At 41.0% G+C, this 230,686-nt stretch carries 216 protein-coding genes, 3 tRNA genes, 4 pseudogenes, 4 riboswitches and 2 other annotated features (2 of these 229 only partly in view); of the genes and pseudogenes, 64 read left to right on the top strand and 159 right to left on the bottom strand.

All coding sequences use genetic code 11. From position 1 onward, the window contains the following. Positions 1-109, bottom strand: partial view of a Glu/Leu/Phe/Val family dehydrogenase gene (locus BRLA_RS08420; protein ID WP_003337838.1) — the start only. It extends 983 nt beyond the left edge of the window; the window shows 109 of its 1,092 coding nt (coding positions 1-109); its start codon is at positions 107-109; the stop codon falls past the left edge of the window. Between the two features lie 227 nt (positions 110-336). Continuing rightward, on the bottom strand, positions 337-2,415 hold the full coding sequence (locus BRLA_RS08415; RefSeq protein ID WP_003337839.1) for a sigma 54-interacting transcriptional regulator: 2,079 nt from the start codon (positions 2,413-2,415) through the stop codon (positions 337-339). Positions 2,416-2,516: 101 nt separating this feature from the next. Here BRLA_RS08415 and BRLA_RS23120 point away from each other — a divergent pair, with 101 nt between their 5' ends. After that, complete coding sequence (locus BRLA_RS23120; protein ID WP_003337840.1) at positions 2,517-2,825, top strand: DUF2627 domain-containing protein; 309 nt, start codon at positions 2,517-2,519, stop codon at positions 2,823-2,825. Here BRLA_RS23120 and BRLA_RS08410 read toward each other — a convergent pair. The 4 genes from BRLA_RS08410 to BRLA_RS23115 form a co-directional block, all read right to left on the bottom strand. Then, the gene (locus BRLA_RS08410) at positions 2,780-3,715 is read right to left on the bottom strand and encodes an MraY family glycosyltransferase (RefSeq protein ID WP_003337841.1); all 936 of its coding nucleotides are present in this window, start codon (positions 3,713-3,715) and stop codon (positions 2,780-2,782) included. The two genes, BRLA_RS23120 and BRLA_RS08410, sit on opposite strands and share 46 nt — an antisense overlap. Further along, on the bottom strand, positions 3,712-4,389 hold the full coding sequence (locus BRLA_RS08405) for a glycosyltransferase family 2 protein (RefSeq protein WP_003337843.1): 678 nt from the start codon (positions 4,387-4,389) through the stop codon (positions 3,712-3,714). Before BRLA_RS08405 ends, BRLA_RS08410 begins: the two co-directional genes overlap by 4 nt. Continuing rightward, positions 4,386-5,558, bottom strand: coding sequence for a putative cytokinetic ring protein SteA (steA, locus tag BRLA_RS08400; protein ID WP_003337844.1), 1,173 nt, complete (start codon positions 5,556-5,558; stop codon positions 4,386-4,388). Before steA ends, BRLA_RS08405 begins: the two co-directional genes overlap by 4 nt. 166 nt (positions 5,559-5,724) lie before the next feature. Then, positions 5,725-5,895, bottom strand: a complete 171-nt coding sequence (locus tag BRLA_RS23115) for a DUF2759 family protein (RefSeq protein ID WP_003344759.1) — start codon at positions 5,893-5,895, stop codon at positions 5,725-5,727. A gap of 298 nt (positions 5,896-6,193) precedes the next feature. Here BRLA_RS23115 and BRLA_RS24570 point away from each other — a divergent pair, with 298 nt between their 5' ends. The 4 genes from BRLA_RS24570 (at position 6,194) to BRLA_RS08385 (ending at position 8,750) form a co-directional block, all read left to right on the top strand. Next, positions 6,194-6,328: a substrate-binding domain-containing protein gene (locus tag BRLA_RS24570; protein WP_236867715.1), complete on the top strand. Its 135-nt coding sequence runs from the start codon at positions 6,194-6,196 to the stop codon at positions 6,326-6,328. Between the two features lie 331 nt (positions 6,329-6,659). Then, a complete protein-coding gene (locus BRLA_RS08395) occupies positions 6,660-7,013 on the top strand; it encodes a hypothetical protein (RefSeq protein ID WP_022583968.1) in 354 nt (117 codons plus the stop codon). A gap of 266 nt (positions 7,014-7,279) precedes the next feature. Next, positions 7,280-7,813 (top strand): sigma-70 family RNA polymerase sigma factor, encoded by a 534-nt coding sequence (locus tag BRLA_RS08390; RefSeq protein ID WP_022583969.1) that lies wholly within the window; start codon positions 7,280-7,282, stop codon positions 7,811-7,813. Next, positions 7,794-8,750 (top strand): hypothetical protein, encoded by a 957-nt coding sequence (locus BRLA_RS08385; RefSeq protein ID WP_003337850.1) that lies wholly within the window; start codon positions 7,794-7,796, stop codon positions 8,748-8,750. Before BRLA_RS08390 ends, BRLA_RS08385 begins: the two co-directional genes overlap by 20 nt. 120 nt (positions 8,751-8,870) lie before the next feature. Here the strand turns inward: BRLA_RS08385 and BRLA_RS08380 are convergent, their stop codons facing one another. From BRLA_RS08380 to BRLA_RS08350, 7 genes are all read right to left on the bottom strand, one after another. After that, the gene (locus BRLA_RS08380) at positions 8,871-10,061 is read right to left on the bottom strand and encodes an ABC transporter permease (RefSeq protein WP_003337851.1); all 1,191 of its coding nucleotides are present in this window, start codon (positions 10,059-10,061) and stop codon (positions 8,871-8,873) included. After that, positions 10,058-10,780 (bottom strand): ABC transporter ATP-binding protein, encoded by a 723-nt coding sequence (locus BRLA_RS08375; protein WP_003335497.1) that lies wholly within the window; start codon positions 10,778-10,780, stop codon positions 10,058-10,060. Before BRLA_RS08375 ends, BRLA_RS08380 begins: the two co-directional genes overlap by 4 nt. Before the next feature lie 14 nt (positions 10,781-10,794). Next, the gene (locus BRLA_RS08370) at positions 10,795-12,060 is read right to left on the bottom strand and encodes an efflux RND transporter periplasmic adaptor subunit (RefSeq protein ID WP_003337852.1); all 1,266 of its coding nucleotides are present in this window, start codon (positions 12,058-12,060) and stop codon (positions 10,795-10,797) included. Between the two features lie 769 nt (positions 12,061-12,829). Then, the gene (locus BRLA_RS08365; protein WP_003337853.1) at positions 12,830-14,701 is read right to left on the bottom strand and encodes an acyltransferase family protein; all 1,872 of its coding nucleotides are present in this window, start codon (positions 14,699-14,701) and stop codon (positions 12,830-12,832) included. A gap of 176 nt (positions 14,702-14,877) precedes the next feature. After that, positions 14,878-15,609 carry a P-loop NTPase family protein gene (locus BRLA_RS08360; RefSeq protein ID WP_003337855.1) on the bottom strand — a complete coding sequence of 244 codons (732 nt, stop codon included), beginning with the start codon at positions 15,607-15,609 and terminating at the stop codon, positions 14,878-14,880. Further along, entirely contained in the window at positions 15,606-17,045 is a 1,440-nt protein-coding gene (locus BRLA_RS08355) for a sensor histidine kinase (RefSeq protein WP_003337856.1), read from the bottom strand. Before BRLA_RS08355 ends, BRLA_RS08360 begins: the two co-directional genes overlap by 4 nt. 3 nt (positions 17,046-17,048) lie before the next feature. Further along, positions 17,049-17,705: a response regulator transcription factor gene (locus tag BRLA_RS08350; RefSeq protein WP_003337857.1), complete on the bottom strand. Its 657-nt coding sequence runs from the start codon at positions 17,703-17,705 to the stop codon at positions 17,049-17,051. 341 nt (positions 17,706-18,046) lie between these two features. Here BRLA_RS08350 and BRLA_RS08345 point away from each other — a divergent pair, with 341 nt between their 5' ends. After that, on the top strand, positions 18,047-19,033 hold the full coding sequence (locus BRLA_RS08345; RefSeq protein ID WP_003337858.1) for an LCP family protein: 987 nt from the start codon (positions 18,047-18,049) through the stop codon (positions 19,031-19,033). A gap of 245 nt (positions 19,034-19,278) precedes the next feature. Further along, entirely contained in the window at positions 19,279-19,914 is a 636-nt protein-coding gene (locus BRLA_RS08340) for a stalk domain-containing protein (protein WP_041752031.1), read from the top strand. 71 nt (positions 19,915-19,985) lie between these two features. Here the strand turns inward: BRLA_RS08340 and BRLA_RS08335 are convergent, their stop codons facing one another. From BRLA_RS08335 to BRLA_RS08310, 6 genes are all read right to left on the bottom strand, one after another. After that, positions 19,986-20,852 (bottom strand): hypothetical protein, encoded by an 867-nt coding sequence (locus BRLA_RS08335; protein ID WP_041752030.1) that lies wholly within the window; start codon positions 20,850-20,852, stop codon positions 19,986-19,988. A gap of 184 nt (positions 20,853-21,036) precedes the next feature. Further along, positions 21,037-22,032: a tryptophan--tRNA ligase gene (gene trpS / locus BRLA_RS08330; protein ID WP_003337862.1), complete on the bottom strand. Its 996-nt coding sequence runs from the start codon at positions 22,030-22,032 to the stop codon at positions 21,037-21,039. Between the two features lie 196 nt (positions 22,033-22,228). Further along, positions 22,229-22,512 (bottom strand) — a binding site (T-box leader). Positions 22,513-22,572: 60 nt separating this feature from the next. Then, entirely contained in the window at positions 22,573-23,250 is a 678-nt protein-coding gene (locus BRLA_RS08325; protein WP_003337865.1) for an MgtC/SapB family protein, read from the bottom strand. Positions 23,251-23,372: 122 nt separating this feature from the next. Then, entirely contained in the window at positions 23,373-27,047 is a 3,675-nt protein-coding gene (locus tag BRLA_RS08320) for a non-ribosomal peptide synthetase family protein (protein ID WP_041752028.1), read from the bottom strand. 134 nt (positions 27,048-27,181) lie between these two features. Next, positions 27,182-28,921, bottom strand: a complete 1,740-nt coding sequence (locus tag BRLA_RS08315; RefSeq protein WP_236867802.1) for a methyl-accepting chemotaxis protein — start codon at positions 28,919-28,921, stop codon at positions 27,182-27,184. Positions 28,922-29,365: 444 nt separating this feature from the next. Beyond that, positions 29,366-30,355 (bottom strand): P1 family peptidase, encoded by a 990-nt coding sequence (locus BRLA_RS08310; RefSeq protein WP_003337868.1) that lies wholly within the window; start codon positions 30,353-30,355, stop codon positions 29,366-29,368. Between the two features lie 217 nt (positions 30,356-30,572). On the opposite strand from BRLA_RS08310, the gene BRLA_RS08305 reads away from it, so the two are divergent. Beyond that, entirely contained in the window at positions 30,573-33,761 is a 3,189-nt protein-coding gene (locus BRLA_RS08305) for a bifunctional cytochrome P450/NADPH--P450 reductase (RefSeq protein ID WP_003337869.1), read from the top strand. 913 nt (positions 33,762-34,674) lie between these two features. Here the strand turns inward: BRLA_RS08305 and BRLA_RS08300 are convergent. Then, complete coding sequence (locus BRLA_RS08300; RefSeq protein ID WP_003337872.1) at positions 34,675-35,655, bottom strand: HRDC domain-containing protein; 981 nt, start codon at positions 35,653-35,655, stop codon at positions 34,675-34,677. A 287-nt stretch (positions 35,656-35,942) separates the two neighbouring features. Between BRLA_RS08300 and BRLA_RS08295 the strand changes: the two genes are divergently transcribed. Continuing rightward, a complete protein-coding gene (locus BRLA_RS08295; RefSeq protein WP_003337873.1) occupies positions 35,943-36,128 on the top strand; it encodes a hypothetical protein in 186 nt (61 codons plus the stop codon). Positions 36,129-36,789: 661 nt separating this feature from the next. Here BRLA_RS08295 and spo0A read toward each other — a convergent pair. The 29 genes from spo0A to BRLA_RS08150 form a co-directional block, all read right to left on the bottom strand. Then, positions 36,790-37,572 (bottom strand): sporulation transcription factor Spo0A, encoded by a 783-nt coding sequence (gene spo0A / locus BRLA_RS08290; protein ID WP_003337874.1) that lies wholly within the window; start codon positions 37,570-37,572, stop codon positions 36,790-36,792. Positions 37,573-37,861: 289 nt separating this feature from the next. Further along, the gene (spoIVB, locus tag BRLA_RS08285; RefSeq protein WP_003337875.1) at positions 37,862-39,187 is read right to left on the bottom strand and encodes a SpoIVB peptidase; all 1,326 of its coding nucleotides are present in this window, start codon (positions 39,185-39,187) and stop codon (positions 37,862-37,864) included. 109 nt (positions 39,188-39,296) lie between these two features. Continuing rightward, complete coding sequence (gene recN / locus BRLA_RS08280; RefSeq protein ID WP_003337876.1) at positions 39,297-41,021, bottom strand: DNA repair protein RecN; 1,725 nt, start codon at positions 41,019-41,021, stop codon at positions 39,297-39,299. Between the two features lie 12 nt (positions 41,022-41,033). Next, positions 41,034-41,483, bottom strand: coding sequence for a transcriptional regulator AhrC/ArgR (ahrC, locus tag BRLA_RS08275; RefSeq protein WP_003337877.1), 450 nt, complete (start codon positions 41,481-41,483; stop codon positions 41,034-41,036). Between the two features lie 4 nt (positions 41,484-41,487). Next, positions 41,488-42,345, bottom strand: coding sequence for an NAD(+)/NADH kinase (locus tag BRLA_RS08270; RefSeq protein WP_003337878.1), 858 nt, complete (start codon positions 42,343-42,345; stop codon positions 41,488-41,490). A gap of 253 nt (positions 42,346-42,598) precedes the next feature. Further along, positions 42,599-42,901, bottom strand: a complete 303-nt coding sequence (locus BRLA_RS08265; RefSeq protein ID WP_236867805.1) for a hypothetical protein — start codon at positions 42,899-42,901, stop codon at positions 42,599-42,601. Positions 42,902-43,085: 184 nt separating this feature from the next. Then, positions 43,086-43,913 (bottom strand): TlyA family RNA methyltransferase, encoded by an 828-nt coding sequence (locus tag BRLA_RS08260; protein WP_003337880.1) that lies wholly within the window; start codon positions 43,911-43,913, stop codon positions 43,086-43,088. A gap of 8 nt (positions 43,914-43,921) precedes the next feature. Beyond that, positions 43,922-45,808, bottom strand: a complete 1,887-nt coding sequence (gene dxs / locus BRLA_RS08255) for a 1-deoxy-D-xylulose-5-phosphate synthase (RefSeq protein ID WP_003337881.1) — start codon at positions 45,806-45,808, stop codon at positions 43,922-43,924. Positions 45,809-45,962: 154 nt separating this feature from the next. Beyond that, on the bottom strand, positions 45,963-46,859 hold the full coding sequence (locus BRLA_RS08250) for a polyprenyl synthetase family protein (RefSeq protein ID WP_003337882.1): 897 nt from the start codon (positions 46,857-46,859) through the stop codon (positions 45,963-45,965). A gap of 1 nt (position 46,860) precedes the next feature. Beyond that, positions 46,861-47,112, bottom strand: a complete 252-nt coding sequence (gene xseB / locus BRLA_RS08245) for an exodeoxyribonuclease VII small subunit (RefSeq protein WP_003337884.1) — start codon at positions 47,110-47,112, stop codon at positions 46,861-46,863. Beyond that, the gene (xseA, locus tag BRLA_RS08240; protein WP_003337885.1) at positions 47,102-48,457 is read right to left on the bottom strand and encodes an exodeoxyribonuclease VII large subunit; all 1,356 of its coding nucleotides are present in this window, start codon (positions 48,455-48,457) and stop codon (positions 47,102-47,104) included. Before xseA ends, xseB begins: the two co-directional genes overlap by 11 nt. Before the next feature lie 25 nt (positions 48,458-48,482). Continuing rightward, entirely contained in the window at positions 48,483-49,334 is an 852-nt protein-coding gene (gene folD / locus BRLA_RS08235) for a bifunctional methylenetetrahydrofolate dehydrogenase/methenyltetrahydrofolate cyclohydrolase FolD (RefSeq protein WP_003337886.1), read from the bottom strand. A 95-nt stretch (positions 49,335-49,429) separates the two neighbouring features. Beyond that, entirely contained in the window at positions 49,430-50,407 is a 978-nt protein-coding gene (locus tag BRLA_RS08230; RefSeq protein WP_003337887.1) for a tRNA (adenosine(37)-N6)-threonylcarbamoyltransferase complex transferase subunit TsaD, read from the bottom strand. A 16-nt stretch (positions 50,408-50,423) separates the two neighbouring features. Continuing rightward, positions 50,424-50,834 carry a transcription antitermination factor NusB gene (gene nusB, locus BRLA_RS08225; protein ID WP_003337888.1) on the bottom strand — a complete coding sequence of 137 codons (411 nt, stop codon included), beginning with the start codon at positions 50,832-50,834 and terminating at the stop codon, positions 50,424-50,426. A gap of 15 nt (positions 50,835-50,849) precedes the next feature. Continuing rightward, complete coding sequence (locus BRLA_RS08220; protein WP_003337889.1) at positions 50,850-51,062, bottom strand: DUF2273 domain-containing protein; 213 nt, start codon at positions 51,060-51,062, stop codon at positions 50,850-50,852. 12 nt (positions 51,063-51,074) lie between these two features. Next, positions 51,075-51,644 (bottom strand): alkaline shock response membrane anchor protein AmaP, encoded by a 570-nt coding sequence (gene amaP, locus BRLA_RS08215; RefSeq protein ID WP_003337890.1) that lies wholly within the window; start codon positions 51,642-51,644, stop codon positions 51,075-51,077. Positions 51,645-51,749: 105 nt separating this feature from the next. Beyond that, entirely contained in the window at positions 51,750-52,181 is a 432-nt protein-coding gene (locus BRLA_RS08210; protein WP_003337891.1) for an Asp23/Gls24 family envelope stress response protein, read from the bottom strand. A 65-nt stretch (positions 52,182-52,246) separates the two neighbouring features. Further along, positions 52,247-53,602: an acetyl-CoA carboxylase biotin carboxylase subunit gene (accC, locus tag BRLA_RS08205; protein WP_003337892.1), complete on the bottom strand. Its 1,356-nt coding sequence runs from the start codon at positions 53,600-53,602 to the stop codon at positions 52,247-52,249. Positions 53,603-53,617: 15 nt separating this feature from the next. After that, positions 53,618-54,124, bottom strand: coding sequence for an acetyl-CoA carboxylase biotin carboxyl carrier protein (accB, locus tag BRLA_RS08200; RefSeq protein WP_003337893.1), 507 nt, complete (start codon positions 54,122-54,124; stop codon positions 53,618-53,620). Positions 54,125-54,303: 179 nt separating this feature from the next. Further along, the gene (locus BRLA_RS08195; protein ID WP_003337894.1) at positions 54,304-54,996 is read right to left on the bottom strand and encodes a SpoIIIAH-like family protein; all 693 of its coding nucleotides are present in this window, start codon (positions 54,994-54,996) and stop codon (positions 54,304-54,306) included. Positions 54,997-55,011: 15 nt separating this feature from the next. Then, complete coding sequence (gene spoIIIAG / locus BRLA_RS08190) at positions 55,012-55,650, bottom strand: stage III sporulation protein AG (protein ID WP_003337895.1); 639 nt, start codon at positions 55,648-55,650, stop codon at positions 55,012-55,014. Positions 55,651-55,680: 30 nt separating this feature from the next. Beyond that, a complete protein-coding gene (gene spoIIIAF, locus BRLA_RS08185; protein WP_003337896.1) occupies positions 55,681-56,397 on the bottom strand; it encodes a stage III sporulation protein AF in 717 nt (238 codons plus the stop codon). Positions 56,398-56,407: 10 nt separating this feature from the next. Next, positions 56,408-57,592, bottom strand: a complete 1,185-nt coding sequence (gene spoIIIAE, locus BRLA_RS08180) for a stage III sporulation protein AE (RefSeq protein ID WP_003337897.1) — start codon at positions 57,590-57,592, stop codon at positions 56,408-56,410. Positions 57,593-57,611: 19 nt separating this feature from the next. Beyond that, the gene (gene spoIIIAD, locus BRLA_RS08175; protein ID WP_003337898.1) at positions 57,612-58,001 is read right to left on the bottom strand and encodes a stage III sporulation protein AD; all 390 of its coding nucleotides are present in this window, start codon (positions 57,999-58,001) and stop codon (positions 57,612-57,614) included. 14 nt (positions 58,002-58,015) lie between these two features. Next, complete coding sequence (gene spoIIIAC / locus BRLA_RS08170; RefSeq protein WP_003337900.1) at positions 58,016-58,219, bottom strand: stage III sporulation protein AC; 204 nt, start codon at positions 58,217-58,219, stop codon at positions 58,016-58,018. Positions 58,220-58,235: 16 nt separating this feature from the next. Then, complete coding sequence (spoIIIAB, locus tag BRLA_RS08165; protein WP_003337901.1) at positions 58,236-58,754, bottom strand: stage III sporulation protein SpoIIIAB; 519 nt, start codon at positions 58,752-58,754, stop codon at positions 58,236-58,238. Further along, positions 58,742-59,704, bottom strand: coding sequence for a stage III sporulation protein AA (gene spoIIIAA, locus BRLA_RS08160; protein WP_003337902.1), 963 nt, complete (start codon positions 59,702-59,704; stop codon positions 58,742-58,744). Before spoIIIAA ends, spoIIIAB begins: the two co-directional genes overlap by 13 nt. A gap of 137 nt (positions 59,705-59,841) precedes the next feature. Beyond that, positions 59,842-60,333 carry a CD1247 N-terminal domain-containing protein gene (locus BRLA_RS08155; protein WP_003337903.1) on the bottom strand — a complete coding sequence of 164 codons (492 nt, stop codon included), beginning with the start codon at positions 60,331-60,333 and terminating at the stop codon, positions 59,842-59,844. A 54-nt stretch (positions 60,334-60,387) separates the two neighbouring features. Further along, entirely contained in the window at positions 60,388-60,654 is a 267-nt protein-coding gene (locus tag BRLA_RS08150; protein ID WP_003337904.1) for a YqhV family protein, read from the bottom strand. A gap of 154 nt (positions 60,655-60,808) precedes the next feature. Here BRLA_RS08150 and BRLA_RS08145 point away from each other — a divergent pair, with 154 nt between their 5' ends. Genes BRLA_RS08145 through BRLA_RS08135 form a run of 3 tightly spaced genes read left to right on the top strand, consistent with a single transcriptional unit; the run spans position 60,809 to position 62,849 of the window. Further along, a complete protein-coding gene (locus tag BRLA_RS08145) occupies positions 60,809-61,630 on the top strand; it encodes a phosphosulfolactate synthase (RefSeq protein WP_003337905.1) in 822 nt (273 codons plus the stop codon). After that, positions 61,621-62,340, top strand: coding sequence for a 2-phosphosulfolactate phosphatase (locus BRLA_RS08140; protein WP_003337906.1), 720 nt, complete (start codon positions 61,621-61,623; stop codon positions 62,338-62,340). Before BRLA_RS08145 ends, BRLA_RS08140 begins: the two co-directional genes overlap by 10 nt. A gap of 38 nt (positions 62,341-62,378) precedes the next feature. Further along, positions 62,379-62,849 carry a DUF441 domain-containing protein gene (locus BRLA_RS08135; protein WP_003337908.1) on the top strand — a complete coding sequence of 157 codons (471 nt, stop codon included), beginning with the start codon at positions 62,379-62,381 and terminating at the stop codon, positions 62,847-62,849. A gap of 145 nt (positions 62,850-62,994) precedes the next feature. Here the strand turns inward: BRLA_RS08135 and BRLA_RS08130 are convergent, their stop codons facing one another. Next, on the bottom strand, positions 62,995-65,172 hold the full coding sequence (locus BRLA_RS08130) for a YcdB/YcdC domain-containing protein (protein ID WP_003337909.1): 2,178 nt from the start codon (positions 65,170-65,172) through the stop codon (positions 62,995-62,997). Further along, the gene (locus BRLA_RS08125; RefSeq protein WP_003337910.1) at positions 65,163-65,732 is read right to left on the bottom strand and encodes a sigma-70 family RNA polymerase sigma factor; all 570 of its coding nucleotides are present in this window, start codon (positions 65,730-65,732) and stop codon (positions 65,163-65,165) included. Before BRLA_RS08125 ends, BRLA_RS08130 begins: the two co-directional genes overlap by 10 nt. 109 nt (positions 65,733-65,841) lie before the next feature. Here BRLA_RS08125 and BRLA_RS08120 point away from each other — a divergent pair, with 109 nt between their 5' ends. Further along, a complete protein-coding gene (locus tag BRLA_RS08120) occupies positions 65,842-66,048 on the top strand; it encodes a DUF1349 domain-containing protein (RefSeq protein ID WP_003337911.1) in 207 nt (68 codons plus the stop codon). Positions 66,049-66,182: 134 nt separating this feature from the next. Here the strand turns inward: BRLA_RS08120 and efp are convergent, their stop codons facing one another. From efp to BRLA_RS08100, 4 genes are all read right to left on the bottom strand, one after another. Further along, on the bottom strand, positions 66,183-66,740 hold the full coding sequence (gene efp, locus BRLA_RS08115; protein ID WP_003337912.1) for an elongation factor P: 558 nt from the start codon (positions 66,738-66,740) through the stop codon (positions 66,183-66,185). A 41-nt stretch (positions 66,741-66,781) separates the two neighbouring features. Further along, entirely contained in the window at positions 66,782-67,855 is a 1,074-nt protein-coding gene (locus tag BRLA_RS08110; protein ID WP_041752026.1) for a M24 family metallopeptidase, read from the bottom strand. A gap of 27 nt (positions 67,856-67,882) precedes the next feature. After that, positions 67,883-68,332 (bottom strand): type II 3-dehydroquinate dehydratase, encoded by a 450-nt coding sequence (gene aroQ / locus BRLA_RS08105; protein ID WP_003337914.1) that lies wholly within the window; start codon positions 68,330-68,332, stop codon positions 67,883-67,885. Positions 68,333-68,406: 74 nt separating this feature from the next. Continuing rightward, positions 68,407-68,931 (bottom strand): YqhR family membrane protein, encoded by a 525-nt coding sequence (locus tag BRLA_RS08100; RefSeq protein ID WP_003337915.1) that lies wholly within the window; start codon positions 68,929-68,931, stop codon positions 68,407-68,409. Between the two features lie 135 nt (positions 68,932-69,066). On the opposite strand from BRLA_RS08100, the gene BRLA_RS08095 reads away from it, so the two are divergent. Both BRLA_RS08095 and BRLA_RS08090 read left to right on the top strand, forming a co-directional pair. Beyond that, positions 69,067-70,011, top strand: coding sequence for a DUF1385 domain-containing protein (locus BRLA_RS08095; protein WP_003337916.1), 945 nt, complete (start codon positions 69,067-69,069; stop codon positions 70,009-70,011). 27 nt (positions 70,012-70,038) lie between these two features. Further along, positions 70,039-70,377 carry a TMEM14 family protein gene (locus BRLA_RS08090; RefSeq protein WP_003343949.1) on the top strand — a complete coding sequence of 113 codons (339 nt, stop codon included), beginning with the start codon at positions 70,039-70,041 and terminating at the stop codon, positions 70,375-70,377. Between the two features lie 6 nt (positions 70,378-70,383). Here the strand turns inward: BRLA_RS08090 and BRLA_RS08085 are convergent, their stop codons facing one another. The 3 genes from BRLA_RS08085 to BRLA_RS08075 all read right to left on the bottom strand — a co-directional run bounded on the left by BRLA_RS08085 (position 70,384) and on the right by BRLA_RS08075 (position 72,551). Further along, entirely contained in the window at positions 70,384-71,316 is a 933-nt protein-coding gene (locus BRLA_RS08085) for a patatin-like phospholipase family protein (RefSeq protein WP_003337918.1), read from the bottom strand. Positions 71,317-71,440: 124 nt separating this feature from the next. Continuing rightward, on the bottom strand, positions 71,441-71,893 hold the full coding sequence (gene mntR / locus BRLA_RS08080; protein WP_003337919.1) for a transcriptional regulator MntR: 453 nt from the start codon (positions 71,891-71,893) through the stop codon (positions 71,441-71,443). A 118-nt stretch (positions 71,894-72,011) separates the two neighbouring features. Continuing rightward, positions 72,012-72,551 (bottom strand): NADPH-dependent FMN reductase, encoded by a 540-nt coding sequence (locus BRLA_RS08075; RefSeq protein ID WP_003337920.1) that lies wholly within the window; start codon positions 72,549-72,551, stop codon positions 72,012-72,014. Positions 72,552-72,759: 208 nt separating this feature from the next. On the opposite strand from BRLA_RS08075, the gene BRLA_RS08070 reads away from it, so the two are divergent. After that, positions 72,760-73,809, top strand: coding sequence for a hypothetical protein (locus BRLA_RS08070; RefSeq protein WP_003337921.1), 1,050 nt, complete (start codon positions 72,760-72,762; stop codon positions 73,807-73,809). A 128-nt stretch (positions 73,810-73,937) separates the two neighbouring features. Here the strand turns inward: BRLA_RS08070 and deoC are convergent, their stop codons facing one another. The 3 genes from deoC to BRLA_RS08055 form a co-directional block, all read right to left on the bottom strand. Further along, positions 73,938-74,615 (bottom strand): deoxyribose-phosphate aldolase, encoded by a 678-nt coding sequence (gene deoC, locus BRLA_RS08065; protein ID WP_003337922.1) that lies wholly within the window; start codon positions 74,613-74,615, stop codon positions 73,938-73,940. A gap of 33 nt (positions 74,616-74,648) precedes the next feature. Next, positions 74,649-75,953 carry a pyrimidine-nucleoside phosphorylase gene (locus tag BRLA_RS08060; protein ID WP_003337923.1) on the bottom strand — a complete coding sequence of 435 codons (1,305 nt, stop codon included), beginning with the start codon at positions 75,951-75,953 and terminating at the stop codon, positions 74,649-74,651. A 330-nt stretch (positions 75,954-76,283) separates the two neighbouring features. Then, on the bottom strand, positions 76,284-77,222 hold the full coding sequence (locus BRLA_RS08055) for a DNA-binding transcriptional repressor DeoR (protein ID WP_003337924.1): 939 nt from the start codon (positions 77,220-77,222) through the stop codon (positions 76,284-76,286). Between the two features lie 140 nt (positions 77,223-77,362). Here BRLA_RS08055 and BRLA_RS08050 point away from each other — a divergent pair, with 140 nt between their 5' ends. Then, positions 77,363-78,145 carry an alpha/beta fold hydrolase gene (locus BRLA_RS08050; protein WP_003337926.1) on the top strand — a complete coding sequence of 261 codons (783 nt, stop codon included), beginning with the start codon at positions 77,363-77,365 and terminating at the stop codon, positions 78,143-78,145. Positions 78,146-78,328: 183 nt separating this feature from the next. Here BRLA_RS08050 and BRLA_RS25225 read toward each other — a convergent pair. The 4 genes and pseudogenes from BRLA_RS25225 to BRLA_RS24565 form a co-directional block, all read right to left on the bottom strand. Next, positions 78,329-78,472: pseudogene (locus tag BRLA_RS25225) on the bottom strand (condensation domain-containing protein); the annotation flags it as partial. A 36-nt stretch (positions 78,473-78,508) separates the two neighbouring features. Next, the gene (locus BRLA_RS08045) at positions 78,509-79,498 is read right to left on the bottom strand and encodes a sensor histidine kinase (protein WP_003337928.1); all 990 of its coding nucleotides are present in this window, start codon (positions 79,496-79,498) and stop codon (positions 78,509-78,511) included. Next, on the bottom strand, positions 79,495-80,202 hold the full coding sequence (locus BRLA_RS08040; RefSeq protein WP_003337929.1) for a response regulator transcription factor: 708 nt from the start codon (positions 80,200-80,202) through the stop codon (positions 79,495-79,497). The genes BRLA_RS08045 and BRLA_RS08040 overlap by 4 nt, the downstream gene beginning before the upstream one ends. Before the next feature lie 115 nt (positions 80,203-80,317). Beyond that, the gene (locus tag BRLA_RS24565) at positions 80,318-80,656 is read right to left on the bottom strand and encodes a four-helix bundle copper-binding protein (protein WP_003337930.1); all 339 of its coding nucleotides are present in this window, start codon (positions 80,654-80,656) and stop codon (positions 80,318-80,320) included. Positions 80,657-80,865: 209 nt separating this feature from the next. Here BRLA_RS24565 and BRLA_RS08035 point away from each other — a divergent pair, with 209 nt between their 5' ends. The 4 genes from BRLA_RS08035 to BRLA_RS08020 all read left to right on the top strand — a co-directional run bounded on the left by BRLA_RS08035 (position 80,866) and on the right by BRLA_RS08020 (position 85,671). Then, a complete protein-coding gene (locus tag BRLA_RS08035) occupies positions 80,866-81,828 on the top strand; it encodes a cation diffusion facilitator family transporter (RefSeq protein WP_003337931.1) in 963 nt (320 codons plus the stop codon). Between the two features lie 102 nt (positions 81,829-81,930). Then, positions 81,931-83,052 carry a GerAB/ArcD/ProY family transporter gene (locus tag BRLA_RS08030; RefSeq protein ID WP_003337932.1) on the top strand — a complete coding sequence of 374 codons (1,122 nt, stop codon included), beginning with the start codon at positions 81,931-81,933 and terminating at the stop codon, positions 83,050-83,052. Continuing rightward, positions 83,027-84,517 carry a spore germination protein gene (locus BRLA_RS08025; protein ID WP_041752025.1) on the top strand — a complete coding sequence of 497 codons (1,491 nt, stop codon included), beginning with the start codon at positions 83,027-83,029 and terminating at the stop codon, positions 84,515-84,517. The genes BRLA_RS08030 and BRLA_RS08025 overlap by 26 nt, the downstream gene beginning before the upstream one ends. A gap of 5 nt (positions 84,518-84,522) precedes the next feature. Then, entirely contained in the window at positions 84,523-85,671 is a 1,149-nt protein-coding gene (locus BRLA_RS08020) for a Ger(x)C family spore germination protein (RefSeq protein WP_003337934.1), read from the top strand. A gap of 59 nt (positions 85,672-85,730) precedes the next feature. Here BRLA_RS08020 and cydC read toward each other — a convergent pair whose 3' ends face one another. The 12 genes from cydC to BRLA_RS07960 form a co-directional block, all read right to left on the bottom strand. After that, entirely contained in the window at positions 85,731-87,494 is a 1,764-nt protein-coding gene (cydC, locus tag BRLA_RS08015) for a thiol reductant ABC exporter subunit CydC (protein WP_003337935.1), read from the bottom strand. Next, a complete protein-coding gene (gene cydD / locus BRLA_RS08010) occupies positions 87,494-89,257 on the bottom strand; it encodes a thiol reductant ABC exporter subunit CydD (protein ID WP_003337936.1) in 1,764 nt (587 codons plus the stop codon). Before cydD ends, cydC begins: the two co-directional genes overlap by 1 nt. Next, positions 89,257-90,273, bottom strand: coding sequence for a cytochrome d ubiquinol oxidase subunit II (gene cydB / locus BRLA_RS08005; RefSeq protein WP_003337938.1), 1,017 nt, complete (start codon positions 90,271-90,273; stop codon positions 89,257-89,259). Before cydB ends, cydD begins: the two co-directional genes overlap by 1 nt. Then, positions 90,260-91,669 (bottom strand): cytochrome ubiquinol oxidase subunit I, encoded by a 1,410-nt coding sequence (locus tag BRLA_RS08000; RefSeq protein WP_003337939.1) that lies wholly within the window; start codon positions 91,667-91,669, stop codon positions 90,260-90,262. Before BRLA_RS08000 ends, cydB begins: the two co-directional genes overlap by 14 nt. Before the next feature lie 341 nt (positions 91,670-92,010). Next, entirely contained in the window at positions 92,011-94,443 is a 2,433-nt protein-coding gene (locus BRLA_RS07995; RefSeq protein ID WP_003337940.1) for a heavy metal translocating P-type ATPase, read from the bottom strand. Between the two features lie 162 nt (positions 94,444-94,605). After that, positions 94,606-94,830 (bottom strand): heavy-metal-associated domain-containing protein, encoded by a 225-nt coding sequence (locus BRLA_RS07990; protein WP_003337941.1) that lies wholly within the window; start codon positions 94,828-94,830, stop codon positions 94,606-94,608. A gap of 107 nt (positions 94,831-94,937) precedes the next feature. Continuing rightward, entirely contained in the window at positions 94,938-96,131 is a 1,194-nt protein-coding gene (locus BRLA_RS07985) for a multidrug effflux MFS transporter (RefSeq protein ID WP_003337942.1), read from the bottom strand. Positions 96,132-96,339: 208 nt separating this feature from the next. Then, complete coding sequence (locus tag BRLA_RS07980; protein ID WP_233882712.1) at positions 96,340-97,485, bottom strand: L,D-transpeptidase; 1,146 nt, start codon at positions 97,483-97,485, stop codon at positions 96,340-96,342. A gap of 221 nt (positions 97,486-97,706) precedes the next feature. Then, positions 97,707-98,735 carry an AI-2E family transporter gene (locus BRLA_RS07975; protein ID WP_003343987.1) on the bottom strand — a complete coding sequence of 343 codons (1,029 nt, stop codon included), beginning with the start codon at positions 98,733-98,735 and terminating at the stop codon, positions 97,707-97,709. Positions 98,736-98,892: 157 nt separating this feature from the next. After that, positions 98,893-99,609 carry an AAA family ATPase gene (locus tag BRLA_RS07970; protein ID WP_003337945.1) on the bottom strand — a complete coding sequence of 239 codons (717 nt, stop codon included), beginning with the start codon at positions 99,607-99,609 and terminating at the stop codon, positions 98,893-98,895. Positions 99,610-99,890: 281 nt separating this feature from the next. After that, a complete protein-coding gene (locus BRLA_RS07965; RefSeq protein ID WP_003337946.1) occupies positions 99,891-100,790 on the bottom strand; it encodes a DUF4097 family beta strand repeat-containing protein in 900 nt (299 codons plus the stop codon). A gap of 616 nt (positions 100,791-101,406) precedes the next feature. Next, positions 101,407-102,393: an ABC transporter substrate-binding protein gene (locus BRLA_RS07960; RefSeq protein ID WP_003337949.1), complete on the bottom strand. Its 987-nt coding sequence runs from the start codon at positions 102,391-102,393 to the stop codon at positions 101,407-101,409. A 369-nt stretch (positions 102,394-102,762) separates the two neighbouring features. Between BRLA_RS07960 and BRLA_RS07955 the strand changes: the two genes are divergently transcribed. Continuing rightward, positions 102,763-104,838: a stalk domain-containing protein gene (locus BRLA_RS07955; RefSeq protein ID WP_003337951.1), complete on the top strand. Its 2,076-nt coding sequence runs from the start codon at positions 102,763-102,765 to the stop codon at positions 104,836-104,838. Positions 104,839-105,067: 229 nt separating this feature from the next. Further along, positions 105,068-106,225 (top strand): FtsW/RodA/SpoVE family cell cycle protein, encoded by a 1,158-nt coding sequence (locus BRLA_RS07950; protein WP_003337952.1) that lies wholly within the window; start codon positions 105,068-105,070, stop codon positions 106,223-106,225. A 222-nt stretch (positions 106,226-106,447) separates the two neighbouring features. Here BRLA_RS07950 and BRLA_RS07945 read toward each other — a convergent pair whose 3' ends face one another. The 5 genes from BRLA_RS07945 to BRLA_RS07925 form a co-directional block, all read right to left on the bottom strand. Continuing rightward, the gene (locus BRLA_RS07945) at positions 106,448-107,902 is read right to left on the bottom strand and encodes a sensor histidine kinase (RefSeq protein WP_041752024.1); all 1,455 of its coding nucleotides are present in this window, start codon (positions 107,900-107,902) and stop codon (positions 106,448-106,450) included. Then, positions 107,899-108,591, bottom strand: coding sequence for a response regulator transcription factor (locus BRLA_RS07940; RefSeq protein ID WP_022585053.1), 693 nt, complete (start codon positions 108,589-108,591; stop codon positions 107,899-107,901). Before BRLA_RS07940 ends, BRLA_RS07945 begins: the two co-directional genes overlap by 4 nt. A 203-nt stretch (positions 108,592-108,794) precedes the next feature. Then, positions 108,795-110,735, bottom strand: coding sequence for a PTS fructose transporter subunit IIABC (locus BRLA_RS07935; RefSeq protein ID WP_003337955.1), 1,941 nt, complete (start codon positions 110,733-110,735; stop codon positions 108,795-108,797). A gap of 143 nt (positions 110,736-110,878) precedes the next feature. Then, positions 110,879-112,837 carry a BglG family transcription antiterminator gene (locus tag BRLA_RS07930; protein ID WP_003337956.1) on the bottom strand — a complete coding sequence of 653 codons (1,959 nt, stop codon included), beginning with the start codon at positions 112,835-112,837 and terminating at the stop codon, positions 110,879-110,881. Positions 112,838-112,952: 115 nt separating this feature from the next. Further along, positions 112,953-113,783, bottom strand: a complete 831-nt coding sequence (locus BRLA_RS07925) for a CPBP family intramembrane glutamic endopeptidase (protein ID WP_003337957.1) — start codon at positions 113,781-113,783, stop codon at positions 112,953-112,955. 272 nt (positions 113,784-114,055) lie between these two features. Here BRLA_RS07925 and BRLA_RS07920 point away from each other — a divergent pair, with 272 nt between their 5' ends. Together BRLA_RS07920 and BRLA_RS07915 are read left to right on the top strand one after the other, a co-directional pair. Next, the gene (locus tag BRLA_RS07920; RefSeq protein WP_003337959.1) at positions 114,056-114,757 is read left to right on the top strand and encodes an AzlC family ABC transporter permease; all 702 of its coding nucleotides are present in this window, start codon (positions 114,056-114,058) and stop codon (positions 114,755-114,757) included. Further along, positions 114,754-115,086, top strand: a complete 333-nt coding sequence (locus tag BRLA_RS07915) for an AzlD domain-containing protein (protein ID WP_003337960.1) — start codon at positions 114,754-114,756, stop codon at positions 115,084-115,086. The genes BRLA_RS07920 and BRLA_RS07915 overlap by 4 nt, the downstream gene beginning before the upstream one ends. A gap of 98 nt (positions 115,087-115,184) precedes the next feature. Here BRLA_RS07915 and pepT read toward each other — a convergent pair whose 3' ends face one another. Further along, positions 115,185-116,417 (bottom strand): peptidase T, encoded by a 1,233-nt coding sequence (gene pepT / locus BRLA_RS07910; RefSeq protein WP_041752020.1) that lies wholly within the window; start codon positions 116,415-116,417, stop codon positions 115,185-115,187. Between the two features lie 300 nt (positions 116,418-116,717). Then, a riboswitch (SAM riboswitch) is annotated at positions 116,718-116,823 on the top strand. Between the two features lie 94 nt (positions 116,824-116,917). Between pepT and BRLA_RS07905 the strand changes: the two genes are divergently transcribed. Next, positions 116,918-118,267 carry a Na+/H+ antiporter NhaC family protein gene (locus BRLA_RS07905; protein WP_003337963.1) on the top strand — a complete coding sequence of 450 codons (1,350 nt, stop codon included), beginning with the start codon at positions 116,918-116,920 and terminating at the stop codon, positions 118,265-118,267. A gap of 364 nt (positions 118,268-118,631) precedes the next feature. Here the strand turns inward: BRLA_RS07905 and BRLA_RS07900 are convergent, their stop codons facing one another. From BRLA_RS07900 to BRLA_RS07865, 8 genes are all read right to left on the bottom strand, one after another. Continuing rightward, a complete protein-coding gene (locus BRLA_RS07900; protein ID WP_003344183.1) occupies positions 118,632-119,591 on the bottom strand; it encodes an ABC transporter substrate-binding protein in 960 nt (319 codons plus the stop codon). A gap of 88 nt (positions 119,592-119,679) precedes the next feature. Further along, entirely contained in the window at positions 119,680-120,699 is a 1,020-nt protein-coding gene (locus BRLA_RS07895; protein ID WP_041752018.1) for a FecCD family ABC transporter permease, read from the bottom strand. Then, on the bottom strand, positions 120,696-121,742 hold the full coding sequence (locus BRLA_RS07890) for a FecCD family ABC transporter permease (RefSeq protein ID WP_003337966.1): 1,047 nt from the start codon (positions 121,740-121,742) through the stop codon (positions 120,696-120,698). The genes BRLA_RS07895 and BRLA_RS07890 overlap by 4 nt, the downstream gene beginning before the upstream one ends. Positions 121,743-122,054: 312 nt before the next feature. Then, on the bottom strand, positions 122,055-123,284 hold the full coding sequence (locus BRLA_RS07885) for a lipase family alpha/beta hydrolase (protein ID WP_236867808.1): 1,230 nt from the start codon (positions 123,282-123,284) through the stop codon (positions 122,055-122,057). A 377-nt stretch (positions 123,285-123,661) separates the two neighbouring features. Beyond that, a complete protein-coding gene (locus tag BRLA_RS07880) occupies positions 123,662-124,372 on the bottom strand; it encodes a DUF421 domain-containing protein (protein WP_003337970.1) in 711 nt (236 codons plus the stop codon). 230 nt (positions 124,373-124,602) lie between these two features. Further along, on the bottom strand, positions 124,603-125,199 hold the full coding sequence (locus BRLA_RS07875) for a C40 family peptidase (RefSeq protein ID WP_003337971.1): 597 nt from the start codon (positions 125,197-125,199) through the stop codon (positions 124,603-124,605). Positions 125,200-125,313: 114 nt separating this feature from the next. Further along, positions 125,314-126,774, bottom strand: coding sequence for an oligosaccharide flippase family protein (locus tag BRLA_RS07870; protein ID WP_003337972.1), 1,461 nt, complete (start codon positions 126,772-126,774; stop codon positions 125,314-125,316). Between the two features lie 79 nt (positions 126,775-126,853). Further along, positions 126,854-127,948, bottom strand: coding sequence for an amidase domain-containing protein (locus BRLA_RS07865; RefSeq protein ID WP_003337973.1), 1,095 nt, complete (start codon positions 127,946-127,948; stop codon positions 126,854-126,856). Positions 127,949-128,263: 315 nt separating this feature from the next. Here BRLA_RS07865 and BRLA_RS07860 point away from each other — a divergent pair, with 315 nt between their 5' ends. Continuing rightward, positions 128,264-128,509, top strand: a complete 246-nt coding sequence (locus BRLA_RS07860) for a hypothetical protein (protein WP_003337974.1) — start codon at positions 128,264-128,266, stop codon at positions 128,507-128,509. A 119-nt stretch (positions 128,510-128,628) separates the two neighbouring features. Next, the gene (locus BRLA_RS07855) at positions 128,629-129,261 is read left to right on the top strand and encodes a class F sortase (RefSeq protein ID WP_003337975.1); all 633 of its coding nucleotides are present in this window, start codon (positions 128,629-128,631) and stop codon (positions 129,259-129,261) included. A 330-nt stretch (positions 129,262-129,591) separates the two neighbouring features. Here BRLA_RS07855 and BRLA_RS07850 read toward each other — a convergent pair whose 3' ends face one another. Next, positions 129,592-132,186: an adenosylcobalamin-dependent ribonucleoside-diphosphate reductase gene (locus BRLA_RS07850; protein ID WP_003337976.1), complete on the bottom strand. Its 2,595-nt coding sequence runs from the start codon at positions 132,184-132,186 to the stop codon at positions 129,592-129,594. A gap of 189 nt (positions 132,187-132,375) precedes the next feature. Between BRLA_RS07850 and dat the strand changes: the two genes are divergently transcribed. Then, positions 132,376-133,233 carry a D-amino-acid transaminase gene (dat, locus tag BRLA_RS07845; protein WP_003337977.1) on the top strand — a complete coding sequence of 286 codons (858 nt, stop codon included), beginning with the start codon at positions 132,376-132,378 and terminating at the stop codon, positions 133,231-133,233. A gap of 207 nt (positions 133,234-133,440) precedes the next feature. Here the strand turns inward: dat and BRLA_RS07840 are convergent, their stop codons facing one another. From BRLA_RS07840 to gcvT, 5 genes are all read right to left on the bottom strand, one after another. Continuing rightward, positions 133,441-134,271 carry a lipoate--protein ligase family protein gene (locus BRLA_RS07840; RefSeq protein WP_173645590.1) on the bottom strand — a complete coding sequence of 277 codons (831 nt, stop codon included), beginning with the start codon at positions 134,269-134,271 and terminating at the stop codon, positions 133,441-133,443. A 202-nt stretch (positions 134,272-134,473) separates the two neighbouring features. Further along, a complete protein-coding gene (locus BRLA_RS07835; RefSeq protein ID WP_003337980.1) occupies positions 134,474-136,183 on the bottom strand; it encodes a methyl-accepting chemotaxis protein in 1,710 nt (569 codons plus the stop codon). Between the two features lie 323 nt (positions 136,184-136,506). Then, positions 136,507-137,973: an aminomethyl-transferring glycine dehydrogenase subunit GcvPB gene (gene gcvPB / locus BRLA_RS07830; RefSeq protein WP_003337982.1), complete on the bottom strand. Its 1,467-nt coding sequence runs from the start codon at positions 137,971-137,973 to the stop codon at positions 136,507-136,509. Then, the gene (gcvPA, locus tag BRLA_RS07825; protein WP_003337983.1) at positions 137,966-139,321 is read right to left on the bottom strand and encodes an aminomethyl-transferring glycine dehydrogenase subunit GcvPA; all 1,356 of its coding nucleotides are present in this window, start codon (positions 139,319-139,321) and stop codon (positions 137,966-137,968) included. Before gcvPA ends, gcvPB begins: the two co-directional genes overlap by 8 nt. Positions 139,322-139,357: 36 nt before the next feature. Continuing rightward, positions 139,358-140,461 carry a glycine cleavage system aminomethyltransferase GcvT gene (gene gcvT, locus BRLA_RS07820; protein WP_041752514.1) on the bottom strand — a complete coding sequence of 368 codons (1,104 nt, stop codon included), beginning with the start codon at positions 140,459-140,461 and terminating at the stop codon, positions 139,358-139,360. A 171-nt stretch (positions 140,462-140,632) separates the two neighbouring features. Continuing rightward, a riboswitch (glycine riboswitch) is annotated at positions 140,633-140,715 on the bottom strand. A 4-nt stretch (positions 140,716-140,719) separates the two neighbouring features. Further along, a riboswitch (glycine riboswitch) is annotated at positions 140,720-140,817 on the bottom strand. A 226-nt stretch (positions 140,818-141,043) separates the two neighbouring features. Between gcvT and BRLA_RS07815 the strand changes: the two genes are divergently transcribed. The 3 genes from BRLA_RS07815 to BRLA_RS07805 all read left to right on the top strand — a co-directional run bounded on the left by BRLA_RS07815 (position 141,044) and on the right by BRLA_RS07805 (position 145,053). Then, positions 141,044-142,747, top strand: a complete 1,704-nt coding sequence (locus BRLA_RS07815) for a DEAD/DEAH box helicase (RefSeq protein ID WP_003337988.1) — start codon at positions 141,044-141,046, stop codon at positions 142,745-142,747. Positions 142,748-142,818: 71 nt separating this feature from the next. Continuing rightward, positions 142,819-144,024, top strand: coding sequence for a YqhG family protein (locus tag BRLA_RS07810; RefSeq protein WP_003337989.1), 1,206 nt, complete (start codon positions 142,819-142,821; stop codon positions 144,022-144,024). 159 nt (positions 144,025-144,183) lie between these two features. After that, positions 144,184-145,053, top strand: coding sequence for a hypothetical protein (locus BRLA_RS07805; protein WP_003337990.1), 870 nt, complete (start codon positions 144,184-144,186; stop codon positions 145,051-145,053). 56 nt (positions 145,054-145,109) lie between these two features. On the opposite strand, the gene BRLA_RS07800 is transcribed toward BRLA_RS07805, so the two are convergent. The 9 genes from BRLA_RS07800 to BRLA_RS07765 all read right to left on the bottom strand — a co-directional run bounded on the left by BRLA_RS07800 (position 145,110) and on the right by BRLA_RS07765 (position 153,767). Then, positions 145,110-145,370 carry a YkuS family protein gene (locus tag BRLA_RS07800; RefSeq protein WP_003337991.1) on the bottom strand — a complete coding sequence of 87 codons (261 nt, stop codon included), beginning with the start codon at positions 145,368-145,370 and terminating at the stop codon, positions 145,110-145,112. Positions 145,371-145,385: 15 nt separating this feature from the next. After that, positions 145,386-145,550 carry a YqzE family protein gene (locus BRLA_RS23100; RefSeq protein WP_022585028.1) on the bottom strand — a complete coding sequence of 55 codons (165 nt, stop codon included), beginning with the start codon at positions 145,548-145,550 and terminating at the stop codon, positions 145,386-145,388. Between the two features lie 52 nt (positions 145,551-145,602). After that, the gene (locus BRLA_RS07795) at positions 145,603-146,100 is read right to left on the bottom strand and encodes a shikimate kinase (protein WP_003337993.1); all 498 of its coding nucleotides are present in this window, start codon (positions 146,098-146,100) and stop codon (positions 145,603-145,605) included. Between the two features lie 22 nt (positions 146,101-146,122). After that, positions 146,123-147,964 (bottom strand): stalk domain-containing protein, encoded by a 1,842-nt coding sequence (locus BRLA_RS07790; protein WP_003337994.1) that lies wholly within the window; start codon positions 147,962-147,964, stop codon positions 146,123-146,125. A 216-nt stretch (positions 147,965-148,180) separates the two neighbouring features. Next, positions 148,181-149,644 (bottom strand): alpha/beta hydrolase domain-containing protein, encoded by a 1,464-nt coding sequence (locus tag BRLA_RS07785; protein ID WP_003337995.1) that lies wholly within the window; start codon positions 149,642-149,644, stop codon positions 148,181-148,183. A 97-nt stretch (positions 149,645-149,741) separates the two neighbouring features. After that, positions 149,742-150,503 (bottom strand): 5-oxoprolinase subunit PxpA, encoded by a 762-nt coding sequence (locus BRLA_RS07780; protein WP_003337996.1) that lies wholly within the window; start codon positions 150,501-150,503, stop codon positions 149,742-149,744. Between the two features lie 265 nt (positions 150,504-150,768). Further along, on the bottom strand, positions 150,769-151,140 hold the full coding sequence (locus tag BRLA_RS07775; RefSeq protein WP_003337997.1) for a YlbG family protein: 372 nt from the start codon (positions 151,138-151,140) through the stop codon (positions 150,769-150,771). A gap of 104 nt (positions 151,141-151,244) precedes the next feature. Next, on the bottom strand, positions 151,245-151,709 hold the full coding sequence (locus tag BRLA_RS07770) for a YlbF/YmcA family competence regulator (RefSeq protein ID WP_003337998.1): 465 nt from the start codon (positions 151,707-151,709) through the stop codon (positions 151,245-151,247). A gap of 102 nt (positions 151,710-151,811) precedes the next feature. Further along, on the bottom strand, positions 151,812-153,767 hold the full coding sequence (locus BRLA_RS07765; protein ID WP_003337999.1) for a hypothetical protein: 1,956 nt from the start codon (positions 153,765-153,767) through the stop codon (positions 151,812-151,814). A 55-nt stretch (positions 153,768-153,822) separates the two neighbouring features. Here BRLA_RS07765 and BRLA_RS07760 point away from each other — a divergent pair, with 55 nt between their 5' ends. Continuing rightward, positions 153,823-154,278 (top strand): protease complex subunit PrcB family protein, encoded by a 456-nt coding sequence (locus BRLA_RS07760; RefSeq protein ID WP_003338000.1) that lies wholly within the window; start codon positions 153,823-153,825, stop codon positions 154,276-154,278. Between the two features lie 105 nt (positions 154,279-154,383). Here BRLA_RS07760 and BRLA_RS07755 read toward each other — a convergent pair whose 3' ends face one another. The 4 genes from BRLA_RS07755 to BRLA_RS07740 all read right to left on the bottom strand — a co-directional run bounded on the left by BRLA_RS07755 (position 154,384) and on the right by BRLA_RS07740 (position 159,055). Continuing rightward, positions 154,384-154,815 (bottom strand): hypothetical protein, encoded by a 432-nt coding sequence (locus BRLA_RS07755; RefSeq protein ID WP_003338001.1) that lies wholly within the window; start codon positions 154,813-154,815, stop codon positions 154,384-154,386. 119 nt (positions 154,816-154,934) lie between these two features. Further along, on the bottom strand, positions 154,935-157,349 hold the full coding sequence (locus tag BRLA_RS07750; protein WP_003338002.1) for a heavy metal translocating P-type ATPase: 2,415 nt from the start codon (positions 157,347-157,349) through the stop codon (positions 154,935-154,937). Positions 157,350-157,428: 79 nt separating this feature from the next. Next, positions 157,429-158,214 carry a thermonuclease family protein gene (locus BRLA_RS07745; RefSeq protein ID WP_003338003.1) on the bottom strand — a complete coding sequence of 262 codons (786 nt, stop codon included), beginning with the start codon at positions 158,212-158,214 and terminating at the stop codon, positions 157,429-157,431. Between the two features lie 406 nt (positions 158,215-158,620). Next, positions 158,621-159,055, bottom strand: a complete 435-nt coding sequence (locus tag BRLA_RS07740; RefSeq protein WP_003338006.1) for a CBS domain-containing protein — start codon at positions 159,053-159,055, stop codon at positions 158,621-158,623. 154 nt (positions 159,056-159,209) lie between these two features. On the opposite strand from BRLA_RS07740, the gene BRLA_RS07735 reads away from it, so the two are divergent. Further along, positions 159,210-159,548, top strand: coding sequence for a YugN family protein (locus tag BRLA_RS07735; RefSeq protein ID WP_003338007.1), 339 nt, complete (start codon positions 159,210-159,212; stop codon positions 159,546-159,548). 93 nt (positions 159,549-159,641) lie between these two features. Further along, on the top strand, positions 159,642-160,805 hold the full coding sequence (gene ftsW / locus BRLA_RS07730) for a putative lipid II flippase FtsW (protein WP_003338008.1): 1,164 nt from the start codon (positions 159,642-159,644) through the stop codon (positions 160,803-160,805). A 95-nt stretch (positions 160,806-160,900) separates the two neighbouring features. On the opposite strand, the gene BRLA_RS07725 is transcribed toward ftsW, so the two are convergent. After that, positions 160,901-161,242 carry an Asp23/Gls24 family envelope stress response protein gene (locus BRLA_RS07725; protein ID WP_003338009.1) on the bottom strand — a complete coding sequence of 114 codons (342 nt, stop codon included), beginning with the start codon at positions 161,240-161,242 and terminating at the stop codon, positions 160,901-160,903. A gap of 251 nt (positions 161,243-161,493) precedes the next feature. Here BRLA_RS07725 and sleB point away from each other — a divergent pair, with 251 nt between their 5' ends. After that, positions 161,494-162,219, top strand: coding sequence for a spore cortex-lytic enzyme (gene sleB / locus BRLA_RS07720; RefSeq protein ID WP_003338010.1), 726 nt, complete (start codon positions 161,494-161,496; stop codon positions 162,217-162,219). 93 nt (positions 162,220-162,312) lie between these two features. Here sleB and BRLA_RS07715 read toward each other — a convergent pair whose 3' ends face one another. Continuing rightward, entirely contained in the window at positions 162,313-162,567 is a 255-nt protein-coding gene (locus BRLA_RS07715; protein WP_003344245.1) for a hypothetical protein, read from the bottom strand. Between the two features lie 125 nt (positions 162,568-162,692). Between BRLA_RS07715 and cax the strand changes: the two genes are divergently transcribed. Next, positions 162,693-163,739 carry a calcium/proton exchanger gene (gene cax, locus BRLA_RS07710; RefSeq protein WP_003338012.1) on the top strand — a complete coding sequence of 349 codons (1,047 nt, stop codon included), beginning with the start codon at positions 162,693-162,695 and terminating at the stop codon, positions 163,737-163,739. A gap of 55 nt (positions 163,740-163,794) precedes the next feature. On the opposite strand, the gene BRLA_RS07705 is transcribed toward cax, so the two are convergent. Beyond that, positions 163,795-164,055: an Fpa/YlaN family protein gene (locus BRLA_RS07705; protein WP_031309229.1), complete on the bottom strand. Its 261-nt coding sequence runs from the start codon at positions 164,053-164,055 to the stop codon at positions 163,795-163,797. A 247-nt stretch (positions 164,056-164,302) separates the two neighbouring features. Between BRLA_RS07705 and BRLA_RS07700 the strand changes: the two genes are divergently transcribed. Beyond that, positions 164,303-164,803 carry a hypothetical protein gene (locus BRLA_RS07700; RefSeq protein WP_003338014.1) on the top strand — a complete coding sequence of 167 codons (501 nt, stop codon included), beginning with the start codon at positions 164,303-164,305 and terminating at the stop codon, positions 164,801-164,803. A gap of 89 nt (positions 164,804-164,892) precedes the next feature. On the opposite strand, the gene BRLA_RS07695 is transcribed toward BRLA_RS07700, so the two are convergent. Then, a complete protein-coding gene (locus tag BRLA_RS07695; protein ID WP_003344248.1) occupies positions 164,893-165,024 on the bottom strand; it encodes a sporulation histidine kinase inhibitor Sda in 132 nt (43 codons plus the stop codon). Positions 165,025-165,317: 293 nt separating this feature from the next. After that, on the bottom strand, positions 165,318-165,485 hold the full coding sequence (locus tag BRLA_RS07690) for a hypothetical protein (protein ID WP_003344249.1): 168 nt from the start codon (positions 165,483-165,485) through the stop codon (positions 165,318-165,320). A 765-nt stretch (positions 165,486-166,250) separates the two neighbouring features. Here BRLA_RS07690 and BRLA_RS07685 point away from each other — a divergent pair. Both BRLA_RS07685 and BRLA_RS24560 read left to right on the top strand, forming a co-directional pair. Continuing rightward, entirely contained in the window at positions 166,251-166,484 is a 234-nt protein-coding gene (locus BRLA_RS07685; protein ID WP_041752015.1) for a helix-turn-helix domain-containing protein, read from the top strand. Between the two features lie 290 nt (positions 166,485-166,774). Further along, positions 166,775-167,008: a hypothetical protein gene (locus tag BRLA_RS24560; protein ID WP_236867810.1), complete on the top strand. Its 234-nt coding sequence runs from the start codon at positions 166,775-166,777 to the stop codon at positions 167,006-167,008. Positions 167,009-167,487: 479 nt separating this feature from the next. On the opposite strand, the gene BRLA_RS07680 is transcribed toward BRLA_RS24560, so the two are convergent. The 6 genes from BRLA_RS07680 to BRLA_RS07660 all read right to left on the bottom strand — a co-directional run bounded on the left by BRLA_RS07680 (position 167,488) and on the right by BRLA_RS07660 (position 171,832). Next, complete coding sequence (locus BRLA_RS07680; protein ID WP_003338020.1) at positions 167,488-168,690, bottom strand: hypothetical protein; 1,203 nt, start codon at positions 168,688-168,690, stop codon at positions 167,488-167,490. 59 nt (positions 168,691-168,749) lie between these two features. After that, positions 168,750-169,541, bottom strand: a complete 792-nt coding sequence (locus BRLA_RS07675; protein ID WP_003338022.1) for a C39 family peptidase — start codon at positions 169,539-169,541, stop codon at positions 168,750-168,752. A gap of 317 nt (positions 169,542-169,858) precedes the next feature. Then, positions 169,859-169,999 carry a hypothetical protein gene (locus BRLA_RS23935; RefSeq protein WP_154071878.1) on the bottom strand — a complete coding sequence of 47 codons (141 nt, stop codon included), beginning with the start codon at positions 169,997-169,999 and terminating at the stop codon, positions 169,859-169,861. Next, positions 169,996-171,297: a helix-turn-helix domain-containing protein gene (locus BRLA_RS07670; protein ID WP_003338023.1), complete on the bottom strand. Its 1,302-nt coding sequence runs from the start codon at positions 171,295-171,297 to the stop codon at positions 169,996-169,998. The genes BRLA_RS23935 and BRLA_RS07670 overlap by 4 nt, the downstream gene beginning before the upstream one ends. A 365-nt stretch (positions 171,298-171,662) precedes the next feature. Then, positions 171,663-171,736 (bottom strand) — tRNA-Gly (locus tag BRLA_RS07665). Positions 171,737-171,745: 9 nt separating this feature from the next. Continuing rightward, positions 171,746-171,832: transfer RNA gene (locus BRLA_RS07660), tRNA-Leu, on the bottom strand. A gap of 160 nt (positions 171,833-171,992) precedes the next feature. Here BRLA_RS07660 and BRLA_RS07655 point away from each other — a divergent pair. After that, complete coding sequence (locus tag BRLA_RS07655) at positions 171,993-173,315, top strand: cytochrome ubiquinol oxidase subunit I (RefSeq protein ID WP_003338024.1); 1,323 nt, start codon at positions 171,993-171,995, stop codon at positions 173,313-173,315. Further along, the gene (locus BRLA_RS07650; RefSeq protein ID WP_003338025.1) at positions 173,312-174,340 is read left to right on the top strand and encodes a cytochrome d ubiquinol oxidase subunit II; all 1,029 of its coding nucleotides are present in this window, start codon (positions 173,312-173,314) and stop codon (positions 174,338-174,340) included. The genes BRLA_RS07655 and BRLA_RS07650 overlap by 4 nt, the downstream gene beginning before the upstream one ends. A 71-nt stretch (positions 174,341-174,411) precedes the next feature. Here BRLA_RS07650 and BRLA_RS07645 read toward each other — a convergent pair whose 3' ends face one another. From BRLA_RS07645 to BRLA_RS07620, 5 genes are all read right to left on the bottom strand, one after another. Beyond that, on the bottom strand, positions 174,412-174,711 hold the full coding sequence (locus BRLA_RS07645) for a YxcD family protein (RefSeq protein ID WP_003338026.1): 300 nt from the start codon (positions 174,709-174,711) through the stop codon (positions 174,412-174,414). After that, positions 174,699-175,151, bottom strand: coding sequence for a hypothetical protein (locus tag BRLA_RS07640; RefSeq protein ID WP_003338027.1), 453 nt, complete (start codon positions 175,149-175,151; stop codon positions 174,699-174,701). Before BRLA_RS07640 ends, BRLA_RS07645 begins: the two co-directional genes overlap by 13 nt. Before the next feature lie 312 nt (positions 175,152-175,463). Continuing rightward, positions 175,464-175,536: transfer RNA gene (locus tag BRLA_RS07635), tRNA-Thr, on the bottom strand. 172 nt (positions 175,537-175,708) lie between these two features. Further along, the gene (locus tag BRLA_RS07625) at positions 175,709-176,368 is read right to left on the bottom strand and encodes a phosphatase PAP2 family protein (RefSeq protein WP_003338029.1); all 660 of its coding nucleotides are present in this window, start codon (positions 176,366-176,368) and stop codon (positions 175,709-175,711) included. 2 nt (positions 176,369-176,370) lie between these two features. Next, positions 176,371-176,823 carry a YaiI/YqxD family protein gene (locus BRLA_RS07620; protein WP_003338030.1) on the bottom strand — a complete coding sequence of 151 codons (453 nt, stop codon included), beginning with the start codon at positions 176,821-176,823 and terminating at the stop codon, positions 176,371-176,373. Positions 176,824-176,962: 139 nt separating this feature from the next. Between BRLA_RS07620 and BRLA_RS07615 the strand changes: the two genes are divergently transcribed. After that, positions 176,963-177,283 (top strand): hypothetical protein, encoded by a 321-nt coding sequence (locus tag BRLA_RS07615; RefSeq protein WP_003338032.1) that lies wholly within the window; start codon positions 176,963-176,965, stop codon positions 177,281-177,283. A 407-nt stretch (positions 177,284-177,690) separates the two neighbouring features. Here BRLA_RS07615 and BRLA_RS07610 read toward each other — a convergent pair whose 3' ends face one another. The 5 genes from BRLA_RS07610 to BRLA_RS07585 form a co-directional block, all read right to left on the bottom strand. Continuing rightward, positions 177,691-177,921: a hypothetical protein gene (locus BRLA_RS07610; RefSeq protein ID WP_003338034.1), complete on the bottom strand. Its 231-nt coding sequence runs from the start codon at positions 177,919-177,921 to the stop codon at positions 177,691-177,693. Positions 177,922-178,158: 237 nt separating this feature from the next. Further along, positions 178,159-179,013, bottom strand: a complete 855-nt coding sequence (locus BRLA_RS07600; RefSeq protein WP_003338036.1) for an alpha/beta hydrolase — start codon at positions 179,011-179,013, stop codon at positions 178,159-178,161. Between the two features lie 177 nt (positions 179,014-179,190). Further along, entirely contained in the window at positions 179,191-180,885 is a 1,695-nt protein-coding gene (locus BRLA_RS07595) for a DUF4179 domain-containing protein (RefSeq protein ID WP_003338037.1), read from the bottom strand. Further along, positions 180,839-181,435: an RNA polymerase sigma factor gene (locus BRLA_RS07590; RefSeq protein ID WP_003338038.1), complete on the bottom strand. Its 597-nt coding sequence runs from the start codon at positions 181,433-181,435 to the stop codon at positions 180,839-180,841. The genes BRLA_RS07595 and BRLA_RS07590 overlap by 47 nt, the downstream gene beginning before the upstream one ends. A 289-nt stretch (positions 181,436-181,724) precedes the next feature. Next, positions 181,725-182,591, bottom strand: coding sequence for a LysR family transcriptional regulator (locus BRLA_RS07585; protein ID WP_041752011.1), 867 nt, complete (start codon positions 182,589-182,591; stop codon positions 181,725-181,727). Between the two features lie 99 nt (positions 182,592-182,690). Between BRLA_RS07585 and BRLA_RS07580 the strand changes: the two genes are divergently transcribed. After that, the gene (locus BRLA_RS07580; protein WP_003338040.1) at positions 182,691-183,599 is read left to right on the top strand and encodes a DMT family transporter; all 909 of its coding nucleotides are present in this window, start codon (positions 182,691-182,693) and stop codon (positions 183,597-183,599) included. 679 nt (positions 183,600-184,278) lie between these two features. Here BRLA_RS07580 and BRLA_RS07575 read toward each other — a convergent pair. Continuing rightward, the gene (locus BRLA_RS07575) at positions 184,279-185,394 is read right to left on the bottom strand and encodes an MSMEG_1061 family FMN-dependent PPOX-type flavoprotein (protein ID WP_003338044.1); all 1,116 of its coding nucleotides are present in this window, start codon (positions 185,392-185,394) and stop codon (positions 184,279-184,281) included. 186 nt (positions 185,395-185,580) lie between these two features. Beyond that, positions 185,581-186,525 (bottom strand): ribonuclease Z, encoded by a 945-nt coding sequence (rnz, locus tag BRLA_RS07570; protein WP_003338045.1) that lies wholly within the window; start codon positions 186,523-186,525, stop codon positions 185,581-185,583. A 206-nt stretch (positions 186,526-186,731) separates the two neighbouring features. Between rnz and BRLA_RS07565 the strand changes: the two are divergent. The 3 genes and pseudogenes from BRLA_RS07565 to BRLA_RS07555 all read left to right on the top strand — a co-directional run. Next, a pseudogene (locus BRLA_RS07565) lies at positions 186,732-187,064 on the top strand (ABC transporter substrate-binding protein); the annotation flags it as partial. Between the two features lie 718 nt (positions 187,065-187,782). Then, positions 187,783-188,295 carry a hypothetical protein gene (locus BRLA_RS07560; RefSeq protein WP_041752010.1) on the top strand — a complete coding sequence of 171 codons (513 nt, stop codon included), beginning with the start codon at positions 187,783-187,785 and terminating at the stop codon, positions 188,293-188,295. Between the two features lie 20 nt (positions 188,296-188,315). Then, positions 188,316-188,504, top strand: a complete 189-nt coding sequence (locus tag BRLA_RS07555; RefSeq protein ID WP_050816562.1) for a hypothetical protein — start codon at positions 188,316-188,318, stop codon at positions 188,502-188,504. Between the two features lie 155 nt (positions 188,505-188,659). Here BRLA_RS07555 and arsB read toward each other — a convergent pair whose 3' ends face one another. The 6 genes and pseudogenes from arsB to BRLA_RS23600 all read right to left on the bottom strand — a co-directional run bounded on the left by arsB (position 188,660) and on the right by BRLA_RS23600 (position 191,616). Continuing rightward, on the bottom strand, positions 188,660-189,715 hold the full coding sequence (arsB, locus tag BRLA_RS07550) for an ACR3 family arsenite efflux transporter (RefSeq protein WP_003338050.1): 1,056 nt from the start codon (positions 189,713-189,715) through the stop codon (positions 188,660-188,662). Positions 189,716-189,752: 37 nt separating this feature from the next. Beyond that, positions 189,753-190,076, bottom strand: coding sequence for an ArsR/SmtB family transcription factor (locus BRLA_RS07545; RefSeq protein ID WP_041752008.1), 324 nt, complete (start codon positions 190,074-190,076; stop codon positions 189,753-189,755). A gap of 170 nt (positions 190,077-190,246) precedes the next feature. Further along, positions 190,247-190,366, bottom strand: a pseudogene (locus BRLA_RS25130) (phage terminase small subunit P27 family); the annotation flags it as partial. A gap of 50 nt (positions 190,367-190,416) precedes the next feature. Beyond that, positions 190,417-190,860 (bottom strand): hypothetical protein, encoded by a 444-nt coding sequence (locus tag BRLA_RS07540; RefSeq protein ID WP_003338054.1) that lies wholly within the window; start codon positions 190,858-190,860, stop codon positions 190,417-190,419. 309 nt (positions 190,861-191,169) lie between these two features. Beyond that, on the bottom strand, positions 191,170-191,394 hold the full coding sequence (locus BRLA_RS07535) for a hypothetical protein (protein ID WP_041752007.1): 225 nt from the start codon (positions 191,392-191,394) through the stop codon (positions 191,170-191,172). A gap of 48 nt (positions 191,395-191,442) precedes the next feature. Further along, positions 191,443-191,616 (bottom strand): hypothetical protein, encoded by a 174-nt coding sequence (locus BRLA_RS23600; RefSeq protein ID WP_003338056.1) that lies wholly within the window; start codon positions 191,614-191,616, stop codon positions 191,443-191,445. A 755-nt stretch (positions 191,617-192,371) separates the two neighbouring features. Between BRLA_RS23600 and BRLA_RS07520 the strand changes: the two genes are divergently transcribed. The 7 genes and pseudogenes from BRLA_RS07520 (at position 192,372) to BRLA_RS24210 (ending at position 198,018) form a co-directional block, all read left to right on the top strand. Continuing rightward, entirely contained in the window at positions 192,372-193,772 is a 1,401-nt protein-coding gene (locus tag BRLA_RS07520) for a recombinase family protein (RefSeq protein ID WP_041752005.1), read from the top strand. 15 nt (positions 193,773-193,787) lie between these two features. Continuing rightward, positions 193,788-194,474: pseudogene (locus BRLA_RS07515) on the top strand (ABC transporter substrate-binding protein); the annotation flags it as partial. A gap of 3 nt (positions 194,475-194,477) precedes the next feature. Next, a complete protein-coding gene (locus BRLA_RS07510; protein WP_003338060.1) occupies positions 194,478-195,269 on the top strand; it encodes an ABC transporter ATP-binding protein in 792 nt (263 codons plus the stop codon). Next, positions 195,256-196,062, top strand: a complete 807-nt coding sequence (locus BRLA_RS07505) for an ABC transporter permease (protein WP_003338061.1) — start codon at positions 195,256-195,258, stop codon at positions 196,060-196,062. Before BRLA_RS07510 ends, BRLA_RS07505 begins: the two co-directional genes overlap by 14 nt. Positions 196,063-196,181: 119 nt before the next feature. Further along, entirely contained in the window at positions 196,182-196,493 is a 312-nt protein-coding gene (locus BRLA_RS07500; RefSeq protein WP_003343852.1) for an ArsR/SmtB family transcription factor, read from the top strand. A 105-nt stretch (positions 196,494-196,598) separates the two neighbouring features. Next, positions 196,599-197,798, top strand: coding sequence for an MFS transporter (locus BRLA_RS07495; RefSeq protein ID WP_003338064.1), 1,200 nt, complete (start codon positions 196,599-196,601; stop codon positions 197,796-197,798). A gap of 76 nt (positions 197,799-197,874) precedes the next feature. Next, positions 197,875-198,018, top strand: coding sequence for a hypothetical protein (locus tag BRLA_RS24210; protein WP_003338065.1), 144 nt, complete (start codon positions 197,875-197,877; stop codon positions 198,016-198,018). 124 nt (positions 198,019-198,142) lie between these two features. On the opposite strand, the gene BRLA_RS24950 is transcribed toward BRLA_RS24210, so the two are convergent. The 6 genes from BRLA_RS24950 to BRLA_RS07465 all read right to left on the bottom strand — a co-directional run bounded on the left by BRLA_RS24950 (position 198,143) and on the right by BRLA_RS07465 (position 204,745). After that, positions 198,143-199,654 carry a methyl-accepting chemotaxis protein gene (locus BRLA_RS24950; protein WP_003338066.1) on the bottom strand — a complete coding sequence of 504 codons (1,512 nt, stop codon included), beginning with the start codon at positions 199,652-199,654 and terminating at the stop codon, positions 198,143-198,145. A 767-nt stretch (positions 199,655-200,421) separates the two neighbouring features. After that, the gene (locus BRLA_RS07485) at positions 200,422-201,603 is read right to left on the bottom strand and encodes an MFS transporter (protein ID WP_003338068.1); all 1,182 of its coding nucleotides are present in this window, start codon (positions 201,601-201,603) and stop codon (positions 200,422-200,424) included. 32 nt (positions 201,604-201,635) lie between these two features. Then, positions 201,636-202,112 carry a MarR family transcriptional regulator gene (locus BRLA_RS07480; RefSeq protein WP_003338069.1) on the bottom strand — a complete coding sequence of 159 codons (477 nt, stop codon included), beginning with the start codon at positions 202,110-202,112 and terminating at the stop codon, positions 201,636-201,638. Between the two features lie 193 nt (positions 202,113-202,305). Further along, positions 202,306-202,908, bottom strand: coding sequence for a nitroreductase family protein (locus BRLA_RS07475; RefSeq protein ID WP_003338071.1), 603 nt, complete (start codon positions 202,906-202,908; stop codon positions 202,306-202,308). 326 nt (positions 202,909-203,234) lie between these two features. Continuing rightward, positions 203,235-204,185 (bottom strand): tetratricopeptide repeat protein, encoded by a 951-nt coding sequence (locus BRLA_RS07470; RefSeq protein ID WP_003338072.1) that lies wholly within the window; start codon positions 204,183-204,185, stop codon positions 203,235-203,237. Between the two features lie 188 nt (positions 204,186-204,373). Beyond that, positions 204,374-204,745, bottom strand: coding sequence for a hypothetical protein (locus BRLA_RS07465; protein WP_003338077.1), 372 nt, complete (start codon positions 204,743-204,745; stop codon positions 204,374-204,376). Between the two features lie 236 nt (positions 204,746-204,981). On the opposite strand from BRLA_RS07465, the gene BRLA_RS07460 reads away from it, so the two are divergent. Further along, positions 204,982-205,410, top strand: coding sequence for a DUF2621 domain-containing protein (locus BRLA_RS07460; protein WP_003338078.1), 429 nt, complete (start codon positions 204,982-204,984; stop codon positions 205,408-205,410). 56 nt (positions 205,411-205,466) lie between these two features. Continuing rightward, a complete protein-coding gene (locus BRLA_RS07455) occupies positions 205,467-205,703 on the top strand; it encodes a hypothetical protein (RefSeq protein WP_003338079.1) in 237 nt (78 codons plus the stop codon). A 138-nt stretch (positions 205,704-205,841) separates the two neighbouring features. On the opposite strand, the gene BRLA_RS07450 is transcribed toward BRLA_RS07455, so the two are convergent. Next, the gene (locus BRLA_RS07450) at positions 205,842-206,495 is read right to left on the bottom strand and encodes an HAD family hydrolase (RefSeq protein WP_003338080.1); all 654 of its coding nucleotides are present in this window, start codon (positions 206,493-206,495) and stop codon (positions 205,842-205,844) included. Between the two features lie 219 nt (positions 206,496-206,714). Between BRLA_RS07450 and BRLA_RS07445 the strand changes: the two genes are divergently transcribed. Next, entirely contained in the window at positions 206,715-207,569 is an 855-nt protein-coding gene (locus tag BRLA_RS07445) for a sulfurtransferase (protein ID WP_003338081.1), read from the top strand. Positions 207,570-207,690: 121 nt separating this feature from the next. On the opposite strand, the gene BRLA_RS07440 is transcribed toward BRLA_RS07445, so the two are convergent. Next, positions 207,691-208,059 (bottom strand): DUF4180 domain-containing protein, encoded by a 369-nt coding sequence (locus tag BRLA_RS07440; RefSeq protein WP_003338082.1) that lies wholly within the window; start codon positions 208,057-208,059, stop codon positions 207,691-207,693. Positions 208,060-208,242: 183 nt separating this feature from the next. After that, positions 208,243-209,310, bottom strand: coding sequence for a YdcF family protein (locus BRLA_RS07435; RefSeq protein WP_003338083.1), 1,068 nt, complete (start codon positions 209,308-209,310; stop codon positions 208,243-208,245). Between the two features lie 517 nt (positions 209,311-209,827). On the opposite strand from BRLA_RS07435, the gene BRLA_RS07430 reads away from it, so the two are divergent. Beyond that, positions 209,828-210,643 carry a GNAT family N-acetyltransferase gene (locus BRLA_RS07430; protein ID WP_003338085.1) on the top strand — a complete coding sequence of 272 codons (816 nt, stop codon included), beginning with the start codon at positions 209,828-209,830 and terminating at the stop codon, positions 210,641-210,643. Between the two features lie 143 nt (positions 210,644-210,786). Here the strand turns inward: BRLA_RS07430 and BRLA_RS07425 are convergent, their stop codons facing one another. The 6 genes from BRLA_RS07425 to BRLA_RS07400 form a co-directional block, all read right to left on the bottom strand. Beyond that, on the bottom strand, positions 210,787-211,587 hold the full coding sequence (locus BRLA_RS07425; protein ID WP_003338086.1) for an energy-coupling factor ABC transporter ATP-binding protein: 801 nt from the start codon (positions 211,585-211,587) through the stop codon (positions 210,787-210,789). Further along, positions 211,580-212,545: an energy-coupling factor ABC transporter ATP-binding protein gene (locus tag BRLA_RS07420; protein WP_003338087.1), complete on the bottom strand. Its 966-nt coding sequence runs from the start codon at positions 212,543-212,545 to the stop codon at positions 211,580-211,582. The genes BRLA_RS07425 and BRLA_RS07420 overlap by 8 nt, the downstream gene beginning before the upstream one ends. Continuing rightward, on the bottom strand, positions 212,542-213,309 hold the full coding sequence (locus BRLA_RS07415; RefSeq protein WP_003338088.1) for an energy-coupling factor transporter transmembrane component T family protein: 768 nt from the start codon (positions 213,307-213,309) through the stop codon (positions 212,542-212,544). Before BRLA_RS07415 ends, BRLA_RS07420 begins: the two co-directional genes overlap by 4 nt. Positions 213,310-213,334: 25 nt before the next feature. Beyond that, positions 213,335-213,937, bottom strand: coding sequence for a hypothetical protein (locus tag BRLA_RS07410; protein WP_003338089.1), 603 nt, complete (start codon positions 213,935-213,937; stop codon positions 213,335-213,337). 176 nt (positions 213,938-214,113) lie between these two features. Continuing rightward, positions 214,114-215,349, bottom strand: coding sequence for an MFS transporter (locus BRLA_RS07405; RefSeq protein WP_003338090.1), 1,236 nt, complete (start codon positions 215,347-215,349; stop codon positions 214,114-214,116). 148 nt (positions 215,350-215,497) lie between these two features. Continuing rightward, a complete protein-coding gene (locus BRLA_RS07400; protein ID WP_003338091.1) occupies positions 215,498-217,102 on the bottom strand; it encodes a peptide chain release factor 3 in 1,605 nt (534 codons plus the stop codon). Between the two features lie 473 nt (positions 217,103-217,575). On the opposite strand from BRLA_RS07400, the gene BRLA_RS07390 reads away from it, so the two are divergent. Continuing rightward, entirely contained in the window at positions 217,576-217,851 is a 276-nt protein-coding gene (locus tag BRLA_RS07390; RefSeq protein ID WP_003338092.1) for a hypothetical protein, read from the top strand. A gap of 259 nt (positions 217,852-218,110) precedes the next feature. Next, a complete protein-coding gene (locus tag BRLA_RS07385; RefSeq protein ID WP_003338094.1) occupies positions 218,111-219,625 on the top strand; it encodes a carboxypeptidase M32 in 1,515 nt (504 codons plus the stop codon). Positions 219,626-219,761: 136 nt separating this feature from the next. Here BRLA_RS07385 and BRLA_RS07380 read toward each other — a convergent pair whose 3' ends face one another. The 3 genes from BRLA_RS07380 to nirD form a co-directional block, all read right to left on the bottom strand. Beyond that, positions 219,762-220,694, bottom strand: a complete 933-nt coding sequence (locus BRLA_RS07380; RefSeq protein WP_003338095.1) for a DMT family transporter — start codon at positions 220,692-220,694, stop codon at positions 219,762-219,764. A gap of 284 nt (positions 220,695-220,978) precedes the next feature. Further along, the gene (locus BRLA_RS07375; protein ID WP_003338096.1) at positions 220,979-221,836 is read right to left on the bottom strand and encodes a formate/nitrite transporter family protein; all 858 of its coding nucleotides are present in this window, start codon (positions 221,834-221,836) and stop codon (positions 220,979-220,981) included. 35 nt (positions 221,837-221,871) lie between these two features. Continuing rightward, positions 221,872-222,231 carry a nitrite reductase small subunit NirD gene (nirD, locus tag BRLA_RS07370; RefSeq protein ID WP_003338097.1) on the bottom strand — a complete coding sequence of 120 codons (360 nt, stop codon included), beginning with the start codon at positions 222,229-222,231 and terminating at the stop codon, positions 221,872-221,874. 231 nt (positions 222,232-222,462) lie between these two features. On the opposite strand from nirD, the gene BRLA_RS07365 reads away from it, so the two are divergent. Continuing rightward, the gene (locus BRLA_RS07365; RefSeq protein WP_003338098.1) at positions 222,463-222,681 is read left to right on the top strand and encodes a hypothetical protein; all 219 of its coding nucleotides are present in this window, start codon (positions 222,463-222,465) and stop codon (positions 222,679-222,681) included. 71 nt (positions 222,682-222,752) lie between these two features. On the opposite strand, the gene BRLA_RS07360 is transcribed toward BRLA_RS07365, so the two are convergent. Together BRLA_RS07360 and metH are read right to left on the bottom strand one after the other, a co-directional pair. Beyond that, positions 222,753-224,618: a bifunctional homocysteine S-methyltransferase/methylenetetrahydrofolate reductase gene (locus BRLA_RS07360; protein WP_003338099.1), complete on the bottom strand. Its 1,866-nt coding sequence runs from the start codon at positions 224,616-224,618 to the stop codon at positions 222,753-222,755. Between the two features lie 28 nt (positions 224,619-224,646). After that, positions 224,647-228,111: a methionine synthase gene (gene metH, locus BRLA_RS07355; RefSeq protein WP_003338100.1), complete on the bottom strand. Its 3,465-nt coding sequence runs from the start codon at positions 228,109-228,111 to the stop codon at positions 224,647-224,649. Between the two features lie 109 nt (positions 228,112-228,220). After that, positions 228,221-228,320: riboswitch (SAM riboswitch) on the bottom strand. Between the two features lie 25 nt (positions 228,321-228,345). Here metH and BRLA_RS25125 point away from each other — a divergent pair. From BRLA_RS25125 to argS, 3 genes are all read left to right on the top strand, one after another. Beyond that, the gene (locus BRLA_RS25125) at positions 228,346-228,642 is read left to right on the top strand and encodes a YjcZ family sporulation protein (RefSeq protein WP_081476739.1); all 297 of its coding nucleotides are present in this window, start codon (positions 228,346-228,348) and stop codon (positions 228,640-228,642) included. Between the two features lie 52 nt (positions 228,643-228,694). Continuing rightward, positions 228,695-228,793 (top strand): YjcZ family sporulation protein, encoded by a 99-nt coding sequence (locus BRLA_RS23075; protein ID WP_081476738.1) that lies wholly within the window; start codon positions 228,695-228,697, stop codon positions 228,791-228,793. A 615-nt stretch (positions 228,794-229,408) separates the two neighbouring features. Next, positions 229,409-229,673 (top strand) — a binding site (T-box leader). Between the two features lie 203 nt (positions 229,674-229,876). After that, on the top strand, positions 229,877-230,686 hold the 5' end (the start) of the coding sequence (gene argS / locus BRLA_RS07350; RefSeq protein ID WP_003338105.1) for an arginine--tRNA ligase. Its footprint extends 903 nt past the window's final position; 810 of the gene's 1,713 nt are visible here — the first part of the coding sequence; its start codon is at positions 229,877-229,879; the stop codon falls past the right edge of the window.

Below are 230,686 nucleotides of genomic sequence, written 5' to 3'. Positions count from 1 at the left end.
CAAGCGTTGTATCATGAATTGCAATAATTGCTTTTAATCCAGAAGTCTCATCCTGACAAAACACCAATTGTTCGTAATCGTATTTTTGCATATAATCAAAGATTTTCATGAGTAGCCCTCCTGCTGTTTCTATTCCAAAACGATTTTTGGGGTTTGTTTTTCTTTCTATGAATTCGCTTACACAACCTACCTTTTTTCTAAAGCAATAAGCATGCCAACCCACAAGATATTTGTGAACAATCGGTGGAGAGGATGTGAACAACACGTTTCACTTTATCTATGATGAAATATTTTGCACTACTTTGCAATCCTTTGCACGCAAAATTTTGCAGATCTTCACAAACCATCTTGTGGATTCGTTTCCAAAATGCCTAGTTTCTCCATTTTGTAATAAAGATTGCGTAAGGATACACCTAACTGCTTAGCTGCTTCTGTTCGATTGCCCTTTGCCTTATGTAACTCTTGTAAAATACATTGTTTCTCCGCCTCTTCGACGGCTTGCTTTAAGGTTCTACTTTTCCTATTAGTTGGTTTCTGATTGACCGCTTCCGTTTGAGAAGCATCAGTTCGTTCCAAGGGTGGCAAATGATGCGGCATGATCTCTATCTCTGTAAATTTCATGTGAATAATAGCCCGTCCCAAAATATTTTCGAGCTCACGAACGTTACCTGGCCAACGGTATCCTTTTAGGACTTCTAGTGTGGATTTGTTGATTTGCTGAACGTGGCGACCATATTCGAGATTAAATTTTTGGAGCAAAAAACTAGCAAGCGCTTCCAAGTCCTCCTGCCGTTGACGCAAAGGTGGTATGTAAATCGGGAGCACATGTAAGCGATAATACAAATCTTCTCGGAATTTGCCAGCTTGTATTGCTGTTTCCATATGAACATGTGTAGCTGCAATAATGCGAACATCGATTGGAATCGCTTTGGTGCCACCAACACGGATAATCTCTTTTTCCTGTAATACGCGTAAAAGCTTAGCCTGCATACCCATTGATAGCTCACCAATTTCATCTAGGAAAATGGTACCGCCACTAGCTTCCTCAAATAGACCGCGTTTGCCCCCACGTTTTGCACCAGTGAAGGCTCCCTCCTCATACCCAAACAGTTCACTCTCTAACAGGGTCTCTGATAAGGATGCACAATTAACCCGAATGAATTGATTGTACTTTCGCGAGCTTCCATTATGAATCGCATGGGCAAACAATTCCTTACCCGTTCCTGATTCACCACGCAAAATGACCGTAGCTGGAGTCATGGCAGCCAGCTTAGCCTGTTCAATCGCACCCTTCATCGTTTCACTATCCCCGATAATATCATCGAAGGTATACTTTGCTTCCAGAGTGCGGATCAGTCGTTTAGCCGTCTCTAATTCTTCAGATAAGGTCTTAAATTCAGATATATCATGAATAACGCCTACACTGCCACGCAATTCTCCATTAACCAGCACCGGGGCTACGTTTACCACCACATCCTTACGCATTGGCCCTAGCTTCATACGTACACCGCGAACTGGTTTTTTGGTACGCAGCACTTGCATATGCATACTCTCACCTTCAGAAATATCCACAGTAGCTGGCTTGCCTATAACATCCTTGGGTGTCATTCCCGTAATGCGTGTATAGGCTGGGTTAATCAATAGTCCGATCCCATCTCCATCAACAACAGAAATCGCCTCGTCAGAGGAATGTAAAATTCCTTGCAATAAGCTTTGTAATTCTTTTAAATCGGTTACCTCTTCAAGTAAAGATATAATTTCGGTAATATCTCGGAAGACGGAGACAGCCCCGACCACTTCCCCAGCATCATTTCGTACAGGTACCCGATTCGTAATAATACGAGTGTCATTTGTTAAGGCCTGCTCCTGATTAATCTCTGGCTGACCGGATTTTAGTACATAGTGTAAACGTGTATTCGGAATCGTATGCTCCGCACGCGTACCAATCACTTCATTCTTAGACAACCCCATCAGCTTTTCACTAGCTCGATTAAAGATCGTTACCTTCCCCTCTTCATTGACAGCAATAATTGCGTCATGAGTGGAGTTTAGCATGGTATCATACTCTCGTTGCTTTTGACGAAGTGTCTGAATAAGCTTTTCGTGCTCACGAATCAATCTCATGATAATACTCGTAAAGTTACCTGGTATTAAAACCGTTTCAGCACGCTTTTTCTTTAAAATGTCATCATAGGCATGAGGATCGCCAGTTGCTTCTAAAATCAAATCCACATCAGCCAAATAAGGAACATAATCCGTCCCTACCTGTATCCCAAGAGAGTTAGCCACTAGTATACCTGGGGCATCAGCATTGTGGTCGATCACAGCAATCAGCTTTACACCCTCCATCTGCAACAATAAGTGGATTAGTAGTGTACCGCCTTTTCCAGCCCCCACTACAATAACTTTATGCATATAAAACCCACCCCTTTCATTGAGGACTGCTGCTATGGCTGAATCTTCCACCTTACATTTTATCGTATTTTGTAGGTTAGACAAGCATCCCCAGATGTTTTATGATGGAAATAAACAAACCTTTACAAAAGGATGTGTCTTGGTTGCTTGGTCAAAGACTGGTTGCGTTGCTCATCATGGTAATTCCCGCTGTCATCGCAGGCTGGGGCTTTAAGATAATGCGCGATACACTCTATCAATACTTTAATCCTGATATCAATCAATTTATGTGGGGGCACTTCACTTTAGGAGCCTTTTTATTTGTTGTGCCTATTGCATTTATTGGAGGCTTTATTTTGCATCATGACCGTAAACGCAATCGCGTTCAACCGCGCTTTATGAAGCGAGATCCCGATGAAGATGATGAGTAAGAAGCTTCGCTATGCATAGGCGGAGCTTTTTTTCCTCCCAATAAATCTAGTTTATGCAAAAGAGGGCGATTTCGGATAAAGGTCGTAAATGAATAACGCTCTGCCAATATATGCAGAAACAGAAACAGTAGAAAAAAAACAATTTTGATGTTCAAGGGAGTAGTACTGATTAACGTGTACCCTAAAATAAATCCAAGATAATTGGAGCCTGTATCTCCTAGCATGACCATACGTTTTGCATCATGATAAAATAAAAGAAGGGTCGCACTTATAATGGGATAAATCATGATCCACGACACTGGTACGCTAAAAAAAGGAGTCGATACTAACACAAGAATAAATAAGCTCAAAAATACCTTACTGGCTCTTCCAGGTCGCAGATCAAATAGGTTTATTAGATTAATCGACAAGGCAAGGAGGATGGTATGAAACAGAATCTCCAGCACATTATCGTATAACGCCAGACAAATAATAAGAGAGATATTGCCCCCTGCCCAGGCTTTTAAAAAGCCACTGGTCATTCTTCGTTCAGTAACTAGGATACCGACATGTCCGCGGAATCCCTTAATATGCTTATCGTGCGCGCAGTCATCCTGCCAGCCCAGCGCGGCGATTGCAAAAGAACCACAAAGAAAAAACACCCCCAATTTCCAAGGTAATGCTACAGAAGGCTGAAAGCACCATAATAGCAAGAGCAGCAAATAGGTACTGGTAATATAAAAAAATAAAAACCACCCGCAGCCTGTTGGTATCAATTCCTCCTGATAATTTAATCTGACAATCTCGTGTTTCTTCAATATTTTAATTCCTCGAAGGAAAAATACATCGTGCAAGATCAGCGGTAGCATGATGGCAATACAGGATAGTAATGGTATGGAGCTATTATTCATCTCTTTTCCACCTCCTGCCGCTTGCGTTGTAAGGTTCGGTACACATGCCAAAACTCTTTGCCCCTATGCAAAAATCCGTGAAGATTGTTTGTTGTATAACGATGTGTGAAATTCACCGGAACTTCTATGATTCGATATCCAGCTCGTAAAATATCAATTGTCATTGCTACCTCAATCCCAAACCCACAATCCACGAACCGAACACAGGAAAATAAATCGCGTCTAAAAGCTCTTTGTCCGGATAAAGGGGCTTGCAGCTTCTGTAGAGTCATCTGTACTATCCCTTGATGGGCCAGCTTTTTAGCTAGTCCAAAGCCAGCCTTACGAGGGGCTTTAGGTAATATAGCTATCGACATATCACAATCTTTTCTGACGACAGGAGTCAGTAATTTATCTACTTCACAGGCGCTCTTTTGTAAATCAGCATCCAAAAACAAAATAATATCACCTGTCGCTTCCTTCCAACCCGCATGCAAAGCAGCTCCCTTGCCAACATTCTTAGGCATGATAATGAGCTGATCCACCCAAGGCCGAGCGATGTCAGCAGTACAATCGATACTCCCATCATCTACTACAATCAACTCATGGATGAACGATGACCCTCTTAATGTAGAAACGGTTTCCTCAATCCAATCCTGCTCATTAAAGGCTGGAATAATCGCGCTAACTCTCATACCATTCCCCTACTAACGTGCGTCCAGAGCATATAGCCAACAGTACGAATGGTTGGATGCATGAATAAAAGCAGAAGAAGTAAGCACAAAGAGCTTGCCACAACAGTAGCCACAGAAGGCTTGTACATTTCTTTTTGCTGAATCAAGTAATGAACGCCCTTTGCGTCAATCAGCTTATGTCCAATGCGAGTACGAATAAGAAAAGTACTAGCCATTCCCTTTCTTCCTTTTTCCAAGAAATCTTGCATGTTGGTATGACTCCCGACTGTAATAATCCGAGTAGCCTGACCTTGATAAGCAACTAGCATTGCTACGTCCTCACTCGTACCAGGAGCGGGTAAGAGCTGATACGACACCCCCAGCCTATCTAACCGACTTCGACCAGGTGCGATTCCATTTTTATAAGCGTGCAAGATAATGTCTGCTCCAGAAAACAGGGCCCGATCCGATACGCTATCTAAATCACCTAAAATAACGTCAGGAATCCATCCACAGCTCAGGATGACATCAGCTCCCCCATCTACCGCAAGCAGAATTGGTCGATACTTCTTTATAAATGAGGATAATGAGTGAAGATCGTCTCGTGCAGAGGGCCCACGGTTCACAAGCACAACAAATCGATTCGTAAACGACGCACGGATGCAGACAGATGGAAGTTTAGCTGTAAAAAGGTTTTTTTCTTGTTCCAGAAACGATAGCGTATTTGTTAGAAACTGTATGTAATGTTTTGGCTCGTGATTTATAGCTTGCTGCGCTCTCGTTTCGTAATCTGACATACGAAATGGACGTAGAGCAATCTTGATTGGTTGTTTGGCAGGAAGAGCATGTAAGCAATCATTGATAATTTCGATTTGCTTTCCGTCTAAAAACTCTTGTAAATCTCTTGTAACAGCTGCTGTATGTTCGATCTCATAAAGTATTATGTTCTCTTGTAAAAGAAGGGCTGCTCCTTCTGTCAAAAAATCGCCTGTCAAAAAGGGGGAGAGATTGATAACTGCTTGTACTTGAGATGCAATCAGGTCTTCAGCCGCTGTTACATCCAGATTTTTATGGTCAATCATGGCAATATGCCCTGCCTTTAATCGTTGGCACAGCCACTTGGTTTTTGAATCTGTCATGAGGGTTCCCTTAATGTGAACAGAATCGGACTTGCCTTTACGCCATCTCATTATTACTCCACCTCCTATTTCTAGTATGACGTAACCCCTTCTTGATCATGCGTCAATAGGAGAACGTCATTCGAATTGACTTTGGATTCTTACACGAAATAAACATAAAAAAAGAAGCTTTGCAAAAGCAAAAGCTTCTCATGATGAAACCACTTACATTTTACAATTACGCACCTGTTGCGAATTTAAGAATAAGGAAATCGGCGTAGACAAATACTGCTAATGACACCAAGCCAAACGCTGTGGCAAACCTGTTTTTCGCCTTTATGGAACGAAAGACCCCAGCCAAAATAAACAGAGTTATCAGAAACATGGTTACGTCCATAACCCATTGCATCCCAATTCAACCCCTTTGCAAATAATATACCTGTCCAAGAGTAGCAAACAATGGCAATTCAATTATATAATGTAGCCAATATTGAAACAAGTCATAACAGCAATTGTGACAAGTAAATTCACAAGTTTCCTATCACTCTATAGATTGGCAACTTTCCTACTTGGTCAACTTTTCTATCTTTTATTTTCCTGCAACCCTTTTGGTTGTATAACCTCTAGCATTTTGTCGCTCCAACTATCAGTCGCATCCCTAGCCTTATACGCTTCCTTTAAGAGTGGATTATGAAAATGTTAAGCAGATGGTGTTACAAAATGTAGGGATTGCTCTGCTACCTTCACGTTTCGTTCAACAGGAACAGCTACAGGGAACATTAGTTACAATTGATATTTCCCAAGGCACGTTTACCCGGCCTACTCTACTCCTATCCTGCTGAAAAAGCAACCGATCTGCGTCTCGCATCCTTTATAGATTGGGTGATACAGCATTATGATCACTGATGGGATTGGTAAAAGTTTTTCATTCCTTTTTGACTAATTGACGCCATGTGTTTTGCGGAATTGGGGATGCTATGAAAGACATTTTCAACAGCTAACCATTGAAGAAAGGAAGTGTCATGATGTCCAAGCATAACGGAGTCAAACCTAAGCAAAGCGATAAAAATAACCCCTCACAAACGCGATCTTCCCATACCATGAGCAAGGAATCGCAAGCAAAACCTATTTCCCGATAGCGCTAAAGTGAACCAGTGGAAAGGAGGCTATCTCATGCACATGCTTACATCACAATACAACCAACAAATCAATATGCATAAGCAACAAGCTCAAGCCCATCTCACTCAAGCTCAGGCTCACGAGCACCAAGCTCTGATCCATCGTCAACAGGCTGATTTACATGATAAACAGGCAACGCTTTTAATGCAGTCTTCCCAGCAAATGACTCAAAATTCAGCGGCAATGCCGGTTTATTCTCAGCAACTTATGAACCAATCCATTGACAGGCAACAGCAGGAAAATCAGGTTGCATACAATAACCAGGTTTCAAAGGCTTCTCTAGCTTTTAAAGGCAAGGTTCCAAGCGACGAGGAATTAGCTGCCGGACATAAATCGTTAAGTAAATGATTTGTTCCAAGCTTAAAAAAGTTACCCCCCTTTTACTACTAAGGTTAAAGGGGGGTAACTTTTTACATATCGTCCGTCTGATAAGCAGGTTGTTTTCAACAAAGGATTACATAACAATAAAAACTGGGCACCTTCCTTGTACTCCCATCTTCTTTGAATAAAAAAAGGCCTATCCCCTTTTTTTAAAAATGAAACTTTCTGTTCTACTGCCTTGTCTAATAGTGGAACCAAACGATTGGAGCATTTGTTTGAAAGGAGAGAACGATATGCGCGCGCATACTCCCAATCATTCCTCGAAGGAGAGCGATCATCTTTATAAACTTATTGAAGAAAACAAGGAGCAATTGTACAGACTTGCTTACAGTTTTGTAAAAAACAGAGAAGATGCACTGGATATCGTACAGGAAACGATATATAAAGCCATCGTTTCAATTGATACACTGAGAAAACCTGAATTTCTCAAATCATGGCTGTATCGTATCGCGATTAATTGCTCTCATAATTCCTTGCGAAAGATGCGGAGAATGGTAGTTATGGACACGAGTATTTTGGAAAATGTTATGCAGCATTCGGATAAAAATCGGGATGATATCTTCGATGTGAGACAGGCACTAGAAAAACTCGATCTAAAATATAAGACAGTAATTATCTTACGATTTTTCGAAGATATGACACTGGAGTCCGTAGCAGAAATCTTGGATGTGCCCGTAAGTACTGTTAAAACGCGTCTCTATCGGGGACTTCAAAAATTAAAAATTGATTTGCAGGAGGTTGAACATCTTGAACAATCAATTAAATGAAGTAAAAAAGAGCTATGAAAGCATCGAAATACCCAAGGAGCTAGATGCTGTAATCCAATCGGCTAAAGCAAGGGCTAATGCAGAATTATCATCGCGAAATAAGGGAGAAAGACCAATGAAAATGAAAACTAACAGAATGGTAATGAAAGGGCTTGGCGGGGTCGCTGCCATGTTTATATTGTTTGGCGTTGCCGTTAACACATTGCCGAGCTTTGTTGCTGCTGCAGCACATGTACCGTTTCTAGGAAGCCTTGTAAAGGTATTGCAATTTAATGGCGGGTATGCCGATGGCGGCGAAAGAACGGACGGAAGTAGCATCAAGCCAATTACGCTCGTAAAAGAAAAAGATGCCGAGCAAATTGTCATCAACTTTGCCCAAGGTAACGAGGAATTGGGAGAAGCACCACAAAAAACCGCCCCTGCTTTTAACGTATCCTATCAGGAAAATCCATACACAATGACTTTTACCTTAAATGGCGTAAGATGGTTTGATCAGCAAACCTTTGAGGAACTGAAGAAAAGCGATTTGATAGCAGATGCATACCGGTTGATTACATTAGACGATTCTTCTGATCGTTTCGTATTTGTCTTTACATCACCAGTGACATATGAAGTAAAGGAATATTCGGACCCTGCCCAAATCGTATTGAATCTTTCAAAAGATAAACAGGCACAGCTAAAAACTGTATATTCCATCAGAACTGCCGCATATCCACTCGGGGAGCACTTGGCTTCAATGGAAGAAGCGCTGTTTAAGGAGAAAGGAATTCGTGTCTTAAAAGACACCGAAAATATGTTTTATATTGAAGTAGGAATGTTAGAAAACATGGAGGCAGCAAAACAAAAAGCTTCGAAAATAAATGAAAAGTACGCGAAAATCTTTAAAGAAGAGTACGGAATGGAATTTAACGTCTTTGTTGAAAAAAGGGGAAAATAAACGTTCCATACTGGACGGAACTGTTCCTTTGAGCCAGAAATAATCGAACACTCCATAAAAAATAGGATGCCGAACTCCCACTCAAATTAGTGACACGGCATCCTATTTCTATTCGTTGCATTATTCGTAACGCAATGCTTCAATTGGATCCAGCTTGGCTGCTTTGTTTGCCGGATAGATTCCAAAGAAGATCCCGATTGCACTAGAGAAGCCAAATGCGATTAGAATACTATCCCAGGATGTAACAGGAGGCATGCCTGCAAATGAGATAATAATCGAAGCTAACCCAAGTCCAAGACCGACCCCTACACCGCCACCAATTAAGCAGACAATAATGGATTCGATCAAAAATTGGGTCAGGATATCCCGTTTTTTGGCACCTAGGGCTTTTCGAATCCCGATTTCGCGTGTGCGCTCCGTTACGGAGACGAGCATGATGTTCATTACCCCGATACCGCCCACTAAAAGAGAAATTCCGGCGATAACCGAGAAGACCATCGTAAGCATGTCAAGCATCTTCGTGATCTCTTTTAGATCATCGGCGCTGTTTTTTACCATGTAATGATCGGTATGCTTATGTACACGATTTAGATATTGCTTGGTAAAGTCCATCGCGGCTTGAATCGTAGCATTTGATTTGGCCTGAATATGGAACATGTTTACCGTTGCTTTTTCGTTATGGTTAAGATAGGTTCGTGCCGGCATGTACACCAGATCCTGCATGCCGCCGCCCATAAAGCCCTGCATATCATTTTTTAGAACCCCAATGACCACAAAGGAGGCATCTGACATGTAAATCCGATTTCCTACAGCATTTCCCTGAGGAAACAATTTATCTGCTAAGCCCTTGTCTAATACCACAACATCTCGCTGTTCTTTATCGTCATCTCTGGTGTAGAAACGACCCTTCTCAATCTTATAGCTCGAATTTACCTCTAAAAAGTTACCCGTTGTCCCATATACTTGAGCACTGATATCCTTTTTCTTATCCTTGATGGTTCCGCCACCGTAGATTTGAGCCATAACATTTTGAACGTAAGGATTAATTCTTTCCAGGGTAACGGCATCATCGATGGTCAAATCATCATCCTTGACAGGTTCTTCGGTCTCCCAGCTTACCATCGCGGTAAACTTAGCATCGGCTACATTTCCGAACTGACTTGTCATCATTTCTTTTCCGCCCTTACCCATTGTCATAATGGCAATGACGGAAGCGATGCCGATAATAATTCCTAGCATGGTTAAAATGGAGCGCAATTTATTGGACCAAATACCATCTATAGCAATGCGAAAGCTTTCGATGAGGTTCATGTAGCGAACACCTCGTTTTCATCTGCGACAGCAAAGAGTCGTTCTTTTACTTTTTCATCCTTTATAATGACACCATCTTTAAAGACAACAATACGTTCTGCGTGCTGAGCGGTATCCAATTCATGCGTGACCAGAATAATGGTAACTCCCTGTGCGTGCAATTCTTGGAAAATGGCCATAACCTCTCTAGTAGAACGGCTGTCCAGGTTTCCCGTTGGTTCATCCGCTAGCAAAATCGCCGGGCGATTCACGAGAGAACGGGCGATGGCTACACGTTGCTTTTGACCGCCGGACATCATAGGCGGCTTGTGTTCCATACGCTCTTTTAGACCTACGCTAATGAGCGCTTCTTCTGCACGTTTTTTGCGTTCGCTTGCCGAGATGCCTGCATAAAGCATAGGCAATTCTACATTGCGAATCGCAGAAATACGGGGCAATAGATTAAATGCCTGAAAGACGAACCCAATTTTTTGGTTTCGAAGATCAGCTTGTTGATTTTCGTTTAAGGTAGTGACCTCTACTCCGTCCAGTACATAAGAACCGGAAGAGGGGCGATCCAAGCAACCCAGCATGTTCATAAAGGTGGATTTACCAGAACCAGAGGGCCCCATGATTGCGACGAATTCCCCTTTATTAACGGTAAAATTAACTCCTTTTAGGATGGGTAGCTCAGAATCACCGTTCATAAAGGTCTTACGAATATCAGTAACGGTTAGCATCTGTTTCCCTCCTTTTATACTGCTCCAGGTACGCCTGCTTCCATTGCCATTACAGGCATGCCTTCCATCAAATCAGCGGAAGGGCTGCTAATGACACTGTCTCCTTCATTTAGACCGCTTGTGATTTCTACATTCAAGTCACTTTCTGTACCGGTTTGTACGGGACGTTTTTTCGCCAGACCGTTTTCTACAACCCAGACAAAGGAACCGCTTGGATCATTCACAACCGCTTGGAAAGGGACAACAAGAATGTTGTTTTTATTGGTGATCATAATATCGACATCGACATTAAAGCCAGGTTTTAGTACAGAGACAGCCTGATCCAATTCCAATGTAACATTCACTTTTGTTTTTCCTGTCGTTTCCCCTTTTTGAATCTTTGTAGCCAGCGGCGAAATACGGGTTACTGTAGCTGCTGCTTTTTCTTTGCCCATAGAAGTGCCGCTTACAAGTGCTTTTTGTCCCAATTGAATCTCTTTTACATCTGATTCGTTAATATCTGCTACTACTTGTAATTTTGTCACATCACCCATCGTAATGATTTCTGTACCCTTCGTCACGGCTTGACCATTCTTAGCATCCACCTTTAAAACGGAACCGGAGAAAGGAGCCACCACGGTGGATTGAGAGCTTTGCTTCGCTAGCTCCGCTTTTTTTACCTGTAGCTGGTTAATCTGTGCTTGAACGGAAGCAATATCTGTGCTTTTTGGACCTTTTTTATTGAGGGCTAATTCGCTCTGGGACATTTTAAGAGATGATTGCGCTTGGGATAATGAGTCCTTAGCCTTGTCCAAATCAGTGGCAGGAGAAGCACCAGCCTCTACCAATTGTTTGGTACGGTTGTATTCCTTCTCGGCAGAGTCAACCTTTTCTTTCTCTTGACGAACGCGTTCTTCCTGTTGGGCAATCGTTTCAGGTTCTTTACCTGATTTAACACGATTTAGTTCAGCATGCTGCGAAGCGATTTGCGCATCAATGGATGCCATTTCGCTTGATAGATCGGTAACATCTATACGAGCAATGACTTGATTTGCTGTAACCTTGTCCCCTTCTTGTACGTTAAATTGCAGCAAGGTCCCATTATTTGGGGAGAAAAGCGTAACCTCTTGCTTGGCTTTAACCATTCCTGATGCCATTACTTTGTTTTCAATGCTTCCTTTTACAACAGGAATGACGGAAACAGGAAGGCCTGTTGCGTCGACAGCGGTCAATTTCAAATAACCATAGGCGCCGGCGACTAGTACTCCAGCTGCAATAACACCCCACCAACGTTTCTTCATAATAGCCTCCTTACAAATATCTTTATAAAGGATTTACGTATAAATCTTGCAATAGTTCTATAGATTTTACTCATTTTTTCAAAAATCATCACCTCTCTACATCATTCCTTTTTACTTCATTTACTTGAACAACTTGTATTCTAGGCTAAAGGGAAAATGTTTACTATTTAATTAGGTGACACTAATATTACAAATTTGTAAGTTGAGGATTGTTTTGCGCTTCCATCTTGTTTTTACATACATCTCATTTGTGCCTGTGTAGTTGAAAATGGACTGGTTTTTTATATAGTAGGAGGCTTGTTTTTCCGGAACATTCGAATTTATAGGTCGTTAGGATGGGAGCGATTCGAGGAAATGCTAAAACGAAACAGCTGTCAGAAGGCCTGCTCTTTCGCTCATGTTATTTAGTAATAACGTTCTGCTGTCAACATCTGTATCACAGGAACATAAAAAAGCGTAATTTGACATTATTATATTGAGGCTTATCCGTTTTACATAACGTTGTAATATTAACCATCCCATGCAACGTTTTAGAGCTAGTTTTCCCTAGATGAATTGTTTCGCTATGCGTAAGTTAAACGAAAAGTGGAGCAGTTTCCGCTGCACGCTACTCCACTTACGTTCCGCTTTTGATAAGAAACTTGCTTAGAACTTGGAGTCTGGCTCCTCTATCTGTAAACCAGTCAGCAAGCGTGCTACCTGTCCTTTCGCTGCTTCAAACAAGTAGCAGCATCTTGCATAACCTTGTCCGATAAAGATACAGTCTGCCTTAATTACTGATCGTTTCGGCGACCAGCGAGGCGTATGCTTTTGCTCCTTCAGGTTGTAAATGAATGCCATCTTTAGTTAGCCAGCCCGATTGGTTCGCACTATAGGAATACCAATCGATTATCTTAACATTGGAACGCTCCTCACCTGCCCTACTCAGCTCTTGGTTCACCTTATCCTGCCAATTCCGCGGAACTCGTGTATTAATAAGAATAATCTGCCGTTCTGCACCAAGGGTATCGAGTAGGTTAGTTAGCGTATCCGATGTAAAGGGACCATTCGTACCAAGCTCAACGATGACACACTTCCCAAGCCGGTTTTCAGATTCAAGCTGTTGTACAATAGCTAGTGCATCTTTCATTTGCCGGCTGACCTTCGCATCGATCATAATACCTGGTACAAGCTTCTCTAGTTCTGGAGCAACACCGAGCAAGACCGAATCCCCAATAGCAGTTACCCCATCGGATAGTAAAGACGGTGTCTGGACATCCTGCGACTGTATCAGCAATTCATGCAGCTCTGGTTCTTCCTTCGGTTCCTCCTTAAGCTTGTCGGTAGTTTCGCCTTGGATCATTTCTTGTTTCACTTCTTTGGATGACGCTCCCGTAGTCTCGCTCTCACGCTGGGCACAAGAGACGCATAAGAGAACAATCATGCCAATTGACAGTAATACAGATAATCTTCGACGTCGAATGAAGGCGGTCTGGTTTACCCTTTTCCGTAGTTCGATCTTACTTCGTTTCCAGCCTTCGATTAAAGTAGATGACTCTACAAAAGGTGACTCTACGAATTTATAAGACAGCGCTGCTAGCCATATCATCACCACGAGTAAAACAAGCTGAAGGAGTAAGCCGGCTTTCATATTAGGATTTGCAGGAGCTGTTAAAACGATAATCGGATAATGCAATAGGTAAATGCCATATGATCGCTGACCGACCCACCTAAGAGGTTTCCATGCAAGCAGCTTGCTCACAGTAGTGAACGGGCTTACAGCAGCGGCAATGACCAATGCCGCCGCGACTGAAAGGACAACCATGCCTCCCCTATACAGCCACTCGTCATATTCTCCGGTAAAGACAATCATGTAAGCGACAATAGCTCCACCGATAGCACCTACAACATCGAGGACAACGGTACCCTTACGTGACAAGGGTGTGGCAAGAATACGACTTGGCCATGCAAGCGCGAGTGCAGCTCCGATCAAAAATCCGAATGCCCGCGTATCCGTACCATAATACACCCTGCTCGGGTCCGTATTAGGATCGTATAGCAGTACCATCGTACCAAAAGATACTGCTGCACCGATCAACAAATACAGCGCAAGTTTTCCACACGTAGGGTTTGTGAATCTTATGATGCCAAACAGTAACAATGGTAGCAATAGATAGAATTGCTCCTCGACTGCCAGTGACCAGAGATGACCGAAAGGAGAAGCTGGACCAAAGCTCTCGAAGTATGACACATCGTGATAAATAAAGTACCAGTTACTCATGTACATGATCGCAGCCCAAATATCTCCCCGAATCGAGACGAATCGACTGCTATCCGATATAAACAGAATGACGGAAACAACAAGTAGCATAAGTAGCAGGGCTGGAAGTAGTCTGCGTGCGCGACGGAACCAGAATCGTTTCAGATCGATCCGCCCTTTGCTCCGATACTCTTCCACCAATAAATCCATGATGAGGTAACCGGACAGAACGAAGAACACATTAACTCCCAGTAGTCCTCCTGAGGCTCCTCTCCACCCAAAATGATATGCCACAACGACAAGAACAGCTAGTGCCCGTATCCCGTCCAATCCCGGCATATATCGTCGTTTGCCATCCTCTATATTTACATGCGATTTATTTAATCGATACGTTGCTTCCACTGAAACTTGACCTCCCTCTAATTATTTGTAACACACCATAACTTGGAGTATGCATTCAGTGTAGTACGGGATTATATGATAAGTGAGATGGACTTGTAATCAAGTTGTAAAATGTTGAGATGTAAGGTCGATACGCACAAAAAAAGACCAGCCACAACTAGCGGCCAGTCTTAGGATTATCGATAAGAGGTCGATCCTGAATAATAATTGAGTATTGCCATGATATCTTTGGTAAAGCCAATCACTTTCATTGTTCTTTGATTGATCATCACGTTATATTTCCACGTTTTGTTCGTCTTGCTCTTATAATAAACTTCCGTCTTGGTGCCAAACCGCACAGCATCCTGGTCCAATGTTAGATCGGACGCCAGCTCAGAATCTCCTTTTTCCTGGATAAACTGATCAGCAAGTTCAAACAGATTACGACCGGGAGATGTGTCACCAAAGAAGTTCGCTCCGTTTCCTTTTAAGATTTTAAGAACATCTCCGTCTCTGGCATTCAAGATGATATCGTAAATATCATTGGGACCGGTCGAAACCGTTAGCGTCATATAGTACAGGCCACTGGGAATTTTGTTTAGCTCCTTTTCGACATGTTCACTTACTTCCTGATTTAGTCCCTTGAATACTTTTTCGACTAGATCCTTCAGCTTGTTCTGGTCAATCACCGACAGCTCAAATTGGACATCATCTACAGTAAGCTTCTCATTAAAATATTTGTTGACGGCATTTACGCTGAGCATCCTCACGGCATCTTGCGAAAGCGTACCTTCATATTTGCTCTTGTGTTCGCTATTTATTTTTTTAACCATGACAGTGTCCTTCTCGATAGCATTGTAAAATCCAGTGCAACCTGTCGTCATTAATAAAAACGCCATGCTTACAATAGAAAATAGATATTTTTTCATTGTTGCACCCCAGTCTTTTGACCCGTTCCATTAAAAATAACCTGAATTGTCGTACCTTGATTGACCTCGCTAATCACTTTGATACTTGCTTTATGAATGTCTGCAATACTGTGACATATGGAGAGACCTAAGCCCGCTCCATTATTGCTTCTCGTTCTTGCTATATCCGTCATGAAAAACGGTTCAAATATTTTATCCTGATGCTCTTTGGCAATCCCTATGCCCTGATCAATTATTTCGAGGATGCAATGGTTATCGCTCCAGTAGGTACGAAGTGTAATGCTCTGCTGTTTGGCGGAAGCTTTAAGCGCATTATCTACAAGATTGAAAATCAAGCTTTTCATTACATCCTTATCCATAAGAAGAGACCCTTCTTCGCAATCAATAACGATGCTAATCTGCTTTTCTCTCGCTTTCATTTTCAGCACAGGTTCCATTTCGGCAATTGTGGCCTTAAGATCATGTTCCTCCATTTGAAAATGGTGCTCCTCTAGGAAAACCAAATCCATCAGCTTTAACGAAAAGGATTCTAGCCGCTTTCCTTCTGAATAAATGACATCCAGAGCATCTAAAAATATATCTTCTTTGTATTTAGTTGTTCTCAGAAAATTGGCGAATCCGATAATCGAGGTCAATGGTGTTTTTAATTCGTGAGTAAAGTTATTGATAAACCTTTGCTTCTGTTGGTTGTGTAGCTCCAAGTCATTGATTTTATCCTCGACCACCGAAGCCATTTCGTTAAAATTTTTGGCCAGCACGCCGATTTCATCCTTTGTTGTTATCTGAACGCGTTCTGAAAAATCCCCCTGTGCAATAACCCGAGCCGTTCGATTTAGACGATCGATCGGCTTCGTCAGGCCTTTGCTCACAACATACATAATAAGCATATAAAGAATGCAGGCGGCCACATCCACCTTGACGAAAAAGCTGTACTGATCTACGCGCTCCTGATACACCGGCGTAAGATCCTTCATGTAAGTGAATACGTAACTTTTATGATTAATGTACGTTATATTCGTTGCAAACAATATCGTACGTTCATCAATATCTCGTAAAATATATCTGATTTCATCCGTACCTAGCTTGTCCAGCTCCTTACGCTCAAATGGCATCTTGAAATCGGTATTGCTGAAAATCGCCTGATTGCTATCATTTAGAATCTGCAAATAGGTTCGTTGCTCGCTGTTCTTCTCGACAAATTCGTTAGCAATATTCGTTAATACTGTTTTTTCGTAATCGACGGAATCATAGATACGAAGAATTGGAAGGATCGCATTTACGCTAGAATGAATGCTGATGTACTGGCTTAATGCGCTATTGATTTCCTGTTCTAGCATTTTCATGTGATTCCGCTCGATGACCATTATCGAAAAAATATGAAAGATGAGAACGAATGCAAGAATGGAAAACAAGTATATTTTCTGCCAAAACTTCATCCATCAATCCTCCAGCCGGTACCCAATTTTATAAATCGTCTTGATTTGGTCATGTAGCTGGAGTTTTTTGCGTAGCGATTTGATGTGCATATCGACCGTTCTTGTTTCACCATAGAAATCGCAGCCCCATACTTTGTCAAGGAACTGCTCTCTGGATAGTGCTATGTTCTTATTTTTCAGCAATACGACCAGCAAATCGTATTCCTTTGGAGTCAGCTCTACCGGTTGGCCCTGGATAGTCGCCTCTCGTTTGTCCAGAGCCACTTCAATGTTTTGAAACTTGATGATAGAGTCTTCTTTGCCATATCTACGTAGCACTGTTTCGATTCGAGCCAAGAGTTCAATTGCTTCAAAGGGCTTAACAATGTAATCATCCGCTCCTAGTTTAAGTCCGTTGACTTTATCGTACACAGAGTTTTTCGCGCTCAGGAAAATCACTGGTATGTGGTAGGATTTCATTTTTTCCATCAGCGAAAAGCCGTCCAGCTTCGGAATCATAACGTCCAACAGGATAAGATCAAACTTCTCTCGCTTCACCGCCTCCAGTGCCGAAAGACCGTCATGTACCTCGGTCGTTAAAAAGTTCACGAGCGTAAGATTCATTTTAATAATTTTGGCTATATGAATATCGTCCTCGACAATCAATATCTTCTTTTGCATCTTCGTAATCACCTAACATTTCATGAATGGTTTATATGTTTTGTTACTGATATTACATGATAAAAGAATATTTTTATAGAGATAATATATATCTTTGTGAAACATGCAACAAGTGAAATAGGAATTGGATTGTTTCTTGAACGGCTCATTCCCCCTATCAACAGCTGTAAAAGAGTTAATCTATCACTGCTCATGTAATTTATATAAATTCGACAATTTACAACTTCATTACAAGTCCATCTTATTTATCATATATTCGCAGACTACACTGATTGCATCCCCAGACGCAAATAACAATGTGAACATTAACGAAAAATTGATGAGATTATTGGAGGAGCAACATGTCATGGATTTTGGAAAAAAAGCAAAAGAATCATAAAAAGAAAACATGGAGGTTCGTGCTGATCAGCTTCAGAGTTTTGCTTTTGAGCATCATCATTTTTTTCGGCTATCAGCTCATTGGCACCTACTATGTACTTGACAGTCTGGACAAACCAAAGGATACCATTCTAATCGAGGAGCAGGAGAATGACGCGCTGAAGCCTGTCATATGGGAAGGCACCGAGCGTGTCAGCATTCTGCTTATGGGCGGCGACAATCGGGGGGTGAAGAAGAACGATCAAGCGCGTTCCGATTCCATGCTGGTAGTAACGATTGACCCCACCACGAAAAAAGCACATCTTATGTCTGTTCTTCGGGATACTTATGTCGAAATCGAAGGTCATGGCAAAGGAAGAATCAACACCGCACTCGCACTAGGGGGACCTAACCTTGCCATGAAAACGATAGGCGACTTGCTCGGTCTTGATATTCAATATTATGTATATACCGATTTCGAAGGATTCAAATCACTCATCGATGGAATTGGCTGCATTGATTTTTATGTCGAGAAAAACATGGACTACACCGACAAAACCGACGGTAACCAATACGACATCCATCTGCGAAAAGGGCAACAAATGCTGGATGGAGATAAAGCGCTGCAATACGTGCGTTTCCGCCATGACGCAATGAGCGATTTCACCCGGACCGAGCGACAACGTAACCTGTTGCTTGCCATCGCTGAAAAGCTGAAATCCGACTGGAACCTATTGCGGATGAAGCAAATTTTGGAGAGTGTAGCACCTTACATCCAGACAAATCTGAATATCCCCGATATGCTGAAGCTGGCAAAGCTCGGTGTGGAATGCCACATAGCCGGCTTAGCACAAGTACCGCCGATGGAATTAATTGACGGCACGTCGGTGAAAGGGGCCTCTGTCCTGAGTGTGCGAGATAATAAGAAGCTTCGTGAATTCGTGCAGGAATTAGTGGTTCAGGATAGGTAAAATAAAAAAATGACTTGAGTCCTGCTTAAGGAAACTCGGGTCATTTTTCTTTTGCGTTGTATGTCGTGCTGGCTTGAGGAACCATTTGTATAGCCATGCTGAATAGACCAGATTTCGTGAGATGCAGGATATTAGGAAAATACAGCCAGATTTGATGTTTGCTTTTTCTCTTGAATATTCTGTATGCTTTAGATCTAAAAAGCTGTCAATAAACAGAGATTTACACTAAAGGAGACAGATACAACATGAAGATGATAGGGAAAAAAGGGATGTTTTGCGGCGTATTAGCTACAGCACTGCTCATATCAGGCATGACTTACGCTGCTCCAGCCATCAAAGTGATGGTCGATGGGAAAGAAGTGAAAACTGACGCGCAAGCTCAAATCATTAATGGTCGGGTACTCGTACCTGCACGGGGTTTGGCAGAATCTCTCGGAGGAGAGGTGCAATGGGATCAAAAAAACAAGATCGTGAACGTAAAAAGCAAAGCCTCTAGCCAAAATGGAGCAATAACTGGCAAGGATGCATATGTGATTGAGGATCAAAAGGCTCTGATCAGTCTCCCTTCTGAATGGAAGGATAAGATCAAAGTAGAAAAAAAAGCAAATGAAGTTATTTTTCAATATGTACCGAAAAATAAGGCAGTAAAACCTGAATTTTTCTTCAGAGTGCTCATCATTACTAAAACCGTATGGGATAAAGATGAGTATGCAGATACAGGACTCTTTACGATGTTAGGAATGCAGGACGGAAAGGTTTATGCATTGCAAACACCGAGTGAAGCACCTTATTTGGAGAAACCAGAAAGCCCGGAATTTAAAGAAAGCGTGGACATGCTAAATCAGCTTAAGCAATCCATTCAGTTTATGTTCATAAGGTAAGTAAATAATAAAGAAAAAATCCTTGAAGCTTCTCTTCAAGGATTTTTTGTCAGAATATAATAGAGATAGAACTAATATCTTTCCAAAATCAAAGCGGTTTTCAATGAGTCTTTTGGCAAAAACCATCCCTTTTCTTCTAGGTAAGCCTTTAGCCTCTTTTGTTCCTCTGAAGCTTCTCTGCTGTTGGTAGTTTTAAAGGAAGCTTCTACAATATAATCCAAATTGTTTCCAGAAGCAGATTTAATCGGCCAAATTTCCACATCAATCTTCTGCCCATTCCATGTTCCCGTGTATCGTTCTGCCAGAACAGGACCGTATATTCTTGCTTGTCCTACTTTTTCACTCCCCCATCCAGGGTACAGCCATTTATCCAGCTTTCCAGGTATATTGGCGGTTAGTAGTTTAATGGAGTCTGAGAGAGCCGGCAATTGTGTTCCTTGAAAACCTGATTGTTTTATTTTTTTCTTTCTGGAAATACTTAATGTTTTTTGCTTGTAGCCCCATTCCACCTGTGCTTCATAATTCGTGTCTGTAGCATCAAAGCCTTCCTTATTAGCCTTTGTTAAGGCAGCATCAATGTTATTGTTTTCAATAGGATATCTTTTTTTATAGGTGATTTCCATATGCTCTTTACTGTCCGACTTGCGGATGCGACTAATCCAACCTGTATGATTCAAATCCTGGTCTTCTGTATCCAGAAACTGTACATTCATTTTTATGGCAGAGTCAGGCAGATTGAATGCTTTAAGCACATCAGGCAACAGCTTATGCTCAGAAGATAGCACCTTATTCGAATCCAGTAATAGCTTCACTTCATAATCCGGCTCTAAATTACCAGCCGCTTGTGCGGATTCGGAAAGACCAAAAAGAGAGGAACAAAGACCTAGACAGACAGCAAATGCCATAGTTGCATGCTTGAGCGCAGGGATCGTTTTCACGTAACCAGCTCCTTTGTATTACAAGTACAAAAATTAGTTATCTTTCTTATACATCTATTTATACAAGCTGCACATTTTTAGTCGTTAACAAGCTGTCTTTTTTTCACTCCGGTTACATGATGATTTCTAACGGCTAATTATACCATAATTGTAAATACAAAGAATATAAAATCATCCACAAAATTTACACCATTAGAATTCCTATGGCATTTCTTACCTCTTGAAGAACCTTTTGTGCAGATAACCGAGCTTTCTCGGCACCCTGTTGCAGGGTATCGATTATTTGTTCTTCTGTAAGTTGCTGTTTGCGGGTACGGAATGGCTCCACAATTTGTTCGATTTCTTCAGCTAGTCGCTGTTTACAAGCTACACACCCGATTGATGCCGTGGAGCATTGCTCTCTAAGCTGCTGTTGACCCTGCTCATTCGTAAAATATGTGTGCAGATGATAAACATTACAGCCTTGTACACTCGGATGGCCTGGTTGTTGCAGATAGAGACGAGTTGGATCAGAGTATGCCTTTTTTACTTTCTGAGCGATCTGGCTTTGCTCATCCTGTAAACTAATATACGTATCAACTCCGTCTGATTTACTCATTTTACCCTGACCATGTAGTGCAGGAATACGAACAGCATTCTCTGCCAACGGTTGCGGGTATGCAAAAACCTCACCATACCTATTATTGAAACGCCTAGCAATTTGCCGTGCCATCTCCAAATGCACTAATTGATCTTCACCAACAGGCACTACTTCACCTTTATGCAGCAGAATATCTGCTGTCATCAGTACAGGGTATCCCACTAAACCATAATTCACATTATCAGGATGCTTCTTCGCTTTTTCTTTAAAGGTTGGACATCTCATCAGCTCACCTAAAGGCATGACCATTCCTAGATATAAGGATAATTCCGCAACCTCGGCTGACAGAGAAGATTGTGTATAAAACGTACAATGCTCAGGATTCAGTCCTGCAGCCAAATAACTGGCGGCAGCTTCTAGAGCATTTTTAGACATATGCTCGCGGCTAGGATGTGTGGTCAATGTATGCAAATCTGCTATAAAAAAATTAGCATCGTATGTGTTTACAAGCTTCTCAATGCCTTTCATTGCTCCATAATAGTTACCCAAATGTAATTCACCAGTAGAACGGATACCTGATACCAGTTTTTGATTTTTCATAGATAATCAGCCTCTTTCGTTTTGAGAGCGGAGATCGTGGGGTATGAAAGGCATTGATCTCCCTCTGTTTATTTATCTCATTCAGTTGATAAAGCCACCACCAACCATCTTCCATTCTCATCACGCTCCTTGTCCTGATTACCTCTATTTTGTTTACAAGAAATACAAAAAGGGCTTCCCATCCTTATCTTTATAAAATAAGGACGAGAAACCCGTGGTGCCACCTTTATTCGCTGTCTACACAGCGCGCTCAATTGTATCGGAGTAAGTGCTAGCTCTCCATGCCTTTGCTCGAATACCTGTCTCTTCTATCGGTGAGACGCTCCGCCAGAGCCTACCTGTGTGTTACCATGTTTTCGTTCACACTATCGGTCTGGACGCTCAAAAGTCCATTCTGCAAGCTTCCCGCACTGATTTTCACCAACCATCAGCTCTCTTAAGCATTCTTGCCTGCATACTCCTCTTCATCATTGCGCGTGTTATCATTATGATCATGTATAGATTCCTGTAAACTTATCAATCAGTATACGTAACCTCACACTAGCTGTCAATCTCTACACGTGCCACCCCGTTTAAATTATGGACCATCTCATAAATATCAGTAATGTAAATATGATCGTACACGACTAGACGTAAATCCATCTGTACCCTGTGCTTATCAACATCCTTTAACCAGACATTCTTAATCTTCATATCTTCTTCTTTGAATTTCTGGATGATCCCTGTCATATGGGAATACTCATCTAAGAACAGGCGAATTTTTAATTCTTTTCCTTGTAATTTTCGAACCCCAATCATATTTACTAAATAAGGAAGCAACTGTACAGAGAACAAAATCATCGCAGCTCCTAACGCTGCCTCATAATAAAAGCCCGAGCCAACCGCAATTCCAATCCCTGCACTAGACCAAATAATTGCAGCTGTGGTTAGACCAGAAATAACATCATTATTTCGGCGCAAAATGACCCCTGCACCCAAAAAGCCGATTCCACTAACGATCTGTGCAGCCAAACGCATGGGATCTGTTCGATTGTTCATAGACGTTTCCGCATAAAATTGGGCAGATTCAATCGAAACAATCGTCAGTAAGCAGCTACTAACCGATATGATTACGCTAGTTTTTAATCCTAGTGGCTTCTGTTTTAATTCACGCTCAATTCCAATTACGATTCCAAGGAAAGCAGAAAGCATCAACTTTGCTAAAATAATTAATTCCATGTTATTCCACCTCTAACCTGGTTTGTCTGACGACTTTTATTACCTGTAGCTTATTATAAATCCTGATGAGCTATTCTTAAACCAACTGATACGTAGAGGATGATTGACGGAGCACAGCCTTGTTAGCAAATCGGCTCTGCAAGTGTTGGCATTGGGAAATATCCATTTTCTATTGCATGCCTCACCATCGCCTGGAAATATGTTTTCGTCGGTGTTGGGCATGTAATCTGGAGCTTTTGTAATAGGGCTGTTGTTTTAGGGCATGCAAATCGAACATTCGAATTACGTGCGCCATCTCCCTCCAGTTGCGTAATAGCTAGCTCCATCCCTTCCCGATTTTTTTTCGTTCCATCAAATAGCCATTGCTCATATTCTTGTTGGGAAACCAGACTTAGCTGATAGCCAAAAGACTGAAAATGCTTCAATAGCTCCACATACGGAATCTGTTCTGGATTAACAATATGGAAAACGGCTCCGACTGCTTCCTCTTGTAATGCAAGGCTAGCAATCGCCTTTCCTGCAAAATCAATAGGGGTGAAGTCTACTAGCCAATCAGCATGTGGGGCAACTCCCAGCAAAAACATCGCCCGACACATCCGATACATCGCATTTGTTTCCATGTTTCGTTGAAATGCACCAGATAACGAATGGCTACTCAAATTACCAGCACGATAGATTGTCACTGGTATACCTTCCTGTTCAAAAGCTCTCATCACCAGCTTCTCTGACTCCCATTTGCTATTGATATAATGATTGTCTAGCACAATGGAATAGTCCACTTGGTCTGCATTGCGCAATGCGTGCCATTTCCCAGCATAAGACAGTTCTTCAGGAATACCGATCGTGGAAACATAGTGAAAATGAATACCCTGTTTTTCCCTGGCCAGATCAAGTAACGTCTCCGTGCTTTGTACATTTACTCGATAGAAATGCTGAGAGTCACCAAAGTGAGCTACATCCGCTCCGCAGTGCATGATGGCATCAATGTTTTGAACAAGCTCATGCCAATCCTCTTTGCCTAATCCCAAGCGCACTTCCTGCAAATCACCTATCATCACCCTCACACGTGAATGAAGCTGTCTACTCAGCTTATCTCCAAAGTAAAAGGAATAATTTTGATATAAACGTTCTGTAGCACTCTGTACATCTTCCCCACGTACCAAGCAATAAATCGTGCCCGATGCTGTTTGCAGCAATTCATTTAACAAATGAGAACCAAGATAGCCTGTCGCCCCCGTTAGTAAAAATGTATGCTGATTGCGTCTTAGAACCTTTTTGGTCGTTTGTAAACGCTCTGGATATTCAGCAAGGACTTCTTCTGTTTGTAGATTACTCTCAATCAGCCCAGAATCAGTGCGTTCTGTGTTCTGCTCTTCCTGACTCAGCTCTTCAATTCGATGCGCTAATGCTTGGACAGTCGGATGTGTGAAGAAGTCATTAATTTTTAGCAGTGGATATTTTGGCTTTATTTCAACTAATATCTCTATAATTTTAAGAGAATGTCCTCCTATTTCAAAAAAATTATCATTTGCACCTACGCGCTCTATTCCTAATCCTATTTCCCATACTCGGGCAATTTCCTGCTCAACCTCCGTTTTGGGCGCGATATACGTTTGTGTTCTTGTCACCGGTTTTAGCTCAATAGTAGCTAGCTTTTTTCGATCAATTTTACCGGTTGGTGCAATAGGCATAGACGGTAGATAACCAAATTGTGCTGGAATCATGTAAGGAGGCAGCTTCTGCGAGCAAAAAGCTTGTAAAAGCGCCGGATCAATCTCCTGCTGTGTATTTGTTGTGTAAAAAGCGACCAATGTATTCTGATTATCATGATCCTTTTTCACAATAACTGTTACGCTTTGTATCTCAGGATACGTAGCTAATCGCTCCTCAATTTCTCCTATTTCAATTCGATGCCCACGAATTTTGACCTGAAAATCTTTACGTTCTAAATACTCTACCTCTCCATCTTCTAGCAAGCGTCCCAGGTCACCTGTTTTATAAAAGATTTTTCCTGATCCTGGTGTGAAGGGGTCTGAAATAAAGGCTTCCTTCGTTTTCTCCGGCATGTGCAGATAGCCGTGCGAGATTCCTACGCTGCTAATCAGAATTTCTCCTGGAACACCAATCGGGCACAGTTGATACGATTCGTTAACCAGATATATTTCATAGTTTGCAAGAGGCTTTCCAATCGGGATGCTGGTCGTATCAGCTTTCACTGGTTTAGTCACAGCATGATACGTAGATGTCACGGTGCATTCAGTCGGCCCGTACAAATTGTAAATGATCGTATCACTCGAAAATTTAGCCTGGAAGGAACGAACAACCTCGCCTGCTAGAAGCTCTCCGCCTACTCCTATGCTTTTTACGGTGGCGAAGCAGTCTGCTTCTGTGCTTGGCAACGTTTTAACTAATTGGTTAAAGAAGGCAGCAGGAATGCCGGGAATGCACGTAACTCCTACACGCTTGACTGCTCTTGCAAACGAAATCGAATCCATTCTATCTTCTTTCGTTAAAAAATGTAAGGTAACGCCGTTTAATAAGCCTCCAAATAACTCATGAACGGATGCATCAAAGCTAAACGTGATGAATTGTGTGAAGATATCCTGCTCTGTTACGTTCATCATTTTTCTAACAGCAACCCCGTAATTCACTACCCCCTGATGATGCAAAATAACTCCCTTGGGCGTTCCTGTGGACCCCGAGGTAAAAATGACATAGGCTGGATGCAACGGCGTAATAGCCGGTTTTATCGCTGTATCAGAATATATTTCAATGTCTTCCATCCATAAGACCTGTGCTTTCGGAATAGCTTGTACCACTAAATCTCGATAGGCAAGACTAGAAAGAACTACATGAGAATTCGTTTCCTGAATAATATGGGCATTACGTTCTTGCGGATGATGCGGGTCTAATGGAACATAAGCTGCGCCCGCTTTTAATATCCCAAGTACGGCTATGCTGGCTTCGATACTTCGTTCCATAAATAAAGAAACATATTGCCCTGGCTTAATCCCATGCTCTTGTAGCATTGTAGCTACCCGATTAGATGCTGTATCTACTTGTTTATACGTATACCTAGTCTCATCAGTCTGTAAGGCAAGCCTCTCACCATGCGCTTCTACTATCTCTTGAAAGACATCCAGAATCGTCTTTTCTGCTGGAAATGCTTCTGTCGTCTGATTCATGGATTGATACAGTTTCTGTTCCATTTCAGATAGCATGGGATAAGCAGTAAAGCTTGTTTGCGGATGCAGCACAGCTTGTTCTGCTAAACATTCCATTTGTTCCATAAATCGATCAATTGTCTGTTGACGGAAGCTGTTGGAATCATAATACATTTCCCAGCTAGCTTTTGCTTTGTTTACGGTGATCCCAGCATGTAGGGGAGCAGCTGTATGTGCTTCAATCTGCATGAGTGAGTCTTGTTGCAGACAAAACGTGCTTGGGAATTGATGGAACGAATAAGAAGCATCAGCATCTTCTGTTCCATGCTCCCAAGCTGTTTCAACCTGATCTAGTACATCATTATAGTTCATTCCTTGTTGAACATTTATAGCTACTGGTACCCATTTCTCCTGACTAAGAGTACCCAATGTAATCTGCTGGGTTCCGCTGACTCTGTGCAGCCACATGATGTACAAAGCCAATAGATGAATTTCCTGTCCCTTTTCCCATAACTTTGTCATATATGGAGTCAAATCATACGAGCTTCTTGTAGTCACAGTATCTGTGATCTGACCGAAGCGATTATTGTCTAGTGGGAACGTTATAGGTTCGTATCTTGGTGTATTGTGCATGATAAACTCCTGCCTCCTAATAAAATGTATATGAAAAGGTGAAAAAAGAAGAGAGACCAGCATCTGATCTCTCCTCTTTTGTAGTCCATATTAGCATTCTGCTGACGACCCAACACTCTCTTAGAAATGAAAACCTACTTGTGTTCTTCTAATTTAAGTTGGGAAAGCGCGCTATCTAACTCCTGCGCTATTTTACTTAATCCGTCAACAGAAACTAAAATTTCTTGGTAAGAAGCTAACTGATTATCTGACTTGACCTGGATGTTTTCTGCTGATTTTGTGTTTTTACGTGCATTTTCCGATACTTGTTTTACCACAGAGGTAACCTCTTCTGTTTCAGCTGCCATTTGTTGCGTGGAAGCAGATACCTCTTGCATACGGTCGGATACCTCTGTACTCGCCTGAACCATATGGCGGAATATCTCACCTGTTTCTTGCACGATTTTCACACCATCCAACACGTGTGCAGAACCTTGGCGAATAGAGATTACTGCTGTATTTGTACGTTCTTGAATCTCTTTGATGAGCTGGCTGATTTCTTCTGCCGATTGCTTAGATTGTTCCGCTAGTTTTCGTACCTCATCTGCAACAACTGAGAAGCCTCGACCGTGTTCACCTGCTCGTTGGGCTTCAATAGCTGCATTTAAAGCAAGTAAATTCGTCTGGTTTGCAATTTCGGAAATCATTTTGACAATCTCACCAATTTTACCTGACTGAGATTGGAGAACATCAATAATATTTTCAGATTCCTCTACAGAGTGCTGAATGAGCTGCATTTGATCTGCCACTTTAGTGACAGAGTATTGACCGGACTCTGCCTGATCTTTCATGTTCAAAGATGTGTGATGAACCTCTGTTGAATTATTGGCGATGCTTTCAACACTAACCACCATCTCATCCAACGATTTCACACATTCTGTTGTAGCTATATTTTGCAGATTGGTGTGCTGGAACATTTCTTGGATGTTATCTGTAATGGTTGTAGCATGCTGATTATTTTCTTCCATAATCGTATGTAATTGCTGTGAGTTTTTCACTAGCTGATTCGAGGATTCACGGATCGTCATCATAATCGTACGCATATTTTCTGCCATTTGATTAAATTTGTTATTTACCTGACCCAACTCGTCCTTTCCTTCGCGCAAACGAACATCTAAATTTCCTCTGCTCATTTCATTAATACCACGCATAAGCTCTTGAATGGGTTTAAAGGTACGATTCACAATCAAATATTGGAAAACTACATTGATAAGTAGCAAAAAGAACAGCAATATGGAAGAGTTCAGCAATAGCGCGTCCTGCCCATTGGTCACCATACTAGCATCAACATCCATACCAAAATAAGCAATAACGTTTCCACTGTTGTCCATGATTGGATGAAGAGCCGAGATCCAAGTACCTAACTCATCATCATAAATAGAAGTTATCGTATCTTGTTTGGCAGTGACAAGATTCTGAACTCCCTTCACAATGACGTCTGGCTGAGGGAGCATATCTCCCAATTTAATTCCTTCTGATTTCATAAACTCGTGAATTGGAGTTGGCTGAGCAATAATAGAAGTCTGATTTCCCTCTTTCAATTCCACTCCAAAAACATACGCCTGTTTAATCTGAGGATGCTCTTTACTGATCTGGTCAAGCCCCTCTGTCAGTTTCTTCTGGATAGAAGCATTCAAATCAGGATTTCTAACAGCCTCATCTATGTCTTCCGCAGAAACATGTACAGATTGTGACTGTAACAAGGCTCGCGTATCTTTTTCTAGCATTTCAATAAGGACTTGCCCTTGAATAACGAAACTTGCTAGGATTAATACAGCACCGATCAACATAGTATTAAGAACTGTGAACAATAAATTCCTAGTAGATATTTTCATGTTGGAAAACAACTCTTTCCCCTCTCTTTCTTTTCCCTGCTTCTAGAAATATGTAAAATAGGGCGCTATCCCTAGTATCGGTATGAAATCACAAAAGCTTTAATTTCTATATGTTAAAAAAATCAAGTCTTTTTTCACTTACACGTACCATTTTTGCCATTGCATAAAAAATTCACTGGTAGGATGTATAGGACTAGCTATGGAGAAAAGAGCATAAAGGCTTATTTCATAACGATTTAGCTTGATGAAAAGCAAGCCAAATAGCACAAAGACAAAGTCAGTGTGCTTGGTTATTGAAGCTTTTCCCAAATGAAAGATTGATAACATTTCATAAAAATGACAAAATTACACTGCACTTTTTTAGTTACAGGTTACAGTAGGTGATCCTTTTTTGGATAGGTTTAACATAAGCCTTTCGTTCCTTTAATGAGTATTTTCATCTCATCAAAATATCATTTTTGCTTTCTCAACTTGTCGACTCCGGTAAGATGGAATCGTACCTGCTGGCTCCGCTGCCTTGATAGCTCTTACAACAGCTTCTGCCAGTACTTCTGCTGCTAATGCACCGATTACATCCACAGAAGCCTGTACTTCTCCTGTTCCAATCGCAAATATCGTATCCCCGTCATGCATGGTGTGAATGGGATAAATTGTGCGTGCTAGTCCATCATGTGCCATTTGAGCAACCTTATTCGCTTCTGATTTGGTTAAGGAAGCATTACAAGCTACTACGCCAATCGTGGTATTCGCTCCAGTTGGAATGAACTGAAAGCTAGCTTTTTCCATACAATCATAGATATCTAGTAACTCCTCGTTTTCCCCGCGCACACCTGCAAGTCTTGCTCCAGTTACAGGACACCGTACCTCTCCAACTGCATTCACAGCAACAATTGCTCCAATTACTAGCCCGTTACTCAGCTCACGGGACGCCGTACCTAGCCCCCCTTTCATCGCGCGTTCAAAACCGGCCATTTTTCCAACAGTAGCTCCACAGCCCGCTCCAATATTTCCCTCAGCAAACACCTGTTCACTCGCCTGCTTTGCCGCTTCATAGCCCATGGCCATGGTAGGTCGGATCGAAGCATCCCCGATAGCAAGATCAAATAATACTGCTGCTGGTACAATCGGCACTTTTGCAACTTTCACATCAAGTCCAATTCCCTGCTCCTCTAAATAACGCATTACCCCACTAGCTACATCCAAGCCAAACGCGCTTCCCCCAGACAAGCATATCGCATGGACTTGATCTACTTTATTGATCGGGGAAAGCAAATCAGTCTCACGGGTACCTGGAGCTGAGCCACGAACGTCGACTCCGCATACTGCACCTTCCTCCATTAGAAGTACGGTACAGCCTGTCAGTGCTTCCTCATCTTGTTGATGACCTACCTTGATCCCTTTTATATCGACAATTGAACCTATTGTAGCAGTCATAGCTTACATCTTCTCCCTTTGTATATGAAATAACTATTAACAGACGAGTAAAAAGCCCGTTTCTTGCAGAGCTTTCGTTTCCCTAATTTTTTAGACGTTATTTTATTACTTGTAATCTTTCCTTGCAAACCGAATAAAACCAGACAATCCTTGTAAAAATAAGGTAGAAATCTCTAAAGAGGATGCAGAGTCATCAAGAAATACGTATTAGAGAGGATTGATTACGATTTCTCACTTACAAAACATTCCGCAACCAAAAACCTTTGGTCCCCTTGGAAATTTACCTTTAATCAATCCAGAGATGCCAATTCAATCCATCATGAAGCTAGCCCATGAACTTGGTCCTATCTTCCGGCTGGAATACCCTGGAGGCCGTGTTAGCATCTATATTTCCAATCATAAGTTGGTAGCAGAGGCTTGTGATGAATCCCGTTTTGATAAGAATGTATGGCCTCCCTTGCAAAAAGTAAGAACATTTGCAGGCGATGGTCTTTTTACTAGCTCAACGGATGAGCCCAATTGGCAAAAAGCTCATAATATCCTGCTCCCAAGCTTTAGCCAAAGAGCCATGCAAGGGTACCATTCCATGATGGTAGACATTGCTGTACAGCTTATCCAGAAATGGGCGCGCCTTAACCCGGATGAAAGCATTGACGTACCTGAGGATATGACAAGGCTTACTTTGGATACCATTGGGTTGTGCGGCTTTAATTATCGGTTTAATAGCTTTTATCGAGAACAACCGCATCCCTTCATTACCAGCATGGTTCGTGCGCTGGATGAAGCAATGAGCCAGCTACAGCGCCTAGAAATTAAAGATAAATTGATGGTTATTACAAAACGTCAATTTAAACATGATATACAAGCCATGTTTACCCTTGTGGATAAAATAATAGCAGAACGTAAAGAGCACGAGGATCATGATGCAAACGATTTACTTTCCCATATGCTAAAGGGAAAAGACCCCCAAACGGGCGAAGGCTTGGATGACGAAAATATTCGCTATCAGATTATTACTTTCTTAATTGCTGGTCATGAAACCACAAGCGGTCTCTTATCCTTTGCTTTATACTTTCTATTAAAGAACCCGGATAAGCTTCAAAAAGCATATGAAGAGGTAGACCGTGTCTTAACTGGTTCTACTCCAACTTATACTGAAGTGCGAAATCTTACGTACATATCGATGATTTTGAATGAGTCTCTTCGTCTGTGGCCAACAGCTCCTGCCTTCTCTCTTTACGCGAAGGAAGACACACTGCTGGATGGAAAATATCCTTTGAAAAAAGGCGAAAGTGTCAATGTACTCATTCCTACTCTTCATCGGGATACAAGCGTCTGGGGAGATGACGTCGAGGAGTTTCGCCCTGAGCGCTTTGAAGACCCAAGTCAAATCCCCTATGATGCGTATAAACCATTTGGAAACGGGCAGCGAGCCTGCATAGGACAGCAATTCGCGCTTCAAGAGGCGACCTTAGTACTTGGTATGATTTTAAAGTACTTTGACATCATTGACCATAATCATTATCAGCTAAAAATTAAAGAAACACTAACTTTAAAACCTGAAGGCTTTTCCATGCGTGTCCGTTTACGCACGAATGAACTCTCCTTTCAAATTACCGGAAAAGAGAAGGAACGCGAAAAAACACAAGCGCAGCCAACAGCCTCTACCATCGTTGACGCACATAATACGCCCTTGCTAGTGCTATATGGTTCCAATCTTGGCACTGCAGAGGGGATTGCAAGAGAACTTGCAGAGGATGCACGTTTCCAAGGATTCAAGAGCGAGGTTGCTCCTTTAAATGATTATTTAGGTAAGCTACCCAAAGAAGGAGCCGTATTTATTATTACCTCCTCTTATAACGGAAAACCACCGAGTAATGCCAAAGACTTTGTACAATGGCTAAAAGAAGCAGAGCCTGAAGAATTTACAGGGGTCAACTATACTGTATTCGGATGTGGTGACCATAATTGGGCCAGCACATACCAGCAGGTTCCTCACCTGATTGATAAGCAGCTCGAAGCAAAAGGTGCGACACGGCTAATGAAGCAGGGAGAGGGTGACGCTAGCGGAGATTTTGAGAAACAACTTGAGGATTGGCGTCATCAATTGTGGCCTGGTGTCATGAACGCTTTAGGGCTCAAGATCAACGAAAATCGGGAGCGAGAGCGCAGCACGCTTTCTGTCCAATATGTTAATGGAATTGCGGGAGTTCCACTCGCTGAGTCCTATGATGCTCTTCGTTCGTACGTTACAGAGAATAGAGAGCTTCAGGGAGAAACTAGCGAACGTAGCACTCGTCATATCGAGATAGCTATTCCAGCAGGAGTCCATTACCACGAGGGGGATCATTTAGGTGTTCTGCCCAAAAACTGTCCTCAGCTAGTGGAACGTATTGTACATCGGTTTGGTTTGAATGGTAACGATTATCTAATTCTTAGTGGCAGTGGACGCAGTGCAGCGCATCTTCCGCTGGATCGTCCGGTAAGTGTATATGATCTGCTAAGTCATAGCGTAGAATTACAGGAAGCAGCAACCCGTGCTCAACTACGTGAACTTGCTGCTTATACAACCTGCCCACCTCATAAACGGGAATTGGAAGCCTTACTTGAAGAGGATACCTACAAAACCAATATAATGAATATACGCATATCTATGTTTAATCTTATGGAACAGTATCCTGCCTGTGAATTACCTTTCGAACGCTTTTTAGAGCTTCTTCCACCTTTAAAAGCTCGTTACTATTCCATTTCCAGCTCCCCTCATCTCTTGCCAGATCGTACTAGCATAACGGTGAGCGTAGTCCGCGGCCCAGCCTGGAGTGGACATGGGGAGTATCGAGGTGTTGCGTCAAATTATCTAGCCGATCTAAAGCCAAATGATCCTGTTGTTATATTTGTACGCACACCAGAATCTCACTTCACGCTACCTACAAATACAGAAACACCTCTTATCATGATCGGACCAGGTACCGGGGTTGCACCATTCCGGGGATTTCTTCAGGCACGAAAGCACTATCAGCAACAAGGAAAACAGCTTGGTGAAGCCCATCTTTACTTTGGTGCCCGCCATCCGCAACAGGATTACTTGTATCAAGAAGAGTTTGCGCAATATGAAAAAGAAGGTATCGTGACCATTCATACCGCTTTTTCACGAGTAGAGGGCCAGCCGAAAACCTATGTTCAGCATCTCATGAAACAAAATGAACAAGAGTTGATTCGTCTTCTAGATCAGGGAGCTCGACTTTATGTATGTGGGGATGGGAGTCGAATGGCTCCTGATGTAGAAGCCACACTGATTTCATCCTATCAAACAATTCATTCTGTAAGCAAAGAAAAAGCCCAGGCTTGGCTCGATAAGCTTCAACGGGATGAACAATATGTAAAGGATGTTTGGACAGGCGCATGAGAAGGGCTTTTAAACCCCTTCTTCCCATCAGATAAAAAGATAGACCATTAACACCCGTGAAAAGAAGCACTCAGCAAAAAGTAGCTGGGTGCTTTTCACATTGCATAGATATTCATTTGGGACTGGGATTAACTCAACTGAGTAACACCTACTCTTTTCGACCGAACAGAGATAAGCCCCCAAAAAAGGGATAAGATCTATAGATAGGACAGTGATAGTAGATCATGTAACACACAGAGCCTAGGCGAACGTCACCACTACAAGTATTTGGGTGAAACACCCCGTTAATTCGTTTAGTCAGGACAGGGCATAGCGTCATTTACTATAAAGAACATATTACTTCCAAAGTGGGGGGGTAAAAACATGAAAAGAAAAAGTAAGAAGCCAATTATTCAACAAGTATATTACGACGGGTATGTGAATCCATACGATGATCCGTATTTCCAATTTGACCCATTCGTACCACGGCATCCTGACCACCGTGAGAGATGTATCAGAGAATGGCGAAGATGCGAAAGACGCTGTCACCACATGTTCGGACACGATAATGTCCGATGCAACAGAAGATGTCATCGAGAATTTCGAGATTGTTTACATTTCCATCACAGAAGATAACTTATCCAAGTTTTATTGTCTAACAATATGAAGAAGAGGGCGGTCGTCAAGTAATTCCCGCCCTCTTTTCATCGTAAAATAGCGTGTAAGCGTCCACAAATTTAGTAGACGAATACAACGAGATGTCCGTCCAATATGTGTAACAAATGTGGATCTGTTGTAAACCAATCCTTTTTGTAAATATTATACATAATCAAGTTTTCACCATCAGTAAACCATTCAAAAAACAGTGTAATGTTTCTTTTTTAAATGAGCCTGATCTGGATTTTGATAGTAAATTATTGTAATAATAATCCAATTAGCCATTAAAAATATTCAATATTCGCTCGCCGTATTTTTCAACTTTAACTTGTCCAAAGCCTTTAACAGTAAGTAGCTCTTCTTTGGTTCTCGGATATTTCGCTATCATATCTTCCATCTCATTATTATTGAAGATGTAGTAAGCCTTGATGTTCTCTTCTCTTGAAGTTTGAAGCCTGTACGATTTTAGTTCTTCACGAAGTAAAGTTTCATCCCTCTTTTGAAAATCATCTTTCGAAAACCGATATTTTGCAACGAAATCCATCTCCTTTGGTGTATGTAGCCTGACTAGCAAATTTGAAATTGCATACATATCCTTCTCAGCTAAGTCATATGTATTTGATTTATCATTCTGGTATTTTTCCAGCGTTGCTTTAATTTGATCGTATTTGATAATTGAGTTTTCTATCTCAGCAGGGCAACTATATTTATTAATAATGGTTTTGGGATTAGCCATGACTACAAGAGATAAAATTGGTATATTGCTGATTTTCAATTCTTTTGACAAGACATGTTTTATAATATCGATATGCCTTGCATTTTGAGTTACAGGACTATAAATTCCCTCTACAATTTCTTTTCCATATCTAAGTTTTATGGTTCTTACAAAGTTACCTTCTTGGTCAATCGAGATATTTCCACTTAATTTCTTCGTTTCTAAAATACAGATAAACTTATTAGAAATGACAACGAAATCAAGCTGAGCAACATAACCCTCATACTCTACCCTTACATCGTGTAAACACAAAATTGGCAGGAATGAATTTTTTAGTTCAAAGTAGACATTATTCTCGCCAGCAAGTCCATATGTAAGAGACTTAATATCCCTCTCAATGTAATCCTTCTTTTCTCCATCTGCAACCTTGTTTAAAAGCTCATTAAGGGCAGAAAGCTGAGGATTATCTTTTGAGAAATCCTTAACAAATGTCGGACTTTGGATTGTCCTTTTTTGACCAAATAATTTATTGAATATAGACATATACGCTTCCCCTTGAAAATTTGATTAATTTTAGGACAAAAGTAAAAGCATTAACCTTACTTGACAGTAAGATTATACCATATAATTACTAAATAAGTTTGTTATTCCCATCTTATATAAGCCTGCTGTACTAATTATTTCGTAGCATTTAAAATCGAAGGACTTCTCTTTTAGATTATACCAATAATTTATTGCTCTTTTATTTAAAAAGTTTGAAACATAAAAAATAATATAATAATATAAATGATGCACAATACATAATTTAACAGCAAAGGAGATCATTTTTTATGAAGAAACTAATGGGTGTATTTCTTACAGCTACATTAATCGTTGGGGGCTTGGTTACAATTTCGCCTAAGCCTACTTTTGCGACTTTGTGCAATCCTAACGGTAAGACGGATTGTCCAGTAGGTCCTCATCCTAAATGCCCACCAGCTCCTAGAGGGAATATGCAAGAGATGTGTTCATGGTAACCTTTTCTGAAAATTAAACCACTACACTTCTAAAAAGGGATCGATTATATGAAAAAGATATTTACTATAGGAATTAGTGCCCTGATGATCTTATCAGTTTCTAGTGCCGCAATCGCTGCTGAACCACAAAGTTTCTGTCAGGTTGAGCAATGTGATCAAATAAGTTAAGCTAATGCCTCCTTTAAAGGGAGGCTCTTTTATTCTTTTAGTTATTTGCATTAATTTTTCTTTACTTACTATGGTCTCTCACTCGATTCATACGTACATAATCCGCATGCGGACTATAGCTCTCCATTTCCAGCCGTATCTCTTCTACAGTTTGAATGTAGATCAATAACCACTCTCACTAAATTCCCCAGTATAATCCAAATAAAAAACGCCAGCCCCGAAGGACTAGCGAAATGAAATCGTGAGTTTATCCGCGAAGGTATTCTACTATTTTCTAACTTATCCTCCAGTTAAAGTTGATTCGCAATAAATATTCGGGAACACTTTGGGTCAAGCGATCTTTCCGACTAACTACGTAAAAAATACGGAGGTGAAAAGACCAACTATATTGGAATGACGATGAAAAATTTATTGGAATCTCGACCGAGCCACAAGCAAAAATTGACGGGAACAGGACGCTTATCTTAACATGAAAACAGCATAGATATCGTCTTTAGCTAATCTTCGCCTCAATCCGCAGCTTATCCGCCACCATCGCGATAAATTCGCTGTTCGTAGGTTTTGCCTTTGTATTAGAAACCGTATATCCAAACAAGCTAGAAATGGAATCCAGATTACCTCTTGACCAAGCCACCTCAATCGCATGACGGATTGCACGCTCTACACGACTGGCTGTTGTATTAAACTTTTTAGCAATATCCGGATATAGTACCTTTGTGATAGAACCCAATAGTTCAACATCGTTATAGACCATCGTAATCGCTTCTCGTAAATATAAATATCCTTTAATATGAGCAGGCACTCCGATCTCATGGATAATGCTGGTTATGTTGGCATCTAAATTACGTCCTTTATTTTGTATCATAGAAGAAGTTTTCATTACGGGGATAAAAGAGGTCTTGCTACCGATCATCTGACGAATTCGCTGTGCAAGAATGTCCATGTCAAAAGGCTTTAATATATAGTAAGATGCCCCAAGTTCTACCGCGCGCTTTGTAATCTCTTCTTGGCCAAATGCTGTCAGCATGATGATTTTAGGTTGAGGTGTTAGTCGCATCGCTTGAATTTGCTCTAATACAGCCAAGCCATCCAGATGAGGCATGATAATGTCCAAAATGATAATATCTGGAACGCGCTCTTGGACGATCTTTAATACATCATTTCCGTTATAAGCGACACCGCTTACGCTCATATCACTCTGAGTGTTAATATACTCTTCAAGAAGACCTACAAACTCACGATTGTCATCAGCTAATACTACGCTTATCTTACTCAAATTCGTTCCTCCTTACGCATTCGATCACAGTGCATGATCTAACACTTCTTTCCTGTGAAGAAGTACGTTTCTCTTGATTCCTTATGGTAAATTATTCGACAGGTCATTTTTAACTCCTGCCCATGACGAAAGATTGAATGATATCTCTGATGATTCGACAAATAAGAGTAAAAGGACCGATGATCAGATTTTTATAGGAGGGGCATCGTGTAATTTGCTGTAGAACTTTTGCTATCCTCCGTATTTGATTCATCAAAAACAAGAATGTAAAAAGGCCTCAAGCAAGCATTTAGCTCGCCTTGAGACCCATAGATTGTTGTTGTTTTATCGTCAAACCCGCATCCTGAAGCATCCATTCAATAAAACAACCATAGCCGGAAGTAGGATCATTGACGAATACATGCGTAACTGCTCCAACCACTTTCCCATCTTGAATAATAGGGCTGCCGCTCATACCTTGTACAATTCCACCTGTTTTTTCTAATAATCGCTTGTCATTAACCTTAATGATCATCCCTTTAGTTGCAGGAAAATGCTGTTTTACAACATTGACAATTTCAATCTCAAACTCTTCTACCTCTTGTCCATTCACGACTGTTAAAATTTTTGCTGGACCTTCTTTTACCTGCTCAGCTAATGCTACCGGCAATGGTTCATTTCGCTTTGCTCTTTTGGGTTTGTCATACATTTTTCCGAAAATGCCAAACGGGGTGTTTTTAGAAATGTTGCCTAACACTTCATTTTCATTGTAAAAGCGGGCGAATTTCTCACCTGGATTACCACTCTGCCCTTTCTCAATGGAAGTAACACTAGCCTGTACGATTTGTCCATCTCCCACAACGATAGGCTGTCCTGTATCTACATCTGAAATGACGTGACCAAGAGCTCCATATGCCTTTGATTCTGGCTCATAAAAAGTTAACGTACCCACACCTGCTGCGGAATCACGAATATAAAGTCCCATGCGATACTGATTATCTTTTTTGTCTTGTGCTGGTTTAAGTGTCAAAACGATCTTTTCTTTTCCACGTACAACCATGAGTTGAATAGATTGGTTCTTTGCACCAGCTTCATTTACAATCTTTTTGACTTCACTCATGTCATTAATGTACAGATCATTCATTTTGACAATCATATCTCCAACATGAATGCCAGATTTTTCACCAGGTGAAACTTTTTCTTTACCTGTATCAACCAAATGATGGCCAACTACAAGAACGCCAGCAGTCTGTAGCTTAACACCAATTGATTGTCCGCCAGGTATGACTTTCAGATCGGGGAGCACATTAACCTTAACTTCTTTAATGGGAAGCTTGCCAACTCGCCATTGCAGACGAGCCTGCCCTACTTTTTTGGGTGCCACTTGCAATGGTTGGCTAAAATCGACGTGTACTTCACGGGCTTCTATTCCGTTTACTTGCAAAATTTCGGGGTTACTGTTTACTAGTGTTCCCATTACAGGTACGGAAAGCTTTAATTGGCTAAGGGAACCTTCAAACAACCGTAGTTCTTTGGGTAAAGAGGTTACATCATGAAAGGGGGTTGAAGTAACAATAAACGCGGTCAAGAGTAAGAGCAGAGATCCAATCCATTTTCTTTTGTGATTTCGTATCACCCAGCAATCACTCCTAGCTTCCCTACCTACACCTACAGCTACACCTCACTTACTAATATTTAATGTTACCTGCACGCCACCTGTTTATAACACCAAAAAGCTGTCAATTTCAATTGACAGCTTTCCGCTCTTCTCCAAGGAGAATCATTTCCTTAGCATGTTCTTTTGTTTTCTCTGTAACTTCAGCTCCGCCAAGCATACGAGCAAGCTCGTTCACACGCTCTTCCGAAGACATGAGGACAACCGTTGTGCTGGTCTCCTGTTCATCCATCTGCTTTTGAATATAAAAATGGGCATCCGCCATAGAAGCTACTTGCGGTAAATGCGTAATACATAGCACTTGACGATGTTTCGCTACTCGTGCCAATTTTTCCGCAATAGCTTGAGCAGCTCGACCGCTTACACCCGTATCTACCTCGTCAAAGATCAGAGTACCCACCTGCTCGGTAGTAGCTAGTATGCTTTTAATCGCGAGCATGACACGGGATAATTCCCCTCCAGACGCAATCTTAGTTAAGGGGCGCAGAGGTTCACCTGGGTTCGGCGCAATCAAAAATTCTATCTCATCAATCCCGCGAGAACTCACCCTAACTCGATTCCCCTCAACCTCAATACCTCGCTCGTCTGGAATATGCTTAATCTCAATTGCAAAACGTGCTCGTTCCATATGCAATTCTTTTAGCTCATGCTCAATTAAGTTAGCAAGCTCTACTGCTAACTCACGGCGGAGCGTACTTAATTCCAGCGCCTCAATAGCTACATCAGCTTCGGCTTCACGGAGTGTTTTTTCCATTTGTTGCAAACGATCATCATAATGCTGGATTTCATCTAGTTCATCCTGTATACCTGCTGCATATTCCAAAATCTCATCTACGGACTTACCATACTTGCGCTTTAATCCAGATAATTGGTCTAATCTGCCTTCTACTTCAGCTAGGATAGCAGGATCAAAATCCAAACGGTCCTTTATATGACGCAATTGTTGAACAGTGTCCTCTACCTGATAATAGGCACTTTGAATCGTTTCTACAATCGGAACTAGCTGTTCATCATATTGTTGTACCCGCTCCAATTCTCCCATAGCGTGCCCAAGCCAATCTTGTCCCCTCTGATCTCCATAAAGGGACATGTAAGCATCCTGTACACCAGCAAATATTTTTTCAATATTAGCCCACTTCTTACGTTGCTGTATGAGCTTCTCGTCTTCACCAGGGATTAATTTTGCCGCTTCAATTTCATTTAACTGATAGCTTAATAGGTCAATGCGCTGCATTAATTCGCGCTCGTTTTTAGCCATTCTTGATAAATCCTGCACGGCTTTGCGATATTTTTGATATAAATGACTAAATTCCTGCTTTGTTTCAGCCAAGCGAGATTCTCCATAAGCATCGAGCCAGCGAATATGCTTATCTGATTGCATAAGCGCCTGATGATCATGCTGACCGTGAACGTTTACCAGCCACGGTCCTAATTCTCGTAACATGGCTAACGTAATTAGCTGGCCATTAACGCGAATGATGCTTTTACCCGTAGAGGAAATATCCCGACGTACAACCAGGATACCATCCGGGTCAACCTGAATGCCGAAGCTTTCACAGACGGCGTAAGCGGGGTGCCCTGGCTTACATTCGAACAGACCTTCTATCTCTGCCCGTTTTTCTCCGTAACGGATAAGCTCTGCTGAACTGCGATCACCGAGCAATTGCCCTAGCGCATCGATAATAATGGATTTACCTGCCCCTGTCTCTCCTGTCAGGATATTAAGCCCATGCCCAAAAGAGATCGTGGTGTGTTTGATAATCGCAAAATTGCGGATGGTTAGTTCGTGGATCATGCATACCCTTCCTTATAGCATGTCTAAGAAGCGTTGGGACACTTCTTTTGCATTCTCTTTGGTTCGACAAATGATTAAAATCGTATCATCACCGCAAACACAACCCATTATCTCATTCCAATGTAAATTGTCAATCAGAACAGCAACAGAATTAGCATTTCCTGGCATTGTCTTTAGTACGATCAGATTTTCAGAAAAATCAATGCTCACAAAGGAATCCAATAGCACGCGCTTCATTTTTTGCAATGGATTAAACTTTTGGTCCGTTGGTACAGAATATTTGTAACGGCCGTCACTCATCGGGATTTTTATCAAATGCAATTCTTTAATATCACGTGAAACAGTTGCCTGTGTTACACTGTACCCGTTTGAACGCAGGTATTCTACGAGCTCATCCTGTGTTTCTATATCATTATTCATGATGATCTCTTTGATTTTGATGTGTCGTTGGCCTTTATTCATACATTTACTCCCATTCACCTTGTAATTTAGTTCGAATTAATTCATAAAAATTGCCCTGTGTCCATTTGATCAGCGGTGTAACATGCTTGGATTGCTCAATAAAAATCTCATCTCCGCCCTCTAAACGAGAACCAAATTGACCATCGATCGAAAGTCCAATCTTATCATGCACAGCATCTACCTCAATTCGAAGGCGCTGGTCTGATGCTAGTACGATAGGTCTCGCCGTCAAAGAATGAGAAGCTATTGGTGTAAGCAAAAGCATGGCAACATTTGGAGCTACAATGGGACCACCCGCTGCTAACGAATAGGCCGTAGAGCCAGTCGGGCTGGAGACAATAATCCCATCTCCACTAAAAGTTCCTACATAAAACCCATTTGAATAAACGGAACACTTAATGATCCGACAGAATGATCCCTTGGTGATCCCAATATCATTCATAGCTGTATAAGTGGCAAGTCGTTCACCTTGTCGGTACAACTCAGTGGTGAGCATACTTCGTTCTTCTGTATAGTATTGCCCGGATAGTAGCTTCTCTACGGCATCGGTTAGATTATCTGGCTCTGCCTCTGACAAAAAGCCTAATGTACCAAGATTAATACCGAGCACTGGTAAATTATGACCAGCTAGCTGCCGAGCGATACCGAGTAAGGTGCCATCTCCCCCAAGCACGCAAAGAATCTCCACATATTTTGAAAAGTCATAAAGGGGTACTGCCACATCTTCTCGACCAATCACTCCTGCTAAATCTTGTTCCAAATAAACTTTTGCCCCACGCGCTTCCAACAAGTATAATAACTCACGGGCGACCACGCGGGCTTTAGGCTTGCCCTTGTTCGCGATAATTCCAATGGACTTCACAGTGTCACCCCAGTATCTTTGATCATCTGCTCCTAGCAGGGATATTACGCGAATCTGATCCCCATGAATTCTTGCTGATCATCTCAGATGAGGGTTACTCGTTTGATTAATTTGAAACGAAGGATTCGCTTTAACATTTGTTCATCTTTATACAATTATACATATTTTTTTGCATAATGGATAGGGGGAGTAAGGCTTCCTTCCCATATTCAAAAAGCTAAACATCGCATAAACCTGCTTCTTATTATGCAGATTATAATCTTTCCACATATTCCTTCGCTTCTATAAGAGACAGCCCCAGTTCTATTCTTGCCTCTTTGATCGCTTCTATTTGTTTGCCTTCAGCAAGTAACCTATGTAGCTTTGCATTTATCGGATGATTCAGAACGACATTGTTATTTGGTTTTATACTCTCAGAATAATTTGTAACTCCAACCTGAGCAGCAATTTGCTGTAGGATAACATTCATTCTTTTTATTTGATTTTGTAGCCGATTAACCTTTTCGACTAACAGTAATACAATGCAAACTAAAACCATTATTATCGTAAGTTCCATAACCTTCTCTCCTATTTTCTTTTTTAGGGACAACACTTAGCATCCTTATAAACAATGTAACATGGACAAATCAAATTTTCTTGTAAGAAACGTCTTTCAAAATGATTTTTATGACTTGAGGATAAAGAAAAAACCCCAAACTCATTAGAAAATGATTTGAGGTTCTGTTATTCATTTGCTTAACCTAACTCAATTGCCTATGTGCCTCGGCGACAACTTCTTCAATACGTGAAAGCCACCACGGCTCATCCTGTTCTACTACACGTTCATCAGCTTGCGGTTTATAAAGATGAAGAAGAAACTCAATATTTCCCTCTCCTCCCGTAATTGGCGAATAGCTGACACCATTTACTTGGAAGCCTAATGTCGTAGCAAATCCGGCGATTTCTTCTACGACTTGACGATGCACACTGGCATCCCGAACGATTCCATTTTTACCCACTTTTTCTTTACCTGCTTCAAATTGTGGTTTTACCAATGCTAGTACATGTCCACCTTCTTGTAAAAACGTGTACAGCACTGGCAGAATCAGCCTTAACGAAATAAATGATACATCTATCGAAGCCATGTTTGGCATTTCGTGTTCAAAAGTAGCCGGGTCCATATGACGGAAGTTCGTACGTTCCATGACAACGACTCGTTCATCCTGACGTAATTTCCACGCTAGCTGGTTGTAGCCTACGTCAATGGCATAAACCTTTCGTGCCCCATTTTGTAGGGCACAGTCCGTAAAGCCTCCTGTGGATGAACCAATATCCATCATAATCCGATCGGTTAAGTCAATTTGAAACTCTTTAATAGCCTTTTCCAGCTTAAGCCCACCCCGGCTTACATAGGGATGAATATTACCTTTTACTTGAATAGCAACATCCTCTGGAAATTTTGTACCTGGTTTATCGCATCTTTCACCCGCAACAATAACAAGCCCTGCCATAACGGCTCGTTTTGCCTTTTCTCGGGTCTCATACAGACCTCGATCTGCAAGTAAGACATCTAATCGTTCTTTTTTCATAGTCGTTATTAAGCCCTCTGTTTATTTACTGGTAGCAAGGAGCGTACACGTGCAGCGATCGCTTCCGCTGTTAAACTGATTTCTTGTCGTTGCTCCTTAACACTTCCATGCTCAACAAAATAATCGGGAATCCCCATCGGTTCCACTACCATATTATGGTATCCTTGTTCAGCATAAAATTCCATGACTGCACTGCCAAAGCCGCCTTGTACACAGCCCTCTTCCACAGTAACAATGTCCATATTTTCCTTGGCAAGACGCAAGAGCAATTCTTCGTCTAAGGGTTTACAAAAACGTGCATTGACAAACATCGGCATGATGCCATCCATTTGCAGTAGATTAATGGCTTTTTCCGCGACGTCATAAATATGCCCAAATGAAAGAACAGCTACGCCTTTCCCCTCTCTAACTACTTCCATCTGACCGATTGGAAGGGCCTTGAGCTCTTCATCCATTTTGACACCTAGACCGTTTCCACGCGGATAGCGGAAGGAAATAGGGCCATCATATTCTGCCGCTGTTTTCATCATATGCTGCATTTCATTCTCATCTTTTGGAGCCATAATGACCATATTGGGAATAGCACGCATAAAAGCGATATCATAAACACCTTGGTGCGTCTCTCCATCAGCTCCAACCAAACCAGCACGGTCTACCGCAAAAACAACAGGTAGCTTCATTCGAGCAACATCATGGATTAACTGGTCATAGGCACGTTGCAAAAAGGTGGAATAAATTGCTAGGAACGGCTTCATTCCTTGTGTCGCCAGCCCAGCCGCGAATGTACAAGCATGTTGTTCAGCAATCCCTACATCAAACATTCGCTCAGGATATACGGAAGCATACTTTAAGAGACCAGAACCATCTGGCATAGCTGGTGTAATCGCTACAATACGATCGTCTTGCTGTGTTAGCTTAATTAACGTATCAGCAAATACACTCTTGTAGGCAGGCGCAGCAGCAACGGCTTTAATCATTTCACCAGATTCAATCTTATAGGTATCTGTTCCATGCCATTTCATTGCGTTTTGTTCTGCTGGCAGATAGCCTTTTCCTTTTTTGGTGATCACATGCAATAAGACCGGTCCACGTGTATTCGCAGCTGTACGCAGTGAATCAATCACAAGCTCTAGGTTATGTCCATCAATAGGACCAATGTACGTAAAGCCCAGCTCTTCGAATAAAATACCGGATACAAGCATGTATTTCATGCTATCCTTGACCTTTTCAGCCAGTTGAGCCAATTTTCCCCCTACAGCGGGAATCGCCTTGAGTAGGCTTTCTACCTCATCCTTAGCTCTATTATAAATATGATCTGTACGTAATTTGCCCAGATAGTTATGCATAGCACCTACATTTGGCGCGATGGACATTTCATTATCATTTAAGACCACGATTACATTCTTCTTCTCATGACCAATGTGATTTAAGGCTTCAAAAGCCATACCACCTGTCAATGCACCGTCTCCAATGACACCTATCACATGGTAATTTTCCTTCTTCAAATCGCGGGCGCTCGCCATGCCCATGGCACCTGACAACGAAGTGCTGCTATGCCCTGTTTCCCAAACATCATGAGCACTCTCCGCCATTTTTGGAAAACCGCACAATCCCTTATATTGACGCAGTGTCGGAAAATCATCTTTTCGTCCAGTTAAAATTTTGTGTACATAGGCTTGATGACCAACATCCCATAAAATTTTATCCTTTGGACTGTTAAAGCAATAGTGTAGTGCGATCGTTAGCTCCACAACTCCTAGGTTAGGAGCTAAATGTCCCCCTGTTTTAGAGAGGTTTTCTATCAGGAACCGACGAATTTCTTCGGACAACTGCTGTAATTGGGAGATTGTCAAATGCTTGAGATCATCTGGGCTCTTCATGTTTTCAAGCAACACTGTAACCCCTCGCTTTCACTAAGTCGCAAAACCTTCCATACTAATCATACATCATGCTTCACAAAAAATTACACGTACACGCATTATATCCTTTTCTTATGTAAAAAACCATAAGAGAGTAATGATATCTCTCTTTAGGCAAAAATCCTTTATGCTAGCTTACACGCTCCATCACATACTCCGCTAGTGCAAAGAGAGCAGGATGATTAATCTTTACTGCTGCAAGCTCAGCTTGAGCCTCCTTGACAAGCAAAGCTAGACGTCGTTTGGATTCAGCAAGTCCAAGTAACGCAGGGTAGGTTGCTTTCTCTTTACTCGCATCACTTCCCACAGCTTTACCTAGCAATGCCGCATCTCCCTCAACGTTTAAAATGTCATCTTTAATCTGGAAGGCTAGTCCGATCTTAACAGCATAATTAGTTAGGGCCTGCAATTGCTTTGGTGTTGCTTCTGCCAAATATCCTCCGCCTCGCAAAGCCGCAATCAGCAGATCGCCTGTTTTATGTAAGTGGATATACTCTAATTGCTCAAGGGAAAGCTGTTTGCCTTCTCCCATTATATCAGCCATCTGACCACCTACCATCCCTCGTTCACCGGCACGCTGCCCAAGCTCAGCTATCAATTGGACAGTTGTTTCAGCTTTAACCTCAGGATGATGTACATAAGAACTAGCCACTAGGCCAAACGCTCTTGTCAGTAGGGCATCTCCTGCTAAAATAGCAGTGGCTTCACCAAATACCTTATGATTAGTCGGTTTACCCCTACGTAAATCATCATCATCCATGGCAGGGAGATCGTCATGGATCAATGAGTAAGTGTGAATCATTTCTAAGGCTATCGCATATGGAAGGCCACGTTCAATTGGTTGTTGAAACGCTTCCAGTACCGCTAAAACAAGAATGGGACGTAACCGCTTCCCACCAGCCATCAATGAGTAGTGCATTGATTCGTACAGTTCGCTAGGAACGCCTTCTGTAGATAGTGCTCTTGGTAATTCAGCTTCCAGTAATGCAATTTTTTCATCTAAATAATCCTTCAAACGAAAACTCATGCTAGTCCTCCTCCACATGGAACGGACGCTCGGATATGCTGCCGTCTTGGTCTAGAAGTTGAATTACCTTGGCCTCAATTGCATCTAGCTTTGTCGCACATTGACGAGATAATTGGATTCCTTCTTGGTACAATTCAATTGCTCTCTCTAAAGGAACATCGCCTTCTTCTAGCTGACGCACCACTTCTTCCAGCCGTTGCATTGCTTCTTCAAATAAAAGCTCTGTTTCCTGTGCTGCTTTTTTACGAGCCATGGTTCTCTTCCTTTCGCTCTATGTCTGTTACCGTTGTCATGATCTTCCCATCTTGATATCGTATCATGAGCTGATCTCCCACTTCAATTCCTTCAACAGATTTGATTAATGTATCGTCTTTATAGGATAGGCTAAAGCCACGTTGCATAACCCTTAACGGACTCAAGGCATCCAAATGCTGGACCAAAGACAGCCATGCTTGCCTTGATCTTTCCGTTTTTTGTTTCATATACTGTGTTAATTGGCTCTCCATTCGATTGACTTGGCCTCGTCCTTCTGCCACCTGTCGCTCCAATCGAATTTGTTTTAGCCGTTTTTTCACATGGCTGACTTGCTCACGTTTACGGACTACTTTCATTTTCACCATAGCACTAAGACGTAGCGTTACTTCGTCAATTCGTTGTCGTCGCTCTTCTACTCGGCGCAATGGATTTTTTAGCCCATACGATTGCTGTAATCGTTGTAAATGGGTGCGCTTCTCTTGAAGCTGAGTTTGGAGAGCACGAGCCAGTCGATGATCTAGCTGTTTAATTCTCTCCAGCCACTCTAAATAATGAGGTACGGCTAACTCGGCTGCCGCCGTCGGAGTGGCCGCTCGGATATCAGCAACAAAGTCTGCAATTGTATAATCTGTCTCATGGCCAATTGCTGAGATTATAGGTATTTGAGAAGCTACAATCGCTCTGGCAACAGCCTCGTCATTAAATGCCCAAAGTTCTTCAATTGAACCCCCTCCTCGACCCACGATCATAACATCCACTTGATACTGATTGATATGTCTGATGGAACGGATGATAGAAGCAGGGGCCTCAACACCTTGTACAATTGCTGGAGCAAGCATAATTTTTGCTTGAGGGTACCTGCGCTTAATTGTAGTAATAATATCTCGTATTGCTGCTCCTGTAGGTGAAGTAACCACTCCGATTGTTTTCGGAAACCGCGGTAAAGCCCGCTTTCTTTCAGAAGCAAACAGACCTTCCTGCTGTAGTTTTTCTTTTAATTGTTCAAAAGCAAGGAACAAAGCCCCTATCCCATCGGGTTGTAATTCCCTTGCATATAATTGATATGCTCCGTCCCTTTCAAATACAGAAATGGAACCACGCACAATCGCTTTGGTTCCATTCTTCGGTATAAATGTAAGGAAACGGTTATAGCTAGCAAACATCACGATTTTAAGCCGTGAATCCTTGTCTTTTAACGTGAAGTACATATGACCGCTGTGATGATGAGTAAAGTTGGATATCTCTCCACGAACCCAAACATCAGCTAGCCTAAGATCTCCCTCCATCATACGCTTCACATAGCGGTTTAACTCCGCGACAGACATGACCTCTGCTGGCTTCATAAACGATCCCTTCCTCTATCTACAATTATACAGTCAGTTTACGCCTTGCCGAGATGACCGTATTCTGCATGAGCATTGTAATTGTCATTGGACCAACGCCACCTGGAACTGGAGTGATATGACTCGCTACTTCCTTCACTTCATCAAACAAAACATCTCCAGTCAGCTTGCCATCTAGGCGATTCATTCCAACATCAATGACAATAGCGCCATCCTTAACATGCTCTTTCTTGATTAAGTGAGCGATTCCTACTGCAACCACCAATATGTCTGCCTGACGAGTATGTTCCTCTAGGTTTTTCGTACGAGAATGACACATAGTAACCGTAGCATTTTCATGTAACAGTAATAAAGAAACGGGTTTTCCTACAATATTACTGCGACCGACTACTACAGCATGCTTACCCTCCATACTAATTCCTGTACTTTTAATCAGCTCAATTACACCATGTGGCGTGCAAGGAAGAAACGTCTCTTTGCCAATACATAAGTTCCCTACGCTGATCGGATGAAAGCCATCTACATCCTTTTCCGGGGAAATCGTATCAATAATCGCTTCCTCGTTCATATGCTTTGGTAAAGGTAATTGTACCAAAATACCATGAATGTTCGGATCTTGATTTAATTCCTTTACTAAATCTACTACTTCCTGTTGTGTTACATTACTTTCGAGACGAAATGACTTAGAGTAAATCCCCGTTTCCTCACACGCTTTGATTTTACCGTTCACATACGTTTGAGAAGCAGGATCATCACCAACTAAAACAACAGCCAAACCAGGTTGAATCCCTTTATCAACTAGTTCTGCCACCTCTTGTTTGATTCGTTCACGATATGATTTTGCAAACTCTTTACCATTGATTACTTGGGCTGTCATATTTGTCACTCCTCCATATTCGTTCATCTGTATACAGTAAGTGTAGCGGAAAGAGGATACAGGTGTAAAGACGAATTTTTTTAACAAAAAAACTTTTAATGTTCGCCTTTAGCTTTCATCCATCCTAGCATAGCCACACCATAGGCATTATCACCTGTATAAGCAGGGTCACAGAAAAAGAGTTTGCCCTTAACCGCTGGATGTTCGAGTCGCTTAATCAAGCGTTCACGTATGTATAGGTTAGCAGCCACACCGCCTACAATCAGAACTTCTCGACCGTGGCCAGCCTCCATCGCATTGCGCAAGGCTTTTTCTAAACTGTTAGCCACGCATTGCTCCGTTGCACGTGCAATCTGAGCTGGGGTTGCCATTTTCTCTTTGATTGCTCGTAATAAAGCATTTTCTGGACCAGAGAAGCTAAAGGTAAGTTCTTTTACAGAAGAGGATACCCTGAACTCCTCTGTTGAGGTCTCTGCGCGATCTACCTCTTTTGCCAGTTCCTCCAGATAAGGGCCTGCAGGGAAAGGCAGTTTCAAAGCTACTCCTATACGATCTACTAGTTGTCCCGCATGCAGATCGATCGTTCCTCCAATGATATCTATCTGGTAGCCTGTTTCAATGCGTTTGCACGAAAGAATTTCACTGGTTCCTCCAGATAAATGGACAGCTAAAAATCGGTCATTAGCTGGTCGGTCATCAGCAGTAAACTCGCCTGCCGCGATGTGACCTTCCTGATGCGTTGTCAGATAAAGAGGGACACGCAAAAATAAAGAAAGTGATTTACCTAGACCTTCACCCACTTTAAAAACAGGCATGTAGGACCCGTCTTTCGGACGAGGTTTTTCACTCACACATATCCCCTTTACTTGATACTCTTGTAATTTTAGTTGATCACAAAGTTCAGGAAGGTTCATCACATGCTGAAAGACGGCTTCCGATTGTTGCAAACCCCGTTCTCCCTCTTTCACACGCAAGAGTTTTTTGGCTTCTGCGACAATCTCACCGTCTTCTGTAGCAAGGCAAAGCGATGTCCGATAATTGCTGGTGTCAATTCCTACCATCACGTTTTTCATTCGCTTCACCTATCATTTATTCTTGAGTTTCTACTCTTTCATTGCTTTGCAGATAATTAGACAGCACGCCATTCACAAAACGATAAGACTGATCGTCGCTAAACAGCTTCGCTAGCTCAATCGCTTCATTCACTATTACGCGGGCAGGTACTCCATCTTCAAACATCAATTCAAAAAAGGCAAGGCGTAAAATCGCTCGATCTACATTTGCAATACGATCCAATTGCCACCCACGCAGATATTGTTTTACTGCTTCATCAATGGAATCTAAATTATTTAATGCGCCTTCTACCAGGTACAAAAGGTATTTATTATCTTGTGAGCTGTCTTCCATTACCATCTGTAAAGCATGGTGTAGCTCAACCTCAGCCATGTCGATTTGAAAAAGGATTTGAACCGCTTTTTCGCGTGCAATTCTGCGTTTCATGTACTTAGTCACCTACTATTTAAATTTGCCAGGTAAAATCCGATCGAGAATTTCTCGCAGGTCTTCTTTTCGATCCAGTTTTTGTCCGATAAAGTAGCCTGTCCCAATAAACACGATGAAAACCAGCGTGTTCCAGAAGCCTACTATCAAATAAATGATACCAAAAAGAAAACCAGCCAGAACTCCTAACAGTTTCCCCTTATGTTCCCATAATAACTCCCAAAGCATCCTATTCACCCTCTAATCCAACTTTCTGTTTCGAACGGCGACATTATTTTCCTTTGAGACGACTTCCGTTACCACAACAGTCACCTCTGCGATGTCAACGCCAGCGATGCTTTCCACTTGCTGTTTTACTTCGGTTTGCAACGTTTGCGTCATTTCAGGAATTGGGGACTCACCATCTACAGTGATTTTCAAAATGATCGCATTCCCGTTTTCCATGGAGCGAATTGTGGTGGTAAGATCGCGAACCCCACGAACCTTTCGCCCTGCGCGTTCTGCAATCGCTTTGATTGTTGCAAAGCTGATATTTACCATTCCATTCTCATTGCGTTGATAAATCCCTTTTTCTTCTCGTACCCTTCGCTGTGGAAACGCACTGAAAATAAACCGAACGCTAATCACCAAGAAGATGACAGCTACAATTAGATAGGGAATGTTAATCATATCGGCATTATACAATTCACGAAGCACCGCTTCTACATAGTACGGCTGAATTAGACGAGTAATGACACCAATCGCAATAATTGAGCCTGCTGTGAGCGCAATACTGTAAATTGTTAGGATAAACCGGTCAAAAAGATTCATGCGCGCCTCTCCTTTGTAGGAAACATCAACCAGCAAAGAACTCTGATCAGCATGCTCGACCAGTAGGAAAAATGCCCCCTAAGCTGGGGGCACTCCTAATAAGGTTTATCGAACCCGCTGATATTCTTCCGTTTGTGTAGCAGGTGGAGTTGCTGCTGGTTGTACTTTTTCCTCGGATTTTAATTCAACATCGATGATATGTACATTTACTTCCACCACTGATAGCCCAGTCATCGCTTCAATCGCGTTTCGCACGCTATCTTGAATGTTTCGAGCTACCTCGGGAATTCGATGGCCGTATTTTACGATAATGGAAACGTCAACTGCTGCTTCTTTGGAGCCTACTTCTACACGAACTCCTCGGGCTGCGTTTTTTTTCCCTAACTTTTCAACGAAATCTCCAACCAATCCACCGCTCATATGGGCAACTCCCTCAACTTCAGCAGATGCCATACCAGCAATAACTTCCAAGACTTCGGGAGCGATCTGGATTTTTCCAAGCTCTGATTTTGTCTCTTCTGCATCTATGAATTCCACGCTTCGCACCTCCCTTTTCAATTACACCTCATTATAACAGCGGGGTGTGATTTTTTGCAAACATCCTAGAGATCATTCAAATGAAGATCGTATGTCTCTAAAAATTTTGTATCAAATTGTCCACTGATAAAAACATCATGCTCTAATAATTTTAAGTGGAAAGGAATTGTCGTATGAACGCCTTCGATCATTAATTCCTGCAAAGCGCGCTTCATGCGCTCGATCGCTTCCTCACGCGTTTTTCCCCAAACGATTACCTTGGCAATCATGGAATCATAGTAAGGCGGAATCGTATATCCAGGGTATACAGCGCTATCAATTCGAACACCAAACCCACCCGGAGCTAGGTAGCCCTCAATTTTACCCGGTGATGGCATAAAGCCCTTTGCCGGATTTTCAGCATTGATACGGCACTCAATGGACCAGCCGTCCAAGACGATATCGTCCTGTGTAAAGGACAGTTGGTTGCCATATGCAACACTGATTTGCTCTTTAATAAGGTCGATCCCTGTAATCATTTCGGTTACCGGATGTTCTACTTGAATACGAGTATTCATTTCCATGAAGTAGAATTGGCCGTGTTTGTCCAATAGGAATTCTACCGTACCTGCACCATGATAATTTACAGCTTGAGCGGCAGCTACAGCAGCCTCTCCCATCTGTTTGCGCAACTCTTGACTTAGCGCTGGAGATGGAGCTTCTTCGACTAATTTTTGGTGGCGTCGTTGAATGGAGCAGTCACGTTCTCCAAGGTAAACCACATTACCATGCTTATCGCCCATGATTTGAATCTCCACGTGACGAGGACCTTCAACGAATTTTTCTAAATAAACGCCAGCATTTCCAAATGCGGTTTTTGCTTCATTTTGAGCTTGACGAATTGCTTTCTCTAAATCCTCGTCATCTACAGCTACTCGCATGCCTCGACCGCCTCCGCCTGCCGTAGCCTTGACCATAACAGGATATCCAATCTCTTTTGCCGTATCCAAAGCTTCAGCAATGCTTTCGATCAGCCCGTCCGTACCCGGTACAGTAGGAACCCCTGCACGCTTCATGGTATCTTTAGCTGTGGATTTATCTCCCATACCAGTTATTGCTTCTGGATCTGGTCCGATAAAAGTGATGTTACAAGCCGAGCAAATCTCAGCAAAATCAGCATTCTCTGCTAAAAATCCATATCCCGGATGAATCGCATCTGCTCCCACTTTGGTCGCAACGCTCATGATACTTGCCATATTTAAATAGCTGTCTTTCGAAGCAGTAGGTCCTATACAGTAAGCCTCATCCGCGAGCTTTACATGCAAGGCTTCTCGATCTGCCTCAGAGTATACAGCAACCGTTTGGATACCTAATTCGCGGCATGCACGGATAACGCGCACGGCAATTTCACCGCGGTTGGCAATGAGAATCTTTTGAAACATCGCGTTCTCCTCCAATTATTGTGCCTTTACCAAGAATAAAGGTTGACCGTATTCTACTAGTTGTCCATCTTCAACTAGGACTTTAACGATTTCGCCAGTCACTTCTGCTTCGATTTCATTAAATAACTTCATTGCTTCTACAATACATACAACCTTATTTGGCGTAACTCGATCACCCGGATTTACATAGACTGGTGCTCCTGGTTCTGGAGATGTGTAGAATGTACCTACCATTGGAGAAACAATTTTATGCAAATTAGCCTCATTTTCTACTGGTGTAGCCACAACAGCTGGTGCTGCAGGAGCTTGTTGTGGTGCAGGAGCAGCTTTCAGTGTGTATTGCTCGGCTGGAGCTGATGTATAAGCAACAGGCTCAGAGCGTACAACAACTGGTTGAGATGCTTCTACTCCGCCGCTTTTTTTAATAGAGAGCTTGGAGCCATCCGCCTCAAGCTCAAATTCATTAATGGAGGATTGGTCCAGTAATTTGATAATTTCACGGATCTCATGCAGTTTAAACACTACCTAGCACCCCTTTGTTCATTCAATAATTCAGCTCTTTTGTCGATTAGAATGACGATTATGATTGCATGTTATGAGCTGGTCATAAAATTTATGGTAACTTTTTGTCACGCGAACGTCAAGAAAGGATTTCTTTCTCATTCATTACTAATTTCGAGAAAGAAATCCTTTTTTCCCCCTTAGGGTTGAAAACTAACTGTAATATTTTTGCCTGGAACATTTAAATGTTGTTTGGCAAGAGCAATCAATTTAATTGCTTCCTTCGAATCAACCTTATCCTTCTGCACAATAATGCTGACGCTTTCCTTTTGGGTATTTACTACGCAATCCTTATAGCCCTTTGTTTTGATTAGCTCTTCTAATGCTAGTGTTTGTTGCTCAAGCGTGGATAATTCCTCTAAACGTGTATTTGCTTCTGCTATCGCTTGAGGAGTTGAATTGGAGTTGGTCATAATAGCTGTTTGCTCATCCTTTTGCAATTGGGTCATCGCTTCTCGTTTCAGCTTATATCCTTGGAAAACATCAGCTGATTCTGGTGCAGGAAATGTCGTCGTATCGGGAGCTGTGGCTGTGGCTGGAGTTTTATTGGCGGCTTTTTGATTCGGCTTCTCAACATCTTTGCCAGAAGACTGTGCTGTAGCTTTATCTACTTCTCCTTTGCTTTCAACAGGTTTTGCATCTTGCATTGGCTGGTCTAATTGCTTGGTATCTACTTCAATCCCTGTGATCGATTGATCTTCCTTTTGTGCTTCTTTATGATCAGTGGTTGCCGGCACCTGATCATTTGGACCTTTAACCATATAATATCCGGACAACACGACCATTACCGCAAGCATTGTTAACAACCAGACTGTTTGTTTACGTAAAATCATTTGAAATCCCTCCTACTATTTTTTGGGCAAAATAGAAATTTTATAAGCAGGTACTTCTAATGTTTTCTGCACGGCTTCTGTAATCCACGCTTTCACCTGAATGTTTTCGGCTCCTTTTGCTACAACCAGCACTCCTCTCACTTTAGGTTTTAAGGTTTTCACTACGACAGGCTGTTCTTGTTTGGAACCATTCATGATCACTACCTGTTCGTTGCGGGATTGGTCACTTTGAGCGCGAGTCGCTTTTTCTTTATCGGTTTCGTTTGTAGTGGCTTGTCGTTGTTCCCGATTTTTCTCTACCACCACTTCTGGAGTCGAATCGAGATTCACCATCACTTCTACAGAGCCTACTCCTGTTACCTTTTCTAAAATATCCTTGAGCTGGGTTTCAAAACGATTCTCGTATTCCCGAATTAAATCGCCACCTGTTGCATGAGAAGAGAAAGCGGGAGCACTTTTAACCGGATCATCAGGAGGCTGTACAGAACTATAGGTACCTTCTTGCTCTCGTGCTATATCTGGGGTGAACGACAAAAAATCTGTAAAGATCATGAATGCCGCGCCTAAGCAAAGCAGGATAATAAAATAATGAAGCGGCTTCATCTTTTTTGGCTCGTCCTTGGATTGAATCAGTTTCTTTAATGAATTCAGCATAATGGGTCCCCCCTTTCAGATACCGCCCAATCAGCGCTTTTCCGCTTCCCGTTTGGGAGCAATTATTTGGACCTGCTTTATTTCCACACCGCATTCCTTTGCAAGATACGCCGCAATCTCTGCATGAAGCGGGTCTTGTTTTGCCACCGAAGCAGAAGCTACAACGGCTTCATCCTTTCTCTCACTTCTTTCTTGTTGATTATTTAGATTTATCTCAACAGATTGGATCGGCGTAATTTTTTCAATAGGTGAATTTATCCCTTCCTTCCGTACTTGCCGGGCTTTATTTGTAGGAGGTTGATCGGGCCCAATCGTTGCTGTGATTTCTTTTATTGCTTGTTCTCTGGTGCCATGCGATGCAAACCGAATCGCTACATCTGAGAGCGTCACCCCAAAAGTCAGCTTTACCTTTTCAGCAAGCAGATTACTTAATTGTGAGGAGACATATTGGTTCATTTGATCATCTTTGGCTTGAATTAATTTCTGGGTTAATTGCTCCCACTGTGACTGTTTCTCTTGCTTTTTCTTGTTCTGCTCGTTTTGGTACATGCCAATTTTTGTGGCTATTTCATCTGGCGTAATTTGAAATATAGAGAAGACTGGCGACATGATTGTTAGCAAAATAATAAGACCCATCACCATTTTCACGTATTGCTGTATCTTCGTATTGGGCAGAATAAGATCCAGAAAGGCGGCTAACAACACTAGCAGAACAACCTTTCGCAACCAGAGATTCAACCATTCCATTTCATTTCACCTACCGAACCATCAAGGATATGTTTCCAGCTGCAATAATGATGGTAATGGCTAAAAAGAACATCAATCCAACTGTTGCTAGGGCTGCAAAAACATACAGCAGACTTTTACCGATAGTACCTAGTGCTTTGATAATCGGGCTATTTCCCAACGGTTGCAGTATCGCTGAGGAAAAATTATAGATAAGGGCCAATATCAGAATTTTCATAGCTGGAAAAGCACATAAGAGGAGCAGAATGATCACACCAGCCAGTCCCACTGCATTTTTAACAAGAACAGAAGCACTTACGACGGTATCTGCTGCATCCGTGAACATTCGCCCAACCACAGGTACAAAATTACCTGTGATATACTTTGCTGTGCGAATCGTGACCCCATCTGCCATTGCTGTGGTAGCTCCCTGAATGCTCAAGATGGCAAGAAAGATTGTTAAAAAGGAACCCATCACTCCCATGGCTACATTTCGAAGCAAGATCGCGAGCTGTGTTACTTTATATCTTTCTGAAAATAGACTCACAATAGACAGCATGGCTGAGAGAAATAAAAGCGGAAAAATGATCGTGGAAATGAGAAACCCGCTTATATTGATCATGAAGACAATAATAGGATGGAACATAGCTGCTGAGGCCATGTTACCCATGGAAGCAAGCAAGGCAAGTACAAGCGGTATCATGGCAAGCATAAAGTCTGACATCCCTTGAATGGCATCCTTGGCATAGGTAATCGCCACATGAAAGCTATTCATCGCAAGCACCATCAGAACCAGATAAGCAATAGCGTAAGCTACGACGGATACTGTATTTTTTTCAAAAGCATTTTGCATGGATTCTAGTAGCATCGCGAATACCGTAATGATGATGATCGAGCTGAGTAGCTTCCCATTCATCAGAATTTCATGAAAGAAGAATTTTAAAATACCTTTAAGCATCCCTGATGGTGACAAACCGCCATCCTCCATCAGCAATTGCATGAAGCCTTTTTGTTTCAGATCTGGCAGGTACCCTTCATACTGGTCCAATGTCTTTTTCCAAAAGGTCTCAATTTGTTGTAGATTTAAATGCTCCGTCTGCTGCTTGACCATTTTTTCTACTGGCGAAAAATTCTCGGGATTTGATGATGCTGCGATGGCACCATTTGCAAAGAATAGCAGAAGAAACAGGAGCAAGAGGGTACATCTGTGCGCCATCGTTCATCCTCACCTCCCTTTAAGCAGGCAGTAAATTGACGACTGTTTCAATAATGATTTGAATAATCGGAACAGCCATGACAAGAATTAGCACTTTGCCAGCCAATTCGATCTTGGAGGCGATTGCCCCTTGTCCAGCATCTCTTGTCACCTGCGCTCCAAATTCGGCAATGTAAGCAATCCCAATAATCTTTAGAATCGTGCTAAGAAACACAAGGTTGAGGTCTGCATGGACAGCTAACTTTTCTAAAACACGAATAACATCAGATATCTTGCCAATTAAAAAGGTAAAAATGATGACACCGCTTACGATAGCCAGTAAAAAGGCGAATAAGGGTTTTTGTTCTTTGATAACAAGGGCGAGAAGCGTTGCTACTAAGCCCAGACCGACAATTTGTACGATGTCCAACGGCTCCTCACCCCCTAATTAAAAAGGAAGACTCGTTTGACCTCGGTAAATAAATCACCTAGATAATGCGCTACCATAAACAACACAATGATAAATCCGACCAACGTCGCCCATTGAGCAATGTCTTCCTTTCCTGAGGCTTTTAGCACCGTTTGAATTATCGCAACGATAAACCCAACGCCGGCAATTTGAAACACTGGAGTCAAATCAAAGCCCACGCCCCACACCTCGCTCTTACATCATTAATATGACAATGAGAAGTCCGCCTAAAAATCCTAAATTTTTGTACATTTTTTCATACTTGAGCTGTTCTTCCTTGGCCTCTTCTTCTAACCCTCGTAAATGAAAGACTGTTAGTTGCAGATGTTTCTTCTGGTCCTCTCGATCAGAATTTCCCATCACATAGCCTAGGTTCTTTAAAATTTCCTTCTCCTCTTTTCGCAGTGCAGTTAAGCTCCACGTCTGCTCTAATGCGGTTTGCCAGACCATTTGAGTGGATTCGCCTGCGTTTGTTTGCAATAGCTCACTAGCCCGCTTGTACAGATTCCCAATGCTGTGGGTCACTCGAACAGAAATTTTTTCAAAGGCTAGCGAGAGGGGCGTAGCTCCATACACGATCTCCGTCTCTAGCATTTGCAAGGAGTGAAGCAAAGCTCTTAATTCTTTCACTCGGTCGCTATAACGCTTTCCAAGCTGGATACCAATGAGAGAGGCTGACACTAGCACTACGATGGCTGCCCCTATCTTAAGCATATGACCTTCTCCTTTTGAATCGATCGCAAGTGTTCATCGTATAGTCCATCCATTGTGCCAGCTCCGTGCTTGCGACTAAGAATCACGTACCTTTTAAAGACTCTTTCCTTGATTAAACGAGAAATCGTAGGCCGCTTCGCGATATCTTCAAGCGAAATTCCGTGAGCGCTGCATAACACTCCCACCCCTGCATGCAAAGCCTCCCATATCGCTTCGCTGTCCTCCTGTCTTCCGATTTCGTCCACCACAACCAGGTCAGGTGACATGGAACGAATCATCATCATCATTCCAATCGCTTTCGGACAAGCGTCCAACACATCGGTTCGCGGCCCTACGTCTCGTTGAGGAATACCATTGTAGCATCCAGCTATTTCGGAGCGTTCGTCCACAATCCCTACTTTTTTGCTAGAAGACCACTCATTCCCGTAACTAATGCTTCTTGCCAAATCACGAAGTAATGTTGTTTTGCCACATTGAGGAGGCGAGATAACCAATGTTGATTGGAACTGCCCCTGATCAAATAAATAGGCTAGAATGTCCCTGGCAACTCCCTTTTTCTCGCGGGCAATCCTTATATTAAAACTGGTAATATCTCGAATTCCTTTAACATCTCCATGCTCTAACACCACCCTGCCGGCGATACCGATACGATGTCCTCCGACAACCGTAATGTAGCCACGTTTTAATTCTTCCTCCAGCGCATAAAGCGAGTGCTGACTAATCTGATTAAGCAATTTCACGCTAGAATCCTCACGAAACATCCACCCTTGGCGAAAATTGGCTGTTAGCTGGCCTGTGGGTGTTACATAACTAGCCTGATGTCCGTAACGAATCTCGATCGGTAAATTTTGTCTTAGTCGAATCTCTTCTACATGTTCTTGCACGTTTACAGGCAGAGCGGCTATCACGGCACGAATCTCTGTCGGCAACAAAGACAAGATATGTTTCATAAAGTCTCCCCTTTGTCCACTCAGACTTATCTCATCCTATGCAGGAAGGGACAACATTTATGACTATCACGCCAAGGAAAACTAGTACAACTTTTTCCCTTACTAGAGTGACCTACTCTTATGCATGTAGAAGTGAACTAGGAAGGGTTATAAACATCCCGATGTGAGCGATTGGTTATTTCATAGGAATGATAGCCCTCAGGATCAACCTCTTCTTTCACCATTAAAACCTCTCTGCATTGAGGACATTCTAATTCGTGGACATGTGAAACGGTCCCTTTTCTATCTGTATCGTGTAGCGCTTCGTAATAATACGCTTCGTCCGAGTCATCCAAATCGGAGAATCGCTCTCTGTAATTCATCGCTTCTTGATAATCTTCATATACCGTTTCATAAAATTCATCATCATCGTATAACAGGTACTCCAGATCGGTTAAATCTTCGTCTACAGCCTCAACATATTGTTCACATTCTTCTACACGTACATGGATCGTTCTCATTTCCGCTACCAAATCATCACAAAGCTGTACAAGTCTGTACAAGGCTTTTTCTTCCAACCCTGCTAGTTCTGGGTCCAGTCCCTCCAGTAATCCTTGTAAATAAGCCAAATGCTGTTCCACATGTTCCATAAGAATACCTCCTCACGTATGCTAGTGGGTAGTATTCCCCAGAACCCTCAAGCACTATTTACTTTTTACGCCAATCAAAATGCAAGTTACCCCAATAAAAATCCATAGTATTTTCGTAAGTGATAATTTGTCAGATATACCTACCATTCCAATCGTTGTTGTTGTGAGTAAGATTAAGGGACCAATCAACGCTAAGCTGGAATTATAGATCAATGCTTTTTCAACTTGGTTTACCTTAAGGATGAGCAAGGCTACAATAATTTCCATACTGCCGGACAACAATCGTAGGGACGCCATCCCAATAATTGCCTTTTCCCACATGCACGTCTCTCCCTTCTCTTACCCACTCTATGCAACTTGTCCGCTGTTATGTCCTTTTCGCAATCAAAAATAGATAGGCTTATACCCCTTCGACCATGTAGACACAGACTGCATATGGTAAAACAAATGCCTATGGATTGGAGAGAGCTTACGAATGGAAAAAGAGACTGCGTTCTGGCCGACTCAATGGGTAGATCCATCCTGTACCCGAGAATGTAAGCCACGTCATACCGGAATGACCATGGTAATAGACAAAGGATTAGGCTTGCACGCCATGAAAGATTTGCTACACACTGCTTCCTCCTACATTGATATTTATAAACTAGGCTTCGGAACCTCTGTTCTCTATCCTTTTTCTGTGCTAGAAGAAAAGCTAACATTAGCTCTCTCTCTAGATATTGCGATTATGCCGGGCGGAACCTTTTTTGAAATAGCCTATACACAGGATGGGATTAAGACATATCTGGAACGAATTCGCGATGCTGGATTTAACGCAGTAGAAATTTCAGATGGAAGTATGCCTATTTCCACTCAGGAAAGGCATGACGCGATTTCGATGGCTAGAGAAATGGGCTTTCGTGTATTTTCAGAATATGGTCAAAAGGCGAGTACCTTCCGTGCTGATCAGGAAATGCTCCTGTCAACACTCGTGGGAGACGTGAATGCTGGTGCCGACTATGTCATTGTAGAAGCACGTGAAAGCGGTAATGTGGGAATTTATAACAAACAAGGCGAAATTGATTCAGAATTCGTACGTCAAGTCATACAACAAGCCTCTACGCTAGCAACTAGGCTAATCTGGGAAGCTCCGCAGAAACCCCAACAGATCGGCTTGTTAAAGACAATCGGACTTGACGCTAATCTAGGAAACATTGCTCCTGCAGACCTCTTATCTCTTGAAACTCTGCGTCGTGGGTTGCGTGGTGATACCGCCTATCAGGTATTAGAAGACAGGAGAAGATTGGTATGCGAATAGAGCTGGTCCCCACCGTTGAAGAAATACGAGTAGAACAGATCATCCATCGAACCGTCATCGTTATTGATGTACTTCGCTCCACTAGCACGATTGTCAGCGCTCTGGCTCACGGTTGTCGGATCATTAGTGCTACTGAGACAATTAGGCAAGCACTGGCTCTACGGACATCTGAATCTATTCTAGCTGGGGAACGCCACTGCAAAAAAATCACCTCGTTTGATGAAAATAATTCTCCGATTGCTATGAAAAAGGTAAACTGGGAACAGACACCTCATCTAGTGTTAACCACTACAAATGGTACCCGTGCCATGCAAAAAGCCGAGAAGGCTGAGAATTTGTATATCGCTTCTTTTCTAAACGCATCAGCTTGTATAGCTCAAGCCCTTCAATTAAAACGCGATATCACCTTATATTGCTCTGGGACCCGAATGGAATTCGCTTTAGAGGATGGTCTGTGTGCTGGCTACTTAGTGGAGGAGGCGAAGCGTTTTCTCCCCTCCATCGAGGTATGTGATTTAGCGGAAGCAATGCGAGGAGCCTATCAGACATTTGCTCCTTCCCTCTTACAAGTGATGATGAATAGTAAAACGGGAAAACGTCTACAGCAGCATCATTATCAGGAAGATATCGAAATGGCTAGTCAGCTCAATCTTTATAAAATCGTTCCTGTATGTAAGGAAAAATGCATACTCCCCCTGCTTGGCTCATAAGTTTGAGAGGAAGACACAGGACAGGGGTTCGATGAAGCATGCATGTCACAAGCGGTGAAATTATGTTGGTAGTACTCATCATTATTGGCCTGATTGGTCGTTCTCCTATCATTGCTACCGCAGCTAGCTTATTGTTGGTCTTAAAATTAACCTCGTTAGAACGCCTATTTCCGACTGTGGAGAGACGTGGTCTGGAATTGGGCCTTCTCTTTTTGACCGTATCCGTTCTCGTGCCGTTTGCCAGTGAAAAGGTATCGCTTAAGGATGTAACTCCACTGTTTACCACCGTTGTTGGGATTATGGCATTGATAGGGGGGATATTAGCTACCCATCTAAACGGAAAAGGACTGGATATGCTACGTGCTGACCCTCAGTTAATTGTAGGTTTAGTTATTGGTTCTATTATTGGGATTGTATTCTTTAGAGGAGTGCCTGTCGGTCCTTTAATGGCTGCTGGTATAACAGCTTTTTTCATGAAACTATTGGACTGGATAGGCAAAGCAATGTGAGGGTTAGTTATGACAAGAAAAAGGTAAAAATACACCCGCTTATCTGACGTTGGTTCTTAGGAGCTCTGTTTGTCTCTTCTAAGCTTTCCAATGCCATAGGATCGGGTGTATTTTTGTATGTGATCAGCTACATGTTTCTATGAGCTTATCGCACTTCTACTTTTCCTGTAATGGCGTTTAAATAAATATGTTTATCAGCATTCTCTTTTGTGCCTATTGAAACGTAGATTAATTTCGGCTCTGACAATTTCTCTCCATCGACTCCCTTTAGGGTATATGCTAATTGAAGCGGCATGACTTTGAGGTATTCCTGTACAGCCTCCTTTACTGGAACTACTTGACTCTTATCGGGCAGAACAATTTTGTCCTTCCATTGTGTAAGATTTTGGAATCCATTAACCTTTCCCGTAGACGGGTCAACAGAAACCTGATAAGCCAAATCAGGATATTGTTCGATAACCGGTACACCATCCTGACTCTTAAAGAATGAAAAATGCCAGTTACCTGAATTTACAGGGTTAGCCTCTTGCGGCTCTAGAATTTGGCTAATTTGTACTTCGGTAACCCCTGGATCTACGTATTTTTCCAGAGTAGCAATCGCTTCCTTTAAGGCGTCTTGTTGAGAAACGGTGATCTTACCATCAACTCTGGGGATATATATTTCCTCCACCTGACCTGTTTTAGCATTCGTAACCACCTCAAGGCGTTTCTCATTGTTTGTTTGCCATTGAAATACATGCTGTTTTGCTCCAAACCTAGATTTCCCTTCCCTCTCACTCACTGGAAGGCCAGTTACCTTCACTCCAAATTGATCCGTCAATAGACGCGCCGCTTCTTCCTTGGTTTTGATCATCGTTGGTTTTGCGGCTTTGAGTCTGATTGGCTCATGAGTCGTACGACGATCATAATCAATTCCATTATTACCCATTCCACGCTCTACTTTTCCAGTACCTGCATCTATATACCAGTTAAGTGTACGAATTTCACCCATTTGTACATGTGTAACGGTTGGAGTATAGTCAAGCAACGGGCGTTCTTCGATTACCTGATGTGTTTCTGGATCACGCTTGACTACTGAACGCTCGATATATCGTAGTTTCATATTTTGCGTTAATGCTTCTTCCGCTTTTTTCTGAGAAATTGCTTTTGAGCGATCAGGTAAACTAGCTAGGTCGTACAAGCCTGTTGCTCTGGAGTAATAAGTGATACGTCCTGCTTTATCTACTACAACGGTAAGATTATCCTCTAGCACAGGCAATCCGTTGTAAAAGCGCATGTAGCTAGCTCTGTCAACTGTTCCTTCCTCTTGATAATTGGTAAAATCGTCTCCAAGCATATGCTGTAAAAATAGATTCGCTTTTTCATTCATCAACGATTTTTGTGCCCATTCAACATTCTCATTTCTTGGGCTTTCCAGTCGGTAGTTTTTCAATAATTCGCCTTTTCCCTCCGTTCTGATCATTACCGTATTTCCTTCTTTATCAGCATTCGCTAATGAAAAATGGTATCCAGAGGACTCTACCTCTTTGTTTGTCAAAGCTGCTTCGGTATTTAACTCAGGAATGGCTTCCTTCAGCTTAATAAGCATCGCTTGCTCTGCTTTGTTAAGCTCCCCGTAGGAAACAATTCTCCCGGAACCATCCACCCATACTGATAGCTTAGCGAAAGGAACAGGTTCTCCATTTTTCATCTGTTGATAGGAAACATTCATTCCTTTCACATCCAACTGTAGGTATCCACTTTGTGGTGGCTTTATCTCACTTATCGTAATCTGCTGATATTCTTCACTATGATCACCGAGCAGAGATTTCAAAAATAAATCCGCTTTTTCTTTAGCAATCTTTTTGGATGGAATTTGCTCAGAGGAATCTCCCTTAAACCACTTAAATACTTCTACACTCCCAGTTTCCTTGTTGATAGCCACCTTCGCAAGCTTACCGTCCTTTGCTCGTAGCTGAACATTAATTCTGTTATCCGTTGTTTCCCTGATGTTAACCTGATAGCTACTTAAATCAGGGATTGCTTTTTGAAGGGACTGTAGAGCTTTCTCAACGATGGCGTTCGTCTTTTTCTCCGTCAAAGCAGTTGCCGACTGTTTCAACATCTCCTGTACTCCTGCAGGTGTCAATTTCCATACCGTTATCGCCAAAGCAAGGCAGGCTACTGCTGTGGCCACTGTATAAAGTCTGCGATGACGTTTGCGCACACCCGTGCTGGCCTTGTCTTTAATCCTTTTTTCTAAATCAGCGGTAAAACGCACATCCTTAGCTGCATTCCAGCTTACAGTCTGGACAGATTCACGAAACTCTTTTTCTACATCCATTCTACTCCCTCCCTTTCTAATAATGACTTAAAGCTCTTTCGTGCCCGATGTAGCTTCGTGCGAACGGCCTCTGCGGATATTTCAAGCACCTGCGCGATTTCCTTTACTGTAAAATCCTCATAGTAATGCAGTAAAATAATCTGCCGGTACTGAGGAGACAATGACATAACCTTCTCTGCCATTTCTGCCTTTGTCAGTTTGCCAATAACCGTCTCCTCTACTCGTTGTTCGTTTTTTTCATACTGATTATGAAGAACATCTTCTTTTTTGAAGGTAGAGAAAATTCGCCGAAAAGACCATGAACGCAAGTATTTTTTTGCTTCGTTAATAGCAATTCGATACAACCACGTTTTTACATTACTTTCTCCTCGAAATGAATGTAGCCCACGAAAGGCCTTTAGAAATACCTCCTGTGTGATATCCTCCGACATATTACGGTCTTTTACGATGAGATACACCAATTGAATAATTCTCTCTCCGTACTCTGCCATCAGGAATTCCAGGTATGCCTCTCTCGTCATAGCAAGATCCTGATCCGCCTGCTTTATATCCTCATACACAATGAAATGCCTCCCCCTTTTCGTTTTGTATGTCTATTTGATCCCGCTAAGTCAAAAGCATGACAGTTAATTGTAAAAATTTTATTGATGATGTAAACGTGAGAGACAAATGGCTAGAAAAGGGGATACCTTCGCCTTGCATTATTCCTTGGATGGGGAAAAATTTCAAATGGTTAGATATTTCCGTTTACCAGTTAGCGATACCGTAAAAGTAGGGATCGTTTCTCAATCTCCAACAGGTGAAGGCTTAACCAGTGATTTTGCTTTTCTCCAGCTTGAACGAATTACATTACGTAACATTCGAGCAGGGAAATAATAAAAAAACAAGCCCTAGATTCCTTCAGACTAGAGGCTTGTTTTCATGTATTCCTTAATGATGCTAGAATCAGACAGCAAAAAAACTACCGAAAATCGGCAGTTTTTCTTTGCTACTCTGTGTAGTTATTTTACTTATGCACGAGACACGTACGCTTGAGTACGAGTATCAATGATCAACTTGTCACCTTGGTTAACGAACAATGGTACATTTACGATAAAGCCAGTTTCCAACGTTGCTTTTTTCGAAGCACCTGTAGCTGTATCACCTTTAATACCTGGTTCTGTTTCTGCAACTTCCAATTCAACTGTGTTTGGAAGCTGGATACCGATCGTCTCACCATTATATTGCATGATTTGAACATTCATGTTTTCTTTAAGGAATTTCAACTCATGCTCAATTTGTTGTTTGGTAAAAGTGATTTGCTCATACGTTTCTGTATTCATGAACGTATAATCATCACCGCTAGCATACAAGTATTGCATTGTGCTTGATTCAATACGAGCAGGGTTTACTTTTTCTCCACCACGGAAGGTCATTTCCGTTACGTTGCCATTGCGCAGGTTACGCAGTTTGGAACGAACGAATGCCGCACCTTTTCCTGGTTTTACGTGTTGGAATTCAAGTACTGAATAAATATTACCGTCAACTTCAATAGTTAAACCAGTGCGAAAATCGTTTACAGAAATCATGCTTTTCCTCCTAAATATAACTCAACCTTACATAGTATAATTTATACCGGCAAAATCAGCAACTCTTTTGGAGTTTTGTTCAGAATCTCGATTCCATTTTCAGTTAATACCACATCATCTTCAATACGTACTCCACCAAGGCCCTCGACATAAATGCCAGGCTCAATTGTTATCACCATACCCGGCTCAAGTACCGTGTCTGAAAGCATCGAGACCGCAGGCGCCTCATGGACGTCCATTCCTAAGCCATGACCAGCAGCATGACCGTAGTAATCCCCATATCCTGCTTCTTTAATGATATCACGCGTCAATGCATCTACTTCTTTACCGGTCATCCCAACCTTTACCCGATTCACACCTTCCAGCTCTGCCCGTAACACAATCTCGTAGATTTCCTTCATTTTCGGATCAGGTTCGCCAACAGCAAAGGTACGTGTCATGTCAGAGTGATAACCCTCATAATGTGCCCCAAAATCAATCGTTACCATATCTCCGGCTTCTATCACTTTTTCACTAGCACGACCATGCGGTAAGGCCCCGCGTTTTCCTGAAGCTACAATGATATCAAAGCCGGAGCCTTTTGCCCCGTGCTTACGCATATAGTATTCCAGCTCACTGGCTACGTCTATTTCACGAATTCCCGGTTTAATCATTTTGATCACATGGGCAAAAGCAGCATCAGATAATTGGGCTGCCTGTCTCATAATAGCTATTTCCGCTTCGTCTTTGTATAAACGCAATTTCTCCACAAGACCCTTCGTAGCCACTAACTCTACATGGTCTAACGTCTGCTTCCAAGCTTCAAAGGTCGCATAGCTTGTATGTTCCGCCTCGAATCCAACCTTTGCTACCTTCATATCTTGGAGCACTTGTTTTATCGTCGGCAATGCTTGACGTTTATTATTAATGACTTCAAAACCTGTACATTCGTTCGTGGCTTGTTCGATATAGCGAAAATCTGTTACAAATTTAGCTTGGTCCAAAGATACGATTGCCCATCCTGTGGAACCACTAAAATTACTAATATACTGACGATTTACTTCGCTCTCAATAATGAGTGCATCTACATTTTGTTCCTTCAATACAGCTCTTAGTTTTTCCAAACGATGTGACATCATGATCTCTCCCATTCTGGTTGACTTCTATGTACTTCTGTTGTGTTGCAAATGGCGAACCATGGCCCGTAATGCCCATTCGTATCCATCGTTACCCAGCCCGACAATCTGTCCCAACGCTACAGGAGCAATGACAGACGTATGGCGGAACTCTTCACGCTTGTGAACGTTGGAGATGTGAACCTCGATCAGAGGCAACGATACACTGGCTACTGCGTCACGAATCGCATAGCTATAGTGAGTAAACGCCCCAGGGTTCATAATAATCCCATCGTATACATCTCGTGCATCATGAATAGCATCGATTAATACACCTTCATGATTGGATTGAAGATGTCCAATTGAGACATGCAGTTCATTTGCTACCTCTTGCAGATGCGCTACAATATCTTCTAACGTATCCTGGCCGTAAATAGTAGGCTCACGTTTCCCTAATGCATGTAAATTGGGTCCATTTAATACCAAGACAGAGATCATAGTTGGTCATCTCCCTTCCCCCTTAATCTCTGTCTATCTTATCATATTCTTTTCATTGCTACATTATTGGTCTCTTACGTTTTTGCTTCCTCGATATCAAATCTTGCCGCTACAATACTCATCCCAATAAACATCCCTAGTGACATAAACCAGAAAAATTCTGTACTCCAGACACCCCATCCCCAGCGATGCATATGAAAAAAATACCCAAATAAATAAAAAAACGCAATTCCATACAATGCCCCAAGCCACCAATTGTATAGGTTTCCAAGAACAAAGCTATATACCAAGCATCCGACAAAAATAATTAGAAATAACATAACCACTCCCAAAGCTAGACCTGCGTAGGAATTCTCTCTAGCTTTGCCAAGAAATGGACGCGCAAAGACATAGAGCCCGTAAGGAGTAAATTGAAAGAAGTGCATTAGGATACGAAGAATACCCCAGATCAACGTTCCGCATATCGAAAATTCTAAAATTGTCTTCGCCTGGATCGGTTTTGCCTTTACTTTTTTATCAGACGAGGATCGATTTTTAGGTTGCTGCTCTTCAGATTCCTCTGTTTTTAGCCGTTGTTGTTTCGAGATAGTTGCACTCACGTTAATCACCTCGGTACTAGTATGGCTATATCTAGGAAAAACATGAAATATTTCATTGCGAAAAGTACCTTGGAACATTAGGTGGCAGAAGGATATAACTTTCGGTTACAATAGAAATAAGGATGGTGATTAAATTTGAAGCAACAAAATGTGCCAGCATATGGCGGGCAAGCCGTAATAGAAGGCGTTATGTTTGGCGGTAGAAAAGTGACCGTAACCGCCATCCGCCGAAAGAATCAGGAGATTGAATTCTTTGAAGAGCCTAAAAAGACGATCGCATGGGTGAATAACCTGAAAAAAATTCCTTTTCTTCGCGGAATCGTTGGATTGATTGAGGCAAGTGCCAGCGGAGCTAAGCATCTGAACTTCGCTTCTGAACAATACAGCATGGAATCAGATGATGAGGCAGATAAAAGCTCTGGTCCATCTAAGATGACACTAATATTAGGCGTCGCCGTGGTAGGTGTACTTTCTTTTCTAGTTGGTAAAATTTTATTTACGGTTGTACCAGCTATACTTGCAGGCTTTCTATTTGGAAAATGGGTTCCGGCTGGTTTGTGGCAAAATTTAATTGAAGGCGGAATTAAATTCTTCCTGCTCATCGGCTATATTAGCTTGATTGCCCAGACACCATTGATCAAACGCTTATTTCAATATCACGGCGCTGAACATAAAGTGATTAATGCGTATGAGGCTGGGGTAGAATTAACAGTAAAGAACGTGCAAAGTTTTTCCACCCTACACTACCGTTGTGGCAGTAGCTTTCTCATTTTTTCCATTATTGTCGGGGTGTTTGTATACTCCTTAGTTGATTACCATACAATGTGGGATCGTGTTGTTCAACGGATTATCTTGTTACCAGTGGTAATTGGCGTTTCGTATGAGGTTTTACAAGGAACCAATCTATTGCGAGATATTCCAGTTCTTCGTTTCTTGGGTTATCCTGGGCTCTGGTTGCAGCGCATCACGACAAGAGAACCTGATGATACGCAAGTGGAAGTAGCTATTGCCTCTTTTGAAAAAATGAGGGAACGGGATCAAGAATTTATGAAGAATCAAAACCTTGCTACCACCGGTTAAGTAACCTATCTTAAAGAGGTGAAGCTAGTGAAAAGAGGCTTTCTTTATCCGGTTTTTGGGGTAATCATGCTGTTGGCGGTTGTGGGATTTACAACCCAATTTTTACAGAACCCCGGTACAATGATCGCGTTAATTGCCTTTTCTGCTCTTCTGTTGTATCTTGCGCGTAATTTTTTGAAAACAGGCAAGTTCATGCCGCGGTTCACCAAAAAAACTCCTAAGGTCAGACCAATGAAACCAGGATTAAAGCGATCTGTAACAGCTAATCGTCGCCCCAATCCCTTTCAGGTTATTGAAGGCAGTAAAGGTAGTAAAAAAGACAAACGTGATAAAACGAAACAAAATAAGCCGAAGATGTATCAGTAACAGCTTTCAAACCAGAAAGCTGTTATTTTTTTCACTCCGATAAGCAGTAACGTACTTATTAAAATCCCACTTGTTTAAGAAGTCCTCCGCTGCCTTTTTCCCTGAATCAAATAACTCTTGTCGTTGAGCGGCGCTTAAATGGAAATCAATGGCGCTATAGCCCTTGGTAGGAATGAAAACCGTGCGAATAGCTTCTGCTTTTTTTACATGAAACCGATCATGGGCGTCCATCATGGTCATCAGCAGCGCCTTGGATAGACCGTATAAGCTTTTCACTGTTTGAGGCCGAACAGGAACCGACCTATCATTTAAACGAAAGCCAAAGGTCGGCCATAAAGGCCTTTCCTTAGAATCAAACAGCCAAACGGGAAAATTACTCAATAGACCACCATCTACAATGATATGAGGGGTCTTGTTTTTATACAAAAAATAAGGTTGGAAGAAATAGGGGATTGCACAGCTCATTCGAACTGCTTTTGCGATCGGGAAGGTTTCTGGGTTAATTTCAAAATCAGGTAGGTCATCTGGTAGGGTTAGCATGGTGCCAGCACTGATGTCAGAAGCGATGATGCGTAATTTTTCTTTCGGCAAATCCCCAAAGGTACGAATTCCTTTTTTGAGCAATAATTGACTGACAAAACGTTCAATTTCATCACTGGGATACAAGCCCTTTTGGACGATCAGGTTATAGCATGAGCCAAGATAAGGAACTTTCGATAAGCCTTTCCTTTTTAAAAATTGCAAAAAATTTAACGTTTCGAATATCTCCCGAAGCTCTTGATGACGATATCCGGCAGCCAACAGAGCGGCAACGATGGAACCTGCTGACGTGCCAGCAACGCTCTCCCACTGGTATCCATGCTGTTCCATCGCCGTAATCGCTCCAATCAAAGCTATCCCTTTCATGCCTCCCCCTTCAAAAACCGCATCTACTCGCATGTGCTCCCTCCATTCATACAAGGATGAATCCACAAATAGTTTATGCGGCAGGATAGTTATCCTACTCCTGAAAATTAGGGATAAAAAACACAAAAAAGCAAGCTTATCTGGCTTGCCTTCTGTGCTACATGGAATCTGGTTTAGTATCCGTGTCCTCTTTTTGTTCGTCTTCCTCTCGAATACGCATGAGTTCAGCAACACGTGAAGGATCCTCTTTTAAAAATTGAACCAAATACTCTATGCTAGCAATGGATTCCCAGCTCAAGTGGTGTTCAATTCCCTCAACGTCCTTATAAATTAAATCCTGATCGACACCGATTAGCGTCAAGAAATCTTCCAGTAATGCATGTCGCCGCACCAAACGTTTACCTACTTTTTTTCCTTTAGCCGTTAAGACTAGCCCGCGATATTTTTCATAGACTAAGTAATTGTCTTTATCTAGTTTCTGTACCATTTTTGTAACAGAGGACGGATGCACCTCTAATGCTTCTGCAATATCGGACACACGAGCATATCCCTTGGTATCAATTAAACTATAAATTCTTTCCAGATAATCTTCCATACTTGGAGTTGGCACTCTCATCCCTCGTTTCAGCCAGTATCGCCAAAGACATATGACTCTATCATACCGCTTTCTTTGCTTTTGTTTCAAGGGAAAGTTGAAAGATTTTCCGGCATTTGCTAAAATAATTGTCCTATTTTAATTTTTTGGTCATCCAAACCAGTTCCTTCCCCAAATTCACAAAGCGTTCCTGAAGACGTTCGTCCTGTAAGGTGTTGTCCTCTGTAAACGCTTTATAGGAATTAGAAACGCTCGGAGAACCTGGTAACGGATAAGCATGCAAATTACGGAATATAAGCTGTAGTGTATTAACCGTATTCGTTGCTCCCATACTTCCGCCTGCTACGCCAATAATTGCGACTGGTTTTCCCTGTAAAAATCGTCCTTCCAAAAAATCAAACGAGTTTTTCAAAGCACCTGTAATGGTTCCGTGATATTCTGGAGAACCAACCACAAGTGCATCGGCTTCCGCTACTTTCTTCACAAATTGATGAACAATCTCTGGATACGTACTAGCATCGTTTCTAGCATCATATAGAGGCAGTGGCCACTCAGCTAAATGAATTAATTCAACTTCTGCTCCTTCCATCTTTGCTGAATCTAAAACAATTTGCATTACCTTTTTTGTGCTGGATTCAACATTCATCGAGCCTGCTATTCCAACAATCTTCATTAAGAAAACATCCTTCCCTCTAAAAAAGCATTCCATTTATTGCTTTATTTCTATGATAACGAATCTCATTATTTGAGTAAACAAATTTATTTAATAAGTATAAAAATCAAGCTGTTGTTCTGAATGAACAGGCTCCCCTCATAGACTGATATCAGGATATAACTCCTTGTCTTCTTCAACATTTTTCCAACAAGAAGGAAGATGGTCAATGATAAAAAAAACCTTTCGTGTCACGTCCTTACTTACATCCTCGATGCTTGGGGCGGGATTTCTCAGCGGTTATGAATGGTTGCGGTTTTTTACCTACTACGGCACCTGGGGTTCCATTGGTTTAATCTTGGCTATTATAGCAATGACTTGGATTCTGTATGAATCTCTTCACCTAGCCTATCGAAATCAGCTATTCTCCCTGTCTCAGTTTTTAGCCCACCTTATCGGGCCACAGCTCACTCATGTATTTGGTTTCTTTACAGCTCTCATCATCATTTTATACAGTGGGATCATGTTAGCCGATCAAGCAATTTTTTTGGAGCAGACAACCTCCCTATCTCCACTGCTTGGTTTACTTGTTTTCCTTGTGCTCGTCTTTTTGGGCGCTAGGCTCCCCAACGCTTCCTTAGCTAAAATAGCCGCAGGGTGCATAGTGGGAGCTGTCATCATTGTATTGTTTTTATATAGCAATCAAACTCATATTCCATTACCCAGTTTATCTTATCAGCTAAACCTAAAATGGCTTTGGAATGGATTATTATTTACTGGCCTGCATCTATTTTTTAGCATGGCTGTGCTTCTCCCTTTGGTGCGCGAAACAGAGTCACTTTCTTCATTGCGACTTGGCATCGTATTAAGCAGCTTATTGTTTGGTGTTATTGGATTGTTCATTCATTTGCAAATTTTATCGCATTGGCATGATGTTCATACCCACCTCAAGCCCATTGTGGAAATTTTGATGGCTCAATTGCCGTATAGTGTGTATGCTTATCTGCCTATAAGTCTCGGACATGTCATTATACTGGCAAGCATCCTCCTACGCAGTCTAACTGACCCGTTACTTCAGGAGACGCAGGTTAGTGAGCTACCGCTTGTTCTTACCTTAGTAAGCTTTGTAGGGGTAATCTCCTTCTTTGGCATCTTCTTCTCCTTTCTTTCCCCCTTGCTTTACAGCACGATCACTTATGTTGGCCTCGCTTTATTAAGCATTCTCATCGTGCAGTTTAGCGGCAAGCGTAAGCCTCCACAGGATACCAACGATACTTGATACTTTGTTCCGACTACACAACAGCACAATAAGGCATCGACTGTTTTTGCATGACAAAAAGCGCTTCTCCTTGCAGAAATAATTTCTGAAAGAGAAGCGCTTTTTTCATTAATCCCTATATGCTTGCCCTAGTATTGCGAGTTCGATACCTCGCCCTTTACAATGGACACACCCGCACTTGCACCGATCCGGCACGCGCCAGCTTGAAGCATTTTTTCAACATCTGCATAGCTGCGAATACCGCCAGAGGCTTTTACACCTAACTCAGGACCTACTGTTTTTCGCATTAAAGCTATATCTTCCGCAGTGGCTCCGCCTGTTGAAAAGCCTGTTGATGTCTTGACAAAATCCGCTCCAGCTTTCACGGATAATTTACACGCACGTACTTTTTCTTCTTCAGTGAGCAAGCATGTTTCAATAATAACCTTGACCAGTGCTTTGCCTTTTGCTGCTTCTACTACTGCACGGATATCCTGTTCAACTAGCTGGTCATTTTTGTCTTTTAATGCACCAACGTTTATTACCATATCTACTTCAGTAGCACCGTTTTCAATCGCGTTCGTTGTTTCATAGGCTTTCAGCTCAGGAGTGTTCGCGCCTAAAGGAAATCCGATAACCGTGCACACTTTGACCTCTGGAGCTTCCTTCAAAAGCTCCGCGCACAAGCTTACCCAAGTAGGATTCACACAAACGGAAGCAAATCGATATTCTTTTGCTTCTTCACAAAGCCCTACAATCATGTCTCTAGTTGTATCCGGCTTTAGTGCTGTGTGATCAATATATTTTGCTACGCTTTCTTTGGACATGTACATCCCTCTTTCGCAACCGTTACCAGTTATCTATTCTTTAATCTCACAATAAACCAACGGCAATGCTTCCACTGGGCCTTTGGAGAATCCATATGATTGATAGATACGTTCAATCACCTGATCGACGTCCTGTGTATTACTGTGGATCGTTACAAGCGACTCCCCTTGCTTCACCTGATCCCCCACTTTTTTATGCAGGATCAGACCAACAGCTAGGTCGATTTCAGATTCTTTCGTAGCACGTCCTGCTCCTAAAATCATTGCCGCTGTACCAATATCATCGGCAATAATCTCGGCTACATAACCATCTTCCTTGGCTGGAACCTCTATTGTAAATTGAGCTGTTGGCAAACGCTCCGGTTGATCGACAACGCTAGCATCTCCGCCTTGTGCAGCCAGGAAGGTTTTAAAGGTTTCGAGTGCTTTTCCGTTTGCAATCACTTCTTCGAGCTTGGTCCGTGCTTCTTCTAGACTTGCCGCTTCACCTGCTAAATAAACCATTTGAGAGCCTAATACTAAGCAAAGTTCACGCAGGTCTTCTGGCCCTTCACCTTTTAACGTGTCAATTGCTTCCTTAACTTCTAAAGCATTTCCGATTGCAAAACCAAGAGGCTGACTCATGTCAGAAATAACCGCCATCGTTTTTCGCCCTACTTGGTTACCGATTTTAACCATGGTACTAGCTAGTTCTTTCGCATCATCTAACGTTTTCATGAAGGCTCCGGCGCCTGTTTTTACATCCAAAACAATGGCATCCGCACCAGAAGCAATCTTTTTACTCATAATCGAGCTTGCAATTAATGGAATGGAGCTTACTGATCCTGTGACATCACGTAAGCCATATAGTTTTTTATCAGCGGGGGTAAGATTACCGCTTTGTCCAACTACGGCTACTTTATTTGTGTTCACTAAACGGTTAAATTCATCATTATCAATCTCGACATGGAAGCCTGTTACTGCTTCCAGCTTGTCTATTGTACCGCCTGTGTGTCCTAGACCACGACCAGACATTTTTGCTACAGGAACACCTACTGCCGCAACTAGCGGAGCAAGAACTAGCGTTGTAGTGTCACCAACACCACCTGTGCTGTGTTTGTCTACCTTTACACCTTCTATAGCGGACAAATCAATCTGATCACCTGATTCAACCATGGCCATTGTCAGATAGGCTGTTTCTTCTGGAGTCATCCCCTGAAAGTAAATCGCCATAGCTAAAGCAGACATTTGATAATCCGGAATAGATCCATCCGTAAAACCCTCAACGATAAAGATAATCTCTTCTTTGGTCAGTTCTTTCCCATCGCGTTTCTTTTCAATTAAATCGACCATTCTCATATTGATCACCTGCTGTTTCATTATGTATGTTGACAGCTACTACCGTGAGATTACCTACTTCAGTATCTCCATCTTCACCTTACCAGCCTCATGAAAAAATGTCAAATCTCGTTTGAACATTTGTCCAATTCGTATCATATATAAATGGAGCCCTATTCAGAAGGTAGTAACGGTCTGCTGTCTTTAAAAAGGGTAAGCACCTATTTTAAGACATTTTGTGAAGATTACAAGCATGAATTTTCGAAAAGCAAAAAGAGGCCTGCTCCATAAAGGGAAGCTTGCCTCTTTTTCTTGCAATCTGAAGGTCATTTGAGTTGTTTTATTCCCTTTTTATTTTTTTAATAATTCCTTGGCAGTATATTGATCAGTAACCAAAACATTATTATAGCCACCACGGATTGCTCCCCTAATTGCCTCTAGCTTGGTTGAGCCTCCAGCGACTAAAATAGACCGTTCCTTACTCTTGAGCTCCTCTATCGAGATACCAACTGTCCGGTTCGTTAGCTCTTCATTTACAATGTTACCGTCCTGATCGTAGAACCGGGAGCAGATATCGCCAACTGCCCGCTCGGCTAACAAGGCTAAATCATGTTCACTAAAATAGCCTAATCGAAACAATAAGGCATCAGACATCACTCCACCTACTGTAAAGATAGCAATGTTAGCCTTTCGTGCTAGTTCTAGCTGTCGTTGTATGTAACGATCTGTCTCTACCGTTTCTTTTACCAACGCTGAGTCGACGATTGCGGGTAGAGGCAAATAATGCGGTGTAGTCTGGTAGGCTTGTCCAAATAAATGCAATACCTCTGAGGCGTAGGTATTTGTTTGTGAATGGCTCACACCACCCTTTAATTGTACCACCTGTGCCCCCTGAATGGCTTTTGGCTGCAATTCCATGGCTACTCGATACATTGTCGTGCCCCACGTAACTGCGATTATATCATGATCTGTGACAACCTCATGAAGATACTGTGCGGTTCGTTTCCCAATCATTTCTTTAATGAGTGTCTCGTCATTAGTCGCTACTGGTACAACCATAACAGCTTTTAAATGATATTTTTGCGCTAGTTCCAGCTCAATGCGCTGAAGACTTTCCTCTGGGTCCATAATTTCAATACGCACAATGCCTTCAGCCTTGGCTTGCTGTAGCAGTCTCGATACAGTTGGTCTTGATACACCTAGTTGCTTAGCAATCTCTTGTTGACTTAAATCCAATTGATAATACATTTTAGCTGCTTCGACCATCTTACTAATTTTATTTTCTTCCATATGTCACCCGTACCTTTACGTCATCTATCAAGACTATACAAGCAAACCCATGTTCTAGCAACCTTAATAGCCACCTTGATGTTTGAAACCAGATTGGCTTGCGCAGATTAGTAATTAAACATGTAAAACGGAGGTATCATATGCCTTACTTTATTGCAAATGGCGCAACCATTCACTATGAGATAAAAGGGGAAGGGCTTCCGATTTTGTGTATCCACCCCCCTCTGCTTACAGGCAGCATTTTTTATTATCAGCAAAAAGAGCTGCAAGACCGCTATAAGGTGATTACAGTGGATTTGAGAGGACACGGCAGGAGCAGCATTTCAGCCCATCCCTTTACCTATGAAGGAATCGCATCTGACTTACATCTATTATTAGAGCATCTCTGTATTGAACAAGCCGTCCTGTTAGGCTATTCTACCGGAGGCTCTATCGCATTAGAAATGATGTTAAAAAAACCTAAGCACGTCAGAGGTGCAATATTATTAAGCGGAATGGCCCACTGTAGAAGTCCCTATCTGCATCGATTAATTACGATTGCTGAAAAGTTAGCTCGACGAGGGGCTCTACACACATTATCAACGGTGATTGGCTATAGTAATTCTAATAATTTCCTTACGTTTATACGAAATTATAAAGATGCCATAAAAGGAAACCCAATAGGGATTGCTGACTATTATCACTATGCTGCTTGCTACGATGTGTTGGATCGCCTCCATGAGATTACGTTCCCCATTCTTTTATTAACGGGTGAAAAGGATCCGCATTTTACCTGCTTTGCCAAAGAAATGGCTTCTCACTTACCGATGGCAAAAATTCGTTCCATTCCGCGTTATAAGCATCAGCTCCCTATCAAAGCTTATCACGAGGTTAATTTATTGGTTCATCAGTTTATTAACAGCTTTTGCCTTCAGTCTCAATAGCAGTTACCAGCATCAATGATGAAGGGATGCTTCAGCAGCGTACAGGATCGATGCAAACAAAGAAATGCATGTCATGAATTCAACCCGTTAGCATAGGGGATTATTCAAAAAACCGACCGCAGGCTGTACAAATCCCACGGTCGGTTAGTTTTTTTCCTCTTTATTTTCCATTTCCAACAATAGCTACTCAAACAGGTAATCCAGATGTTCAAAAGCCCCTTGTACACACTCCTGTAACTCTTTTAGGAAATCAGCAAAGGTTTTTGATGAATCAAGCTTTGTAAAAATAGCTACTGTATTTACAAACATGCTCATGATTGTCTTAGTATCAGGGTGTTCTTGGCTTCTAGATAAGAACTGTCATTACTTGATCATATGGCAGGGGAAAACCAACGAAACTGTCGTTCCCTCTCCTACTGCTGAAATAATGCTCACCTGATGATCTAATTTCTCGCTAATCTGTTGTACTAAATATAGTCCCATTCCAGTTGATTCTCGATATTTACGCCCATTCTCTCCAGTAAAGAAAGGACGGAATACCCGTTTAATATCTGCTTCGGGAATGCCTACTCCTCTATCGGTAATTTCTAATCTAACCTCTGTCTCCTCTTGGGTTGCAGAAATTGTAACCTTTTGCTTAGTGCCTGCGGAATATTTAATGGCATTCGTAATAATTTGATTTAACATAAAAGGAAGCCATTTCGAATCCGATTTCACATACACCCCATCCGGAATTTGTACATCTGGAAAAACCTGATTGCGAATAAAATAGGTTTTATTCTCCTGTATGACCCGTTGTACAATAGGCTTCAATTCAACAGAATCAACACGGAAGTCTCGCTCAAATACTTCTAGGCGGGATGTATGAAGGACCATTTCTAACCCTCGTCCAATTCGCTCCGCCTCTTCTCTGATACTTGGGAAAGGCGGATCATCCTCATCCTGTACTAATAACTGAATGACAGATAGAGGTGTCTTCATCTGGTGAACCCACTGATTCATGAAAGTGACATGCTCGTCCTTCTTTCGCTCATGCTCAAGGATCATTTGCTGATACATCCGATATTGACTTTGCATTGCTTCAGCATACGCTTCACTAACTGGTGTTTCGTGAAAATCAACTAAAGAATCCTCCAGCGTTTCCATTGGCTTTTCCAAATGCAAATAAAATTCTCTTGAGCGGATGTAAGTAATAAAAAGATAGATAGCTAACAAGCCTATACTTAAAACAAACATATAGATTAACACGGAGTTTTTGGCATATCCGTCTAATAATAAGATGAACAAAACAAACAGCAATTGAAAAACCTGAAAGAATATCAGCCGCAGATGTTCACGAAAGAACAACTTCACGCTTCATTCCCCCACGTTAGCACTAAACGGTACCCAGCTCCACGTACTGTTTCAATCGCATCTTCAATCCCTAATTCCTGAAACTTTTTACGGACACGTGTGATATTCACATTTAATGTATTATCGTCCACGTATACCTGATCATCCCATAAGTTTTCTAGCAAACGCTCCCGACTCACAATGCGAGGGTAGCGTTTCATTAGCTCCTCAATTAATACAGCCTCTTTTTTGGTTAAACTCACCATTTCATTATGTAAGGTGAGCTCCATTCGTTCTGGGTACAATGTTAATCCAGCCTGTTGTACAATTCTCTCCTGCATTTTAGGCGCATAATCTCCATAGTTGCGGCGTAAATGGCTGCGGATTTTGGCCATCACAACATCATAATGAAACGGTTTAGCTATATAGTCATCTGCTCCGTTCTCCAAGCCTAGAATCTGATCCATTTCGCCTGCTCGGGCTGAAATGAACAGGATTGGACATGTAGAAATTTTTCTGATTTGACGGCACCAATAATAACCATCGAATTTTGGCAAATTCACATCTAAAAGAACCAACTGTGGATTCAGCTCTTGAAATTCCTCTATCACACGTTCAAAATTCTTAACAATAACAGCTTGATATCCATATTTTTCAATATAACTTTGTAAGAGTTCAGCTAGTTTGGGATCATCTTCCACGATGTATACAGTATTTACGTTCATCTCATTTTCCCCTTTTCCAACCGTTTGCTTCCCTTTAGTTTATCACATTTTTATCCTAATACATTATCGCCTACCAATAAAGTCAATGATACAAAATCGGCGACTGTCTGCCAAGTTAGTGAACGACCATTTCCCGACAAGCTGCTGCGCATTGATAGCAAGCATGAGCGCAGGCCTGACAATAATCTTGTTCAAACTGACTGCATATTTTTGCACATACTTCGCAGATTTCCGCTGTTAATTTGCAGATCTGACTACAAAACATGCTGTCCAAGGATAATGCACTAATTGCTAGCATACATATCTCTGCACTTTGCCGTACGATGAAAAGACAATCTCGGTATTTATTCAGATCACTATTCTGTAGACAGGCTGCATAGCATTCATTGCAGGCCTGTAAACAAGCTTTACACACTTGTAGGCAATTCGCTACCTGTTGAGGTGTTACTTGCATCTTTTCTACCTCCGTCTCTTTCGTTCCTATTATTTACCCGTTGTGAGAAAAGGAGAATCAGCAGATCATCATTCAAACATTCAAATAAACATTTGAGTGTTTGGCGGTTTGGTTATATAATATAAATCAAACAAGGCAACAATACATAAACATCTATCCACGTTTAAAGGAGTATAGCTTACTGATTTCTTGTTGAAAGGAGAATTTATATGGGACACCATCATGATCATTCTCACGGAGGACATCATCATCACGGGAGTGGAGCGAACAAGCGCGCTCTATTGATTTCCCTATTCATAATCACTGCTTTTTTAATTGTAGAGGTAATTGGCGGCTTTCTTACAAACAGCCTTGCCCTTTTGTCGGATGCAGGGCATATGCTAAGCGACTCTTCTGCTCTATTTCTTAGTCTGATCGCCATGTTTTTTGCCGCTAGAAAACCTTCAGCCAAAAAAACATACGGCTTTTATCGCTTCGAAATCCTAGCCGCACTCATTAATGGTGTAATGCTCGTGGTTATCTCTCTTGTCATCATTTGGGAGGCTTATCAACGATTCTTCGCACCACCTGAAGTAGCAAGTCTGTCGATGATGGGGATTGCGTTCGTTGGTCTATTGGCTAACATTGCAGCCGCCTTCGTTCTGATGCGTGGTGATTACAAAAACAACCTGAATATTCGTAGTGCTTTTTTGCATGTCCTTGGTGATCTATTGGGATCAGTAGGGGCTATTCTAGCAGGTCTTCTCATGTGGAAATTCAATTGGTATATCGCAGACCCCATCATCAGTGTAGTAGTAGCGGTTCTAATTATGTTAAGCGCCTGGCGTGTTACTAGAGATTCTGTTGATGTTCTCATGGAAAGCACACCAGCTTCTATAGACGCTGATCAGGTTTCGGATGCTCTATCCAAGGTTGAAGGAGTTACTAGTGTGCATGATTTACATATCTGGACGGTTACCTCTGGATTTGATTCACTCAGTTGCCACTTACATGTTAAAGATGGCTTAGCCAGTTACCCTATTCTGCAAGAAGCGTTACACTTGTTAGAACATCAATTCGGCATTACACACTCCACCATTCAAATTGAAGATTCAAGTATTTTACATCAGGAGCTTTTATGTGAAACAGGACCTCAAACAAGTGACAAGCATGAACATAATCACAGTCATTAACCCCCAAGTCTTTCCTTTATTAGGAAAGACTTTTTTCGATTAAACTTGTTTGATTTCGATCACACTAAGAAAAATCCATTTTTAGTAAATGGAGGATATCTTGTGAAATATAGAAATACACCTATTACGTTCCTTCAAGCCTGCTGCATTCTCTTTCTATCAACAGGACTTCTTAACCATGTTATTTTAATTCCCTTATTACTTCGTACAGTTGAAAGAGACGGTTGGATTAGTATTCTCATCGCTATGATACTTACAATTTGCTGGCTTCCTCTGTTGCTGTTCATTATTCGTCGGCAAAGGGGCACGAGTTTATTCTCTTGGATTACGCAACAGAGCAGTGCTTGGTTTGCTTGGATCATCATCGGGTTGTTCATTCTCTACTTACTCTCAGATATATATGTTACAACTCTGGATATGACCATGTGGACCAAGATTTCCTATTTACCGCAAACTCCTGTATTTTTGGTAGCTGCCAGCATAATCCTCTTATCCATACTTTGTGCTTTATCTGGTATCCAACCCTTGGCCATTTGTGCTGGAATCATATTACCAATCGTTCTTTTATTAGGGTATTTCGTGATGGGCGCCAACTTTCAGTACAAGAATTATTCGCTTTTATTGCCGATTCTCGAAAATGGTTATTTTCCCGTTCTAAGAGGTGCAATGATCGTTGGAAATGGAATGGTAGAAATCATCTTTCTTTTGATGCTACAACACCACATTTCTACCTCAATCACCTTTAAAAAGGCAGTGTGGCTCTGTATCCTACTCGCTGGCCTGACACTTGGCCCCTATATGGGAGCAGTAGCTAGTTTCGGGCCAAAAGAAGCTGCGAATCAAATGTATCCATCTTTTGAGCAATGGCGTCTCGTAACCATTGGCAAGTATATTGAGCATGTTGATTTTCTCTCAATCTTCCAATGGTTATCTGGAGCATTTATACGTGTTTCACTAGCTTTATTCCTTATTTATGACATCCTCCCCATAAAAAAACGTGGCCATCAAATCCTAGTTACGGTTTTGTCTGGCAGCCTTATTGTAGTTATTATCTTATTGCATACAAAGGACCCTTTATTAATTGATTCCTTTAAAAGAATCTATTTTCCCTTAGCTTTATTTGTTTTATTGGCTATTTCTCTCTTACTTGCTTTCATTGGAAGCTGGTCAAAACAGAACGCGAGAGGTACGGATGAACATGCAAAAGGAAGCAAATCAACATAACCAAGCTACCAGCACAAACAGTATCGGCTTACGTCAGCTTCTCTGTGACTATTTTGCAAAATGTGCTGATGTAAAAGTAGAAACATTTCAGTTTGCTACCACAGATTCATCTGTACCTATTTCGTTTTTTTATTGTGATGGATTAATCGATGCTAGAATGTATCGGCAATTTGTGTTTTCCGATCTCCAAAAAAAGTTTAGCAGATATTCCTCATTAGAAGAGTTAGATCGAAGCTTACCCGTGCAGCCTATTGATTCTCCTATTGATCTAAAAGAGATTGAGCGAGAGCTGTTTATTGGGAAGCTCATCATTACTGTCGATTCATATGATCGAGCCTTTGTATTGGATATTTCAGATCCCCCAAATCGTTCGCCTGAAGAATCTAATACGGAGATTTCAGTTAAAGGCCCAAAGGATGGGTTTACAGAAAGCGTTTCAACAAACATAGCCCTGATTAGAAAAAGACTTCGCTCTGAATCAATGTGGCATGAACGCTTTACGATCGGTCAACGCAGTCAATCTCAGGTAGCTCTTTTGTATATAAAAGATATTATTGATCCCAAACTCGTAGAAGAAGTACAGCATCGGCTTACCAGCATCAGTGTAGATGCATTAGTCAGTAGCTCTCAGCTTGGGGAAGCGTTAGGGGACTCTTCTTATTCTTTATTTCCTTTATTGGATTATGTTGGACGTCCTGATTATGTTGTACAGAGCTTATTGCGCGGACGCTTTATCATTTTTATAGAAGGTTCTCCTATGGCATTGATTGGGCCTACCAATCTTCTTTTGACCCTAAAATCACCTGAGGATATCCACTTTCCCTTCTATTTCGTTACCTTTGAGCGTATCCTTAGGCTCCTTGGCTTGATCGTTTCCATTTTTACGCCTGGATTCTGGACTGCGTTGATTTCCTTTAATGTAGAACAATTACCGTTTCCTCTGTTAGCTACAGTAACCACTGCGAGGGTTGGGCTACCTCTTTCATCCTCCATGGAAATGTTCTTGATGCTGGGTTTGTTTGAAATTTTTCGTGAGGCTGGTATTCGTTTGCCAAAAGCGGTGGGCCAAACAGTAGCAGTAGTTGGGGGATTAATTGTTGGGGATGCCTCTATCCGTGCCGGGCTTGGTTCCCCCACTACCTTGGTCGTTGCTGCAGTGACGGCAGTAGCAACCTTTACCTTAGTCAATCAATCGTTGAGCGGAACAGTGAGTGTCCTGCGAATATTTGTACTCATTGTATCGTCCTTTTTAGGGATGTACGGTTTTTTTCTCTCTGTTTTATCAATTGTACTTTATCTGAGCACTCAGGAATCATTCGGCCTTCCTTATTTAGCACCAATCTCTCCGCCAACCTTTAAAGATATGCTCCAATCGTTAATCGCTCTTCCTTTAAAAGCGATGAAAAAACGGCCGAAAATCCTGCATACAACCGATCCCACTAGACAAGGCAGTGATGAAGCGTGAGGAAGATGTCTCGGACATGTATCTCCTATCTATCGACAATCCTTCTGTTGATTTTGTTAACCGGTTGTTGGGATAATAAAAATATTCAAGACCTCAACTACGTGACAGCACTCGGGATTGATTTTAAGGACGGAGAATTTATTATTTACACACAGTCGCTTGATTTCACCAATATTGCTAAGCAGGAAGGAGCTAGTAACAAAGTAGACAAGCCTATTTGGACCGCTCAAGCCAAAGGAAAAACGATTGATCGAGCCATAAATCATTTTTTCAAATCTAACCAATTACGTGTTGTTTGGGATTATGTTACTGGAATTGTTCTCAGTGAGAGGATGTTAGCGAAAGATCTTTTAGCAAATATTGATAGCTTGCTTCGTTATCCTGAGGTACGATACACTCCTTGGATTTTTGGCTCAGACAAGCCTATAGACAGCTTATTTACTACTCCATCATTATTTGGACTGTCACCACTCCTGACCATCTTACATAATCCGGAAGAATCCTTTAAACAAGATTCGATCATTGAACCAATAAGGTTTCAACGGTTTGTTTACGAAATAAGGGAGCCTGGGCTTACGTTATTACTACCATCCCTAAGTTCTAGCCAAAAGGAATGGACCAGAAATCAAAAAAAATCACCTCAATTCCAAATAGATGGCGTCTATGCCATTAAAGAGGGGACCAATGGCGGGTGGTTTCCATCTGCGAAGATTGCTGGTTTACGTTGGATGACACCCGATACTGTTCAAACCTTCGTTCATCTAGATCGTGGTGATAAACCATTGGCTAACCTGTCCTTTTCCAAGCCCAAGCATCAGGTAAAGTTTACATTTGATCAAAGCGGTCAACCCCGATTTTCCATTTCTGTAAAGGTGCGTGGGTCAATAGATGAATTATCCGAGAAGGCGGATATGGAGGAGCTTCGTAAAAGAGCAGAGCAAAAAATAAAACAAGAAATTAGAGATACCTATCAACACGGAATCAAAAAGGGAATTGATCTATATTCACTAAAAAATTATCTGTACAAACAAGATATACAAGCCTGGAAGCGTCTGTCCGCCAATAATGGAATTAACTTAACAAAGGCGTCACTAAAAACCATTCAAGTCCACGTTAAATTGAATCACTCTGGCATGTATCGCATAAAAAAATAGAGGAAGTCAGCAAAAGTGTCCGTACCATTTGCTACTTCCTCATTTTTATGCAAGCATTCTCATTTTACTTCAAATTCCTCAGGTCGATCCAAACGATAGAGGTTCATATAGCGAGGCTCTTTATTCATTAATTCTGTATGTGTTCCTCGCATGACAATCCTTCCATCCTCCATAAAAATGATTTCATCCATATGCTCTGCCCCCACCAAATGATGGGTGATCCAAATGAGCGTTTTTTCGTTCAAGGTGTTAAAAATAGTTTGCAAAAGCTCCCGTTCCGTACGAGGATCTAGCCCAACAGTAGGTTCATCGAGCAAGACGATCGGTGTATTTTGTAGAAGAATGCGTGCAAGTGCAATTCGTTGACGTTCTCCGCCCGAAAAGCGTTGCCCTGTCTCATTCATTTGCGTTTGATACCCTTCTGGCAAGTATTCGATTAAACGATCCAATTGAACCTGTCTGCAAACCTGCCTCAATTCCTCATCAGACGCTTCGACCTTTCCAAGTCGAATATTATTTTCTACAGTAGTATCAAACAGATGAGGGCTTTGATTTAATACTGACATGATCGTCGGAATATGCTCTCCATAATGATCTGCCGGTATCCCCTGAATGCTGATACGCCCCTGAGTAGGAAGAAGCGCTCCCTGTATGAGCTTTAATAACGTTGATTTACCAGCACCGCTTCGTCCGATAATTGCTATTTTTTTACCCTGCGGCACAGTAAGCGATACCTGTTGAACGGCAACAGGTGCTTCTGGAGCATATTGATAAGTGACTTCCTCGATATGGATGTGGGCATCCTTCTGAGTTAATTGTATTTGTTGTTCATCTATCTTTGACTGGAACTCACTTGTGCGGTTTTTTCCATCTGCCTTATCAATACTGTTCAGGCGGTCTAATGAGTTTTGATATTGGGGGATCTTCTCAATCGCTTCTGAGATTGGTAAAAAGATGTCCATCACCGGAAACATTACCAGTACGAAAGCTGCGATCAATGTGACAGCAATTTCACCCATAGCATATTGATCACCTGTCCAAAATAACATGGCTACTACAATACACCCCACAATCGTTTGTCCTAGGAAATTACGCCACTTACTCCATTCGCTTAATGTAGCGTCAATGCGGGCTACTTTCGCCTCATCCTGCTCGTAGGAATGAACAAACTGCTCCTCCCTACCACTAATTACCCAGTCGCCCATCCCCATTATGGCATCAGTTAGTTTTTGATATAACCCATTGCGTTCGGATTTGCTTTCTGTTTGCAGTTGTTTGGTCAGCACGAGTGAAATAGCCGGAAACACAAATAGCAATAACAGGATTAAAAAAGCCATGAACAAGGCAAATCCCGTATCAAACCAGCCAATGACCGCAAGCACCACCACATACATAACCAATGCTACGATGCTAGGAAAAATAGTGCGCAAGTAGACATTTTGAAGATACTCGACATCATCAGCCAAAACACCCAGTAGATCACCTGTGCGAAAGCGTGAACGAACAAATAAAGCCTGCGGTTCCAAAATCTGATACAACCGTAAACGCATTTTTGATAAAATCCGCAAGATTGTATCATGTCCTACCAACCGTTCCACATAATGAACAACAGCACGACTGATCCCAAACGTACGAACCAATACTACAGGCACATAGACCAATAAAATATTTTCAGGTCGTAATGCTGATTTAGAAATGAGAAAGCCAGATGTAAACATCAAGGAACTAGCTGTTACAGCCGTACATACGCCTAAAAGGACAATAAGAGCAAACCTTCTCGCATAAGCTTTCATGTAGGGGAAAAGCCATTCTTCTCGCTTCATTAGATTTCCTCCCCTTGCATTGCAATCATTTGATAGTAGGTTCCTCGTTTGGCAAGCAGCTCTGCATGTGTACCTACTTCTTTTATCATCCCCTGCTCCAATACAATGATAAGGTCCATATCAAGCATCCAATGAAGCCTATGTGTCGCTAGCAGCACTAATTTATCTTCAAACAAAGAGAGCATCGTCTCTTTTAGTTCATATTCCGTTTCAATATCAAGATGAGCGGTCGGTTCGTCTAATAAAATTATAGGTCGATTGCTTAAAAATGCACGAGCAAGAGCGATGCGTTGCTCCTGTCCACCACTTAACGTACGTCCGCCATTCCCGATTCGTTCTTCACCTTTTCTAGGCAAACTATTGAATAAATCACCTAGACCAGCAGCTTGAATCGCCTTATCTATCTGATCATCACTAGCTGTAGGAGAGTAAAACCTGACATTATCATATAGCGAGCATGAAAAAATATATGGATGCTGAGGAATATAGGTTGTTTGGCTTTGCCATTTTGCTTGACATAGCGAAGATACCCGTTGTCCATTCAACTCCATTTGTCCAGATGTGGGAGCCAAAAATCCAGCAAGTACATCAATTAATGTGGACTTACCTGCACCACTTTCTCCAATAATTCCGATCTTTTGTTTACCTGTTATGCTAAAAGAGATATCTTTTAGGGAAGGCTTAGCTTCCAAAAGGGCTTGTTCTTTCTGAATTGAGTTTGTTTGACTCTCATGCTTCATACCAATAGAAGTAAGTACCAGATAGCTTTCATTTGTCCATTCGCTTATCGTTACGCTAGAATCTTCTTCCTTGCCTTGAGCTACCTGCTGTTTCAGAATCGCTTGAATCGCCTCTCCTGCTTCTTTCCCATTTAATGTCGCATGATAATCAGCGCCCACCATACGAATTGGCAAGAAATATTCGGGGGCCAAAATCAAAACGGTTAACCCTGTTAACAGAAAAATTTCCCCAGAAATAAGTCGTAGCCCTAGACTAACCGCAACACAAGCCACGGAAAGCATTGTGAAAAAATCCAGCGCAAATGATGATAGAAAAGCTACGCGTAAGGTGCCCATCGTCGCAGAACGATAGCGATCACTCACCCGCTCGATTGTTTTGCTATGCGAACGGCTTAATCCTAAATATTTAAGGGTTTCCAATCCACGCAATGCATCTACAAAATGGTTGGATAAAATGCGATATGATTTCCATTGGCGATCCATTTTTCCCTTAGCTGCAAGACCAATTAGAATCATAAACACAATTAAAATCGGCATCGTAACAAGCAAAATAATTCCAGAAATCATATCCTGCCAGGCTACATAAGCAAGAATGATCCAAGGTGTGATCGCCGTACTAACCATACGGGGAATAATCAATTCGAGATAGGTACGAAATTGTGCAACTCCCTCGATCACGAGCGTTACCACATTCCCTGTACCCTGTGTTTTAGCAAAACGCGGTCCTAACAAAAATAGTTTTTCCATTAACCTTTTACGTACATCACTGCCTGTCTTCATCGCAAAGCGATAGGCGATTTTCTGTTGCAGCAGGTTGGTCAAATGACGAACGAGAAACGCCAACAAAAACAAACCCAAGCCCATATATAGTTCCTGTAGTTTTTGACCAGCAAAAAGGGCGGAAATAACTTCCGCCAACCATTTTGCCTGGTATAGAATGGACAAGCTTTGGATTAGAACAAGCACAGCTACTGCTAGTAGAACCGGCACAATTCCTTTATAACCGAGTAAGTTTTTACCCATTAATATTCCAAGTGCTCCTTCTCATGTACACGTTTATGAAATACAAAGTAACTCCAAATTTGATAGCCCAATACAAATGGTAGCAAGGATAAAGCTACAATCGTCATGATTTTAAGAGAGTATGGACTAGATGATGCATTTTGAATTGTTAGGTTGAACATACTGTCAATAGAGCTAATCATTACACGCGGGAACAATCCAATAAATACGGAACTAATGGAAAGAGCAATCACTGTACCAGTCATACCGAATGCCCAGCCATCGCGTTCTTTCGAAATAAAGTAACCAGCTAGCACATAAGCAATGACACCTAATACGGCTATCACGCTTAGTATTCCACCCCGAACGGTAAAAATATCCGTCATGAAGTAGGTCATACTTCCAAAGATAACCAACAGAAGTGCTAGTGGAACCAACAGCATTTTTGCCTGCTTGCGAGCACGTAAGCGCAGATCACCTGTTGTCCGTAGTGTTGCAAACAAAAGACCGTGTACCTGGCAAAGAACAACAACGGTTACTCCGCCCATCACGCTATACAGATTAACCATGTCAAACAATCCAGCGTTCATTTCCATGTTTGCATCAATTGGTAAGCCCTTTAATAGACAAGCAAATACTACACCCAGTAGGAATGGCGGTAAAAAGCTACCGATAAAAATCGCAACATCCCAAACTTTTCTCCATACAGGATTATCTACTTTGCCACGGTATTCAAAAGCAACACCGCGACCGATTAACGCTAATAGAAGAAATACTAACGGTAAATAAAAGCCACTAAACAGAGTTGCATACCAGTTAGGGAATGCAGCAAACATCGCTCCCCCTGCGGTCAAGAGCCATACTTCATTCGCATCCCAGAACGGGCCAATTGAATTGATTAAAACACGGCGCTCTATGTCTGATTTGGCTAGGAAAGTAGTAGACATTCCAATTCCAAAATCAAAGCCCTCTAAAAAGAAGAAGCCAATAAATAAAACGGCGATTAAAACAAACCAGAGTTCATTAAGAGAAAGCATGAGTTTCCTCCTTATTAAACGGGTCATTTGTACTTGCTTCTGCCTTCACTAGAGCATAAGGACCCTTCTTGATAACACGAGTAAACAAATAAAGGAGCACGATGAACAGCGCCAAATAAATCGTACTAAAAGCAATCAGGGAGAATAACACTTCGCCAGCAGATACGCTAGGTGAAATACTATCTTCAGTTTTCATCAACCCAAAAACAGTCCATGGCTGACGACCAAATTCAGTCATAACCCACCCTGCTGTATTTGCGATAAATGGTAAAGAAATACTATATACCATTGCATGCATAAACCATTTATTTGGCTGCTCTAGCTTTTTGCGCCATGATAAATAGAATCCGATCATTGCAAGGAGAATCATTAAACTACCACCTGCTACCATGATGCGGAAGCTCCAGAATGTCGTGCGAACAGGTGGAATATAATCGCCAGGACCATATTTTTGTTCGTATTCAGCTTGTAACTCATTCATTCCAGGAAGGTCACCTGAGAATTTACTATAGGATAGATAGCTTAACAGGTAAGGAATTGAAACCTCTATTCCATTTTTCTTGTTTTCTGGATCAATCGTAGCAAATACTGTCCAAGGAGCTGGGTCCGGACTTCTTTCCCACAAGGCTTCACTTGCAGCCATTTTCATAGGCTGTGTTCCCACCAGATATTGAGCTTGTTGGTGACCAAATACAGCTACAAGGAGAGAAGATAGAAGTGCAACCACAATCGATAACTGAAAAGATGATTTAAAGAATGATACCTCTTGTTTACGCAATAATTTATAAGCACTAACACCAGCTACTAGGAAAGCGCCAGTCGCAAACGCGGAAAAAATCGTATGCGGGAACTCTACCATTAACTGACCATTCGTAACGAGTGCAAAAAAGTCATTCATCTCCGCTCGACCATTGTTGATCTCAAAGCCTACAGGTCGTTGCATAAAAGAGTTGGCTAACAGTATCCAGAAAGCAGACATTGTCGTACCGAAAGCCACCAGCCAAATACAGAGACAGTGAACCTTTTTCGACAAACGCTCCCAACCAAAAATCCATAAACCGATAAATGTAGATTCCAAAAAGAAAGCTAATAATGCCTCAATTGCAAGGGGCGCACCGAAAACGTCACCGACAAATCTTGAATAATTAGACCAGTTCATACCAAATTGGAACTCCTGTAGAATCCCTGTTACGACACCCACACCAAAGTTAATCAGGAACAGCTTGCCCCAAAACTTTGCCATGTGCTTATATTTTTCTTCCCCTTTGACCACATACATCGTTTCCATTATTGCGATTAGAAAAGATAATCCAATCGTCAATGGGACGAAGATGAAGTGGAAAATCGTTGTGGAAGCAAACTGAGTACGTGAAAGCATTACCAGATCCAAATCCATTGATTTCCTCATCCCTCTCTCTTGATAGTTTTTTAACTAAAAGGTATTTTATCTATCCTTGCGTTATTTTCTCAGATTGTTCCATACCCCATGTGTGATATTTATCACATTTAGTTCACTAGTTTCAATCTAATTTGAAAAGATTCATCTATCCGACAAAAAGTAACATTTTAACAAAATAATATTCAGAAAATTACCTATATAACAACGATATTAAATCTACCAACTTATACAGGTAAGTTTTTTGAAAAAATGTTATTTTTTTGATAAACAAAAAAAGATGACCACTGTTTTATGTAGTCATCTTTTTTATTTTCGTTTTACAATTATTTATTCTCTTTTTAAAGCTTTACCCGTTGCAATCGCAGAGCATTTAACACAACCGATACGGAGCTTAATGCCATCGCTGCACCTGCCAACCATGGAGCTAATAACCCAGCAGCCGCAACGGGAATCCCCAAACAATTATAGGCCAGCGCCCAAAATAAGTTTTGTTTGATGTTCGTCATCGTTTTCTTGCTCATCGTGAAGGCATCCGCAATGCTATTTAGATCGCCCCGCATCAACGTAATATCTGCTGCTTCCATCGCTATATCTGTACCCGTTCCCATGGCGATACCTATATCTGCTGTGGCTAATGCTGGAGCGTCGTTAATTCCATCTCCAACCATCGCTACTTTTTTACCTGCTTGTTGTAACTTAGTTACTTCGGCTGCTTTTCCCTCTGGCAACACTTCTGCGATCACATGCTCGACACCAACCTGTGCCGCGATCGCTTTTGCTGTTCGTTCATTATCGCCTGTGACCATATAGACGCTTAAGCCCATTTCTTTTAAGCGAGCAATCGCTTCTCGGGAGGTTTGTTTGACGGTATCCGCTACTGCGATCACTCCGGCATATCGCTGATCAATGGCAGCCAGCATCGCTGTTTTACCTTCCTGCTCCCATTTTTCCATAATAGGCAATGCTAGATCGATCTGTACCGCAAATTTCCCCATGAGCTTGCGTGTTCCAACTAATACTTCTTTCCCCCCAATAATGGCTCGCACACCGTACCCTGGAATGGCTTCGAATTCGCTAGGGCTTTGCAAACCAATCCCCTGCTCAATGACGCCCGCCACAATAGCCTCTGCTAAAGGATGCTCGGAGTTTTTCTCAGCACTAGCGATATACTGAAGAAATTGTTGTTTTTCCCAGTGATCTGCTGTCAGCACATCTGTCAATTCAGGCTTACCCTTTGTAATCGTCCCTGTTTTATCAAGTAGGACTGTATCAATTCGATGTGTCGCTTCCAAATGTTCTCCACCCTTAAATAGAACACCCGCTTCTGCTGCCCGACCAGAGCCTGCCATGATCGAGGTTGGGGTTGCTAAACCAAGTGCACATGGGCAAGCAATGACTAGAACAGCTATTAGAATTTCTAGTGCGCTAGTAAAATCGCCTGGTGTAATGAAGAAGTACCAAATCAGAAAAGCCAAAACGGCAAGCGATACTACAATCGGAACAAAAATACCGGAAATCTTGTCGGCTACACGTTGAATCGGCGCTTTAGACCCCTGTGCTTCTTCCACTACTTTAATGATTTGGGCCAATGCTGTTTCCTTCCCGACCTTTGTAGCCTTTACTTGTAAAACACCGTTTTTATTAATCGTAGCTCCTATCACTTGATCGCCTGATTCTTTTTCCACAGGAATGCTTTCTCCCGTTAGCATTGATTCATCCACCGAGGATTTTCCCTCAACAATCTCTCCATCTACCGGTATTTTTTCTCCTGGCTTCACGAGAAACAGATCATTAACCTGAACTTCCTCCACAGCAATGACCAGTTCTTGGCCATTGCGTATAACCGTAGCTGTTTTAGCCTGAAGTCCCATTAACGTTTTGATGGCTTCTGATGTGCGCCCCTTTGCTAATGCTTCAAAAAGTTTTCCTAATAAAATTAAGGTAATGAGTACAGCACTAGTTTCATAATAAAGATGGATATCATGATGCATGGCCTGCATACTTCTAATCGTTTCATAAAGACTGTAAAAATAAGCTGCTGATGTTCCTAACGCTACTAATACATCCATGTTTGCTGAGCCATTGCGAAGTGCTTTATACGCTCCTTGGTAAAATTGCCACCCAATCATGAACTGTACGGGAGTGGCCAATAGTAATTGAATCCATGGGTTCATCAAAATCTCAGGCGCCCATATAAATGAGGTAAACGAAAAATGCTTCACCATCGTCCATAGCAAAGGAAGAGATAGGATTGCAGAGAAGATCAGTTTACGCTTTTGCTTAGCGATCTCTCTTTTTCGATGATCAGTCTCGTCTGCTTGCTCCTCCTGCTTCAGACTTGCCCCATATCCTAGATTCTCTACCTTTTTTATGAAATCAAACGTAGTTGTCTCGGAAGGCTGATACACCACCGTTGCTCGTTCCATCGCTAGATTAACACTTGCTTCCAAGACCCCAGGAAGCTTTTTAAGGCCCTTTTCGATTCGAGTCGCACATGCAGCACATGTCATTCCAGTAACAAGTAGCTCTGCTTTCTCCTTAACCGTACCATACCCAAGGGACTCTATACGTTGCCCCAGATCAACCACACTTATCTTTTTGGGGTCAAACGTAACCGAAGCCCGTTCTAAGCTAAGATTAACTGTGGCATCCTGAACCCCCGCTGTCTTCTGCAAACCCTTTTCGATCCGTCGGGCACACGCGGCGCAAGTCATTCCAGTAATTTGCATTGTGGTTTTTTGTTGCTTATTTGCTGCGACGTTCTCCGCCATGCTACTACCTCCCTTACCTATACAATACCCTATATAGGTATATTATATCGTTTTAAAAAAGCCCCCTTCTGTGAAGTCAAGGACCCTTCTACTAAATAGATTTGCTTTTCGTGAATCTTATTATCATACAACAAAAAGTCATTGTACTGCGACAGCTCTTTTTCAGTTGCCTTCGCTGTCTTCGACTACCTTATATCCCAATTTCTCCACATGTTCTTGTAAAAGGATGGCCTCTAGGCAATTAGTGTCATGCTCAATTTCCACCTGCTTTTGAACAAGATCTACCTGAACTTTTTTAGCGCCTAATGCCTTGCATGCTAGTTCAATCTTTGCTGCACAGCTCTTGCAAGACATTCCTTCTACATGCAAAACTGTTTTGGTCATCATGATATCTCTCCTTATCAGCATTGTTAAATTCATAATACTATACCCCCCTACCCTATGTAAATAGTAAAAAAGAAAGACCTACATAATTGTAGGCCCTTCTTTGTTCTTTATTTCATCGTATTCGGTGGAATCATCAGCTTGTAGCTGACAACTATCATGACCAAAGCCAGTAAAAGAAAATACATTGGCATAGGCAACAGCATCCCATTATGAAGATAGCTCATCCCTGTCGTAATAAAACTTACGAGAAAGTAGTAGCTTAGTCCAAATATAGCACCTGCTGTACCTTGTGTATCATGATAATGTACCAATGCTAAGCTTAAACAATTCGGTATTGCCATCCCAATCCCCATCAAAAGTATAAAAATACAACTAACTAGTAATACCAATGACAGGATGGACGAATCTAAACCAATAAGCACCAGAGCGGTTAGGCTCCCGGCACCCAATGCCGTTACAAGCGATCCTACATAAATAATCCGCTCGGCTGACAGCTTCTGTAGCAATTTCTTTGAAAGCAACGCACCAATTATGGACGCTAAAGCTACAAAAACACCAAAAAATCCAAACACACCTGGTGTCATATGAAAAAACTCCATGTAAATAAAAGGAGCCTCTGCATAGTAACTGAACAAAATTCCATTCGTTATTCCAATCAGCAATCCAAACAACCAGACTCTTTGATCACGAGCCATGCGTTTGGCTACCAAACTTACACTACTTTTGGAAGTTACAGATAATCTTGTCTCAGGTAATGCCCTCCATGTGTAAACAAAAACAAGTACCCCCATCACAACAAGGGTAAAGAAAACAGCCCGAAATCCCAAAGCCTGATCAATGAATCCTCCCAGTAAGGGTCCAATTGCGGGAGTAAAAGCAAGCGCAGCAGAGATCTGGGCAAACACAGCATGACGTCTACCTCCGTCTATGCTTTCACGGAGAATGGCTTGCGTCACCACAGAGCCAGTACTTGCTCCAAAGGCCTGAACAAATCTACTGACTAATAGCCACTCAACTGCATTAGACAGATAGCAGCCAAGACTGCCAGCTCCATAAATAAATATACCCCATAGCATTGCTGGCCGCCTTCCAATTACATCAGATAGCCTTCCCCAAAAAAAGACTCCTAGGGCAAAACCAAAGAAATAAAGGCTTAATGTCAATTGAATGATATTGCTACTAACTCCAAGCGCCTGTGAAATATCAGGTAAAGAAGGTGTATATATCGTTTCACTAATTTGTGGAAAGCCGACAAGAATAATAAATAGTAACAGTGACGGTGTTGAGATTTTTTTGGTCATACCGATTCCCCCTATCATGTGCAAATCTCAAAACTCTGCACATAACGATTACGGAATAGGGGGTTTACACTTACTTAATCTAGCAAATGAAAGCATTTCTATCACCATACTTTTAATAGGGGGAGTCAAACCTTTACCAAAGATAGTAGCATATGCGATATCGATCCTCAACCTTGGCCACGCTTTTATCTGTTTTCGCAATGCCACTTTATCTACGCCAGTGATAGAATTTTTTTGACTTCTCATCTGATCTTCCGGGAAGTAGATACGGCTTGCCGCTTCCTGGGAGGCCCATTGCTGATGATGTTTTCAGCTTTGTCTTACCAATATGTACTTTCGTTCCTAATGGGACTAAGCTATACAATTCTTCCACATCACGATTAAACAGCCGAATGCAGCCTTTAGACACTGCTTTACCGATAGAAGAAGGGTCATTCGTCCCGTGGATAGCATAATCAGGGTTACTCAATGCTAAAGCACGCGTTCCATATACTTTAGTTGCTGATCTAGGCTTATTTACCTTGAGTGCAATGCTAAAATCTCCAACAGGTGTCTGATTGCGAGCTCCTAGCGCCACTGGGTAGGAGCGCAATAGATAGGAGCCACTAACCACATGCATCCGAAATTCAGGAATCGAGATGTTAACTTCAATCGGCTGAAGCCCTTTCGCTAACAAATGTAGCCCCTTTGCCCCTACTACCTGCTCCATGCTTTCCCAAGGCCTTTGCGGTTGAAAGGCGGATGGGTTGTAAATCCAGCCTTCCTGAGCGCCCACTGGAGGTGTAGGAATTTGGGACAAATAATTATTCGGAGATGCTTGCACCAATTGATTAAGCTGCTTTGGAAGCGTATGTGTTCGAAGATAGTAATGATAAAGTGCTGTCCGTAAAGATAATAATCCTAGTAAAGAATGCTGCTGTTCATCGATCCTTTTTTTGATGGATGCCACAAGCTGTTGACTATTACATGCACACTGTTCATCCGTTATCGGAAACCACTCCCCAGCGGCATTCGTAATCCCAAGAACCTGTTCTGGGCTATAAAAAGGTAGTGCCTGGTACACTGGGAGTTGCTTGTTAGGCGGTACGACGATGACTAAAGGAGATTCCTGCTCTGTCTGCTGTACGTCTTGAAACAACGGAGCTAACGAGCTTGAAAGTTGTGTTTTTATCAAATCCTCATTCGCTCCTTTAGGCAGGTTTGGTCCCGCAACAACAACTAACGGACGCTTTTGCAAAAGTGATGCAATGGAACCTGTATGCAGTGTCTTTTGTTCACTAGTAGACAAGAGTTTATCGGAGTTAAGTGAATTAGTTGTAAATAGATCCGAATTCACCAGTTTTCCTTTCATCATCTCCGAACCTCCTAAGAAAAGGGTCGTAACATACATGAATAGAATAACTAGAAAGATTACAATCCTTCGTTCGTTTACCATGTGTGCCTCCTTCCGCTTTCCGGAGCCAGCAATCTAAAATTCTCTTCTTTTTATGTAACGACAAATATTGGCTTTTCTATGAGTAAAAAGCCCAACGCTCCTTTCCATAAGGAAATACGTTAGGCTTTTTTCTGTACAAATCACTGCTTTTCCATAAATTTAACTTCAAGTAAATCCAGTAGGAATATGAAGATCGGAATCCCCAGTATCAGTCCCCATACCCCGATAAAGTGTTCTGAGATAATCAATACAGCAAATGTAACAAAGATCGGTAACTTGGTTTTGGACGACATTAGCTTTGGATTTAGCAGATAGGCTTCGATAGCATGCAAGACAGCAATCATGATAAGTACATAGATAATCTTGATAAAGCCCCCGATACTAAAAGCGATAGCACACAGAGGAATCAATGAAATAATGACACCTGCCACCGGAATCAAGCCAAGTACGAAAATCATGATTCCTAATGCAAATAGATGCGGAAAATCCATAATCCATAAAGCAATTATTGACATAATGCAGTTAACCAACGAGATCATAAATTGTACTTCAATTACTTTTCCAAAGGACTGCGTAAACTTATTCCCAAAGGAACGAAAATCCTCATAGAAATAAGATAGCTTGCTTGTTCTTACTTTCGAGGTTAAAAAGAAGATCTTTTCTTTTTCCAGCAGGAAGAAAAGACTTAAAATCATGGCAATCACAAAATTGATACCTAGCTTACTTGCATTGGTAACAACACCAACTAAAAATTCCATCCCATTATTCACATAGCTTGCTAGGTTAATCTTTTGCAACGACTCTACCATGAATTCTAGTATAAAATTATCCACTGGAATAATCGGTTTCTCATAAAAAGCAATCACTTGCTGCACAAGCGGCGATAATTCAGTAATCACACTCGGTAAAAATCGTAGTAACCCAATGACAATCAGTGAAATAAACACTGCATACTGGAGAATCAATGTGACTTTCTTCAGTACCTTTCGCTCGATGCTCAGCCGACGAACAAGAAATTGATGCAATTCGTTCATCAAAAAGGTAATGATAAAAAAGAGCAAGATCATGTTCATCATACTTCGAAACATGTAGACAAGTGCAACTAAGATAAGTAATACAATAATTTTTTTCATGATTGTACTTTTAAATACTTCTTTTAGAGAGGTCATATAAGGGTTTCGTGCTCCTTTATGTTGGTATATCTTAATACGTTTAATAACGTAATCTGGTTTCAAATGAAGGTACGTATATTAGTAAAGTAACATGTTAGTGAATCCAAGTCCATTTTTTTCCTCTCTATCCCATTACATGCTGATAAGAATATAATTATTCATCCTCATCACGAAATAACTCTGCAAGCATTGCCTCTTTATTTTCTAAAAACCGTTTCGTAATCTGATAGTGCAATGTTTGCTCATAGTTAGTCGTCGCAATAGGAGATTGGTCAAAGTTATAAATTTGTGCTTCTGGAAATGCTAATAGTATCGGTGAATGCGTAGCAATAATAAACTGTGCTGATCTCTCTAGATCTTTCATTAAACGTAATAAGGAAAGCTGTCGTGCAGGCGACAAGGCCGCTTCCGGCTCGTCTAGTAAATAGATTGCTTTATGACCAAACCGATTGCGAAAAAGAGAGAGAAACGATTCACCGTGTGACTGAGCATGTAAGGAACGTCCTCCGTAGCTACCCGTGCCGTTTATACTGTCTATATGACTAGCAAACTGATAGAAGGTTTCTGCCCGCAAAAAAAAACCATTCGTAATCTTAGGTAGCCACGATAACTGAATATACTCCCCTAAAGGGGCATCGGAAGCATCCACTTCATAGTAATTATGTCTGCCCCCACCCGCTGTATGGAAATCGCATTGATAAGCAATGGCTTCTAGCAAAGTAGATTTTCCCGATCCATTCTCACCTACAAAAAAGGTGATATTTTTATCAAACGATAAACTCTCTAGGTTTTGCAGTGCAGGAATCGAAAAGGGATACTCCTTACGATTAGGGTATTTTTCTGTTAGCAGCCGCACTTGGCGAAGATACACGTTCTACACCTTCCTATTTGTTCATCTAAGTATCCTTGCTTATTAAAAGCCTGAATTCGTTTATGTAAAACCCGATTTGAATAAAAGCTTGTCTTTATTATACAACATTGTGTAAGACCTCTACGTTGCTTTTTTGTAAACTTATACTTTTTTGAATTCCCTTCCTGCTTAGCATCGGACTTACATTGTATGTAAAAAAAGAGAAACGCATAGGAGTCTGACACGATGAAGATTATCCACTAAGCCTAATCGTGTCGTGTAGTATTATTGTCTCCTTTTTCCTATCGTTGCATAAATGCGATATCTCCTGAGGTTGTTTGAATGTGAACGGTACGTTTGATCTCTTTGCCATTCGTGGCCTCTACGTTATGATTCGAGATACTGTTGAAGCGGAATCCTTCTAGATTGGTCTGAATCTCTCCAGAGGATGTCTTTGCTACAAGCCGGGTATCTATAGGCTGTTTCGTCGTAACGATATTAATATTTCCACTAGATGCTTCCAAGGTTAGATTGTGCGCCACTTCAGCCGTGTTTAGATCAATGTTTCCCGAGGTACTATTTGCTTTTATCTCTCCAGTTGCTTCTTGTACGTCTATGTCACCTGAGGTAGATTCAAATGTTGAATACGTAGCTATAAGCCTGGAGATTTCCACATTTCCTGAAGTTACCTGAATATCACTCTTTTCACTTTCAAGCTGTTTCATCTCTATGTCCCCGGATGTACTGGATGCTACAAATTCTTTGGCAAACACATCGCCCGCCGTGATATTACCTGAAGTGCTGCTAAGCTTCATTTTTTCCCACGTTTTTTGGGGAAGCGAGATAGTTAAACCTTCGTCATCCATGCTAAAATCAAGGCTAAACCAAGTCGGAGGGCGTGTTGTTACAATCAGAAGCTTATCATTCTCCTCTGTTACTTGTAGCTCTGTATTTCTGGTACCAACCCATCCAGATTTCTCGTTCAACCGAATCTTTATGTAATCATCATTACTTGGAACAATATGAATATCCTTACTAGCACTATCCACTATAAGTTGTTTGAATTGTGTATGCTCGATCGCCTTTTCGTTAATGATACTTGCTGCTTTTTGTCCATAAATTCCCCCTTGTAAAACCCAGCCTACACATCCCATGACACCTATTATAATAAACAGTACGCCTACGATAGCTGATTTTCTCACCTGAACCCTCTCCTATTTACCTTCTAGACAACTACATTAGCCAGATGTCGTTAAGAAGCTACATGTTTTGAACTTACAATCGTACTATCTAGTAACGTTATTCACTCCTCATCCTCCTCAATGATGTTATGGACACTAGTAGCAAACATTTTCCATGCTGAAACCAATGGTTGCATGTACAGCTCAACAACTTCTCTAAGTTCGTATCAGCTTGATTACTTTTGTAGCTATCCCCTTCTCTCTATGTCTTCCCTCATTATAAATGAAAAAAACCGAATAACGGACAGATTACTGTCTATTATTCGGAGAAATAAGCGTTATGACTTAATTTATTCCTTTTCCTTCTGCAAAATTCCCTTACTTACCTGTTCCATCAGAGCTTGTTTGCCAAGAGCGAAAAATTCCTCATTGTAATTTTTCCTACTGGTCATTCGATATACTCTTCCATTTTTCACTGCCTGTAGCCCTTTCCAGAGACTGCTTTCTTCTAACACATTTTTATCATTATCAGCTAACCAATAATATGATCTGGCTTCATCTTAAATAAGCCTTCTACATTCGTAACCTTTCCACCCCATTTATCAGGTCAGGCGTTCCTGGTGCCTTTTTCTTTAGCTTATTGCTTATTCTTACTTTCAATTAGATCAACAATGATATCCAACTGCTTCTCCAAATTCAATCCATCTGTCATCCAAAACTTCTTGGAATCAAGCATGTATACATGATTATGCTTTACTGCCTCTAGATTTTTCCAGATCGGTCTGTTCATGATTTCCTTTGCACGCTCTGCTCCACCGTCTGGTTCATATACGCTGATAAACATGTGATCAGCAGCATAATCAGGCAAAAGCTCTAAGGAAATATCCTTCCCTTGACGAGTTGGGAAAATCTCTTGTTTCACTTTCTCTATCGGCTTTAACTCAAACATTTCCATCAGATTGTAGCCAGCATCACGTGTTTTTGGCCACACCCAGAAATTTTTGGCCCAGATTGAGTAGCTACCTACTGTTTCATTTGATCCAATCATAGCTTTTACTTTTTCTTTAGCCGCTTTAGCTTTTTCATTATAACGAGTAATAAATGCTTCCGCTTCCGCTTCTTTTCCTAACAGCCTTCCAAATGTCCGAACCTCCTCAATTGGGTCAGTACCTTCAAGTGTTCCCGAAGGTAAAGAAACCGTCGGGGCAATTTTTTTCAACTGCTCCGTCATTTCTGAAGGCAAATAGGTTGGTACAATGATTAAATCTGGCTTTAGCTGCATCACTTTCTCAATGGAAACATCCCCTACATTTTCCACGCCCTCCAGCTCTTTAGACAGCAATACTGAATTCTCTAGGGCAATTGATCCAGCTCCTACCGGTTTTACACCCAGCGCTGCCAAATCACCTAAAAAAGTAATGCTGACAATACGCTCTGGATGAGTAGGAATTTCAATTTCTCCCGTGGCATCTTTAAAGACCTTTGTCTTTTTTTCAGCAGAAGAATTACCCGCGTTATTTGGCTGCGACACTGTGTTTGGTGTCGTATTGCAAGCACTAACCATCAAAGCTAGAAGCAGCAGCAGCATAATCGGCATGAAGCCTCGTTGTTTGAAATGTAGCATGTTCATCCTCCAATATGTAAGTCAGATCGTTACACAGAAACTCATGATTTTGATAACGATTATCAACCATTTCTTCAGTCCACATTTTAACTTTCTATCAAAAAGAAGTCTATATTAAATTTTGCCATATGGTAGAAATCGGGAACCCAGCTCCTTTTTAATGAGAGAACACATTTGAGCAAAAAAATGGCGAATTTTTCTCATTTTCTGTGTAACTTATTCCCTTCCCCAACGTCTCTATTTACGATTACCAAAAATATGCTTTGGGGTTATCAACGACTTCCCTTTGTTTTGCCCTGCTTTATGGCTTAAAGAGGGAGTAGGTTGCTGTCTACAGGCAAAATTTTATGGATATTCAGGAGGAAAACAATGAGGAAACAAATGAAAAAAAGCGCATTCTTACTGCTAGCCACAACTCTGGCAATCACACCCCTACTCTCTGTGCCACAAGGTGCTTATGCTGTATCTGATTTAAGTATCAACGCCAAGAGCACCAAAGCAGGTGAGAAAACTACCTATACGATAAAGTTTGAAGCAAACAAGAAAACAAACGAGATTGAGGTAGATTTTGATTCTGATTTTGACCTGGACAAAGTTAAAACTAGCTCTGTGGAAGTAAATGGTAAGGAACCAAAGGATGTTACTGTTAAAAAGGGTAAAATTACGATTGAACTAAGCAAAAATATCGGTAAAGGCGATGATGTCAAAATCGTCATTGAAGATGTTATCAACCCTGATAAAGCCGACGATTACAAAATCTCCGTCGATGATGGCGATAGTGATGATGATGAAAAAATCGAGATCACAAAATCAAAAGGCTCTTCTAGTAAAAGCGGCAGTGAAAAAAATGCTTTCTCTGTGTCTTTAGGCAGTAGCTACTCAGATGAAAAAACCTCTATTGAGCTATCTAAATTTACGTTAGAAGACAAATTGGACGATTCAAAATATATTGAGGTTACTTTCCCTGAATCTAGCATGGTTCCAAGCAGACTCAGCACAGACGATGTAGAAATTAACGGTCACACTCCAAAAGATGTCAGCGTCTCTGGTAGAACGGTAAAAATTAAACCGAGCTCCAAGGATAATGATGAGAAAAAACTTGAGATTTCATTCAAAAAAGGGGCTGGCTTTAAAACTCCATCCTCCAGCTCTTCCTATAAAATTGAAGTTGAGTATAAAAACACGACTTATACATCAAAAGAATTTGATGTGAAGAAGGGCTCTTCTTCTGTTAACAGCGACTATAGTGTTTCCCTATCAGATAGCTCGGTGGGTGCACGTACAACTGTATCCATGGAAGTAAGATTAAAAGAAGACCTACGATACGGCAACGATATTTATATCGAATTCCCGTCCCAAGATATGCTACCTGGTTACATGTCTGCTACATCAGCAACAATTAATGGTGCACAGGTTAGCTCGGCAAATATATCTGGACGCACGATTTCTCTGAGAACACCGAGTAATTTCTCTAGCACTGATAAAATTCGTATCGACTTTAAAATGGAAGCCTTTATTAAGAACCCATCAACGTCAGGTAGCTATGATTTGGCTGTAAAGCATAATGATGTTACCTACCGTTCAAAATCTTTTACTGTTTCAGGTACTTCCGTAACACCTACGAATCCGACATATCCAACTAACCCAACTAACCCTACTAATCCAACGAATCCTACTCCAACCCCCGTGCCAGTGAATAACAGCACTGCTACGGTAAAATTGAGTAAGCCGAATCCAAATGCAATTTCAGGTATGACAGTTGGGATTAAAGCGCTAGGAGTTGGGCTGAATACGAATGATTTCATTGAAGTAGCGATGCCAACTTCTTTCCGTGTCCCTACTACGATCGCAACCAATGCTGTGACAGTAAATGGTGCGTATCCTAGCTATGTAGGCACTCGTGGTCAGAATCTGGTTATCTATCCATCACTTGCTATTCCTGCAGGTCAAGCAGTAAGTGTAACCATCAATGAAAATGCTAAACTTCAAACACCGGCAGCATCCAATGTTTATAATATTGGGGTTTATACATCTGAGGAAAGAAACCCACTGTTCACTCGTCAAGTAATGGTAGGTGCCCAAAACGGGATTAGCTTCAAAGTTGGTACAGCTTCCTATAAATCCCAAGGGAAAACCTTCCCATTAGCTGCAGCACCACAAACTGTGAATGGTAACACAATGGTACCGGCTACTTTTATTCGTGATGGACTAAAAGTAAGCACATCCTACACAAAAACAGGCGCTACTGTTAAAAGTGGCAACACAACCATGGTATTTAAAGTTGGATCAAAGGTCGTTTCTATTAATGGCAAGAATTACAACATGACAGATGCTGTTCAATTGAAAAATAATATCCCAATGCTGCCAATACGTACGATTACAGACAATTTACGTTTTAACATGTCTTGGGATGAAGCATCCTCTAGCGTAGTTATTTTTAAATAAGAATAAGGCACTTGCGAAGCTCCCCTTTGCAAGTGCCTTTTTTGATAAAATTCATAGTGGTACCTGTGGTATGCCTTTATCCTCGTGGGATGACAAGGCGTTGATACAAGAATTGTTTTTTAGAAGCTTGTTACCTCACGCCTACATCATTCGTAATATAATATGAGCCTAAATGATCGTTGTTGATTTTTTCAAGGCTCATACTTATTTGAAACCAGAGGACTTTTACATGAACATAATTTACAAACATCTGAAAAAACTAGACTGGCTCATCATGCTAATCCTTGTTATTTTTCTCACTACTAGCCTTCTCTTTATTTATAGTAGTCAGCAAACGGGTCAATACGGACAGACAAACTTCGTCGGAAAACAAACCATATACTATGTAATTGGATTTGCTCTGATGCTCTATATTTCTATTTTAGATATGGAACAGATTAAGAAATTATCTTGGGTTTTTTATGTTTTTTGTCTGCTTTGTATTATCGTTCTTAAATTTTCACCAGAAAAAATTGCCCCTATACTTAATGGGGCAAAGCGATGGTTTTCCTTGCCAGGAATAGGCTCCATTCAACCATCAGAGTTCTTAAAGGTTGCCATTATCCTTTTAGCTAGTTATCTGGTAATGGAGCATCAAAAAAAGCATATTTTGAAAACCATTGGAAGCGATCTATTATTAATTGCCAAATTACTAGGTATAACCCTGCTTCCGTCTATTTTAGTGTATACCCAGCCAGATACTGGGATGGTTATTCTCTATTTGATTTCCATAATAGCAATTATGTTCCTTTCCCAGCTACAAACCAAATTAATCTTAACACTCTCATTAATTCCCGCCTTTCTGGTATCCTTTTTGCTGTATTTATACTTTGAACTCCCTGATGTATTCAGAACCTATGTCCTTTCGCTCTTTAGTGGCCACAGACAACAGAGGATTTTAGGATGGCTTGATCCCTCTACCTTTAAAGATGAAGGCTATCAATCCATGCAGAGCCTGTTAGCAATTGGTTCTGGAGGACTGGAAGGAAAAGGAATCGGACAAGGAAACGTTTATATTCCTGAAAAGCATTCTGATTTTATTTTTGCAACGATTGGAGAAGAAGGTGGATATATCATTGCGGTACTGATTGTTTCACTCTTCTTTATTCTTATGTATCGTGTGATAAAAATTGGGAATGAATCAAATGATATATTTTGTGCCTGCGTATGCTCTGGAATTGTAGCTGTCCTCACCTTTCAAACCTTTCAAAACATTGGAATGACCATTGGATTAATGCCAGTAAAGGGAATAGCCTTGCCATTCTTATCTTATGGTGGCAGTTCGCTCCTTTCTAACATGATATTGATTGGAATTGTGTTATCTATGCGCAAGCAGTATAGGAGATAGAGTAAATATAAATTACTTTCCAACAGAAAAGAGGCTATCCGATCGCAATCAGGAATAGCCTCTTTTTCTTCATTTTCTCCTAATGTACATTTCTTACCATTTGAACTGCTCTTTTGGCAGAAGCATACTTGTAAATTAATAACAAATGGATTTCTTTATGTATCCCCGATTTTCCATGTGGAAGAACGATGTCCTAAAACCTTATTCATTTTTACACATCCTTCATTCTTTTCCCGATCTGATTGGAAAATGGAACAACACGTAAGCACCACCCTCCGGTGTATTGGAAGCTTCAACTGTCCCACCATGTTTCATCGTCAGCAATTTAACAATGTACAAGCCAAGTCCAGCATGTCCCTTACGCTGTGGTTGCAATCGATCCTCCTGATAAAATTTATCGAATAAAAAAGGAGTACTACTCTTCGAAAAGCCCGAACCGGTATCACTAACCTTCATCGTCCATTGAAGGTCTGTCATGCACAGCTCCCAATGAATTTCCCCATTTTCAGCGGTAAATCGGCTACTGTTGGAAACTACATTATCTACTATTTGTGCAATCCGGTCAGGGTCCATTTTAATAGTGGTTCGTTTCTGTCGCAGATCTTCATAGCTGCAAAGAAAATGTAACCTTTGTTGATGACAGAGCTGTTCATAGTCAGATACCTTGTCTCGAACGAATTGTTGCAAATCTACATCCTGCCATTGCAATCGAAACTCAGGCTTTTCCATTTCAGATACCTCATTGATTTCTCCAATCATTCTCGCTGCCCTTTGCGTGTTTTTCTGTATAGTCAATAAATAGCTATCCAGCCGTTCCTGACGTTTTGGTCCACCATTCATCAGTCCCTCTACATGTCCTTGAATGATGGCTAAAGGGGTTCTTAAATCATGAGCAAGCGCCGCTACCATATCCCGCCGTTCCTGCACCAAATGCATTTCCCTTTGTAGGGAATCAGATAAGGCCTTGCGCATATCTTCAAATGCCTGTGTAAGCTGAGTCAATTCCTGCGTGCCTTCATACGAAAATGTGAAATTCAAATCTCGTGACTGTACTCGCTTCGTTCCTTCTATTAATTGTTGTATGGGTTCATTTAGCTGTTTGTTAAATCGATGACCAAAAATCCATGCAAATACACACACTAGAATAAAGGGCAATAAAACTGTCATGAGTCTAAATATTTTTACAACAGGAGTTAACTCCGGAGTTGCCCCGGATATAGCCAGCTCATATTCGAGAACAATTGCACCTTGAAGCGAGTCTGTTTCATCTACCAGCGGATGAACATGCCTTATTTTATTTGCCTTGACATTTTCGATGGTATTTAGCATCGTAAGCAGCTGCTTTTGGTTTGAAATCGGCGAATGCTGTATCGTTCCGTACAACTGCTTACCATTTAACAGATAAATCGCATAATCCATTCCTTCTAGAGGAATGACGTTCTCAAGCTCCTTCCTCTTTTCCTGCTGTAACAAACGACTTCCCTGCTCATTAATGTATGATCGGATAGCTGTCATCTGTTTTTCATAATAGTTGGCAGGTCTTATAAATGACGATCCTGCTTGGAAGAAGGCCCAGAAAATGAAACTCCATACCACAATCGTCATAATAAAGCTAAGTCCAAGCGTAAGAGTAAAATACATCAAAAATTGACGTTTTACTGTCCGTTTACTTTTCATCTGCCCGTGCCCCATTTATATCCTACTCCCCATATGGTTTCGATAAAGCGATAGGCTGGATCAGCCGTAAACATCTTAGCACGTATATTTTTGATGTGCTCCGTTACAGTTGAGTCGTCACCTGTAGCATCAATCCCCCAGACTTTTTGATAAATATGCTCTCGTGCAAACACCTGCCCGGGGTGAAGTGCTAACAGTTCCACGATAGAAAATTCCCTGAGCGTAAGTGGAATCAGTATCTCGTTACAACGTAGTTCATGTCCTTGTATATCCAGAGTAAACGGTCCAAATCGTATGATTCCGAGGTTTTTCCGATTAAACAAGCGCTGCTCACGGCGTAAATGAGCGGCAATCCGTGCCTTAAGCTCCTGCAAGCTAAACGGTTTTACTAAATAATCATCTCCCCCTACTGCTAATCCATAAATGCGATCCGCCTCACTTTGTTTAGCGCTCACAAAAAGGATCGGTCCATCTACCCTATCTCTCATTTGTTTACAAAACGAAAATCCGTCTGTTCCAGGCATCATCACATCAAGCACAATTAGATCGGGCAGCTTCTCACTGATCATCAGAAACGCCTGTTCAGCATGTAATGCTGTCATGACCTCATAGCCTTCATCTTCTAACGCATCGCGCATGAACGTTATCATATCTACTTCATCATCTACAAGCAAAATCGTCTGTTTCATCATGTCTCCTCCGGTCTAGTACATATCTAATTTGCATGGCTCTCATTCACATTCATAGAGAAAAGGAGTAGAACTACTCAATTTCCCTTCTTTTCTAGGTTTACGATGAAAAGACAAGGCCCTCTCCCCTTAGAAAAGGAGAGAGGGCCTTTATTGATCCCAGTATTTATACAAGTCATTCCCAAAATGCTGGAATAACTTTTTTATTCAATAGACCCCAATAGCTGATAGGCCTCTTCCTTTGTTTTAATTGATAATAGCTGTTCTCTAAAGCCTTCGTCCATAAGCTTGCGAGATAGCATTTGAAGAATTTTTAAGTGTTCATTTCCTTCACTCTGTTTTGGAACAGCGATCATAAAAATTAACTTTGCATCGGACCCGTCAAGACTGTTCCAATTTACTCCGTCACGTTTAAGCCCAAACACCACGCTTGTTTTTTGGACGGTCTCCGATTTTCCATGAGGAATAGCAATGTTCATGCCAATTCCTGTGGAGCTTTCTTGTTCGCGGCTTAGTATCGCCTGCTTGAACTCGGAAGTAGAATCAATTGCTCCTGCACGCTTCAACTTATGGATCATTTCATCAATGACCTCATCGCGTGTTGCACCTGCTACATCTACATCTATTAATTCTAAGCTGGTAATATCAGTTAGCTTTTTAATTTCCACAGGCTTTACTTTTCTTTCTTCCTTAGGAAGGCTTTGCTTGGTTGTTGAATCTGCTACTGCTTTTGTAGCTGGAGCATTTCCATTTTGTATATCTTTTTTTAAGATATTGACCAATACTGCTGTTACAATCGCACCTACAATAACTGCGAGGAAGAACATCAAAACATTATCAACAGCACCAAGTACAGCAACGATTGGGCCTCCATGTGCTACTTTATCTCCAACATGTCCCACCATAGCGATAACCGAACCTACGATGGAACCAATCATGATACTTGGAATAACGCGGAATGGGTCCTGAGCTGCGAACGGAATAGCTCCTTCTGTAATCCCAAATAACCCCATTGTAAATGTCGCTTTCCCTGCTTCTCGTTCAGTATCCTGATATTTTTTCTTATTGATAAAAGTAGCTAGACCCATACCAATTGGAGGGATACAGATCGCAACCGCAATGGCTCCCATGATATCATAGTTTCCCTCTGCAATCATGGCAGAACCGAACAAGAAGGCAACTTTATTAACAGGCCCACCCATATCAAAGGAAATCATAGCACCTAGGATAATAGCTAAGAGAATGGAGCTTGTACCTTGCATACTTGATAACCACGCTGTTAAAGCCTCAAATACCTGTGCAATAGGCGATCCAATAACATAGACAAACACCAGACCTACAATAAGGGAAGCAAATACCGGAATGATAATGATTGGCATAATAGGCTGGATGGCTTTTGGAACTTTCATACTTTTAATTCCTAATGCTACATAACCTGCTAAGAAACCTGCAATAATACCACCGATAAAGCCAGCTCCTGCTTCACTTCCATAGAAGCTCCCATTCGCAGCAATTAATCCACCAATCATACCAGGAGCAAGACCTGGTCGATCCGCAATACTAAAGGCAATAAAACCAGCAAGAATAGGAACCATGAAGGTGAAGGAGGCTGCGCCAAGCTTCTCAATGGTCTTCCAGAATGAAGCATCTGGAATAACCAAACCACCAGGTGTTTTTTCTCCTCCAAGTGTTAAGGCAATGGCGATTAATAGCCCGCCGATAACGATGAATGGGACCATGTAGGATACACCACTCATCAAATGACGATAAAATGAGTTTTGCTTATCAGCTTTCTCAGTAGTCGTGTTCTCTACCGCATTGGCTTGCCCCTGATAGACAGGTACTTCTCCACTTGATACTAAATTGATTAGCTCTTCAGGCTTGCGTATACCATCCTGAACCCCAACAAGTAATACCTTTTTCCCAATGAAGCGATCTTTGTCGACTGTTTTATCAGCAGCAATAATGATACCATCCGCTTCACGTATTTCCTGTTCTGTAAATTTATTTTCTACTCCAATCGAGCCCTGTGTTTCCACTTTCATCTGAACACCTATTTTATCAGCAGCTTTTTGGAGATTTTCTGCCGCCATATACGTATGGGCAATTCCATTAGGACATGAAGTAATCGCCAAGAGTTTCATCACTAATCCCCCTTTATCTATTTCGAAATCGCTTACATATACTATACTGCGAAATCGATCGGACAAAAGTTTAGTTTTTTTCCGTAGTTTCCGGAAAAACGGATTTTATTTCCCTTGGAGTAGGCAAAGCAAAATGTAAGATTTTATTTGCTGTGGTGAAAATGAGATAGAAATTGCATGTTATCTGTTTCCTTTATAAGCATTTGAATAAAAGCTGGCTGTTCACTGATAAACGATAATTCCCGGAATAGTTGTCGCGTATCCTCTTGATCGTCATTCTTTACTGCCAGCATGAAGACGAGTGATACCTTTTCCGATCCCCACTCAATTGGTTCCTTCAACGTAGCAATCGCAATAGCTGAATGTCTAATCAATTTGGGATTACCATGTGGGATAGCGACACCTGAACCAATATTAGTCGATGACATTCTTTCCCGGGTAATAGCATGATGCGTATATTCCTTCTCCACAAATCCTTTTTCATGTAAAACAGTTGCAAGCATTTCAATCAACTCATAGCGATGTTTGGCATCCTGATGTAAAAAAACTAAAAAAGGAGTGGTAAACTTCAAAAGCACAGATTCTTTCGGTGCCTGCTGTACAGGTTCATTCAGTTGTGTAATAAAATTCTCTAGTCTTTTTTCTTCCGTAGCCTCTAATAACGGAGAAATAACAATATAAGGGATATTTATTTCAGGCAGCGAAACAGTAGATATAACAAAGTCTACGTCATGATTAGCAAGATACTCTTTTACATCTGCCTTAGCTAGACACGCTACAATATGAATAGAAATAAATTTCCGTTCGAGCTTTGTTCGTAACAGTTGAGACATTCCAATCCCCATATGACAAACAATGACAACATTCTTTGTTTTTTCCCGATTGCTATGAAAGCGCTCAATGGAAGCTTGAAAGTGTAACACAAGATAAGCTGCTTCCTCCTCAGGTATTGAAAGAGAGAGCGATTGATAGACCTCTTCTAATACACAAAGCACCATATCAAACATATACGGATACATTCTCTTTATATCACTTAGCATCGGATTCGATACAGGGAGATCGTAAGTAAGGCGATTTAAAGTTGTATATAAATGAACCTTCAAGCCGTCCAGTAAAGCTTGGTCATTCATAAATTCAATCATATTAAACTCAGACATACGCGTAATCAATAGTGACAAAAGCTGTGAAAGAACTGGATTATTTTCAGTAAAATCATCTATTTTCAATGGTTCATTCTTTTGCTGGTAACGAATTTTACCGCCCAAAATGTGTAAGGCCAGATAAGTGATTTCAACCTCTGGAAACCTTACTGCAAAAATAGCTTCCAGTGATGTAAGAAATTCAGCAGTCCATTCATATTCTTTTTTATCTTGTAGAAGGGTTCTTTCTTTCTCCGAGAGAGTAATAGGCTGTTTAAGCTTCGTTCGCCTAATCATCAGCAGGACATGTACGATCAACCCTTCCAGCGTTTCATCCGTAAAAAAGAAGGAATGTCGCTTTTGGAGCTGTTTTAATTCATTTTTGACAATCTCAACCTCATGGGATGAAAATTGCTCCTTAATAAATGAGTCACTAAGCTGAGAATTATTGGTCAATTGTGATAATCGGGCTAATGCAGTTCTTTTGGCTTTTTCGTTCCCTTCAATCATTAGACCTACTTTTTGCTTAGAGACCAACGTAAGTCCCCAAACGTTTAGCCACTTTTCAATTTTGTCCAAACTTTTTTTGATAACCGCTTTGTTGACAAAGTATTTGGAAGCAAGCTCCTGAATAGTTATGGGCTTTACATTCATAACTAACTGATATGCTATTTCAAGAATCATTTTTTCATCAGATTCATATTTGATTGGATGATTCACTATGTGTAATTTGTGAAATAAGCTTGCTTTTTCATGCTCTTCTATCTCTAGGAAAACCCCTAATCCCGGTTTTCGGATTAAGGTGGCATTTGAATGCTCTCTAAGGTAGTCCTGTATTCTTTTACAATCATTGCGAATCGTCTTTTCCGAGCAGCCTACCTTTTCTGCTATCTCTTGTACTAATACATGCTGGTCGGATTGTGTTAATAGAATACGCAAGATCTCTATTTGTCTCGCATTCATTTGATTCACCTGCTTATCTGCTAACAATGGTATATACGTTATCTATCGGATTTAACATCACTTTTTATACCATAGAATTGGTGAAAATACTATATACCGCACCAGCTAGCATGGGTTACATGGGAGTGCAGGTTGTTGTTCGCGACAAACTGCGCCAAATGAACCAGGCCACACCCCCCCACAATATGATCGTTACCATACCTGATTCTCCAGCTATGTAAGTCCATCCCTCTGCTTTTGTTGTAAACAACTGCTCCAACCAGCTTCTGGTAAGATTTATCATGGTATGACTAAGCACCGCAGGCCAAATACTACCGCTTGCAAAACGAATCCACCCTATAAAAACAGAAAGCGGAAAGATCATAATCGTAAACAGCAGTATTGTGACAATAAAATTGCCATCTTCATTATAGCCATTTAAGTAGAACGGATAATGAAATAATGCCCATACTATAGAGGTTCCCAAAATTGCTCTCTTACTTCCATACGTTTCCGTTAGCTTGGGTTGTAGGTATCCTCTCCATCCAATTTCTTCACCGAATGCAAAAATCCCCATTAAGATCAGCATGGCTGGGCTCCAAAATGCTTTTGTCATGTAACCAACATACTCAAATACTGTAAAATGAGCAGCTCCGGTGTTTAAAAAAGCGGCCGTTGGGAGCGCAATATAACCGATTCCCCAAGCCACTAAAAAGCTGATAAGAATTGGTAAACCTGAGACCCCCGCTAGAATGTACCACTTCCAATTCCCAAGCTTTCCGATTCCAGTGGATCGAATTGTAGTTTTACGTTCTGAAAAAAATAGAAGCATTAGCCCTAATACCAGCATAGGCGATAATTGAACGAGCCCGATCAGCAAATAAATCTTTGTAACATTAGCAAGCAAGGTCAATCCAAGAACCAGAGTACTATAAACAATCGCGGCTTTTATTCCTTTTATTTTCATGATGAATCCTTCCTTTCCAGCTCTACGAACACGATTCATCATAAATAGAAATTCTCAAGAATTTATAAAGGAAGAACAAAACGTTCATAGCTTTACTAATCTTTTATATAATTGTTGCTAATTTTTAATATACTTGATAAAATGTAATTTTTAACAAAACCACAATGTTGTTTTAATATTTTTTAAAGTCACAACCTCCCTTCCATAGATAAGGGGAAAAATACTGCAAAGGAGTGGTTACACTGGAGATGAATATAGGAAGAGAAACCAGGATGAAGGAAGCTAATGCCCCTTCATTCGGCCAAGGCGTTAAGGATTGTATCCCTACCTTGTTGGGCTACATTAGTATTGGACTAGCAGCTGGAGTAATTGGTGTCTCTTCTCACTTGAGCATTTTAGAAATTACTTTATTATCGGCTTTGGTATATGCCGGGTCAGCTCAATTTATCATTTGTGCCCTATTAGCAGCGAATAGTCCCTACTCAGCCATTATTGTAACTACTTTTATTGTAAACCTACGCAACTTTTTATTAAGCGCAACTCTAGCTCCCTCCTTCACCAAATATTCTTTATTAAAAAACATCGGAATCGGCGCACTGGTTACAGATGAGTCCTTCGGTGTTGCTATCAATAAGATTACAAAGGGAGAGCAGATAAACGATCGCTGGATGAATGGTCTAAATCTTACCGCTTATATCATTTGGATCTTATCGTGCATGCTAGGAGCTATTCTTGGGAAATGGATTACGAATCCGATGGTATTTGGGTTGGATTTTGCTTTAACAGCAATGTTTGTAGCCTTACTTGTCCTGCAATTGCAATCTATGGAGCCTTCAAAGCTCAAGCATTCTCTCAGTCTTGTTGTATATATGATCATAGCTATGCTGGTTTTATCCTTTCTGGTCCCTTCACACGTTGCAGTCATTTTAGCGACGGTTATTGTAGCTACTATTGGGGTGGTGACTGATAAATGAGCCTTAATCTATCCATTCTTCTTCTCATACTCGGTTGTACATTTGTAACAGTAATTCCGCGTATTCTGCCATTTTTAGTGGTCCGTAACTTACAATTACCTGCCCCTGTACTTAAATGGCTTTCTTTTATACCTATTTGTATTCTCACAGCCCTCGTTGTGGAGAGTGTCATTGATAAAAGCAGTGATTCAATCGGAGTGAATTGGCTAACACTCATTGCGATAGTTCCTACTCTATTATTAGCTTTGCGGACGAAAAGCCTTGCCATTACTGTCATTTTCGGCGTTATTTTGATGGGATTACTAAGATTATGTAGTACATATTTATAAACAAAATCCCCTTTGCTCAACAACAACGAATCCATGCGTGCATGAACTTCATAATTGTTGACTCCAAGGGGATTTGATTTCTTTTTAGCTTGCTTTCATCATGCTTTTTCTTCAAACAACCGAGCTATCTCGATAATAACCTGAACAGCTTTTTCCATATTATCTACAGAAACATATTCGAATTTACCGTGATAATTTTCCCCACCAGTAAAAATATTTGGCGTTGGCAGACCCATATATGATAATTGAGAGCCATCCGTACCACCTCGGATCGGGCTGATTACCGGCTCGATATTGAGGTTTTTCATCGCTTCATAGGCAATGTCAACAACTTCCTTAACCGGTTCAATTTTATCGCGCATGTTGTAGTATTGATCATTGAGTTCAAAGCTGATATTTTCTTCGCCGTATTTCTCTTGCATCTTTTTCACGATGCTTGTTACTTTCTCTTTTTTGGCATGAAAATGATCTTTATCAAAATCTCTAATAATGTATTGAGATTTACTTTGTTCGACATCACCGTTTATTGAGCTAAGATGGTAAAAGCCCTCATAGCCCTCTGTGTACTCTGGCGCCTCTTCTTCAGGAAGTTGTGCATGGAATTCCATTGCTAGCTTACTAGCGTTTAGCATTTTATTTTTGGCTGTTCCAGGATGCGTGCTAACTCCCCTAAAAGTAAGCTTGAGTTCTGCGGCGTTAAAGCTTTCATACTCCAAACCACCTAGTGGCCCTCCATCCATTGTGTACGCAAATTTCGCACCAAAAGCTGCCACATCAAAATGAGCCGGCCCTCTACTGATTTCTTCGTCAGGAGTGAACGCCACCCTAATTTTCCCATGTTTAATTTCCGGATGCTTTAGCAAATAATCCATGGCGGTCATAATTTCAGTGATACCCGCTTTATCATCTGCTCCAAGCAAGGTTGTCCCATCGGTCGTAATCAATGTGTGACCCTTGTAGGACGGTAGCTCTGGAAATAATTCCGGTGATAAAACAACGCCCCGTTCCTTATTTAGCGTAATGGCTTTACCGTCAAAATTTTCGTGAACCTGCGGATTAACATTTTTGCCTGTAAAATCCGTGGCAGTATCTAGATGGGATAAAAAGCCGATCACGGGAACCTGCTTATCCGTATTTGCAGGGAGTGTCGCCATGACATATCCATTTGCATCCATCGTAACCTCTGCAAGTCCCATCGCCTTTAGTTCTTCAACTAGCAATTTACCCAGCTCTAGCTGACCTGGTGTAGACGGAACTGTCTGACTCTGGGCATTGGATTGTGTATCAATCTGTACATATCTTGTAAAACGCTCTACGATATCCTGCTTCACTCAAATTCACTCCCTTTTTCATTACATCTTTTTTTATTATACCGTTTGATGGGCGATATTTCCATTTGCTACTCCTATTGCTAACCTATCAACTAGAATCGGGGATTACCGGCTTACCTACAAGTACAAGCATTCCTATATGCGGAGTAGTCTTTCTTAAGAATCTATTGATGATAAAAAATGGAGCTAGGCTGTAGTATCCTCGGCATAATTTAAGTTTCACTAAAAAATATTTGACATTTTTCTCAGAAAAGAGTAAAGTAGAAAAAGCTTAAGCATCCGAGAATAAAATATGAAACCTTCTTATCAAGAGAGGCGGAGGGACTGGCCCTTTGATGCCTCGGCAGCGGACTCGTATTTAGAGTGCTGTGCCAAATCCAGCAAGCATGTGCTTGAAAGATGAGAAGAGTGATTCTTATCCCATATAAGACCTCTTCTCACGAGAAGAGGTCTTCTTCATTTTTTCTCAGAAAAAGGTAGAAATAGAGAGGGTGTTATTGATGAATCAGACAAAAGGAAGTGCGTTGGCTTTATTGCCTCTTGGTATATTTTTAGCACTGTTTATTGGCTCTGGAATTATTACTGGAGATTTTTATCAGCTACCTATCATTGTTGCTATTTTGATCGCGAGTACGGTGGCATTAGTCATGAACCGAAAAGACAGTTTTACCACAAAGGTAGAACGATTTGCTAAAGGAGCAGGCAATCCAAATATCGTTATTATGTTATTAATCTTTGTATTAGCTGGTGCGTTTTCTCAAACAGCTAAAGGTATGGGTAGTGTTGAAGCTACCGTAAACCTAGCCCTTTCCGTGTTGCCTCAGGGTCTTCTAGTTGTTGGTTTATTTGTAATCGGATCATTTATTTCACTAGCAATGGGGACATCCATGGGAACTATTGCTGCATTAGCTCCAATTGCCGTAGGAATCAGCCAACAGACTGATATCTCTGTTGCATTCACAATGGCTACTGTTGTCGGAGGAGCTATGTTCGGAGATAATTTATCATTTATTTCGGATACGACAATTGCCGCGGTACGCACGCAAGGAACAGAAATGAAAGATAAATTCAAAACCAACTTTTTAATTGTATTACCAGCGGCCATTTTAACTTGCATCCTATTAATCGTGCTTACATTAGGAAGTCATACAAATATTACAGTTGGAACCTTCAACTGGGTCAAAGTGTTACCTTATGCAGGAGTGCTGCTTGCGGCCTTGCTTGGCTGGAATGTACTTGTGGTTCTAATGGGAGGAACTGTTTTATCAGGTGTCATCGGAATGATAGATGGAAGCTACACACTTGCCACATTCTTCAAAAATGTGACACTAGGGATTAGTGGAATGATGGAGCTTGTATTGCTAACCATGCTCATTGGTGGAATGATTGAGATTATTCAACATAATGGCGGGATTCAATATCTATTACATGTATTGACGCGTAATATTCGCTCAAAAAAAGGCGCAGAATTTGGTATTGCTGGTCTTGTGAGCCTGACAAATATGTGTACAGCTAACAATACAATCGCTATTATTTTTGCAGGTCCACTTGCTAAAAATATTTCAGATCAATATGAAATCGATCCAAGAAAATCTGCAAGCTTACTAGATTTATTTTCGTGCAGCGTACAAGGAATCATTCCTTACGGGGCTCAAATGTTAACGGCAGCAGGATTTGCTGCACTCTCACCAATCGAACTATTGCCATTTGCTTTTTATCCATTGCTAGTTGCTGTTTGCGGTATCGTGTCAATCGTGATTAACTTTCCACGTTTTTCATCGAATGCCAAAAAAGCTAGCATCATAAAACCATTGAATGAGAAAGAAGAAGCTATATTCAAGACATCCTAGTGGTGATTCACCTTGCATCACTAGCAACTCACACGAGTTATGCTACTTATTTCAAAATATCGTTATAATAAATGTCAGGAAAACGAAATACGTAGAATGAAAAAAGCGGTAGGTATAACCTACTGCTTTTTCTATTGGTCAATTTTATCATTTTAGCTATCAATCTAAGCGTTTATGTATCTTCGCCGAAACAAAACGAATAAGACCTATCATCTTTTGATTCACTATCTATCTTCCTTCATTCTTGTTGTTCTCACAACAGTTCTTTCATGGTGAAACGTAAAAAGCTACCTTCCATAAAGAAAAGGTAGCTTTACGTTCTAGCACATATTTTTATCGTGCTTCATTGAATGAAATAAACTCTTTAGTTCTTTTTTTTTAAAACAAGATCACGAACCATTTCAATCGCTTTCTCTTTTCCAAGCGGGAAGGTTCCAAGAGACCATGTAGGGTTGTCTAGCATATAAACATGTCCATTTTTAACCGCTTTTAGCTTACCCCAAAGCTCCGATTTCTGCATATCATCCAGCTTTTTCTGTGCCACAGCGAGATTGCTACCGTATAATCCTAAGAAAATATAGTCTGGATCAAACTTATACAGATTTTCAAGCGATACGATTTCTACAAGCTTTTCTTTCGGAGCTCCTTCTGCCATAGGCAAGCCTAGATCAGTAAATAAAACATCTCCTAAAAGCGCCTTACCATAGATACGATATTGGGAAGCGTTTGTTACATATAGAGCAAAGGTTGCATCCTTCGATTGCTTTTTAATTTCATCCCCAATTTGTTTCGCTTTTGCATCATATTGAGCAAGCCATTCGTTCATTTCTTTTTCTTTGCCTAAAATACTTGCCATTTCCGGGAATCTTTCACGCCAAGTGTAAAAGTCTCCTTCCAGTTGAACGGTTGGTGCAATTTGCGTAAGCTGATCGTAAAGCTTTTCAGTGCGATTGCTTGTAAGAATCAAATCTGGTTGTAAGGCCATTACGTCTTCTACTTTAACTGAACTAGTTTCAACTAACGCTACTCCGTCAAGCTTTCCTTTTAAATAATCCGGCAAATCAGGGCCTGAAGTAGACATCACAGGCTTGATCCCCATAATTAATAATTCTTCGGTTGCATAAGCAAGGTCAACAACACGTTTTGGATGTACAGGAATTTTCACTTCTCCGCGGGAGGTTTTTACCGTTTTAAACTCAGTGTCCCCTGCTTGTTGGGATGCTCCTTCCTGCTTACTTGCTACTGAAGCCGATTCCTTCTGGCTGCAACCTGCAAAAACAAACAATAGTACAAAAATAATCATTACATTCATGAAACGTTTCATAGATTGATCTCCTTTTTTATCTATAAGCACAAGATGTGCCCTACGAGTTACTACAAAAAACCCCAAAGAATATTATATTAGTAGCTTGTTAGGTTTTCGTTTTCATTAAAAGATAGATGAAATAGGGCGCCCCAAGAACAGAGATTACGATACCAACTGGAACTTCTGTACGCGTTAGTATATTACGTGCTACTAAATCGGCCAACAATAGCAGTAATGCCCCCACAAGCGTAGCAGTAGGGATGAGAAATTGATGCTTCGGTCCAACCAGTTTGCGGGCGATATGTGGTGCAACCAGTCCGATAAACCCAATACCTCCACCAGTCGCAACGCAAGCTCCAGCAAGTCCGGCACTCACAAAAATTAATTTTCCACGCTCTCGTTCTACTCTCATTCCAACACCAGTTGCTAATTCATCGCCTAGATTAAGTACATTCAGATATCGAGCTTTCCATATCGCATACGGAACAAGAATGAGAATCCATGGAAGTATGGCAATAACAAAGGTCCAACTGGTTCCCCACAGGCTACCTGCAAGCCAGACTGTAGCATACATGAAATTTGCAAAAGCAAGCTTTAATGACACAACAGTATTTATCGCACCGATTCCAGCCGACACTGCTATCCCTACAAGAATTAAGCGAATTGGAGTAATCCCTCGCTTCCACGCAAGCATAAAGATAAGCAATGAGGTAACACCGGCTCCTATTAAGGCAACTAACGGAATCATCATAACAGGCAGAACATTCTTAATATCCTTTGTTTCAAATGCAAAATACATGAACAGCACTACAGCCAATCCAGCTCCTGCGTTAATCCCCAAAATACCCGGGTCTGCCAATGCATTTCGAGATAAGCCCTGTAAAATTACACCAGAAACCGCGAGTCCACTGCCAATGAGCAAAGCAATGACCAAACGTGGCATGCGAAACTGAAAGAGTACCGTTTCTTGCTGACGCGTTCCACCATTTAAAAACGTCTCCCATACTTCCAATGGGGAAATAGGAATTGAACCTGAATTCAAGCTAATTAAGATTACTGTAACAATCATCGCAACAAGCAATCCCATGATGAGAGGCGCGCGTTTGTATAAAATTGATTGCATCATAAACTCCTTCCTTCCCTACGAGCCATATACAGGAAGAACGGTACACCAATAACAGCTGTAACAGTACCAATTGGTGTTTCATATGGCGAGTTGAACCATCTTGCTGCAATATCTGCAAAGGTAACAAGTACACCACCAAATACTGCCGAACAAGGTATGATCAACCGATAATCAACACCAACAATCGAACGCATGATATGGGGAATAATCAATCCTACAAACCCAACTCCCCCTGCAACAGATACTGCTGCCCCTGTCATGAACAATACGATTATCGTGCAGCATGTCTTAATCAACATGGTTCGTTGCCCAAGTCCAATAGCTACGTCTTCACCAAAACTAAGAACCGTTACATAGCGTGACAGCATAATCGACAATAGAAGGCAAACGACACTAACTGGCAAAATCATGCCAATCGCATCCCATCGCACCATTGTTAAGCCGCCCGCTGCAAAAAAGCTCATATCCTGAGCGATTTTAAAATAAATGGCTAGCCCAGTTGATAAAGCACCAAATAGAGTGCTTACCGCTGTACCAGCCAAAACAAGCTTAACTGGTGACATCCCTCCTGGTGACAGCGCACTGATTGCGTAAACAACCATGACCCCAACCGCAGCTCCACTAAAAGAAAAAATAACCATTTCAAAATAATTAATTGCTGGGAAGAGAATCATAGCGATCGCAATCGCCAGACCTGATCCTTGTGACAGGCCCATAATGGAAGGAGTTGCTAATGGATTACGAGTGATTCCCTGCATAATTGATCCAGATACCGCAAGGCAAGCACCGACAAAAATTCCACTTAATGCTCTTGGCATTCGCAATTCGTAGATGAGTAGATGTGCAGGTGAATCAGAGTTGAAAAAAAAGATCATATCCCATACTTCTCGGAACCCGACGTCTGCGGCACCATATGAAATAGACAGTAAAAATCCGAGCACTAGCAGGAAAACACCAATCGTGAGCATCATGCCTGCAACCATATAACGCGGTGCTTTATCTACTGCTCTGGATAAAGAATGAGCCGCTCCTTCTTCTGACATCAGTATAACCACCTTTATGTACAATAAAAAATTGCAAAAAGCATCAAAAACACGATATTGATAATCATTATCATCTTTTGGCCAGTACTTATTTTAGCAAATATAACCTATATGTCAAGTGTGTTTATTGTTAATAAATCTATCAATTGAGATTTAGTCATGAGAAGCTATACAAATGATTGTACCTCTGATCTAGATTGATGATTGTTCATAGAATCACTGAGAAAATAGAAAGAGAGGAATGTTTAAAAAACAATCCTCTTGAAAAGCAAATGATCTATTCCATTTGACTTACCCAAAATGAAAACGCCTTCAATAATCGACCTCATTATGCGGTAATTTTGTTACCAGCTTAGCAATGTCCCTATAAAACATCGTAATATCCGAGAAGCCAAGTGAATCAGATATACTTAATCCAATTAGATCGAGATGATCCCAGCCTGCTTTTTTACCCAAATAGTTCCATTTACCGATTTGTGCTTTCTGTCTGTATGGAACAATTTCATCTGTTTCTGGACCGATCATTGAATTTGTATTAATAACCCCATCATTTTCCCACCACGATTCATCAATAATCGGACGATTTTGATCGTTTCGCAAATATGATCCCATAAATAGCGCATTTCCCAATAATGCTTTATTCATTGATAGGATGGGGATATGCACTCCTGTCAATATTCCTGGCTTTGTTGCGCTGGCGCTATAAGAAAAATAATAGACATCTGGTTGCGTTTTTACCCAGCTATTCAATTCCCGGGCCCCATCTGTACTAAGGTCCCATTGGCAGGTATCTTTGGTATCACTCCAAATGGGGCTATTCCATACACGCTTTGAATAGCTAACAAACGATTCGTCCTTCTTTTTCTTAATCCCCCATTGATCCAGTTTAAAGTCATACACCGTGTAGTCTGCACTATGTAGAAAAAAAGCAGTAGCAACAAGAAGATCCTTAGCAAATGGAATAAACGTCCCTACACCATCAGCAAGGGTTGTCCCATTGTGAGGACTAGCAAGTGTTGTAACACTCCGAACAAATGATTTGCCACCTTCAAACAAAGGAGACAATTCTACTTCAGGATGTTGATTTTTATATTCCTGCTCCTCACGACTACCTTCGTTTAATAATTGGACAAGAGTACGGCTTGTCTGTCCGCCCATACTGTGACCGACTAGATGCACTTTATTGTTCTCATCCCAATTCACATTAAATCCTTCATACGTACGTCCAAAACGGGCATGTCCATGTTCCTCGGCATGAGCCGCTCCATAATCCACTGTTCCCCCATTTATTTGAGCATACAACTCACAAGCACGATCCCAGTTACTTGAAACAGGCCCTACAGCCGAGGTAAATACTTGGTAGCCATCTGTTTTTAGTTTTTCCTGTATATCATGAAATCCACCCCAATACTTAAAACCAAGTACCTCTTCTCTTCCCCAGCCTAGAAATCCATTTACTAGGATGATCGGTTCTTTGTTGTTATTTTCCGAATATTCTTCCGCCCCAACAGCAGGTAAAAATCCGAAACAGGCATACGTCATCAATGAAATAACCAAGAGCAACATCGCTTTTTTCATATTCCTTCTCCTCCTATCAATTTGGATTTGAATGATGATATACCCGGGCAAAACATAATGGGTAAACAACACACCTAGAACAAGACAGCTACCACCTAGAACCTCCTTTCATCTGCAAACTTTTTTCTACAAAATACCATCTATTACTAACATATATTATATTATTAATTTTTACAATATTTTACAATAAAAATAATTTGGATTATTTTTATCAATAGGTGCAATTTGATGAACTAGTAAACGATGTAAATCATTAATTTCATAGAGGAAATAACACATAGAAAAAAAAGACAACGAAGGAATCCCGTTGTCTTTTTACTGTAAAAGAATTTTTTTAACTACTATTCTTTATCAATCGGAGATTTTATGTAATCTGCGTAAAAATCAAAAACAATTGTCCCGTTTGAGGTTTTTACAGCATAGAAAATCTCATCTAGATCCTTTCCAATCCGTTTGATTTCTTTATGCAACCAGTCCTTTGATAATTTATTTTGGCGTAAATTGTCTTCTAATATTTGCCCTTCCATAACTAGCTCTATCGGAAATTTTTCTTTCCCTCCTGTGAAAATTTGCAAATCCTTCTTAGTTACACTCTGAAATTCTGTTTTCTTTTGTACAGATAATTTTCCATTAGTCTCTACAACAGCATTCTCAACCTCTTGGAGATTAAAAATATCTTTTTGCCGAAGAGATTGGTTAAGGGAATCCATCGTATATTTATTTTTCCTCATATTCTCCTCTAAAATTTTCCCATTTTCAATAAGTACGGTGGGCGCTCCCGATATCCATTTTCTTGATTTTTGTATTTTAATAGCTATATTTGACATAAGATAAGAAGTTCCTGAAAATACCGCTAAAGACAAAATCAATTCCATCATTTTAATTTTTTCATTAAAAGCTAAATTGGCTGCAATCGCCCCCAGTGTAATCCCTGTCACAAAATCGTGAAACGTCATGTTAGATAAGGTCTGCTTTCCTAGAACTCTGGCTACCAGTAAAAGCAGACCAAATGAAAGGATTGTTCTCCCTATCGTGTCCATATATTCATGCATGATTGCTCACCTCACGTACAGTTTTGACCAAGAGAATAAATACATATACCCGATCAGTAAGTAGCAAGTCTTTTGCATGAGAATTGCTATGTTACGTTATCGTCATCCTTTAACGCTCTTCTCCCCTTGATACCTCCTTTTGCTCATAAAAAAACCTCATTCAACCAATCTCCAATCAATACATGGAGCTACTTGGTCTCATGAGGTATACATCAAATTTCAGTTCTGATTTATTTAGTTGCTTCAGGAATAACTCTCTTTGCAAAAAGAAAGTAGTTATACCAATAGTCGTCCTCTAGTTTATCATTTTGGAAATCACTAATAATTACACCTATTCCTTCTTCATAGGTGTGGAGGATTTTCCCATCTCCCAAGTAGATCCCAACATGTCTAACCTTATTTAGACCCGTTTCATTAGGAAATTTTTCATCTGCAAAAAACAAAAGATCTCCCTTTTGGATTTGATCAAATGGAATCCATGTCCCTTGCTTCGCTTGCTCTCTAGCGTGCCAGCCGAGTGAGATGCCAAATTTCCCATACAGGTATTGTACATAAGAAGAGCAATCAAAGGTTTTATCTTGAAAACGTTCTGCACCATAAACATAAGGGGTTCCCATATAGGTTTTCCCTAGAGAAATAATATGATCAGCCGTATCTTCCCATTTCGGTTTTGATACAGTTATTGTAGAGCTATGATTGGTTGTCCCGTTTTGCTTTTCTTTATTTATTCCAGTTGCATAAGCAGTACCACAGGTAAAAGAAAGACCAATGGAACAAATAAGCACGGACTTTGTTAGGATTGAGCTGAGTTTTACACTTGAAACCATACCTATATCCTCCCTTCTTTCCTCACACAATCCTACCAAAGTAATCGATACTTTCCACTAGTAAAAGCTTTCCAACCAAATCACTATCTTCAGAACACAACAAGCTGAAATGTACTACATATAGATTATTCGCCGGGAAAAACGCAGAAAAAAGTAAAGAGACACACAACTAAAGTAAAGTACAACATGAATGAATAAAGGAAAACCTTCTAGCATTCGTCCAATTGTATAGCAAAAAACAATAAATACACCGGACTCGATTACTATTTTCCATGATAAAAAACGTCGCATGTAATGCAAATTCCAAAGTAGAGAAGCTAGTTCAAAAGATACAATTCCAATGACAATCCCACTGTATTGAAAGGAGGGAATTCCAACCAGCCAATAGTTGATAATGATTGAAATAATAGAGCCTACTATTACACCTACTAACGGTCCTTTTTTTCGACCTTTCACCCATAGTATGTTAGTGGAAATGTCTCGAATCCCTGATAAAAAAGGAATCAAAGATAGACTAATCAAAGAATAAGCAAGGGAAGCATCTCCCGTAATCGCTTGTGAAATGTTTTGACCATACAAAAAGAAATACAAGGATGCACTAATTCCCCATAACCAGCCAACCTTCATAGATTTGTTGACACGGCTTCTAAATTGCCCCACATTATTCTTTTCCCAATTCCCCGCAATTTTAGGAATAATCACATGCAGAAATGCAGATGTAACCATCGAAGGTAAATAAACAATGGTTAATGCCATACCTGTTATTTCCCCATAAATGCTGGTAGATTGATGAGCAGTTAAACCTGAATGCATGAGACGGTTGGGAATTAATATCGAGTCTATAAAATCCGTTAATGGAAGTAACAGCCTAGTTGCCAGCACACTTACAGACATTTTTAAAAAAATCGAGGTTTCAGTGCTATGATGAAAACGTGAAGGTAGACTCAAGTAACGCAGCTTCTTGCGCTGTAGAAGATAGATCCCGATAAAAAAAAGAAGAGCTGACAATCCTCCCACTACAGCTCCAAGCACCGCTCCTCCAACCGCAACTGATACTCCATACGAAATCCAAATATTTGCTAAAACAAGCATCGTAATAACTCGCATTGATTGCTCTAGCAGTTCAGAAAAGGAAATAGAACCGTATATTTCAACTCCTTGAAAAAAGCCGCGGAATAAATGGAGCTGAGGTACAAACAAAAAAACAGGTGACAGGAGTTGAATAGCGACAGTTAGTTTTGAATCTCCGTACCAATCAGCAATGATCTCAGCGTAACTGTATGATAATATCGTTGCACTTCCACCTAAAATGCACGTAAGAATTAGGGAGACCTTTAGAAAATACATGCCCTTATGAACATCCTTGGCTGTTGCTAAGGACAAAGAGGTAGGTAGCCCTGCTGTTACTAAGGTTAAAACAAATCCATAAAAGGCATACACCATTTGATACAATCCCATACCTTCTGCGCCAAAAATCCGAAATAAGAAAATACGTCCGATTGCACCAATTATTTTGACGAGAAATAGAAGACCACTGCGTAAAAGAAATTGACGTATAATAAGTGGCAGCCCCATAGGTCTACTCCTTATGAAGAGTTTTCATTAAGAGATGTGTATGTGGGGCTGTCCCATGTTATTCCATAAATTCTTTCTGTTAATCTCTGATATGGATCAGATAAAATTTGGTTTTCTTATCCCATCCCAAATCCCACGGTACATGATAACGATCAGCGGAATGAGAGTTTACTAATACATAGCCCTGATCATCCCTAGCGGTTACGATGGAGAAATGATCAATATTCCCTTCAAGTTCATAAGCAATCAAATCGCCTGGTTCAAGATGGGAAAGGGCACCTTGAGGAAATTTTTTGTTCGGTTTCGCTACCTCTTTATATGTCCCTCGTGCAATTAATTTACCGTACCCACTATGAATAAGAAATTGGTACAAGGCATCGGTTCTGATCCAAGCAACGCTCCCACCTTTTCTATAAAACCACCCTCCATTCATAGGGAGTCCTCCACCCTCTAGCGGGTCCCCCAGCACTTGAGAAGTGAAATTGGTACAGTCCCCTCCTTCATATGTATAATCTGCGTATTTCCGGTTGTATCGGTGGTTGTTCCCTGCCATAGGGGCCGCACCAGCATACTTTTCGGCGTAAGCAACCGCTTTCTCACGGTTATATCTTATTTTTTTCTTTCTTTGCTTATATGCGGCTAACTCTTCTTTGGTAACGAATTTTTTTGATACAGGAATTAAATTCGGATTTTCCTCTAAAGGGTCCAGATACCATTCTTTCACAATGTACCATTTGCTATCTTTTTGCTCTAAAGTTAGGAGATGTCGCGTTCCAATTCCAAATTTTTGTGGTTGAAAGGGGACACCATTATGTTGGTACGTGATTAGTTGTGATTGTTTTAAAAAAACCTTTGCTTTCGCTCCTATACGCTTAATATTTACAATTTGAATTTTACTTTCAGCATCTATAAATGATAGGTTTCTTTTTGATCCCCATGTATGAATATACGTACTTCGATTTCTTTCATGTTCTAGTGCAGATCGACTGCTTTTATAAGTAGTAAGATAATGATGCTTGATTACCTCATGCTCCTTCGTGATCATTGCTTTGGAACGTTCGTTATACATACTATGTAACAAGCTTTCAATTTCTGCATGCTCCGCTTTAACCTCTTCTGTATTATTTATAAACATAATGGTCAAAGCTACAAGAATCCAAAATACCTTTTTCATTTTGAGTCCCCTACATTTCGTATTTTATCCGATCTTTTACTGGTATAACTTGTTCTATTTCCCCTGTGGGCCATAAAAATAATTCATTTTATAGGATATCCATTGATTCTCAGGAGTATTTAGGATTCATTTACCAGTTACAATACGAAATGTAGAGATTAGTCCAACCACAGATGCTTCGCCTTGATAACTTTTTCTTCTATAAAGGATACCAAAATGGACACGTTTGTAGGAATTTTTTACTGTCATATCCCTTTGCCAAGTGGAGACTATATGAAATGTAGTACACCATTAAACCTTGAAAGGACGAATAAAATGAAAAAATTAGCAGCTGCAACACTTGCTATTTGTTTTGTGTTCTCTAATGCTTCCGTATTCGCTATGGAAGAAGGACATCATAAACACCAAAAGGTAAAAACAGTGTCTCACAAGAAACATCACAAGGCAAAAACAATGTCTCACAAGAAACACCACAAGGCAAAAACAATGTCTCATAAAAAGCATCACAAATTCCATATTAAAGGAATGCCTAAAACAGGTATGGGTGGAGCAAGTAACTAAACAGTAAAAACTCTTTCAGTCTTTTCCATCAGGGAATGTTTTATGTAAAAACGAATCCCTGATGGAATATTTTCAATCAATTAAATAAGTAATGCTGTTATGAATAAGAGGTATGTAAGATGAGAATATTTTTCCTTGCTTTACTGATATGTATCCTTTCAGGGTGTTCAGGCTCCGCTAATCCGGAAAAAAAGCCTGCCATCCCCCATTCTCTATCTAGAGATCAAGCCTTTCCTCATGTTGAAGAAAAGCAATCAAATACAACAACTGGTTCCTCTTCAACTTCACAGAGAAAACCGGTAACAGCATCCTTCATACCAAATCGCCTACAAATTCCCTCTATTGGATTGGATACAACAATAGAAACAGTAGGAATAACAGTGGAAGGAAATATGGATGTTCCGAAGGCATTTGATAAAGTAGGCATTTTATCTCCGTGGACAAAACCAGGTGAAAAGGGAAATGCTGTTATTGCTGGTCACTTTGATCATTACACGGGTCCAGCGATCTTTTATCATTTAAAAAAATTAAAGCATGGCGATCATGTGATCGTCTCAGATTCAAACGACCATCGGCTTATCTATGCAGTCAAAGAAGTAACCACTTTTAAAACGAAAGAAGCTCCCTTAGAGAGAATTTTCGGCGAGTCAAATACCTCTAATCTGAATCTGGTCACTTGCTCTGGCAAATTTAATAAGAAAACCCAAGAACATGCTAAGAGATTAGTCGTATTTACAGAATTAAGTCAATAATTCCTGTATTCATGATAGGTAAACATAAAAAAGACCCTGATTAGGGGGTCTTTACTCGCTGAAATATTAATTTTTTCAATTGGTGAATACCTTCTCTAGACCGCTTCTGTGTACGGTCGTTCCCCATATTGATCCTTAATCGTAGGATAAGCACCATGCTTCAATAAATATTTCGCAATTAGTGTCCCATTTCAGCGGCATTTTGCAAAGGTCTGCTACCAATTAGAAATGAAAAAACAGCTCTACCGCAAAAGCTACGAATAGAGCCGTTTGATCGAAACCAAATCTTATGCTTGAGGGATCGTGATCACTGCACTGCGGTCTATAACATTACGAGCATTTGGAAAATCCGCAAGTTGTACATGTCTTACATCCTTCTGCATGCAATAATGTCGCAGAGCCGCATGATGGGCAGAAGTCTTTGTGATCAGCATCGCCGTATACGTCGTGATGCACCTCTTCTTTATCTGGAGCTGAGGTGATTGAATAGCTGCTAGTAGCTGCTACTGCCTGATGCTCGTCTTCCCCGTCAAGATGCATTTCTAACGCTTTTGCTACAGCATCTGGGATGGATTCCACACGGTTTGCTCCAAAACCAACTGCTCCTGAGCCACCAATCCCTTTTAAATGTTTAATTAACAACCGGGCCTTGTTGCCATCTGGTAACTCTCCAAAACGTAGGAATAAGGTGGATACGCGCCCTAAAGCCTCTGACATTGCAAACACATCGCTTCCAGCTTTTCCTACATTCACAATCACTTCAAACGGAGCATGATCTACATCGTTGATTGTAATATACGCTTTTCCAAGAGGTGTGTTCATTTTATAGGTAGCACCACTTAAACGTTTCGGACGTTTATTATAAGCACGTTCTGTAGCTCCATCCCTCCCGCTCTTCACACCCTGAGCCTGACCAGCAGACGCAGCTTCCTGGCTTGTTTTGGGCTCTGAGTTCTCCAGTTCCTTCGCTGATGCTTGATCGTTACTTGCTCCTACCTTCTCTTCCTTTTTCTCCGTAGACAATACCTGTACATCACGGCTGCCATCTCGATAGATTGTTACCCCTTTGCAACCTAAGTCAAACGCCAGTTCATACAGATTCTTTGTCTCTTCTACTGTGAAATCGTGTGGAGCGTTAGCTGTTTTCGAAATGGAAGAGTCTACCCATTTTTGAATTGCAGCTTGAACACGTACATGATCTTCAGCGGCTAAGTCCATCGCACAAATAAAATACTCTGGCAGGTCTTGACCCGGATGGGCATCCATCCATTCCTGAGCGATCGGCACGTACTGTTTATCAAAGCCAAGGCGACTTTGACGGTAGTATTCGAATGCATAATACGGCTCAATCCCTGTAGATGTACCTACCATCGTTCCAGTAGACCCCGTTGGTGCCTGTGTTAATAAGGTTACGTTGCGAATTCCTTTTTCACGTATCGCTTCTCGTACTTCTTCATCAAACTGTTTCATAAAACCGCTCATGAGATATTTTTCTGCATCAAATTTAGGAAAGCTACCTTTTTCCTTTGCAATATCAGCAGATGCCAAGTATGCTTCGCGGGCGATAAAGTTATAAAGCTTGTCCAAAAAATCTAAAGACGTAGGACTGCCATAACGAATCCCTAATTTAATCATCATTTCGGCAAGACCCATGGTTCCTAATCCTACACGACGCTCTGACTGCTGATTTTCTCTGTTCTCTTCAAAATGATAAGGAGTCGCATCAATTACGTTATCCAAGAAACGGATCGAATAACGAACAGCTTCACCTAGGCTTGTCCAGTCTACCTCGTTATCCAGAACAAATTTAGATAGATTTAACGAAGATAAATTACATACGCCCCAAGCTGGAAGTCCTTGTTCCCCGCACGGATTCGTGCAAATGATTGGGTTAAAATACCAGCTATTAGACATGTCATTATAATACTCTGTAAATACAACACCAGGCTCAGCCGATTTCCATGCAGATTCAATGATGGTATGCCAAATCTCCCGGGCACGAACGGTCTTAACCAATTTGACGGGTTTACCTAGCTCCTCGCGCCATTTTTTCATGTTTCCGTCCCACAATGCATCATAATCCGGATCATTTACATCTGGAAACACGAGCTCCCAGTCCAAGTCCTCTTTTACAGCTTTCATGAAGCTATTGGAGACACAAACCGACAGATTGGCATTTGTAACAAGCCCCATCGTTTGTTTTACCGTAATGAATTCCATAAGGTCTGGATGCCAATCATTCATCATTAGCATCAGAGCACCGCGGCGTGAGCCCCCCTGCTCAATTAGACCTGTGGTATAGCTGAACAAGCCGCCCCAGGATACTGAGCCACTTGAGGAACCATTGACTCCGCGTACCAACGCACGCCGAGGACGGAGGCTGGATAAGTTAATACCAACACCGCCTCCACGTGACATTATCTCTGTCATTTGAGTCAGCGTATCCATAATGCCACCTCGTGAATCATGCGGTGACGGAATTACATAGCAGTTAAAGAGGGTTAATTCTTCGCTTGCTCCTGCACCTGCTGCAATGCGGCCGCCTGGTACTAGTTTCCAATCATCTAGCAATTCACGAAATTTGCTTGTCCATTCTGCTTGTTTTTCTTCTGTCTTCTCTACAGAAGCAATTGCGCGAGCCAAGCGATCCCACATTGCTTCCGGTGTTACTTCAATTGGACGGGTCGTTTTTTCTACCGTTGTGGTAATGGTTTCTCCGTTTCTTAGTAGAATGGATACTTGATTTTTCTCCAGGGCAACAATTTCACCCACTTCTTTTTGCGGAAATTTCGGGTCATCCTTGGTTAATACGAGAACGGTATCTCCAACCTTTGTATTTATGTAATCCAGATCTTTCATTGCATAACGGTCCAAAAAGATCTTTTCACTTAACCCTTCTAATGGCTTATGTTCTACTAAACCCACGGTCTTTTCCCCTCCAAAATATATTTCAAATTGACCCTCTCAGATCATTTTGTTATCTTTATGTAAGACGGTTTTAACGATACCATACGCCTGCCTGCAAATCAATATATTGAATATATAAGAATTTTTTTCGACATTTATCACTAGATGTTGTGTTACTATCATCCTATTCCCTTGGGAGGAACTTTCATGTATTATGTAGATGGAGTTTGGTATAAACCCGATGAGCCTGCTATTTTTCCAGAGGATCGAGGCTATCAGTTTGGGGACGGAATTTATGAGGTTGTGCGTATCTATAATGGTCGCTTCTATCAATGGGACGAGCACATGGTTCGCTTGGAACGCAGTGCAAAGGAGCTTTCTCTAACGATCCCCACTCGCACAGAATTAACCGAAATTGCTCATAAAGTCCTTAGACAGTATTCCTTGCAATTTTCTGAAGATGCAATCCTTTACATGCAAATTACTCGTGGCGTGTCAGAGCGGCAATTTACATTCCCGTCAAATACCCGCCCTATTTTAACGATGTATGCTGTACCTAAATTACGCCCGATTCAACAGATGCAAAATGGTTTAAGGGCTGGACTTGTCGATGACATTCGTTGGTTGCGCTGTGATATTAAAAGTCTTAATCTGCTCGGTGCCACTTGGGCTAAACAGCAAGCGACAGAGCAAGGAGTAGACGAAGCAATTCTTCACCGAAATGGAACCATTACGGAAGCTACTTCAGCTAATCTATTTGCTGTGAAAGATGGCAAAATACATACCCATCCAGCTACTAACCTAATTTTGCACGGGATTACGCGGCGTACTGTTATTCAATTAGCCAAAACTCTGGGCATCCCGGTAGTAGAAGAAGTATTTTCTGTGAATTTTGCTCAAATGGCTGATGAATTATTCATTACTGGTACTACAAGCGAAATAACTCCCATCATTGAGCTTCAAGGTACGCCTGTAGGAGATGGTAAAGTGGGTACTATCGTTCGACGTTTACAAGAAGCCTTTGAACAGCACATCGCTATTGACCGTAATAGCATCACCAAGTAAAAAGACAGGGTGTACAACTTTTATAAAAAGAGCCCTCTTTTATATGCGAAGGTATTTTTCTAGTAAAAAAGCCGTTCTCCTCTTTGATGTTTGAGGGAACGGCTTTTTCTTACGCCTACAGTATTTTTTTGCTTCCGCTTATGTTTATTTTCTCCAAAAGCTTCATTGTGTTTGATTATAGATCAAGAAAAGTGGCTTCAGGTGCTTCTATCGGCGGAAATTCCATTCATCCGTACGATAACGATTTTCCGCTAATTCTTTCGCCAATTGCTGCTCTTCAGCTGTCAAATCCATCGGGATAAGCTCAATGCCCAGACCCTCGGCAAACCCTTGATAAAAGGCTTCAATCGCTTCTTCTAAAGAAATAGGTTTTGAGCTTACTTCGTTTATCGTAACGGCTTTTTGTTTAAAGCTATTCATCATCCGTTCCTTGACACGTTCACTCGGGAAGGTTAACAGAGAAAATAGCAAATCAACATCCATATCCAACAAGATGGAGCCATGCTGTAGGATAACACCCTTCTGACGTGTTTGTGCGCTGCCTGCTACTTTTTTTCCTTCTACCACTAATTCATACCAGGAAGGGGAATCAAAGCACGCTGACGAGCCTGGAGAATTATATTTTGCCTTCTCCTCTTCTGTAGCAAGCGACACCATCTCCGCTTTTAACCCTAGCTTCTGAAATCCATGTAATAAGCCCATGGAAATTACCTTATAAGCTTCTGTGACGCTTTTTGGCATCTGCGGATGGTCTTCGGATACTATCACACTATAGGTAAGCTCAGCATCATGAAGGACTGCTCGCCCTCCTGTCGGGCGTCGAACCAATCCAAGTCCAAGGCGCTTCACTTCATCAATATTGATCTCTTTTTCCATTTTTTGAAAATAACCGATAGAGAGAGTCGCCGGGTTCCATGTATAAAAACGAACGGTAGGCGGTACTTTTCCTTGGCTGTGCAAAGTTAAAATGGCTTCGTCAATTGCCATATTCATTTCTGGTGACATAGGCGGAGTCACCACATAACGCCATTTTTCCATTTCCATGCTAAATACCTCCCATATATCTACGTCCAATCAAGCGGCTGGGAGCAATCTTGTTAATGAGGACTGCTCGCACTCTATATCTGTCGCAAACAACGCTGCTTAGACATAGTACACTCCTCATTGTAAGGCTTCTATAGAGTAAGAGACAAGCGCCAACTGTCGAGCGCCTGTCTCTATCTATATTTCCTGATTACATTTATACTTTAAAATTGTTCATTACCGTCTGCATATCATTGGTCATTTCTGACATAACCTCTGCTGTCGTAGCCACTTCCTGTGAGGAAGCTGTTGTTTGTTCAGAAGTGCTGGCAATCTCTTCTGTTTTCGCAAATATTTCTTCCGCAACGGCCGTACTATTTTCTACTCTTGCAGAAATAGTTTCTTTTTCCTGAAGGATATGGCCGGCACTTTGACTTAGATGATGAATTTTCGGTCCGATATCTTCTACAGCTTTTGTAATGTTGGCAAAGGAATGCAATGCATTAGCAATATCGTTCTTCTGCGTATACATTTCCATCTGCATCTCATCTGCTGTTTGTAGCATATGCTCGGAATCCTTAGAAATCGTTCCAATCTGGTCACTAATGCGTTGGGAGAAAATGCGGGATTGTTCTGCTAGCTTTCTCACCTCATTTGCTACTACAGCAAAGCCCTTTCCATGTTCACCAGCACGCGCCGATTCAATTGCTGCATTTAAGGCTAATAAATTAGTCTGATCCGCTATTGTATTAATTAAACCTGTAAATTCATCAATCTTGTTTACATTCTCATTTACTTTCGTGATATTTCTAATTAGTCCTAAGAAGACTTCGTTGGTATGCTCCACAGATTGAGCAGCTTTATTCATATGTATGTCGCTTTCGCGTGCTACGTCTTGAATATCGCGAGTTAATTCATCGACTACTTGAATAGATTGGACAATTTCCGTTAGCTGTTCGCCAAATTCAGCCATAGTCTCAGCGATCGCTACTAGGTCTCTGGTTTGTTCTCCCACCCCAGTAGAGGTTTCATGGACAGATTGTGAGACGATTTCAAACGCCGCACTTAGCTGCTCCGATATAGCACTTAAATTATGTGAAGCCTTTGTTAAGTCATCTGATTTTCGTTGTACAGTATCAATCATTGCTGAGGTATTTACAACGGCATTCGCCAATGCCCCTCTCATTCTACCAAACTCCGTATTGTCAGCTTCCTCAATCTTAATGGTAAGATTCCCTTTTCCAAATTCTTCACAGTACTGAATCATTTCTTTAGCTGAATTATTAATAGAAGTAGAAAGTATATATGATACCAAAACGACGATAAAAATAACAGATCCCATTAAAATAGCATAGTAGCTCCATGCGTTCTCATATTTTTCTGTTGCATCTGAGTCTAGCTTGTCTCCATTTGTTGTTAAGTAAAGAATGAGATCATTTATATTATTATCCAACTTAATCGCATACTCGGCAAAGGTCTGCTTAACATCTTGCAGGACTGGGTTGTTTGCCTTTAAATACGTATCGCGAATCGTCACCCAATTTTCAAAATAGCTACGTAATAATTGATCAATCTGCATCTTCTTTTCTCGGTCAAACTCATTTTCTTCCCGATTCGTAAAGTAATCAGCTTCCGAAGCTAAAACAGTATTGTACAGCTTATCAATCTCGTCATAATTTTTTGCATCATACTCACTTATGGTTTGCAGAACAGCAAATCTTAGCTTATAAAAGTCTGAGCGTAAATTATTGGCTTTCACTAATGGATCTACGACATTTCGATTAATTAGCGTAGATGAATCATTAATATCTTTCATAAAATACATTCCTAGCCCACTCATAATCAAGCTGAACAGTAAACCAATCGCAACAAGGATACGAATATTGGTCACTAGGCTAATTTTCTTACAAATATTAAATACTTTCATTCGGTATGATTCCCTCCAGTCATTCCTTTACACTTTTATATCGGACGAAAGTATTAAAATAAATGATAAATATGTTACAAATTTGAGAACTATTATTGAACACCGGATATCTCGACACCAAAAACAACCGATTTTCCCACAGCAAATGGGGGAGAATCCGCACTTTAGTATCAAACATATTGCTTTTAAAAATATCGCTTTTCTTTACCCGTACCCTTCTTGGAAACAACAAAAAAGCTCCTACTCGTTAATGAGGAGCTTATACAAAAACATCCCGTGTAACCTGTAGAGGACACGGGATGTTTGATCCAACATATAAATTTTTAAGCTTCAGGCTGGTAGCGCAAGATTGGTTTTCTTGCTGCTGTTGCTTCGTCAAGTCGTTTTACTACCGTTGTATGAGGTGCTTCTTGAACCAATTCTGGATTTTCTTCGCATTCTTTGGCAATCTGCAGGAGCACCTCGATGAATTCATCAAGAGTTTCCTTGCTTTCTGTCTCAGTTGGTTCAATCATCAAGCATTCATCCACAATCAATGGGAAGTAGATTGTAGGTGGATGATAGCCGAAATCTAGTAAACGCTTAGCCATATCAAGCGTACGTACTCCTAATTTCTTCTGACGAACGCCAGAGAGAACAAATTCATGCTTACACACTCGATCAAAAGGTAACTCAAATGCAGGAGCTAACTTACGCATCATATAGTTAGCGTTTAACACAGCGTTTTGAGACACCTGTAGCAAGCCATCTGGTCCCATCGTGCGTATATAGCTGTAAGCGCGAACCAATATGCCAAAGTTGCCATAAAAACCTTTTACTCGGCCAATGGAAGCTGGGATATTGTAATCGAGTGTAAAAGTGCCTTCATCTGTCTTCTTCACCATTGGTTTTGGCAGGAATGGAAGCAAATCTTCTTTTACGCCAACCGGACCTGCTCCTGGACCACCGCCACCGTGAGGACCTGTGAAGGTTTTATGCAAATTCAAATGCACAACATCAAAGCCCATATCGCCCGGGCGAGCAATTCCTAAAATGGCGTTTGCATTCGCTCCGTCATAGTACAGTTTTCCACCCGCTTCATGTACGATCTGAGCCATTTCCACAATATTTTCTTCGAATAGACCTAATGTATTTGGATTCGTGAGCATCAAGGCTGCCGTATCTGGCCCTACTACCTGACGCAAAGCTTCAATATCAACAAGTCCACGTTCATCGGATGGAATTGTGATTGTTTCCAATCCCGCGATCGTTGCAGAGGCGGGATTTGTACCATGGGCAGAGTTTGGCACGATGACCTTCGTACGCTTTTCTCCCCGACTTTCATGATAAGCCCGAATCAATAGCAACCCTGTCCATTCTCCTGCTGCACCTGCCGCAGGTTGTAAGGTCACAGCGTCCATGCCTGTGATTTCAGCCAGCTCATTTTGTAGATTATATAATAATTCTAGTGAACCTTGCACCGATTCCTCCGGTTGATAAGGATGTACCTGAGCAAATCCTGCAAAACGAGCAATATCTTCATTAATTTTTGGATTGTACTTCATCGTGCAAGAGCCTAACGGATAGAATCCATTGTCAATACCATGATTCCGACGCGATAGTTCGGTATAATGGCGCACTAATTGCAACTCGGAGACTTCTGGCAATTCTGCTGGCGTTTTTCTGATCAAATGCTCTGGGAAATAAGAGGAGATCTCAGCTTCAGGAACATCATTTTTTGGTAAGCTATAAGCTACACGTCCTGGCTTGCTCATTTCAAAAATGATCTCTTTTTGTTTATCGTTACGCATGTAGGATCGCCTCCAATTCTTTTGCCAACTGATCAATTTCTGCTTTGGTTCTTAGCTCTGTCACGGCGATCAGCATATGGTTGGCAAGCTCCGGATAAGCGAGACCCAGATCATAACCGCCAATGATGCCTTTTTGTAGCAAGCTACGATTCACATCAGCTACAGCTATTGGCAACTTGATAACAAATTCATTAAAAAATGGAGCTGTAAATACATTTTCTACACCGTCTAGCTGGTCCAGCACCTGTTTCGCATAATGGGCTTTATGCAGGTTCATTTGTGACATTTCCTGCACTCCCTGTTTACCAAGTGCAGTTAACGCGATCGAAGAAGCCAGCGCTAGCAAGGCTTGATTGGAACAAATATTAGAAGTCGCTTTTTCGCGACGAATATGCTGCTCACGTGCTTGAAGGGTGAGTACAAAACCACGTTTGCCATCCTCATCCTTGGTCTGACCCACAATACGGCCTGGCATTTTCCGCATTAATTTGGAAGTTGTAGCAAAATATCCGCAGTGCGGACCTCCAAAGGACACTGGAATTCCGAACGGTTGCATATCGCCGACCACGATGTCTGCTCCTAATTTTCCTGGTGCTTCTAATAAGCCAAGTGCAACTGGATTGGAGGAGACAATAAGAAGAGCCCCTTTTTCATGAGTAAGCTGTTCAATTGCCCGTAAATCCTCTACGCTACCAAAAAAGTTAGGGTATTGAACCAATACAGCGGCTGTTTCCACCTCTAAAGCAGCCTGTAGCTGCGATAAATGAGTGACACCCTCCTCGGTGAAATCTACTTCAACTACCTCTACTTGTTGACCATATGCATACGTTGCAAGGACCGCGCGTGTCTCTGGATGAACTGTCTTGGAGACAATAACACGTGGCTTCCCTTTATGACCAGCCGCCATCATTGCTGCTTCCGCCATCGAGGTATACCCGTCATACATTGAGGAATTGGCTACCTCCATGCCTGTGAGTTCACAAACCATTGTTTGAAACTCAAAGATTGCCTGTAGCTCCCCTTGGCTGATTTCGGGTTGGTACGGAGTATAAGCAGTAAAAAACTCACCACGCAATAACATATGGTTAACGGTGCTTGGCGTATAATGCTGGTACACCCCAGCTCCTAAAAAGTTTACATGAGTGGTAAAGTTAGCATTTTTCGAAGCTAATCCGCCCATGAATTTTACTAGATCTGGCTCAGATAGCGCTTCGTCTATTGCTAATTCTCTTGGAAAACGTACTTCTTCAGGTATATCGGAAAACAATTCATCCACGCTGGAAACACCCAGAAATTCCAGCATCTCTTTCTTATCTTGCTCCGTAGTTGGTAGATAACGATATGTCACGGATGGTTCCCCCTCTGATTTAACTTCTCGAGTTCCTTACTTTTTAGGTCGTTTATAAAATGGAGTGGCGATAATTTTAGCACGCAGGCGTTTTCCACGTATCTCTACTTCTACCTCATTGTCGATAGTAGCATGAGCAGTTTGAATCAACGCCAGACCTACATTCTTTTTCAAAGTAGGCGATTGTGTCCCAGTAGTAACCTCTCCAATCTGTTCATCGCCAACAAATACTGGATAATGTGTGCGAGGAATACCACGATCAATCATTTCTAATCCAACTAGCTTGCGTAAAGCCCCGTTCGTTTTTTGCTCCAACAACACGTCATGTCCAATGCTTGGCACATCTTTATCTACTTTAACTGCAAAACCAATACCCGCTTCGATTGGCGTAATGTTCTGGGATAGCTCTTGACCGTATAATGGTAGCTTAGCTTCAAAGCGTAAGGTATCACGTGCACCTAATCCGCATGGAACCAAGCCATCCTCTTTGCCATTTACCAATAATTTTCCCCATAGCTCAATGGCATCAGCTTGATCCACGTACAGTTCAAAGCCATCCTCTCCCGTATAACCACTACGCGATACTAACGCAGTAATCCCATCAATGGAAACGTTTTCTTTAAATTGGAAGAACCCGATCTCCTTGAGGTTCATATCCGTCATTTTCTGTAGAATCGTTTCAGCAAGCGGACCTTGAATCGCAAGCTGTGCTATTTGGGATGAGATATTTGTAACAGTGACATTTTCTGTTAGATTTTCCTGCATCCAAGCAAAATCCTTATCAATATTGCCAGCGTTAATTACTAGCAAGTAATCATGATCTCGTTTTTTATAAATGATTAAGTCATCAACAGTACCACCATCTGGATAACACATCGCTGCATATTGAGCCTGACCGTCCTCTAGTTTAGATACATCGTTCGTAGTCAAGCGTTGTAAATAATACAGGGCACCTTCCCCTTTTACTTCCACTTCACCCATGTGGGATACATCAAATAGGCCTGCTTTTGTACGAACCGCTTCGTGTTCTTGCGTGATGCTACTAAATTGAACAGGAAGGTCCCAACCGCCAAAATCAATGGTTTTGGCCCCGTGTGTAGCATAGATCGGATACAATGGCGTTTGCTTCAGCTTTGACATGTAACCACTCGCTTTCTTCATCTCTTTGTTTTTCACCTAAACGAAACTTGGCGCCGGCAGAGTCTTGTTGCTCTTTTCCTATCTTTTTTGCATCATGATCATTTTTGATAGCACAAAAAAAGACAGCGAACCTGTAACAGCCAACGCAAATAAGCGCCCGCTCTCCAAGCTCTCTGTCCCGGTACCTGAGAGTTACCCTACTGGTAAGTAGGTTTCCCCTTTGGTGGCTTCTATGAAAAAAGCTCTCTCCAGAGGTGCGTCCAGTAGAGGTTCTTTTGCCTGAGAGATTCACCATTCCTGGTTTGCTCCTTCGGCGCTGCACAGATATTACTCGCAGTCTCTCCCTACTACCTTCATTCGCAAAAGAAGGGTTATTGTACATAAAATCTATGAAAGAAACGCATACTATAACGTGTCTTCCTGTCTGTCTCCTTTATCCTAACATGACTTTGGAAAGAAGAAAACAGAAATTTGCAAAACAGCAATTATTCATTAACGTTAAAACGCTTACATTATAAAAATGTTCGTTTTTAAATAGATTTATCTTGTGATTTCAAGATAGTAAGAAGGGAGATACCATGTATGACGAATTTCTCACTTTCTTTCGATACGAGCTGGGTTGCCCCTTTAGAAGAATTAATTCAGCAGGATGGGCCTTGGAATAAATGGGAGTTGTTTCAGCTCGCATTACAGGCAGAGGAGGCATTGGCAGTAACTGATTTTGATCAGCTTCAATGTTTAAAATACCTCCCTTATGTAGAACCCTTCCCTCATCAAATTGAAACGGCTAATCGCGTTCTGAATCAGATGAGGGGCCGGGCTATTTTGGCCGATGAAGTAGGGCTAGGTAAAACGATTGAAGCAGGGCTCATAATGAAAGAGTATATGGTACGCGGATTAGCCAAAAAAATTCTGATCCTTGTACCCGCTTCCCTTGTCATACAATGGACCAAGGAGCTTAATCAAAAATTCAGCATCCCAGCCATGCCACAAAAGAAGGAGTACATGTGGCGCCAATATGATGTGGTTGTGGCCTCCATTGATACTGCTAAACGGGACCCTCACCGTCGGCATGTGCTTGATATTGATTATGATATGTTAATCATTGATGAGGCACACAAGCTAAAAAATAAACGGACGAAGAATTATCAGTTCGTGAAAGAAATTAAGAAAAAATATTGTCTGCTGCTGACTGCCACCCCTATTCAAAACGAGATGGATGAACTCTATAATCTAATCAATTTACTTCGTCCTGGGCATTTAGGGCATACGCAGTCCTTCTCATCCACCTATGTAGATGGCAAACGCCAAGCTAAGAACAGTGGTAAATTGCAAACGGAAATCAAAAAAATCATGATCCGCAATCGCCGCAGTGACGGAGGAGTTCATTTTACTCCGCGCCGTGTTCAATCTATCCCGATTGAGTTATCTGTTGAGGAGCGTGCGCTTTATGATGGCGTTACTCAATTCGTCAAGGAAAGATATCAGCAGGAGACGGGAAAAGTCAATGCTCTAGCTTTATTAACCTTGCAACGAGAGGTATGCTCAAGTCGTGAAGCTGCCTTCATGACGTTATATCATATGCATCAAAAAGCTCCGGAGGACTCTTTGAAACGGGCGGAAATCATGCGTTTAGTCGATATGATCAAGCAAATTAAGACGCATTCCAAAGCGACAAAAACCGTAGAGCTATTAAAACAAATCAATGACAAAGTGATCATCTTTACCGAATATCGTGCTACGCAAAACTATTTACAAAAATATTTAAGCGAAAACGGTATTACATCGGTGCCTTTCAGGGGAGGCTTTAAGCGTAGTAAAAAGGATTGGATGACGGACTTGTTTCAAAACCGGGCACAGGTACTCATTGCTACTGAAGCTGGCGGGGAAGGAATTAACCTGCAATTTTGCAATCACGTTATCAATTATGACATGCCCTGGAATCCAATGCGCATCGAACAAAGAATCGGACGTGTTCATCGACTCGGTCAAAAAAAGGATGTGTTTATCTATAACTTATCCACCACCGATACGATCGAAGAACATATTCTTCGCCTGCTATATGAAAAAATTGATCTATTTGAAATGGTTATTGGCGAGCTAGATGATATAGTAGAACGTCTTGCTTTAACAAAATCCTTGGAGCAAAGTCTTGTAGAAATCATTATGGATTCCCGCTCCAATAAAGAAATGGCGTTAAAAATGGATAATATGGGCAGTGTGCTTCGCTCTCTACGCCAAAATAAAGAGCTGCATAAGCACCCACAATCCCTTCCGCAATCATAAGCACCTTTGCAACCGGTGGTTCAGGAAATTCTCACACCTTCATCACTTATCGAGAAAGGAAGTTCCCCCTCATGCAACAGACGGAAGTACGGGAATTTGTAGAAAAGTATTTTGCAGCCTTTCAGTCACACGTAGTTGAGAACCATCCAGACTATGTCACTGTAAAATTACCAGAGGATGTAGATAAGGATATCGGGAATCGCCCATTTTACTGGTCTTGGGTGAAGAAAATGAATATCGCTCCTCAGCCACTCCACCTTACCCTTTATTTTCCTCAGACGGAGATTCCAAAGGAGCTGCGGGCTGAACATATTCATTTTGGTTCAAAACGGCTTCAGCAAATTTTTGAATCTACTTACAAGCACGGACGTTTTGTTTGTATGTACGAAACTCCAAAGGGTATCTTGCAAAAAGCAAGTATGTCGACACGAAGATCGACAGCGTTAACTCCTTGGCTCCATTTAAATATAAAAGTTTCTTTTATCTGTGACAAAAAACGCGATTTCCTTCTTTCTCTCGGGATAAATCTACATCAAGCGCGAGTGGTTCAGGATTTTTACCCGTTTCTCAAGCGATTACAGCTTACTCCTGCTATACCTGATTATTTTTATACATTGGATCGTCGTCTGGACATTCCCCAAGCTATTGAGATGGCTAAAAGTGAGGTGTACCATTTTTTAGATAATCAAGATCATTCCTGGGCTGACCAAGCTCGCCTTCGTCTTCAGGAAGAGTTAGATATCTTAGAGGAATATTACAAGCATGCGGCACTAGAACAAGAGCGGGAGGAGGCTAAGGCTTCAAAAACAACTTCTAAAGGAGAAGCTAATGGAGAAGCCGATTTAGAAGAGGCCTCAAATGCTTCCGTTATAACCCTTACTCCACAGGCAAAGAGTCAAATCGATAAGAATATACAAGGTGAAACAAGCGAAACTCCGGTTCTTCACACGGATTCCCCTTCTCCATTGGGGCATTTGCTCTCGGTGAAGCGTCCGACACCTATCGCTGACGAATCGATCCCTGTCACACTCTCGCAATCCCCTGCAACGATGCAGGATCATTTACAAAAGGGTGGACGTATTCTTGATTTTCTACGAATAAATGGCATACAAGAAACACCAAAGGAGCAAATCGAACAAGGGGAATGGAAAGCAAGTAGTATCGAGGAGGAAAAGGAGCGACGTATGAGCGAATTACGCTGGCAATATGAACCGCGTGTCGACGTAAAGCTTATTAATGGTGGCTTGTTTTATTTATTTAATTTGCCACCAATCTAATCGGTGCGTTGCTTAGTTAGACCTGATTCTACATAGCCCAGAAATTTGTAAAACAACAGCGAAGAAATATAGAGGAGAGCTGACAGCAACCAACAAATCTTTTGATGGCATTTGGTTACAATAGGTAACGTAACCTACGAAGGGATGGTGTCTCAGTGTATGAAACTACGTTCACTAGCGAGCCGATTCTTGTTGCTACTCCTCTTATTCTCGCTTCCCTCTTCTCAAGCGCATGCTGCACAAGAAGGTCCATGGACCGTAGCTTTTACCCAACACATTCAGACTTGGATGAAAAAATTAGAAGAAAAGGATAGTCAGTTCAAAGCCTGGAAACAAGCTAGCATTGAAATCCAAGCTTTAGGTCCTGGTTCGCATGAATGGCTGGTCACGATAAAGGAAAAAGACAAACCCCTTGGCTATATGATTGTCACCGAGTCACAGGAGACAGCAAACCAAGTAACTCCTGAATTTGTTTTGATGGAATACGGACTGGGTGAATATACATTGTTTGATCAAAAGCTAGCACCAAAAGATGCGAAAGCAGAATTATATTATGATGGCTTCACATCGTATTGGCGCATACCGACAGCAGATACACATGAATATATCGATGCGAAATCCGGCGAAAAGTTTCCGTCTCGACTCAAGCCTGATCCATCCGTTATGCATCGTATCGCTCGTCAAAAATTAGTAGATAAAGAGGCTCAACTAACTTTGAGCCGGACGTTGCTATCTACGGAAACGGACCCTTTTTCCCGTATCGACTGGTTAACCGCAAGAGTGAATCGTCCTACTACGCCAAAACAAGAGCTAACCTACTTGCTCACTCAAAAACCAAATGAACCGATTGTTATTACTGCCGATTTGTTCGAAAAAGAAGTGATGGCTCCTTTTACTATCGGAACCGTTCACCTCTGGGATAACGAACCGTACATAGGTGTCTGGGACTCGGGGTTGCGTTTCTTACCTTACTCTTATATTGAACAAGTGGGAAGTATCGTACACACTTCGTCAAACCATGTAAAATAGCAAAACGGTGGTTTCTCTCCTTTCATGTGAGAGAATACCACCGTTTTGACCTTTATTCAGCGAAAACCATCATCAACAGGAGAACAGCGCTCATTTACCTGATGGAAAATTTCATCCAGTGTCATGCCCTCTGCATTGATAACAGGCGCTCCTGCAATACTCTTGGACTGATCCCCAATCAAGTTTTCATCCATACCTGTAATGACTACAGCATCTACCATCTGTTGCCAATTCCCCAATTCAACCACATCAAAACCATTACTGCGTAGCATCGAGCTTACATGGGATAATGTTTTTTCTACGGCTACTTTTGGCATAAGAACCCCCAGATGTTATTTTTTGAATAATAGCTTGATGGACATCGGGATTGCGCCAAACCATTTAGAGGACCAGGGTTCGCGCGGCACTTCACGTTGTCGCCGACGCTCTTCCTTAGGAGTCTCCAAATATTGCACAAAGCGCTTGGTCATATACTTTACGTATTCTTGCGATGACATCGCGCATCCCTCCCTTGGCATTAGTGTTGCCGAAGAAGAGCAATTTAAATCGTTATGCGGTGGTTATTTCATCGACAATTTCTTCTATCGTTTTCCCAGTTGTATCGATTTGAACCGGAGCAAAATCGTATGCCCCTGCGCGTGCTTGTAGCAGTTCTCGTACTTTTTCCTTCACATTTCCTTGAAGAAGCGGCCGATTCTGATCTCGTTCAACACGGCGAATAATCTCCTGCTCGCAAGCAGTAAGGGCTACTACTCGTCCATGCCGAAGCATTATCTGAACGTTCTCAGGTCGCAACACCGCTCCGCCACCCGTGATTATCACGCGACGATTTCCGTCAACCAATTGACGTAACACATTCGTCTCAAGCTGTCTAAAGATCTCTTCGCCATCCTCGGCAAAAATTTGGGGGATTGTTTTCCCCGTTGCTTTGACGATTTCTTCATCTAGATCACATCGCTCATAATGTAGCCGCTGTGCGAGCTGTTCACCTACTGTTGATTTACCTGTTCCCATAAATCCAATGAGAATAATATTAGTTGATTGCATGGTATTTTTCCCCTCGTCACTATTATTGAATGGTGACTGTCCGTTTTTCCTTCTGATAAGTTACTCGGTACCCTAAGCCCTCGTTTAGCAAAGCAAGTGGGAATAAGCTGCGTGCGTGCCACTCTAACAAAGGAACCGGCATTTTCTGTTCAATTCCATTTAAAACATAACGATCTGATTTTTCATGAAAAACAATGACGTTACGCTTTGACTCTGCTCGTATTGTACGGTTGGCTTGATCCGATGTTACCTTAAAACCTAACTGCTCCAAGGTTTCGCGTAGGGGCAAATAAACTACTTGATTACGGATGCGTCCCCTTGTAGCTGGATAAAAATGAGTTTGACCTATAATGATATTCACATAATACTCCGCAGCAATTGGGATAAAGCTCTTTTGATTTTGTTTATGGACATTTGGCACAAAATACTGGGCCTCAGCTCCTAAGATTTGACCTAACGCCTGATCCAAATGCTCTGGACCAATGACTTTATGCTGGTAATTGCTTTGCACCCGTTTTAAAAAGTCAAAGAATAATTGGTCCCCCAGTTGTTTTCGTAAATTATCGAACAGTAAGGCCGCATTGGAATACCAAGTCCAATCAAATTCATAGTAATCCTTAAACTGTGTCAGGTGATTCGAAAGTTTCCCATATGGATAAGCTTTTGCCAGCCTATTCGCCTCCGCCTGATACTCCGCTAATATTTTGGCCGCGGCATTTTCTCCAAAGCGTTCCCGATAATAAAAGGTAACACTCGCCTCCACTAATCCTTCGTCCATCCATCCTGTATATGGCTCAATATTTTCAACAGAATTGTACCACCACAAATGAGCTAACTCATGCGGTAACCAATGCTCTACCTGATTGCCGTTAAACATATGCTTGGCGATAATAGCCATATTCGCGTATTCCATAGCGTAGACTGTTTGATCTCCTGTCTCTGCTATACCAATTCGAGGATAAGGAAGCTCGCCCATTAATTTGCTGTAAATCGGCAGAACCTGAGTAGCAATCTCCTTTAATTTTGCCAAACGAGTTACATCTGTCGATCCAATATCCACTGTTAGATTTGGGGAGATTTTGACCGTTTCAACTTTGTATAATGGACTGCCTACCATTGTAAAATTAAGTAGCTTTTTCCCTGTAAAATGAAAAGTGGATCGGCCACCTTCATTACTGGATTTCTTTCCTCTTCCCCATGAAGTTACCCAATTAAATGAAGAGGGAGCGACCATATCGACTTCATAATCGGCATAATGATAAATGTAAGGGTCACCATATCCGATGACCTGTGGAGGCTCATACCAGCGCTTCTGCTGATCCATAGCTCCAAGCATCGGGTACCAATGTGTTAAGGTCCAAATTCCTTGATGAACACCAAAGCGAGTTGGCCCACGTGGAACCTTTGTTTCAAAAACCACTTCTAGCTGTGTTCGAGTTTCATTTTTAGCTGGGTTATCCAACACAAGGACAGGATCGCGCCGGTTATAGGGCATACTTTTTCCTTTCCAGCGAATGGCGGAAATTTTGTTGTTGTTCCATTTATAACCGTAATAATACAGATAGAGCTTCTCCGTCTGTGGATTATCAAAAGTCATAGTAACCGTTCCTGCTATTGTTGCTTGATCAGGCAATAAAGATGCCTTAATTGTATAAGAAGGATTAAGTTCTTTGACTACTGGCGGCAACAACTCTTCTTTACGAAACGGATCTACTGAGGTTGTACTATTATAAAATAAAGAATCAGATTGTAAAGAAGATAAAAACTCCTTAATCTCAGGTAATTTCATGTAGGCTCCCATCGTTGCAAAGCACACCAATAAACCTACACATACTGCTAAACTTTTCTTATGTATTGCTTTCATGTAGAACTCTCCCCACTACTTCCCAAGCCAAAGCTGAATAATAATTCCTCTACTGGTACAATCGGCTAATGCAAGAAACTTCTTTACAGATTGTAACATAGTCGATTTCTACTGTGTGGCATCATTTCTAAAAAATAAGAAGAAACGCAGAATAAACCTGCATACGGACAGGAAATACGCTGCGTTTCTTTGTTACTGATATTTTTCATCTCACCCCTATGGTTCCCTTTCTTCTCCAGTCACTACATCAATTACATGCGCTGGATGAAGTGGTGTCGATATGCTTTTACTAGCAGGAGGACTTATTCCTTTTTCCACCCATTCGACCAATAAATCAAAACATTGGTGTGCATAAGGTAGCATTGGCTGTAATTCATGCTCAGGATCAACCTTACTCCAAACCAGACCGTCCACATGATTCGCTTGTTCAATCATGTACAACCGATGCTTACTCGCTTGCCCTGCCTGCTGGATTAATTTTGCATAAGCCTTTGCATGCAGATCGGGAAAAATCAAAGCGTCCCACGTTCCAGCAACTGAAATAAGCGGCGCGTGTATCCGTCCGGTATTTGCAATTGGCTGAACTGCTTGTTTGACCGATGTAGGTCTTTTTTTATAATCATAAGAAGCAAAAATATGGTCATAGCTTCGGTCACGCAGGCCGGTTTGATCAAAGCAGAGATAATCCTGCCAAGCCAAGCGATTAGGAGCGGTGGGATCGAACTTATCTCGATAAATATTTAGGCTAACAAACCAATAGAGCTGATCATAATATGCCCATAATTTTTCAGAGCCTACTGGCATTCCAGCCTCATAGATACATGTGCGTGCCTGCTTTTGTCCGTCCCCTGTGCCATATATGGCAGCATAGGCATGTTGTACAACGGTGGTGAGCGAGCTAATCAAATTCGGAGCCTCTGCTTGCCACATCACTCCTTCCAGCTCTAGTCCTCCATCAAATAGAGCTGGCTCTCCCGTTAATTGGGGATCATCATGTTCCAGTGCATACCTCACTACATAGCCACCGTTAGAAATCCCCATAGCATAGGTAGGAACCCGATAATGTTTAGTCAGTAAACCATGAGCCGGATTGCGGTCGTCCTTGCTGGAAATCAACTGCTCTTGATGATGAGTGGTTAAGTAATCCTGAGCTACTTTTGTTACCTGTCGAAAGCACCTATGCCATTTCGCTATGCTGTCGTCCTTTGCTATCAGTGCATTCTTCACTTTTGCTAACGGATCATTTGGATCACACTTCCCCTGAGTTCCTTTATCAATAGCCACAAAAGCGTAGCCTTGTCCTAGAACATAATCACTGAATAATAAATCGGTTGATGTTTCATTACGTGTCGCCGGTACTCCAGCCACCACTAATTTTCCATTCCAATCATCTGGGATACGGATCAGAAATTTGGCATCATCTAGCATGCCATTGATCTGCTTTCCTGTAATCTCTCCCGGCTTATACATGTGATACCAGCCCGTCCCCTGCATCGGGTCCCCCCACGCTAAGGGAGCCAAGCTATCATTTCCCTGCACAATAGCTGCTTGGTATTGAACAGGATTTTTAGTAGTAAGCCAATTCCCTGCTTTGCCATCAAAGGTTTTCACTGTAACATTGCGCGCTTCTGGAATAAAAAGGGACGAAGGGCTACTTCCACCTCCTATAAAAGGAGCCATCGTTTTCAATAGTGTATGCCGTAAAGAATGAATTAACTTATTTTTCAGAAATATCACCCCGTGGCTAGAAAGGCGACCTAAGTCGCCCTTTTCTAAATTAACACACAGCAACCGCCTCTAGACAAACCTCGTTTTGCTGCGCCCAACGATGCAATTCCTTTAGAACATGTATGCAATCAGGACTTTCTCTATGAATGCAAAGCGTATCTGCGGCTAATTCAATGACACTGCCATCTACCGTTCGTACCCGTTGTTCTTTTACGAGCTGACTTGCCTGCTGCAATTGCTCCTCCTTGCTAATTAAAATGCTTCCTTCCAATTCTCGGGGGGCTAATCGCCCATTCGGCAGGTATGCTCGATCTGCAAATACTTCTTCCGCTACATACAGCCCATGCTCTAGCCCGACCTGAACCAACGAGCTTCCTGATAATGCGTACAAGATTAAATCCTCTCGAATATCCGTAATAGCGCGAACAACTGCTTCTGCTAATTCTGGCCGCTCCGCTGCTTCATTGTACAGAGCTCCATGCAGCTTCACATGATGCAATGTGCCTCCCAGTGCTCTTGTAATTCCTTCCAAAGCAGACACCTGATATAACACCAGCTCATATACTTCGCGCATGGACAAATTCATGGAACGACGACCAAACCCATGAACGTCAGGGTAACCGGGATGAGCTCCTATTTTTACACCCTGCTTCAGTGCTGCTTCAACCGTACGGCATATCACATGCGGGTCCCCAGAGTGAAAGCCACAAGCAATATTGACCGATGTAATCCAGCGTAAAATTCCCATATCTTCATCAAGTCGATGACGCCCAAACATCTCTCCCATATCGCAGTTAATATCTAGTTTCATCCTGTCTTTGTCCCCTCGCTCTCTCTTTGTCCATATAATTGTAAGCGCATTCAAACAAAGCTGTAATATTTTACCTTACCTTAAACCTTATTTCCTTATCATACCACGTGGCCCAATTACAAAAAAGTGAAACAAAGTTCACTATTTATTTACTCGCGCCTTCACCAGGACAACATGAAGAAGAATAAAAAAGACTTTTCCCATCACAACGAACTGATTGGATGAGAAAAGCCCCTTTATGTTTTACAATCAAAAGCTCTGCTAGCTAGCTTTGAACCGGGATAGGCTTTGCTGCCGGATGCTCCGATTTGGCGATAGATGTATTATCGCTGATTAATGATTCAGCCAAAGCCATCAGTTGATTTTTCTCTAATTGATAGTCAAATTCCTTCGCTTTATCCGGCTTCGCATTGTTATACTCAGTTGGGATTTCATGGCGATGTGAACGTTCTACCTTTAGTACAAAGTGAAGCCGTTCTAATTGTGATATCACTTGCTCAATTTCTTCGGCATCCACATACATGGCAACGTAATTGAGTCTTTTGGATACGTAATGAATGGTGCCGAATTTTCGTAAATTCTTCGCAACACGAGGATTTTTAATCCAAACAGCTACTCCCAATCTTTTCAGTCTCATCGTGCCCTGAAAACTCCTTCCTCTACTGACAATCCTATGTAATCAGGCTCAAACTACGTCTTTTGCTAAAAGACGTAGTTTTATGAGCGCTGTCGTATTTTTCATTAAGCGTGTTTCTTTTCTTTATTACCGCAACCACAGCTGCCACCAGTACCGCAACCGCTGGCCATTGCCTCCATAATGGGGTTATTGCTAGGAACTTTAACACTCTCTGATACAGAATCAGCTATAACACGACCTACTTGATACAATAGCTGATCTAAGCTTGCTTCTGCTTTCTTAAATTCACGAACAGTTGGCAACGCTTCATAAGACTGCTTTAATTCTCTTATCTCAGCCATTACCTTGTGGAAATCTGGGTGGTACTTACCAAAACGTTGCACTTCTTCATAGTCTAGCTTTTTACGCTCAAAGCGCTGGATATATAGTAAGACTTTCTCGTCATTTTCCATAGCTTGCTTCGTTTGTAAATAATCATTCACTTCTTGTGATTCATTTATCATAATGGCTAAATGATCAGCCTCATACAACAAGCTAGCCATATCTAATTCACTTGGTATATCTATCATGTTTTACCTCCTTTACAGGCAAACCTACTATTATTTTAGCACGAAACCCCTCATGGAGGCACAGGAAAGATTTAAACATCACACATTTTTTACTTGGCTTTCCTATAAATATGCTGGAATCAGGATACGTAGCCGTGATATCTCATCCACTTTTTCTTTCCAAAATTTATCTTTTGACATCATACGTACTTGCCAGTACCCATGTTCCAATTCCACTTCCTGTACTCTGCCCGTCCATTCATCTTGTCGATGGGTTTGGCATTGTACCTCTAATCGAAGCTCCTGTGCTCGTTTTAGCATCAGGCGTATCGTATTTGGATGATAGCCTTGATAATGTTCCGTCCACATTTTTGGTAAGGCTGATAGACCCGGGATGGCTTCACCGACATCAGGAAAAACATTTTCAACCTTGAAATCAAGAAAGGCTGTTACCAAGGGGAAAAAGCCTTCACTATCTAGGTTTATCTCTGATGGAATGAGATTGTTATCCGAGTGAGCCTCATCGAAATGGGAGCCTAAAGCCTGGAAACGACGGATTTCCCCTGACTGCGGCTCATACCCACATTCCCTAAGCAAGGAGATAAATTCCTCCAATTTACTTTCAGGAAGTAAAAAAGCTACAGGCGAAATGACCTCCGATATAAACGGGGCAAGAATTCCTATATCACGTAATTCAGCTAACAATGCAGGGCTGGTTGTTTTAAACCGAATCACCTTTTCATAGGAGAGCTGTTTCGCGTCCTCTGACCATTTTATGAGGAGTTGAGCAACAGAGTCCGGCACTGGATGGGCTGTATGCTCGTGGAAAAATTGAAGGATTTGGTCAACACTTCCTCCTGTTGATAAGTAGGTCTGCACACGTTGGGAGGTTACATTGCAGGTAATAAAATCCCCAGCTACATTCATTTCTCCCAAACGGCTTAGCTCCCAAAGCTGAGCTAACATCATACCCGGAGGAACCATGACTTCACCAGTCGAATCCAAATACCATTTAGGCTGATGATCCCCCTGATCCTGATGATAGGGATTATGGCGAATCCACAGGTTTTGTTCATTATCTTCGCCTAATTGAATGAGTCCAAAACCAAGCAAAGGATGTAACCAGGTCTTTTTCAATTGCTCCTGGGCCTGTTCTGGTAGCCTATAACCTATCTTCGTTAGCTTAGAAAGAATCTCATCTATCCTGTACCATTCTTTATCCAGTAATTGCAATTCAAATAGAAATCCTTCTTGCCATGACTCCTTTGGCGCATAGTATCGTAATAAGTTTGTTTTGATATCCTCAAGCTGTTCCACATTTTTCTTTCGTAACCAATCATTTAATATTGCGGGATGCAGGCAAATTCTTTTATCTTGTAAATAGACAAGCCGCATTCGTAAGGATAGATCAAAGAGAAAAGAAACGGGCGTTTGATCATCTACCTTTACTTCAGACGGCAAAAGACTAGAAAACCACCCCCGCATATGTTCATCTCTCAAAGAAATGCGATCCATCCATTTGAGGAGCATTCGCCGGGGTATTCCATTTTTTTGTGTAAGAGAAACCGATTGTTCTCTTAAAAACAGCAGAAAGGCAAGCATATCCATATGGATACCGCGCCCTGCTGGAAGTGAATAGGAAAATACATGCGGGATGGCTTCCTCTTTTACTGATGGTTCTATCCCTTTTTTGTGTGTAAGGCTACTAAAGGCGTATATATTTTTACGTAATTCGAATGGCATCATATAGCCTATCTCGCTCCACATTTTTCGAACCGTATAAATAATACCTAGTCGACGTAGCTTTGTAAGACCTGCTGTTAACAGAATATCTTGCTGAGTAATTGTCTCAAATTCACGCTTACGTATAAATCCCTGTTGCGCATTTGTATAAAAAAGAGACACTGCTTGACGCTCGTGCTCTGTGAGTGCTTTCCATAATGATTGACAGAAGCTTGCATCCTGTAGTCGGTTCATTAAAGATTTGCCGCATTTGATGTTTAATCGCCGGTTCTGTTCCTGGATAATCTCTTCCATTGTACGTTCTGACAACATATCCAGACATTTATATAAATTCACAAAGCTCACCTCTATTCGTAACGGTAGATGGAGGAAATCATAGGAGGGATAGAGAATGAAACATGTATTAGCAGGCCTATTGCTAATGGGAGGAATCCTGATCTCCTACATCAACACGACCCCAACTGCAACAGCTCAGGATATCTCTTTGCCTCACAATATTCAACAGTCTAACCAAAAAGGAGTTGTATCTATGAATGATTTTAGCACTGCTCCTACTTCCTACCCCACTTCTGTAGATCTGGCGCTTGCCGATATACAAGAACAGGGTGGCTATCGACTGATTCATGAAAATGATCTCACCTATGTAGCCATTGCGCTTGGTGAGCGCCCTACCAGTGGCTATTCTATCAAGGTTGACAAGGTCCAGCAAGAGACTGACGGAACTTATGTCATCCATGTCGTAGAAGAGCGACCTCAAAAATCAATGCTGCTTCAAGTAATTACCTACCCAACTACGGTGATTACCTTACCTCAAGATGCACAACACGTAACCATAAACTACCTATAATAACGAACGACAGAGCGAAAAGGAAAAAGCTGTGGATGTCTTCATGGACTCCACAGCTTTTTCCTATGTAGGTGAAAGCCTCATAAGACTCTCTTTTTCATTTGCTTAGTTGACTACGATTTCAAAGGTCTGTTTGACACCATAGGATTCATGGTTGTTATGGGCTAATTCCACTTCTATTTTGTGCTTTCCGGGAGCCACATCCGCTAAGGTAAATTGCGGGCCAAAAATCTTGGCTATTTTCTTCCCATCTACATACAAATGGACATGGCCTTCACCGTCTTTATTTTCTTTTCCCATGTTTTCCAATGAGAACCGGAAATCTTGAACAATCATTTTTAATTCCAGATCATTGCCTTTTACTTGGTGTTCCACGACAAGAGAGGGCTTCTTCACTTCTTCAGCAAGTACATGTGTCTGATTGCTGTGAGTTGCCTTTTTTCCTTCCAATGAATGCAATCCCATCATGGATAGCTCTAAAATAGCTACAAACAAAATAAATAAGTAAAAACGACGTCCACGCAATTTTTGGATCATACAGGACACTCCTTACTTTTTGGTGAATATAGCCCTAGAGTGCCCTGTTTTTCCCTGTTTATGCTACAATCGTCTACTTCATTGATCAGTTCGTTAAGCGAATTTTATTCTCTTGTAAATTACTTTCTCAATAGCCTCATGCTATTAAGAATAACAATCATGGCTGCTCCTGTATCGCTAATGACGGCCATCCACAGTGTGAGCCAATTTGGGATGATCAAAAGTAGTGCAATGGCTTTGATCAACAGAGAGAAATAGATGTTTTGCTTGATAATCGCTAACGCTTGTTGGCTAAGTCTAATTACATATGGTAATTTTTCTAGGTCATCAGCCATCAATACAATTCCTGCTGTTTCCATCGCAGTATCTGTCCCTGCTCCTCCCATCGCAATACCTACATCAGCAGTAGCTAAAGCTGGGGCATCATTAATACCGTCACCCACCATTGCGATCGTGCCACCTTCTCGCTTTTTCGCTACCTTTATTGCCTCCAGCTTATCCTCTGGCAACAATCCTGCTTGTACGTGTCCGATCCCCACTTTTTGAGCCATATGCTGTGCCGCTCCGGCATTATCTCCCGTCAGCAACAAGGTTTTTACGCCAATGCCTTGCAATTGCTGCATCACCTGTTGGCTAGTTGGGCGAATGGTATCAGATATGATGAGGGCACCCCAAATTTCTTTTGTTGTTCCCACTAATACAATCGTTTTGCCAGCTTGTTGCTCTTCTTTAATCTGTTCTTGTAAAAGGCCAAGCTCAACATTATATTCGATAAACAGCTTTTCATTCCCAGCCAAATACGTGATTCCTGACAGGGTAGCACTAGCACCCTTACCAACAATGGTTTGATGATGATCAGAATTCTGCGGGAGAATCCCATTTTCCCTTGCCTGCAACAGGATAGCTGTAGCAATGGGATGATGTGAGGATTGCTCGATCATGGCTGCCTTTTCAAGAATTTCTGTCTCTGTACGTTCCTGAAGAGTAAGAATTTTTTCAACCTGTAGTTTTCCAGTTGTGATCGTACCCGTCTTATCAAACGCCACTTGTTTTAAATGACCAATCATCTCCAAGGCGGCTCCACCCTTAATAAGCACACCATGACGTGCCGCACTGCCAATAGCTGACACTACTGCAACTGGAGTCGAAATCACTAAGGCGCAAGGGCAAGCGATTACCAATAGCTCCAAGCCACGGTAAAACCAATGTTGCCACTCTCCTGTAAATAAAGGAGGCAAAATAATAACAGCTAGGGCCACTACAATGACAATGGGCGTATAAATTCTAGCAAATTTCTCTACGAACTGCTCCGTCGGTGCCTTCTTCTCCTGTGCTTCCTCCACTAAATGAATGATGCGAGCTAACGTCGAATCGGAGCCGATCTTCGTGACTTCCATCTCAACTACATCAGTTTCGTTTATACTACCAGCAAAAAGAGTGTCACCTACGCCTTTGTCAACTGGCATGGATTCCCCAGTGATCGGCGCCTGATTAAACGTTGAAATCCCTTTAACAATAAACCCATCAAGAGGAATTCCTTCACCTGCTTTGATTAACAAGCGCTCTCCAACTAGTACATCTTTTACTGGGATACTAACCCATTCGGCTCCTCTATAAACAATCGCTTCCTTTGGTGCTAAACGTAGCAAGGAGCGGATAGATTGACGCGTTTTATTGATAGATAGGGTTTGCAAAGCGTTCCCAAGTCCAAATAAGAAAACAACCGTTGCCCCTTCTAACCATTCCCCAATAAAAGCTGCACCTATTGCCGCTAAGCTCATCAGCAGATTCATATCGGCCGATTTGCTTTTTAGAGCATACCAGGCGGCTTTTAATGGCTTTAATCCAGCAATCACCATAGCTATAGCATAAGCACTATTCCCCAGCAGTTCTAACTGGAACGCATGCAGTATAAGCCCTGCCAGAATAAAAAAACCTGCTGTTCCCGTACGCCAAACCGCCTCATTTCGCCACCAAGCTTCCGGTTCAACACTAGCCAAGCGATCATTTCCGTCTTGATATGTACCTTTGTAACCCGCTTCCGTAATAGCTTGGAGAACTTGTTTAACATTAGCTTTTTTACCTAAGCGCATTTTAGCTGTGCTAAAGTTTACTTCTACTTCAGACATGTTCAGGCTTTTCTGCACATGCTTCTGTAACGTCAATGCGCAGGAGCCGCAATCCATGCCCTCAATATGATATACCTGTGCAGCGGGTTTATTGGTTAATTCATTCGTCGACATTTCATGTTGGGCTGAACAGCATCCTGTAGCGTGTGAATGTTCAGCATGATTATGGCCGTGATGAGTGTGTTTCTGATGTTCGTGATCGTGACTATGATTTTTGTGATGATGTTCTTGATGCGAGTGACCTGCATCTTGACAATGCTCGTGCTGATGGTGATCTGCATGGGAATGCTGCCCCTGTTCACCACAGCAAGTTTTCGTTACAATTTCGTTATCTTGATGTTCTACGTGAGAATAATTGGAGTTTTTTTCTTGTCCATTATGCTTATGATTCAGATTTTTCCTCATCCCGCAGCACCTCATTTTCCGATCTCTCTACTCGTAGTGTATCAGATAACATTATAATATTCAAACAACCATCTAAATGTTATTCCTTTGATTTTCTAAATCCTGCTTTTATTGCAGCTTCTTCGGTATCAAACCACTCTTCTGGTTTTGTTTGCTCATAATAACGTCCACCAGGCACATGATAAATTTTTTCACCCTTTGAATTAATATTTCCTTTGATTTGTTGCTTGCTGTTGTCTTTTTGCGAGCTACTTTCCTTTTGTGAACTACTTTCCTTTTTATCAGATTGATTCTTTTGCTTCTTCGAGGATGTATTCATTTGCTTATCCTGGTCCGCTTTCTGATAAACATCTAATGCCCAGAGCCCTCGATTATTTTCTCTAGCATCCTGTTCTGCCTTTAAGAACACTTCTGCTTGGGCTACATTAGGTGGAACTGTCATGATGCGAGCGTATCCTTCATGTACAAGATGCTCATTATAGAATGTGCCATCTTCTAAATAAACATAAGCTAATAATCTTTGATATTTATCGAAAGGCTGAACATCGAATTGAAGAGTGACCTCCTTGCCTTCTAACATACTTTTCGAATAGTTACTCGCTTCTTTTCCATATGGCTGTACAGGAGTATTGGGCTTTACCGTCTCTGGTGTATCCACTCCGATTAGCCTTACCTTATCGCCTCTTGTTGTTTTAAAGGTATCCCCATCGACCACTCTCTCTATTTTAACTTTCATTTTTCCATTGGGAGTAGGCTCGTTGTTTTCTTGGCTGTCTTTGTCAGTGGCGCATCCACTAACCGCCAAGGCAACACCAAGGGAAAGAATGGCTAATAAATGCTTCGTTTTGGCAAACATTGTTCTCATGTACAAATCCTCCATGCTTTTTGTTTATTTCTACCTTTCCCATCATACCAAACATACGTGCTTGTCTACAGTTTTTCTATTCTTATAAAGCAAAAAACGACCCACAACATCTTGGTAGGCCGCCTTTTTATCCGGTCATTATTCCCAGTCCCAATCAACGAGTAGTACAAATAAAACCACGACGATTATGATGATCCATATCAGTTCCTCGTTATCTCCATTTAAGAAGTCAAAATCGAAAAAACCCATGTGGACCCTCCTTTCCTCTTCGTTACAGCCTATGCGAAAAGGGATAAATTGGGTCCAAAAAAGACAAGCCCAAATATTATGGAGTGACACAAAAAAATAAAATAGAAAAAGACACTCGTTTTTCGAGTGCCCACAAATGCTCTCTTCATTTTAAATTTTAATGGCGTGAAGCTGTTTCCGAAATCTCTGCTAACGCTTCTCCAGCCTCATCTTGTAAAATGTTGCGGATTGCCATGTCTCCAATCGCCACAATGCCAACTAATTTTCCGTTATCAACTACTGGCAGACGACGAATTTGATGCTTGGCCATCAGCTTAGCTGCTGCATCCACGGTCATTTCTGGGGTACCAAGCACGATGTCTCTACTCATAACCTCTTCGACCTTACTAGAGCCTTGATGCTTTTCAGCAAGACCACGAATGACGATATCACGGTCTGTAATTACTCCGATAACATCTTTTTGCTCATTCACAACTGGGATAACGCCAACGTTCCAATCTCTCATTTTCACCGCTACTTCATATACATTATCTAATAATGTAACGGTAGCAAGATTCTCGGTCATGATTTCACGTAATGTTCTTTTTGCCATTTTTCTTCCTCCTTCCGTACTTAAACAAAGGTTAGTTTCCCCCCTCCTGTATTCTTTCATGCAATCGAGCTATTTTTTACGTCTCATAATCATTGCACAATCAGGAAAAACCTACTATCATAAGGGAGTGAATATCACGAAGGAGGAAGGCAGAATGCTTCTCAAAGAAACGGGAATCGGCGGCCAACAAGGAACTCTAGCCGACTTGGACATTGCTATGGATAGCTTAGGTTTCACGCGTTTTGCTTGGGATTATACCCATGCAACCTACGATTACAAGCTAAAGGATAGAGACACCACCTACTATCTTCGCATTCAAGCACATTGTGTAGAAGGCAAAATGGAAGATCCAGACACTGTATTAAAATTGGACGAGCCATTCATTGGCAAGCATCTGTTCCCACATGGAATTGATTATGACTGTCCTATGCCAGATGGCGTACTCAACAATGCAAAACAGATTTTACAAGGATTAAAAGACAAATTAGCATAACAGTATGAAGGTTCAGTTTGTTCAAATACTTTACACAAGCAGAGAGGACATACCCACCTCTCTGTTTCATTTCTAGGGGTGATTTCTTTTTCAATGAAAACTCGGGGCGTACCAGATTTTCTCCTACTTTTTTTAACAGTGCTACTTGTAGGCTTTGGCATTACGATGGTAATGAGCTCCAGCTACATCTATGCTCAAACCGGAATATTGACATCCAAAGGTTGTGATCAATGTCTAGGTGACGGTTTGTACTTCGCAAAAAGACAAATCATCTTTGCCATCTTGGGTTTGTTTCTTATGTTCTTTGTTATGAACATCCCCTTCTCCTTTTATAAGAAAAACTTCCTGTTGATTGCCGTCGGTAGCTTTTTTTTACTTCTACTTGTTTATATTCCTGGATTTGGGAGCAAAGCTAACGGTGCGCAATCATGGATTAAATTAGGCTTTATGAATTTACAAACCTCAGAGGTTGCCAAGCTGGGATTAATTCTGTATTTGTCAGCCCTCATCGCCAAAAAGGGAGATGCCTTCCGAAGCTTCAAAACAGGTTTAATACCACCTTTGACAGTTACGGGTATTTTCTTTTTGATGATTATGGCCCAGCCGGATTTAGGAACTGCAGCCATTATTTTAGGAACGGCTGGGGTTATCTTAATAGCAGGTGGAGCTAATATTAAGCATATCTTTTTGCTTACGGTCCCTCCATCTACTCTGTTTATTACTACTTATATCATGGTAAAACAACATGCTTGGGCACGATTAACCTCTTTTACTAATCCTTGGAATGATCCATTAGATAAAGGTTTTCATATGGTTCAATCCCTCTATGCTATTGCACGAGGTGGAATCTTCGGTACAGGGTTCGGGAAAAGCTTGCAAAAGTATCTGTATCTACCTGAGGCATATACCGATTTTATCTTTTCCGTTATTGCTGAAGAGATGGGGCTAATCGGTACCTCTATCTTCCTGCTCTTATATCTGCTGTTAATCATTCGAGGACTGCAGATCAGCTTACGATCAACTGATACCTTTGCTACGCTGGCTGGAACAGGAATTGTTACCATGATTAGCATTCAGGCAATGATTAATATCGGTGGTGTAACAGGTGCTATACCTTTGACAGGTGTACCCTTGCCATTTATCAGTTATGGTGGATCATCCCTGTTGATTTGTATGACGAGCATGGGAATCCTACTAAGTGTATCTCGTGATGTTAATAGACAAAAAAATGCCCAGAGCTCCTCGATGCAAGGATAGGTTTTTCCCCTTCACAAACATAAAAAATCCAACGACAGCAACAAATTCGTCGTTGGATTTTTTCTATTTCTGTGTATACCTATGCTTGATTCTCGTTATTCAATCGTGAGGCCCTCGACGCGTACGTTTACTTCATAAACCGTCAATCCTGTTAAAAACTCCACTGTTTCTTTTACTTTCTCTTGTAGATGCTGGCAGGTCTTGCTAATGATAGTTCCGTATCGAACAGAAACCCATAATGTAATAGAAGCACCCATGTCTCCTATTTCGACCATGATTCCTTTTGCGTTATTCTTCGCACCTAATCGCTTCGTCCATTCATCATAAAATGTAATAGAACCGCCTACAGCTACCTCTTCAATCTCTTGAGCCGCTACTCCTGCAATAACTGCAACTACTTGATCTGCCACTCTGATTTGGTCTTTCACGGAATCCATCCCTACCGCCTCCTTATGTGAACCGCCCTTATGTAGCGCTACTTACCTGTTGTACATAGTTTACCCAACTAATCATGTGCTGCTTCAAAAATGTTTTTCTTTTATTATAACGGGTTTCGGCAAAGGCTTGAAGCACTATTCTCGAAAATTTTACCAGCTTTTAAACCAATAGAAAATCGGACAAACTACCCTTACAAAACGAACTACCGTTTACTAACGTAGCTTTTTTACAAAAGGGAGGCATACATACAGTGCAAAAAGTTATGTATTGGTGTTTCGGAGTAATCTTGTGTACTGCATTTCTGGTTAGTAGTATTCCAAGTATCACACAAGCATTTACCATGGGTCCTACCTATAAGGAAGGAAGCACAGGTACCAATGTAAGAGAACTACAAGAGAGGCTTAAACATATTGGTTTTTACACAGGAGATATCGATTCTATTTTCGGTCCTCGCACAAGAAATGCTCTGCGTCTTTTTCAATATGAATTTGGCATGACTATTACCGGGGAGCTAGACGATAAAACAAAAGTCCGACTGTACAATGCAACAAAAAATTATGTGATGGGGACTTTTAAACCAAAAGAAAAAGGAAATCAAGTAATCACGGCTTCTAATGGCTTTTCGACTAATGACCTGCAAATTATGGCCCAAGCTGTATATGGAGAAGCACGCGGTGAACCGTATACCGGACAGGTTGCAGTCGCGGCCGTTATTTTAAATCGTACCAAAAGCCCATCCTTCCCTAATTCACCGGCTGCTGTTGTGTTTGAACCACGTGCATTTACAGCTGTAGCTGACGGTCAAATTTATCTATCACCAGATGAAACAGCGCGAAAGGCAGTTCAAGATGCTCTAAAGGGGTGGGACCCTAGTGAAGGAGCTACCTATTATTTTAATCCAGATACAGCAACCTCTGCTTGGATCTGGAGTCGCCCGCAAATTAAAAGGATAGGTAAACACATCTTTTGTAGATAATCATGAGATTTAACCGTATAAAGATGTAAAACCTGGTATAAATCATTACCAGGTTTCTCTCTTTTTAATAGACATAATAATGTTTCAGCTTGCTCATTTTGGTCCAAATGAGTGTTGCGCCATTTTTACAAACCTTTCTTCGCTTTCAATGGTACCACAGATGCCACATTGAACAAGATAGTCATCCCCTTTATACGGCTGATGAAAAGCATCTAATTCCGTTTGCGTCAATTCTTCTACGGTCTCACCGGTTTGCGGATGTAAGCGAACATATTGGGGTTGTTGACGTATGATGGTAAATCTCATACGATTAGTGCGGCATACCGGACAGCAATAGGGAGCAGACATAAAGCACCTCCTTACGTTTTCCTTAGTTTTCCTTTAACATAAAGGGAATATGCACTCATGAATCTTGATCATCTCTGCAACAAACAGTGGGAAATAAACCGGTAAGAAATGAGGGGTTATATGGTATGAAAAGCATGCGGCTATTTTATTTGCTGGTAGGGGGAAGCTTCGCGCTGGCGGCTGGGTTTCACTATTTCACAGAAAATGAAGTATTACGGTTTATCACAGCTTCCTTAGCCATTATCTTTCTCGCATCTTGGTTAGGAAAAGCTACGGAGAATGTCGCTCATTATGCAGGGGATCGCATTGGTGGATTCTTAAACGCAACCTTTGGCAATGCCGCGGAATTAATTATTGCGTTCTTTTTAGTTAGAGAAGGTTTGTTTGAGATGGTAAAAGCGTCTATCACAGGCTCTGTTATCGGAAATCTTTTATTGGTTTTAGGCTTAAGCGTATTGCTTGGTGGTTTAAAATTTAAAGAACAAATCTTTAATAGCCAACTAGCCGGGCACAATGCTTCCATGATGACGTTAGCTTTGGTTTCGTTATTTATCCCTGCTGTCTTTATGTCTGAGCTATCCCTTAATAAGATTAACACTCTGTCGATTGTGATTGCGATCTTATTAATTATTGCGTATGTACTGTGGCTGATCTTCTCGATGGTCACACATAAATCATTTCTCACTGATGTGGAACAATACGAGAGCGAGGCTATTTGGTCAAAGCCAGTGTCCATCGTCATGCTGGTACTATCAACATTCTTTGTCGCTGTGGTATCCGAGTGGTTAGTACATAGTGTGGAAGCAGTCTCACATACCTTTGGCTGGTCAGAGCTGTTTGTGGGTGCTTTTGTCATTGCTATTATTGGAAATGCCGCGGAGCACAGTGCCGCAGTCCTACTAGCTTTGAAAGGGCGTATCGGCGCAGCTGTGGAAATTGCTGTGGGTTCTAGTTTACAAGTAGCTTTGTTCGTAGCTCCTACACTGGTCTTAATCAGTCTCTTATTCGGGTCTCCTATGAACATCGTTTTTACTGTACCAGAGCTCACAGCAATTGCCGTATCAACCATTATCACGATTTCGATCTGTCGAGACGGTAAAACCAATTGGTTCGAAGGAGTATTGCTGTTAATTGTGTATGTAATTCTTGGTACAGCCTTCTTCTTCGATTAGATCGTCCACACGTAACAAAAACTCGCTAAGGAAAGAAAGCTTTCCTAGCGAGTTTTTATTTTTTTTCGTTAAAGAGCTCGTGTAAATCGGCTAATTTGTGTTCAAGATTTTCCAGAATAGACCTGCCTTCATCTTCCTCTACTACACCTAGGCGAACAGCGAACTCGATTTCACGCGACAAACCGAACATCTGTGTATCAAGCACCTCTTCGTATAAAGGACACTGTGGCATGTTCAAGTTCTCCATCTGAACATCAATTAATTTATATATTTTATCCGCATCTGCTCTTAATAACGCTAAAGCTTTATTGGCCATATCGTTATGAATTTTTACGTCTGTCAAAACCTATCCCTCCGTTTGGACACGTCCTTACCATACATACATAGTACGTCATAACGAGTCATTTGAAAAGGGGATAACCTTTTATTCATAGTGCATAATATGTTAAACGGCTGTGAAAACGCTGCCAATAAACTCTTCTAACCAACACATTCATTGCGGCACTCTACATCCTGCGATACAATAATGAAGTAGGAAAAGGCTAACAGAGAGGAAGACCAAAATGGCAGACGTGATTGTAGTAAAGGGAGCTGTAGAATTCCCTATCACCATTGATCCAAGCGTGTGGGTGTTTGATGACCGAAAATTCGAACTGTCTTCTTATAAGGAGCAGGAGCATCTGGAATTACAAGAGACAAATAGATATATCCGTAGTGCATCCCTGCATTGGGAAAAAGAAATGAAGGAAGGCGCCACTCCTCCTAGTCAACGCAAAAGCTTGGTTGAAGAACGAAAAGTGCTTGAGGGCGATTATGCAATCAAATTTGCACCTTTTTTGGAAAATGCCAAGCCTTATCCGAACGCCACGACTCTACGTATTCACCGTGAGCAACAAGATTATGTAGATGTTTCTCTGGAAAAATCCAAGCAAATCATTCTTCAATTCTCAAAAGACGGTAAACCAATTCGAGACAAAGGACCGGTCTTTTTATATTTCCCAGAAGATCTACAAGAAAACAAGCAACCCCTACATAACATTACAATGTTTGAAGTCCTGCTATAAGCAAAAAATAAGTGCCACCCTTCCATAGGGTGGCTATCTCGATTTGCCCGTTTTCTAGTTTATGTTTGTAAGTCTAATACCTACATGACTTAAGCACTTTGAAAAGAGAGTTTCCTACGCGCCATTTCAGCTTCTACCAAGAAAATAAAATCGGCATCGAGATGAAGGGCGACTGCACGTTGATATACTTCTATCAACATCGTATCACTTAAGTATCTCACGCTTGTCACCTCCCTTTTATTCTATACCGTATTGTATCAGCTAATAAAACAACGAACAATCGTTCCGATATCCACAAGTGCTGTGGAAATCCTGTTGATAGCCTGTGGGGTAATTGTGCAAAAGATGTATAAATGTATATATACTCTTGTGGATTTCTTTTTTGAATTATCCACAAATAATTACATATTGTCGAAAAATATAGATTTCATATAAAAAAAAGACGGCCGTAATGGCCGCCTCTCTTTCTATCCGAGTCACTTTTACGTTCGATATCCGCTTTTTGAGTATGAGACTAGTGCATGGAGACACGAATAATCTCGGTGACAACAACCATAGCGAAGACAGCAAACCCGAATGAACCAGTGAAGAATAACATGTGGCGAATTTTCTTTTTATCTTCCACCTTATGTCCCTCGCTTTCAACCAGAATTCCTACTCCGGTAGTATTATATATATCCATACGTATGAGGAGCCCATTTCGTTTCAATTTTTGTTTACTCTTCTATCTCTTTTTACCCCGAATTTCTGAGTTAAATCGACATCAGCGGAAAAAATCAGCAAGCATTGATAGCTACTCTCTTTGTTTGTATTGCCATTCAAATCAAAGCTCTATTCATTTGAGTTTTTTGTTCTATGGATATCTCGATCATTTTCTGTTTTTCACCACCATTCATTTTTGGTCTTCTTTATAAATCTAATCCCTAAACAGATACTCCAATAAAAAGCCAATGCTCCACCTCATAAGTTATAGTTAAAATCCGCCAAACTACCATCCCCCCTACCATTCGTTTATCTCCCTTCTCTTTTATAAAAATGCTAGTGCAATCCCTTCTCTATCCCTAAATGATTGCTTTCTCTTTAACTCTAATCCCCCATTCTTATATTTTTAAAAGATTGCCCATCAGCAACTGCGTGCCCCGATTGACTAGTGTAACAAGCGGGTGATTTGCTTCAGAGATCGTCATCACAATAAACATTTGCACAAATTGTAAAATGTCAGTTTCGTAATGACAAATTACGTAATATACTAATCTCAATAGAATAATGATCTTTCTTAAACCATCTATTCTCTAATACATTCCTTTCTAGTCAGGAATAGATTGCAGTGTGACTTCCAAAGACCTCTTATCTAGTTTTCTGAAAACAGAAGTTTATCACTAGATGAAATGGTAAACACCCTGATTCAAACAAAAGCCAAAATATAAACCTATAGGGAATGAATGTAATGGCATCTTACATACGTGGAAAATGCCTATTACAACCCGTTCTGAATCTTATTGGTATGAAACAAGCAGAGTTAGCGAGACGAACAGGTTATTCAGCTAGAATGATCTCGCATTATGCGACTAATACCAAACTGATGTCTCCAGAAGCTATGTATTCCATTACTTCCATCATTCAGATGTACATGCCAAACTTCCGAATGGAACACCTCTACGAATGGGAATGGGAACAATAGGCATTGATGAGTAGATTTTCTACTCTCTCCTGCGGTATTTAAGAATCTATAGGTACTTAATATTTTTAAAAATATCCATTATTTGTCTTAATTTTTATATACCCAATCTATTTAAAGTATGATGTGGTAAATTAATCTCCTTATTTTCACAAAAAATAGAAGGAGGATAGGTTTAATGCACGTCTTGGAATACAACTATCAGATTGCCCAAATAGAATTGCGCCAACGTTTACAAGAAGGCACTTGATCGCAAGGGATGGAAACAAAAAGATCTTGTTTTAGCAACTGAAATTGATTCAGTCACCATCAGTCAAATCCTTAACAATAGGCAAAAAAAAATAACCCTTGCTCAATTACTCGCTGTTACTCAAGCTTTAGATTTGCAAGAAGATACTTTTTTTGAGGAGTTTTTAGGGGATTGTTTTAATGAATCGGGAAAAATGTCCCCTATTAAAACGGCTGAATTTTACATATGTTGTATCAAAGCTGAACGATATTTATTACCCAAAAAATCATGGCATTAATTAATGAGGATGCTGACAAGAAAAGACTCCTTGAAAATACGTTCAATCACTTTACTATCATCTCTTTTATCGCTCGAAACAACCATTGACACCATAAACTGCGAATTATTGATCAAATAAGTTTCAACCATTCCATTAATATATGGAATATCATCCTTATTTTTAATCTTAGAAAAGCTTGTTTACTCGCCAAAGTTAAATAAAGAAACAGAGTACCCATAGTTAAAAAGATGTACTAATGTCGTATTTGTTGCATGGTTAGTTTATACCGCCTGATTTCCGCAAGAAGTCAGTATGAACATGTTTATTATTAATATGAATTACCGCATCATTCTTTACCTTCCTGTTATTTTGAATAAACTACCCGAAAAGGAGACACCAATAGATGCCTCCATTTGCCTTATTACAAATATTTTACCTTGACCGCCCTGTCATCTCAGTTTTCCCAGTTAGAAATATTTTGGCTAAATTAATAAACATCACTCAAGAACATACATCTTTATCACATCTTTATTTTTTTCGTCGTCATCAAGAGCGAAAGAAATAAACCTGCCTGATTTATACAACTTACTTGTAAGAGTCTGATTAGAAGAAATAGGCATTCGTTGACCAGTGTTTAAATCAACCACAAATATTTGATTTATTGCATATCTATAGAAAAGAAAATTATTTTTAATTACAGGTGTATCATTTGTCAATTTTCTACTCTCACTATCGAATCTGTACTTAATTCTGCCATCTTTCAATGAAGCAATAAATATCGCACCTTCCTCTGTCCATACAAACCAATTCCCCCCTACCGTATAATCAATAACCCTATCCTTCTCTAACAAATGCAAAGGGTGAGTATTATTTTGATTAGGGTAAAAAGAAACTCGGTATTTTTTTGTGCTATTGATCTTATCAAAAATTGACTGATGTACAATAAAGCCTTCATCTACAGCATTCATTGAAGCAAAAAATACTCCATTTCTTCCATTCGATTCATCTAATTCAACTGCTGCAATAACCTCTTCTTTTCCTGTTGTCGGATTATAGGAAACGATTTTACTTATGACTTTCTCGTTCAGAAAGTCGTATTCTATCCAAGTAATGTGCCCATTTGATACCCCTAAAATAGGAGGGTCGGTTTCATTCTTAGTTATTCCTGATTTTATTATTTTTTTAGTTGTACTTGACAAATTATATGCAATGATACTCCAATGAAGTTCATTATTTAAGCCACTATCATATTCGACCCAATATAATGATTTATTAATACCAGTTAGAGAATTAGTAATCTTCCCTTTTGGGGCTACATAAATTTTTTTATAAACCTTGCTTTTTTTATTATAAGTTCCTACAAAAGAATACTCCTCTTTTGCATCTAATGTGTCAAAAGCAATTATGTCTTCGTTCACATATTCTGGGGCAACTGAAACACCTTCAACCGAGTCTCTTCTTAAATCATAAGTTCTAATTTTAAAAGGTAGAATCAATTTATCATTTTCTTGTGAAGAAAGAGTGGCTTTATCATCTGAGAACATTACGTCGGACTTCTTCATGAACTCAGACTTGTTTTCTGGGAGTGATATAGATGATTGTTTCTGTTCAATATTGTCTTTTGTATTGATAGTACGTTCACTACAAGCAGAAACTAACATTACGGTCAACAGCAGGCATATTTTAATAAATTTATTCATCTTTCACCTCTGTTAAATAAGTTTACATCCTTGAGGCTAATAAGCCCCAAGGATGTCTATTACCAAATGACTGCACTTCTAAAATGATTTTGATTTGCTTTCCAAACCCCATCAGCAGGATGCCATGTATTACCTAATGTTACACCCCTCCCACCTTGGTCAAAAGGGTCAGTCAATCTTAGCTCCCAATCTCTCCAATCATATCCAGAGGCATTTAATATATGACCTTTTACAGCCTTTTTATAGAGGGGCATATACTCAGGTTTAATAGAAAGATCCAATACTACTGGATAATCATGTTCTATTCCGTATTCAATCTTATCTAAAAACTTATATTTTTGATCAGAATCATGAGTTGTGTAAACATACTTATTTTTACTCTGATTGTCGTTAAGAACATCATCAATTAACGAAAAGTCCGTACCGTCAGTTGTAGTCCCAAGCTCCTTTGCATAAGACTTCTGACTTTTTGAACTTCCATTGATATAATGAAGAACTTGTTTAACTGTAGCAGGACCGCACCAGTAACTAGTTTCTTGTTCAAATCCTTTAATGCCAATAATATCCCTTACTTTTTCATCCTCTCTAAAAATTCGTTGGATTTCTGATGTTGATAGTTCGTGAATGTCCTCACGACTGATTTCTTTATACTTATTTCGAAAAAATTCTTCCAAATCTCCTTCCTTTTCTTCAAGAGCATCGATTTGTTCTTGTGTTTTAATATCATCGGTAGGCGTTTGGTTATCTCCAGTTCCTTCTGCAAATACTGGTGGAGTAATTAGTAGACTCGCAAGTGAGGTTGTCAATAATAGTTTAACTGCTAATTTCTTTTTAATAGCCACAATTCCCATCCTTCCTCGACATTTGAAAATAGTTTAGTTAGATCTCTATTAATATTAAATAGTAGGAAAAAAGTTTTTCAATATTAAGGGGGAAGGGACATTATTTCTTCAAACAGGTGAAAAAATATGTCCCTAATTAGTTCTATAAACACTAATACAAGCACCTCCTATTCTTTGTTATCTGAATCTTACCAATCGTTTCTTCGGATTGTATTTTTTGTAATTAAGAAACATCAGACAAATTATTACATAATTCGCACATTACTATAATAAAAAGGGTACCACTCTTTAAAAAGTGTGGTACCCTTTGGAGAAACTTCACATGATTAATGCCCAGGGTCTTCAAAAAACACTTGAATACTTTGATAGGACGCATATTCCTTTTCTGAACAATTATCCATATCAATAAATACAAATGAAGATAGAATACTGGAAAAGACTACAGAGACTATCACAAGTTTTTTCATAAAACCCCTCTCCTTTCTTTTAATGTAACAGTACTATACAATTCATTTAATCTTTCCGCAATTTCAATTTCCGTTTTTTTCTGAAAAAAAGCATGATAATAAAAAATATCCTTAGAACATTCAATTATGTCTTGATATGATCCAATCCTAGCATAAAAGGATATGCTTTTTAAATATGATTCAATACCGACGTCAAACTGCCCATTTTCAATAAGATAAGTACCTTTAAACCTATAATACTTACCTAATTGAGCATGTTGATAAGGTGTAACTACATGTAGTGGGAAGTGCTTTTCTTGAGACTTTATCAGTTCCCCAATTAATTGGGAATTTTTTATCTCAAATAATGCTTCTAAAAGCATATTAAGGCGGTGCAATCGTCTGTTACCTTCAACCTCTTCTACACATTCTGTAAGCAATGGAATAGCTTCATGATGTTGTCCTGTTTTATAAAGAATGATCGCTCTGTAATATTTTATACATTCAATTATAAAACGATAACCCTTTTTTTCGCACACATCTAGATGTGCATTAAAACTTTCGTAGTCTTCGAGGATTGCGTAAGAGTTACACATTGCTAATGCAACACTCTCTTTAAGAGTATTGATTGTTAGGTCCATTTTCATCCCTGTTTGACCCAATTCAATACATTTTTCGTATTTTTTTATATTATGTGCATGAAGAGCCATTCGATAATAAAAAATAATTTGTTCCTCATCGGATAAAAAGTCAACATAGTGTAAAATTTCTTCTCCGGTTTGAAATGTTTTTTCAAGTCTTTTTAAATCTTCTCTCTCAATTATGTATTGTTGAAATAGCCCTCTAGCTATATACATTGGTACGCCATGCTGTCTAGCATATTTTATAATAACACAGTAAAGTAACCGTTTTACTTCATCATTATTCTTGATTGTGGAAGTAAGATTATAAAGACGTTCCAATGCTTTATATGTTTCTTCAGAAGGAGACTCAAGAATTTTTTGAGCTACATGAGGAATCAATTGAAATTGCGAGATTTCGATTGATTCAATCATAAGATCAAATAAAACTTCAACACGTTTTTCAATCTTAGCATACTCCTGAACAATGTCTGTATAGGGTAGTTTCAAAACTTCAGTTATAGACCTGATTGTTTTTAATTCGGGTCGTTTGGTTTCCCCACTTTCTAATTTAGAGATTACACCCTTATTAATACTTGTTAATCTAGCAAGTTCTGAAATGGTTAAACCAAATTCTTCACGTTTCTCTTTAATTAGGTCACCCAAAGTTGTATAAACTAAAGTTTTATTTCTTTCCATTTATACCCCTGCCTTCAACTATTTAGATTAACCTTTTAAAATAACGGTATAGTCCAAATATCATATCAAAAATCACATAATATAGAATTAGACTCATATAATAATACCTTAAATGTATAATATTGTAAATAATAATAAAAATTATTTGATTGATTCATTATTTATTTTCAGAAAATCTTAGATCTTGATAAATGACAAAGCCACCTTGCTTTTTGCAGGTGACTTCATAATCAAACCTTAGTGCATTGTTTAATCTCTTTGATAAGAATCAATTATTTTTTCTTTTTTTGACCATTGAAATGAAACTCTAGAGAGATAAAAATAAAAAAGCCTTGATATACAAGACTTTTAACAAATTAAATCTATGGAGCGGGTGATGGGAATCGAACCCACGCGACCAGCTTGGAAGGCTGGAGTTCTACCATTGAACTACACCCGCATATATGATTGGTGCGGACAAGAGGACTTGAACCTCCACGGTGTTGCCACCACTAGAACCTGAATCTAGCGCGTCTGCCAATTCCGCCATGACCGCAAAATTAGGATTTGTGTAAAAATATTGTAGCACGATTTTCTTTAGAAATCAAGTAACTAACCCAAAGCCAAATGGAGCCTTTTTCCAACCTTCATGCATAATAACAGGAAAAAAATGCAAAGGTAAGGAGGAACTTGTTACGGAGAAAGGTTGTTGGGATATGGATCAAATTCTGATCGCCAGAAGCACCTTTGGTATGACGATGGGCTTTCATATTATCTTTGCTTCGCTTGGCGTTGGCTTGCCGTTAATGATTTTAATCGCAGAGCTGTTGTATCAGCGCACAAAGGACGCCGACTATTCCCTAATGGCAAAGCGCTGGACCAAGGGACAGGCCATTTTACTTGGAATCGCTATTCCCTCTGGAACGATCTCAGGTGTGCAATTATCCTTACTATGGCCCGGTTTTATGGAAGTCGTCGGCAAGGTTATCTCTCTCCCCTTCCAAATTGAAATCTTTGCTTTTTTTTTAGAAGCCTTGTTTTTATCTATTTATGTATATGCAGCACATCGTCTCTCTCCCCAAATGCGAATTGTAAGTGTACTACTTGTTTTAATTGGGGCCACTGCTTCCGCTGTGCTCATTACCAATGTTCACGCCTTTGAAGGGACTCCGACCGGCTTTCATTTAGTCAATGGAGAAGTGGTTGACGTCGACCCTTGGAAAGCATTTTTTAACCCTAGCTTTTTTGTTACAGCCGGGCATGTCGTTGTTTCCGCTTATATGACAGGTGCGTTTGTCATTGCATCGATCGCGGCCTATAAAATGCTGAAGGTCAATAAAACGTCTCGTGAATATGCCTTTCATCAAAAAGCTTTATTAGTGGGGCTGGTCATCGGTGGTACATTTTCCTTACTGACAGGGATCAATGGACATGATTCTGCTCAGCATTTACATCAATATCAACCAGAAAAATTGGCCGCGGCAGAGGGTTTATTTGAGACACAGACCCATGCTCCTCTTGTTATTGGTGGAATCACGGATGAGGCGACACAGCAAGTAAAATATGGACTTGAAATTCCTTGGCTGCTAAGTGTGCTAGCGGGAAATACACCAAATGAGATGGTCGTAGGGCTAAATGATTTCCCGCGGGACGAATGGCCTCCACTCTTTGTCCATACCCTCTTTAATTTTATGGTGTTGGTTGGTGGTGCACTCATTTTTGTTGGTTTTATCGGTTTTGCTTGGAAAAAATGGCTCAAGCATTCTCATTATCCTCGATGGGTATTGTGGATTTTTGTCCTAAGTGGACCTTTATCTATGCTAGGTATTGAGGCTGGCTGGATTTTCGCATGTACCGGCCGTCAGCCTTGGATTTTATATCGTGTGATGAAAACAGCAGATGCTACTACCCAGTCACAGGGCTTAGGTGCGCTATTTCTGTTATTCTTAGGAATCTATCTGTTCATGGCTATCGCAACAATCCTAGTCTTCCGCTATTATTTCCGCCGACATCCCATCAGCTTGGAGGGAGAAGCATGAGTGATACCATTATTGCAGTTACCATGCTGTGGGGGTTCGTCTTTATCTATTCGGTCGCTGCTTCCATCGACTTTGGTGCGGGCTTTTGGTCTATGATTTATCGGGATCGCGATCAGACCAAAGCAACCCAAATCGCTAATCGTTATCTCTCTCCCTCTTGGGAAGTAACGAATGTCTTTATCGTACTGATCGTCATAGCACTTGTTACCTTTTTCCCAGGAGCTACCTATACGTTAGGCACTGTATTGATTATACCTGGCAGTTTAATATTGCTCTTGCTGTTGTTGCGAAGTGCCTTCTTGGTTTTTTCTCATGTAGTAGAGGATTATCGTAAAATGATGTCGATAATCTCAGGCATTACGGGTATCTTGATTCCTGCCCTATTAATCAGTGTATTGCCAATCACACAGGGCGGTTATATTACCCTTGAAAACGGCTACGAACAGCTTCAGCTACTCAGACTGTTTTCTAGTCCACATGAATATATGTATATTGGGCTGGCGATTACTAGTACTCTTTTTCTTTCCTCACTTTTGCTAGCCGATTTTTCCAATGTTCTTGGCGAACGGGAAGCATTTCAAATTTATCGCAGAGATGCTCGGATTGTAGGCCCTATCACAATTGTGCTGGCCATTGCGGTCGTAATTACCATGTCCAGCGAGGCCTCTTGGATTTATGCCAATTTGCGTTCTCAGACTGGCTGGCTCGTCGCTTCTGCTGGCTTTTTCCTACTCTCTTACGCATTGTTATATGCTACATCTAGACGAAAAGGCTGGCTTAGCTTCCCACGCTTCGCTACCATTGCTGCTATCATTCAGTACCTGTTAGCCAGCTACGCCTATGGTGTAGCTCATCTTCCTTATTTGGTTTATCCAAATGTTACGATCGAATCAGGCTTCACACATCCGAATAATTTTCGGGCTATGTTTGTTGTCTATATCGTAGGATTTGCTATTCTTACTCCGGGCTTTCTATACTTCTGGCGTTTATTTATGAATGATACAAGAGAAGCCAAAAAGTCGTAATAGGCTACCTAAAAATGTAGTTACACACGCAAAAAGCCACGCAGAGTGTAGATACTCCACGTGGCTTTTTATCATTCGTTGTAGGAAACAAGAGCGATCATGCCCTCTTCATCATCAATATCTAGCTGAATGCGGGCTGAAAATGGATCTAGCTCCATCTGATCACGCAAGTACTTGCGCAGGGCCTCTAGCATATTGGCCTCAATCAGAACCTGCTCTCGCTCGTTCGCATTCACTTCTGCAGAATAACCATATTCCTCATCCCACATCAGTTCGACATTTACCTGATAAGGTTCGATCTCTCTTTTCTCGGCAATGTAAAGACAAATTGCGTTAATAAGATCCTGTTCTAATAGTCTTATTGTTTCCATCGGTTTTCCTGTTCCTTATATTTATTATTGTTTTTATTATTTCGCACCATCTGGAAGAGACGAACCACCAGCAAGACAATCCCTACTAGCATCAGGATATTCAATAATGCGGCAGCAAACGCTCCAAAACCACCTAGGTGACCTAACAGACCACCAAACAACATACCTGCCAATCCACCAAACAATAAGCCTTTCATGAAACCGCCGCTTTTGCTAGCAGTATTTGCTGCTGGTGCAGTAGTGTTTGTTTTGCTGTTTACGTTTTGATCTTGCTTTGCATTAGATTTTGGAGTAGTTGTACTTTGTGTAGGTTGGAATGATTTCGAACCAGACTTGTATCCACCACCGCGCTTTGCGTCTACTTCATGAGCGTTTATTCCAACGGTCGTAAACATTAATGCTAATGCCATGAAGACCATCAATAGCTTGTTTCTTTTCATAATAAGATATATTCCCCTCTCTTTTCGACTGATAAGTAAGGTATACGATCAGACAGGTAAAAGGTTTCACCATGTAAGAAGTTTTTTGAAGAAGAATGACTCTTCCAGCCGTGTATCGTTTTCAAAAGTAACAACTCTTTTGCAGGCTGATGCATACCAACACAATATAAGTGTTTATGCATATCATTGTAACACAGATTTCGCTTTTTTCCAGAAAAAAGCAACAGTAAAACTGTAAAAAATAATTTTCTCAATAAAAAGAGACGCTACCCTGCTAGGTCACGCCTCATCAATCTATAACGGAGAAAGGAATGCTCCCGACAGGAATCGAACCTGCGACCTCTTCCTTACCATGGAAACGCTCTACCGACTGAGCTACAGGAGCATGGCTCCTCAGCAGGACTCGGACCGTCAGCCTACCGGTTAACAGCCGGTTGCTCCACCATTGAGCTACCGAGTAATAGCCAGATAAATGCAACAATTAATATTTACCCTGCCATACTTCCCATTTATATGTCAACAGAGTTCGTTTGGCCACTTCTTTTTTTCATCCTTACCTAATTTAGAGCTCGTACCTGTCTTCTTTCATACAAATAGGCTGATACAAGGATACATCCAGCAGAATATAACCAAGCTGCCACAACATCACTGAAGAAATGCACTCCTAAATAAATTCGGCTGCATCCAACCAATAAAGGAATGGCAATGCCTATCATCGGCCAAATCCATGCGTTTGTACGCCCACGCTGATGCTTCCATAGCAAATAGGCTCCCATTCCAAAAAATAAGGTACTAAAGGTCGTATGCCCACTAGGGAAGGACCATGAGGAAGGAAGATCAATCAAATTTACATCAAAAGGCCGCTCGCGCATAATCGTTCTTTTTAGAATTTCTTTTCCTAAAAACCCAAAAGCTAGCGTCCCCAGAAAAAACCAGGACTCTATCCGATGCTTTTTCCACCAGCCTGTGACAAACAGGACTACCACAATCACTAAAATGTACACATCTCCCAATTGGGTAATAGCATGCATAATAATCGTTAAGTAGGGCTTGCGTACTTCCTTACTTATCATGATACCCCATTCATCCATCACATGAGAACCGAGCCCAATGACCAGATAGGTTATCCAAAAGAAAGCGATAAATAAAATAGCTGCTATCAATAGAGAAAACCTGCTATGAAAGGGTGAGGCGTCTTGCATCCTGTCTTTTTTCATCACTACTCGCCTCCCCCCTGTATCAGGTGCGTCAGTGCTTCCCGGAAATGTTGGTCGTCCATTGGAGTTCTAGCGTGCGGTCCTTTTGTTCGTCCACCGCCACGTCGGAATCTCGCCTTTTCATTACGTACTTCTAAATCAAATGTAATGTTATCTGAAGTGAAAATTTTACCATGTGGTGTCAGGGCTCTGGCCCCCTTCCCCATTACCATAGCGCCCAAACCAATATCCTGCGTCACCACGATATCGCCTGCTTTCGCTTCATTCGTTAAACGAATATCCACTGCTTGTGAGCCTGCATCTACAACCACATGATTATCATGCTGAAATTGATGGTTATAGCTAGCGAAGGTGATCAGCTCATAGCCGTATAGTTGACATAGCTCGACTGCTATCTGGAGAGCCTTTTTGGGACAAGCATCTGCATCTATTAAGACTCTAGATTTTTGATTCATATTATATTCCTTTCATATAACTGTATCCTGCATACATCAGCTTTTCTATATATGCAGTTTTATGTAGCATAGCTCTATATTATTTGCTCTTTTTCGTATACGATAATTATAGCATGCTTTGCTGAAGGGAGTCAGATACGTGGTACGTTATGAATTCAAACATGAGGAGCGGCTTGGCATTCTCCTTCCCTTTCTCTATTTGGAATGGGAAGAATACGATCCTGCTGAGAGGGCCGATATCTTGTTGAAATGGGAAGAAATTCGTTCTAGAATACCAGATCGCGTGATCGCTCTTGAAGCTGTTATTAACCAAAAACAAGCGGAGCTCTATCAGGAAGAGGATTTTGAACGTTCGTGTGAGCTTAATTCTGAAATTACTGAGTTAGCGAGTGCAATCAATGATCTAAACATTTGGTTTCGTATTCAGCAGGATTTTGAACCGACTGAAATACACGGGTGATATTTCTATGCTTGGGGTGTAAGCAGATCGGCGTTTTGTGTATGAAAATATGTATGAAGCTATGTGTTTCGTCCGTTTTTTATACGACATGATCACTAATACCTAATAAAAACAAGAATACCCATTGAACCTTTCTATCAAAGGGAAAATGGGTTTTATGACTACTTTTTCACGAAAGCAAGAGAAGAATCGCTCCGATTTTCAAACTAATTTTTTTCTGTTCGCTTTCAAAGGGTTTCCGCTTCATGTATTCAGACTTGTAATGCTAAATCCCGGCCCCTATTATCAACAGAATATTCAGGTAATATAAAGCTGAGGTTGGACGTACATCCAACCAAATAAACAGCGCTATAAACCCACAAAAACGCCATATCGAGTATGTATTCAGATACAACGTGCTACTTTTATCAGGCTCGAAGCCATGCAGCATTTACTTCATAGAAGATTTTCTCCTCTTTAAAATACGCCATAGCATTTGGTTTTGCCAAATACTCTCCAATTTCGGCTAAACGTTCATCAGATAGGATCACTTGACGTTGCTTTCCATTTTCATCGCGATATTCCACAGTAATTGCTACATCGCGCTCACGTCCATAATCGGCAAGCTCATTCGGGGTTTGAAAAGTAATGCGTTTCATTCTTTCATTTCACTCCTGTCTATTATTGACACTGTATGGCGACATTATGGCATTAAATGGAGCGTTGGTAAAGAGAAAATCTTTACGTAAAATCCTTCTATCCTTGCTATTCAAAATGAAGCAAAAATCTTATAGGGAAAATAAATTTTTTTTACAAGAAAAGACTTACTCCAAAACAATTTGGAATAAGCCAAGCAAAATAGATCAAGTAATGAGCAAAAATACCTTACATTTTCATTAATCTCTACCTGCTCTGACCAGATTTTTTGCAATCATGGACGGCATGGTATAAAAGGATGTCATATGATCCCCTTTTGATTTAATTAACCGAAACAATCCAAGTCGGTTGGACATGTGTGGATGCCATCCATACTGCTCCCCTTGTGGAACCGCTATATCCTCTGTGAGGTAGTAGTAGCTTTTGGGAATATCCAAGCTATCGAATACCGATAGATCCAGCTTTTGAAATAATGGCCCCGCTGGTTCTGGTGTGACGGTTTGATAAATCTCTGTAGCCAGTTCAAGATCGGCTGTATTCATAAACGTTTCCCGCCAATTTAGAAAAGGTAGCATAATTGTATTGTCAGGTGATTTTTGGGCAAGCTCCTCCCAGAGAGCCTTTCCCTCGGGTGGTATCTCGTCCGCGACACTATAGCCATTCTGTACAACGAACGCGTCCATAAACACCAGCCGTCTAATTCGCTTGAGAATCTTTTCTGCCACTTTAGAAATAACCGTTCCCCCGAAGCTATGCCCGACAAGAACAATATTACATAAATTTCTCTTCTCTATAAAATCAACGACGGACCTAACATAATCTTCGTGAGTTACCGCTTTATTTGTATCGCTACCATGTCCCGGTAAATTTGGAGTATATACTGAGTTACCCATCTGATACAGTTCCTCGACTGTATTATGCCAATAGCTACAATCCCCCCAAGAACCGTGAACTAAAACAAAGGTAATAGGCGAAGAGTCAGGATAATTATCTGGATAAGGATAATTGAAATGCTGGTGAGGATACAGCTGCCATGACATTTTTCCAAGATCGCCTTCAGGATAAAACGGGTTTTCTCTTAGACCTTCGTACATTTTTGGTCACCTGCTTCTTGTTTTGTTGCTTTTGCCTATACCATATGCCTAGTGTACGAAAGTGGGAACTTAGAAAAAATGTTACCCGGTTACTAAAGATTGCTTCTTCAAGAAAAAAAGCCGTCCAAATTGGACAGCTTGACATAACGGTAATATGACTTATTGTAGCGATTAGCATTATTTCTCTAGATGAAAAGGCACTTCCCACTGTACATTGTGGTTTTGTTTTAATACTTTATCATAGGAAATGGTAAGCTCTTTTGGAAGCTTGCCTTTATTATCAAATATCAGCTTCCCTTGTAATTGGATATTTCCATTTGGGGTGATCGTTGTCTTCTCAGAGTGGAAAACCTTATTTATTCGTTCCCCAGTTTCATCCTTGATTTTCCATCCACTCACGTTTATGAAATCTTTTGGGAAAACCGCTTCAAAATCAATACTACTTCCCCCCTTCACTGCTTTTTCGTCTTGATTATACTTTGTAAAACGGAAGAGATTCCCTTGCCCCTCAACTTTTATAGGTTCTTTTTGTAGCTTCTCTATGTTCAATTTCGCCTGAAAATTGGCTGTCTCACGTAGAAAGAGTGAGGTAAGCCTAAAGGACATTTTCTCTGAAGTAGGGGTAAACGTATGGAACCATCTATCTGATCCTTCTGCTAATCTAATACGCTCTGTGAGAGAATCTAATACATTTTTATTACTGCTTCCATTCTTTTCAGAAAGAGGCTCATCAACAGGAGGCGTTCCTCTTAAGTAAGGACTTTCCCATGCAGCCATATTCTTTCCTTGTTCATCAACAAGCTCATAGGTAAACTCTTTATCTGCCCCCTTAGCTGTTGTCTCCATAATAAGTTGAGTACCACTTGGAGCAAAAACGACCTCTTTCAAACTAATCTTTAATCCCTGAGGACTGGTATATTCCTGGTTAATCTTTTTCATTTTTGTTGCCTCTTTGGCCTTTTCCATCTCAATCGGAACCTGTATTTTCCAATTCCCATTCGTTTCACCTAATTTTTTCACAGTAAGTTCAACGTTCATTTCATCTGGTAAAGCATTTTCTTTCCCATAAAAATCGAATAGTGTCCGCTCTAGCACGATATAATCACCATGTATATTGTAAGCCCAAAAATCTGATTCCTGCTTATAAAGAGGATCATTAGCAAGCTCCTGATTCGGCTTCAATACATTTCCCTTTTTATCCTTCAAGCTAATTTCCTCTTCATCATACAACTCGCTTGCATCTAAACGATTTCCCTTGCTATCCTTCACACCAATAACCATGGCAATTCGCAAGGGATCGGCTAGAACCTCTTTTACTTCAAAAGTAAGCCCTTGATCTGTAACAGACAAATCCAAAGGTTTTGAATATCCTTTTTGTATAGCATGTATAAGACCTTTATCAGCTTTCTTGTAGTCAGAAAATAAGCTGTTTTTCGTCGAAACAACATGTATACCAGCATCTGTCTGACCGGTATACAATCCACTTACATAGGTAGCAAAAGTAGGAGAAACAAGCGTTCCTAAAGATACAACCAATGCCAATCCAGCTACCGTAATCGTCATTTTTTTCATTATGTCTATACTCCTTTTTTTCCAATTCATTTTTGGAGACAACTTATGTGGGACTGATTGTTTCAACACACTTACCGGATAAGGGTGGATTTTATTTATGATGTCTTGTTCAAACGTTTCTGAAAACGAATCGACTATCCATCCGTCATCACCAATGCTATCCAATTCATTAACAAATTGCTCTAGCTGTTTTTGACAATCGCTACAATAATCCAGATGTTTTTCTAGTTGCTCTCTCTTCGTTGCAGGAAGCTTATCGTGCATGTATGCTATCAGATGCTTTTGGCTCAGGCACTTCATAAATAAACTCCCCCCTTTTGTTCATCCGAATAAATTCATCCTTTACCTTTTTTCTAGCATAAGAAAGCCGCATTCTTACCGTACTCATCGATACACATAATTTTTCACTAATTTCTTTGTAGCTTAAATCCTGAATATAGTGCATCTCAAGAATGGTTTGATACTCGTCGTCAACACGTAATAAAAGATGCTGCAAAAACTCTTTTTGCTCCTTGTCCAGATAGGCTTTTTCAGGTGTATAGCTATCCATTATTTCAAAGGTTAGGTCACTAACTAACGGGGTTCTTTTTCGCATGCGTACCTCATCTAGTCCACGATTAATGGAGATACGATATAGCCATGCCGAAAATTTTTGTTGTGATTGATATTCTGGCAAATGGTAGTATGCCTTAATAAAAATCTCTTGAACAATGTCTTGTATATTTGATGAATGACCTAGCATTTTCGTAAGGATGGAAGCCACTTTACCCTTATATTTATGAATAATTTGAGCATAGATTTCTTTGTTGCCCTGTAAGATTTGCTCTATAATCTCCTCATCTTCCTGCATTGACTATCCTCCCATTCCAAAAAGGGGCTGCGCAGCTCTTACCTTTTTGTCTGTTCATTTATATATAACGAAAAATAAAGGAGACCCCTCTTAAACTTTTCAAAAAATTTTTCAAAACATTATAATTTGAACTATTTCGCGAAAGATACCCGATTCTATTGCGACAAAAAAACTGAACATTAATGGATAATCCTTATTTAAACCCTATCTTGCATAATAAAAGGAGTGAGGCTGGTATTCCTCACTCCTTTGCTTTATCTGTACAGCAATAAGCCCCCTTTTAAAAGCTTTAGGCAAAGAGCTTACGTGCCGTTTGGATAAACGTTTGAACGGCATTGGAAGACTCCTTCAATGAAGGAACTGCCAAACGAATGTCTCTAAATGCTTCTGGCTCCAGTTCTTTTTTGAGAACATTAGGCGGAAGCGCCCAAAGCGATAATTCCGACAGCACCGCAATTCCAAGTCCCTCCTGTACCATGCTTAGCGCTGAGTTGACGTTTCTGACCACAAATCGAATCCTCAGGTCTACTCGTGCTCGATTAAACAAGTCAACAATAGGCGGCTCGTAACCTGATTTACAGCTAATCAACGGCTCGTTGCTCAGATCTTTGACAGAGATAACTGGGCGATTTTGCAGGGGATGGTCATCTCTTATCACCGCATACATTCTCTCTCGAAATAACGGTATCGTTTCAAATTCATCGTCCGGCGGGATAATTAAACCAACATCGATTACCCGGGTTTCTAGCCACTCTTTAATTTCATCGATGGTTCCTTCATAGATCACAAACTCCAACTGAGGATATTGTTCAGCCATGACCTTAATTATTTTGGGTAAAAAGTGAGCAGACGCCACTGGAAATGCACCAACACGTATCGTGCCGATTTCAAGACCTTTTTCACTTGCAATTTCTTGGTGTACTTTTTCGAAGGACTGTAAAATATCCCGAAATAAAACTAAAATGCGTTTTCCTACATCGGTAAGCATAATACCGTTTTTCCGATCCCGAATCAGAAGAGTTACATCCAGCTCCGCTTCAAGTGTAGAGATGGAACGACTGACGGCAGGCTGCGTCATATTTAGTTCTAGACCTGCTTTGGTGAAGCTCCCAGTATCAGCAATTTTGACGAATAACTCTATTTGTGCATGTGTCATAACAAAAATGATATGCCCCCTATAAAAAACATTCATTTTATTTATATGAGAAATCATTTTATCATGTACAATGACACCAAGACAAGGAGTGACATATACATGCTTCAACAATCTCGTATAAAGGCAGGTCTATATCTCGCATTTTTGGTTCTTATGTGGGGCGTTAATTGGCCGCTTTCCAAATACGCATTAACCTATACCCCGCCACTGCTGTTCGCTGGCTTGAGGACATTTATCGGCGGCCTTCTTCTCATTTCCTTTGCTGTATGGAAACGAAAACAGCTTCATTTAAAAGGAACGTGGCATATCTATCTCATTTCCTCAGCTTTGAACATCATACTCTACTATGGCTTTCAAACCATTGGCTTACAGTACATGCCTGCCGGATTGTTCTCGGCTATCGTATTCCTTCAGCCTGTGCTACTCGGGGTTTTTTCCTGGATTTGGCTTGGAGAATCCATGTACGGATTAAAAATTCTCGGTCTTTTACTCGGATTTTTCGGCGTTGCCTCATTAACTACAGATGGGTTTAGTGGGAATATGTCAGCATGGGGGATTCTATTCGCTATCGCCTCTGCCATTAGCTGGGCCTGTGGGACGGTTTATACGAAAAAAACAGCAGCTCAGGTCGACTCTGTTTGGATGACGGCCCTACAAATTACAATTGGCGGCATCGTCATGCTGGGTTCAGGTTCAGCCATTGAGAGCTGGTCTGATATTGCTTGGAATACCTCGTTTATCATTGTTACTCTTTTTATCTCAATTTTCGTCATTGCATTGGGCTGGCTAGTTTATTTTCAACTGCTCGCAACAATCGAAGCCAGTAAGGTGGGCGCTTTTACCTTTCTCATTCCACTCATCTCCGTCATGTTCAGCGTGCTTTTCTTACATGAACAGGTGACATATAAGCTGATTGTTGGACTTTTATTGATTACTGGAAGCATCGTTTTGGTTAATTTTAAGCCGAAACGTATTGGCAAAACGTCAAAATTTGCGATGCATCGATAAGCTAGCTTGCTCTTTCTACTGTACTGTTTCACTAAATATTTTTAAAAAAGTAAATATATTGTATATCCGTGAAAAAAATCATTATTTTACAAAAAAGTAGCCAGCATATAAAGGGAGAGGTATGTAAGTAAGCTCTATGCTACCCCTGGCTTATAAAGTATGTATCTATCCTAAATTTACAGAATGCGCGTCATACCGATATGATTACAACGCCGAACGCCAACCGGAACGAACAATGACGCCATTAGTATTACTTCAAAGCAGTAGCATCCGTTCTGTAATGTTTAGGATAGATCGTGCTTTAGCACGTGTTAGTAGCATTTCATAAATTTTTCTCCGGGTTAAACATTTTACTTTTAACGTCGAAGCAATAATGCCCTAAAATATAGAAGGCGAACACCCACCTGTCCGCCATCAACGATAACTCTATCTTCTGTCTTTAGACTTGTCATATTAGTAGTGGATGTTATCAGGATTTCTCCTAGAAGGGATCGCTCCTCCTTTCGGGATTAGCCAAAAACGTCCACCCTCAACTCTCCCTGCCCCACCTGCAAAGTCCTTACGTGTGTTGGAAGCTGATGATGCCGAGGCAGTAGCAGCTCATCTCTTTTAAAAATCTTCGTTTCCTGCTGCCTAATTGTAAAAGTCGGTCAGTAGCACCGATCCGATTCATCCCCACTTAATATAAATGCTGCTTGTACTCTTGGCTGACCATGTCATCAAAGGCCTTGGCACTCATTCCCTTTGTTAATTTTGAATGAGCTAGTTGTTTCATCACCATCTCTCCCATCGTTGGGAACGTCTTTCGATCTATTTGATTAGCCGGATTCCATAATCCCGCATCCACCATTGCTTGCGAGTAAGCTAAGGTCACTTGTTGAAGTTCTATCCATATTCCTAGCGCCGGGCGTTTTCCTGCTATTGAGAGAGGTTCTAATATTTTGGCTTCCTTTACAATAGAAGCTTTGCCTTGAACATGGAGGATATGATCTACACCTGGAACAAAAAAGAGAACACATATAGATGGATTAACAAGTATATTCTCAAAATTATCGCAAATTTTGTTACCAGGACGATCGGGAATCAAAATGGTACGTTCATCTAGTATTTGTACAAAGCCCGCCGGATCACCCTTGGGCGATATATCAGCTCCTCCTTGCCTTTGACTGGTGCCGACACAAATGAAAGGAGCGTGTGTAATAAAGGATTGCATTTGTTCGCTTAGAATCGTGTGCTGGTAGAAGAAGTCACTTGCTGAAGACATCTCTGTATGATAGCTAGGTAGATAGGTTGTAGAATCCCACAGCTTGGAGCGAATAAAGGCTTTGGCACAATGAAAAAAGCATTCCTCGACATCTACCCGGATCGCTGCTGTGAGCTGCTGATCTGCTGGAAAATGGGCGGTTAGAAGTGCTTTCTCTTTAACAATGCTGGCCCTGCCATTAACTCGTAGGGTTTCGCTTACTCCTTGGATAAAAAATAGCAGCCCGATGAATGGATTCGCATTGATATTTTCAATCAAACGCAAGTAGTCGCCAGCTTCTTTTATGGGGATAAGCAAACTATTCTCAGCAATAAAACGGACAAAGCCCTTTTCCCCGCCAAACATAGACCCATGCAAGAAATGATTCCTTTGCTTAGTTGTAGCGCATACAATGGACGAATGCTGAATAAAGTAGCGGCTTTGTTCCTCTAAGCTAGGTAATATTTTTTCTAGTAAAGCCTCAGACGGCGAGCCGACTACCTCTCGCAACTGCGCTTTTGTTTGTACCGTGAAATCTATAGGTAGATTCATCTTTACTCCCTCCTGTTACAGCATGCATTGAAAGGATTTAACTAAGATAATTATACCTGAAATGATAATCATTACCAATTAAAAATATTTATTTAATTCAATTATTTCTTCTTTCAAATGGAAAAACCCTTGCAGCACTATTATTTATGCTACAAGGGTTTACCTAATTCTTATCAAGCATTTACGTTACAGCAAACGCGTTCTTTTTACCTCATAGACACACAAATCCTGAGCGATCTGGCTGTTCAGAAAAACCTCCTGCGCTTCCTGTAGCATATCATCAAGAGTAATCGGTCCGTCTTCAATATCATAACGTGGGCTCAAATGGGTAAGCAATAAGCCTTTTGCTTCTGCTGCAACAGCGATTTCTGCCGCTTGTTTTGCTGTGGAATGCCCACTTCGTTCAGCTAATTCCAGATGCTGATGAACATAGGTAGATTCGTGCACAAGCATATCTGCTCCTTGGGCTAAACGCACCATATTCTGACAAGGTATTGTATCGCCACTAAATGCAACCTTAAGGCCTGGCTGAGGTGGGTGAACAAAGTCTTTACCATGAAAAACCCTGCCATCTTCTAATTGAACAGTCCCCCCCGCTTTAAGCTGAGCATACATGGGCCCTTTAGGAATACCCGCCTCTTTTGCTAATTCAATCTTAAACGCACCAGGACGTGGCTTCTCTGTCATCGAATAGGCAAAGGCTGGAACGCGATGCTTCACCTTTGCCGCTTCCACGACAATGGTATCATCCTCGTAAATAATTCCTTCCTCCACCACTTTAATGATTAGGGGATACTGTAAATGAACGGGACTAATGCGCATGATGGCTTGTACATACTCATCAATGCCTTTTGGACCATATAGCGTAATTCCGCCTGTTTCAGCCCCGCGTAGAGAACGACTGGCAAGCATGCCAATTAATCCGTATAAATGATCGCCATGCAAATGCGTAATAAAGATCTTTTCCAACTGCGAAATATTCAGCACAGAACGCATGATTTGGTGTTGCGTACCTTCCCCACAGTCAATGAGCCACCACGCGCCTCGATCCATGAGACGAAGTCCGATACCCGATACATTCCGCTTAGTGGTAGGGGCGCCTGAGCTAGTTCCAAGAAAAACAATCTGCATGCCCTATCCACCTCCATCCTTTATGTAAAATCCACGTGCATATTTTACCAATCTTATCATATTTGGAGCAAAATTTCATCTAACCTTCTACCATTACAGTTCCGAAAGGCATCATGATTCATACCTCTTACTATTTTTTACACTTTCACCATTCACCGCAATCTGGCATAGGTTAGAGTAAAACGAAACGCCTAGGAGGTTTTATCATGAAACAATTCCTTATCCTAGGCATTATTCTTTGCCTAGGGCTTTTCAGCTTTTTGACCGGCTGTTCCAGTAGCGATACCAATAAGCTCCGAGTAGGAGAGGTTACACGCTCTCTTTTCTACGCTCCACAATACGTTGCTTTAGAAAAGGGATTTTTCAAAGAAGAGGGCTTGGAGGTCGAAGTCATAACTACTTGGGGTGGCGACAAAACAATGACCTCCCTGCTATCTAATGGCATTGATGTCGCATTGGTGGGGTCCGAGACCAGCATTTATGTCGATCAACAGGGTGGGCAAGATCCGATCATTAATTTTGCTCATCTGAAGTTAACTTTACAACAGGTAAATGAACCTCATCATTTTACTTTGAATTATAGTTAATTTGGGTTTGGCGGGAAGGCGGACTAGTTCGGTATGTACTATAAATTTACGGAATCATATCCAGAAACGTATTCAGCTCAAAAGGTTATAACGAAGACCCTGGACATTAATCATTTGGAAATTTTTCCAGTGGACACCACACTTTTTACAGAGTGGTGTTCTTTTTATTTATACCAAAGTGCGAATTATGTAATAGTTTGTCAAATTTTGTTGAGTGTTTCGCCTTTTTTCTATTTTGTAGAAAAAACAATACGGTTGGTAAAATATTGCACAAGAGGAAGAAAGGAGGATTAGAATTAGGTTTGTTTACACTTCAAAAGGACGTTCCCCTAGCCATCAAACTAATTGGAACGCCCCTGTCGTGAATAACAAAAATTGTTATTCGGATTAATTGTATCACTCAAATAAAGGAATGTGAAATGGAAAACACCCAATCGAAAGATGATTTACAGAAGCTTAGACGCTAGTTGGTCGATATGAATAAGCTGTACGGAAAACGTTACGAAACCCAGTAGGGGGCATAATTAAAAAGCCGCTTTTCAGCTATTCACTAAAGACCTTCTAGGAGGTTTACAACATGTTAATATGAGACAATCCTTTAGTTGAAAATGAAATCGCTAATGTAAAAATATCACTTTATTGAAAACATTAGGAAAATAGGCTACACTTTATGATGAACAAAAAGTTTATTAAAGGAATTGCAATTTTATCTACGGTTGGTTTTCTAGGGACTGCTATAGCTCCGGCGACCAGCGCGTTTGCTCAAGAAAAAGTGTCACAATCAGTTTCTTACCAAACTCCAATGTCACAACAAGAAATGGATAAGATTATCGAAGAAACTGCTAAGGACATTTTAGAAACTGCACCAAGGGTAGTAGTAAAAGAGCCTGCACAACTTGAAGCACAGGGTTTTGTTTCTCTTGGAACAAAGCTAATGAAATATTTTGGGAAAGGGTATGTGAAAAGGGAGTTACCGAAAAAAATATATGCTAAATTCCCAGACATAGTAAAAGAAAAACTTACAGAGGAAAAATGGATTTTCGCTTGGAACACCTATATTTTAATGGGGCCGTTGGATGAAGTGAAAGATACTGTAACTAAAGCTTTGGAGCCATATGTCTGGGGTTGGGTTGCAAAATCTTGCGGAATTATTGCACAAGGTATCGTGTATGCTCTGATTTAATAAAACAGAAAGGAGATAAAATGAACTCAAAAACTTTAAAGTTCATTCTAACTATTTTTTCTGTATATGGTACTATGCAAGTTACAAAAGAAATGAATATAGCTGATAGTTGGCTTATTACAGCGTTTGTTCGTTTCTTAATTTTTGTAGTAGTATTCTTCGTTGTTTCTATCCTTTTGGATAAAATATACAAGGATAAAGAGGAATAGCCGTCCTCTTTTCATCTTAACTAAAAAATTATTATGTGAAACGTCCGAATCTCCCTCGTATTCGGACGTTTTCTCGTTTCTAGTAACTGTTTACTTTTGATTCTCTGGCTCCTGTCCACTTGCAACCCTTACCCGAATCGACAGGCTCCTATAATTTACGTTTTCTGTTCAGTAAAATACATTCGTTTAAACCAGAAAGCTACATTGACTAGTGCAATCATGACTGGTACTTCTACTAATGGGCCAATAACTGCTGCAAAGGCAGCACCGGAGTGAATACCAAACACTCCTACTGCAACAGCGATCGCAAGTTCAAAGTTATTACTACCTGCCGTAAAAGCAAGTGTTGTTGTAACTGGGTAGCTTGCTCCCATTTTCTTTCCCATAAAGAAAGAAATAAAAAACATGAGTACAAAATAAATTAGTAATGGGATTGCAATACGAACTACATCGAGTGGTAAGCTGATAATGGTATCGCCTTTTAAGGAAAACATCACGATAATGGTGAAGAGTAAAGCAATTAGGGTGATGGGACTAATTTTAGGAATAAACTCGTTTTCATACCAGTGACGCCCTTTTACTTTTACAAGAGTAAAACGTGTCAGCATCCCTGCAAGAAATGGAACTCCTAGGTAAACCATGACAGACTTCGCTACTTCCACCATAGTGACCGAAACAACTGCACCTTCTAACCCCAACCATTCTGGAATGACAGTTACAAATAAATAGGCATACACTGAAAAGAAAAGCATTTGGAAAACTGAATTAAATGCCACTAATCCAGCGGCATATTCTGTATCTCCTTTGGCAAGATCATTCCAAACAATTACCATAGCAATACACCGTGCCAAGCCAATCATAATTAAGCCGACCATGTACTCTGGTTTATCTGATAGGAATAAGATGGCAAGACCAAACATTAAAATTGGGCCGATAATCCAGTTTTGAACAAGAGAAAGGATTAAAACCTTAGTATCCTTAAAAACTCTTCCCATTTCTTCATAACGTACCTTTGCAAGTGGTGGGTACATCATTAAGATAAGACCCATTGCAAGGGGAATGGATGTGGTTCCCACCTGTAAGCTATTTAACTCATTTACAAGCTGTGGATAGATAAACCCAAAACCAACTCCAATGCCCATAGCCAAAAAAATCCAAAGTGTTAGGTAGCGATCTAAAAACGAAAGACGTTTTTTCCCCATATTACTCATTGTTACATCTCCCTTACCTTCCTTTTTAGTAGAGGGTTTATTCGCAAGTAATCTGTAAGTTAGCTTCTTTCAATTTCTCAAAATCTGAGGTGCAATCTGGTAGCTGTGCAAGAGACAAACCAATCTCCTCCATAGTTGAACGATTCAAAGAGTAAAAGACCCATTGCCCTTTCCGTGTTTCATTTACTAAATTCTCGTTCTTTAGACGACTCATGTGCCTAGATATCGAAGGTTGAGAAATACCGAAGATCGGGACTAATTCACATACGCAACAATCCCTTTGATTTAATAAGGCAATGATTTTAAGCCGGGTTGGATCACCTAATGCTTTTAAGGCCGAAGAAAGTTGGATTAAATCCATGTGAATAATGCCTCCTTTATAATTACCATATAGCTATATGGCTATATTATCATTATGCGAAGGAATTTCAAATATAACCTTACATAATAGTGACCATATTTATGTCACTAGACACCATTATTTTGTGCTTTTTGACCACTAGCAACCCTCAACTCATCTGCCAATTTCGTTTGTAACAAGGCATCTGTAACTTTTATATACATCTTTCGAGCATATAAAAAGCGAGCCAGTGCATCTACATCAAGATTAATCATGATGCTAATTTGCAGTAGCTCGCTTGCAATCTTTTTACATTAAGTCAACTGATTGCCTTGATTTAGCCATCCCCTCAAACGGGATTTTAACTTATTCTATGGAATCGTACATATCCTGCATATCTGTCAAAACTACCTTGATACCCCCCGTTAATCCATCCGCCATCCCCATTATTCCAGAATTCACCATCTGTGAAAACCCACACTCCATAAAGAATGTTACCATAACGCACTGTATAAGATGTTTGAATGCCTTGTAGATTATGAGAATATCTTTGATTTAAATTATAAACCACCACATTCTTTTTTCCTTGACCCACTTGGTAAAATGCATGGTAAAGTGTGTCTTTAACAAAATTCTCACGGGCAACATCTACTGGAAGAACGCTTTTTTCAGACTTATGAATACTTGGTGGAAATTGGTTTGGGGTGTTGGTTACATTTTCACTCGCTAATGCTCCTGTCGCTCCTGTTGATAACATCAGAGACAATCCCATTAATGAAATTAAAAACTTACGTCCAACTTTCATTTTGACCATCCTCCTCCTAATTTCAACAATTAACCTTTATTGTAAAAAAATTACATAAAAGATTATGAATATATAATACTCCGTTAATTCTGCCTTTTCAATATACTTATGATAAGAATATTCGTTATTGACATAAAAATAGACACTCGTAGGTGACTAACCTTTAACATTCATGATATAAATTTACTACAAAAAAGCTACACGACTGATCGTATCCTTCTTTTATTTATCTGTTACCATCTATGACCTTATTCTCTAATTGGAGCGCAATTCTACCGTCAATATTCCGCCATGTAGCCGCCGCTCCGCTCATGAAGCCTCTTCCGATATGTCCTCCGCTTTTAACATAAGTGCGAGTAAAACATTATGCTTTTTCTCACTATCAAACTGCTTTATGATCATCTTGCGTTCTTTACGGAGTTCTTTCGTATGGAATGTGTAAATCGACTGCCGAGAATGTTCCTGTGCGATCTGTAATTGACGTTCTCTGTATACGGAGTTTACAGCCATCCATAGAGTACGTTTTTTTATCATCGTCTTCAGCTATCTTCCTTATCATAACTTGTCCATGTTTACGACCCCTTAGGAGTCGCTTGATTTACTATCCTTCTCAGCTTTCATGGCCAGTTCTCTTCCTTTTCGCTCGTTCTCTGTAAGAATATCAAGGTAAATCTCAATGAATCGGTCAAGAGCCTCTTTTGATGGTTCCCGTCTACCGATTGCCCAAATTTCCGGTCTCGTTCTTCCACCTTCCATAAGCACCATCTCCCTTGTAGAAGATGTATGCAACGATTCGTTGAGGACAACACTTATGAAAATCGGAGAACCCATAACAAAACTAAGGAACAAACGACATGTACCCCAAGCTCAAATGACAGATTTGTTAGGAGTAAAATGTCCTAGATATAACGCTTAGGAAAATGACATCTTACAACCAGATCTTACAATGATAAAAAATAGCAGATATCCACAATGAATCTGTAGACTTTTTGCTTGGCAATGCTGGAATGAGCGAATCAATTCCGTTTTGGGCCACTTTCAAAGATAATCGCGATTTTAGAAAAATGCTTCAAGAAGATGGTGATCTGATGTTTGATGGTATTCCATTAGATGAAAATGCTCGTAGCGTATCATGGAAGGTTTGACAGGATTATTCTGGGAAGCAAAGAAAATGAATAAGCATTAAAAGAATTAGGAACATGACATCAAGAGCAACATCAATTAAAAGTAAATAATAGAGGAAACAAGAAACAACTTGGTCAAACGTTACCAAAACTAATTGCCCTTTTACAATCTCTCGTGTACTTGGGAATCATATTCGTTTTTACTGCCTAGGGCAAAACCAACTCTTAATCCAGATAAATTTGAAAGACAGGTAAATGCATTTGCAGTAAAATTGCTCATTCACGAAGATAAAATTCAATGCGAAGAAGCCTCAGATGAGATTTGTCTACGTAACGGTAACCCAACTGAGATGGGTAAGTATATAAAATGGAGAGAAAGTGAGTTTAATGAAAAAAGTCATAATCACAAGAGTAGCGATTTATGTACGTGTTTCAACAGATGAACAAGCAAAAGAAGGCTTCTCCATCCCAGCTCAACGTGAACGACTCCGAGCATTTTGCAAAAGCCAAGGCTGGGAAATCGTAGAGGAATATATCGAAGAAGGATGGTCAGCAAAAGATATTCAAAGGCCACAAATGCAACGCCTTTTAAAGGATATCAAAAAAGGAACCCTTGATATGGTTCTAGTGTACCGTTTGGATCGACTTACTCGTTCTGTTCTCGATCTTTACTTACTGCTGCAGCTATTTGAAAAACATGATGTCGCTTTCAGATCAGCTACTGAAATATATGACACCTCAACAGCTATGGGGCGCCTATTCATTACACTTGTTGCGGCTCTGGCACAGTGGGAAAGGGAGAACTTAGCAGAGCGTGTGAAATTCGGCATTGAACAGATGATTGATGAGGGCAAGAAACCTGGAGGGCACTCCCCATTTGGTTATCACTTCGATAAGGATTTTACATGTACAATCATTGAGCAGGAAGCAAAGACAGTAGAAAAGATATACCAATGGTACGTGGAAGGTTTTGGGTATCGGTCGATTGCTAAACACCTTAATGAAATGGATGTTCGTCCACGTATCGCTAAACGTTGGAACCATATTTCCGTTCGGGATATTCTGTTGAACGACATGTACATAGGCGTATATCGATGGGGTAATAAAATTGTGCTGGATAACCATCCTCCCATCATCTCAAAACAATTGTTCGCCAAGGCCAAAAAGACAATGGAGGAAAAGTCCGGTCAATCGCCAAGGAAAGGAAAGTTCCCTTTGACAGGGATACTACGTTGCGGGCACTGTGAGGAACACAATATGCAAGGGTTCTACGATCATCGCGATCAAAAGACGTATTATCGTTGTCTGGGCTGTAACCGCATGACCCATGATCAGAGAATATTAGACCCTCTCCTCGGCGAGATCGATAGATTGATTACATCAAAAGAGTATTTCGTAGAAAAGGTCGAAAATCAAAGAGAAGTCGAATTAGATTTAGATAAAATCAGGAATGAGATAGCAAAAATCCAAACACAAAAAGAAAAGTGGTACGATGTGTTCATGAACGACAGCAATCCTATTCCAAAGGAAACACTTTTTGAAAAGATCAACACTTTGAACCATAAGGAAAATGAACTGCAAGAACTCATCAATGCTTATGATGTGGAAGAGGAAACCCCAGAGGAAAAATGTCACAAAATTAAAAAAATGATCAATATCAGAGAACAGTATCGTTTAGCAGACGTATTTCGCAAAAAAGAGCTGCTTCATAGTTTATTTGAAAAAGTTATTATTTACCGAGAACGCGGGAGAAACAAGAAAATTCGCATTGAATATTCTATGCGTTAACCCTGTTATATGTGTAATTTCCCCCAGCTTACCCAAACTGACGGCACATTCTTAGTCGCCCGGTCCAAATCAAAGCACTTTTCGTGGGATCAGGTAAAAGGCAAGGTATTCCTCGGTCAACGAAAGGGTGGAATGCCTCAAATGGTCGGCGAGTTTGTCCTTAAAAAAAATAAAATTGAGCCCCAAACGGATGCTACCGTTCTTCAAAACATTGAATTTAAAAATATCCCTTCCGCCTTCGCTTCAGGTACTGGAGATTTTGTACAACTCTTTGAACCAACAGCATCTCAATTCGAACAAGAAGGCATAGGTCATGTAGTAGCCTCCTTTGGTAAGGAAAGTGGTAATGTTCCTTATACCAGCTATATGACGAAACAAAGCTATATCCAGAAAAACAAGAAGAATATTCAGAAATTCACTAACGCCATATATAAAGGGCAACAATGGGTAAACTCTCATTCTGCCGAGGAAGTGGCAAAAGTGATTACTCCCTATTTTTCTGATGTAAAAGCAGATATTCTCACTCGTTCTATTCAGCGTTATCAGGAGCAGGGTTCCTATTCAGCCACTCCCTTATTAAAAAAAGCTGACTGGGAATTATTATTAGAAATTATGAAGACTGCTGGAGAGCTGAAACAGTCAATCCCCTATGAAAAACTAGTGAATGAAACATTTGCCAATCAGGCGATAGGAGGTAAATAGCCTATGCCCCCTTCTCCTCAGGCAAAAATTGAGGTAAATAATGTCACCCATCTATACGTAACACCACGCAATGCATTTATGGCAGTAAACAACATTTCCTTGCATGTGGAGGAAGGTGAGTTCGTCTGTTTAGTAGGCCCTAGTGGTTGCGGAAAAACCACCTTGCTTTCACTCATAGCAGGACTCGAAAAGCCTACAGCAGGTCAAATATACGTAGACGGGAGTCAGCTAACAGGAACGACTCGTAAGGTTGGCTATATGCTTCAGCAGGATTACTTATTTAACTGGCGCACCATAGAAGAGAATGTGTTTCTGGGATTAGAAGTGCAGGGAATCCGCAGCAAAGCAAATGAAGAATACGCATTGCATTTACTGGAAGAAATGGAGCTGATTCATTTTCGCAAAGCTTCTCCACAGCAATTGTCTGGCGGAATGAGACAGCGTGTAGCCTTGGTCCGAACGCTTGCCTGTCAACCAGAAATCCTACTTCTCGATGAACCCTTCTCCGCTCTGGATCATCAGACGAAGCTTAAGCTGGAAGACCTTATTATCAAAACCTTGCGTCGTCACAAAAAAACTGCTATTTTAGTCACCCATGATTTACAAGAAGCTGTAGCTATGGGGGACCGAATCTACATATTAGATCGAAATCCGGGACGCATTCGTTCAGAAATGAAGATACCAGAGTTAATCCGTCAGGCGTTGCCGTTCCAAGCTCGACAATTGACTGGCTTCTCCGATCTGTATAACCACGTGTGGAGAGAGATGGAGGGAAGTTCTGATGGAGCAAATTAACATTGATCATATTCATCAGCAGTATAAACATGGCGTCACACGTACAAAATGGTTAGTTTTTCTCACCCAGCTTCTCATCTTATTTGTTTTTTTAGGCACATGGGAATTGGCTGCTTTCTTCAAATGGATTGATGTCCTATTGTTTAGCTCACCTAGCCGAATCTGGAGTTTGTTTATCGAAAAGATGGCTGATATGAGCTTGTTGATGCATACCAGCGTAACCGTCCTTGAAACGATCATTGGCTTCTTACTCGGAACTCTCCTTGGTACCTTACTGGCTATTATGATTTGGTGGTCCCCATTTTTATCGCGCGTGCTAGAGCCCTATTTAATTATCGCAAATAGCATGCCTAAAGTAGCATTGGGTCCTCTGTTCATTGTAGGTTTAGGTCCCGGAGTCATCTCCATAATTGCCACGACCCTCTCCGTTTCGATTATTATTACCGCCATCACGATCTATTCCGGCTTCCGTGAGGTTAATCCTAACTATCTGAAGGTCATGCAGACCTTTGGTGCAAGCAAAAGTCAGATGTTTGCCAAGGTGATATTTCCTGCCACAATGCCAACGATTATTTCATCCTTAAAGGTAAATGTCGGACTTTCTTGGATAGGTGTTGTTGTTGGAGAATTTCTAGTTGCTCAAAAAGGCTTAGGCTATCTCATTATTTATGGCTTTCAGGTATTTAATTTTTCCCTGGTCATGGTGTCTCTCTTTGTCATTGCTCTCGTCGCGGCTTTGATGTACCAAGGTGTCAGTTACCTAGAGAAGAGGCTTACCAGCCAGTTTAAATAGATAGCAATGCCAAAAAGTTGCTCCTATTCGGGGCGGCTTTTTCCTTTCAGCCATCTTAAAAAATTACAATGCACACTTCTTATATTTACAAATCTATAAAAATAGATATAATGATCTCTATGGAACCTTCATTGATTTATAAAGCACTGACTAACGAGACTCGTCGACAAATCTTACTATGGTTAAAAAATCCAGGGGAATTCTTTGATGAAAGACCTTATTTACAACAAGGACTGAGTTTTCAAATTGGTGTATGTGTGGGCGATATCCAAACAAAATCTGGTTTAGCCCAATCAGTCATTTCTAGTTACTTGTTAACCATGCAAAAAGCTGGGTTGTTGGAATCAGAACGAATCGGAAAATGGACGTATTATCGACGAAACGAAAAGACCATTCGGGAATTTGCCGAGTATGTCCAACAAGAACTATAAAAGGAAAGGAGGCTTTTCTTTTTTACCTTTAACATCTATATATATAGATATATAGTTTTTTGTATGTAAAATGACCGATACAAATAAGAATGGAGATTTATTTACATGAAAAAGCTTAACCCTCTTCTTATCATGATGCTAGCTTTAGGTGTATTTGGTATTATTACCACTGAAATGGGGATTGTAGGGGTTCTCCCTCAGATCACACAAAAATTTAACATAACAACTTCACAAGCTGGACTACTTGTAAGTATCTTTGCTTTAGTCGTTGCTATTTCAGGTCCATTTCTGACATTGCTTGCTTCTGGCATCAATCGAAAAGTAATTCTGTTAACCGCAGTCCTTATGTTCATGATTTCAAATATGGTTTACGCTTATACAACTAGTTTCAAGATGATGCTAGCTTTCCGTATTCTGCCTGCTATTTTTCATCCCATCTTTTTTTCAGTGGCTCTCGTAACTGCTGCCAAACTTGTCCCTTTAGAAAAAAGCGGGCATGCAATTACAAAGGTTTTTGCTGGGATAACTGTCGGATTTGCCTTTGGTATACCTTTAACTTCTTTTCTCGCCGAGCAGTTCTCGTTAGAGGCCGCTTTTCTGCTTGGGGCTATTGTAAGCGCGATTGCTTTTGCAGGAATTTTTTTTTGGCTCCCCTCCATGCCTGTTAAAGAAAAGATGTCTTATGGAAAGCAGATTAGCATATTACGTAAACCAGGACTATGGGTAAATATCGCCACAGTTATATGCATCTTTGCAGCTATGTTTACTGTATATAGCTATTTTGCTGAATATCTGGGGCAGGTAACACACATGAACGGCTCATGGATTAGTTTCATGTTGATGCTGTTTGGCCTCATTATGATTTTTGGCAATTTTTTATTCGGGTCTTCCTTACAAAAAAACATGAGGAAGACAGTGATATCGTTTCCTCTTCTCTATATAGTAATTTACGTACTTGCTTACTATTTTGGTTCTTCTTTCATTCCAATGGCGGCTGTCGTATTCTTTTGGGGAATCATACATTCTGGAGGGCTAATCGTCAGCCAAACATGGCTCATGACTGAGGCAAAAGAATCTCCTGAATTTGGCAACAGTTTATTTGTCTCATTCTCCAATCTTGGAATTACGTTGGGAACTTCTATTGGTGGCTGGTTTATCTCTCAACTGGGCATACATCAGCTCATTTGGAGCGGAATTACATTTGCCTTGCTTGCTTTCTTCTTCATCATGATAAAAATAAAGATATTGAGTTCTGCTACAGAGGAAATAGATGTGGCAAGCCCACCTCACCCAATGAAAAACTGATTTTTTGGTATACAAAAAACATTGTAACTATTGATATAATAAAAACTTCAACTCTAGTAAAAAAGGAGATACTACTATGATGGGTACAAAGGTAATGACGTTTGCTTTAGTTGGGGGAAGTATCGGCTTTTTCTTGGACGGTGTGATGGTTGGGGCACTTGTGGGAGTGTTGATGTACATATCTATTCAACTTGAGGAATACCTAAAGCAACGGAATTAAAAAACTTTGTTCATCGTACATCCTACCTGCATAAAAATAAGCAACCGGGCACAACCGTGTTAATGGATGCCCGGCTGCTTGCCGGTATAGATTCTAGTAAGCTTCATAATACGATATAAGTAGCTTATAATGTTTTCGTAAAATCTACTAGGGACTGCGACATTTTATTAATCTCATCCATTGATGAGTTTACTTGCTCTGTCAAGGCCGCCTGTGTCTGTGTAAGAGTACTCATTTTTCCAATATGCAATAGAATGGTTTCAATGAGTTCCTTCATTTCATTCAAACTGCTTTCAATGTTTACAGTAGCATTTGCGCTATGTACAGCTAGCTTTCTTACCTCGTCTGCGACAATCCCAAAACCTCGCCCCTGCTCACCTGCACGTGCTGCTTCGATGGCTGCATTTAAGCCTAACAAATTCGTCTGCTCGGCAATTTCTTTAATAAAATTTGAAATATTTTTGGTTTCATCTGCACTGCCCTTCGCTTGATTGGCCGCTTCAGTTGATTGATCCTGCGCAATAGCAAGCTCCTGAGCTTGATTCGTTATTGAATTAACACCTTTCACCATATCGCTAATCGAGTCTGACAGATGCTTCATTTGAGAGGTCATTTCACGTACGACCTGCTCTTTATTTTTCTCAAGGGTAATATCCCGTATGGTCCCAGCTACTCGCAATGGAATACCAGTGCGACTTCGAATCGTTTCACCACTAGCATGATACCAACGATATTCACCATTTTTTAAGCGTAGTCGATAATCAATATCAAATGGAGTTTTCCCGCTATAATCATTCAAGTGATTAGCAAAGGCTTCTAATGTTCGTTTTTCATCCTCTGGGTGAAGTCTGCTGCTCCAGCTACTCATCACATTTGGGAAATCTGTTTCATCTTTAAATCCAAGAGCTCTTCGAAATTGAGGCGACCACCAAAATTCATTATTGGGATTAATGACATCGCCCTCAACAACGGTCATATCCCAAGGAGCTTCCACTAGAACACGATTGATAAGATCATACCGTTCTACCAAGGATTCTAATTCTTGTTCTTTCATTTTCTTATCGTGTATATCGAATAAGGCACCTGCGACCCGTAAAGGAACGCCATTAGCATCTCGAACCGTTGCCCCAGTAGCTCGGAACCAGCGATATTCACCGTTTTTTAATAATAAACGATACTCCACATCATAAGGAGTCTTTCCTGAGTGATCCAATAGATGCTTTTCAAAAGCTTCTAGAACCTCATCATGATCATCTGGATGCAGTTTTGATGCCCAGCTATGAAGCACGTTAGGAAAATCAGTTTCATCCCGATAGCCCAGCATTTTGCGGAATTCATTCGTCCAGGTAAACGTATTCTGAGGATTTACAGGATCACCGGCTACCACATTCATATCCCATAAGCCCACTTCAATGGCTTCCGTTACTAATTCAAGTCGAACGGCTACATTTTCTCTAAAGCTTTGCATCGTTCTTAGAATCGCATTCAGATTTTCAGCAAATTCCTTTGCTTCTGGGTTATCTGTAGACGGATGAAACTCAGTGGAAAAGTCATTCATTTCAACCATTTTGCGTAATTTCCGGCTTTCCTCTACGAATGCAGTAAGCTCGTTAGCTTGTACTGACTTAAAAAACATAGATCATCTCCCCTTTTCCAGTTATATAGAATCCTCAGTACTCAAACCTAACCAAACCTGTCCACTCTATGAATCTTTTCTACATGATTCATTTGGCTCATTATGGCGAACAAGGCGTAAAAAGCTCTTATGCTTTGGCAAGAGCTTTTTCTGATCATTTATAATTCATCTTCAGGTTAATCAATCAATTGCTAGATTGATAACGTTACCCTTTCCACCATGGGATTGAAAGATAACAGGTTTGAAAAGGTACGCTTATTATACAAATTCCGTCAATATACGACAATGATCAAAATGCATCAAATCGTTTACTTTTGCATCTCTACCTGTAACGTTCACAAGTGCTAGAGCATAAAAAAATAACCCTGAATGAACGTCAGAGTCATTTTTTGTTAGATGGGTATGTTTTCATGTATTTCTTTGAGGAAATAACTCACTGGCTTCTTTCGGCCTAGTTTTCTATTATTTTAACATCCTTAGGTAAATCAAGAGTAGAGTCTTTTTCATGAAATTGTGGATGAAAATCAACCTTAGTTACGATATACTCGGAAATTTGTTTGTTATTTGCATTGGTAATAGACTTTAGCTTTAGACCGGTTTCCTTATCGATCCAGAGTTCGTTCGTAGTAATACTAGATTGGTTGTTTCTTACTGTCTCTTGTTTTTTAGTGATGTTAGATCACAAAAAAAGTCACCCTCGTCCCTTGGATGACCCTTCCTAAGTAATGATGTTGTTTTTACGTAAGAAAGCTTTTAAACGGCACTAGCTATTGCAAAAGCTGTTTTTCACGTATTCTAATCATGTTCCTTGCAAATAAAATGACAATCGCAAATCCTGTAGCTCCTACTCCAAATGTCAAAACAAATTGTTCCCCTTGATACAAGAAGCTACCGATAATCGGCCCTACCGCCATGCCGACATAACGAATAAAATTGTAGAAGCCAATCGCTGTTGCTCGCTCTGCTACAAAGAGCTCCGTTAGCAGCGTACTTTGGATTGGCATGGCATAACCGCCGCTAAAACCGTATAAAGATAAGCTAAACAAGAGCCATCCTATAGAAATATTTGCGGTTAGTGTAAAAATGACGACCGCTATCAGATGTAAAAAGCAAGTGAACACCAATCTTTTTTCAGTTCTTTCCTGCTGTTTCTTTTTCAATCTCCCACTTACAAAGCTCCCTGCCATCAAGCATAGGGACAATGGTAAAAAAGCAAGCCCTGTTTGCTGAGCAGATAACCCATATGTGTTCTGGAGCACATGTGGTAAAAACACCAATACACTGTAAAACAAATAAAACTGAGCAAAGCCAAGCAACAGTACTAGCCGCCCAATCGGGTGAACAAGTACTTTTCCATAAGCCTGTAGTTGAAATGTTCGTACGATTCCTTTTGTTGGCTTCGTTTCTGGTACAAAGACTAAGCTAGCGAGAAACATAACGAAACCCGTTACACTTAAAAAGGTGAAAATACCCGTAAATCCACCCTGTCCTCCAATAAATCCGCCTAATAACGGCCCGATTACCGATGCTAGGGACAGAAGCATCTGATAGCTGCTCATAGCTTTAGCTCTATGCGATCCTTCAAATATATCCCCAATGACCGTAGCCGCTATCACAGGAATTGCGGCTACTCCGATTCCCTGTAATACACGATAGAATAAAAACCCAAATATGCTTTCGGCATAGGCGCATCCCACAGAAGCTATCACATAGAGAAGCAGACTAGGGAGCAACACAGCCCTGCGTCCGATACTATCAATAAGGGGGCCATACACGATTTGCATGACAGCTAGAGCGATGGTGAACACAGAAATGCTTAGATTGATTAAGTACGGTGATGTATGTAATTGCTCCTGCATTTGCTGTAAGATCGGCGTGTAGATGTTTTGAGACAGCGATCCTACTAACGCGCTGATGGCTAATGTATACAAAATCACTTTTGTCTTCATTCTCTCTTTCCTCCTAACCAATTCACAATTCCCTATTCTGTCTGCTTGTTTTTATGTTCAGCAATGGCATCGCTGAGCAAACGATCAATAAAAGCAAGTTCAGAGCTGGAGTATTTTTGTAAAAACCTCTCGATTCGCCTCTCTGCCTGTTCATGTAACTCCTCATGTAAACGAAAAATTTCATCACCCATCGGTGTTAACTGAAAATGTACCTCTTTTTGATTATCAGCTCTTTGTTTTTTTACTAGATAACCTCTTTGCAAAAGCTTCGTACTAATCTTAGAAATCGCTCCACGAGTCATATCCATCTCTTGTGAAATAGCTGTTACATTTACTTGACCCTGTTTTCCTATACAAGCGATTACATGCAGTTCAGATAAAGTCAGCTCTCCTGTCAGCCTGTCTAAATCTCGAATCGAGTTCAATAAGCCAGTACGACTTTGCTTCAGGTTTTCTTCATGTTGATGCAGTAGCTTTTGCAGCTTCCCAACAATTTGTTGTGTAATCATGTATCCACTTCTCCTTTCTTTTTTGTTTCCTAGGAAACAAATTAAGTATATCCTGCCCTATTTCAAATCACAAGCTTATGCAAATCTACTTATAAACTTTTACCTTCCCTTTACAAATTACAAAAAAACATTCCATCGCCACACGCTGGTGGTACATGGAATGTTGATATTGCTATCGCTATCGTCTGGCCTCTTATTTCGCCCCTACTTGAATACTCGATACCCATTGATCTAATGCTCGGCGTTCTTTAGCTTTCGGTACCTGCTGTGGATAGCCTAAATGAAGAGAACCTACAATTTTTTGGTTAGAACGAAAACCGATTTCCTTTGTAAATTCTGCGTCAAAAATATAAGGATTGGTCCGCCATACAGCCCCAATGTTCTGCTCCCAGCATAGCAATTGGATGTTTTGAATAAAGGCACACGTAGCCCCAACTGCTTCAAAATCCTTTTTCTCATGATCAAATACATCTGTTGCTATCAGCATGGAAATCGGTGTACCTTCAAAGTATTCTCGATATGACTCTCTCACCTTTTCCTTTTTCTCATCCGTATGAGATTCAAAAATCCCAATTCGTTCGTAGCTATTAAAGACACATTGGAAAAAAAACTTTTTTTCTTGCTCAGTGGAAGCAATTTTGACTGCCCAAGGCTCTACTTCGCTATGAAAAGGAGCATATGCTGCCTGCTCTAAAATTTTATAGATCGTCTCCAGCGGAATGGGAGTGTTTTCGGTTTGGCGTACAGTTCTTCTGGACGTAATGAGTGTTGCCAACGTCTGCATTGCTTCTGTCATGAGTATGTTCCTCCTCGATAGTTTATTGATCTGGATCTGATGGTATTGTGCCGTTTTTTATCTTTATACGTTGTAACAGGTAGCCTTTTCGTTAGCATTTATGTCTACATTTGTAGATTCATTTCACGAAAGATATGCCCATCATTAAAAATGATAATCATTATCAAATATTTACTTGCATTTTATCACCTTTTTGTTCTAGTTACTAGAGGATATTGTCAATAAACTGTTTATACTCCGAACACCGTTACAAACAAAAAACAAGACCCCATCTTCCGAAAAGGAAAATAGCGCCTTGTGTCTATTTTATACGTGTCTTTTGCTAATTACCAAATTTTCCACCAAGACTTCTTCGTTTCTCCATTGGTGGCTACTGGATTTTTCTCTTCGGCTTGGTGTGCTTCCAGAAGTTCCTGTGGCAATTTGTCCACATATTCTTGTACCGCTGGCTTAAATTCTTCACGCGTATGTTCTACTAATTCTTTTAAGACATCAATCGCTTTTTTTGTCTCATCTGTTTGTAACAGCGCATTGATATAGTTAAAGCCTGCATATGGACGTTCAAAGCTTGGTTTCCAATATTGCTCGCTAATCTGGATAAGCTGATAAACGTACCCTGCCTGTCCAAGTTCCCCTGTCACGTTCATGACAATTTCTTCATGACCGTTTACTTTCTCTAGCGTCTCTTTAAACATATTCATAGCCGTCAACAGGTCGCCTTCCTTTAAAGCGACTAGGGCTAACACATAATGCGGACGCCATGCACCTTCGCGATTACCAAGCTCGGTTAAATATTGATATAGCTCCTCTTTCTTACCTGCTTCCATAAAGGAGGTAGTCAGCCATTCTAATGCATTGTCTTGGTTTGGATCAATAAGCAATGACTTTTGCAAAAGTAATCCTGCCGTATGCTCCTCGCCTCCATGAGCATACAGGCGAGCTAGATTAAGATGAGCGGTAGCTGATTCTGGGTATTGATCAATCGTTTCGTGCAATAGCTTCTGAGCCTGTGGAAATTCCCCTATTTGCATATGTACAATGGAACGGAATATCATTGCTGGTTCAATTGGACCGTATAACTCCAATAAGCGATCCGCTGCTTTAGAAGCCTGCTCAGGAAACTCCTGACGCACCAGCTCCATCGCGAACTCTCGTAATTTTTCATTCTCATTCCAGTAAAGCTCCATATACTTCGGAATTATTGTATTTTGAAAATCCTCACGGGATAACTGCATACTCTGTCCATCTTCATTTTGAAATTCGATAAAATCTGACATGGCTAAAAGGCCTCTCTTTCCATGGCGATATGAGCTTCGTCACCTAGTTTTTAAAAAATCGATCTCTTCTCTAACAGATTTCTTGTTATCACCCTGCAATTCCTGCAATGAAGGCAGAGAAAATACAAAATGACCTCCCCAAGCCGCCTTTTCATTAGGCCCTACAGGGAAATCATTCTGATCGTTACCTATATCCAAGCTTTCATATTTACCTTACGAATAAATTCCTCAGGTGATTCCTTTGTCGCACCTTGTTCAGGCTCTTCATCAGCAAGACCTACTACTTTTCGAAACAAAGCTTCATTTTTGGTAGCCAAGGCAAAGTCAAGCAAAGCTTCTTGCTGCGCTCGCTCAGCTGCTTCCGCCCAAATGGTCTCTTCTAAAGCAATATCTTTATCCGTTACAGGAAAATGCCGATCATATTTTGGGACACGAATCAACCAGTCAAAAGCCGAATCCGGGTTGCGATCGCGGCCAATAAGATAGGCATGTTCTCCGATTGGCAACGATTGTTCAAAGGAATCTGCTGTGATAATTACCCGTTGTCCAAGTGTAAACATAGACACGAGCCCCCTTTTCCAACAGCTATTGTACTATCTATCTTACTCATTTCGTGTAGAATTGGAAAGAGAAAATCCTTGATTAGGCAATTCAGTATAGGTAATTGGTGCGAGTTTGGGTAGCTTCGGCCTATTCCTCCTCTTAAAAAAACGGAATATTTGTTGTACAATGAAAATATTAGATCGATAGTTAAATTACGGATAGTAAGAAGCATAACGATAACGAGGTGTAGCTTGTGAACGGATTGTTTTCCTGGTTTATTGTCGGTTGGACTATTGTGCTAGTTGGTCTGTTTGCCATTGGTGGCTATTTTATGTTCCGAAAATTTCTAAAATCAATGCCTAAGCAGGATGGCAAATCGGAATTAGATTGGCAAGATCACTTTATTGATCAGACTAGTCATATGTGGGATGACGATAGCCTTCAGCTTTTAAACGAACTAGTTAGCCCTGTGCCTGAGTTGTTCCGTCCCGTTGCGAGACGTACCATTGCTGCTAAAATTGGACAGTTGGCACTAGATGAAAAAGCTGAGCATATGACAACAGAGCTAATCATTCGCGGATATATCATCGCAACGCCAAAACGTGATCATAAATTTTTGATTGCCCATTTAAAAGAAAAAGAAATTGACTTTACACCTTTTCAAAAATATTTACAAGCCTGAAACTTCCCTGCTCCTATTTCGTATATATTACTAACCGACTTAAAGGGGAGACCAAGATGAAATTTTTACTCATTTTAGCGATGTTAGCTTTGATTCCAATTGTATTGATTGCCGTAGTGGCACTTGTTATAGCAGGGAAAGCGAGTCGGTTTATCCAAGGACTAAAAAATGGCAATAGCTCTCATGTTTATTCCAGTACTGTGTCGCATAAAAACGGGCCTTTTCAGAACAAGCCTCGCGAACATTCCATTTCAGATGATGACGATGTCGTCTTCCTTGGTAAACGTCAATAACAGAATGAACACCGTTATAGATAACAAATTAAAACCCTTCTGCTTATCCCGTCTTAAAAATGGCTGGGCATCAGAAGGGTTTTCGTATGGAATTTTAATAGCGTATGTTATATGAAAAATCAATTCTTTACAAGAACGTTATTTAAAATCTTCTAACACCTGCTCCAACTGTCTCTCCGCAAGAGATTCCATCCGCACATCATACTCTGCAAAAATATGCTTACGAGATAGCTCATGCGGTGTAATCATACAGTACATTCCAGCCGCTTTGGCAGCTTTCGCTCCGGTGACTGAATCCTCCACGGCAATTGCTTCATACGGTCTTACTCCTAGGCACTCAAGCGTTTTTGTGTAAAGCTCTGGGTCAGGTTTGACCTGCAGCACATCATCCTTGGTTAAGACACAAGAAAAATAATCCCGTATACCATATTTCTTTAGGTGAGGGTCGACCCAGGAACGGGGAGAGCTAGAGGCAAGACCAATTTTTAACCCTAGATTACGCGCTGCTTCTAAATAATCCCGTACACCTGGGCGCAAATCTGTTGTCTGCAACAATTCTCTGTGACGATTCAGCCATTTATCTTCTGTTGCAACTCGGTCAATCGGAGTTTGAATCAGCTCTTCTAAATGAGAAAAAGGATCAAATACAAGCTCACTTCCCACCCCTTGTGACCATAGATCAACAGGAAGTATTACACCATAAGAATCATAGATTTCCTTAAATGATTGATATAATGTCCATTCCGTATCTAAGATGGTTCCGTCAAAATCAAACACTAGCGCTTTTATCATGGTATCCTCCTACCTGTTAATCTATCTAACCTATGAATGTAACAATCTCTAAAAAAACAAAAATGTTTTCTTGCTCTAAATCATATGTATTTCATGAAAACGGAAAGGTATGCCCCTCTATCCTCAATGTATCATTCTTTTCAAAGACGAAACAACTTTTAATCTGCTATAGTAGAAAAAAGGCAATAATTTCGAGCTTGTTTGGAAGGAAGGGATGAAATGTTACAGAGTAAGCTGCAAGATCCCATGGTGCAAGCTGATTGGCTTTATGAACACCTGAATGATCCTTCAATTGTAATACTAGACTGCCGTTTTATACTTGGACAACCAGATCTAGGGCGTGCAGAATACGATGCAGGGCATATTCCAGGGGCCGTCTACATCAGCTTGGAGTCAGACCTATCCGGCCAAAAAACAGAGCAGGGGCATGGTGGACGCCATCCATTGCCGAACATTGCCACTATGGAAGCTTTATTTTCCCGAATTGGTATTGACCAACATACAACCGTTGTCGCCTATGACGGGGATGATTTGGCAATGGCAGCACGCTTGTGGTGGATGTTACGCTACGTTGGACATGAGCGGGTATATGTACTGGATGGTGGTTATGCCGCATGGAACAGAGCTACTTATCCGACTAGTACAGAAATCCTGCATAGAAAGTCACGTTCCTTCACAGCTAATGTCCAATCAGATATGCTTCTTACCAAGAATGAAGTGGTCCAGCGGGAGTCTTCTACACCTCTTCTGGATTCTCGTGCCCCGGAGCGCTATCGTGGGGAAATGGAACCATTGGACCCTAAGGCGGGACACATTCCTGGAGCTAAGTGTTTCTTTTACAAATATACCCTGCAAGCAGACGGCACATTACAAACGAAAGAACAACTGCAAAATCATTTCGGTGAGTTATTACAGCAAGAACAAATTATCGTGTACTGTGGATCAGGTGTAACAGCATGCGTTAATCTTCTAGCGCTTATGAGAGCCGGTCGACCCGATGCCAAGCTGTACGGAGGAAGCTGGAGCGATTGGTCCTCCTATCCAGATAGCCCTGTGGCGACAGGAGATGAGTAATGAAAAGAAAGACCATCTAGTACGTTTAGATGGTCTTTTTCTAGTGATTTACCAACATTTTGATTGTGCATTTATATGGAATTATTGACTACGAAAAATACTGATCTGACACCGCTTATTTTTACGTATTTAAACCATGTAACGCTTCTAACGCTTCCTCTTCTGTTCGTTTGAAAAACACCTGTTTTCCTTTGTTGCATTCGTACATAAAGTCTTTCAAACTCTTGCTGTTATAGAAGTCAAATTCGCCAACCAGTGCAAGCTTCATTTTATAATTTGTGTACTTTTGTAGAATTTCACCTGCAAGACCTGTTTTTAAGTCAAAGAACTCCTCAGTTAGGTGTTCTTTTCTCAAAAGCATTTTCTCGCATCCATTATATCCTACGTTTGCTATTAAATCCAAAGCATCGTTTACATTCTGAATGATGATGCTGTCGCTTGATATCATGGCAACCTTTGAATTGCCTTTTTCATCCACCTTAATTTCCATATTGCACCTCTCTTCTATTCTCTCTCTTCTTGTTGTAACAATATACCACAATCCAGATGTGTAGAACGGGAATTTTACTATAAATTCTAAAGTAATAGATAATACTATTATCTTAATATTGCCCCTTCTAAACAGAAAGGAAAAGCCCCATTCAACGGGGCTTTTCCATCTTTATTTGTTCTATTAACGTTGATAGCCTGGGAATGCCCAGATTCCTGAAGTGCGTAATAAATCACGGTAAATCCCTAGCTTTTCATCCTTGGTTACTTGCTTTGCTTTTTCAGCAGATGCGTAATCCATATATACCATGTTTGTAAAGGTACGTTTATTTTCTTTTCCCATTAGGCGCGCATAGTGATCACTAGATGCTTGGAAGCCAGATAGAGCTCGACGCATATGTGTTGCATTTGTTACTAAGGTTGCATCAGTAATCTCCATGGTCTCTAAAATAGCCGTTGTGCATAATGCGTTTTCAACTGTATCAGATGCACTTTTTTCTAGAACAATTCGATTCTGATCTACTCCTTTTTCCAACAACCATTTGCTCATCGCTTCTGCTTCTGTATTACCATTTTTTGGCGAACCACCTGTAACGATAATTTTGGAATGAGGATATTTTTTTGCAATAGCTAATCCAGCTTGCAAACGTTCAATTAATGGTTGTTTCATAGAGCCATTATCTTCAAGTGCAAAGCCTAAAATAATAATCGCATGATTTTTTTGAGGCAGATTTTGAGGCACTGTGGTATTCAGTTCCGTTTTTAAATATCCATCTGCCGCTTGTAGCTTCGCTTGGAAAGCTGCTGCTCGCTGTGGATCAATCTTTTGTAATGCAGCCATGGATTTTTGATAGGTAGCCTCGTCGCCATTTACCTTCGAATAAACACCATACAATAGATTTGCCTCAAAATGATTAGGCTGGAAATTAACAATTTGCTTGTAGATGCCCACAGCCTCTTCTACTTTCTTCTGAAAAACCAAGGTTGAGGCCAAATAGAATTTTAACTCCATGTTAAATGGGTCTAAGGAGCTTGCTTCCTTCAGATTTTTTTCCATTAATGCAAATTTATCTTTTTGAGAGCTATTGCGAAACAGGTCAATTGTGGAATCAACCAGATGCTGGATTCGTTGTGCTGTTGTTTCGTTTTTTACAACAGGAGTTGTTTCTCCTTGAGCAAATGCGCTAGTGAGAGGAGAGACGGAGAGTGCCAGCGCTAATGAAAGGATCAGTTTGTTTTTGTGTCTTATCATGGTAGTTCCTCCTAATAGTTCTTGGCGATGTACGTTACCTATTGAGTCAAATAGGTACAGCTAGGTTATGTAAGCGCATTAAAAATTAACGAATAAAATAAAAAAGGCATAAGGCAAAAAAACGGAAGAATTGCTCCGTTCATTTGGCTTATGCCTAGTCTAACTAGTAACACGCCGTATGAATGGTATCGCTTACAAAAAACATGATACCACAGTCTACTTATACAAACAATTGTAGATAACGATTATTTTTTATCCAAAAGGTAAGAAAATGACTAACTTACTATAAATGTCAGGCATAAAATAAACGTTGGAACAGTAGCAGAAGAATGGGTAAAATCCCCCACCAACGAATGATGATTCTCCACCTACGCTGTAGTTTGTAAAAGCAAATCATTATCAGAATATTATGGAGGATGTAGATATGGTGAAAGTAATTTCAATTTTTCCTCAGTCATTGTATCATTTTTACATCTAAGAGCGCTCTTACCTTATTAATGATGAAAGGAACATGAAAATGGACATCAATCAAACATATTACCAGCGTGTAATTTTGACTAATCTGATTGACAAGGTTTCATTTCTAGCAAATAACGTAGCTGGCATGACGGTAAAGAATGCAGAAAATTACGTCAAAGTAGATTGTGGTCTTCCCGCAGATACGTTTAATATCATTGTATTACAGAATAATCGACTAAACCAATCGGAAGAAAAAGAATTAAAAAAAGATATACGCCACTTTCAAACTAAAAAGTTCCCCATGGCCTTTTGGTACTGGGAGGATGGCCAAGATTTGAGTCCTATACTGGAGGGTACTGGATTAGCAGAAGCCGAAATGAATGTGGCCATGCTCGCAAATGTAGACCAATTAGAGCCTGTTGTGTTGGCTCCCGAAGGCTTTGTCATAAGGCAAGTATCAACTGCTGAAGATATCAGAGTATTTGGCGAAGTACTTGCCTCTCTGTTTCATACGTCACAGGAATCATCCTCGGTACGCTCTTATTATGAACAGCTCTCCTCCTATCCACAATTATTTAGTGAAAAAATGAAGCTCTATCTTGGTGCATACAAAGAGGAGATTGTATCAATTGGTTCCCTGGTTTTCACCAAAGAGAGTGTTGGTATCTACGATATTGCTACAAGATCAGAATACAGGGGAAGAGGCTTGGGATCGGCAATGTTTAATTTTCTTGTCATGGAGGTCCAAAAACAAAAAATTCCTCTCTGTGTTCTCCAAGCCTCTCCTGATGGAATCAATATCTATAAAAGATCAGGATTTCAATCCGTCGGTCAGATAAAGGTTTTTGAAAATCGGCATTTAGTTGAGGAATAAACCTATATTGTTCCTCTCTCAAATCCCTTCTTGTAATTCATTTTTGGACTTTACACACGAAAAGCCCATGATTTCTCTTCAGCGATGGAAACCATGGGCTTTTTCGATAAATGTTAATCAGTTACAAAATAGGCTAACGTGGACTACTTGCTCTTACTTGACCATCTTTTGATCAGTTCCTCCGCTGTCAGGACGGTTTCAGCTTCCCCTAACTTTTCACCTAGTTGAGTCACATAGGGCGTGTCCAATCCTGCGCGTTGCAAAAGCTCCCGATTGAAAAAGACATCGCGAGTGTCAGCGTCAACGAGTACCTGCCCCTGGTTCAAAACAATGGTTCTCTCAAAATGGGCAGCCACAAAATCCATATCATGCAAAATAGCCAGCACTAGTTTGCCTTCCTGGTTCAACTGCCTAATAATTTCAGCAATCCGCCGTTTTCCAGCATCGTCCTGTGCTATTGTTGGCTCGTCTAAAATGACAACCTCCGTATTCATAGCAACCACAGATGCGATGGTAATTAGTTTTTTCTCCGATAGTCCCAGATCATGTGGATTCTCAGCTTGACGATCCCACAAGCCTACTAGCTGCAATGCTTCCTTGGCACGCTGCTTTGCCGTTTGCACGTCTACCTTGAGCTGTAGGGGGCCAAACATCACTTCGTCTACTACCGTTCTTTTAAAAATCTGATCATGTGGATTTTGAAAGACGAGTCCAATTGAACCAGCAAGCTGAGCTACCGTTGCTGTTTTTGTATCAACCTCTCCAATGAGAATGTCACCCGCTGTTGGCTGCAATAAACCTTTTAACAGCTTGACGAACGTTGTTTTCCCCGCACCATTTTGACCAATAATAGCTGTTGTGCGTTGGTCAAAGGCAAGCGATATTCCTTTTAGTACTTCTTGGCCATTTTGATAACCAAACCGAACATCCATTAGTTTAATCATGCTGGTCACCCTCATTAGACTGCGATCTTTGTTGCCCATGGTGCTCGATAGGCTTTATTGTTGTTTTCAAGGAATCTGATATTTGTTGTCCTTCAGCCGTCCCTTGCCTATTTGGTTGCTGATATGCCTCATACGAACGCTGTGCTTCCCCTAATGTAACAGGATATGTATTTGCACCAGATACCTTTAGCCCTAATTCACGACATACTCTGGTATAGACAGGTGGTTGAATATCGTACTGAGCCAAATCATCGCGTGAAAACAGGCGGGACGGTGTATCCACATCAATCAATTTTCCCTGATGAAATAAAGCAATACGGTCAGCGTATTCGGCCAGCTTTTCCATTTTGTGTTCAGCCAATATGACAGTCATGCCTTCTTGACTCAAACTATGGATAGCACGAAAAACCTCCTCGGAGCCTTGGGGATCTAGCTGAGATGTAGGTTCATCCAGCACGATCACCTGAGGACGCATAGCAATAACACTAGCAATTGCCATGCGTTGCATCTGGCCACCTGACAAGTCAAATGGGGCTCGGTCCTTGCATTCCTCGATATCTAATAAATGGAGGACTTGATCAATTCTCTCCATCATCTGTTGACGAGGCACACCCAATTGTTCCAAGCCAAACGCAATTTCTTCATACACCGTTAGCTTAGCACCTGTCACCTGTGTAAAAGGATTCTGAAAGACAATGCCCACCTTGCGTATGGTTTCGTCAATTCCTGCTTTGCCCACATCCGTGCCATCAATCATCACACTGCCCCCATAGGCTCCTTTATAAAAATGAGGGACTAGGCCAGTTAATGCTTGGCAAAATGTTGATTTACCCGCTCGATTTTGTCCAATCACACCAAGGAACTCACCGCGTCGCACTGTCATGCTCACACCATCTAACGCCAATTGTTCGCTCATCGGGTACCGATATTTTAGCTGTTTAATCTCAATGTGACTCATCCGATAACCCTCCAAACAATCGCAATCCCTATGCATACTCCCATAAGTGCTCGTAACATTTTTCCATGTGCATATTTTGTTTCTTCCTGCAAGAACGTCTTGGGACCGGCCACATTAAATCCGCGAACCTGTATGGCTAGGCTTCGTTCCTTCGTATCAATAAGCGAGCTTAATACAACCGGACCGATTAGTGGAACAAATGCTTTCATTCTGGTCAGCAGGCCTCCTTGTGTCTCCATTCCTCGCGATCGCTGCGCATCTGTAATCGTTTCCATTGTTGCCATCATTTGTGGGATAATTTGAAATACAGAGCTTAATACATATCCGAAGCGAGGCGACAATCCTTTTCGGACAAGCGAGTCAATTAAATCAGACGGTTTCGTCGTCAGGACAAGAATGAGAAATGCTCCTACAATATTAAGGGCGCGAAAACAAATCCCTAGCGCATATAGTAGTCCTTCCTGATAAAACGCCCAAGAGCCAATATGAAATAGTACTGTTTGGTTTTCCACATGAAAAAAACCTTGGATCAGCACAATGGTTATCAGCACAAATCCAACAAAGCTAATGACTGCCAAAGCACGTTTGAACACTTTGCCAATCCATAAAATAAAGAAGCTCACCAGCATCCCAAATAAGGCAGTGTACAGAGTCGGTAAAATAATAGGTACCAATATAGCAAAAACAATATAGAACAGCTTGGTAATCGGATCAATCTGGTGTATGACCGTATCCTTTTGAACATATAGACTTAATGTTTTCATGGTTTCTACACCTCTTATCTATAACTTAATCCAGTGACTCAATATCTGACTTGTTTTTGTACATATGAATAAGGCTCTTTGGCAATACCCGATATATACCATAGGCAACCAAAACCGTTAAAAGTTTATCCGGAACGTCCACCACTAGTTCATCTAAGAAAGAAGCAAGCCAGATGGATTGTGTCTTGTTCATTACAGATGCAAACACAATATCGCCCCATAAATTCCCTGTCTGTCCTCCCCAAAACCATACATTTAGCGGTGTAGAAATAAGTACAGCGGTGACCCCGACAGTTAATCCAACAACCGCCGCCTTACCCCAACTGTTTATCCAGCCTTTAAAAGCCATTACCCCTGCAACCAAGCCCATGCACAAACTCGTTATAGCATATACAAACGAAATCGGGTCCACTGTTAAACCATAAATAATGTTGTTAATAAGTCCAGACAATCCCCCGATAATAGGACCCGCAAGCAAACTAGCCAGCACTGTTCCAATAGCATCCAGCCATAGAGGTAATTTTAAGAGTCCAGCAAACAGCTTACCGATGTAATTTACACCAACTGCTACTGGAATAAGTACGAGAGCAGTAGTTGATAATGACCACATGCTGCGTTTTGTAGACATGTACATTCCTCCTTAACAAAATTAGTTTTAGTATGGAGGCTAAAAGCCATACTAGCAATAGTTTCGTAACAATTTGCACAAGAAGTTTTTAATTTGTCCTCGTTCTCTAATAGATTTACCATGTACTGACAATTCACTCCTCAAAAAATGAAAATTCTCCCCGTCATGGCGCCATATTAGCGCCGCACCGGAGAGACTGCTTGCCACTTTTTATCCTGAAACAGGATGCAACACACACTAGCCGTCATCAGCACGAGAAATCCAGTAAAAAATGAGCGACTGATATTATCAAATATTCCCGCCACTATCGGACTTAATATAGCTCCAGCAGACATAATAGCAGAGTAAAAGCTAAATGCGGTTCCGTAGAGCTGACGTGGAGCATAAGAGGTTAAAATGGTTGTCATTGCAGGAAATAACAGACCAAAGGCTCCCCCCACTATAAACATCATCCAGTAAATCGAGACATTCCAATTCATTGCTGTCGCATAAAACATGGCACTCAACATAGATAGGCCAATTAAGCAGCGAACCACAGGCGATTTACGTTGAATCTGCGCTATGCTCAATGTAAGCAATGAGCCTATTCCCATCATGCTAAAAACCATTCCAGTGACAGTAGGATCTAAATGCTGACGTGCAATTAATAGCGGTACTTCATACATCATAGTCCCTTGCGCATACATGATAGCAAAGGCAGAAAAGAAAGCGGGATACATCCCGACGCTTCCGAATATCACCTGTAGCGTTGCTTTTACCGTTTTCTTTTGACTCAGGCTGTTTTGGTGGCCCTGCTTTTGTTCCTGCACCTCCTCCTTAAATACATATTCCTCAGGATTCACCCTCCTTGCATCACCACTATGCTTGGGTAAAAAGAGCAATGCAATCAGCCCTGTGATGAGCATTACCCACCCCAGAATGACAAAGGAGTTAGCAAATCCAAACCTTCCTGCGAGAAATCCCCCGACCGCTGGTGACAAAATAGAGGCAAAGGTCAGAATAATCCCCTTTTGCACAAATATTTTATTTTGCTCATCGATCGTATCCGCAGATGAGGCGAGTACCGCAAAGCAAGCTGGAGAAACAAAAGCCATAACATACCCATAGGTCAAACGAATACCGAGCAATTGCGTAGAGCTATCAATAATCCCATGCAGCATTAATAGAATTCCTGAGATCATCAAGCCTGCGCTAATAAATCCTTTTTTGCTATAACGATCAATGATAGGTCCTGCTGTCAAATTGCCAATCAGGTTAGTGAAGGAATACGCGCTTAACAAAAGTCCAATTAGCAACGCAGGCGCTCCTAATTCTTCAATAAAGGGTGACAAGAGGGGCATTTGTGCATGCATGTCGAACGAGGCCAAAAACAAAATGACAAACAGCAACCAAAGGGCATACTTTCTCCGCAAAACAATTTCCACTCCTTCCTTTGCTACTGCTCTTTTCACTATATGAGAGTGGCTGTCCGCTTCATGAATGAAAAAACCTTTTTATACAAAGAAAGACGCAAAAGATGTCTTTGCATCCTTTGCGTCTTCTAGCAGTTGCTTTCGTATGTTATTCCGTTACACGGTGTAATCCTAGTGAACTCTCATGGAAAGTAAGCTTCGGATATTTTTCCTGTGCCATGCGCAATTGGTATTCACTATCAAATAGCATGACTAGACGACCATAACGATCTGTAACAGATTGGCTACGTGATTTAACCGCATCCATCGCCTCTTTATCCCCTTCGATCCAGCGAGCAATCTGATAGGACATGCGTTGTAATTCAATATCAACGCCGTACTCTGCCTTCAAGCGATACTCCAGTACTTCAAATTGCAAGACACCAACCACTCCAAGGATGAGTTCTTCCCATGGATGGGTCTTAAACAATTGCACAGTACCTTCTTCTGTCAGTTGCATGACGCCTTTTTGAAATTGCTTGTGCTTCATCGCGTCTTTAACGGTCACCTTAGCAAAGAATTCTGGAGAGAAATGAGGCATTTCCTCATATTCAAATGCAGGCCCAACACAGAGTGTATCTCCAATTTGAAAAATTCCTGGGTCAAATAATCCAATCACGTCACCAGCAAATGACTCCTCAACGATTTCGCGATCCTGCGCCATAAATTGCATGGGTTGAGCCAATTTAATATCCTTGCCTAACCGCACGTGACGAACATTCATTCCTCTTTGGAATTTACCTGAGCAAATACGCATAAATGCTACACGGTCCCGATGTGCTGGGTTCATGTTCGCCTGAATTTTAAAGATAAAACCGGAGAATTTACCATTTAATGGATCAACCTCACCGATCGTACTTTTCTTTGGTGAAGGTGATGGTGCCATCTGCAAGAAATTTTCTAGGAAAGTTTGCACGCCGAAGTTATTGATCGCCGAACCGAAAAATACCGGAGTTAGCTCCCCTTTAGCAATCAGCGACTCATCGTATTCATCGCCAGCGATATCTAACAATGAAACCTCTTCCTGAAGCTGATCGTACAAAACCTCGCCTACGCTGCTCTTAATTTTAGGATCATCAGGTCCACTTACCTCAACAGAGGATATCTCCTGGTGATCGCTACCATCCTGATACAGCTCAACGCGATTTTTCATTCGGTCGTATACACCACAAAGATCGCTCCCCATACCGATTGGCCAGTTCATTGGATAAGAGCGGATTCCCAAAACATTCTCTAGTTCTTCTAAAAGAGAGAACGGGTCCTTTCCGTGACGATCCAATTTGTTGATAAAGGTAAAAATAGGAATTCCACGCATCCGACAAACCTTAAACAGCTTAATGGTCTGCGCCTCTACCCCTTTTGCTACGTCAATGATCATGACCGCGGCATCAGCAGCAGTCAATGTACGGTACGTATCTTCACTAAAGTCTTCATGACCAGGTGTATCCAAAATGTTAATATGGTGTCCTTTATATTCAAAGTCCATCGCAGAGGAGGTTACTGAGATACCACGTTTTTTCTCAATCTCCATCCAGTCGGAAGTAGCATGCTTCGAATTTTTACGCCCTTTCACCACACCGGCTTCTCGAATAGCGCCTCCATAATACAATAATTTTTCAGTCATTGTCGTTTTCCCGGCATCCGGGTGGGAAATGATAGCGAATGTACGCCGTCTCGTAATTTCATTCTCCCAATTCGCTTGTGATTGAGTCATTTATTCATTCTCCTATAGCAATCAAATTCTTCCTTACGCTTCTCTACCAGTACGATTATACAAACAAACTCGCCACGATAAAAGAGAAAAGTCTACAATCAACACGAATCTCTTCAACCACGTCCTATCTTTCCTGAAACTTTATCCAACATGATCCGTCATTCATGTAAAAGGTTTCTATATTTTCACAACAAAGGGGGTGTGCATCATCGGTCGTATAAAAATGATGATCGGACTTGTTTTGAAGAATAACATAGGATTTCTTTAGAAGTAGCTGATCACTAACAAGTGCGTCTGCTTCCAAGGTGCCTTTTACCATTTGGAGTCCATCTTTTGTCAGATCAAAGCTGTTCTAAACCAGCATACCAAGAGTAAGAAGAAATGAAACCTGGCGTAATGACGGTTATGAACTATTTATTGCGGCTGACACTGGCTTTACTGGTAAGCCGATCGCTTTAGACAAGGTTTATGTAATGAAAGAAGATTTGATTTTAAATGAAATCACAGTAAAACCTGAGTTTATCAATGAGATTACTGACAAAGACCAAAAGCTCTCAGTCGGTTCTCTACCCCCTAAAGCTATCAGTTACAAAGTTATTCCAAACCATGCTGAAATCTATTTAGCGGCAGAGATAAAGAATGGGGAAATGATAACAGGACTCAGTGGGTGGATGCCAAAACAAAAGTATGTCTTCGCTGGCTCTTTAAAGAGATCGCACAAGCTAAAGATAGCCATAATAGTGAGATGAACTGGACTATCATCATGGCGCCTATCCTTGCTATTTTCTTTATTGGCTATATCATCATCCGTTATTCAAAATGTAGAGCGAACAAATAATAAATTACTACTTTTCTTTTGTTGAAGATAGATGTACTTAGAGCAAAAATCCGCTATAATAATGAGACAGTTAGCGTGTGTAGCGAAGATATCGTAGGCGCGCAATATTATACATAATTTTCAAACAAAAATTTTTTATCAGAAAATTTTCTTTAGGAGGCGTTCTGTCTATGAGTACGATTAATCAATTAGCTGCCGATTTTATTACTTTCTCTAAAAAAATTCAGGCGTACAACAATGCAACTGCCGTCTTATACTGGGACCTTCGCACAAAAGCACCGAAAAAAGGAATGGATGCTCGCTCTGAAGTGATTTCGACCTTATCCACTGAAGCATTCAAGCTTTCCACATCCGATCAAATGGAGGATTTCCTACAACGTCTAACTGAGGAGCAAGCCTACAAGCAATTAGATGCGGTCACTCAAAAATTAGTGGAAGAATCCAAAAAGGATTTTGACTTAAACAAAAAGATTCCTACCGACCGTTATCAGGAATATGTGCTTGTTACAAGCCAAGCTGAAAATCTTTGGGAAGAGGCTCGCGAAAAAAATGATTTTTCCCTGTTCCGTCCCTACCTAGAAAAAATCGTAAAAATGAAATTGGAATTCATTGATTACTGGGGAGCAAAGCCAGATAAATATGATACTCTGTTGGATCAATATGAACCTGGTATGACAGTAAAACAATTAGATCAAATTTTCACCTTATTGCGTGATAAAACGGTTCCTTTGGTTCATGCCATCAATGAATCAAATCGTCGCCCCAATATTAGCTTTATGGAAAAGCATTTTGCCAAAGCAGATCAAGCGGCATTTAATCAGCTCGTGCTCCAAAAAATCGGCTTTGATTTCCAAGCTGGACGCCTGGATACGAGTACCCATCCTTTCTGCATTCACTTCGGCTCCACCGATGTCCGTCTAACCACCCGATACGATGAACAGGACTTCCGTTATGCATTATGGAGCAGTATACATGAAGCAGGTCATGGTATGTATGAGCAAAATGTAAATGCGGCTTACAATGGTCTATTGCTAAGTAACGGTACTTCGATGGGCGTTCATGAATCCCAGTCTCGTTTCTGGGAGAACATGGTAGGACGAAGCTTACCTTTCTGGGAGCATTTCTATCCAGCGGCGCAACAAGCTTTCCCTGAGCAGTTTGCCGATGTAGCCTTACAAGATTTCTATCGGGCAGCCAACCTAGTGGAACCTTCCTTTATCCGTACGGAATCAGACGAACTCACCTACAATTTGCATATCATGGTCCGCTATGAAATCGAAAAGGGCTTAATCAATGAAACCATTGAAGTAGGAGAGCTACCACAAATTTGGAACGAGAAAATGAAAGAATACCTAGGCGTCGATGTACCTAGCGATGATCTTGGTGTCCTACAGGATGTTCATTGGTCAAGCGGCTTAATGGGCTACTTCCCAACATATTCCCTAGGAAATGTTTATGCCGCGCAATTTACGCATGCAATGAAAAAACAGCTTCCTAATTTTGACGATCTTTTACGTGCAGGTGATTTTGCACCGATTAACCAATGGTTACGCGAGAATATCCACCAATTCGGAAAAATGAAATCTCCTCAGGAGCTTTTGCAGCACGTTACCGGGGAAAAAGTAAATGCAAGCTATCTAGTTCATTATCTAGAAACAAAGTATAAGGATTTATATCAGCTATAGAAATAAGACAAGGTATTTCCTTATAGACATATAAAAAATAGCCTCCTTGCATGCTCATCCTGTTTTAGATGCTGCACAAGGGGGCTATTTATAATGGTATTGAACAAATGACACATTCACTCAATTGACGTATTTATCATTTAGCTTCGTCTGTTTTGACTACATTCATCCCTACTGGTTTTTCTTTTGTTCGGGTCAGGACAATAATTCCCAATACTACAAACCCCATTCCTAAAACATGGTACCAATAGATATCTTCCTTCAGCACTAAACTCGATAATAAAATCGTAGTAATGGGTGTTAACGCAGTAAACACGGATGCTACACTAGCAGGTATCACTTTTAATCCTTGATTCATTAAAATGACAGCTAAAATTGTTACGACAATTGCTGTGTAGAAAACCAACAGCCAAATCGTTATGGATATTTCAGAAAGATCAACGCTTAATGCATCATGTATAGCTAGTGGTAAAAATAAAATCGCCCCTACAATACTTAACGCCGTTGAGATAGCTAAAGGAGACCAAGCTTTCGATAATAGTTTTCCAAACGAAAAAAAGATAGCATCCCCTATAACAGCACAAAGAATGAGAAAGTTCCCAAATAATGAGCTAAAGCTTATACTATTCGTAGCAATAATTCCGAATACATTTATAGAAACCGTTCCTAAAATGGTTAACAAAATCCCTGAAATCTTGGCAAAGCCTAATTTCTCTTTAAGAAAAACGTACGCAATGACCCCCATTACAGCTGGAGTACAACTCAGTACAATCCCGCTCTCCACAGCGGACGTATATTGCAAGCCATATAGCAAGCAAATGCTAAATAGAAAAATCCCTACGAAGCTTTGTATAAGTAAAACAAAAACATCTTTTTTATATAAGGTAGGAAGTCTTCTTTCCTTTCGGCAAAACATTGGCAGTAAGATAAGGCTAGCAATCAATAGCCTTAATTCAGATGCTAAAAAAATAGGGATTTGCTCTAAAATAAATTTATTTACTACTACAAAGCTCCCTATTATAGACATGGCAATGGATACTTTGATATACGCTATCGTGCTATTAGACAAGTAAATCTCTCCCACTTTTTAATAAAAATAATCGTTTTTTCTCTCTATTGTTTATGTAAATGGTCTTTACCATCAACAGTAATAGTACCACAATACACCATTTGGTTGGTTTTTTTTAGTAGGAAAAAGTGCACTCGCTGAATTCAGATTGTTCTGCCAGTTATCTCATTATTCTGTCATCTCTTCACATATCTTCTTACTATGACGGGATGCTTATTAAACATATAAAAGGCCCGCTCCCACGTGCCGAGGAACAGACCTTTCTTACCCGAATGAAGTATATATTATTTCGCTTGCAGGGTAGCGCTATCTGTTGGGGCTACCTGCTTCATTTCTTTACATTCTTCCTGTTGTTTGCCTTTTGTAATCTTGGTTTTGATAGGCGATACCAACCAGTACATGGTGCCTACAAATAATGCTCCTCCGACAATATTACCTAGTGTAACAATGCTCAGATTATGAACCCAGCCCGCAATGGTAATCGTTTCTGGGTGAGGAAGCATTAGCGCCAGCGTTAGCACTGTCATGTTGGCTACACTATGCTCATAGCCAGAGGTAATAAAGGCAAACAACATCCAGAAAATCAGAATTAGTTTCGCTGTATCCTCCTTTGCCCGGGTCGCTGTCCAAATAGACAAGCAGACTAACCAGTTACAAAGAATTCCTCTGAAAAATAATTGCACAGTTGGTAAGTTCATTTTTTTGGCTGCTAGATAAAAGAGCATATGGTCGCTTGAAGCATGACTAAACACACCCGAACCTACAATAATCAGACAGAAAACAGTTGCACCGAGTAGGTTACCAATCCAGCACCATACCCAGTTCTTCCCTGCATCCTTCCATTTAGTCGCCCCGCTTAAGGCTCCTATGGTGAAATACATATTATTACCAGTAAACAAATCAGAACCAGCAAAAATGACCAAGGTTAAAGCAATCCCAAACGACACGCCCATCAATGTCATCGTAAGAGGGGAACCCGCTTGTAGCAACGGCTCACCTACCGTTAAGATTAATACGATTCCAATCCCTACATAACAGCCTGCCAGTGCTGCGTGTAGTAAATAGCGGGCTATGCTTTTATCCAGCATCTCTTTTTTCTTTACTGCGTTCTTAGCCATTATTTCCAGAGTATCAGTATACAAGGTCTCCAACTCCTTAGGTGTTAGGCACGTGTATGTTAAGATAAAAAGTTATCGCAAGCAGGCAAGCCTAGTTTCACCGTTTTTCCTTCGACCACTACAGGGTATACTTCTACTTGGCCTCGATCAGGAGCTTGTACTGTTCCGTCAACCAGCGAAATTTTCCAGTCGTACAAAGGGTCATACAAAAATAGATCAGAAACGATTCCGTCTACTAATGTGCCTCCCCTAGGATGTGGATTGCGATTAGCCACTGCATAGAATTGATCATCATCTAAACGAAACAGAGCAACCTCTGTTTCTTCTACACAAACCACTCGGCCTACTTTCTTTGGAAAATCATCAATATTCCCTATTTCATAGAAACAAACTAACTGTTCAGCAACAGGATGCAGCATGCTTCTAACACTTCCTTCCCTTTGGACATACAAAAAAAAATCTCTATTTCATTCTACATTCGTAGTATAACGGGTTCGGCTTCAATGCAAAAGTTATATCTGTCACTTTATGAGAAATTTTTCACTTTCTTTTCTGTTTTGTCACATTTGGGAAGAAAAATTGGTGATTATCTACTCAAATATAGAATACTAACCAATTAATATCTACTTTTTTGAGTTGGAGGGGAAACAATGGATTTTTCTTCGTTACGTCAATATTTTAACGATATTGCACACAGTATTGGTGATATCAGCAGTAAGACAGGAAATGCTCTAATCGGGATTCATTCTGAATTAAGTAAGATAAGTAAAGCAATACAGACCACAAATATTTTGCTTGGCATTCTGATTTTTTTGGTTATGGTTCACCTTATTTATTCCGTTGTCCAAAACCGTAAAAAAGGTACATAACGAAGAAGACCTCCTACGTTTTCTTGTAAGGGTCTTCCTTTATCTGAACGGTATGATTAACTCTCTGCTCCTTATGAGCTGGACACTTCTTTAAGGCCTGCTTTTACTTGCTCTTGTTGCCTGATATATTGGGTCAGCTCGACAGTCATCTGGTAGTAATTGAACGGGGTAATTAAGTATATTCCATTAAAGTATTGAAGCGTTGCATCGATTAGTTCCTTTGCCATACGATTCCCTTCCTGACGAGCGGCTTCACCTGTAAATAGCTTCATTTGTTCTAATGCATATGGGGACAGCTTGATACCAGGTACCTCGTTATGCAAAAACTCTGCATTACGCGAGCTCGTTAACGGCATGATGCCAATAAAGATAGGTACACGAATATGTTTCGTGGCTTCATATATTTGTACAATGGTCTCGGCATCATAAACAGGCTGCGTCATAATGTAATCAGCTCCAGCCTCAACCTTCTTTTCTAAACGAGCCACCGCTGCATCCAAGTGGCGCACATGTGGATTAAATGCTGCCCCGACAATAAACTGAGCATGCTGCTTCAATTGTTTGCCCGAAAACGCATAGCCTTGATTTAACTGTTTTACCATACGGATTAAATCAAATGAGCTCACATCATAGACTGAACTAGCACCCGGCAAATCTCCAAAGCGTGAAGGATCGCCCGTAATAACTAGTACCTGGTCAATACCCAGTGCGTGAAGACCCATTAAATGTGATTGCTGTCCAATCAGATTTCGGTCGCGGCAGGCAATGTGAAGTAGCGGCTCGATTCCTAATCGCTTCATCATGGCTCCTAAAGCCATATTGCTCATACGAACTGTTGCTAGTGAGTTATCTGCTAGCGTTATTGCATTCGCACCGGCATCATGTAAAGCACAACAGCCCTGTAAGAAATCTTCTGTATGCAGATCCTTAGGCGGATCGAATTCAACGATAATCGTAGGATGGTGCTTTACTTCTTCGATAATACTTGGCTGAAGACGTTTTTGGACGGCCTGCACCTCAATTCTCTCCGAGTGAATAGGAGCGGGTGGATTCACCCGTGGAAGCGGTTTGCGCCCTGCCAATTTTTCTGCAATTGCTCTGGTATGTTCTGGCGTTGTACCACAACAACCCCCAATTAGTCTTACACCCTGTTCATGTAAGCGCAAAGCACTTTCCGCAAAGTAGTCTGGAGATGATTTGTAAGAAAGGGTTCCATCAGCCATGCCAAGACGGCCTGCATTGGGGAATGCAGAGAGAAAAACATCATCTGGACACACTGTAGCTTCGAAGGAACGCAGGATCTCTGCCGGTCCCAAGCGACAATTGAGTCCTATTACGTCCGCTCCTGCATCCTTAATCTGCTGGAAGGCATACGTCAACGAATGCCCATCACGCGTGGTACCTACTTCCAATGTAGCAAGCTGGGCTATGATGGGTAGCTCTGTAAGAGGACGTATCACCTCCAGCGCTAGCAATAATTCATCAACATCCAAGAACGTTTCCAGCAAAATTCCGTCTACACCTGCATGCAAAAGAGAAGTAGCTTGCTCTTCGAACTGGTCTTTAAATTGGTCGATTTGCTTAGTTCGGACACGTCCAGCAATAATTGAACCCATCGCTCCAACTACGAAAGCATCATCTCCGACCGCTTCCCTCGCAAGGGTCACCGCGGCTCGATTCATCCGCGTAACCTTACTTTCTAGGCCATATCGGGACAAGCTATCCCGATTAGCCCCAAATGTATTCGTCTCAATCAGCCGTGCTCCCGCTTCATAATAAGCGGTATGTACGTTGCGGATTATCTGTGGATTACTCAAACATAACTCTTCGTAACTAACGCCAATCGGAACTCCCTGCTCGTATAGCTGAGTAGCCATCGCTCCGTCACCCACTAGTACGTGCTGTGTGAGATAAGCCCGCAAATCTCGTTTTCCCATTGAGACTCCCCCTTTTCGTCGTTTATGATCACACTTCCACTCCAACTGGTGGAGTCGCATTAAAATAACGGGCTTCAGGATGAGCAAATACCATGGCTGACACGGATGCTTCAGGGTCCATCATGAAGCCTTCTGTTAGTTGAATTCCGATGTCTTGTGGCGACAACAGCTTAAAGAGTTTTTCTTGATCTTCTAAATCCGGGCAAGCAGGATATCCAAACGATACGCGGATTCCCTGATAACGCGCCCCAAAACGTTCTAGCATAGTCATATCTGCTGGGTCTGGAAAGCCCCATGAATCGCGAATAACATGATGAATTCGTTCGGCAAACGCTTCTGCTAGCTCTAGGGCGACTGCTTGCAGGACATGAGAACGTAAATAGTCCCCTTTTTCTTTCCATTCCTGCGCTAAATCTCTCACTCCCCTTCCGGCTGTAACAGTCAAGAAAGCTACGTAATCCATCTCATTCGTTTCCACAGGCCGTAAAAAATCAGCAAGACAAAGATGAGGAGCTTGCGGTTGACGCGGGAAAGTAAAACGTTCTAACAGCTTTGAATGATCGTTTGGATCATAGATCAGGATGTCATTGCCAAAAGATTGAGCCGGAAAGAATTGATACATTCCATTCGCCTGCAAAATCTGACTACGGATCGCTTCATTTAGCAAATCATCTACGATTTCATATAATTCGGTCGCTTTCTTGTCGCCTGATTCGATTAATTTATCCACGTTGCCCTTGATACCAAGATGCTTTCCAAGCAGCATACGTAAATTAACGTAAGGACGCAGATGGTTAATCGGATAGTTGCGCAAGACATGGCGCTCCAAATCAGGTGCAACATAGACCGGTGTTGTAATGCTTGTCGCAGAGCGAATCATTTCCGGCTGTGGAATAACAACTGATTCGCTAGCTTTTTCTTCTATTTGAGCCTGATTGACTGTCGCTTGCGCTTGTAATTCCTCTACCAGCTTCAGTCGAGCTTGCGGATCATGCAATTTATTAGCTAGGTTCAGGCCATCCATCGCATCTTTTGCGAATAAAACGATGCCTTCATATTCAGGAGCAATTCGATTTGTTGTAAATTTACGCGTGAGCGCCGCTCCTCCAACCATCAGCGGTACATCAATGCCAGAGCTTCGCAAATCCTGCGCGGTAATCACCATCTGCTGCGCTGATTTTACTAATAAACCTGAAAGCCCAATGGCATCTGGTTTTTCCTGATGACAAGCAGCAATCAACTGCTCTGGTGCAACTTTAATCCCTAGATTAATTACCTCATAGCCATTATTGGATAAAATGATCTCCACTAGGTTTTTACCGATATCGTGGACATCCCCTTTAACCGTAGCTAACAAGATTTTTCCTTTTACGGTTGATTCAGACTTTTCCATATGCGGTTCCAAAAAGGCAACTGACGCCTTCATAACCTCTGCACTCTGTAGCACTTCTGCTACAATCAATTGGTTCCCGTTAAACAGGCGACCAACCTCTTCCATCCCTTTCATAAGGGGACCATTAATAATATCAAGCGGAACATATTTTTCCAAAGCGAGGGTTAAATCTGGGATTAATCCGTCCTTCGAGCCTTCCACCACATAATTAGCTAAACGTTCTTCTAACGTCAGATTGGATACCTCTTTTACAACCTCTTTCTTTTTCTGTCGATAAAAATCAGTAAACGTTGCTAAGGTTTCATCGTTTGTATGAAATAACAAGTTCTCTGCCAGCTTGCGTTCCTCTTCAGAAATCGAAGCATAACGTTCTATCTTTTCGGTGTTAACAATCGCGTAATCAAGCCCAGCTACTGTTGTGTGATATAAAAAGACCGCATTTAACACCTCACGACCTGCCGGGGGTAATCCAAAGGAAACATTGCTCACACCCAGAATTTGTTTACATAATGGAAAATGTTGTTTAATAAGGCGGATACCTTCTATCGTTTCCTGCGCTGAACCAATGTATTGCTCATCGCCTGTTCCTACCGGAAATACAAGAGCATCAAAAATAATGTCCTGCGGATTAATTCCAAACTGATTTACCAACAAATCGTAGGAACGTGTAGCTACCTCCAGCTTGCGTTCACGAGTGATTGCCATTCCTGTTTCATCAATGGTCCCGACAACCACAGCCGCTCCATATTTATGAATCAGTGGTACAACCTCTTCAAAACGATCTAGTCCATCTTCTAGATTAATCGAATTAATGATTGCCTTCCCCTGGGAATATTTCAAGCCCAGCTCCACTACCTTTTTATCCGTGGAATCGATCATCAACGGTGCTTTTACCTTTCTGCTTACGTATGGAAGAAATTTCCCCATATCCTCGTACTCATCACGGTCAGGGTCTGCTAAACAAATATCTATAACAGCGGCTCCTCGTTTTACCTGTGCCCGTGCTATGTCTGATCCTTCCTCGAATTGACCAGCAGCAATCAAGTCACGGAACTTCTTAGATCCAATAACGTTGGTACGTTCCCCTACAAAAATGGGGCGATTGTCGTCCTCAACATAGAGTACCTCAATGCCTGATACAGCAGTTGCATGAGACTTTTTATTTTCTCGTGGTGTAATCCCTTGCAATGCTTCGTGTAGCGCTCGAATATGCTCGGGTGTGGTACCACAACAACCACCCGCTACGTTAAGCCATCCCTTTTCCGCAAATGCTTTCATTTTCATCGCTAACCCCTGCGGTGACTCGTGATAGTGACCATTCTCATCAGGTAAACCTGCATTAGGATAACAACTGATTCCACACAAGGCCAGATCAGATAAGGTTCGTAAATGGTCACGCATGAACTCCGGACCTGTCGCGCAATTCAGACCAATCGTGATCGGTTTGAGATGTTCAATCGATACATAAAAAGCCTCGATGTTTTGGCCTGCCAGAGTCGTGCCCATCGGTTCGATTGTTCCAGAAATCATGATAGGCAGCTCATAGCCAAGCTCCTGAAATGCCTGACGTATGCCAATACCCCCAGCTTTTACGTTCAATGTGTCCTGTGAGGTTTCCACCAGTAATAAATCTACCCCACCTTCCATCAATGCTTTAGTCTGACGATAGTACGCATGAATTAATTGCTCAAATGTAACGCCCCCTGTTAACGAAAGGGTTTTCGTAGTGGGCCCCATAGAGCCTGCTACATAACGTGGCCACGACTCCGTGCTAAATTCATCTGCTACTTCTTTAGCAATACGTGCAGCCGCCAGATTAAGTTCATAATCTCGATCTGCTATGTCATACTCAGCCAAAACAACATCAGTTGCTCCAAATGTGTTTGTTTCCACAATGTCAGCACCTGCTTCAAAATAGGTAGCATGAATATGCCGGATGACATCTGGTCTTGTTACATTCAATAGTTCGTTGCAGCCTTCATATTCCTCACCGCCAAAATCGTCCGCTGTGAGATTAGCCTGCTGTAGCATCGTTCCCATTGCACCATCGAGTATCAATATTTTTCGTGCTAGCTGCTCTTGCAATGTTGGTTTGTTCATCCCCTATATCCCTCCGTAATCTCCATTAGACTTGGCAAATAAAAAAATCCCCTTCCTGCCTGAAAGCAAGAAGAGGATTACTAATGTTCGTTAAGTAGGAACTTACCCCCTCTTATCTTTCAAGGCAAACAGCCCTGCTGGAATTGGCACCTGATCTATCGGTTGCCGAGGCATCTTCGGGCCAGTCCCTCCGCCTCTCTAGATAAGAGAAATCATATTTAGTTAAATGTCCATATGACGTTTTGTTCGTCTTTTGAATACAGGTATCTTAACATTCAGATATTATTGGCGTCAATGGATTATCTGCCAATCTTTTATTTTTTTGTAGTCTGCTGCCCAAATTTTGCTTCCCTTAGGCATAAGCCCACACCAGATAGACAGATATGTATAGACTGTAGAATAACAAAGCGAAGGAGGAATTGCCAGATGAGTACATCGTTTTGCGGTAACTGGGGAGGCGGAAGTTTTAGCTTCATTCTAGTGTTGTTCATTCTGCTGGTAATCATAAGCTGCAGCTGCTGCGATAACTAGCAACCGTGTAGCGACACCTTCAAACATATAACCTTTAAGGAGGAATTCTTTCATGAGTACATCTTACTGCGGAAATTTCTTCGGTGATAATTTCAGCTTCATTTTAGTGCTGTTCATCCTACTGGTCATCATTTCTTGCGGCTGCTGCTAAAATATAAGAAGCTCTTTCACCGGCAAACCTGAATTCGATTACGCTCTTTTTTATCTGCGCCTACCTCTACATGATTCTACAATGTTTCATACCTCCATAAGGAAACCCAAAAACATTACTCAGGTTTGTACACTCACCAATATAGGAGAGGGGAAGGGGCAGGCACATGCCCCTTTCATCTCTTATCCATTCTTTCCTTCGCTTGTAGAAATAATGGCCCTCTGCTAGGATAAAAAGGAAGATAGATGGAGAGATTTTCATCGAAAACAATCTAGCCTATTTACATACATCTGTGTTTCAAGCCTCCTTGATTCCAGTAAAGGTACTAGAAGAGACGGACTTTGAAATCTACACTGTCGTAAAACATCATGAGAGTGAACAGCACTATTTGCATGACCTCACCACCATGATCTTATGACAGGCGGTAATCATGAAACCTATGAATACTATCTTCCTTTATCAACCGGTCAAGCCATGGGTCTTTTATTTGGTAGGGAAGCATATCATTCCCTTACCCAATCTTATTTTGCACAATGGGATCAGCAAAATAAGAGCCACTGATAAACCTTGCTTGCTAGAATGTCTTTTGTTGGGTATACTAGACGCTATATAGCCATGTACTCGATGATGAGGAGAGTAATGATGGTTCGTGCTACTAGCGAGTCAGGATTGGTGGAAGCCTGATAGAACGTCCATGATGAAGCGCACCTCGGAGACGCAGCTTGAATCTTGTCTATTGACAATGTATAGAGCTTGCCGGGTTTGCCCGTTACAGCTATCAAGCAGGTTTTTTCCAATTACGATCATTTATTGGTCTAATTGAAAAGAACAAGAAGAGTGGTACCGCGGGAGTATGATAAAATAACCTCTCGTCTCTTTACGGATTGATTTTTACTGATATCTATCCAAAAGAGACGGGGGGTTTTTTGCTGTTGTTGCTTTGAACATCGTATGCTGTGTCTAATCAAAGCGCTCTGTACTTGTATACCTATGGTTATATTTATGTTGTATCCCACTTTTCCACGGAATGATTACATATTCCCTGAAAGTTTAGGTTGATTAAAAAGAAAGGATGAAATAAACATGAATTACAAACAACTAGTAGCTGAACAAATCTCTGCTGCTCTAACTGAAATGGGCGTAGAGGATTTTTCCTGCGAACGTGTCCTTGGCATGCTCGAAACTCCTCCTAACCCACAAATGGGTGATTTAGCCTTCCCTTGCTTCCAATTAGCTAAAGCTCTACGCAAAGCACCACCAATGATTGCAACGGAGCTAGCTTCTAAGATTTCTCTGCCTTTCTTACAGGATGTACAGGTGACAAATGCATATATTAATTTATTTTATGATCAAACCAGCGTTATAACCGCTTGTATTAAAACGATTCTAGAGCAAGGGTCTGCATATGGCGCGACTACTGCTGGTGCTGGTAAAAAGGTACCAATCGACTTATCTTCTCCAAACATTGCTAAACCCTTCTCGATGGGGCATTTGCGCTCAACCGTTATCGGGAATGCACTTGCAAACATCATGGAAAAGCATGGCTATCAGCCAGTTCGCATCAATCACTTAGGGGACTGGGGTACACAATTTGGTAAACTGATTGTTGCCTATAAAAAATGGGGCGATGAAGATAAAGTAAAAGCTGAGCCTATTAAAGAATTGCTCAAGCTGTATGTACACTTCCATGAAGAAGTAGAAAACGATCCAACACTGGAAGATCAAGGCCGTGAATGGTTCAAGAAATTAGAGGACGGCGATCAAGAAGCCCAGCAATTATGGCAATGGTTCCGCGACGAATCCTTACAAGAATTTAAAAAGATCTATGAATTAATGGGTGTATCCTTTGACTCCTTCAATGGAGAAGCATTCTACAATAATCAAATGGATCGC

This window comes from Brevibacillus laterosporus LMG 15441 (assembly GCF_000219535.2).
In the GTDB taxonomy this organism is placed as follows: Bacteria; Bacillota; Bacilli; order Brevibacillales; family Brevibacillaceae; genus Brevibacillus_B; species Brevibacillus_B halotolerans.
Note: the sequence above shows the minus strand (reverse complement) of the source record. Positions and strands in the feature narration are given on the sequence as shown.

What these genes read in the sequence shown, in the direction of transcription:
- BRLA_RS07685 (WP_041752015.1), top strand. Translation starts at nt 166,251, where the DNA reads ATGGCATCTTACATACGTGGAAAATGCCTATTACAACCCGTTCTGAAT.
- BRLA_RS08020 (WP_003337934.1), top strand. Translation starts at nt 84,523, where the DNA reads ATGTCTCGGACATGTATCTCCTATCTATCGACAATCCTTCTGTTGATT.
- BRLA_RS07955 (WP_003337951.1), top strand. Translation starts at nt 102,763, where the DNA reads ATGAGGAAACAAATGAAAAAAAGCGCATTCTTACTGCTAGCCACAACT.
- BRLA_RS07440 (WP_003338082.1), bottom strand. Translation starts at nt 208,059, where the DNA reads ATGGAAATTAAGGTGGATGAAAAAGGCAATTCAAAGGTTGCCATGATA.
- BRLA_RS08350 (WP_003337857.1), bottom strand. Translation starts at nt 17,705, where the DNA reads ATGCAAAAGAAGATATTGATTGTCGAGGACGATATTCATATAGCCAAA.
- BRLA_RS08410 (WP_003337841.1), bottom strand. Translation starts at nt 3,715, where the DNA reads ATGAATAATAGCTCCATACCATTACTATCCTGTATTGCCATCATGCTA.
- BRLA_RS08265 (WP_236867805.1), bottom strand. Translation starts at nt 42,901, where the DNA reads ATGGAACTTACGATAATAATGGTTTTAGTTTGCATTGTATTACTGTTA.
- BRLA_RS07755 (WP_003338001.1), bottom strand. Translation starts at nt 154,815, where the DNA reads ATGATCCAAAAATTGCGTGGACGTCGTTTTTACTTATTTATTTTGTTT.
- gcvT (WP_041752514.1), bottom strand. Translation starts at nt 140,461, where the DNA reads ATGTCAAAGCTGAAGCAAACGCCATTGTATCCGATCTATGCTACACAC.
- spoIIIAG (WP_003337895.1), bottom strand. Translation starts at nt 55,650, where the DNA reads ATGCTGAATTCATTAAAGAAACTGATTCAATCCAAGGACGAGCCAAAA.
- BRLA_RS07725 (WP_003338009.1), bottom strand. Translation starts at nt 161,242, where the DNA reads ATGGATTCCGTGAAAGACCAAATCAGAGTGGCAGATCAAGTAGTTGCA.
- BRLA_RS08370 (WP_003337852.1), bottom strand. Translation starts at nt 12,060, where the DNA reads ATGAAGAAACGTTGGTGGGGTGTTATTGCAGCTGGAGTACTAGTCGCC.
- BRLA_RS08195 (WP_003337894.1), bottom strand. Translation starts at nt 54,996, where the DNA reads ATGATTTTACGTAAACAAACAGTCTGGTTGTTAACAATGCTTGCGGTA.
- BRLA_RS07360 (WP_003338099.1), bottom strand. Translation starts at nt 224,618, where the DNA reads ATGGGAAAACGAGATTTGCGGGCTTATCTCACACAGCACGTACTAGTG.
- BRLA_RS08110 (WP_041752026.1), bottom strand. Translation starts at nt 67,855, where the DNA reads ATGTCACATCGTTTGGAAAAACTAAGAGCTGTATTGAAGGAACAAAAT.
- BRLA_RS07385 (WP_003338094.1), top strand. Translation starts at nt 218,111, where the DNA reads ATGAGTACGATTAATCAATTAGCTGCCGATTTTATTACTTTCTCTAAA.
- BRLA_RS08060 (WP_003337923.1), bottom strand. Translation starts at nt 75,953, where the DNA reads ATGAGAATGGTCGATTTAATTGAAAAGAAACGCGATGGGAAAGAACTG.
- gcvPB (WP_003337982.1), bottom strand. Translation starts at nt 137,973, where the DNA reads ATGCGTAACGATAAACAAAAAGAGATCATTTTTGAAATGAGCAAGCCA.
- BRLA_RS07735 (WP_003338007.1), top strand. Translation starts at nt 159,210, where the DNA reads ATGCTTCTCAAAGAAACGGGAATCGGCGGCCAACAAGGAACTCTAGCC.
- BRLA_RS07960 (WP_003337949.1), bottom strand. Translation starts at nt 102,393, where the DNA reads ATGCTACATTTCAAACAACGAGGCTTCATGCCGATTATGCTGCTGCTG.
- xseA (WP_003337885.1), bottom strand. Translation starts at nt 48,457, where the DNA reads ATGAAGCCAGCAGAGGTCATGTCTGTCGCGGAGTTAAACCGCTATGTG.
- BRLA_RS07745 (WP_003338003.1), bottom strand. Translation starts at nt 158,214, where the DNA reads ATGAGAACAATGTTTGCCAAAACGAAGCATTTATTAGCCATTCTTTCC.
- BRLA_RS07675 (WP_003338022.1), bottom strand. Translation starts at nt 169,541, where the DNA reads ATGGGAATTGTGGCTATTAAAAAGAAATTAGCAGTTAAACTATTATTG.
- BRLA_RS07805 (WP_003337990.1), top strand. Translation starts at nt 144,184, where the DNA reads ATGAAACTACGTTCACTAGCGAGCCGATTCTTGTTGCTACTCCTCTTA.
- BRLA_RS07795 (WP_003337993.1), bottom strand. Translation starts at nt 146,100, where the DNA reads ATGCAATCAACTAATATTATTCTCATTGGATTTATGGGAACAGGTAAA.
- BRLA_RS08395 (WP_022583968.1), top strand. Translation starts at nt 6,660, where the DNA reads ATGCACATGCTTACATCACAATACAACCAACAAATCAATATGCATAAG.
- BRLA_RS07455 (WP_003338079.1), top strand. Translation starts at nt 205,467, where the DNA reads ATGAAATTTTTACTCATTTTAGCGATGTTAGCTTTGATTCCAATTGTA.
- nusB (WP_003337888.1), bottom strand. Translation starts at nt 50,834, where the DNA reads ATGAAACGCAGAATTGCACGCGAAAAAGCGGTTCAAATCCTTTTTCAA.
- BRLA_RS07925 (WP_003337957.1), bottom strand. Translation starts at nt 113,783, where the DNA reads ATGAAAATAAAAGGAATAAAAGCCGCGATTGTTTATAGTACTCTGGTT.
- BRLA_RS07995 (WP_003337940.1), bottom strand. Translation starts at nt 94,443, where the DNA reads ATGGCGGAGAACGTCGCAGCAAATAAGCAACAAAAAACCACAATGCAA.
- BRLA_RS07760 (WP_003338000.1), top strand. Translation starts at nt 153,823, where the DNA reads ATGAAACATGTATTAGCAGGCCTATTGCTAATGGGAGGAATCCTGATC.
- BRLA_RS07435 (WP_003338083.1), bottom strand. Translation starts at nt 209,310, where the DNA reads ATGATAAGACACAAAAACAAACTGATCCTTTCATTAGCGCTGGCACTC.
- BRLA_RS07715 (WP_003344245.1), bottom strand. Translation starts at nt 162,567, where the DNA reads ATGTCTGCTCCCTATTGCTGTCCGGTATGCCGCACTAATCGTATGAGA.
- BRLA_RS08025 (WP_041752025.1), top strand. Translation starts at nt 83,027, where the DNA reads ATGCAAAAGGAAGCAAATCAACATAACCAAGCTACCAGCACAAACAGT.
- BRLA_RS07740 (WP_003338006.1), bottom strand. Translation starts at nt 159,055, where the DNA reads ATGGCAAAAAGAACATTACGTGAAATCATGACCGAGAATCTTGCTACC.
- BRLA_RS07425 (WP_003338086.1), bottom strand. Translation starts at nt 211,587, where the DNA reads ATGATTAAACTAATGGATGTTCGGTTTGGTTATCAAAATGGCCAAGAA.
- BRLA_RS07595 (WP_003338037.1), bottom strand. Translation starts at nt 180,885, where the DNA reads ATGAAGTGCCTGAGCCAAAAGCATCTGATAGCATACATGCACGATAAG.
- BRLA_RS07575 (WP_003338044.1), bottom strand. Translation starts at nt 185,394, where the DNA reads ATGAATCTACCTATAGATTTCACGGTACAAACAAAAGCGCAGTTGCGA.
- spoIIIAB (WP_003337901.1), bottom strand. Translation starts at nt 58,754, where the DNA reads ATGCTTAAGATAGGGGCAGCCATCGTAGTGCTAGTGTCAGCCTCTCTC.
- BRLA_RS08295 (WP_003337873.1), top strand. Translation starts at nt 35,943, where the DNA reads ATGAAGAAACTAATGGGTGTATTTCTTACAGCTACATTAATCGTTGGG.
- BRLA_RS08355 (WP_003337856.1), bottom strand. Translation starts at nt 17,045, where the DNA reads ATGAAGTTTTGGCAGAAAATATACTTGTTTTCCATTCTTGCATTCGTT.
- BRLA_RS07430 (WP_003338085.1), top strand. Translation starts at nt 209,828, where the DNA reads ATGGACATCAATCAAACATATTACCAGCGTGTAATTTTGACTAATCTG.
- accC (WP_003337892.1), bottom strand. Translation starts at nt 53,602, where the DNA reads ATGTTTCAAAAGATTCTCATTGCCAACCGCGGTGAAATTGCCGTGCGC.
- BRLA_RS07865 (WP_003337973.1), bottom strand. Translation starts at nt 127,948, where the DNA reads ATGAAAAAGGTATTTTGGATTCTTGTAGCTTTGACCATTATGTTTATA.
- BRLA_RS07920 (WP_003337959.1), top strand. Translation starts at nt 114,056, where the DNA reads ATGAAGGAAGCTAATGCCCCTTCATTCGGCCAAGGCGTTAAGGATTGT.
- spoIIIAE (WP_003337897.1), bottom strand. Translation starts at nt 57,592, where the DNA reads ATGGCGCACAGATGTACCCTCTTGCTCCTGTTTCTTCTGCTATTCTTT.
- BRLA_RS07705 (WP_031309229.1), bottom strand. Translation starts at nt 164,055, where the DNA reads ATGGCCAATAAAGCTTTAGCGTTATTAAGAGCAGATGCGGATAAAATA.
- BRLA_RS08040 (WP_003337929.1), bottom strand. Translation starts at nt 80,202, where the DNA reads ATGAACGTAAATACTGTATACATCGTGGAAGATGATCCCAAACTAGCT.
- BRLA_RS08085 (WP_003337918.1), bottom strand. Translation starts at nt 71,316, where the DNA reads ATGCGAGTAGATGCGGTTTTTGAAGGGGGAGGCATGAAAGGGATAGCT.
- BRLA_RS07880 (WP_003337970.1), bottom strand. Translation starts at nt 124,372, where the DNA reads ATGCATGAATATATGGACACGATAGGGAGAACAATCCTTTCATTTGGT.
- BRLA_RS07555 (WP_050816562.1), top strand. Translation starts at nt 188,316, where the DNA reads ATGAACTCAAAAACTTTAAAGTTCATTCTAACTATTTTTTCTGTATAT.
- BRLA_RS07870 (WP_003337972.1), bottom strand. Translation starts at nt 126,774, where the DNA reads ATGGGGCTGCCACTTATTATACGTCAATTTCTTTTACGCAGTGGTCTT.
- BRLA_RS07700 (WP_003338014.1), top strand. Translation starts at nt 164,303, where the DNA reads ATGGCAGACGTGATTGTAGTAAAGGGAGCTGTAGAATTCCCTATCACC.
- BRLA_RS07650 (WP_003338025.1), top strand. Translation starts at nt 173,312, where the DNA reads ATGAGTGATACCATTATTGCAGTTACCATGCTGTGGGGGTTCGTCTTT.
- BRLA_RS08135 (WP_003337908.1), top strand. Translation starts at nt 62,379, where the DNA reads ATGCATGTCACAAGCGGTGAAATTATGTTGGTAGTACTCATCATTATT.
- spoIIIAA (WP_003337902.1), bottom strand. Translation starts at nt 59,704, where the DNA reads ATGAAACATATCTTGTCTTTGTTGCCGACAGAGATTCGTGCCGTGATA.
- BRLA_RS07640 (WP_003338027.1), bottom strand. Translation starts at nt 175,151, where the DNA reads ATGAAAAGAAACAAGCTATTGATGGTCTTCATGGCATTAGCATTAATG.
- BRLA_RS07680 (WP_003338020.1), bottom strand. Translation starts at nt 168,690, where the DNA reads ATGAATAAATTTATTAAAATATGCCTGCTGTTGACCGTAATGTTAGTT.
- BRLA_RS08140 (WP_003337906.1), top strand. Translation starts at nt 61,621, where the DNA reads ATGCGAATAGAGCTGGTCCCCACCGTTGAAGAAATACGAGTAGAACAG.
- BRLA_RS07800 (WP_003337991.1), bottom strand. Translation starts at nt 145,370, where the DNA reads ATGCCAAAAGTAGCCGTAGAAAAAACATTATCCCATGTAAGCTCGATG.
- recN (WP_003337876.1), bottom strand. Translation starts at nt 41,021, where the DNA reads ATGATCCACGAACTAACCATCCGCAATTTTGCGATTATCAAACACACC.
- BRLA_RS07990 (WP_003337941.1), bottom strand. Translation starts at nt 94,830, where the DNA reads ATGATGACCAAAACAGTTTTGCATGTAGAAGGAATGTCTTGCAAGAGC.
- BRLA_RS08375 (WP_003335497.1), bottom strand. Translation starts at nt 10,780, where the DNA reads ATGCTAACCGTTACTGATATTCGTAAGACCTTTATGAACGGTGATTCT.
- BRLA_RS07945 (WP_041752024.1), bottom strand. Translation starts at nt 107,902, where the DNA reads ATGAAAAGTAAACGGACAGTAAAACGTCAATTTTTGATGTATTTTACT.
- BRLA_RS07510 (WP_003338060.1), top strand. Translation starts at nt 194,478, where the DNA reads ATGCCCCCTTCTCCTCAGGCAAAAATTGAGGTAAATAATGTCACCCAT.
- BRLA_RS08070 (WP_003337921.1), top strand. Translation starts at nt 72,760, where the DNA reads ATGATAAAAAAAACCTTTCGTGTCACGTCCTTACTTACATCCTCGATG.
- BRLA_RS07670 (WP_003338023.1), bottom strand. Translation starts at nt 171,297, where the DNA reads ATGGAAAGAAATAAAACTTTAGTTTATACAACTTTGGGTGACCTAATT.
- BRLA_RS07810 (WP_003337989.1), top strand. Translation starts at nt 142,819, where the DNA reads ATGCAACAGACGGAAGTACGGGAATTTGTAGAAAAGTATTTTGCAGCC.
- BRLA_RS07590 (WP_003338038.1), bottom strand. Translation starts at nt 181,435, where the DNA reads ATGCAGGAAGATGAGGAGATTATAGAGCAAATCTTACAGGGCAACAAA.
- BRLA_RS07540 (WP_003338054.1), bottom strand. Translation starts at nt 190,860, where the DNA reads ATGAAAGTTGGACGTAAGTTTTTAATTTCATTAATGGGATTGTCTCTG.
- BRLA_RS07855 (WP_003337975.1), top strand. Translation starts at nt 128,629, where the DNA reads ATGAGAATATTTTTCCTTGCTTTACTGATATGTATCCTTTCAGGGTGT.
- efp (WP_003337912.1), bottom strand. Translation starts at nt 66,740, where the DNA reads ATGATTTCTGTAAACGATTTTCGCACTGGTTTAACTATTGAAGTTGAC.
- BRLA_RS08055 (WP_003337924.1), bottom strand. Translation starts at nt 77,222, where the DNA reads ATGGAAGAAAATAAAATTAGTAAGATGGTCGAAGCAGCTAAAATGTAT.
- BRLA_RS07790 (WP_003337994.1), bottom strand. Translation starts at nt 147,964, where the DNA reads ATGAAAGCAATACATAAGAAAAGTTTAGCAGTATGTGTAGGTTTATTG.
- BRLA_RS07400 (WP_003338091.1), bottom strand. Translation starts at nt 217,102, where the DNA reads ATGACTCAATCACAAGCGAATTGGGAGAATGAAATTACGAGACGGCGT.
- BRLA_RS07390 (WP_003338092.1), top strand. Translation starts at nt 217,576, where the DNA reads ATGAAAGAAGATTTGATTTTAAATGAAATCACAGTAAAACCTGAGTTT.
- folD (WP_003337886.1), bottom strand. Translation starts at nt 49,334, where the DNA reads ATGACAGCCCAAGTAATCAATGGTAAAGAGTTTGCAAAATCATATCGT.
- BRLA_RS08230 (WP_003337887.1), bottom strand. Translation starts at nt 50,407, where the DNA reads ATGAAAAACGTGATGGTAGGAATTGACACCAGCAATTATCGGACATCG.
- dat (WP_003337977.1), top strand. Translation starts at nt 132,376, where the DNA reads ATGTATTATGTAGATGGAGTTTGGTATAAACCCGATGAGCCTGCTATT.
- BRLA_RS07835 (WP_003337980.1), bottom strand. Translation starts at nt 136,183, where the DNA reads ATGAAAGTATTTAATATTTGTAAGAAAATTAGCCTAGTGACCAATATT.
- BRLA_RS07980 (WP_233882712.1), bottom strand. Translation starts at nt 97,485, where the DNA reads ATGATGAAAGGAAAACTGGTGAATTCGGATCTATTTACAACTAATTCA.
- amaP (WP_003337890.1), bottom strand. Translation starts at nt 51,644, where the DNA reads ATGAATCTTTTTGACCGGTTTATCCTAACAATTTACAGTATTGCGCTC.
- BRLA_RS07900 (WP_003344183.1), bottom strand. Translation starts at nt 119,591, where the DNA reads ATGAAACGTTTCATGAATGTAATGATTATTTTTGTACTATTGTTTGTT.
- BRLA_RS07410 (WP_003338089.1), bottom strand. Translation starts at nt 213,937, where the DNA reads ATGTCTACAAAACGCAGCATGTGGTCATTATCAACTACTGCTCTCGTA.
- metH (WP_003338100.1), bottom strand. Translation starts at nt 228,111, where the DNA reads ATGAACAAACCAACATTGCAAGAGCAGCTAGCACGAAAAATATTGATA.
- BRLA_RS08315 (WP_236867802.1), bottom strand. Translation starts at nt 28,921, where the DNA reads ATGAAAATATCTACTAGGAATTTATTGTTCACAGTTCTTAATACTATG.
- BRLA_RS08320 (WP_041752028.1), bottom strand. Translation starts at nt 27,047, where the DNA reads ATGCACAATACACCAAGATACGAACCTATAACGTTCCCACTAGACAAT.
- BRLA_RS23600 (WP_003338056.1), bottom strand. Translation starts at nt 191,616, where the DNA reads ATGGAAGGTGGAAGAACGAGACCGGAAATTTGGGCAATCGGTAGACGG.
- BRLA_RS07915 (WP_003337960.1), top strand. Translation starts at nt 114,754, where the DNA reads ATGAGCCTTAATCTATCCATTCTTCTTCTCATACTCGGTTGTACATTT.
- BRLA_RS07975 (WP_003343987.1), bottom strand. Translation starts at nt 98,735, where the DNA reads ATGACCTCTCTAAAAGAAGTATTTAAAAGTACAATCATGAAAAAAATT.
- BRLA_RS07545 (WP_041752008.1), bottom strand. Translation starts at nt 190,076, where the DNA reads ATGGATTTAATCCAACTTTCTTCGGCCTTAAAAGCATTAGGTGATCCA.
- BRLA_RS08000 (WP_003337939.1), bottom strand. Translation starts at nt 91,669, where the DNA reads ATGGATTTGGATCTGGTAATGCTTTCACGTACTCAGTTTGCTTCCACA.
- deoC (WP_003337922.1), bottom strand. Translation starts at nt 74,615, where the DNA reads ATGTCCAAAGAAAGCGTAGCAAAATATATTGATCACACAGCACTAAAG.
- BRLA_RS24565 (WP_003337930.1), bottom strand. Translation starts at nt 80,656, where the DNA reads ATGCAAGTAACACCTCAACAGGTAGCGAATTGCCTACAAGTGTGTAAA.
- BRLA_RS07895 (WP_041752018.1), bottom strand. Translation starts at nt 120,699, where the DNA reads ATGATGCAATCAATTTTATACAAACGCGCGCCTCTCATCATGGGATTG.
- cydB (WP_003337938.1), bottom strand. Translation starts at nt 90,273, where the DNA reads ATGCTTTCTCTTAATGAACTCTGGTTTGTTTTAATCGCCGTTTTATTT.
- BRLA_RS07560 (WP_041752010.1), top strand. Translation starts at nt 187,783, where the DNA reads ATGATGAACAAAAAGTTTATTAAAGGAATTGCAATTTTATCTACGGTT.
- BRLA_RS08310 (WP_003337868.1), bottom strand. Translation starts at nt 30,355, where the DNA reads ATGACTGCTACAATAGGTTCAATTGTCGATATAAAAGGGATCAAGGTA.
- BRLA_RS07780 (WP_003337996.1), bottom strand. Translation starts at nt 150,503, where the DNA reads ATGAAACTAGATATTAACTGCGATATGGGAGAGATGTTTGGGCGTCAT.
- BRLA_RS07450 (WP_003338080.1), bottom strand. Translation starts at nt 206,495, where the DNA reads ATGATAAAAGCGCTAGTGTTTGATTTTGACGGAACCATCTTAGATACG.
- BRLA_RS24950 (WP_003338066.1), bottom strand. Translation starts at nt 199,654, where the DNA reads ATGTTTTTTAAGTCAGTACAAGCTAACGAGCTTACTGCATTCGTAGAG.
- BRLA_RS08130 (WP_003337909.1), bottom strand. Translation starts at nt 65,172, where the DNA reads ATGGATGTAGAAAAAGAGTTTCGTGAATCTGTCCAGACTGTAAGCTGG.
- BRLA_RS07645 (WP_003338026.1), bottom strand. Translation starts at nt 174,711, where the DNA reads ATGGAAACAATAAGACTATTAGAACAGGATCTTATTAACGCAATTTGT.
- BRLA_RS08345 (WP_003337858.1), top strand. Translation starts at nt 18,047, where the DNA reads ATGTCATGGATTTTGGAAAAAAAGCAAAAGAATCATAAAAAGAAAACA.
- BRLA_RS08360 (WP_003337855.1), bottom strand. Translation starts at nt 15,609, where the DNA reads ATGAAAAAATATCTATTTTCTATTGTAAGCATGGCGTTTTTATTAATG.
- ahrC (WP_003337877.1), bottom strand. Translation starts at nt 41,483, where the DNA reads ATGAATAAAGGCCAACGACACATCAAAATCAAAGAGATCATCATGAAT.
- BRLA_RS24210 (WP_003338065.1), top strand. Translation starts at nt 197,875, where the DNA reads ATGATGGGTACAAAGGTAATGACGTTTGCTTTAGTTGGGGGAAGTATC.
- BRLA_RS08405 (WP_003337843.1), bottom strand. Translation starts at nt 4,389, where the DNA reads ATGAGAGTTAGCGCGATTATTCCAGCCTTTAATGAGCAGGATTGGATT.
- BRLA_RS07840 (WP_173645590.1), bottom strand. Translation starts at nt 134,271, where the DNA reads ATGGAAAAATGGCGTTATGTGGTGACTCCGCCTATGTCACCAGAAATG.
- BRLA_RS07815 (WP_003337988.1), top strand. Translation starts at nt 141,044, where the DNA reads ATGACGAATTTCTCACTTTCTTTCGATACGAGCTGGGTTGCCCCTTTA.
- BRLA_RS07875 (WP_003337971.1), bottom strand. Translation starts at nt 125,199, where the DNA reads ATGGTTTCAAGTGTAAAACTCAGCTCAATCCTAACAAAGTCCGTGCTT.
- BRLA_RS23115 (WP_003344759.1), bottom strand. Translation starts at nt 5,895, where the DNA reads ATGCAATGGGTTATGGACGTAACCATGTTTCTGATAACTCTGTTTATT.
- BRLA_RS08120 (WP_003337911.1), top strand. Translation starts at nt 65,842, where the DNA reads ATGGCTAGAAAAGGGGATACCTTCGCCTTGCATTATTCCTTGGATGGG.
- BRLA_RS07620 (WP_003338030.1), bottom strand. Translation starts at nt 176,823, where the DNA reads ATGAATCAAAAATCTAGAGTCTTAATAGATGCAGATGCTTGTCCCAAA.
- BRLA_RS07860 (WP_003337974.1), top strand. Translation starts at nt 128,264, where the DNA reads ATGAAAAAATTAGCAGCTGCAACACTTGCTATTTGTTTTGTGTTCTCT.
- BRLA_RS08260 (WP_003337880.1), bottom strand. Translation starts at nt 43,913, where the DNA reads ATGAAAAAAGAACGATTAGATGTCTTACTTGCAGATCGAGGTCTGTAT.
- BRLA_RS07475 (WP_003338071.1), bottom strand. Translation starts at nt 202,908, where the DNA reads ATGACAGAAGCAATGCAGACGTTGGCAACACTCATTACGTCCAGAAGA.
- BRLA_RS07500 (WP_003343852.1), top strand. Translation starts at nt 196,182, where the DNA reads ATGGAACCTTCATTGATTTATAAAGCACTGACTAACGAGACTCGTCGA.
- cydD (WP_003337936.1), bottom strand. Translation starts at nt 89,257, where the DNA reads ATGGGTAAAAACTTACTCGGTTATAAAGGAATTGTGCCGGTTCTACTA.
- BRLA_RS07940 (WP_022585053.1), bottom strand. Translation starts at nt 108,591, where the DNA reads ATGAAACAGACGATTTTGCTTGTAGATGATGAAGTAGATATGATAACG.
- BRLA_RS08035 (WP_003337931.1), top strand. Translation starts at nt 80,866, where the DNA reads ATGGGACACCATCATGATCATTCTCACGGAGGACATCATCATCACGGG.
- BRLA_RS08340 (WP_041752031.1), top strand. Translation starts at nt 19,279, where the DNA reads ATGAAGATGATAGGGAAAAAAGGGATGTTTTGCGGCGTATTAGCTACA.
- BRLA_RS07470 (WP_003338072.1), bottom strand. Translation starts at nt 204,185, where the DNA reads ATGTCAGATTTTATCGAATTTCAAAATGAAGATGGACAGAGTATGCAG.
- BRLA_RS07750 (WP_003338002.1), bottom strand. Translation starts at nt 157,349, where the DNA reads ATGAGGAAAAATCTGAATCATAAGCATAATGGACAAGAAAAAAACTCC.
- BRLA_RS07775 (WP_003337997.1), bottom strand. Translation starts at nt 151,140, where the DNA reads ATGAGACTGAAAAGATTGGGAGTAGCTGTTTGGATTAAAAATCCTCGT.
- BRLA_RS07610 (WP_003338034.1), bottom strand. Translation starts at nt 177,921, where the DNA reads ATGAAACGCATTACTTTTCAAACCCCGAATGAGCTTGCCGATTATGGA.
- BRLA_RS07495 (WP_003338064.1), top strand. Translation starts at nt 196,599, where the DNA reads ATGAAAAAGCTTAACCCTCTTCTTATCATGATGCTAGCTTTAGGTGTA.
- BRLA_RS08220 (WP_003337889.1), bottom strand. Translation starts at nt 51,062, where the DNA reads ATGCTTTGGGAGTTATTATGGGAACATAAGGGGAAACTGTTAGGAGTT.
- BRLA_RS23075 (WP_081476738.1), top strand. Translation starts at nt 228,695, where the DNA reads ATGAGTACATCTTACTGCGGAAATTTCTTCGGTGATAATTTCAGCTTC.
- xseB (WP_003337884.1), bottom strand. Translation starts at nt 47,112, where the DNA reads ATGGCTCGTAAAAAAGCAGCACAGGAAACAGAGCTTTTATTTGAAGAA.
- BRLA_RS07950 (WP_003337952.1), top strand. Translation starts at nt 105,068, where the DNA reads ATGAACATAATTTACAAACATCTGAAAAAACTAGACTGGCTCATCATG.
- BRLA_RS24570 (WP_236867715.1), top strand. Translation starts at nt 6,194, where the DNA reads ATGGTGTTACAAAATGTAGGGATTGCTCTGCTACCTTCACGTTTCGTT.
- BRLA_RS07415 (WP_003338088.1), bottom strand. Translation starts at nt 213,309, where the DNA reads ATGAAAACATTAAGTCTATATGTTCAAAAGGATACGGTCATACACCAG.
- BRLA_RS08325 (WP_003337865.1), bottom strand. Translation starts at nt 23,250, where the DNA reads ATGGAATTAATTATTTTAGCAAAGTTGATGCTTTCTGCTTTCCTTGGA.
- BRLA_RS08300 (WP_003337872.1), bottom strand. Translation starts at nt 35,655, where the DNA reads ATGTCTATATTCAATAAATTATTTGGTCAAAAAAGGACAATCCAAAGT.
- BRLA_RS08250 (WP_003337882.1), bottom strand. Translation starts at nt 46,859, where the DNA reads ATGAGTTTTCGTTTGAAGGATTATTTAGATGAAAAAATTGCATTACTG.
- BRLA_RS23100 (WP_022585028.1), bottom strand. Translation starts at nt 145,550, where the DNA reads ATGTCATCGCAAGAATACGTAAAGTATATGACCAAGCGCTTTGTGCAA.
- BRLA_RS07770 (WP_003337998.1), bottom strand. Translation starts at nt 151,709, where the DNA reads ATGATAGATATACCAAGTGAATTAGATATGGCTAGCTTGTTGTATGAG.
- BRLA_RS07535 (WP_041752007.1), bottom strand. Translation starts at nt 191,394, where the DNA reads ATGATAAAAAAACGTACTCTATGGATGGCTGTAAACTCCGTATACAGA.
- BRLA_RS07885 (WP_236867808.1), bottom strand. Translation starts at nt 123,284, where the DNA reads ATGACGTATGCCTGTTTCGGATTTTTACCTGCTGTTGGGGCGGAAGAA.
- spoIIIAF (WP_003337896.1), bottom strand. Translation starts at nt 56,397, where the DNA reads ATGGAATGGTTGAATCTCTGGTTGCGAAAGGTTGTTCTGCTAGTGTTG.
- BRLA_RS23120 (WP_003337840.1), top strand. Translation starts at nt 2,517, where the DNA reads ATGATGGAAATAAACAAACCTTTACAAAAGGATGTGTCTTGGTTGCTT.
- BRLA_RS08415 (WP_003337839.1), bottom strand. Translation starts at nt 2,415, where the DNA reads ATGCATAAAGTTATTGTAGTGGGGGCTGGAAAAGGCGGTACACTACTA.
- BRLA_RS23935 (WP_154071878.1), bottom strand. Translation starts at nt 169,999, where the DNA reads ATGAAAAAACTTGTGATAGTCTCTGTAGTCTTTTCCAGTATTCTATCT.
- ftsW (WP_003338008.1), top strand. Translation starts at nt 159,642, where the DNA reads ATGAAAACTCGGGGCGTACCAGATTTTCTCCTACTTTTTTTAACAGTG.
- BRLA_RS07520 (WP_041752005.1), top strand. Translation starts at nt 192,372, where the DNA reads ATGAAAAAAGTCATAATCACAAGAGTAGCGATTTATGTACGTGTTTCA.
- BRLA_RS08150 (WP_003337904.1), bottom strand. Translation starts at nt 60,654, where the DNA reads ATGTGGGAAAAGGCAATTATTGGGATGGCGTCCCTACGATTGTTGTCC.
- aroQ (WP_003337914.1), bottom strand. Translation starts at nt 68,332, where the DNA reads ATGATCTCTGTCTTGGTATTAAATGGACCCAATTTACATGCATTAGGG.
- nirD (WP_003338097.1), bottom strand. Translation starts at nt 222,231, where the DNA reads ATGCTGCATCCTGTTGCTGAACAGTTAGTTTGTTTCTATGAAATAGGG.
- BRLA_RS08050 (WP_003337926.1), top strand. Translation starts at nt 77,363, where the DNA reads ATGCCTTACTTTATTGCAAATGGCGCAACCATTCACTATGAGATAAAA.
- BRLA_RS07485 (WP_003338068.1), bottom strand. Translation starts at nt 201,603, where the DNA reads ATGAAGACAAAAGTGATTTTGTATACATTAGCCATCAGCGCGTTAGTA.
- BRLA_RS07600 (WP_003338036.1), bottom strand. Translation starts at nt 179,013, where the DNA reads ATGTACGAAGGTCTAAGAGAAAACCCGTTTTATCCTGAAGGCGATCTT.
- BRLA_RS07655 (WP_003338024.1), top strand. Translation starts at nt 171,993, where the DNA reads ATGGATCAAATTCTGATCGCCAGAAGCACCTTTGGTATGACGATGGGC.
- BRLA_RS07505 (WP_003338061.1), top strand. Translation starts at nt 195,256, where the DNA reads ATGGAGCAAATTAACATTGATCATATTCATCAGCAGTATAAACATGGC.
- steA (WP_003337844.1), bottom strand. Translation starts at nt 5,558, where the DNA reads ATGAGATGGCGTAAAGGCAAGTCCGATTCTGTTCACATTAAGGGAACC.
- BRLA_RS08390 (WP_022583969.1), top strand. Translation starts at nt 7,280, where the DNA reads ATGCGCGCGCATACTCCCAATCATTCCTCGAAGGAGAGCGATCATCTT.
- BRLA_RS07365 (WP_003338098.1), top strand. Translation starts at nt 222,463, where the DNA reads ATGGATTTTTCTTCGTTACGTCAATATTTTAACGATATTGCACACAGT.
- BRLA_RS08075 (WP_003337920.1), bottom strand. Translation starts at nt 72,551, where the DNA reads ATGAAGATTGTTGGAATAGCAGGCTCGATGAATGTTGAATCCAGCACA.
- arsB (WP_003338050.1), bottom strand. Translation starts at nt 189,715, where the DNA reads ATGAGTAATATGGGGAAAAAACGTCTTTCGTTTTTAGATCGCTACCTA.
- cax (WP_003338012.1), top strand. Translation starts at nt 162,693, where the DNA reads ATGAAAAGCATGCGGCTATTTTATTTGCTGGTAGGGGGAAGCTTCGCG.
- BRLA_RS08380 (WP_003337851.1), bottom strand. Translation starts at nt 10,061, where the DNA reads ATGAACCTCATCGAAAGCTTTCGCATTGCTATAGATGGTATTTGGTCC.
- BRLA_RS07420 (WP_003338087.1), bottom strand. Translation starts at nt 212,545, where the DNA reads ATGAGTCACATTGAGATTAAACAGCTAAAATATCGGTACCCGATGAGC.
- rnz (WP_003338045.1), bottom strand. Translation starts at nt 186,525, where the DNA reads ATGCAGATTGTTTTTCTTGGAACTAGCTCAGGCGCCCCTACCACTAAG.
- BRLA_RS07445 (WP_003338081.1), top strand. Translation starts at nt 206,715, where the DNA reads ATGTTACAGAGTAAGCTGCAAGATCCCATGGTGCAAGCTGATTGGCTT.
- cydC (WP_003337935.1), bottom strand. Translation starts at nt 87,494, where the DNA reads ATGAAGCGAGAAGAATGGCTTTTCCCCTACATGAAAGCTTATGCGAGA.
- BRLA_RS08145 (WP_003337905.1), top strand. Translation starts at nt 60,809, where the DNA reads ATGGAAAAAGAGACTGCGTTCTGGCCGACTCAATGGGTAGATCCATCC.
- BRLA_RS07580 (WP_003338040.1), top strand. Translation starts at nt 182,691, where the DNA reads ATGCTTCAACAATCTCGTATAAAGGCAGGTCTATATCTCGCATTTTTG.
- BRLA_RS07935 (WP_003337955.1), bottom strand. Translation starts at nt 110,735, where the DNA reads ATGAAACTCTTGGCGATTACTTCATGTCCTAATGGAATTGCCCATACG.
- BRLA_RS07930 (WP_003337956.1), bottom strand. Translation starts at nt 112,837, where the DNA reads ATGAATGCGAGACAAATAGAGATCTTGCGTATTCTATTAACACAATCC.
- BRLA_RS25125 (WP_081476739.1), top strand. Translation starts at nt 228,346, where the DNA reads ATGACGTTTTGTTCGTCTTTTGAATACAGGTATCTTAACATTCAGATA.
- BRLA_RS07585 (WP_041752011.1), bottom strand. Translation starts at nt 182,591, where the DNA reads ATGACACATGCACAAATAGAGTTATTCGTCAAAATTGCTGATACTGGG.
- BRLA_RS08155 (WP_003337903.1), bottom strand. Translation starts at nt 60,333, where the DNA reads ATGGAACATGTGGAACAGCATTTGGCTTATTTACAAGGATTACTGGAG.
- BRLA_RS07890 (WP_003337966.1), bottom strand. Translation starts at nt 121,742, where the DNA reads ATGTCAGAAGAAGGAGCGGCTCATTCTTTATCCAGAGCAGTAGATAAA.
- BRLA_RS07480 (WP_003338069.1), bottom strand. Translation starts at nt 202,112, where the DNA reads ATGATTACACAACAAATTGTTGGGAAGCTGCAAAAGCTACTGCATCAA.
- trpS (WP_003337862.1), bottom strand. Translation starts at nt 22,032, where the DNA reads ATGAAAAATCAAAAACTGGTATCAGGTATCCGTTCTACTGGTGAATTA.
- BRLA_RS07625 (WP_003338029.1), bottom strand. Translation starts at nt 176,368, where the DNA reads ATGAAAAAAGACAGGATGCAAGACGCCTCACCCTTTCATAGCAGGTTT.
- BRLA_RS07785 (WP_003337995.1), bottom strand. Translation starts at nt 149,644, where the DNA reads ATGGCTCCTTTTATAGGAGGTGGAAGTAGCCCTTCGTCCCTTTTTATT.
- BRLA_RS07985 (WP_003337942.1), bottom strand. Translation starts at nt 96,131, where the DNA reads ATGACCAAAAAAATCTCAACACCGTCACTGTTACTATTTATTATTCTT.
- BRLA_RS07905 (WP_003337963.1), top strand. Translation starts at nt 116,918, where the DNA reads ATGAATCAGACAAAAGGAAGTGCGTTGGCTTTATTGCCTCTTGGTATA.
- BRLA_RS07465 (WP_003338077.1), bottom strand. Translation starts at nt 204,745, where the DNA reads ATGTTTACACTTGGACAACGGGTAATTATCACAGCAGATTCCTTTGAA.
- BRLA_RS07690 (WP_003344249.1), bottom strand. Translation starts at nt 165,485, where the DNA reads ATGGATATATATAATACTACCGGAGTAGGAATTCTGGTTGAAAGCGAG.